A 225,331-nucleotide genomic window follows, 5' to 3' on the forward strand; every position below is an offset into this window, starting at 1 on the left:
CCGGAATATCTGTATGACGGCAAGCAGATCATCCGCGCCGGGCTGGAGGACCATTTCTGCGGCAAGCTGATGGGCGTGCCGCTCGGCTGCGACGTCTGCTACACCAACCATGCCGAGGCCGACCAGGACGACATGGATACGCTGATGACGCTGCTCGGCGCGGCGGGCGTGACCTACATCATGGGCATTCCCGGCTCGGACGACGTGATGCTGAACTACCAGTCCACCTCGTTCCACGACCAGCTTTACCTGCGCGAGGTGCTGGGGCTGAAGCGGGCGCCGGAATTCGAGGCGTGGCTGCAGCGCATGGGCATCACCGATGCCGGCGGGCGGTTGAAGACGCAGCGCGGCAGCCATCCGCTGCTCGCCGCCGCGCCGGAGTTGGCGGCATGAGCGAGGTGCGGGAAGACGCAGTCGCCGCCGAGCCCATCGACGCGGCGGTGATCGAGGACAGCTGGCGCCGGCTCGCCGGGATCACGCCGGCCCGCATCGCGCTTGGGCGCGCCGGCACCGGCCTGCCGACGCGCGAGGTGCTGCGCTTTGCGCTCGCCCATGCCCAGGCGCGCGATGCGGTGCATCTGCCCTTCGATTCCGCCCGCATGGCGAGCGAAGTCGCGGCGCTCGGATTCGAAACTTTGGAAGTGACCTCCGCCGCCCCGGCCCGCGACGCCTATCTGCGCCGCCCCGATCTGGGGCGCCGGCTCTCCGACGACAGCCGGGCGCTGCTGGAGGCGCGCGCGGGAGCGCCGGTCGATCTCGCGCTCGTGGTGGCGGACGGGCTCTCCTCCACCGCGATCCACGCGCAGGCGGTGCCGTTCCTTTCCGCCTTCAAGGCGCGGATCGCCGAGGCCGGCTGGAGCGTCGGGCCGGTCTGTGTCGCGTCGCAGGCGCGTGTGGCTCTGGGGGACGAGGTGGGGGAACGGCTGAACGCCAGCGCCTGCGTGGTGCTGATCGGCGAACGGCCGGGCCTGTCCTCGCCGGACAGTCTCGGGCTCTACCTCACCTTCGCCCCGCGCGCCGGCCGTTCCGATGCGGAGCGCAACTGCATTTCCAATGTGCGCGGCGAGGGGCTGTCGCATGAGCACGCCGCCTTCAAGCTCGCCTGGCTGCTGAAGGAGGCGCTGGCGCGCCGCATCACCGGGGTGACACTGAAGGACGAAAGCGACCTGCTGCTGGTCAGTGGCCGCCCGCCGCCGGTGCGGATCGGCTGAGCTGGCTGCTACTTCTTGCGCCCATATTCGCTGTCGAGCCAGCTATCGGCCGCCGCCATGCGTTGGAAGATGTAGGGCACCGCACGCAGGCGCTTTACCGTCGGGCCGATTTCCCATGTCTCGCCATGCTCGAACCCCATGAGGATGACGTAGCGCGGCAGGGTGATGAAGGGCAGGCGCAGCCGCACCTCTTTCACCACGACAAACTCCATATGGAGCGAGGGCGCGGCGAGGTAATAGAACCCCTCGGACGGCTCATATTTCGCCGACAGCTTCGGCGCCACCGCCGGTGTGCCGGAGCGGATCACGGCGAGATCGGCTTCCGTGAAGGGCAGGCGCTTGAGATGGCGGGCCGTGGCCAGCATCTCGCTCGGGGTCATTCGGGTGGCCATCTCGCCTCTTGCCTTAGCGTGAGGGGCCTATCTGCCGCAAAGCGCCGGCCGTGGGAAGACGGCAAGGCGCAGCTAATTGGCGCTGTCGCCTTCCTCATAGCTCTGCTCGGCGCCCTTATAGGGATCGGCGAGCGCGGCGGTCGGCTCGCTCACCGGGACTTTGCCGCCCGAGGTCATAGCCGCGAGCTTCTGCGGGCCGGAGCGGCGCAGAATGTCGCGGAAGCTCGGGTGCATGCCGCCATCTACATAGGAGGCATTGGCCGGCGGGCGGCTGGCGGCGAGGGCGGCGATGGTCTGCTCGTCCTGCGCCTGCTTGCTCGCCGCCGCCACGAGGGCGGCATCGGGTGCGATCGCTGGGCAGGGCGCAAGCGGATCGGTCAGGGCCGGCGCCGGCTGGGTGCCGGGCGTGAAGCGGTAGCGCCCGCCGCAGGCCGAGACATTGGGCGGCACGCGGGTGACTGCGAACAGGTCGGTGCCTTCCTTCAGGTTCCGCCAATAGGCCATGTTCGGGTTGGCGCGGTGCTCGGCCAGATTGGCGGGCGTCATGCGGAAGGGCAGGGACTGCACCTGGAAGCCCGGCTGGCCGGCGGCGAGCGCGTCGCGCGCCAGCGCATAGACCTCGCCGACGCCGTCATTGGTCATGGCGTAGCAGCCGGCGGAGGTGCAGGCGCCATGCACCATCAGCGCGCTGCCGCTGTAGCCGAGCGCCTGTTCCAGCGCGTTGGGATAGCCGAGATTGAAGGAGAGGTAATATTGCGAGCGCGGGTTCAGCTGGCCGCGCGTGACGGTGTAGAAGCCTTCCGGCGCCTGCCGGTCGCCTTCGCGGGTCTTCGGCCCGAGCTTGCCCGACCAGCGGCAGAGTGGATAGGTCTTGAGCAGGGCATAGCGGCCGGAACGGGTGCGCTTCCACACCTCCAGCTCGCTCTCCTGCTTGTAGATACGCACCATGATCGGGTCGTCGGGCGTCATGCCCTTGGCCGCCATTTCCTGCATCAGCTTCTGCGGAATGGGGATCGAGCCGCGATCGTCCCCGTCCATGCTCGCGCAGCCGGCGAGGAGCAGGGCGAAGCCGAGCAGGAAGAAGGTGCGCAACAGGTTCATGGCAGCTCGGCTAGCGTCGCATCAAGGCGGATCGACGGCAGGTGGGCGAAGAGAGTGCCCAAGCGTGCCGATCGTTTCCGATTAATGCCCGCATGGTTTCCAGAAGGTTAGCCCGGCCACCCTTCGCGAAGCTGTGACCGCCTCTCTCACGCCGCGTGCCGGCACTCGACCGTGACGTGTTTCAGTTCATGCACCGGCGCCAGCCGGGCGCGGATGGCGTCGCAGCTGACGCCCAGCGGCGCGACGACGCTGATGATAGCGGCATGCGCCTCCGGCCCGATGCGCCAGACATGCAGATCGGCAATGCGGACATCCCCGGGACCCTCGACGGCCTCCGTCACCTCGCCCGCCACCTCCGCATCGGTGGCGTCGAGCAGCACGGCGGCGGTGTCGCGCATCAGGCTCCACGCCCAGCGGGCGATGACGAGGCCGCCGATCACGCCCATAGCCGGGTCGAGCCACACCCAGCCGAGGCTGCCGCCGGCGATGAGCGCGAAAATGGCGAGCACCGAGGTCAGCGCGTCGGCCAGCACATGCAGATAGGCACCGCGCAGATTATTGTCGCCTCCGGCGACCGCGTGGTGGTGCGGGTGCTCGTGTCCATGATCGTGGCCATGAGAATAGGCATGGCCATGCGAATGACCGTGCGCGTGGCCGCCGCCGAGCAGGAAGGCGCTGACCAGATTGACGATCAGCCCCAGCACCGCCACCAGCGCGGCCTCGCCGAACGCCACCTCCACCGGCTGGTAAAGCCGGAGCAGCGATTCGAACGCCATGGCGGCGGCGACGATGGCGAGGATCGCCGCCGAGGCGAAGCCGGCGAGATCGCCGACCTTGCCAGTGCCGAAACTGTAGCGGGCATCCGCCGCATGCCGGCGGGCATAGGAATAGGCGAGGGCGGCGATGCCGAGGGCGCCGGCATGGGTTGCCATGTGGAACCCGTCGGCCAGCAGCGCCATGGAGCCGGTGGCGAAGCCGGCCGCGATCTCCCCGACCATCATCACCGCCGTCAGCAGCACGACGAGCCGCGTGCGCCGCGAACTGTCGTCATGGCGGGCGCTGAGAAATTCGTGCGGGTGGGCGAAGACCTGCGGATCCGGCAGCGGGGCCATGGCGGGACCTATTTGCTGTAGCGGCGTATGGCGTCCATCAGCTCGCGCGCGCCCTCGGCCCGGGCGGCGGGGGTGAGGTCGGGATCGGCGACATGGGCGTGGAGATGTTCCTCGACGATCTTCTCCATCAGGCCGCCGATGGCGCCACGCGTGGCGGCGACGAGGTGCAGGAGATCGGCGCAATCGGCGCCCCCGGCCAGGCTGCGCTCGATCGCCGCCACCTGCCCGGCGATACGCTGGACACGGGCGAGAAGAGCCGGATTGGGCGTCATGAGGTGCGGCATAGGATAGGGGGGTATCCTATCGGCTGCCGACGAGCAAGGGGAAACGTCTGGGCGTCGCGGAGCGATACGAACCGCCAACATCGCCTTCTGTCGCCTGTTCGGGCGAACGCGCAGCCAACTGCTGCGTGCCGACCGCCAGGCGGCGCTCGGCGAAATGGCGATGGCGCTCGCGCACGAGATCAACCAGCCGCTCGGGGCGATCGTCAATTTCGCCGGTGCCGCCCGTCGCTCGCTGACCGGTCGGGCGGTGCGGGCCGGGGAACTGGACGAGGTTCTGATCAATATAGGTTCAGAGGCGGCCCGCGCGGGCGACGTGGTCAAGAGCCTGCGCTCCTTTCTGAAGGGAGCGCCGCAGCCCTCCACCGATGCGTGCGTCAATGCGGCGGTGAAAGTGGTGCTGGGGTTTGCCGAGCCGGCAATGCGCGAGCAGTGCATCGACTTCCGGCTGAATCTGGCGCCGGACCTGCCGACCGTGCAGGGGGACCAGATCATTCTGCAGCAGATCATTCTCAACCTGGTGACAAACGCCATCCAGGCGATGGGCACCCAGCCTCTCGGCCATCGTCATCTCGACATCCGCACGACGCGGGAGGGAAGGTCGAAAGTCCGGGTTGATGTGCGCGACACCGGCATTGGCCTGCCGGCGGAGTTGGGCGAACGCATTTTCGAGCCCTTTATCACCACCAAGGTGAATGGTTCGGGGCTGGGGCTGTCCATCGCCCGCACCCTGGCCCAGCGGCTCGGCGGCAGCATCGAGGCTGCCGCGGAAGGCGCAGAGGGCAGCCGCTTCACCATCCGCCTGCCGTGCCGTGGCGGTGACGAGGTGGCCGATGCGTGAGCCGGCGGTCTACATCGTCGACGACGACCCCGGTCTCAACGCCTCACTCGCCGCTCTCTTCCGGTCGGTCGGCCTGCGGACCGAGATGTTCCAGCACCCGCAGCCCTTCCTCGAACTCGCCCATATCAGCCGTCCTTCCTGCCTGCTGCTGGATGTGCGGCTGCCCGGCATCAATGGGATCGATGTGCTCGAGCAGGTCGGACGGATCGGCTGGACTATGCCGGTGGTGATGATTAGCGGTCATGCCGATGTGGTGATGGCGGTGCGGGCGCTGCATGCGGGGGCACGCGACTTTCTGGAGAGGCCGGTCAACGACACTGTGCTGCTTCAGCTGGTGCAGCACTAGATCCGCTGGGATTCGCAGAACTATGCCTGCGAGGTCATCTGCGACAGCATCCGCGCCAAGCTCGCGACCCTGACCGAGCGCGAGCAATCGGTGCTGCAATGCATGCTGCGCGGCCAGCCTAACAAGGTGGCAGCGCACGCGCTCAATCTCAGCGTCAAGGCGGTCGAAGGCCATCGCATCAACCTTCTGCACAAGATGGGCGTGCAATCGCCGGTCGAACTGGTGCGCATGGTCAGTTCGTGTCCCAAGGCGACGCACAATCCGATGCGGTGTTCGCGCGAGCATGGAGGGCGCGGCGGGGCGGAATATGGCTGCCCGCTGGTGCGCAAACCGCGCTAGGCGCATCCTGCGACGAGGACCACGCCGCCCGTCTCGATTAGGCGGCGGCGTGGTCTTGCGCGTGACACGAAAGGGCGGGATAGCGTAGCCGCGCACCTCAGATCCGGGCCGTCGGCACCGGAGCCTTCAACCGGATGAACGCCATGTCACTGTCTCACCTGAAGGCCGTCGTTTTCGACTGGGCCGGTACCGTCGTGGATTTCGGCTCGCTGGCCCCGATGGGCGCGTTCGTCGACGCCTTCGCCGCCTTCAACGTCGCGATTAGCATCGACGAGGCGCGGGTGCCGATGGGCATGGCCAAGCGGCCGCATGTGGCGGCGCTGCTCGCCATGCCGCGCATCGCCGCCGAGTGGCAGCGCGTGCACGGCCACGCGCCGGGCGAGGCGGATATCGACGCGGTCTATGAGGTCTTCGTACCGAAGAACATCGCCGTCGCGGCCGATTATGCCGACCTGATCCCCGGCGCGGCGGACATGGCGGCGTTTGTGCGGGCGCAGGGGCTGAAGATCGGCAGCACCACCGGCTACACGCGCGAGACAATGGCGAAGATCACGCCGATTGCGGCCGCGCAGGGCTTCGTCGCCGACGCCATGGCCTGCACCGGCGACGTGCCCGACGGCCGCCCGACGCCCTTCCTGATGTGGAAGGTGCTTACCGACCTTCAGGTCTACCCGCCCTCCGCCGTGGTCAAGATCGACGACACTGAGGTCGGCATCGCCGAAGGTCTGAACGCGGGCGCCTGGACGGTGGGCGTCGCCGTCTCCGGCAATGTGTTCGGCCTCTCGCGCACCGATACCGAGGCGCTGCCGCCCGCCGCATTCGCCGCCCGCCGGGCGCTTGCCGTGGCCAAGCTCGCGGGGGCAGGGGCACATTATGTCATCGACAGCGTCGCCGACCTGCCGGCGGTGCTGGCCGTCCTCAATGGCCGTCTGGCGCGGGGCGAACGGCCCTGAGCGGGCCGGCGTGGCGGCGGGGCCTCAGCCCCGTGCGTCGTGCTCCTTGAGGAAGTCGGAGACGGTGGCGAGGCAGGCTTCCGTCTCCTCCACATGCGGCATGTGGCTGGAGTTGGCGAACAGCACCCAGCGAATGTCCGGCACCTTCTCGCGATAGGGGCTCACCACTTCCGGCGTCGCCTCGTCATGCGCGCCCGAGATCAGCAGTGTCGGCGCGGCGATCTGCGGCAGCCGGTCCTCGATGGTCCAGTCCTTCATCGTGCCGATGACGTGGAACTCGGTCGGCCCGTTCATGTGGCGATAGACCGTGTTGTCCGCGTCCATCGCCGCGAAGGTACGCGCGACCTCTGCCGGCCAGGGCGTCACGCGGCAGACATGGCGGTCATAGAAGGCCATCGAGGCCTTGATGTAATCGGGATGGGTGAGGGTGCCGGCCGCCTCGTGCGCGAGCAGAGTTGCCTGCACCTCTTCGGGCAGGTCGCGGCGCAGCCGGTTCGCCTCGGCGACCCAGGTGTGCATGTTGGCGGGGGAGTTGGCGATGATGAGCGCCTTCAGCCCTTCCGGCCGCCGCACCGCGTGCTCGGCGCCGAGCATGCCGCCCCAGGACTGGCCGAGAAAGGCATAGCGCCCGGCAATGCCGAGATGGGCGAGCAGGGCGTCGAGTTCCGCCAGGAACAGGTCGACGGTCCAGAACTCCGGGCCCTTCTGGGGCAGATGGGTCGATTTGCCATTGCCGAGCTGGTCGTAATGAATGACGGTCCGGCCATCGAGCGCGGCAATGCCCTTGAAGGCGTCGACATAATCATGGGTGCAGCCCGGCCCGCCATGCGCCACCACCAGCGGCAGGCGCGGCCCGGCGAGATCGCCGGTCACGCGGTACCAGGTCTCATAGCCCCGAAAGGGCATGAACCCTTCCACACTGGCGGCTGCGCTCATGCCGATTCTCCTGCGGCTGTCCTTCGATGGCCGAGGAAAATAGAAAGCGGCGTCCCGGCGCGGCAGCTATCAGAAGTGATAGGCGGAGGTCGTGCGTGCGGGCGCGCCTCAGTCGAGCAGTCGCAGCCGGGCCGCGCGCACCGCCGCCTGGGTGCGGTTCTTCGCCTCCAGCTTCCGCATGGCGGCGTTGAGATGCATCACCACGGTGGGCACCGAGCGGCCGAGCGTGCGAGAAATCTCTTTGGCCGAGAGGCCGTCGGCGGCGTGGCGCAGACATTCGCGCTCGCGGGCGGTGAGGCGCGGCAGGCCGTCGAGCCGGCGGTCGCCGCGCAGCCCGTCCGCCGCCGCGTGCTGGAACATATGCGCCAGCAGGCCGAAATCGCCGAGGCAGCCGGGCGCCTCGTGCTCGGCAAAACGATGGTCGCCGCAGCGTATGCCGGTGACGGTCGCGTAGTCCCCGCCGGGCAGATGCACCGGCACGGTGACGCCGGCACTCATGCCGCGCTCCGCGAGGAAGGTGGCCACGGGGGCGCTGTCCTCGTTCATGAAGGCGCGGATCACCGTTTCCGCGTGGGAATCGTAGTTCCACACGAACGGCCTTGTGGTGCCGAGCGCGACTTTCTGCACCGGATCGAGCCGGAAATAGCCGCGGCCGAACCAATAGTCGCGCATGGTCTCGTCGACATTGCGCAGTTCCAGCACGGAAGGAAGCATCTGCTCGCCGCGCAGATCGTAGCGCGCGGGGGTGTAGTCGTAGATCAGCGCGTCGAAGCCGAAGCCGGCCATCGCCTCGAACAGCAGGTCGATTTGTGCGCCGAGCGTCGCCGCCGCGCCGAAACGTTCCTCCATCGCCGCAATCTGGGCGCCCATGGCTGCGTCCTCTCCGCTTCGCACCAGGAACCCTATCACTTCTGATAGCTGGATTGGACTCCCGATTTCTCTAGGAATTGAGCATGCCTTAATGTTGAGCAGGGACGGCCGGGGCGATGTGGCGGGAAATCGAGCCGCAGGAGCGGCGGGAAGTGAGCATCGGCGAGCACCGCGTGGTCGCCTACAGCTTCGGCGCCGGTGAGGAAACGGTTCTGCTGCTGAATGGCGGGCCGGGCCTGCCCTGCGACTATCTGCGCGAGGCGCATTCCTGCCTAATCGACCAGGGCTACCGGGTCGTCGCCTTCGACCAGCTCGGTACCGGCGCCGCCGACCGTCCGACCGATCCGTCACTGTGGACGATCGAGCGCTATGTCGAGGAGACGGAGACGGTGCGCACCGCGCTGGGGCTCGGCAAGGTGCATCTCCTCGGGCATAGCTGGGGCGGCTGGCTCGCCATCGACTATGCCCTGACCTACCCGGAAGCGCTCAAGAGCCTGATCCTCGCCGACACGGTGGCGGACATGCCGCATCTGGTGAGCGAGCTGGAGAAGCTGCGTGCTGCGCTCGGTCCCGAGACGGTGGCGATGATGCAGAAGCATGAGGCCGCCGGCACGTTCGATCATCCCGAATATCAGGCGGCGATCACCATCCTGAACTACCGCCATGTCTGCCGCCTGCCGGAATGGCCGGCGCCGGTGCTGCGCTCGCTCTCCGATTGGAACATGGGTCCCTACATGACCATGCAGGGGCCGAACGAGTTCCTCTACATCGGCAATCTCAAGGACTGGAACCGCATTCCCGATCTGCCACGGATCACCGTGCCGACCTTCATTGTGGTGGGCGAGCGCGACGAGCTTACCCCGGCCTGCGCGATGAAGATGAAGCACGCTTTGCCGGATGTGCGGCTCAACGTCGTCGCCAATGCCAGCCACATGCCGTTCTATGAGAACCCGGCCGGCTATTACCCGCCGCTGCTCGATTTTCTCGCCAGCGTGTCGCGCTAGAGATGCGCCGCTACGCCTTCATCCTGACGCGCCCGCTGCAGTTCGTGCCTGTGGTGTTCGGCGTCAGCCTCGTCACCTTCGTGCTGGTGCGGATGATCCCGGGCGACCCGGCCCGGGTGCTGCTGGGCGCGCGCGCCACCCCTACGGCCATCGCCAATATCCGCGCGCAATACGGGCTCGATGAGCCTATCTGGCTGCAATATCTCTATTTCCTGCGCAATCTCGCCCATGGCGAGATGGGCATGTCGATCGTCTACAAAATCGACGTGCTTCGCCTCATCGGCACGCGCATCGAGCCGACCTTCGCGCTGGTGCTGTGCAGCGTGCTGCTTTCCATTCTCATCGCCGTGCCGCTCGCCGCGCTCGCCGCGCGCAACCAGGGGCGGCCGATCGACCATGCGATCCGCTTCGTCTCCACCTTCGGCATCGGCTTTCCCCCGTTCTGGCTGGGGCTGATGCTGATGATGCTGCTGGCGGTCAAATTGCCGCTGCTGCCGGTTTCCGGCTATGGCGACTCCCTGGGTGAGAAGCTCGCCCATCTCGCGCTGCCCTCGCTCACCATCGCGCTGTCGCTGTCCACCGTGCTGCTGCGCTCGCTGCGGGCGGCGATGGTGGACTGGCTGAAGTCCGATGTCGCCACCGCCGCCCGCGCGCGCGGCATGCCCGAATCCATCGTGTTCTGGCGCCATGTGCTGCCCAATTCCATCGTGCCGACCATCAATCTGCTGGCGGTGAACATCGGCTGGCTGATCGGCGGCACGGTGGTGATCGAGAGCATTTTCGCGCTGCCCGGCATGGGGCAATTGCTGGTGCGCGCCATTTTCTCGCGCGATTACATGGTGGTGCAGGGCGTCGCCATGGTGTTCGCCTGCGCCACGGTGCTGGTGAACTTCCTCGCCGACATCGCCACCGTCGCCGCCGACCCGAGGGTGAAGCTGTGAGCGCGGCGGTTTCCCGCAAGCGGATGAACCGCACGCTGGTCGCCGGCCTCGTGCTGCTCGGCGGCTTCGTGTTCGCCGCGCTCGCCGCGCCGGTGATCGCGCCCTATGATCCGATCTTCCAGGATGCGGCGGCGCGGCTGCAACCGCCCTCCTGGGCGCACCCGTTCGGCACCGACAATTTCGGCCGCGACATCCTCTCGCGCCTCATCTTCGGCGCCCGTGTCGACCTGCAAATGGCGCTGATCGGCGTGTTCTTCCCGCTCGTCATCGGCACGGTGATCGGCGCCATCGCCGGCTATCTCGGCGGGATCGTCGACGCGGTGCTGATGCGGCTGATCGACATCATCCTCGCCTTTCCCTTCCTCGTGCTGATGCTGTCCATCATCGCCATTCTCGGGCCGGGGCTTTCCAGTTTCTACATCGCCATGGCGCTGGTCGGCTGGGTGTCTTATGCGCGGCTGATCCGGGCGCAGATTCTCGTGCTGAAGAACGCCGATTACGCCGTGGCGGCGGTGAGCCTCGGCTTTTCGCGCACGCGGGTGCTGTTCCGCCATCTGCTGCCGAACTCGGTGGCGGGGTCGCTGGTGTTCTGCATGTCGGACGCGGTGCTGGTGCTGCTCTCCGGCGCTGCCATCTCCTATCTCGGGCTGGGCGTGCAGCCGCCCACCGCCGAGTGGGGCATCATGGTCGCGGAGGGGCAGGCGTTCCTGTCGCAGGCGTGGTGGATCACACTGTTCCCCGGCCTCGCCATCGTATTGCTGGCGTTCGGCTTTTCCATGATCGGCGACGCGCTGGGCGAAGCGATGGGAGTTCACGAATGAGCGCCCCGTTGCTCTCCGTTCGCGATCTCTCCGTCGCCGTGCACGGCGATGATGGCCAGCGCACCCTGCTCGACCATGTCTCGCTCGACTTGTCGCCCGGCGAAATTCTGGGGCTCGTCGGTGAAAGCGGCTCCGGCAAGAGCCTGCTCTGCCGCACGCTGCTGCAACTTCTGCCCTCACGCGCGCTTTCCGTCACCGGCGGGGCGGCGATGATGGGCGGGCGGGACCTGCTGGCGCTGAGTGAGCCGCAGATGCAGCAGGTGCGCGGCGCCGAAATAGGCATGATTTTTCAAAACCCTAGCAGCCATCTCGATCCTGTCATGCGGGTCGGCGACCAGATCGTGGAGGGGTTGCGTTTTCACCGGCGGCTGGACCGGGCGGCGGCGAAGGCGGAGGCGATTGCGCTGATGCGGCAGGTCGGCTTCACCGATCCGCCGCGCCAGTTCGGCGCCTATCCCCACGAATTCTCCGGCGGCATGCGCCAGCGCGCCATGATCGCCGTGGCGCTGGCCTGCGACCCGAAAGTCCTCATCGCCGACGAGCCGACCACCGCGCTCGACGTGACCATCCAGGCGCAAATCCTGCGTCTTCTCATGGAGTTGCGTGAGAAGCGCGGCCTGTCCATCATCCTCATCACCCACGATCTCGGTGTGGTCGCCCAGACCTGCGACCGGGTGGCTGTCATGCGGCAGGGGCAGGTGGTGGAGGTCGGCGAGAAGCGCGCCCTGCTGGCCCATCCCCAGCATCCCTATACCCGCGCGCTGATCGCCAGCCACCCCTCCATGCCGGTGGACGATGAGGCCGATGAGGTGGACGATGTGACCGATCCGGCCGCTCCGGCCAAGCCGGTGCGCGCGCTCGCGCCGCCGCCGCGCCCGCTGGTCGAGATCGACGATCTCGAGGTGCGGTTCCCCGTCGCCGGCGGGCTGTTCGGCCGGCGGCGCAGCTTCAGCGCGGTCGCCGGTGTGTCGCTACAGATTCGGCCCGGCGAGACGGTGGGCATTGTCGGCGAGAGCGGCTCGGGCAAGTCGACGCTGGCGCGCGCCATGCTCGGGCTGACGCCGATTTCCGACGGCCATGTCACCTTTGACGGCCTGAGCCTGCGCGGGCAGCCGGGGGTGGCGCTGGCGCGCATCCGCCAGCAGGCGGCGATGGTGTTTCAGGACCCGTTCAACTCGCTCAATCCGCGCCTCACCATCGGCGAGACGCTGGCGGAGGTGCTGCGCGTGCAGGGCAAGGTGGCGCCCGCCGCCATTCCCGCCCGCGTCGAGGAACTGCTGCGCCTCGTGGAACTCGATCCCGCCCTTGCCGGCCGCCGTCCGCGCCAGCTTTCCGGCGGCCAGTGCCAGCGGGCGGGCATCGCCCGGGCGCTGGCGGTCGATCCCCGGCTGATCGTCGCCGATGAATGCGTCGCCGCGCTCGATGTCACCATCCAGGCGCAGATCGTGGCGCTGTTCCAGCGGCTGGTGGCAACCATGGAGCTGACGCTGGTGTTCATCGCTCACGACCTCGCCATCGTGCGCCATCTCTGCACGCGGGTGGTGGTGATGCATCACGGGCGCATCGTGGAGGAGGGGCCGTGCGCCGAGGTCTTCGAGCGCCCGCGCGAGGCCTACACCGCCGCCCTGATCGCCGCCATTCCCGACATCGACCCTGACCGGCGCCTCATCGCGCCGCCGCCTTCCCTTGCCGTCTAACCACCAGAGGAAAAAACCGTGAAGACCGCACTCCGGACGTCCCGCCTCGCGGCTTTGGCCGCACTCCTCTCGCTTTCCACCAGCCTCGCCCATGCCGCCGGCGTGCTGACCATCGCCCGCAACGAGGATTCCACCACCTTCGACCCCATCAAGTCGGCGCAGAATGTCGATAACTGGGTGTTCTCCAACGTGTTCGACGTGCTGGTGCGCGTCGATGCCAGCGGCACCCAGCTGGTGCCCGGCCTTGCCGAGAGCTGGACCATCTCCGAGGACGGGCTCACCTACACCTTCAAGCTGCGCGAGGCGAAGTTCTCCGACGGCGCGCCCGTCACCGCCGAGGACGCCGCCTACTCGCTGACCCGTATCCGCGACGACAAGGGCTCGCTCTGGTCCGACAGCTTCAAGATCATCGACACCGCGACCGCCACCGACCCGAAGACGCTGGTGGTGAAGCTGAAGAGCAAGTCGGTGCCGTTCCTCTCCATGATGGCGCTGCCCAATGCCTCGGTGCTGCCGAAGAAGCTGGTGGAAGGCGCCGCCGCCGACACTTTCGCCGAGAAGCCGGTGGGCTCGGGTGCCTTCAGCGTGGTGGAGTGGCGCCGTGGCGACCGCATCATCCTGAAGAAGAACCCCAATTACTGGGACGCCGGCAAGGTGAGCCTCGACGGCGTGGAATGGCTGGTCATTCCCGACGACAACACCCGCATGCTGAAGATCCAGGCCGGCGAGGTGGATGCCGCGATCACCGTGCCGTTCTCGCGCGTCGCCGAGCTGAAGACCAATCCCGCGCTCAAGGTCATCAGCGATCCCTCCACCCGCGAGGACCACATGCTCATCAACCACGAGCATGGCGCGCTGGCGAAGAAGGAGGTGCGCGAGGCGCTGGACCTCGCCATCGACAAGAAGGCCATCGTCGAGGCGGCGACCTTCAATCTCGGCGAGGTCGCCTATTCCTATGTGCCCAAGGGCTCGCTCTACCACTATGCCGACAATCTCCAGCGCCCCTATGACCCGGAAAAGGCCAAGAAGCTGCTGGCCGATGCGGGCGCCTCGGGCCTGACGCTCAACTACATCGTCAATGCCGGCAAGGAGACGGACGAGCAGATCGCGGTTCTGGTGCAGCAGCAGCTGGCCAAGGCCGGCGTGAGCGTGAACCTGCAGAAGGTGGACCCCAGCCAGAGCTGGGACATGCTGGTGAGCGGGGATTACGACATCTCGGTCATGTACTGGACCAACGACATTCTCGACCCGGACCAGAAGACCACCTTCGTGCTCGGCCACGACACCAATCTGAACTACATGACCCGCTACAAGAACGATGAGGTGAAGGCGCTGGTGGAAGCCGCCCGGCTGGAGACCGACCCGGTCAAGCGCGAGGCGATGTATGTGACGCTGCAGAAGACCGCCAAGGGCGACGTCAACTGGATCGACCTCTATTACAGCCCCTATATCAACGTCACCCGCAGCAATATCGAGAAGTTCCACCAGAACCCTCTCGGCCGCTTCTTCCTGGAAGAGACGGTGAAGAACTGAGTCCCTGCGACAGAGGCGGCGGCGGTCTCCGCACCGCCGCTGAACATACCGGCCCCGGTGCGGCGGGCATAAAAAAGGGAGGGCCGGCGGCCCTCCCTCGGTCGTTGTCAGATGCTGCCGATCACTTGTTGATGTCGGTCCAGATGCGGGCATAGAGCTGGGAGACTTCCGGCGCGCAGGTCTCCAGGAACTCGCCGGCCTTCTCGAACTGCGGCGGCACGTTCAGCTCCGGCGCGCCCTTCATGTTGTCCGGGAAGAAGGCTTCCGAACCCTTGATGCCGTTGGAGTACTTGGCGAAGGTCGAGATCATCGCCGCGTTTTCCGGCTCCATGATGAAGTTCATGAAGGCCTTGGCGTTTTCCGGGTTCTTGGCATCCTTCAGCACGGCGACGCTGTCCATGAAGATCGGATAGCCTTCCTTGGGATAGCCGAAGGCGATGTCCGGGTTCTTCAGGCGCGAGCGCAGGATGGCGCCGTTCCAGTAATACACGCCGGCATAGTCGCCCGACGGCAGCTTCTCGGTGACGGAATAGTCCATGGCCAGCCATTTCGGCTTGGCTTCCAGCAGCTTGTCACGCACCTGCTTCAGCAGCGCCTTGTCGGTGGTGCACCAGTTGCCGCCGAGGTACTTGATCGTGGCGTAGAGCACGTCGTTCATTTCCGGCTCGACATTGATCTTGCCGATCAGCTCCTTCGGCGGATCGAGGAAGATCGCCGAGGTGTTGATGTCGCCGCCATAGACCTTCTTGTTCACGCCGATGCCGCTGACGCCCCACTGCCACGGCACGGAATAGTGCCGGCCGGGATCCCACGGCACGTTCACCCAGCGCGCGTCGACATTCTTGAAGTTCGGCATCTGGTCCGGGCGGGCCTCCAGCAGCAGGCCTTCCTTGATCCAGATCGGCATATAGTTGGCCGAGGGGACGACGATGTCGAAGCCATGGCCGCCGGCGCGGATCTTGGCCAGCGCGGTGTCGTTGGAATCGTAGTCGGTGACGGTCACCTTGACCTTGTGGGTCTCCTCGAACTTCTTGATCAGTTCGGGGCTGGTGTAGTCACCCCAGTTATAGATGTTCAGCTGCCCCTCGGCGCAGGCCGCGCCCGCGCTGACGAGCAGGGCGAGCGCCGCCACCATCGTCGATTTCAGTGTCATCGTTCCACTCCGTCCGGTCCGTTGTTTCTGGCGTGTCGGATTAGGTTTGTCGGTCAGGCTTTCTTGCGGTTGATGAAGAAGAACACCGTCACCAGCGCCACCGACAGCACCAGGAAGGCCGCCGCAATCGCATTGATCTCCGGCGTCACCGCCCGGCGCAACTGCCCCAGCATGTAGGTCGGCAGCGTGTCCTGCCCGCCCGATTTGACGAATTCGGAAATCACCACGTCGTCCAGCGAGATGACAAAGGCCAGCATGAAGCCGGCGATGATGCCGGGCCGCAGCAGCGGCAGCGTCACCCGCCGGAACACCTGCCAGGGCGGGGCGTATAGGTCCGCCGCCGCGCGTTCCAGCGACTGGTCCATACCCTCCAGCCGCGCCCGGATGGGCAGATAGGCGAAGGGGATGCAGAAGGCGGTGTGCGCCAGAATGAGGTAGCCGAGGCCGGAATAGCCGGTCCACACCTTCACCTTGGCGAAGACGATCAGCAGCGCCACGGCGGTGACGATTTCCGGCACCATCAGCGGCAGGTTGATGAAGGCGTATTTGAACGACAGCCCGCGATAGGGCCCGGTGCGGGTGGTGGCCAGCGCCGCCATGGTGGCGGCGATGGTCGCCATCGTCGCCGCGCTCACCGCGATGACCAGCGAGCGCCATGCCGCATCCTGCACCGACTGGTTTTCCGCCGCCTCATAGAACCAGTGCAGCGAGAAGCCGCCCCAGCTGGACAGCGAGTCGCTGGCGTTGAAGGCGTAGACCACCAGCGTCGCGATCGGCAAATAGAGCATCGCGAAGGTGAACAGCGCGACCGTGCCGAAGCCGGGCTGCGCGCGTATGTCGAAGCGCGGCTTAGCCATGCCCGCCTCCCGAGCGCGTGGCGTTGCGCACATAAACCAGCATGGCGACCATGACGAGAAGCATCAGCGAGATCGACAGCGCCGCGCCGAGCGGCCAGTTGCGGCCGGCGCCGAACTGCAGCTCGATGAGATTGGCGAGCATCAAATTCTTGCCGCCGCCGAGCACGCGCGGAATGACATAGGCGCCGAGCGAGGGGACGAAGACCAGGATGGAGCCGGCGACGATGCCGGGCTTCACCAGCGGCAGGATGATGCGCCGCAGCACGGCGAGCCGGCCTGCATAGAGATCGTACCCCGCCTCGACCAGGCGGAAATCCAGCTTCTCCATGCTGGCATAGAGCGGCAGCACCATCAGCGGCAGGTAGACATAGACCATGCCGAACAGGATCGCCCAGTCCGTGTACATGATCGGGATCGGCTCTTTGATCACGCCGAGCCACATGAGCAGCGTGTTCAGCACGCCCTCATTGCGGATCACCTGCTGCATGGCGAAGGTGCGGATGAGCAGATTGGTCCAGAACGGGATGGTGATGAGGAACACCCACACCTCGCGCGTGCTGCGCGGCCGCGTGGCGATGAAATAGGCCGTGGGGAAGCCCAGAGCCAGCGTCGCCAGCGTGGTGATGACCGACAGCCGCACCGAGCGCCAGAGGATCGACAGATGCGCGTCGGCCAGCGTCACCGTGTCGTCGAAGATGTCGCGCTGGAACAGCACGGAGAACCAGCCGTCGAGCGAGAACTCGCCGGGCTTCACGTCGCCATAATCGCCCTTGGCCATGAAGGAATAGGCCAGCATGACGAAGAGCGGGCCGATGGCGGCGATGAAGACGATGAAAAGCGCCGGCAGCGACAGCAGCCAGCGCGCGCGGGTTTTCGACTGTTCGTCGCGTCGGGCGATCTCGGCCGCGCTCGCCATCGTTCAGTCCCGCAGCACTTGCGCCGCATCGGACGCGATGTCGATGCCGACGCGATCGCCGACGCTGGCGCCGCAGGATTTGCTGCGCGAGTTCTGCTGCCGCACCATGAAGGTGGAACCCTGGTCCAGCTTCACATGGATATGGGTGTCGGTGCCGAAATAGACGATGTTCTCCACCACGCCGGACAGCTGCCCGCCGGTCGTGACCATGCGTGCATGTTCCGGCCGTACCACCACCGTGGCCTCGCCGGCCGGGCGGTAGCCTTCCGCCAGGCTGGCGGAGATTTCGATGCCGGAGGGCAGGCGCACCCGCGCCACACCGGCCTCGATGCCGACCATGGCGGCGGAAAGGAAATTGGTCTCGCCGATGAAGTCGGCGACGAAGCGCTCGGCCGGCTTGTCGTAAATGTCCCAGGGCGTGCCGACCTGCAGCACCCGGCCCTTGGACATGACCGCGATGCGGTCCGACATGGTGAGCGCTTCTTCCTGGTCATGGGTGACGAAGATGAAGGTGATGCCGGTCTCGCTCTGCATGCGCTTGAGCTCGATCTGCATCTCCTTGCGCAGCTTGTAGTCGAGCGCGGAGAGCGGCTCGTCGAGCAGCAGCACCTTCGGCGCCGGGGCCAGCGCCCGGGCGAGGGCGACGCGCTGGGCCTGGCCGCCGGAAATCTGGTCGGTGCGGCGCTGCGCCAGCTCCTCCATATGGACGAGCGTGAGCATCTCGGCCACGCGCGCCTCGATCTTGCCCTTGGCCCAGCCGAGCATCTGCAGGCCGAAGGCGACGTTTTCCCACACGGTCAGATGCGGGAAGAGGGCGTAGCTCTGGAAGGCCGTATTGATGGGCCGCTTGAACGGCGGCAGGCCGGCGATGTCCTCGCCATGCAGGCGGATCGTCCCTTCGGTGGGGTATTCAAACCCCGCGATCATGCGAAGCAACGTCGTCTTGCCGCAGCCGGACGGTCCTAGCAACGTGAAGAATTCATTCTCGCGAATGGCCACCGAGACATTGTCGAGCGCCCGAAGGGCGCGTGGGCCATCGCCGAATTGCTTGACGATGCCCTGGCAATCGACGGCGATGCGGGCGTCCGGTACAGGGGAAGGCTCCGGCATTATTCACCCGTTGCTAGAAAAGGGGCCCCGAAAGGGGTGTCGAACACACCGCAGGCGGTGCCATCGAACAGCAGCCTAAGTGAGCCCTCCTCATCCGGCAAGCGGCGAGGAGGGCAATGTGATCATATTTTTGGCCGGTCCTGTTTAAAGGCAATCGGCGGGCGGCGCGCGGCCCAGGGGGCGGCTTCCTCAATGCGCGCGCACAGGCCGAGCAGCGCTTCGTCATGGCCGAACGGCGCCGCGAGGTGGATGCCGACCGGCAGGCCTTCGGGCGTCCAGTGCAGCGGCAGCGAGGCGGCGGGCTGGCCGGAAGCATTGAAGGCGGCGGTGAACGGGGAATAAGCGAACACGCCGTCCGGCCCCATGCGGTAGGCAAGGTAGTCGCGGCCGACATGGTCGAATCGCCCGAGCTTGGCGGGAGGCTCGGCGAGGGTCGCGGTCAGCAGGAAATCGGCGTGCTGGAAGAAGCCGGCCATTTCGCGCCCATAGGCGTGCACTTTGTTGACGGCTTCGAGATAGTCGGCGCCGCTGATGCCGCGCGCGTATTCCACCGCCGAGCGGGCGACGCTCTCGATCTCGCCGTCCTCCAGCGGCCGGCCGCGCCGCCGCACCGCGCTTTCCACCGTGAGCGCGGTGCCGCAGCCGACGATCTTGGTCCAGGCCGCCATCATCCCGGCGGTGTCGGCCTGGGGGCGCGACTCGACCAGCCGATGGCCGAGGCTCTCCAGCAGCTTCGCGGCGGATTCCACCGCCGCCCGGCATTCCGGCGCGATGGGCTCGCCGGTCAGCGTCGTGGTGGTGAAGGCGATGGTGAACGGCCCGTCGCGCCGTGCCAGTGCGGCGGCGAAGGAGGCTTCCAGCGGCGGCGCGACGTAGGGGGCGCCGAGATCGGGACCCTGCGTCACATCAAGCAGCACCGCTGTGTCGCGCACGGAACGGGTGAGAAAGCCGTCAATGGCCATGCCGGCCCAGCCTTCGCCGACATAGGGGCCATCCGGCGTGCGGGCGCGGGTGGCCTTGAAGCCGAACAGGCCGCAGGAAGAGGCGGGAATGCGCACCGAGCCGCCGCCATCCGAGCCATGCGCCGCCGGCAGGATGCCGGCGGCCACCGCCGCCGCTGCGCCGCCGGAGGAGCCGCCGGGCGTGTGGTCGAGATTCCAGGGGTTGCGGGTCGGCCCGCCATAGACCGCCGCCTCGGTGGTGGGACCGACGCCGCCTTCCGGCGAGGTGGTGCGGCCGAAGGTGACGAGCCCGGCCGCCCGCAGCCGGGCATAGATGGCCGAATCCTGGCCGTAGCGGGTGTTGGCGAACAGGCGCGAGCCATTATTTGAGGGGAACTCCATCGCCTCGGCGCCGAGATCCTTGAGCAGGAACGGCACGCCCTTCAGCGGCCCTTCCGGCAGCCCTTCCTCGATCATCCGGCGCGCCACGTCCTCGCGCAGCAGCGTCACCGCGTTGAGCTGCGGGTTGAGCGCGGCAACGCGGGCGAGCGCCTCGTCGAGCAGTTCGCCGGGGGTCACATCGCCCTTGGCGACGTGGTCTGCGAGAGCGACGGCGTCGCTCGCGTCGTAAAGTTCGCTGATGTCCATGAGGCGGTGTCCGCTACCACAGGGGGGTGGAGATGTATCGCCCCCCGGCCAGCGGGCGCGCAAGAGCCGCCCGGTTGCGGAACGCCGGGCGAGAGCTGTTCCGGTGAATTCACCTTCACCGCAATCGCTCCACCCCTTTGGTTGGACGTAATTTGTCCCGCAAGGCAGCTCTGCACTCTTACGGGAATGGCTCTAGCGGCCCGGCGTCGGCGCCGCCCGTTCGCGCGCGACCGCGTGAGTTTCCGGCAGGGGCGGGGCTTGCTTCGCCAGCTTTTCGCGATAGGCCGGTACAACCTGAAGTGCGAAGGCGACGAGGCGCTCCTCATCCCGCTCGCCAAGGCTGATCGCCTCCATCAGCGCGGAGGCGAGGCGCACCCGCATGACCTCGTCGACGCCCTCGCGATGCAGCTGGGCGGCGGCGTGCTGGGCCTGGGCGATGCAGCTGTCGAGGAGGCGGACGGTTTCCGGATCAAGACGAAGGTAACGCGACGACATATTCATTCCCCATGCGACCATTCGCGGCCTGCGCGCCAGATGTAGGAGGCAGGGACTCGCCGGCAAGGGGAGGGCGGCGCATCTGTCGCGTGGTAGGCGAGGGCGGCCGGCGCAACAGTGTAGTAAGCCGGCTATATTATGATGGTTGCTGTACGTCGAGACTGACGAATCCCGCGCACGAGACAAGAGCACAGTCGGCTAATTATTGAGGCATGGCATGCCGTACCGATCGGTGCGCTTCACTCGGTCGGAGCGGCGGGAATGCGGCGGAGCACGTCGTCATAGGCGACGAGATCGAGGAAGGCGTTGACCTCGACCGCCTTGCCCTCTTGCATGCGCAGGATCCAGGCATAGCGATTGACGTAAGGCTGGCCATCCGCCGCCGTTGCCTCGCCCTGCCAGGCGACGATCACATGCTCGCCATCCGCCCACACCGTCTTCGCCACCGGGCGGATCGGGGTGGCGAGGCGGCTGGTCAACGGACGCACGCCGCGTGCGATCAGCGCGTCGCGGCCCTCGTGGCGGCCGGCGGTGGGGCCGGAGCCCTCGATGGTCCAGACGACATCCGGCGACAGGACCTCGCTGAAGAAGCCGGTGCCGCCGGCCTGCCAACGCTCGAACGCCTCGGTGACGATCTGCCGGTTGCGGGCTTCGGTGTCCGGGCCGGCGGTCGCGCTAGCGTCGGCCGGCAGGGAGACGGTTGCGGCGACGGCGAGCGCCAGCAGCGCGGCGGGGAGGGGGCGTGTGGGCATGGGGGTGCTCCTTGGTGGGGTGGAAGGTCTGGCGGCGGGCGGCATCGTGGGAGAGGAACGCAAGCCGGCTATGTAAAAAGCGCGGTCGGAGACGAGCTGACGTCCGGTTTGCCGCTGTTGCGCTCCGGACATGACGTTAGGGGAGGCTCGCCCTGCTCGCAATCCGGCCAATCGTGACCGGCGAGGTAAGTTCATCTAACCAATCGGCAGCGTGCTTTGCGGTGCGGATGTGCCGCGTCGCTGTCGCGGCCTAATGCGTGTGCCCCCGGGGTGCGCCGGACGGGCGCCAGCGTGCGGCGCGACCTGATCCGCCGCCGCTCTGCCCGCGTAATCCGGGCACTGCTGCGGAGGATTCGATGAAACGCCTGCTCCTTCTTGCCGGAATTTTCGCCTTTGCTGGCCTTGGCACGTCGGCCGTGCAGGCCAGGGATCTGGTGCTCGAACAGTATTTCGCCGGCCGCACCGTCGCGGAGGGCTCGTTCTCGGCCATTAACGGCGTGCGGCGCAGCTTCACGGTGGACCTCACCGGCCGCTGGAACGGCAACGTCCTCACGCTGGTGGAGGATTTCCACTTCGCGGACGGCGAGAAGGACCGCAAGACCTGGCGGTTCGAGAGGCTGGGGCCGGGGCGCTATCGCGGCACGCGCGAGGATGTGCGCGGCGCCACCGAGGTGACCGTGAAGGGCGATACCGCCACCTTCAGCTATCTCCTCGACCTCGATCCCGGTGCCGGGGAAAACCTCGTCCGCTTCCACGACAAGATGGTGCTGCGCGACGACGGCACGGTGCTGAACACCGCCTGGGTGACGAAATACGGGCTCCCGGTCGCGCTCACCCGCGTCACCTTCCGTCGCCCTTGAGGCGAGCCCGCGACCTTCTCTCCCGATGTCACAGGAGGATTCCATGCGCTCCCGCGAGAAGACACTCTGCTTCGCCCTGCTCCTGGCCGCCACCGCCGCACCGGCGCTGGCCGAGCCGCTGAGCGGCCCGGAGATCAAGGACAAGATCGGCGGCGAACTGGTGCGGCTGAGCACGCCCTATGGCATCACCCTGCCGCTGGTCTATCGCGACGACGGCGTGGTCGCCGGCGATATTTCCGGCTTCTCCATCGGCTCCATGCTGGCCCCGAGCGAGGAGGGGCGCTGGTGGGTGAAGGACGACCGGCTGTGCCAGAAATGGCCGACCTGGTATGAGGGCCGCACTTATTGCTTCACCATCACTTCGCTCGGCCCGAAGAAGATCGCCTGGACGCGCGACGACGGGCTTTCCGGTACCGCCACCATGGGCCGCTGAGATGGGCGAGGCGCCGGCGGGTCCGGCCGTCACCGGCCGGCGCCTCGCGCTCTATGCCCTGCCGGCCCTGCCGCTGGCGGCGCTGGCGCTGCCCTTCTATGTGATCGTGCCGAGCTTCTATGCCGAGGCGCTGGGGCTTTCGCTCACCGCCGTCGGCGCCGCTCTGCTGGCGATCCGTCTGATCGACGCCCTTGCCGACCCGCTGCTCGGCTGGGCGGCGGACCGGATCGCGCCCGGCTTCGGCCGGCGGCGGGCGCTGATGGCGCTGGCGGCGCCGGTCACCGCGCTCTGCGCCCTCATGGTGTTCTGGCCCGGCGCGGGAGCGGGCATCGCCCATCTCTTTCTCTGGGGTCTCGGCCTTTCGCTCGGCTATACCGCGCTGAGCCTCGCCTACACCGCCTGGGGCGCGGAGATCACCTCGGATTATCGCGGCCGCGCCCGGGTGGCGGCGGCGCGCGAGGGGGTGACGCTCGCCGGCACGCTGGTCGCCATCGCGCTGCCCTTCGCCATCGGGCTGGGCACGGACGCCACGGGCTTTCACGGCCTGGCGGCGATGGGTCTGTTCGTGCTCGTCACCCTGCCGCTGTTCAGCGGCGCCTGCGTTGTCGGCGTGCCGGAGCCGAAGAATCTCTCGCGGGAGAAACTGTCCCTCGCGGCGGGGCTGCGGCATTTGCGGGCCAACGGCCCATTCCTGCGGCTGATCGCGGCGTTTCTGCTCAACGGCATCGCCAACGCCATCCCGGCGACGCTGTTCCTGTATTTCGTCGCCGACCGTATCGGCGCGGCGCAGCTGCAGGGGCCGCTGCTGTTTCTCTATTTTCTCTGCGGTGTCGCCGGCCTGCCGCTGGCGCTGCGCTGCGCCAGCCGCTTCGGCAAGCACAAGGCGTGGTGCGGGGCGATGCTGGCGGCGTGCGTCGTCTTCGCCGGGGCCGGTTTTCTCGGTCCGGGCGATGTGGTGGCGTTCGGTGTGATCTGTGCCACGACGGGCGTGTTGCTGGCCTTCGACGTGGCGCTGCCGCCGGCTATCCAGGCGGATGTGATCGATATCGACACGGCGGCGTCGGGGGAACAGCGCTCGGGGCTGTATTTCGCGCTCTGGGCGCTCGCCACCAAGTTGGCGCTCGCGATCGCCGTCGGCGTCACGTTTCCACTGCTGGATTGGGCGGGTTACCGGCCCGGCACCGGGGCGCCGACCGAACAGGCGGGGCTTGCCCTCGCTTTGCTCTATGCCTGGCTGCCGATCCCGGCCAAGCTCGCCGCCATCGCGCTGATGTGGCGCTTTCCGCTCGATGAGGCGGCGCAGCGTCGGCTGCGGACGGTGATCGAGACCGCAGCGGCGCCGACGGCAGGAGCGCGCTGAGCGCTCCTGCGGGCTGGCGGTTCAGCCGATCTGTTCGATGATGATGGCGCGGATCTGCTCGCGCGTGAGACCGCAGGGCTCCGGCTTCCACTCCGGGCTGGAGCGGATGATGGCGGGCGTGGGCGGGGTGAGAGTGTAGTTGCGCATAAATCCTCTTGGCCGCTGCGGCCTGTGGCCGGCGGCTGACGCTGGTGCGTCCATGTCAGGTGAAAAAGCCCGGCATCGCGGTGATGGGGCTGGCCGCAGAGGCGGCACCTGATGACGTAACGTCCTATTGCGTCGCCAATAAGGCGGGGCGCCGCCGCCGTTGTCTCGTCGGCGGTGCGCAGATCGCCGGCCGCGCACCTTCCCAAACGGAAGTGTCGCGGCCGACGCAATGCTGAAACGACTAGAATGCCGTCATGATCGCCGCGCCCGCTGTCGCGACCGTTGCAGCAAGAAGACCCCACTTCAACGCCTGGCTTTCCATCTCGAACGTCCTCCGTTTTTGTTTCTGAGCCCATGAGCGGGCACACGGATATTAAGAGGAGGAAATGGCGCTTGGGTATTATGTATTAATAACACCTTCGTGAACGGCCTGCCGGTGGGCGTCTGGACCTGCGGCCGGGCCTTTCGCGATGTTCGTCGCCAGGTCCGGCCGCGTGTTTGGCGCGCGCGGGCCGCTATTCGGCGGCGGCGGGCAGCGGCGTGCGGGGGAAGGCGGCGTGCGGCGCGCGCAGGTCTTCCTCCTCCTCGTCCGTGGGAAGTTCCATCGGCCGCCCGGCCAGCGCGGCGTCGAGCCGTTCGCGGTCGAGCTCACCCTCCCAGCGCGCCACCACCACGGTGGCCGTGGCGTTGCCGATGAAATTGGTCAGCGCCCGGCATTCCGACATGAAGCGGTCGATGCCGAGGATCAGCGCCATGCCGGCGACGGGGACGGCGGGAACCACGGAGAGGGTCGCCGCCAGGGTGATGAAGCCGGCGCCGGTGATGCCCGCCGCGCCCTTGGAGGAGAGCATGGCCACCAGCAGCAGGACGATCTGGTCGGTGAGGCTCAGTTCGATGCCGGTGGCCTGGGCAATGAATAGCGCCGCCAGCGTCATATAGATGTTGGTGCCGTCGAGATTGAAGGAATAGCCGGTGGGAATGACGAGGCCGACCACCGATTTGCGGCAGCCCGCCTGTTCCATCTTCTCCATCAGGCTGGGCAGCGCCGCCTCCGAGGAGGAGGTGCCGAGCACCAGCAGCAGCTCTTCCTTGAGGTAGCGGATGAGCGCGAGGATGGAGAAGCCATTATAGCGCGCCACCGCGCCCAGCACGACGAACACGAACAGCAGGCTGGTGAGATAGAAGGTGCCGACCAGCATGGCGAGATGGGCGACCGAGCCGATGCCGTATTTGCCGATGGTGAACGCCATCGCGCCGAACGCCCCGATGGGCGCCGCTTTCATCAGGATTTCCACCAGTCGGAAGAAAATCTGCGAGGCCGAGTTCAGCACATGCATCAGCGGCTCGGCACGCGGGCCGACGCCGGCCATGGCGATGCCGAACAGCACGGCGAAGAACAGCACCTGCAGGATGTCGCCCGAGGCGAAGGCGTTCACCGGCGTGGTGGGGATGATGTTGCTGAGAAAGCCCACCAGAGTCTGCTCATGCGCCTTGGCGGCGTAATCGGCGACCGCCTTAGCATCCAGCGAGGCGGGGTCGATGTTCAGTCCGGCGCCGGGACGCACCACATTGGCGACGACGAGGCCGATGACGAGGGCGAGCGTGGAGAAGGTGAGGAAGTAGAGCATCGCCTTGCCGGCGACGCGACCGACCTTGCCGAGATCGCGCATATTGGCGATGCCGGTGGCGACAGTGAGGAAGATCACCGGGGCGATCACCATCTTCACCAGCTTGATGAAGGCATCGCCCAGCGGCTTCATATCGGCGCCGAGGCTTGGGTAGAAATGGCCGAGCGCGATGCCGGCGGCGATGGCGACCAGCACCTGGACATAAAGCTGGCGGTAGAAGGGACGCGGCGCGGCTTTCACCGAGGCCGGGGCGAGGGCGTGTTTCATGGCGCTTCCTGCGGTTGGCCCCTTCGACGCCTCGTAATGCGGGCGGCGTGTGAAGCCGGGGTTGGTTGGGACGCGGCAGACATGCCGCAGCCCCCATTCCGCAAGCGCCGTGCCAGCGGGCGCTCGTCCCCAACATGGCTGCTAAGTTATTGTAAAATAAAAGGTGGCGGGCGCTGGTTCGGCAGGCTCTCGACAGAATGTGCGAAATGTCGCACAGATTGGCGGGCGGTTCGTGCGGATTTCCACACAGGAGGCGCTGCGTGCGATCCATCCCCGGCCTGATCCGTCTCCGCCTCTGGCTCCGGCGCGGGGGACGCGCGCGCTATGTCGTGGCGCTGCTTACCGCGCTGCTCCTGCTGGCGGCGCTCGACCAGATGGCACGGCGCGGCGCCGAGGCCTGGGTGATGGCGCAGCTGGGCCGCGAGGCGGAGGCGGCCGCCGGGCTGCGGGCGGCGATGCTGCGCAGCGAGATCGAGAAGCAGCGCTCCCTGCCGGTGGTGCTGGCGCAGGATCCCGATGTGCGTACGGCGCTGACAAAGCGCGACCCGGCGGTGCTGCGCGGGCTCGACGCGAAGTTCGAGGCGCTCGCCGCCGGCACGCGCGCGAGCGTGATCTATCTGCTCGACCGGCAGGGCGTCGCGCTCGCCGCCAGCAATTACCGCGACCCGACCTCCTTCGTCGGCAATGACTATGCGTTCCGGCCCTATTTCCGCCAGGCGCTGGCGGAGGGAGCGGCCGAGCACTTCGCCTTCGGCACGGTGAGCCGGCAGCCGGGGCTTTATCTGGCGCGCCGCATCGACAGCCCGGCGGGGCTGATCGGCGTCATCGTGGTGAAGGCGGTGTTCGCCGAGGTGGAGGCGGAATGGCGGCGGCTCGACAGCCCGATCTTCGTCACCGACACGCGCCAGATCGTGCTGGTGACCAGCGTGCCCGGCTGGCAGTTTCGCGCCACCGCGCTGATCCCCGAGGCCGAGCGGGCGCGGATCCGCGCCAGCCTGCAATTCGGCGACGCCGCGCTCAGCCCTCTGCCGATCACCGCCGAGGGCGACGACCGCGTCCGGGTGAGGATGCCGGACGGCGGCGCGGCGCAGACCTTTGTCGAGGCGGCGGCACCCGTGCCCACCACCGGCTGGACGCTGCACGTGCTCAGCCCGATCACCGCCGCCGCTCAGGTCACCATCGCCGCGGCGCGGGTGCTCGCCGTGCTCGCCGGCGCGCTACTGATGAGCGGTCTGGCGCTCATCGGGTCGCGCCGCCGGCAGGCGCTGCGCAAGCGCCGGCGGGAGACGCGGGCGCGGCGGGAACTGGAGCGGCGGGTGGAGGCGCGCACGCTGGAACTGAGCGCGGCCAATGACCGGCTGCGCGAGGAAATGGACCAGCGCCAGCACGCGCAATCGGCGTTGCAGGGGCTACAGGACGAACTGGTGCAGGCCAGCAAGCTGGCGGTGCTCGGCCAGATCGCCGCCAGCGTCGCGCATGAGGTGAACCAGCCGGTGGCGGCAATCCGCACCTTCGCCGAAAGCGGGGCGATGCTGCTGGCGCGCGGCGACACGGGCAGCGCCTCGGGCAACCTCGCCACCATTGTCGGCCTCACCGAGCGCATCGGCGCCATTACCGGCGAACTCCGGGCCTTTGCCCGCAAGGCGCCGGGCCAACTCGGCCCGGTGTCGCTGCGCGCGGCGGTGGAGGGCGCGCTGCTGCTCGTCGGCTACCGGCTGAAGGAGCAGGAAGTGGCGCTGGAGCTCGACATGGGGCCGGAGGATTTCCTCGTCCGCGCCGAGCGGGTGCGGCTGGAACAGGTGCTGGTCAATCTGCTGCAGAACGCGCTGGAGGCGCTGGCCAACCGGCCCGGCGGGCGGGTGCGGCTCGCGGCGCGGGCGGAGGGCGAGCGGGTGCTGCTCACCCTTGCCGATAATGGCCCCGGCCTGCCTGCGGGGGTGCTGGACGCGCTGTTCATTCCCTTCACCACCACCAAGCCGGCGGGGCTCGGCCTTGGGCTGGTGATTTCGCACGACATCGTCGCCGAGTTCGGCGGCACGCTTGCCGCCGCCAATCAGGACGGGGCGGTGTTCACTCTCAGCCTGCCGCGGGTGGTGTGATGGATGTGGCCTTCATCGACGACGACGCGACGCTGCGCGCCGCCAATATGCAGGCGCTGATGCTCGCCGGCCATGAGGTCGTGGCCTATGCCTCCGCCGCCGCCGCGCTGGAAGGGCTCGACGCCTCCTTCACCGGCGTGGTGGTGAGCGATGTGCGCATGCCCGGCATGGACGGGCTCGAACTGTTCCGGCGGCTCAAGCGCATGGACCCGGACCTGCCGGTGATCCTCATTACCGGCCATGGCGACATCACCATGGCGGTCGAGGCGATGCGCGAGGGGGCGTATGATTTCATCGCCAAGCCCTATCCGCTGGACCGGCTGCTCGGCACGGTGCGCCATGCCCTGGAAAAGCGCCGTCTCGTGCTCGACAACCGCGCCTTGCGGCAGGCGGCGGAGGAGGCGAGCGCGGACATGCCGCTGCTCGGCACCACGCCCGCCATGGAAAAGCTGCGCCAGACGCTGCGCCAGCTCGCCGATGCCGATGTCGATGTGCTGGTGGAAGGCGAGACCGGCACCGGCAAGGAAGTGGTGGCGCAGGCGCTGCACCGCTGGAGCCGGCGCGCCGCCCGCCCGCTGGTGGCGGTCAATTGCGGCGCGGTGCCGGAAACGGTGATCGAGAGCGAATTGTTCGGCCACGAGCCCGGCTCCTTCACCGGCGCGGTGAAAAAGCGCATCGGGCGCATGGAGCATGCCCATGGCGGCACGCTGTTTCTCGACGAGATCGAGGCGATGTCGCCGGCGCTTCAGGTCAAGCTGCTGCGCGTGCTGGAAGCGCGCGAGATCGCCCCGCTCGGCACCAATGAGGTGCGCAAGGTCGATATCCGCGTGGTGGCGGCGTCGAAGATCGATCTGCTCGAACTGGTGCGGCGGGGAGGTTTCCGCGAGGACCTGTATTACCGCCTGCACGTCGCCACCGTGCGCATTCCCCCGCTGCGCGAGCGCCGGGCCGACATTGCGCTGCTGTTCGGGCATTTTCTCGCCCGCTCGGCCAAGCGCTTCCGCCGCCCGGTGCCGATGGTGACGCCGGCGATCCGCGCGCATCTCGCCACTCATGACTGGCCCGGCAATGTGCGCGAGCTGGTGCATTACGTCGAACGGGTGGCGCTCGGCCTGGTCGAGCCGGCGCCCGCGGCCGTGGTGGCGGACGAGGAGGCCGGCGCCAGCCTGCCCGAGCGGGTGGAGGCCTTTGAGGCGGCGCAGATCCGCGACGCCCTCGCCGCCACGCGCGGCGACATCCAGGCGACGCTGAAACGCCTCGGCATCCCGCGCAAGACGCTCTACGACAAGCTGCGCCGCCACGGCATCGACCAGTCCGCCTATCGGCAGGAGGCAGAGCCGGGCGCGGGGAGGGGATAGGCGAGGGGAGTGTCGGCCCGGCCTTCGACCGGTGCCCCCCTTCAGGGAGTTCTCGGGGCTGAACGTCACGAGCGCGTGGCAGCTCGGCGAACCTGCGGTTCAGCAACCCCACCCTGGTCCTCGCGGATGACAGGCCGAAGGTCATGCGGCGTTGATCGCGGCGTTATCGCAGGCCTAGCGCATGTCGCATGGCGAGGCGGTGACGTCCTCCGGCCGCTTATCTGGGAGAACACCTTGCCATGGTGACGATGTTCGGCGCCATGACTCGGGTGCGCCCAGACGGCCGAAGCTATCTGCACTCCGACAGAGGGCGACCAAGCGCAATGATGTCTTTGCCTCTGGCTAGGCAGCCATGACGCCAGTTTCCGACGAACCAACCGCTTTGAGCGTTGAAATACTTGCCATTGCCGTGCGGCAGATTATCCCGATATCCGCCCTCGTAACGGCCGCCATCGGCCCAGACAAACGTACCCTTGCCGTGGCGCTTGCCTTTTAGGAAGTCGCCCTCATAGCGGTTGCCATCGGCCCAAGCGTATACGCCGTGACCGGTACGCTCACCTTTGAGGAAGTCGCCTTCATAGCGATTGCCATTAGACCAAGTATAGATGCCGTAACCCGTCCGCTTGTCGTCCCGATACTCGCCTTCGTAGCGGTCACCGTCCGCCCAGACCATGACGCCACGCCCGTGCCTTTCGCCGTCCCAGAAGTCGCCATCATAGCGGTCGCCATTCGCCCAGATGAATGTGCCGCGTCCAGTTCGCTTGCCATGCTCGTATCTGCCGCCGTAAGTGTTTCCGTTTTTCCAGACGTAGAAGCCATATCCATGCCTGTCACCGTCTCGAAAATCTCCCTCGTATCGCTCTCCATCGGCCCAGATAAAGACGCCATATCCGGTGCGTTGCCCGTCTTCGAAGTTTCCCTCGTAACGATTTCCATTAGCCAAAAATAGTCTTCCGTAGCCATGGGGCTTGCCACTTCGATAGCCGCCTTCGTAGCGCTCGGATCTTATTTCTTCTTCTTTCTTATAGGTCCAAACGGCAATTCCCTCGCCATCGGCCCGGTCTTCTTTGCAGCCGCCACTCCAAGTGACGTGTTCATCCGCGTTAGGGAAAGGATTCCACACCCAGCAGCCGGACGGCTCGCTGACGCTCCAGCCCGGTTTGCCGAGAGAGGCCATTTGATCGGACGGGGGCGGCGGAGGGCGCGTGCCTTCGGCCTGTCCGGGCGTCGGTCTGACAGGCGAGAGGAGGTCTCCTTTGCCGGGATTGTCGGCTGCGCTCTGCCCCCATGCTAATGAACCGTGCCAGAACATTGCCGTCGCGATCAGAAGCCACCTGCTCACGTCACACATCCTTGCCCGACCTCTGGCGCAGCTGCGATATCGCGACAATCCCGTACCAGTCGTCATTCATGCCCCCGCGCTGTGTCGAAGCATCGCACGCAGAGGTAGCAAGAACACACCCGGAATATCTTGCCAAAAAGAAATCGGAGCGCCCATCTGAATTTGAGGCAGCGCGCGATGCCCCTCTCCCGAGGAGCCTCCACGTAAAGAACGCGCTTGGCCTCGGCGACAAACGGGTTGCCGTACCCGGCGAGCACGTCCGCCTTCGGCAGGCCGAACACACCGTTGCCCATCGCCACGTTGTGCGTTTGGCCATGACGAGCGCCGGGGCGAATCCCGTTGCAACGGGCTTATAAAACCGGATAGACTTTGAAAGTGGAATTTAGTTCCACAAAGAGTGATGGCGTGCCCGCGCGCGCCTGTCGGAGGGAGACGACCCCCAGAGATCGCAATCTTCTCGGTTTGCTCGGCAGCGCCTGAGAGCGGCGGGCGTCAAGCGCCGCATGCGCGGCCTCTGACGTTCCTCGCGTGCCGGGCCGGGTAGAGCGCCGCGGCCGCCTCCTGGGCGGGTCCGCAGCAAGCGAGCCAAGGCAAGTATCTCCATCAGCAGAGGAGTCATGGATGGCTGAGGCCTATATCTGCGATTACGTCCGAACCCCGATCGGCCGCTTCGGTGGTTCGCTGGCCTCGGTCCGGGCCGATGATCTTGGGGCGGTGCCGCTGCGGGCCCTGGTGGAGCGCAACCCGTCCATCGACTGGTCGGCGGTCGACGATGTGCTGTTCGGCTGTGCCAATCAGGCCGGGGAGGACAATCGCAATGTCGCCCGCATGTCGCTGCTTCTGGCCGGGCTGCCCGAAGGCACGCCGGGATCGACCATCAACCGACTCTGCGGTTCGGGCATGGACGCGTTGATGTCAGCCGCTCGCGCCATCAAGGCGGGCGAAGCCGAGCTGATGATCGCCGGCGGCGTCGAGAGCATGAGCCGTGCGCCCTTCGTCATGCCTAAGGCCGAAACGGCCTTTTCGCGCCATGCTGAAATCCATGACACCACCATCGGCTGGCGCTTCGTCAATCCGCTGATGAAACAGCAGTACGGCGTCGATTCGATGCCCGAAACCGGCGAGAACGTCGCCGAGGCGTTTTCGGTCTCGCGGGCCGATCAGGATGCCTTTGCCGTGCGTAGCCAGGACAAGGCCGTTGCCGCGCAAGCGAGCGGACGCCTGGCGAAGGAAATCGTGCCGGTAACGATCCCGCAGCGCCGGGGCGATGCCATCGTCGTGGCCAAGGACGAACATCCGCGCGCCGGCACCACCCTTGAGGCGCTGTCCAAACTGGCGACGCCGTTTCGTCAGGGTGGCACGGTCACCGCCGGCAATGCCTCCGGCGTCAATGATGGCGCGGCCGCCCTCATCGTCGCCTCCGAGGCGGCGGTGACGAAATATGGCCTGACGCCGATGGCGCGCGTGCTGGGCGGCGCCACGGCCGGTGTCGCCCCCCGCCTCATGGGCATCGGTCCGGCCCCGGCGACGCTGAAGCTGTGCGGCCGGCTGGCCATCACGCCGGCGGATTTCGACATCATCGAACTCAACGAAGCCTTTGCCTCCCAGGGCATCGCCGTGCTTCGCCAGCTCGGCATCGCCGAGGATGCGGCGCATGTGAACCCCAATGGCGGCGCCATTGCCCTGGGCCACCCGCTTGGCATGTCGGGTGCGCGCATCGCAGGTACCGCGGCTCTGGAACTCGCCCTGCGCGGTGGCAAGCTTGCGCTGGCCACCATGTGCATCGGCGTCGGCCAAGGGATCGCGATCGCTCTCGCGCGGGCGTGAGCGCGCTGATGTCTGGAGCACCTTCCGATCGGATCGGCTCGCAATCCGATCGCCAGCTCCCGACCACTGGCCGAGCCACGTCACACGCCGTCACATGTCCTGACAGGCGGCCACCTGACCGCCCTTGCCTGTCACGAAGGCGGCCGCCGGGAGAGGAACATCGGTCCGCCATGCTTGCGCGGGAAACCGTATCCATGGACTTCCACCAGATCGATATCGGCCGGCGAGCCCGCAATGCCCTCGTCCAGTATCGCTTGACCCTCCGCCGCCATGGCGTCGATGAGGCGTGAGACGATCGCGTCGGCGCCCAACTCACGCGGTGCGCCGACAAGAGGCGCGATCAGCCGGGCGGCCTCCGGCGAAGGAAGCGGCGTGCGGTTGCCGGGGGCGTAGTCATACCAGCCCGCCCCGCTCTTCTGCCCCTTTCGGCCTGCGCGCACCAGAAGGTCGCCGGGCGTCTCCGGTATCGCCTCGCCGCGGGCGCGGGCGGCCTCGCGATGCAGGAAGGAGATGTCGAGGCCGGCCATGTCCTGCATCTCGAACGGCCCCATCGCATAGCCGAAGCCGCGCATGGCGGCGTCGATGGCGGCAGGGGTGACGCCGTCGCGCAGCATGGCCTCCGCCTCCGCACGATAGCGGCGCAGGATGCGGTTGCCGATGAACCCGTCGCAGATGCCGGAGCGCACGGGCACCTTGCCCAGCCGGCGGGCGAGTTCGAAGCAGGTGGCGAGCACCTCGGGCCGGGTTTCGGGGATCGGCACGATTTCGAGAAGCCGCATCACCTGAGCTGGGCTGAAGAAATGCAGGCCGATGAAGCGGTCGGGATGAGGCAGGCCCTCGGCGATCTGCCTCGGGTCGATATAGGAGGTGTTGGTGGCCAGAACGGCCTCCGGCCGACACACGCGTCCGAGAGTGGCAAAGACCTCACGCTTGACGGCGAGGTCTTCGAACACGGCCTCGATGACCAGCTCGCAGCTGGCGAGAGCCTCGTAGCCGACCGCGCCGGTGACGCCTCGCATGCGAGCCTCGGCTTCCTCGTCGCTGAGGTTCGCTTTCTTTCGGGCGGCGTCGAAGATGGCCTTCAGCGCGGTCAGGCCGTGCTCCAGGCTTTGTTCGTCGCGCTCGACCAGCACGACCGGGATGCCGGCGTTGCGCAGCGCCGCCGCGATGCCGACGCCCATCGTGCCGCCACCGATGACGCCGGCGCTTGCCAGCGGCAGTGCGGGGATGCCGCGCAGGTCGTGCGGGCGCGGCGCGGCGCGCTCGGCGAAGAAGAGGTGGCGAAGCGCGGCCGCTTCCTCGCTGGCGCGCAATTCCAGGAAGATCGAGCGCTCCCGGGCCAATCCAGCATCAAAGCCGTTCTCGACGCCGAAACGCAGCGCGTCGAGCGCGCGGGGTGGGGCGGATGCGCCACGGGCGGCGCGGCGCACCCGCTGGGCGGCCTCTTCCCACAGCGCGGGCTCCGGAGCGGCAAGAGGGCGGCGCGACACGGGCGCCGGCAGCGGGCGGCCGAGGGCTTCCAGAGCGAACGCGACGGCGTTGTCGACGAGCGGCTCCGGCACGAGACGATCGACGAGGCCGAGGTCTGCGGCGCGTGCTCCATCGAGAGCCAGGTTTTCGGCGGCCACCCGGATCGCGGTTTCGACACCGATCAGCCGAGGCAGGCGCTGCGTGCCGCCGGATCCGGGGATGATGCCGAGATTGACCTCGGGGAGCGCGAAGGTGGCATCAGTCGTGGCCACCCGCAGGCGACAACCGAGCGCCACTTCGAGCCCGCCGCCCAGGGCGGCGCCGCGCACCGCCGCGATCCACGGCTTGGCGGCGTTCTCGATCCGCTCGATCACCGCGGGCAGGGCGGGCATCTCCACTGGGCGGCCGAACTCCGTGATGTCGGCCCCGCCGACGAAGAGCTTGCCAGCACCTGTGAGGACCACGGCCCGGACGTGATCATCGGCGTCCAGCTCGTCGACAAGGGCCAGCAGCCGCGTGCGCACGGCCATGTTGATGGCGTTGACCGGCGGATTATCGATGGTGACGACCGCTATCGCGCTGCGGCGTGTGACATGGACGCTCATACCGTTTCTCCGGCGGGTGCGAGCGGAGCAATGGACGCGGCGTTGCGGCAGCCAATGATGCCGGAGGCGGCAAGGCTGTCGATGCGGTGATCGTCGAGGCCGAGAACGTCACGCAGCACGAGGCGCGTATCCTCGCCGAGCAGCGGCGGCGCCTTGGGCGTGTGCGCACGCTGGGCCGCCATGCCGTGCGCGGCGCGGATCAGTGAAATCGGGCCGAGTTCGGCATGATCCAGCTGCTGGACCACGCCCCGTTCCACCACGCTCGGGCTCCTGAGGGCTTCGGCGACCGTCTTCACCTGTCCGGCCGGCACACTCGCCTTATGGCAGGTTTCGATCCAGTGATCGCAGGTGTTCCCGCGCAGGATCTCCGCCAGCATCGGCAGAAGCTCCTCCCGGTGCAGCGCCCGCTCGTGCGAGGAGACGAAGCGCGGATCGCGGGCAAGCTCCGGCCGGCCGATCACCTGCTCGCAGAAATCGACGAACATCCGGTCATTTCCCACGGCCAGCGCAAAGACGCCGTCGGCGGTTTCGAAGACCTGATAGGGCACGACGGTGGGATGGGCGTTGCCGTAGCGCTGCGGCTCGACGCCGGCGTTCAGATAGCCGGTGCCGACATTGATCAGCATGTTGAGGGTCGAATCGAGCAGGGCGACGTCGATATATTGCCCGAGCTCGGTCTCACGCCGCTGGTAGAGCGCGGCGAGCACCGATTGCGTGGCGATCATGCCGGCAACGATGTCGGTGAAGGCGACGCCCAGGCGGCTCGGTGGGCCATCCTCCTGGCCGGTGATCGACATCAGGCCGCTTTCCGCCTGCATGATGAAATCATAGCCGGGTCGCTCCCGCTCGGGCCCGGACTGCCCGTAGCCGGAAATGGAGCAATAGATGACGCGCGGGTTGAGCTTGCGGATGTCCTCGTAGCCGATGCCGAGCCGCTCCGCGGTGCCGGCGCGGAAGTTCTCGACGATCACATCCGCTTTCGACGCGAGGTCGAGCACGAGCTGGCGTCCTTCGGGCGCCTTCAGGTCGAGCGCGATGCTGTGCTTGCCGCGATTGGCGCACAGATAATAGGTGCTGACGCCCTTGTAGTTCGGCACCGACCAGGCGCGGGTGTCGTCGCCGCCCTTGATGTTCTCGATCTTCCACACCTCGGCGCCGAGATCGGCGAGGCTCATGGTGGCCCATGGCCCGGCCAGCACGCGGGTCAGGTCGAGCACGCGAATGCCCTTGAGCGGCAGTTCTTGTTCAGTCATGTCGTCCTCCCTGCTCCGCGTCAGGCGCGGGCCGACAAACCCGGATCGATCGCGGTTGGGAAATGGCAGGCGACCGAATGGCCGTCGCCAAGCTCCGCGAGCGGGGGCTCCTGTTGCGCGCAGACCGGCTGCGCGATCGGGCAACGGGTGCGAAAGCGGCATCCCGACGGCGGGTTGAGCGGGCTTGGCAGATCGCCCTTCAGCACGATGCGCGAACGCGACCTCTCCAGCTTCGGATTGGCGAGCGGAACGGCAGACATCAAAGCCTGCGTGTAGGGGTGCATGGGCGCGCCGTAGAGCCGCGACTTGGGGGCGATCTCGACGATCTTGCCGAGATACATCACCGCCACGCGGTGCGAGATGTGCTGCACGACGGACAGGTCATGGGCGATGAAGACGAAGGCGGTGCCCATGTCGCGCTGGATGTCCTTGAGCAGATTGAGCACGCCGGCCTGCACGGAGACATCGAGCGCGGACACCGGTTCATCGAGCACCAGCAGTTCCGGCTTGAGCGCCAGCGCACGGGCGATGACCACGCGCTGGCGCTGCCCCCCCGAGAGTTCGTGCGGGTAGCGCTGCCCATGCTCGGGATTCAGGCGGACGAGTTCCAGCATTTCCGCCACGCGATCCTTCCGCTGCGCGGCGTTCAGGTCGCTGATGCGCAGCGGCTCGGCGATGTTCTCGGACACCCGCATCCGGGGATGGAGCGATGCGTAGGGGTCCTGGAAGACGAGCTGGATCTGTCGCCGCAGTCGCCGCATTTCGGCCGGCGTGGCCAGGTTGATGTTCCGGCCGTGGAAGAGGGTCACACCGCTCGTGGGTTCGATCAGCCTCAGGATGCACCTGCCGAGCGTGGACTTGCCGCAGCCGGACTCGCCGACGAGACCGAGGGCCTCGCCGGCGTTGACGTCAAACGACACGCCGGCCACCGCATTGACGTGAGCGACCTCGCGCTCGATCAGCAGGCCGCCCTTGATCGGGAAGCGCTTCGTCAGGTCGCGGACAGAGAGAAGGACCTGCGGCATCAGGCTGCGCCCTTGGCTGGAACGCCGGCAAAGTGGCAGGCCGCACTATGGCCTTCGACCTTCCGCAGCACGGGTGCCGTCGTCCGGCAGATGGGCTGCACCTGCGGGCAGCGCGGATGGAAAGCGCAGCCGCCGGGAAGGCGGCCCAAAGGGGGCGGCGCCCCCTCAATCGAGAACAGCCGCTCCTTTTCCTCGGCCATGTCGGGGATGGAGGCGATGAGCCCGCGCGTATAGGGATGGCTCGGGCGCTCGAAGAGATCGTCGATGCCCGCCTGTTCCACCACTTCGCCGGAATAGACCACGGCGACCCGGTCCGCGTGGCCGGCGAGAACCCCGAGATCGTGGGTTATCAGGATCAGGCCGAGGTTCAGCCGCCTCTTGAGATCGTTCAGAACCTCCATGATCTGGGCCTGCACGGTCACGTCGAGCGCCGTGGTGGGCTCGTCGGCGATCAGCAGATCCGGGTCGTTCGCAACGGCCATGGCGATCATCACGCGCTGGCGCATGCCACCGGAAAACTCGTGGGGGAACTGGTGGATGCGCCGGTCAGGCTGCGAGATGGCGACAAGGGCCAGCAGCTCGACCGCGCGATCGAGCGCGGCCTTCTTCGATGCCGCCGGGTTGTGAAGGAGAATGGTCTCGGCAATCTGGGCGCCGACGGTCATCACCGGATTCAGCGACGAGAGAGGGTCCTGAAAAATCATGCCGATGCGCGAGCCGCGGAGCGTGCGCAATTCGCGCCGGGGCATGCCGACCAGCTCGCGCCCCTTGAACTTCGCCGACCCGCGAACTTGCGCCGTCTTTGCCTGCAGACCGAGCGCGGCCAGCATGCCGACCGACTTGCCCGAACCGGATTCGCCGACGATGCCCAGCACCTCGCCGTGATCGACGTGGAGGTTGATGCCGCGTACAGCCTCGAAATGGTGGCCGAGACGGCCGAAGGAGACACGCAGGTCTTGCACGGAGAACAGCGGTTCGTGCCGCATGTCGCGCCTCATCTGGACTTCGGATCGAAATAGTCGTGCAGGCCGTCGCCGACGAAATTGAAGCCGAGCACAATCGTGAGGATGGCGAGGCCCGGTCCCAAGGCGACCCACCACGAATAGAACTGGGACGCGCCGTCGGAGATCATGGATCCCCATTCCGGGGTTGGCGGCGCGGCGCCGAGACCGATGAAGCTCAGCGAGGCGGCGAGCAGGATCACCTGCCCGAGATCCATGGTGGCGCTGATGAGAACCGGGGTCCAGCAGAGCGGCAGAATGTGCTTCAGCAGCACGCGCGGCTTGCTCGCACCGGCGGCGATGGCCGCCTCCACATGCTCGCGCTCCCGGACCTCCAGCACCTGGGCGCGCATCAGGCGGGCATAGACCGGCCACCAGACGATCACCATGGCGATGGCCGCATTCTCAAGGCCTGGGCCGAGCGACGCGGCGACCGCCATGGCGAGCAGCATCGGGGGGAAGGAGAGGGTGACGTCCACCAGCCGCATGATGGCCGAGCCACCCAAGCCGCCGACGAAGCCGGAAACGGCGCCGAGAAGCGCACCGATGGCGACGGACAGCGCCACCACGATCACGGCGATGGGCAGCGAATGGCGTGCGCCATGCAGCGTGCGGCTCAGCACGTCACGCCCGAGCGCATCGGTTCCCAGCCAGTGGTCCCAGCTCGGCGCCTGCAGACGGCGTCCCACCATGTCGACCGGATCGTAAGACGACATGAAGGGCGCCAGAAACGTCACGGCCAGCCAGAACAGGACGATGGCCAGGCCGATGGCCAATGGCAGCGATATCCAGCCGACCCGTCTGAGCGAGGAAAAGGAGAGTGCGCTCATGGCCCTACCCGAGACGGACGCGGGGGTTGGCGATGACATAGGCGATGTCGGTGAGCAGATTGGTCACGAGGAAGACAATGCCGCCGACAATCGTCACGCCAATGATGGCCGGAAAATCGAGACCGCGGGCGGCATCCACCGCATAGGATCCCATGCCGGGCCAGGAGAAGATCGTTTCGGTGAGCACCGCGCCGGTCAGCAGATAGGCGAAGGAGTAGCCGATCACGGTCAGGGTCGGCACGAGCGTGTTGCGAAGCGCGTGACGGGTGACGACCCGGAATTCGCCCGCCCCCTTGGAACGGGCGGTGAGGATGAAGTCGCGGTCGAGGACTTCGAGCATGTTGGCCCGCACCAGGCGGGAGATCGTGCCGGCGACGGCCCAGCCCAGCACGAAGGCCGGCAGGATCAGGTGCCATACCGCGTCCGCGAAGAGCTTGAAATTTCCGGCCAGCAGCGTGTCGATGGTCATGAAGCCGGTAATGCGCGGCGGCAATGCCGCGCGCGGATCCAGCCGGCCGGGTCCGGGCAGGATGCCGAACTTGACCGAAAACACATAGAGCAGGGCCAGACCAAGCCAGAAGACCGGTACCGATGAGCCGATGAGGGCGAAGAAGCGCGCCAGATGATCGGTGGGTGTGTTGCGGAAATAGGCAGCCAGCACCCCGAGCGTGATGCCGATGGTGGACCCCACCAGCATGGCCGCCATCACCAGTTCCATCGTCGCGGGGAGACGAAAGAGAACATCCTGCGCCACTGGGCGGCGGGTGATGAAGGACGTTCCCATGTCGCCGCTCAGGAGATTGCGGACATAGATCACGTAGCGTTCGGGCAGGCTGCGATCGAGGCCCCAGCGTGCCTTCGCGGCCGCGACGGCCTCCGGGTCGTTCATCTGGCGGTCGGAAACGATCGAGGCCAGCGGGTCTCCCTTGGTCACCGTCGTCAGGAGAAAGGCGAGGGTGACGATGCCGAGCACCAGAAACGGCATCGCGATGAGGCGTCGCAGTATATAGCGTGTCAAGAAGACGTCCCCTCTGCCTGATGCCGGTTCTGCGGGCGCGGATATGCGGGCGGTCGCTGCAACGTCATTATTGACAACAGCCGCGGCGGCCGTCAACGTAAATGAAATTATATTCCATTTGTGCCGCAGCGGAGGGGCCGCTAGTGCTTTGACCGGTAGGATGGGACGGGGGAGACGGACAGATGCGCAAACGTACCAAGCCGGCCGAAGGGGGCGAGGCCGGGGAGGGCAGCAACCCAGCGGCCTCGTTGACGCGCGGCCTGGAAATTCTGCGCGCGTTCACGGCCGATGACGGCACGCTCGGCAACCAGGACCTGCTCGAACGCACCGGGCTGCCCAAGGCGACGGTGTCTCGCCTGACCGCCACGCTCGTCAATCTCGGCTATCTCACCTATGACGAGACGCTCGGCCGCTACAGCATCGGCCCGGCGACCGTGTCGCTGGGCTATTCGGCGCTGAGCTCCAATCCCGTGATCTATATGGCGCGGCCGCTGATGCAGGAGCTGGCCGACAAGACCGGCGCGGCGGTGGCTCTTGGCACACGTGACGGATTGGAGATGGTCTATCTCGCCAATTGCCGCTCGATGTCGCCCGTCACCCTCCGGCTGAACATCGGCTCCAAGGTGCCGATCTGCCGTACGGCGATGGGCCTCGCCTATCTCGCCGAGATGAAGCCGCCGATCCGTGCCTCGGTGCTGGAGCAGGTGTCCGCGGTCGAAAAGGACCGGGCCGCGCTGGCGGCGCTCGTCGACAAATCGGTCAGGGACTATGAGCGCGACGGCTTCGTCAGCGTCTTCGGCACGTGGCACAGCTACATAAATGCCGTCGGTGTCGCGTTTCGGCCGACGGATGGTTCGCCGCTCGTGGCGCTGACCTGCGGCGGCATCGTTGACCTTCTGCCGCAGGAACTGTGCCGTGACGTGGTCGGCCCCGAACTGGTGCGGCTGACGCAGCGCCTGCGCGCCCGTCTCGCCGGGGAGCCCGACACGGCGCCTCTCCCGCCCGCCACGTCCGACTGGACCACGTCCGCCGAATAGGCCTCGCTCCCCAAGGACCCGCCATGCCCGTCAATGTGATTTTCCCGAAAGTCAGCCTGGAAATGGCAAGCGGCAGCATCTCGCGCTGGCATGTCCGGGACGGCGACACGGTCGTCCAGGGGCAGGTGCTGTTCGAGATCGACAATGACAAGGCGGCCGTGGAAGTGGAATCGCCGGCCGCCGGCATCATTCGCGATCTGGTCGGCAGCGATGTCGAGGTCGATGTGGGTGCGGATGTCGCCCGGATCCTCGCCCCCGATGAGGTGGCTGCCGATGCGCCGCCGCCGGTGCAAATGGCGCCTGCGCAGGCCGCAGCGCTGCCTGTGGCCGAATTGAATGCGCGGGCGGCGGTCGCGACCTCGCGGCGGGACATTCCGAACCCGACTCCCCTCGCGCGGCGCCTCGCCCGTGAGCACGGGATTTCGATCGAGGGATGGCAGGGAACCGGCCCGCGCAATCGCGTGCAGAAGAAGGATGTTCTGGCCGGGCTCGCCCGGACGGCGGCGGCGGGCGCGCCGGACTCTCGGCTCGCCTACGACCCGGTCGCGCCGGCGGCGCCGTCGCTCGCGCCCGGCCAAGGGGGCAGCCAGCTGCTCAACGCGGCCTGGCTTCGCCGGGGGGAGGGCCTTCCCGTCGTCCTGCTGCATGGTTTCAGTGGCGACCTGAACAATTGGCGCGGCCTGTTTGCGGGCGGTCGCAGCGCATTTCCGGCGCTGGCGCTGGATCTTCCCGCGCACGGCCAGTCGCCGCGCGGGGTGCCCGGTGACCTCGACGAAATGGCCGAACTGGTCGAGGCGACGCTGGCCGCCGAGAAGATCGGGCCGATGATTCTTGCCGGCCATTCCTTCGGCGGCGCGCTGGCGGCGCGACTGGCACGGCGGGCGCAGGCGGATATTCGTGGCCTTTGCCTCTTCTCGCCGGCGGGGCTGGGGCCGCAGATCAACGCGCCGTTCACCGAAGGTATCTTGAGAGCCCGCAGCGCCGAGAGCCTGCGGCCTTGGCTGGAACTGCTGGTTCACGATCCGGCGACGATTTCCGACGCGTTCGTGCGGGCCGTTGTGCTCCAGCGCAAGGACGAGGATCTGACGAGGGCGATGGCAGCTTTCGCCAATCGCTTCTTTCCCGATGGCACGCAGAGCTTTTCGGTCGCCGCGGACATAGCGCGATTGCCGCAACTCGTGCGGGTCGTCTTCGGCCGGCAGGATCGGGTGCTGCCCTTCGGCTCCACGCGCGGTCTACCCGATAATGTGGCGCTGCATGCCTTCGACGCCTGCGGGCACATGCCTCATCTGGAGAAGCCGGAGCTGGCGCTGCGCATCCTCGGCGAGGTCTGGCGCAGTGCCTGAGGGCCTTGAGCCCACCTATTGCTGGCCGTAGCTGCTGTAGCGGCTGTGTACTTCTGCCAGCTCGTCCGGCGTCAGCAGGACCGGCTCGCCCCCCATGCGCGCCAGCAGATATTGGCGGGCGAGCATTTCGAGCTTCTCGGCGCGCATAAGGGCGGTGGCGAGGTCGGGGCCGATGGTGACGATGCCATGGTTCGACATGAGGCAGGCCGAATAGGTCGTGCCCATGGCCTCGATGACCGTCTCCGCGAGCGCCGGCGTGCCGAAGCAGGCATAAGGCGCGCAAGGAACGATATCGCCGCCGAAGCTGGCGATCATGTAGTGGAACGGCGGAAGGGGACGCCGGAGCGTGGCCAGAGCCACGCTGTGGTCGGGATGGGCATGAACGACAGCTCCAGCAGACGTCGTCTGGTAAAGACGCGCATGGATGGCCCATTCGGAGGATGGCTTCCAGCGGCCCTGCCAGTTGCCGCGAAGGTCCATCTCGACGATCTGCTCGGGCGCGAGTTCGTGCGGGGGAATGCCGGTCGGCGTGATCAGCATGCCTTCTCCATGCCGCAGGCTCAGATTGCCCGCCGTGCCGCTGTTCAGCTTCAGCGCGAGGGTCTTCAACGTGGCGTCCACCAGCGCGACGCGCGGGGCGGATGGGCTGGACATGGGCCGATCTCCTAGGTTGGCGCCTGCATGAGATCCAACGCGCGCAGAAGCACGTCATCGCCCCCGAGCTTGCCCGGCTTGAGATAGAGCGAGATGGGGCGCGGGCCTTCCGCGACGCAGAAGCCGGTGCCGAGCGGCCCTTCGGGAAAGGCCCGCACGGCGCCGATGCCTAGCGCCGAGACGACGGCGCCCGAGGTCTCGCCGCCGGCGACGACGAGGCGGTTGACGCCCCTTTCGTGCAGGCCCCTGGCGATGGAGCCCAGCAGATATTCGGCACGCCGCGCCGCACCGAGCGGGCCAAGCAGACGTTGCACGCGCTCCACGCCCTCGCCATCCGTCGCGGTGGAAATGGCAAAGGGCTGCGCACCGATGAAGGGGAGGGCCCATTCCAGCGCGGCCGCGATCGTCCCCGCGTCGCCACGTGGGTCGAGAAGATCCAGTGTGAGGACGGGATGGGCTTCGCCAAACACATCGAGCTGCCGGAGGATCACCGGGCCGACCGTGCCGGCAATAACCGCCGCCGGGCCTTCGGCGTGGCGCGGCGCGGGCTTCGGGTTTGCCGGTTCGGAGCGGGCTAGCCGGCAGGCATAGGCGATGATCAGAGGATCGCTCGCCACCACGACGCTGGGCTGCGAACAGGCGATCTCGGCGGCGATCTCGGTGTCGTTGTCGTCGCTCAGGTCGAGCAGGACATGGCCCGCCCCTTCCGCCGCCAGCGCCTCGACGGCCGCGCCGGCTGCGCCGGCCCCCTTCAGCAAGGTCGCGTGGTTGACCAGTGCGACGGGATGCGGCGTCTGCCGCGACAGGAAGCGCACGAGATCGGGGTCGGGCATCGGGGTCAACGGATCGAAGCGCTTGATCGAGTCGGAGACCAGCCGGCCGCGATAGAAGAGATAGCCCTGATGCACCGTCGTGCCATAGCGGGGAAAGCCGGCACACATCAGTACGGGTCGCAAGCCTTGCCGGTCCGCCAGGAAATCGGCCGCCGGCCCGATATTGCCTTCCGCGGTCGAATCGAACGAGGCGCAGGCCTTGTAGGCGAGCCGCGCATAGCCGGCCTGCACGAAGGCGTCCGTCATGCGGGCCAACTCGCCAAGCGCCTCCGAAACGGGAATGGTGCGGGTGCGGGTCCCCGCCACGACGACCGGCGCATCCGCCACGATGGCGGCCGCATCGAAAACAACCGGACAATAGATGCCGGCGGCCTCGATATAGCCGGCGACCATGAGCGCACCCGTGAAGTCGTCCGCTACGACACCGAGGAATCGGCCCATATTCGACCTCAGGCGTTCATCATTTCGCGCGCGATGATGATCTGCTGGAGCTGTGAGGTGCCTTCATAGAGCCTGAACAGGCGGACGTCGCGGTAGAAGTGCTCGACCGGATAGTCCTTCATGTAGCCGGCGCCGCCGTGGATCTGTACCGCACGGTCGGCGACACGCCCGACCATTTCCGAGCAGAAGAGCTTGGCGCTGGCGGACTGCTGCACGATGCGTTCCCCCGCATCGAAAAGGCGGGCGGCTTCCAGCACCATGGAGCGGCCGGCAAAGGTCTCGGTCGCGCTGTCGGCCAGCATCGCCTGGATGAGCTGATGCTCGGCGATCGGCTTGCCGAACTGGACGCGGGTTCGCGCATAGTTCACCGATTCCTCGCAAAGCCGCTGGGCGACGCCGACGCACACCGCCGAAATGTGCAGGCGCCCGCGATTGAGCACCTTCATCGCCGTCTTGAAGCCCCGGCCTTCGACGCCGCCGATGATCGCGTCGGCCGCCACGCGGCAATTCTCGAAGATCACGTCGCACGTATAGGTGCCCCTTTGGCCCATCTTCTTGTCGATGGCGCCAAAGCTGATGCCAGGTGACGCGCGTGGCACCAGGAAGGCGGTAACGCCCGCCGATCCCGGGCCGCCTGTGCGCGCCATGACGGTGAAGACATCGGCTACCGGTGCGTTGGTGATGTAGCGCTTGGTGCCGTTGAGAACATAATGGTCGCCCTCGCGGACGGCGCTGGTCTTGACCGAGCCGGCATCCGAACCGACGTCCGGCTCGGTCAAGGCGAAGGCGCCGATGACCTCCCCGGTCGCCATGCGCGGCAGCCAATACTCTTTCTGCGCAGCCGTGCCGTCCACGATGATGCCTTGGGAGCCGATGCCGTTATTGGTGCCGATGACCGACCGGAAGGCCGGCGAGGTGTAGCCGAGCTCGAAGGCCACGATCACCTCTTCTTCCATGGTCAGGCCGAGCCCGCCGAATTCCTCCGGGATGGACATGCCGAAGAGGCCGAGGTCGCGCATTTCATCGACAAGCTCCGGCGGGATCGCATTTTCCTCTTCGACCCGCGCCTCTGCCGGGACCAGCCGCTCGCGCACGAAACGCTGCACCGTCTGTGCCAGCGCTTCCAGCAGATGGGCGTCCCTGATCATGCCGGATAACCTTTCAAATGCTGTGAAAATTCCTGTTGCATCCGAAGGCTGGCACAGCTTAGTGTGCCGTTCAACAGAAAATCGGAATTTATTTCCATAAACAAGAAGAGCCGCTCGGCTGAGCGCTGACCGTCTCCGAGGGCTATCTCCGGGAGCAACCATGGTTCGTCAGGTACCGCTATCTCCTTCAGCCGCCTGGTTTCGCCTTGAGCTCGAAGAGTCTGACTGGCGTGAGGAAGCGGCCCAGGATCTGATCCACTGGTATGGCCAGATGCTGCTGATCCGACGTTTCGAGGAAAAGCTGCTCGATCTGGAGAAGGCGGGGCTCATCCACGGCCCCGCGCATGCCAGTATCGGCCAGGAGGCGGGCGCGGTCGGCGCCATGTCCGTGCTCGGCGCCGGCGACAAGATCAACGGCACACACCGCGCCCATCACCAGGTGCTGATGAAGCTCGTCAACACTGAGGTGCCGCACGATTTCGATATCCGCCGGGATGCGTTCACGCCGGGCATGGATGACGCCGTCTATCGCTTCATGGCCGAGATCATGGGCTTGGCGCCGGGGTACTGCGGCGGGCGCGGTGGCTCCATGCATATGCGCTTCGCGGATGCGGGCGTGGTCGGCACCTCGGCCATTGTGGGGGGCAACCCGCCCCATGCGGTCGGCTACGCGCTGGCCGACAAGATGCTGGAGCGCGACCAGATCTCCGTCGCCTTCTTCGGCGACGGCGCCACCCAGAATGGTGCCAGCTACGAGTCGATGAACATCGCGGCGGCCCAAAGCCTGCCGGTGATTTTCTTCATCGAGAACAATCTCTACGGTGTGGCCACCCGCATTTCCGATGTCACACGCGAAACCCGCCTTTCCTCGCGCGGCGCCATGCTTGGCATCACCTCGATCGAATGCGACGGCATGGATGTGGTGGCCGTCCACCGTGCCATGGCCGAGGCGCGCCGGCGCATCCGCGAGCAGGGCGGTCCCGTTGTGGTCGAGGCGCTCTGCTACCGCCACTTCCATCAATCGGGCAGCCGCAGCGGCAGCGATTTCGGCTATCGAACCCCGGAGGAAGAGGCCGAATGGCGTGCGCGCGATCCGGTGGCACTGGCCAGGGAGCGGCTGACGGCGCTCGGCCACCTGTCGGCCGAGGAGTTCGCGCGCATCGACCAGCTGGTAACCGAGCGCGTCGCGGCGGCGGCCGCGCGGTTGACCGAACCGGTGCCGGGGGGCAATGCGCTGCGCATTCCCGACGCTCTGTGGCCGGATGCTGGAAACCCGGACCGGGGCATTCTGGGGGATCTGTCCGAGCTGGCCGGCAGGCGGATGCTCGATCATGACCGGCTGAACGGCCTGCCGCTCGAAAAGGTGAAGTTCGTCACGGCGGCGTCGGAGACGATCGCGGCAGCGATGGATCGCGATCCGACCATCATCGTCATGGGCGAAGACGTCCACCAGATGCGCGGCGGCGTCAGCGGCTTCACCAAGGGCGCGCTGGAGCGCTGGCCCGGCCGGGTGCTGCCGATGCCCATCGCCGAAAACGGCTTTACCGGCGTGGCGCTCGGGGCGGCGCTCAACGGGCTTCGTCCCATTGTCGAGATCATGTTCGGCGATTTCTGCTTCACCGCCGCCGACCAGATCGCGCATGGGGTGGGCAAGGTCCGCCACATGTTCGGCGACGGGTTTCCGGTTCCGCTGGTCATGCGCGTGCGCGTCTCGCCGCACACGGGTTACGGCTCCCAGCACTCAAGCGATCCGTCCGCGCTCTTCGGCCTTTTCCCCGGCTGGCGCATCATCTCGCCGTCGACCGCCTTCGACTATATCGGGCTGATGAATGCGGCGCTCGCCTGCAACGATCCGGTCGTCGTCATCGAACATACCGAGCTTTACCAGCGCGAATTCGTGGTTCCACAGGGCGACCGCGACTACTGCATCCCCTTCGGTTCGGCCCGGATCGTCCGGCCGGGAACCGCCTGCACCGTGCTGGCGACCTCGGTCATGGTCCAGAATGCGGTCAAGGCGGCGCACGATGCCGGCGTCGATGCGGAGATCATCGACCTGCGCAATATCGACCATCACGGCCTGGACTGGGACCTGATCGGTGCGTCCATCGACAAGACCGGGCGCGTGGTGATCGCCGAACAGACAGCCCGCAGCCTTTCCATGGGCGCGACCTGGGCGGCCGAGATTCAGGACCGTTTCTTCGACAGTCTTGACCACGAGATCTTGCGCGTCGCCGGCGGCCTTGCTGCGCCGACGGTGTCGGCGGTTCTCAATCGTGCGGCGCTCGCGGGCGTCGGCGATGTGAAGAGCGCCCTGCTGAGAATTGCGGAAAACCAATGAAACACGAGCAGCCGCGGCTCAACCTTCAGAGAGGTGTAACCACGATGAAACGATCAGACCTGAAAAAGTCCACGATGGTTCTTCTGTCGATGGCGCTTGCCGCGACGGTATTCGCGGCGCCTGTCCGCGCGGAAGAGCGTGCGCTGGTGATCGCGCGCGACATGGACGTCAACTCGCTCGATCCGGCGCGCGCATGGTGCGACACCTGCCAGATCTACAACACCTCCGTCTACGAGCAGCTCGTCACGCTCGACAAGGACAACAAGGTGGTGCCTCTCCTGGCCAAGAGCTGGGAAGCGAACAAGGAGCAGACCCAGTTCACCTTCAAGCTCGATCCCGCCGCCAAATTCTCCGACGGCACGCCCGTCGAAGCGAAGGATGTGAAGTGGTCCTTCGAGCGGCTGAAGAACATCAAGGGCAATGGCTCGTTCCTGGCGGACCCGATCACATCGATCGACACGCCCGATGCCCAGACGGTCATCATCCACCTGTCCGCCCCCAATTCCGAATTCCTCAACCAGGTCGCGGCTGGCTTCCTTGCCGTCATCAACAGCGATGTCGCGTCAGCCGCCGGCGCGCTGTCGGACGAGACCGCGGCGAAGAAGGACACGTCGGAAAACTGGTTCCTGACCCATTCGGCGGGCAGCGGCCCGTTCGTGCTGGGCTCGTATGAGCCGAACGCCGAGCTCCGCCTCAAGCGCAACGAGAAGTACTGGCGCAAGGCGCCAGCCGTGCCCGAAGTCGTTTTCCGGCAGGTGAAGGACGCGGTGGCGCAGGCGCAGATGCTCCAGTCGGGCTCCGCCGACATCGCCATGCAGATCGACCCCGAGACCGCCAAGACGCTTGCCGGCTCGCAGATCGTCGTCGAGCAGGTGCCGTCCTACAACTTCGTCTATGTCGCCCTGTCGCCCGGCGCGAAGGCCAACACCTTCAAGCTGACGCCGGAGGTGCGTGAGGCCATTTCCCTCGCCATCGACCGCACCTCGCTGATCGACTTTACGCTGGCCGGCGCGGGCCGGCCGATGGCGACGCCGATCCCGCTCGGCTTCCCCGGTGGCGATGGCCACAAGATTCCGGCCTATGATCCCGCACGCGCGAAGGAACTTCTGGCCAAGGCCGGGGTAAAGAGCGGCGCCACCTTGAAGTCGATCTATCCCGACATGAACGTGTACGGCGTCGACCTGTCGCTGATGATGCAGAAGATCCAGCAGGATCTGTCGAAGGTCGGCCTCAAGGTCGAACTGTCGCCGATGCCGTTCGCCAACTGGCGTGAAGCCGCCAATGGCGACCACATTCCGCTGACCGCGGTGTTCTTCGCGCCCGACTTCTACGGCACCTCGCAATATGTCGACGTGTTCGGCCTGTCCGAAGGCTCGGTCTGGGCCAAGCGCGCCGGCGCCGCGACCGATCCGAGCATCATCAACAAGGAAAACAGCACGCTGATGAAGCAGGCCCTTGCCGCCCCGACCACGGCTGAGGCGGACAAGCTGTGGTTCGAAGCTGGCGAGCAGATGGCCAAGGATCGCATCATCATTCCAATGGTCAGCCCGAATCTGATCCTGGCGCACAGCCCGAATGTGAAGGGCATGCGCTACAGCGCCTGCTGCAACCTGCCGCTTGCGGAAATCTCGAACTGAGGGCTGCGGGAAGGGAGGCGCGCAGCCTCCCTTCTTGCCCATGGAGGACATCATGACACGCAGCCTGCCCAACAGCCGCGACGCCGAACTTCTCGCGCGTGCGCAGCGCGTGGTGCCGAACGGCATGTGGGGTCACATGGCGACCCGCGCCATCGGCCCGGGCTACCCCCAGTTCTTCGCCAAGTCCGAGGGATGCCGGGTGTGGGACGTCGATGGCAATGGCTATATCGACTTCATGTGCGCCTGGGGCCCCAACGTCCTCGGATACCACCATCCGGACGTGGACGCGGCCGCACTGGCACAAATGAAGAATGCCGACATCAGCAACGGGCCGACGGAGGCCATGGTCGCGCTCGCGGAGCTGGTGGTCGACACGCTCGACTACGCCGACTGGGCGATGTTCCAGAAGAACGGCACGGACGCCACGACCGCCTGCGTGACGATCGCGCGCGCGGCGACCGGCAAGCGAAAGATCCTGGTGGCGCGCGGCGCCTATCATGGCGCGGTGCCGTGGTGCTCGCCCTCGCTGGTGGGCGTGACCGCGGAAGACCGGGCGCACCTCATCACCTTCGACTTTAACGACACGGCGAGCCTCGACCAGGCCGTCGCCGCCGCGGGCGATGACCTTGCCGGCATCCTGCTGGCCGCCTTCCGTCACGATGTCGGCCGCGATCAGGAACTGCCCGACACGGCCTTCCTCCAGCATGCGCGCGCGGTCTGCGACCGGACCGGAGCGGCGCTGATCGTCGACGAGGTCCGCGCCGGGTTCCGTCTCGATGTGCGCGGCAGCTGGGCGAAATATGGGGTGAAGCCCGACCTCGGCGCCTACTCCAAGGCCATCGCCAATGGCTGGCCGCTCGCCGCCGTGGCGGGGAGCGAGCGCATGCGCGAGGGCGCCGGCAAGATCTTCGTGACGGGCTCGTTCTGGTATGGCGCGGCGGCCATGGCGGCCGGCCTGAAGACCATCGAGATTCTGCGCGACAGCGACGCGCTGGCCCACACCGAAGCGATGGGCCAGCGCTTCCGCAAGGGCCTCGACGCGGCCGCCGCACAACACGGCTTCCGCCTGCGCCAGACCGGGCCGGTCCAGATGCCGATGGTGCTGTTTGATGGCGACAAGGACCTCCAGATCGCGAATGCCTTCTGTTCGGCGGCCCTGCGCCAGGGGGTCTATATGCACCCCAAGCACAATCTGTTCCTCTGCGCGGCGCACCAACCGGAAGACATCGACCGTGCCATCGACGGCGTCGCGGCGGCGATGAAGGAGATCGCCACGCTCGGGCTTCAGCCCGGCTGACCGCATGCTCGCGCTCCTGACCGAGGATTCCGCATGTCCTACACCGACCACATCTTCACGGAGTATCGTAAGCGGGTGGAAGCGCTGGAAGCGAGCGGCAACCCGTTCGCCCAAGGCGTTGCCTATGTCGAGGGTGAGTACGTGCCGCTCGGGCAGGCGCGCATTCCGATCCTAGACCAAGGCTTCCTGCATTCGGACCTGACCTATGACGTGCCGGCCATCTGGGACGGCCGTTTCTTTCGTCTGGACGACCATCTGGACCGCTTCGAGCGCAGCTGCGAACGCTTGCGCCTGAAGAGCCCGCTGTCGCGCCAGGAGATCCGCGACCATCTGGTCGGGATGACCGCGAAAAGCGGCATCCGGGATGCCTTTGTCGTGATGATCGTGACGCGCGGTCTGCGCTTCATTCGCCAGTACGCGCCCGAGGAGTGCGAGAATGTCTGCTATCTCATGGTCATGCCCTATCTCTGGGTCATGAACGAGGAGACGCAGAAGACCGGCGGCAGCGCGGTGATCGCGCGTACCGTGCGCCGCGTGCCGCCCGGCGCCATTGATCCGACGGTGAAGAACCTGCAGTGGGGCGATTTCACGCGCGGTCTGCTGGAAGCGCGCGACCGCGGCTCCATGTATCCGATCCTGACCGATGGTGACGCCAATCTGACCGAAGGCTCGGGCTTCAACATCATCCTGATCAAGGACGGGAAGCTCTTTACGCCCAAGAAGGGCGTGCTCGAAGGCGTCACTCGCAAGACCGTGCTCGCGGCCGCCGAGAAGCTCGGCTACCCCTACACGATCGACGACGTGCCGGTGGAGCTTGCCTATCATTGCGACGAACTGCTCTTCGTGACGACGGCGGGCGGCGTCATGCCCATCACCACGCTCGACGGCAAGCCGGTCGGCAATGGCGAGGTGGGGCCGATCAGCAAGGCGTTGTGGAAGGCGTATTGGGACGCCCATTACGATCCCGAGATCAGCTTCGGGATCCCCTATCGCGACTGACGTAGGGGCGGGGCTGCGGCCCCGTCAGGCGCGCCATCCGTTCCTCACCGGCAAGGCCCTTGTGCCGCACGTGATCAGGAATGGCTGGGCGCGCGTCGATCTGGCGTGCGCGACGGTATTTTCTTATGAGCGAGCCGTGGACAAGCTCGGGCCGGCCGCAGAAACTCGGCGCCGGCTCATGGCCGTAACGCCCCGCTAGCGGGTGCTGCCATGACCGGCGTTCGGGAGCCTGCATGACGACCGCGACCAGCCAGCAACGATGGTGCGCCGTGTTTGCCGGCAGCGGCGCGCTGGGCATGATCATGATCGACGCGACCGGCACGGCGGTGGCGCTTCCCTCTATCCAGCGCGACCTGATGCTGAGCCACGGCGCCCAGCAATGGGTCATCACCGTCTACGCGCTGACCGTGGCGGCCGCGATCGCCACCGGGGGGCGGCTCGCGGATGTCTTCGGCGGCGAACGCGTCTTCCGCGCCGGCGTGGCGCTGTTCGCGACCGGCTCACTGCTGAGCGGCCTCTCGCTGAACCTGCCCATGCTGCTGACCGGCCGCGTTCTTGAGGGCCTGGGCAACATCCTCATGGCCCCCGCCGCCGCGCTGCTGGCCACCGAGGCGTTCGGCCCGGCGCAGCGCGGCCGGGCCATGGGCATCTATAGCGGGCTTGGCGGCCTTGCCCTGGTGTTCGGGCCCATCATCTGCGGCGCCCTGGTTCAGCTTGGGGGCTGGCGTTGGCCCTTCTTCGTCAACCTGCCGTTGGCCGCCGCCACGCTCCTGATGCTGCGCGCCGCAGGACCCGCCGCAACCAGCCCGCGCGACGGCACCTTCCGGCCGGCCCACAGCCTGCTGCTGGCGGCGGCGCTGGTGCCGATCGTCCTCGGCCTCCAGCAAAGCCATGTGTGGGGCTGGACATCGCCGCTGACGCTCACCCTCGTTGTTCTTGGCGGTGGTCTTCTGGCGCTTTTCATCCTCGGTCAGCGACGCGCCGTCGAACCGTTGGTCGATGTGCGTCTGTTTGCCGACCGGCAGTTCGCCGCTGACAGCATCGTCCTGTTCTGTGCCCAATGCGCGCTTGTGGGGCAGTCGGCCTTCGGGGCCATCTATCTCCAGCGGGTCCTGCACTTCACGCCGCTGCAAACCGGCCTCGCCATGCTGCTGTTCCTCGTGCCGCTGATGGTCTGCGCGCCCTTGGGCGGCCTGCTCTATGACCGCCATGGCGCGAAGCTGCCCGTGGTCGCCGGCATGACGCTGGGGACGCTGGGCCTGTTGTGGGAAACGCAGGCCCTGCCGCGCGCCGATTTTGTGTTGATGATGCCTGCCCTCGTCGCCACGGGCGCCGGCATGGGGCTCGCCTTGTCGCAAACCTATACGGACGGCTCCGCGCGCGCCGCCGAGGGGCAGCGCGGCCGTGCCTTCGGCGCTCTCGACACGGTGCGGCAGATGGGAGGGGCCATTGGCATGGCGGCGATCGGCACGGTGGTCGCCGGTATGGAGCGCGGCCGGTTCCTCGACATCGCGGCTGGCGCGACGCCGGAGGGCGAGGCGCGCCGGGCGCTCGAAGGCCTCATGGCGCAGGCCGTCTATGGTCGGCCGGAGGCTGTGGAGGCGCTGGTGGCGCAATGGCCGGCGGTCGCGTCTGCGCTGCGTCTCAGCGCCGCCCGAAGCATTGGCGACGGCTATTATGTCGGAACCGGCATGATGGCGCTGGGCCTGCTGGCCGCTGTGGTGCTGATGCGCCGCAAGCCCGCCGCGACGACCATTGTCGAGGGGGCGTCGTGATGCGGGTCGTCCTTGCCATGCTGGGATCGTTTGGCGATCTCTATCCCATGCTCGCCATCGGACAGGCGCTGCGTGCGCACGGCCATGACCCGATCATCGCGGCGCCGGCTGTCTATGGTTCTCGCGTGGCGGCGCTCGGCCTGCCCTTCCATCCCCTGCGGCCGAACTTTCCCCCTGACGTATTGATGGGGATCTTCGGCGACCCGGTGCATGGCGGGCGTCGCCTGCTGCTCGACCTGGTCTTTCCCCATGCTCGGGAGACCTATGCCGATCTCATGGACGCCACCCAGGGCGCGGATGCGCTGGTGGTGGGCGAACTCATCTATGTGGCCCGGCTCGTCGCCGCGCGGCGCGCCCTTCCATGGGCCAACACCATGCTGGCCCCCGCCACCATGATGTCGGCGCTCGATCCCAGCGTGCTGCCCTGGTTTCCCGCGGGCTACCACCTGCGCCATCTCGGGGCCTGGCCGCAGCGCGTGCTGTTCCGCCTCCTGCGTCGTCAGACGAACCGGTGGGCCGAGCCCCTGCTCGCCCTTCAGCGTGAGGTGGGCGTCGGCACCGGCGACATCATGTTCGCCGACAAGTTCTCGCCGGATCTCGTGCTGGCACTGTTCCCCCGCGCCTTCGGAACCCCCCAGAGCGACTGGCCGGCCGCTTCCGTGCAGACGGGCTTTCCCTTCTTCGCGCAGGAGGCAAGCCCGGGCACCGCCGCCCGTATCGACGCCTTTCTGGCGGCGGGAACACCGCCGGTGGTGTTCACCCTTGGGACCACCGTGGTCCATCTCGCCCATGATTTCTACCAGATCGCGGCGGATACCGCGCGCGCGCTCGGGCGCCGTGCCATCCTCCTGATGGGCAACAACCCGCCGCCGGACGCGCCCGCCGATGAGGTGCTGGCGCTCGATTACGCTCCGCATTCGCTCGTGTTTCCCCGTGCAGCCGCCATCGTTCAGCACGGCGGGGTGGGCGGCTGCGCCGAAGCCTTGCGGGCCGGCGTCCCGGTGCTGACCATCCCCTTCGCCTTCGACCAGCCCGACAATGCGATGCGGATGAGCCGCATGGGCGTGGGCGTGGTGCTTCCGCACAAGAAGGTCACGCGCGAGAGCCTCGCCCGATCCCTGCGCGCGGTGCTGGACGATACGGCGCTTGCCGCGCGCGCCAGGGCGATGGCCCGCGAGATCGATCCCGAACGGGACATGGCGGCAACCGTGGCGGCCATCGAGACGCTTCAGGTCAGCCCGGCGCAGTCTACGCGGCGCATGGTGCCGTCCTCCGACCGCTAATGCCGCCGGCCCAAGGAGGCCCCATGCCCGTCAATGAGACCGCTCCCGCGCTGAAGACCGTCGAGCTGAAGACGCCGAGCGGCCCGGTGCGTGCCGGCTGGTTTCCCGGCGCCGGTGCGGAAGCGGTGCGGGAGGCCGTCCGTAGCGCCGCCCGCCTGCCGGCCGGGGCCGCCTTCCATGTGGAGACGGCGGACGGGATCGTGGTCGCGCTGGATGACAGTGTTCCCGACGGCACGCAGCTCACGCTGGTGGTGGGCGACGCCGCAGGGGCGGGGAGGCACGAGGCCATCCCCGGCCCCAAGCCCTATCCCATCGTCGGGAACCTGCCTGAATTGCACCATGCGGATGGCCTTGTGGGCGCCATGGCCGATCTCCATGCCCGGTATGGCGACTTCTTCGCCTTCAAGGCCCCGGGCGGCCGGGCCTATTTCTGTGCCGATGCCGATATCGTCTCGGAGATGACCGCGGCGCCCGACATATTCGCCAAGGTGGTGGAGGGGCGTGGCGGCCTCGGCAATCTCGCGGCAAAGAGCGTGGGTAGCGCGCTGTTCACCGCCAGTGACGATGATCCGCTATGGCATCGCGCGCACCGCATTCTTGCCCCTGCCTTCGGCACCACGGCGCTGAAGAACTACTATGGCCGCATCGTCGAGGTGGCGGACGACCTGCTGGCCCATCTCGACCGGCTAGGGCCGGATGACAGCTTCCTCGTCACCGATCTGATGACGCGGATGACCTTCGAGGCCATCTCCTACGCCGCCTTCAACAAGCGCTACGGTGCCATCGACTCCCCGGCGCTGCCGCCGTTCGTTGAGGCAATGAATCTGGTGCTGGTGGATGCCATGCAGGAGCCCAAGCGCCTGCTGCCGGAAGTCTTGTACCACGAGGTTCGCCGCCAGCGCGCCGCTGCCGACAAGATCATGCTGGACGATGTGAACGCCATCATCCGCGAGCGGCGTGCCCTGATGGAAGCAGGTGCCGCCGTGCCGACGGACCTGCTGCAGGTGATGCTCACGACGCCGGACCGCGTGACGGGGATGAAGCTGCCCGACGACAATATTCGCGGGCAGTTGATCGTTCTGCTGATCGCGGGGCATGAAACCACCAGCGGCATGCTCTCCTACGCCCTCTATTATCTCTGGAAGAACCCGGAGGCGCTCGAAAAGCTGATCGCCGAGGTGGATCAGGTGCTTGGCCGGGACTTCTCCTATGTCCCGACCTATGAGGATTGCGGCCGGTTGGACTACACTCAGCGCGTGCTGAAAGAGGCCCTCCGGCTGTGCCCGCCGGTGCCCATGTTCCCCCGCTACGTGACGCGCGACACGACCGTCGGAAACGGGCGCTACGAGGTGAAGGCGGGTGAGCGCGTGTTCGTGTCGCTGACGACCTTGCACACCAATCCGCGCTTCTGGGGGGCGGATGCGCACTGCTTTCGGCCCGACCGTTTCCTGCCGGGCGAGGAGAGCACGCACCATCGCGATGCCTATCATCCCTTCGGCATGGGAATCCGCTCCTGCATCGGCTTCCAGTTCGCCTTCCTCGAAGCGCGCATGGTGCTCGCCCGTTTCGTTCAGCGCTACACGGCCCGGCCGCGTGACCCGCACTACGTGCTGCACCACAAGCAGGCGTTGACCGTGAAGCCGGACCATCTGGAAATGCTGCTGGAACGGCGGCCCGAGGTGAAAGGCCGGTTCCCGACGAGAGCGGACACGCCGAAGGATCAGCCGGTTCCTGCCGCGACAAGTGCGGCGGGCCGGCCCATGAGCGTGCTCTATGGCTCCAACATGGGCGGCTGCCGCGACATCGCCCTCGCGCTGGCGCGGGATGCCGCCAGCCGGGGCTTTGCCGCGCGCGTGGCGGAGCTGGACGCGCAGGCGGGGGAACCCTGGCTGACAGATGGGCCGGTGGTCGTCGTCACATCCACCTATAATGGCGCGCCGCCGGACAATGCCGCCCGCTTCGCCCGCTGGCTGGAAACGGCCCCGCCGGATGCCTGCGCGGCCGTGCGCTTTGCGGTGCTCGGCTGCGGCAACGCCCAGTGGCGGCAGACCTTCCAGAAATTTCCTCGCGCCATCGCCGACGGTCTCGCGGCGCGCGGCGGCACGCCGCTTCTGGAGCCCGGCGCGGCCGACGCTGACGGCGACTTCGAGGCGGCCGTGGAAAGCTGGACGGCGGGTCTGTGGCATGCGCTCGACGCCAGCTTCGCCGGATCTCCTGGGGAGGAGGAGCCGGCCGCAACGGCGGCGATCAAGGTGGAGGTGGTGAATTTCGCCGGCCCGGCGACGGGGGCCACGCCCCGCCGCCGCACACCCCTCGACCAGAACGCCGTGCCAGGCACGGTGCGCGTTAATCGGGAACTGCAGGCGCCCGGCGCCCGGGGCTCGACCCGCCATCTCGAATTGTCCCTGCCGGGCGGCACCACCTATGCCGCCGGCGATCACCTCGGCGTCTTCCCCTGTAATCCGCCGGCCCTCGTCGCCGCAGCCGTGGCGCGTTGCGGCCTCGCGGCGGAGACGACGGTGCTTCTCACCGCATTAACGCCGGAGGCGGAGCAGGAGAGCGGCTTGCCCTTCGGCGTGCCGATGCGGCTGGGCGAGTTGCTCGCGGACCACGTCGACCTCGCCGGGCCGGTGACGCGGCGCGACCTGCGCGCCTGGGCAAAAGCCGCCCGATGCCCGCCCGACCAGGCGCGGATCGCCCAGTGGCTGGACGATTTTCCCAACCTTGCCGCGCGCAAGCCATGCGTGATGGAACTCCTCGCGCAACTTCCCTCTGTCACGCTCGATCTTGCCACGCTGCTCAGTGTGCGGCCGGCGCTGAAACCCCGCTACTATTCCATCTCGTCCTCGCCCTTGCTGTCGCCGGACACCTGCACCCTCACCGTCGGCGGACACCATTTCGAGGGCGCGGACGGATCGGTGCATGACGGGTTATGCAGCGCCTATCTGGCAAACTGTGCCGAGGGCACGAAGCTGCGCGTGGTCGTGAAGGACATGGGCAGCGCCTTTCGCCTCCCACAGGATCCTTTGGTGCCGCTCGTTCTTGTGGGCCCCGGCACCGGCCTCGCCCCTCTGCGCGGCTTTATCCAGGAACGGCACGCGCTGAAGCAAAGCGGCGCTGAGGTGGGACCGGTCCTGCTGTTCTTCGGTTGCCGGAACGAAGATGACTACCTCTACCGCGAGGAACTGGAGGTGTACCGGGACGAAGGCACGCTGGACCTGCTCGCGGTCGCCTTCTCGCGGCGCGAGGGCGCACCCAAGACCTATGTGCAGGATCTGCTGCGGGCCCATTCCACCACGGTCAAGGAATTGGTCGCGCGCGGGGGCTCCATCCTGATCTGCGGCAATGCCCGCACCATGGCTCCCGCTGTCCGCGCAACCCTGACCGACATCCTCGGCGCCCCAGCCGTCTCCGAGCTGGAAGCCGCGCATCGCTACCTTCAGGACGTTTGGGCGGCGGACTGACGACGATCCCACCTGTCGGATGGGACGCCCGCTTAAGCAAGTGAAGTTAACGCCGCGCGCACTATCGCGAGGCGGGCTGCGTCATGCCGGCGGGAAACAGCGAAGGATCGACGATACTGGCGCGCCGACCAAGGTGAAACTGCGAACACTTATGTTATTGAGGTCGCGTGGGTTTAGGCCAAATCAAGAAAGCGCCCAGCAGAAGGCGATGAATAAATCGGACGTGAATCAAGCAGTAGCCCCCTCACGTTTTGTCCCACCTGCACATGCTGTTACGAAGAGTTACTCAGCCATTGGGGTGAAGCTGCGTGTGCGCAGAGTCACCGCTTCGTCGAGAACCCATGATCGGAAGATTTGTACCCGGCTATCCTCCATCCGAGATTCATGGATGAGCAGGTAATATTCTCCGGCGCTCGCAATCTCGCTGGAATAGGGAATGCAAAGGCCCCGCGCACCTTCCTCCTGCGCCAGGAGGATATCGGGCACCAAGGCGATGCCGCGGCCCTGCCGTGCCGCGTCGAGCGCCATGAAGAAATGCCCGAACTGCAGGTGCGGATCGCTCTCCGCCTCGTAGCGCACGCCATTGGCCCGCAACCAGTCGGGCCAGGCATAACGTCGCGTTGTGGTGTGGATCAGCGGATAGGCGAGGAGATCGGCAGCCTCGCCCACGTCGCCGGTCAACAGCGCCGGCGCGCAGACCGGTACGAGCCGATCCGGGAATAGTTCGTCCGCGTGCACGCCGTCCCAGCGCGTGACCATGGGCAGCTCGATGCGAGGCTGGTTGCGCTCATAGCGGCGGCCCGGCAAGCGACCGACCCGAATGGCGATGTCGGCATCGTGGGCGAGTAGGTCCGCCGCCTCGATCGAGGAAACGATACGCGCCTCGATCTCCGGATGGCGGGCGATCAGCAGGTGCAGCCGGGGCATCAGCCAGACCGTGGCGATGGTCGGCAGCGCGCTGATGGTGATGGCGGGATCGCTGCGCCGGCGCGTCAGGCGCAAGGCGGCGCGCTCCAACTCGTCGAACACCCCTTCGACGACGCGGTAGAACTGCTCGCCCTCAGCGGTGAGCTCGATGCGCCGCGTATGGCGCACGAACAGGTCCTGGCCGAGTTCGACCTCGAGTTCCTTCACCTGCCGGCTGACCGCGCCCTGGGTGAGATGAAGCTCGTCGCCCGCACGGGTGAAGGAGAGATGACGCGCGGCGGCCTCGAACCCCTTCAACGCATTCAAAGGCGGCAGTCGCCTCTTTCTCATCCAGCACCTCCGTCATGCATGAACGTAGATCATGCATGAGTGCCGAACAAATCGTTTGTGACAGCCCCACCCGCCCGGCATCGTAGCGGCATCCGATTTCCACCGGCCAGCCACCAGCGTCGCACGCACCCCGGACCCACGGCGTCCGGGCGAGGATTCCCATGCCCGCATCCGATGAAGTGCTCCTCGCCACCGGCATCGCCAAGACCTATGGCGCAACCTGCGCGTTGCGCGATGCGCGGCTTACCCTGCGGCGCGGGCGCGTGCATGCGCTGCTTGGCGAGAACGGCGCGGGAAAGTCCACACTGGTAAAGATGCTGGTCGGCGCGGTGACGCCTGATGCTGGCCGGCTAGATCTGGACGGCGCACCCGTCGCCTTCGGCTCCGTGACGCAGGCGATCCGCGCCGGCATCGTGCCGATCCACCAGCATCTGAGCCTGTTCCCGGAATTGAGCGTGCACGAGAATCTCTCGGCCTTCGCTCTTGCCGCGGACGGTGGCGGGCTGTGGGCGGGGCGTCGCCTCGTCGATCCTTCCCGCGCCCGCGGATGGCTTGCCGAGGTCGGGCTCGATGTCGATCTTGCCGCGCCGCTCGGCGCATTGTCGCTCGGTGAGCGACAATTGGTCGAAGTGGCCCGCGCGCTCAGCCTCGATTGCCGCGTGCTGGTGCTCGACGAGCCGACCGCCGCCCTCAATGCCGACGAGGCTGACCGGCTGTTCGCCGTGGTGCGCCGGCTTTGCGCCAGCGGCACAGCAGCCCTGTTCATCTCCCACCGCTTCGACGAGATCGAAGCGCTCGCCGACGATGTCACCGTACTACGCGACGGCCGGACTGTGATCGACGCGGCGCCCATCGGTTGCCACAGCCGCGAAGAATTGACCCATGCCATGCTTGGCGCCGGCGTAGAGCCCGGGCCGGAGCGCCATTGTGCCCGCGCCGAGCCGGTATTGGTCGGACGTGGCTTTGCCGGTCATCGCGAGGCACGCAGCGACACCGACGTCACCGTCCATGCCGGCGAGATTGTCGGGCTCGCCGGACTTATCGGCTCCGGCGCGCTCGCGCTGGCCGCGTGGCTGGCCGGCGCACGGGCCGGCGCGGGAGAGCTGTCGGTGGCGGGCCACGCCTTCACGCCCGGTGATCGCCGGAGTGCGGCGGCACTCGGCGTCGCCTATGTTCCCGCCGATCGCCATGTCGAGGGCCTTTTTGCCCCGCTTTCGGCCCGTCGCAACGTCTCGGTCTCGGTGATTCGCCGTCTGGCGCATCTAGGCTGGCTGCGCGGGTCCGACGAGATGGAGCGGATCGACCCGCTGCTGCGCCGGCTGAAGCTGCATCCCCCGTGCCCCGAGGCGGAAGCGGCCACCTTCAGCGGCGGCAACCAGCAGAAACTGCTCATCGCACGATGTCTTGCCCTTCCGGGGCTGAAGACGATGGTCTTGCTGGAGCCGACACGTGGTGTCGATGTCGCCGCGCGCGGCATCATCCATGATGCCATCCGCGAAGCCGCCGCCTCCGGCGTCGCGGTGTTGGTCGCCACCAGCGACCTCGACGAGCTCATGGTGCTCGCCCATCGCTATCTCGTGGTGCGCGACAACAGGCTTGCCGCCGAGTTGCCGCAGGGCGCCCCGCGTGCAGCGCTGCTGTCAGCGCTGTCGGGGAGCATCGCCGCATGATGACGAAGCGTCTATCCGGCTACCCCTCGTATCTGCGCCTGCCCCGCCCGCCAGCGGTGGCCTTGGTCTGCCTCGGCTTGTTCCTGCTGTGCTGCCTGTTCGTGCCGCGCTTCGCCAGCTTCGGCAATCTAGAGAACGTGCTGCGCATCGCCGCCATTCTCTGCATCGTCGCCTGTGGGCAGGCCATCGTCATCATTCTTGGCGGCATCGAGTTCTCGTTCGGTGCCTCGGTGGCACTGGCGAGCGTCGTGACCGTGATGGTGCTGCCCGCGGCAGGGCCGATCGCCGGCTTGGCGGCGGGAGGCACGGCCGTCATCGGCATCGGCGCGGTGAATGGGTGGCTGGTCGGGCGCATGGGGCTGCCGCCGGTCATCGTGACCCTCGGCACGCTGATGATGACTTCCGGCACGGCGGCCTGGCTGGTCGGCGGCCTGCCGCTGGATGCGCCGCCATCCGCCGTCTTCTCCTGGCCGGCGCGGGGACGCGTTTTCGGCATCCCCGTGCCGATCCTCGCCGCCATGCTCGCCTGCGCCGCGCTGCATGTGCTGCTGGCACATGGGCGGCTCGGCCGGCTCTGGTACCATGTCGGCGCCAACCCACTCGCCGCACGCCTCGCGGGGATCGATGTCGCCCGCGTCACGCTTCTCGGCTACGCGACCGCTGGCACCTTCTGTGCCGTCGGAGCGATCATCCTGACGAGCCGTGTCGCTTCGGGGCAACCTGCTCTCGCGCCGAACCTGGCCTTCGAGACCATCGCGGCCTGCGCCATCGGCGGCTTGCCGCTGTCCGGCGGGCGGGGGCATGTGCTGCAGGTCGTGTTCGGCGTGCTCACCGTCGCCATGCTCAACAACGCCGTGGTGCTGATCAACCTGCCGGTCGCCTGGCAGCTGGTGCTGCTCGGCCTCGCGGTGCTGGCGGCGGTCGGCCTGCAGAAGGACTGGGCCGCGCTGAAGCGCCTCGCCGGGAGGGCCGCCCGATGAGGCATTTCAGGGACGGTAGCGCCCGCTTCCTCGTCGCGCCGGCCTCCATCCTGGCGGCGATGGTGCTGTTCGGCCTCGCTACGCCGGGCTTCATGACGCTCGACAATGGGCTCAACATTGCCGGCCAGATCTGGATCCTCGCTTTGCTGGCGGTCGGGCAGATGTTCGCCATTGCCGTGCGCGGCTTCGACATCTCGGTTGGCGCGGTTGCAGCGCTGTCGGGGACGCTGGGAGCGATGGCGGCGAACGCCTTCGGGTTGCCGGCACTGCTTCTCGCCGTGCCGGTCGGCCTCGTTTGCGGAACCGTGAATGGCTGGCTGGTGGGCCGCGCCGGCTTCCAGCCGATTGTCGCCACGCTCGGTACGCTGCTAGCGGTGAAGGGGCTCGCGCTTCTCGTCACCGGTGACGGTCAGGCCGTGCCCCTCCAGGCGGGCGACACGGCCGGGCTGGCCTTCGATGCGGTGCTCGGCCTGCCGCCGCTCGGCTGGGCGGCGCTCGCCTGCATCGTCCTCGCGCATGTCATGCTGCGCCATCTCGTCATCGGCCGGCGTATCTTGATGCTCGGCTCGAACCCGGAAGCCGTGGCGCTGGTCGGCGGGTCGCCCTGGCGCATCGAGATGCGTGCCTACCAACTCTGCGGCGCCTTCGCCGGGCTCGCCGGCGCGCTGATGACGGCCCGCGCCGGCGCCGGTCTGCCGACCGAGGGCGCCGGCATGGAGCTGCAATCCATCGCCGCAGCTGTGATCGGCGGCACCGCGCTGGCCGGCGGCCGCGCCAATGTATGGGCGGTGCTCGCCGGCGCCTCCTTCGTTCAGGTGGTGCTTACCGGACTGAACCTCTCCGGTGTCTCGCCCTTCTTCGCCCAGATCGCCGTCGGCGCCGTGATCATCGCCTCCGGGCTGATGGATACGGGCCTGCGCTTGCTGCTTTCCCGCCTTTCCAGAGCCTTCCAACAAAAAGGGACATTCCAATGAAACTGTTCCGTGCCGCTTCTCTCGCCGCCCTGCTCCTGTCGACCGCCTTCGCGCCGGCCTTTGCCGCCGAACCCGTCATCGGGGTCTCAGTGCCGAATCTCGGCTCGTCCTTCTGGATTTCCGTGCTGTACGGCGTCGACAGCGCCGCCAAAGCCGACAAGGCGAAGCTCGTCACCCTCAGCGCCGGCGGCGACGCCAATTCCAGCCAGCAGATCTCGCAAATCCAGGACCTGATCCAGCGCAAGGTCGACGCCATCATCGTCGGCGCCACCAATGGCGACGCGGTGAAGGCGATCGTCGAGCGGGCGGTCGCCGCCGGCATTCCCGTGGTCGGCATTTCGTCTCCGCCGAACACCGACAAGCTGGCCGCCATGATTAGCGCCGACCATTACGACATGGGCAAGCTCCAGGCAGAGTGTCTGGCCAAGGCGATCGGCGGCAAGGGCGAGGTGGCGATGATGGCCGGCCCGAGCGGCCAAGCGTGGTCGGATCTGCGCGCGCAGGGCTTCAAGGACACCCTGGCCAAGGTGGCACCGAACGTGAAAATCGTCGCGGAATCGCGCCTCGCCGACAACCGCAACGCCGCGCTGACCACCGCCGACGACTGGATCCAGCGCTTCCCGGACCTCTCCGGCGTCTACAGCGCCACCGACGACATGGCAGCCGGCGTTGCCGCCGCGCTCAAGAGTGCCGGGAAGGGCTCGGTGAAGGTGTCGGCCTCCAACCTCTCGCCCACCGCCCAGCAGATGCTGAAGGACGGCGACCTCGCCTGCACCTCGATCCAGCAGATCGTTGCGCAGGGCAAGGCGGCGCTCGATCAGGCGGTCGCGGCCGCGACCAAGGGCAGGGTGGACGCGAAGGTGGTCACGCCCGCCGTGCTTGTCACGCCGGACAATGTCGGCAGCATCGACCTCAGCCTCGTCGTCGCCCCCGCCGACTATCGACCCTGATCGACTGGAGCCCTTTCATGCTGCCGTCCCATGACCGCTTCGCCTATTCGCCCATCACCGCCCGGCCGGACTTCTCCTGGCCGGACGGCAAGCGCCTCGCCGTCTATGTCGCGCTGTGCGTGGAGCACTTCTCCTATGGCTCCGGGCTCGGGCTCGCCTATTCGCCGGGGCTCAGCCATCCGAATTCCTACAATTGGGGCTGGCGCGAATATGGCAACCGCGTCGGCGGCTGGCGGCTGATTGAACTGTTCGAGGAGTATGGTCTTCCGCTGACCGTGCTGCTCAACAGCGCCTGCTACGACCATTGCCCGGAACTGGTCGCCGCCCATCGCCGGCGCGGCGACGAGATCGTCGCTCATGGCCGTACCAATTCCGAACACCAGAACGGCATGGACGAGGCGAGCGAGCGCGCGCTCATCGCCGAGGTCACGGCCCGCATCGGCAACGAGGAGGGCAGGCCTCCCGCCGGCTGGATGAGTCCCGGCGCGCATCCCAGCGCGCGCACCGAGGACCTCCTGGCGCAGGCCGGCTACGACTACACGCTGGACTGGCCGATCGACGACCAGCCGGTGTGGATGAAGACTGCTGGTGGCCCGCTGCTCGCCATGCCCTATCCGCACGAGGTCAACGACGTGCCCATGGTTGTGCTGCATGACGGCACCGCCAATGCCTTCGCCGACATGGCGATCGACAATCTCGAGGAGATGCTGGCGCAGTCCGAACGCCAGCCGCTCGTCTACGGCATCACCATTCACAGCTTCATCGTCGGCCAGCCCTTCCGCCTCCGGCAGTTCCGCCGAGTGATGGACGCGCTTGCCCGCCATCGCGACCGCATCTGGTTCACCACGGCCGGTGCCTGCGCACAGCATTACGCGACGCTGTTCCCCGCACCCGGCGATCTTTCCACGCAAGGCACGCAGTCATGAGTTCTCCCCGCACCGAGCCGGCATCCGCGCCGGTCACGCCCGATCACAGCAGAGGCGTGCTTCGCGTCGCCATAGCCGGCCTCGGCGCCGTCGGCCTGCGCGTGGCTCATGCACTCGACGAGGGCATGCCCGGCTGCGCGCTCGTCGCGGTCTCGGCGCATGACCGCGTCCGCGCCGCCGAGCGGCTAGCGCATCTGCGGCGCGCGGTGCCGGTAGTGCCGGTCGAGGAGTTGGAGGCCCTTGCCGACATCGTCGTCGAATGCGCACCAGCGGCACTGTTGCCCACCATCGCCGAACCCTTCCTCAGGGCGGGCAAGACGGTGATCGTGCTCTCCTCCGGGGCGATCCTGTCGCATCAGAACCTCGTCGAGCTGGCCCGCACCCACGGCGGCCAGATCGTGGTGCCGACTGGCGCCCTGCTGGGGCTGGATGCGGTGACGGCGGCGGCGGAGGGCGACATCCGTTCGGTGCGCATGATCACCCGCAAGCCGGTGAGGGGACTGGTCGGGGCGCCCTATCTGGTCGAGCACGACATCGCCATTGACGACATCACCGAGCCGCTTCGCATCTTCGACGGAACCCCGCGCGAGGCGGCGATCGGCTTTCCCGCCAATCTCAACGTCGCCGTGGCGCTGGCACTGGCCGGCATCGGGCCGGACCGGACCCGGCTGGAGATCTGGGCCGATCCCACGCTCACGCGCAACACCCATACGATCGAGGTCGATGCGGATTCGGCGAGCTTCACCATGTCGATCGCCAACATACCGACCGACAACCCCAAGACCGGGCGCATCACCGCGCTCTCGGTCATTTCCTACCTGCGCAAGCTAACCGCGCCGCTGCGGGTCGGATCGTAGAAAGTCATTCCCATGGATCTGGAACTGAACGGACGCACGGCGCTGGTTCTCGGTGCCGGGGGCGGGCTCGGCCGTGCCATCGCCCGGACACTGGCGGCGGAAGGGGCAAAGGTCGCCCTCGCCGACATCGACGCCGAGGCGCTGATGGCCACCCAGGCCGCCATCGAGGCGTCGGGCGGTGTCGCGCTGCCACTGATATGGAACCTCGCCGACATCGACTCCTGCAACGGCCATGTGGCCGCGATCGAGGCGGCGCTCGGCCCGGTGGACATCCTCGTCAACAACACCGGCGGGCCACCGCCGAGCCCCGCCCATGGTGTCGCGCCGCCAAGCTGGGAGACGCAATTCCGCGCCATGGTGCTTTCGGTGATCCATCTCACCGATCGCGTGCTGCCGAACATGCGGGTGCGCAAATGGGGCCGCATCATCACGTCAACCTCATCCGGCGTGGTGGCGCCCATTCCCAATCTCGGCGTCTCCAATTCGCTGCGCTCCGCCCTTGTCGGCTGGTCGAAGTCGCTGGCACGAGAAGTGGCGCCGGACGGCATCACCGCCAACGTCATTCTTCCCGGCCGCATCGCCACCGCCCGCATCAGGTTCCTGGACGAGCAGAAGGCCGAGCGCGAGGGGCGGACCGTCGAGGCCGTCATAGCCGAGAGCACGGGCTCCATCCCCGTGGGGCGCTACGGCACGCCGGAGGAATATGCCGACGCCGTCGCCTTTCTTGCCAGCGCTCGCGCCGCCTACATCACCGGCTCGGTGATCCGCGTCGACGGCGGCTATCTGCCGAACATCTGACCCAGGGAGACACCCCGATGACCGCCACGGACAACGCACCAACCCTCACCCCGGAACAGAAGGCCGATATCCGCCGGCGCTACCTCGCCGTCGACACCTCGAACGTCGCCGACGTGCTCGATACGCTCGGATTCATGGACCAGAGCCTTGCCGCCGACTTCGCGCCCTATCCCGCGCAGAACAACCGCATCGCCGGATGGGCCTACACGATCCGCGGGCAGAAGACGCCTTACCCGCTCGGCGGCGACGCTGAGAAGATGAAGGCCTGCCACGGCGTCGGCCCCGACGAGATCACCGTTTGGAGTGGCGACGGCGAGGGCGTGTGCTATTTCGGCGAACTGATCGCGCTGGGCATGAAGGAGCGCGGCAGCGTCGGCGCGGTGATCGACGGGGGTATCCGCGACATACGCTGGATCGGTGAGCACGGCTTTCCGGTCTTCGCGCGCTACCGAACGCCGACCCAGTCGATCGGCCGCTGGAAGGTCAATGCCTGGCAGGTGCCGGTGGTCATGCGCGGCGCCACCAGCCGCACCGTCGAAGTTTCGCCGGGCGACTTCTTGCTCGGCGACGAGGACGGGGTGATCGTCATCCCCGCCAGCATGGTCGAGACCGTGCTCGTCGAGGCCGAGCGCCTCACCCGCACCGAGGTCGCCATCCGTGCTGAACTGGCCAGCGGCCTGTCGCTTGCCGATGCGCTGGCGAAGTACGGCCACGTCTGACACACAGGAGACAGCTCCCGGCCGGGATCATCCCTTGCCGGCCGGGAGCTTCCCACGACGCCGGAGCCGAGCATGCCCGAGAGTCTCGACGATCTTGCCGCCGACCTCGCCACGGGTCGAACCGAGCCGGTCCAACTGGTCGAGCGCGCGCTGGAGCGGGCGCGGGCGTCCGACGCCGTGTTCATCACGCTGATAGAAGAAGCCGCGCTCGCGGAAGCCCATGCTGCCCGCCGGCGCTGGACGGAGGGGTCGCCACTCAGTCGCCATGACGGCGTCCCGATCGCGTGGAAGGACCTGTTCGATATCGTCGGCACGCGCACCAGCGCCGGTTCGCGCACCCGCGACGAGGCGCCGCTGGTGACGGTGGATGCGCCCGCGGTCGCGGCGACGCGGCGCCTCGGCTTCATCCCGATCGGCAAGACCAATCTCAGCGAGTTCGCCTTCTCCGGTCTCGGCGCCAACCCGCATTTCGGCACGCCGACGTCGGACCTGCCGGGGAGCGCGCGCATGCCGGGCGGCTCCTCCAGCGGCTCGGCGGTTGTCGTGCAGCGTGGGATCGTCCCGGCGGCAATCGGAACGGACACGGCCGGTTCGGTACGGGTGCCCGCCGCCTTCACCGGCTGCGTCGGCTACAAGGCCTCGCAGGCGCGCTACGACATGGCGGGCGTGTTTCCTCTCGCAAAGAGCCTCGACAGCCTCGGGCCGCTCGGCCGCAGTGTTGCCGATTGCGCCACGATGGATGCGGCGATGCGCGGCCTGGCGCCGCTGCCGCTGCCGGAGCCGGCACTTCATTTCGTGATCGACGATTCCATACTCGATGACCCGGCGGTTACAGCGCCTGTCCGGTTTCACTTCGAGGAGGTTCTGGCGCGACTCTCCCGTCACGCGACGGTGCGCCACCAGCGCGTCGAGGCCTGGCACCGTGCCCGAGAGGCCATTACGAGGCTCGGCTGGCTCGGCGCTTATGAAGCGCGCCAGTTGCACCTCGACACGCTGACCGGTCCGAAGCGCCCCCTTGTCGATGCCCGCGTGCTGAGCCGGCTCGACGGAGCCGCCTGCATCTCGGCCGAGGCGGCGGCGGAACTCGTCTCGATACGTCAAATAGAAATGCAGCGACTGCGCAGCGAGCTCGGTGGCGCGACGCTGATCCTGCCGACCGTCAAGCATATCCCGCCGCTGCTGGCACCGCTGGAGGCGGATCCCGCGCACTTCGCTGAGGTCAATGTCGCGACACTGGCGCTGACGATGATCGCCAGCTTTCTTGATATGCCGAGCGTGGCCTTGCCAACCGGATGGACAGCAGAGGGACTGCCGCTCTCGACCCAGCTTTGCGCGGTCTCGGGACGAGATGACCTGGTGCTGGCACAGGCGAACTGGCTGGAGCATCTTCTACGGGCCTAAAGGCACAGACCGCCTCGTCTCGCTCCACGGCGACAATACCAAGCTTTTATAAACCTGGATGCTGAAACGCATATTTCGGATAGGGACGGTTGTCTCGATCTTGCGCCAAGGCGCTCCATCGCCGCCGTAGGGCGAAGCAATAACCTCAGACTGAAGTTTCAGAATGAAGCCCTGGGGCCGAGCGATCTGCTGGCCAGTCAAGCGACGTATGTCTGTATTCGGCGGCAATATCGTGATGTAGCGGTATATCGACGGTATTTGGCGCGCCGACCAAGGTGAAACCTCGAACAGCTATGTGAAATTGCGTCGAGATAGAAGGCGCCACGGTGTCACTTAGGTTCTGCAGGGAGAGGGGGCACCGGACACTAGGTCGACAAGATAGCTCGCAGATCTCACGTCTTGATCCCTTCGCAGCCGCCACGCTCCGCCAAAGGGGTGCCCGTGAAAGCTCGTGATTTCGGAGCCTCATCGGTCAACAAAGCTGCGACTGCTGACGCCTCCATCCCCGATCTGCTGGATGACATCCGCGAGTTTCTCGGCGAACCGCAGGGTGAGGCCGGAAGGCTGGGCGCTGGTCCTGTGAACGATGACGAGCGTCTGCCAGCTGATCTCCTCGGAGATGATCGGAACGAACGTCAACGTTCCGCCGAGGCGTTCCAGTTCCACATCTGCACGGGTCAGCACGGTGGCGAGACCGCTCAGGCGAGCGAGGCGCTTGAGAAGGTCGATCGAGTTGCTCTCGACGATCGGCTCGATGGCGAGGCGCGAGCGCCGCGTGAGGCGGTCGAAGATGGTCCGCAAGGTGAGGCCCGGTGCCGGCAGGGCGAAGGGGTGGCCGGCGAGATCGCTGGCTCGCACGCTGCTGCGGCTGGCGAGCGGATGATCCGGGCCGACCACGAGGCCGACGCTGCAGCGGGTGGAACTGTAGACCTTGAGGTTCGGTTGCGGCGGCAGGTCGAAACCCAGGCCGAACTGCGCCTCGCCCCCACCCACCGCCAGCGCGATGCTGTCCGCCGGCATCGCCATCAGCGTGATGTGCGTCAGCGGATAGGCCATATGCCAGGCGCTGACGACGGGCGCCAGCACATCTGCGGTCAGCGCTTCCAGCGTCGCGACGTTGATCCGCGTGCGCCGCAGCGTCTTCAGGTCGCTGATGCGGCTGATCGTGCGCGAATGATCCTTCATCGTCGCCCGGATGTGCTCGACCAGCAACTCGCCGGCGGCGGTGAGGCGCACGCCGTTCGACAGGCGCTCGAACACGGCGACGCCGAGTTCCTGTTCGAAGGCAAGGATCTGCCGGTTGATCGCCGAGGAGGCGATGCCGAGCCGCTCGGCCGCCTGCCGCATCGAGCCGGCGCGAGCGACCTCGTCGATGTAGCGCATGAGACGGGAATGCAGCATGGGCGCCTCCGTTACCCGCTGCCAAAAAGGCAGCGCTTGCCTGAGTTAATGATGCTAGCGGGCGGACGCACGCACTCCTAGCCTGTTCGCACCTGCACAATGCACGACGGGCTCAAAGGAGACTGGGATGATCAAAAGGAGCTGCTGGCGGCTGGCCAGCGTCACCGCGCTTGCCCTGACCGCCCTGTGCGCGGGCTGGTCGGTGAAGGCGGATACGCTAGCGACCATTCTGGCGCAGAAGAAGGTGACCGTCGGCACCGAAGCCGCCTTTCCGCCCTTCGAATTCATCGAGGACGGCAAGATCGTCGGCTACGGCAAGGACATCCTCGATGTGGTGATCGCCGATCTCGGCGTCGAACTGATCCAACTCGACGTGCCTTTCCAGGGCATTCTGCCGGGCCTCGACGCCAAGAAGTTCGACTTCGTGGCGACCTCCGTCGGCATTACCCCGGAGCGCGCGGCCAAATACGCCTTCACCATGCCGATCGCGGTGAGCAGCGAAGTCATCCTCAAGCGGGCTGACAGCCCGATCTCAAGCGTCAAGGATCTTGAAGGCAAGGTGGTGGGCACCCAGCTCGGCACCACCACCGAGCAGGAGGCCCGCAAGGCCGATGCCGCGCTCAAGGCCGCGGGCGGCAAGGGCTTCAAGGAACTGAAGCTCTACCCCTCCTTCCCGGAAGTCTATGTCGCGCTCGCCAGCGGCGAACTGGACGCCGTGGTGCAGAGCGGGCCGAACGTCGCCACGCTCATCAAGGAAAAGCCGGGCGTCTTTGCCGTCGGCGAGACGATCAGCCAGACGCCGCGCTACATCGCCTGGGTCACGCGCCCGGCCGATCCAGACCTGCGGGCGCGGATTTCCGCTGTCATCAAGAAACTGCGCGACAGCGGCAAGCTGGCGGAACTCCAGAAGAAATGGTTCGGCTTCACAATGGAAATTCCCGATGCCGGCTACCTCCCGCCCGGCGCGCTGTGACCGCGCGGTAACGGCAAGGGCCGGGTAAGAGGGACGAGTGATGGCGTTTGACGGGTCCGCCTATGTCGACGCGCTGCCAAGGCTGCTCGCCGTCAGCTGGATCAGTCTCGCCATCGCCGGCGCCGCCATGGTGGCGGCACTCATTGGCGCGGTCGGGTTGCTACTGCTGCGCGTGCTGAAATGGCGCCCGCTCAGCCTGGTGCTGGCCGCGCTGCGCAGCATCGTCTTCGGCGTACCCGTGCTGGTGCTGATCCTTTTCGCCTATTACGTGCTTCCGGCGGCCGGGCTGAACCTGTCGCCGGCCGTTGCCGGGACGCTGGCTCTGGCGCTGTGCAGCGCCTTCTTCATGAACGAGATCTTCGCGGGCGCGCTGAGCGCCATTCCTCCCGGGCAGATCGAGGCGAGTGCCGCGCTTGGGCTGCGGCCGGTCTGCGTGTGGACGCGGGTGCTGCTGCCGCAAATCCTGCGGCTCAGTATCGGCCCCCTGGTGAACGAGTTCACCATCCTGCTGAAGGCGACGGCGCTGCTCTCGGTGATCACCGTTACCGATATGATGCGTACCGCCCAGCAGATCTATGCGGTGAACTATCACCCCTTCGAGACCCTGCTTGCCGCAGCCACCATCTATGTCGCCCTTAACATGCTGGCCAGTCGGATCGGCGGCGTGCTCCAGTCCCTGATGCGCGCGGGGAGTCGTTAAGACCATGGCCACGTTCGATCTCGCGCTCCGTTACTGGCCGATGCTGGCAGATGGCCTGCTGCTCACCGTGGGAGTGTCGCTCGCCGGCATCGCGCTCGCACTTGTAGCCGCGATTCCATTGGCGGCGTGCAAGCATTCCCGCCAGACGCTGCGGCGATTGCCCGCCTCTGGGCTTATCGAGGTGCTGCGCAACGCGCCCTTCATCATGGTGCTGTTTCTCGTCCATTTCGGGCTACCGAGGCTGGGTGTGCGCCCAACTGCGTGGGAAAGCGGCATCATTGCGCTCGCGCTTTACGGCTCGGCCTATTTCGCCGAAGTTCTGCTCGCCGCCTACCGCGCGGTGCCGATGGGGCAGACCGAAGCCGCCCGAAGCCTCGGACTATCGCGATGCGTCACTCTGCGCCGTGTCATCGCCCCGCAGATGGTCAGTGTGGGTCTCCCGCCCGCGCGGGTCATCGCGATCATGCTGCTCAAGGATTCCGCGATCCTGTCCGTCATCGCCGTCCCGGAGCTGACGCATGCGACCCTGCGGATCCAGGCTGAGACCTTCGATACGCTCGGCACCTTCATCATCACCGCGGCGCTGTACTGGCTGCTGGCGGCCGCGCTTGGCGGCCTGCTGGACCAATTCGACCGGGGCGCGAGCGAGCGCCGCCGGAACACGCTTCGCGGCAGCCCCGTGGCGCGCCGCTATCTGGCGCTCGATGGCTTTCGCCATTGAAGCCCGCAGGTCCGCCATCCAACAAGAAAGGAACAAACGCCATGGACCCGTCGCTCGATGCGCCCGGCCGTCTCTCGGAGCTAAGCGGCCTTCCCGGCGAACCGGGGGCGCGCCGTTGGGAGCGCGTTTTGGAGCCGAAGGGTCGGATCGCGTTCGAACTCGATCGGGGCGAGACGCTGCGCATCGTCGACCTCGATGGGCAGCAGGTGGCGGATTTCATCTGCTTCAACCGACACAACCTCGTCGAGAAGATCTCCCACAGCACCACCGTCATGGTGAAGGGTAATATTCATCTCACGACCGGCGACTACATCCGCTCCGTCGATGCCTATCCCATGCTGAAGATCACCCAGGACACGGTGGGGCGGCACGACATCCTCGCCGGCTCCTGTTGCCCCGGGCTCAACCGTTTGCGTTATGGTGACAAGGCGGCGCATCAGCCCAACTGTCGCGAGAACCTCGCCGCCGTCATGGAGCCCTATGGCGTTCGGCTGAGCGAAATTCCTTACACCTTCAACATCTTCATGAATGTCCCTGTAAGCCCCGCCGGCGACATCGAGGTGATCGCGCCGATCTCGAAACCCGGCGACTTCATCGATCTGCGGGCCGAGATGGATCTGGTCGTGGCGATCTCCAACTGCCCGCAGGAGCGCAATATCTGCAACGGGTTCAAGGCGACCCGGCTCGGTCTCGTCGTCTACGACACCGAGGCCGCGTGATGAGCAACCCGGTGCTGGACGATCTGTTTCGCGGCCTCGTCTTCTACGGAACCGGCGGCGGAGGGCGCGCCGAACCCGGCCTTGCGCTGCTGCGCGCCCATTTCGGCCCGGGCTGGACACCGCGCTTCACCGCGCCCACGGATCTACCGGCGGACGCCTATGCCTGCGCGACCATCGTGATCGGCGGACGCGACCCCGCCGATGACATGCCGCTCGCCCTGCGTGCCGCGCTGGGCGGGCCCGAAGCCGACCTGTCCATGCCGCTGCGTTTCGCCCGTGCCATTCAGGCGCTGGAACGGGCGACGGGCACGCAGATCGCGGCCCTCGCGGTCGTGGAACTGGGCAGCCTCGGCATGGCCGCGACCCTCGTCGCGGCGGATATTCTCGGCAAAGCGGTGCTCGAATGCGACGGAACCGGCCGCTCCATTCCCGAACTCGGTCTTGCCAAGCTCGATCTCTCCGGCCTCGCGCCGGCGCCGGCGGCACTGGTCGACCGCTTCGGCAACGAGACCGTGCTCTTGAAGACTCAGGGCGCGGCCATAACCGACCGGCTGGCCCGGCAGATCAATGCTGCCGTCTATGGCCGAGGCCTCGCCTGCGCTGCCTATCTCGCGCCCATCGGCTCATTCGCCGCCGGGCTCGTGCCAGGTAGCGTCGCCGTGGCGCAAGAGGTGGGGGCGATCCTCGGCGGCATCGATCCGGTCGATGAACGGCTCGCGGCGCTGTTCACGCGTACGGGCGGACGCCAGCTGTTCACCGGCCGCACCACGGAGGTGCGCTGGCGCAGCGCCGAGCCTTACCGCTTCCGCGATCTCGACTATTACTTTGCGGGCACGGAAACGCAGGCGGGCGAGACGTTCCGCATCTGGGTAAAGAACGAGCACCACCTAGTCTGGCAGGGCGACCGGATCATCGCCAACAGCCCCGACCCAATTGCCGTGCTGGATGCGCGCACTCTTGAACCGCTAACGACCCTGGGGGATGTCGAGCCGGGCCGGGAGGTGGTGGCTGTCGCTGTGCCTGCGCTTGATCCGATCTGGCGGACGCCGGCGGGCCTTGAACTGTTGGGCCCCGCCCGTCTCGGTTTCGACGCGGGTTAGCGCCGGATGCCTGCTGATTGAATTGGACGGCTGCACATCGCCGTCCGGCATGCTTCGCGCCATAGGGCCGCACGATGTCCGCTGTGAGTGGGACGCCGTGATGCTGCGGTGCTCTATGGAAAAATCGACTTACTAATCTTGGCGTGCACGCCCCAATTGCCATCGGCGACTTGCGTCACGCCGAAATCCACCGCCACCGACATCAGCGAGATCGCCTCGTCCTCGTCGAGCCCGTAGCGCTCCATCAGGAATTTTCGGGTGGCGCGGAAGGCGCTGCGCAGGGCGCGGCTGAGCGAAGAACGCTTGAACACCTCGGACTGCGCGTTGCGGCCAAGTTCGCGCAGGTAGTTCGTGTAGCTGAAGCCGTGCAGCAGCCAGGCATCGGGCGTCTCGATCAGCGGCGCACCGAGCCCGTTGAGGAAGGTCTTGTCGGTCTCCCCGCGCTTGTGCAGCACGAGGCGGATTTCGCCGGTGAGCGAACATTCCAGCGCCGTGCCGCTGATTTCGCCATCGCCCTGCGCCAGATGCGGGTCGCCGATGGAGAGCAGGGCGCCGGGCACGGCCACCGGCAGATAGACGGATGAACCCGTGCCGGCGCGCCAATTGTCGATATTGCCGCCGAAATAGCCGGGCGGCACCGAGTCGACCATGTCGCTCTCGCGCGGAGCTACCGCGATGAAGCCGAAATGCGGGCGGACGGGGATCCGCGCGCCCGTCAGCACCTTCTCGCGCTTCTCGATCCGGCGATGGTCGACGGGTACGCCGGGGTAGTCGATGGTTTCGTGCACCACGCCGAACGGGTCGGTTTGCGGTGCCCAGCGAAAGGAATAGACCGCTTCCGCGAACCCGCTCTCCCCGGCGGCGTCGGTGCGGTAGATGGTGATAACCTCGCGCTTGCGCGGCTCGTCCAGAACGTCGTCATGATGAAAGCCCCACGCTGCCGCCGCGTTGGAGCCGAAGGCGTAGCCGGCATGGGCCGGGTTAGCGCTCGGGCGCGGCTTCAGGTCAAGAATCTCGACTTCCAGCACATCGCCGGGCTCGGCGCCGTGGACGAAGATGGGGCCTGTGCAGATATGCACGCCAAAGCCCTCGCCGGCCCCACGCCCGAAGATGGATGCGTTGACCGGCCCTGCGCCGCGACGGTCGACGGCCTTGTAGTCGGCGGTCCAGCGAAAGACGCTCTCGGCGCCGGGATCGCCGGCGATCATCCGCTCATGATCGTCATAGGCATGCTGGGTCAGGGTCTCGATGGTTACGCGAGCGCCGGAGCGCACGCGCAGGGCAGGGGGAATGGTGCGAGAGAGGTAGCCCCAGTGTACCGTCTCGCGGGACACCGGCAGGTGATGATGGCCGGGTGCGACGACCTCGCGCGGGCGCACCGACGCCGGCACATCGGGGGCCCCTGTGGCGGGCGCGGCCGCCGGCGCCGGACGGGCGGGCCGGGCCCCCGAATGCATGGGGCGGCCTCGCGTCCACCGCGTCTCCACGGTCGCGCCGGAGGATTTGCGGTAGTCGCGCGGCGAGATGCCATAGGCGGCGCTGAACACCCGGCTGAAATGCGCCTGATCCGCAAAGCCCCAGCGAAAGCCGATCTCGGCGATCGAGCGGTCGGCGTGCTGCGGGTTGACCAGATCGAGCCGGCACTGTTCCAGCCGGCGATGGCGCACATAGTCGGAAAAGGAGCGGTCCTGCCCCTCGAACAGCCGCTGGATGTAGCGGGCCGACAGCCCCTCCGCGCCGGCGATGTCGTTCACCGAGAGATCGGGCTCGCGCAGGCGCGCTTCGATCTGGGCGCAGATGCGGGCGAAATGCGCCGCCTGCACCTGGGTCGCGTTATCCTCTTCCGGCCGGGCCTCGGCGAGCAGGGCGGAGAGCACGAGTTCCGTCACCGCCGGCTCGGCGGCCATCACGTCGCCATCCTCCATGACAGCGAAATGCGAGGCAAGCGCCCGCATCAGGGGGCGTGCCGCCGCCGCCGACACGGTTTCGCCGAGCACCAGCGTCGGCACGGTGGCGGCGCGGCTGAAGCGGCCGACAAGCCGCTCGCGCGGTAGGCACAGCAGCAGCAGCTCGAAATCCTTGCGGAACTGCACCGAGAAAGGGGTGGCGGGATCGCAGACCCAGAGGTCGCCATCGGCGAATTCGGCGGCGCGCCGGCCGGAATCGGTGAGATGCCCGCGCCCATAGGTGACGAAGCCGATGAGGATCGGCGGTTCGCTGCTCGTCGGCTCCCGGGTGTTCCGGGCGGCCTGATCCAAGGCGGTGAGCTTCTGCGCGGCCGAGCGCAACAGGGCGAAGGTCGCCCGGGTCGGCGAGCGCTTGATGGACACCTCGCCGAAATGGAAGGCGTCGGTGTCGGAGAGCTGCGCGGCAAGCCCGAGCGAGGCCAGCGTCTCCCGCCACGCCGTCTCCTGCTTGGAGGCGGGAAAGGCGTTGATCGAGATGGGAACGGCGCGGTTCATGGCAGCGGAACTCATGGGCCGAGGAATGGCGCAGGCGGCGCCGGATCGCCAGTGAAGCACTTTGACGAATGGCGCACAAAAACTTGTCGCGCTTCAACCTGGCCCCGCTGCGCAATTTTTCGTCAGAGTGTAATAACCTACGGAAATCACGCGGTTTTTACGCCTGACTTCTGAATCGCTAAACGCACTCAGTCACCCGTCTGCCTCTTTAGGGGCATTGCCGATACGGCATGACGGCGGCTTAGTGGCGCCCGATCACGGCGCCGCATGTGGCGCTATCCGGACAAAGGGGAACAACAATGGATCGTCGTGGATTCCTGGGCGCCGGTCTGGCGGGTACGGCCGCCGTCGCCACCATTGCCGCGCCGCATGTCGCGCGCGCCCAGCAGAGCTTCAGCTGGAAGATGACCAACGCCTATGGCCCGGGCGCGCCCTTCTATGTCGCCGGGCCCGGCAGCCCGACCTATTTCTGCGATCTCGTCGGCAAGATGTCGGGCGGCCGGCTGACCATCCAGCACTTCGCCGCCGGCGAGTTGATCCCGGCGCTGGAAGGCTTCGACGCGGTGTCCTCCGGTACCGTCGAGATGAACGCGGCGAATTCCTATTTCTGGGCGGGCAAGGTGCCGGCGGCGCAGTTCTTCACGTGCGTGCCCTTCGGGCTGAACTTCCAGGGCCAGAACGCCTGGATCTATCACGGTGGCGGGCTGAAGCTGTGGGAGGAGCTTTACGAGCCCTTCAACCTCGTGCCGATGCCGCTCGGCAATACCGGCGTGCAGATGTCCGGCTGGTTCCGCAAGCCGATCGAGAAGGTCGAGGACTTCAAGGGCCTGAAGATGCGCATTCCCGGCCTTGCCGGTAAGGTCTATGCGCAGCTTGGCGTCGACGTGAAGCTGCTGCCCGGTGGCGAGATTTTCCCGGCGCTGGAGCGCGGCGTGATCGACGCGGCCGAGTTCGTCGGGCCCTATCAGGACCGCCGTCTCGGCCTGCAGAAGGCGGCGAAGTACTATTACACCACCGGCTGGCACGAGCCGAACAACGTTACCGAGCTGGTCATCAACAAGGCCGCCTGGGAAAGCCTGCCGGACGACCTGAAGGAGATCGTCCGCGCTGCCGCCATGGCCTGCAACGTGCTGAGCCACACCTGGTGCGAAGCGACCAATGGCGAGGCGATGACCGACCTCGTGAAGAACCAGGGCGTGATCGCCGCGCCTTATCCCGCCGCGGTGGTCGACAAGCTGCGCGAGGTCACCACTACAACGCTGCAGCAGCTCGCGGATTCCGATCCGAAGATCAAGAAGGTCTACGATTCCTTCAGCAAGTTCGCGGCCGAGCACAGCCAGTGGGCTGGCCTCTCCGAGGCCGTGTACCAAACGCAGATCCGCCGGGGCTCATAAGTTCGGATCCATGACCTCAATGCTCGAAAAATTCGCCCGCGGCCTCGACGTGATCGTCGAGGCCTGTGGCTGGATAGCGGCGTGGACGGGCCTCGCGCTCGTCCTCGTCATGGCCGGTAATGTGCTGATGCGCTACGCGTTCAGCACTGGCTCCGTGGCGATGCAGGAACTCGAATGGCACCTGATGTCGCCACTCACCCTCCTTTGCATCGCCTACACCATCAAGCATGAAGGCCATGTGCGGGTGGACATTCTGTTCGCCCGGCTGCCGGTGCGTGTGCAGCAGGCGATCGACCTGTTCTCGGCCATCGCCGTGGTAACGCTCTCAGTGATTATTATCCTGCTCTCCTGGCGGTACATGATGCAGTCCTACCGCATGGGGGAGGGCTCTCCCGATCCCGGCGGCTTGCCCTATCGCTTCATCCTGAAGGCGATGATCCCGGCAGGCTTCGCGCTGCTGCTGCTGCAGAGCCTTTCGGCCACGGCACGCGCCCTCGCCGCCATTCTTTCCCCGGTCCGCGTTCCGCCCGTGCGGCAGCCGGAGCAGGTTTCCGCCAATGCCCTATAATGAAATTCTGGCGATCGCCTGCATCGCCTCCTTCTTCGTCATGCTGTTCGTCGGCGTGCCGGTTGCGCTGACGCTCGCGATCAGCGGCTTCTTTTTCGGCTGGCTCGGCTTCGGCACCACGCTGTTCAGCCTGCTGCCGGCGCGTATCTACGGCGTCACCGCCAACTACACGCTGATCGCCATCCCGCTCTTCGTGTTCATGGGCGTGATGCTGGAGAAATCGCGGCTTGCCGACGAGCTGATGGAAGTGATCGGCCATCTCTCCGGCAGCCTGCGCGGCGGCATGGGGCTGGGTATCGTCCTCGTCGGCATGATGATGGGCGCGACAACCGGCATCGTCGGGGCCACCATCGTCACGCTCGGCCTGCTCACGCTGCCGACCCTACTGCGGCGGGGCTACGATAAGAGCCTGTCCTGTGGGGCGATCTGCGCGTCGGGCACGCTCGGTCAGCTTATCCCGCCCTCGACCATCCTGATCCTGCTCGCCGACATTCTCGGCGAGTCGGTCGGCACGCTGTTCGCCGCCGCGCTTATGCCCGGGCTGCTGCTCACCGGCATCTTCTGCATCTACATGATCGTCGTCGGCATCGTCTGGCCGGAGAAGGTGCCGGCCATCCCGCTTGAGGAGCGGCGCGCCATGCCGCGCAAGGAGCTGTGGCTGAAGGCGCTCAAGGTCGGGCTGCCGCCGATCGGCCTGGTGTTGGCGGTGCTCGGCTCGATCATCGGCGGCATCGCCGCGCCGACGGAAGCCGCCAGCATGGGCGCCATCGGCTCCATACTCGTCGCGGCAGTCGCCGGCCGCTTCACGCTGAAGACGCTGGTGGACACGGTGCAATCCACCGCGCGCATCACCGCGATGATGTTCTTCGTGCTGATCTGCTCGCAGGTCTTTGCGCTGTCTTTCCGTGGCCTCGGCGGCGAGCGGCTGGTGCATGATGCCTTCGCGCTGGTGCCCGGTGGAACGGACGGCATCCTGATCTTCATGCTGCTCATCATCTTCGTGCTCGGCTTCTTCATCGAGTGGATCGAGATCAGCTACATCGTCGTGCCGATGTTCCTGCCGCTGATGCAGAATGCCGGGGTGGACCTCGTCTGGGCGGCGGCGCTGATCGCCACCGTGCTGCAGACCTCCTTCCTCACACCGCCCTTCGGCTGGGCGCTGTTCTACCTGCGCGGCGTCGCTCCGCCGGAGGTGCGCACGGCCGACATCTACCGCGGCGTCCTTCCCTTCATCGCCCTGCAGTTGATGGCGGTCGCCCTCGTCTTCACCTTCCCTGCGGTGGCCACCTGGCTGCCCAAGGCGATCGGCTGGTAGAGGACGCGTGACATGCTGAACACGGTGCGTGCCCGCCGGGGCATGGTGACCTCACCGCATCATCTGGCGAGCGAGGCGGGACTGCGCGTGCTGCGTGAAGGCGGCAATGCCGTCGAGGCCACGGTGGCGATGGCGGCCACGCTGGCGGTGGTCTACCCGCATATGACGGCCATCGGCGGCGATGGCTTCTGGCTCATCGGCGCACCGGGCGAAACCCCGGTCGGCATCGACGCCTGCAGCCGCGCCGCCGGTGCGGCGACGCCGGAGCTTTATGCGCAGGCAGGTCTGACGGCGATCCCGCAGCGTGGACCTCTGGCCGCCAACACGACGGCCGGGACCGTTGCGGGCTGGGGCGAGGCGCTGAGGTTGAGCACCGAACGCGGCGGACGCCTGCCGTTCGCCCGCCTTCTGGAAGACGCGGTCTGGCACGCCCGCAACGGCTTCGCCGTGACCGCCAGCCAGAGCGAGCTCACCGCCGCCAAGCTGCCGGAGCTCGCGGATGTCTCGGGCTTTGCCGACGTGTATCTGATGGATGGTGCCGCCCCGGCCACCGGCGCGACGATGACGCTGCCGGCCCTGGCACAGACGCTGGAGCGGCTCGGCCGCGAGGGCCCGGAGAGCTTCTATCGCGGCCCGCTCGCCCGCGACATCGCCGAGGATCTGGCCGAAGCGGGCGCGCCGGTGACGCTCGATGATCTCGCCGCGTGCCATGCCACGCGTGTCACCCCGCTGCAGGTCGATCTGCCGGGCGTCCGGCTGTTCAATTTCCCGCCGCCGACGCAGGGGCTGGCCTCGCTGATGATCCTCGGGATTTTCAGCCGGCTAGGCGTGCGGGAAGCGGAGGGCTTCGCCCATCTGCACGGGCTCATCGAGGCGACCAAGCAGGCTTTCCTGGTGCGCGACCGCGTGGTCGGCGACCCCGGTGCGATGAGAGAGGACCCGCGCGATTTCCTTGCCGACGGCGTGCTTGACCGCCTGGCGGGACGCATCGATCCCGCGCGGGCGCTGCCCTGGCCCGCGCCGCCTTCCGCCGGCGATACGGTGTGGCTCGGCGCCATCGACGGCAACGGCCTCGCCGCCAGCTTCATCCAAAGCATCTATTTCGAGTTCGGGTCCGGCGTCGTGCTGCCGCAGACCGGCATCGTTTGGCAGAATCGCGGCTCAAGCTTCGCCCTTACGGGCGACGGTCCGCGCGTGCTGGCGCCCGGCCGCAAGCCGTTCCACACGCTGAACCCGGCCATGGCCAGCTTCAAGGATGGCCGCCACATGGTCTATGGCACGATGGGCGGCGAGGGACAGCCGCAGACGCAAGGAGTGCTGTTCTCCCGCTACGGCCTGTTCGGCCAGGAACTTCAGGCGGCGATCACCGCTCCGCGCTGGCTGCTCGGCCGCACCTGGGGGGCGGAGACCGTGACGCTCAAGCTCGAGGATCGCTTCCCGCCCGACCTTATCGCGGCCCTCCGGGCTGCTGGGCACGATGTGGAGATGGTGCCCGCCTTCGACGCGATGATGGGCCATGCCGGTGCCATCGTCCGTCGCTCCGACGCCACGCTCGAAGGCGCAGGAGACCCACGCAGTGACGGAGCTGCGATGGGATTCTGACCTGTCCGAAGCTCATGACCGCGCCGTGTAGCAAGATGCCAACGAATTCTTGCAGTGGCACATCCGCGGTGATGACGAGGCGATGTCGCGGCTGCATTCGGCAGCTGGTTCGCACTAGGGAGTGCAATCGACGATGCTGGCGCGCCCTAGGGGAGTCGAACCCCTCTCTCCACCGTGAAAGGGTGGCGTCCTAACCGATAGACGAAGGGCGCGCAGGCGGGTGCCTTATAGGGTGACGCGCGGCGGCGCGCAAGATGGGGGCGGCGGCGTCATCCACAGGCCTGCGCGTCAAATCGCAAAACGCCTATGCCGCGCACGGGCTACCGGTGAGGGCGGGCATCCCCGGCGCCCACGCGCAGGCGCCGGGGTCGAACTGGGCCGCGGCCAACCGACCCTGCGCCGCTGTCAGCCGGGCAGGGCGGTGCCTGCCCGCCTGGCTCAGCATGCGGTCACCACTTGCCGGTGTTTGCCATCGAGGCCCACGGCTCCAGCGGCGGCAGCGCGTCGCCCTTCTGCAGCAATTCGATCGAGATATTGTCGGGCGAGCGGACAAAGGCCATGCGACCATCGCGCGGCGGGCGGTTGATGCTCACGCCACCGTCCTGCAGCTTCTGGCAGGCGGCGTAGATATCGTCGACCTCAAAGGCGAGATGGCCGAAATTGCGCCCTTCGCCATAGGTCTCCGGGTCCCAATTATAGGTCAGCTCGATTTCGGCGACGCCTTCCTGACCGGGCGCAGCGAGGAAGATGAGCGTGAAGCGCCCCTGCGGCGATTCCTTGCGCCGAACCTCGGTGAGCCCCAGCTTGTTGCAGTAGAAATCCAGCGAGGCGTCGATGTCGGTGACGCGCACCATGGTGTGAAGGTACTTCATGAATTCCTCTCGAGGGCTGAAGCCGCGATGTCCACGGATCGGGTGAAGGCAACATATGATGGCGGGCGATGACATCAAGGCGGCGGGTGAGGCGCTGCGTGCCGTGCTGGAGTCGATGCAGGCCGGCGTCGCCTTTACCGGCGCCGGAATTTCCACCGAATGCGGCATTCCCGATTTCCGCTCGCCCGGCGGGCTGTGGGCCCACAACCGGCCGATCGACTACCAGGATTTTCGCGCCAGCGCGGCGATGCGGGCCGAGGCCTGGCGGCGGCGATTCGCCATGGAGGTCGCCTTTGCCGGCGCCCGGCCGGGGCGCGGACACCGGGCGCTGGCGCACTGGCTCGCCGAGGGGCGGCTGAGCGGCATCATCACCCAGAACATCGACGGCCTGCACCAGGCGTCCGGCGTGCCGGAGACGCATCTGGTGGAACTGCACGGAAACAGCACCTATGCCACCTGCCTCGACTGCGGCGCGCGCTATGAGCTCGGCTGGGTGCGCGCGCGCTTCGAGGCGGAGCACGAGAGGGCGCCCGACTGCCCGGCCTGCGCCGGGCCGATCAAGAGCGCCACCATCTCCTTCGGCCAGCCCATGCCGGCGGAGGCCATGGCGCGGGCGAAGCGGCTGAGCGGGGCCTGCGACGTGTTCATCGTCCTCGGCTCCTCGCTGGTGGTGTGGCCCGCCGCGGGCTTTCCGGTACAGGCCAAGCGCGCCGGCGCCCGGCTGGTGATCATCAACCGCGAGCCGACCGACCTCGACGATCTTGCCGATCTGGTGATCCGCGCCGATATCGGCGCGGTGTGCGATGCCGCGTTGCATCGGTGAGACGGGAATCGCGCTGCGAATCGATTTCGGTGTTTTCGTGGCAGCGCCGGGTGCTATGCTTCGTCCTCGGAATCATGGGTTTCGCCGGATGGGGCGAGCGGGTTTTCCTGGAGGTTGGCAGCCGATGGTATCGGACGGGTCTCTGCCGCGCACGGGAACGGATTCGCGCGCCCAACCGGAGGAGAATTCCGGGGCGGGCGAGGGCCAGGAGAGCAAGGTCCTTCTCATCGCCGGTGCCATCAAATGGTTCGACCTGTCCAAGGGCTATGGCTTCGTCGTCCCGGACGATGGCAGCGGCGACGTGATGCTGCATGTCACCTGCCTGCGGCGCGGCGGTTTCAATACGGCGCAGGAAGGCGCGCGCGTGGTGTGCGAGGTCGTGGCGCGTGAACGCGGCTTCCAGGCGCTGCGCGTGCTTTCCATGGACGAGACCACCGCCGTGCATCACTCGCAGCTGCCGCAGGCGCGCACCCATGTGACGGTGCAGCCGGTCGGCGGCTTCGAGCGCGCTTGGGTGAAATGGTTCAACCGTCTGCGCGGCTTCGGCTTCCTGTCGCGCGGGGAGGGCACGGAGGACATTTTCGTGCATATGGAGACGCTGCGCCGCCACGGCCTCGCCGAGCTGCGGCCCGGGCAGATGGTGCTGGTGCGCTTCGGGCCGGGGCCGAAAGGCCTTATGGCCGCCGAAGTGCGGCCCGATGGTGCCGCCACCCCGTCGTCTCACTAGGGAAGGCGCCCCGGCGTCGTTTACGCATGACCATCGCCCGCATAAGCTACGCCTTTGCCCTCACGGGCCGGTCCTTCCGTGGGCTGGCACCGGTTCTCGCCCTCGCCGCCTTGCTTGTGGCGAACCTCCTGCCGGCCGGCGCGGCGGCGGAAAAGCTCAACATCCTCACAAAAGCCGGGCCGTTCGCGGTGAATATCGAACTGGCGGTGACGCCGGCCGAACGTTCCAAGGGGCTGATGTACCGGACCGAGCTGGCACCCGATGCGGGGATGCTGTTCGATTTCGGCGTCGAGCAGCCGATCTATATGTGGATGAAGAACACCTATATCCCGCTCGACATGCTGTTCATCCGCTCCGACGGGCGGATCGCGAGCATCGCCACCGACACGGTGCCGCTGTCCACCGAGACCATCTCGTCCGGCCCGCCGGTGCGGGCGGTGCTGGAACTGCCCGCCGGCACGGTGCGCGCCAAGGGGATCGCCGTCGGCGACCGCATCGAGTACCGGCTGTTCCGCGAGCGCTAACCGGGCGGCCGGCGACGCCTCGGAGTGCATTTTCGCGCCTATCCGAATACCATTCCGTCCTGACGCCTTATGTGGTAGCAACCTTTGCGGGTAGGGGTTGCAGAGAGGGGGGGCTGGCCAGAAACGTCCGAAGATACGTGCTGTCGCGGTTTCCCGGTGTTGCCCGGCTCCGTGGCACGGCGCGCCAATATCTCAGCGACCTGCGACTGCCCTCGCTCGCGGCCGACCGGCGCACCTTCGCGCGCGGCAGAATGAAAGTCTCGCCGCCCTCACCGTCGCGGGCCAAGCCTCGGCGCCGACCAATGAGGTGACGCGGCGGCAGGAGCTTCCGCCGCTCGCCTGGCTGTGCCCCCGCGAGGGTGGGCGTTTCGCCTTCAGCGTCGGGCAGGGGGTCGAAGTGTTCGATGGCGGCCTGTTCGAGGGCGTGTGGACAGGTGCGTTCGGCGATATCGGGGGGCTGGAGCAGGCCAGCCATTTCGGTTCCGGTGTCCTGTTCGGCGCCGTTCCGCTGTTCCTGCCGCCCAAGCAACTTCTGGAAGCGATCTATCTGCTGCGGGACAATCGCAGCGGGGTGGATCACATATCCAACTCGTTGTGCTTCTGCCTGACCGACGCCGGCATCGTGCCCGAACACCCCTTTTTCGCCGTCGTGGAAGCGGAGGCGGTCGCTAACACCCATGCGACCACCCGGCTGGGCGCGGCCTGGGGCAACCCGGTGATTGCCTCCAGCAGCGATTTCGTGCTGCTGCGATTGTGGCACAATAATTTCACCGTCTCGGCCGCCGGCCAGATCGTCATCACCCAGCGCTATACCGGGCAACGTTACCGCGACTTCGTTTCCTACCGCCGCATGCTCGGCGATGCCGTTGCCGCGCTGCGGGAGAACGCGGAATCGCCATTGCGACGCGGGCCGCTGGCGCCGGTCGTCACGGTTTCGTGCGGCTATGATTCGCCCACGGTGGCGGCGCTCGCAGCGGAGCGGGGCTGCCGGGAAGCGTTGACTATGCGGGTGGAGGTGGCCGGCGGCGACGATTGCGGCACCAACATCGCGCAGGCGCTGGGATGCATGTCCGGGAACTCGGCTACGCCGCCGGGAGCCATATCCCCAGATTGCGCTTCGCTTATGAGGGCGAACTGCGGGCGAAGGCGCGGGAGTTCGTCGCCACCGCCGGCCACGGCGACGATATCGCCTTCCTGAACTTCGAGCCGCACCTCGGAAATACCATGCCTTTCACCGGCGCGTGGGGGGACCGCATCTGGGAGAGGGAGTCGAATGTTCCCTCCGGCCTCCCGGTGCGGACGCTCTTCGGCAAAAGCATGGGTGAGTTCCGTCTGCGGGTCGGCTTCGCCCATGTTCCTCTGCCATGTATCGGAGCCTTCTACCCGCATTCGATCGCGCGGCTGTCGCGCAGCAGGGCCATGGCTCCCTATGCGACGGGTATGGAAGGCTATGACCGCCCGATCTGCCGCCGCATCGTGGAAGGTGCGGGCGTCGCGGCATCGGCTTTCGGCCAGAAGAAGGTCGCCACGGCGCCGAATCCGCTCAACCGTGCCGCGTTATGGGCGGAGGCAGTAGCGAGCGTGATGTCGCGCTATGGCGCGGCGGCCGAAAATGTCACGGGTGCAAACGGCGGCGAAGCGACCACTGGCGGGGGGGCGTCACCTCGCTGACAGGGTGGTCTGGTCGGGGCAGCAGGATTCGAACCTGCGACCTGAAGTACCCAAAACTTCCGCGCTACCGGGCTGCGCTATGCCCCGACAAGGTGTGTTCCCGCCGGACGGGACCCTTCTTTGCAGCCCGGAAGGCCGGGCCGCTGTCAGATGGCACAGAAGGGTCCCGTTCGGCAAGATGGCGCGGCGCGGTTAGCTGCCGGTCCCGCCTCAGCGCGCCGACGTTGCCTTGCGCTTGACGGGTGCCGGCTTCGCAGCGACGGCCGCGCGCTCGCTGGCTTCCTTCGCCAGACGCGCCGCCCGGAGTTGGGCCGTCTTGGCCTCACGCCGGGCGACTTCCTGCTGGATCGTTTCCATCGCCGCGCGCGAAATCGCCTCGGCCTTGCTTTCCATCCGGGTCATGGCCGGGCGGGCCACCGGCTCATCGGCGGCGGGGTGGGCGGAGGCGGGGAGCGGATGGCTCATGGTCGTTTCCTTTCAACGTCGAGAGGCGAAGGACGGCACGCGCCGCTAATCGGCAGCCGGCGCCGGGGCAGCGGGTGCGCGGGCGGGGGCCTGGCGGGTCGAGGGTTTCTTCTTCGGCGCGGCGATCAACCCCTCGCGCACGGCCTGCTTGCGCGCCACCTTGCGGGCCCGGCGAACGGCTTCGCCCGCCTCGCGGTTGCGGCGCTCGGAGGGCTTCTCATAAGCACGGCGTGCGCGCATCTCGCGGAAAATACCCTCGCGCTGCATCTTGCGCTTCAGAACCTTCAAAGCTTGGTCGACATTGTTATCGCGTACGAGAACCTGCAAATCCTGTCCAATCCTATGGTCTGGTCGAATGGTAAAAATCGCCGCCGCGAACGACGACGCTCCTCCTATATAGGACGACGGACAGCAAAAGTCAGGGCTGGTTACGTTTTTGACGCGAGGCAACGCCCGCGCAGCACGCCAGCGGAGGGCGTGGGCACAAGGTGGAATGCTGTACCGACGATCCCGATGTGCTGTCCGCGCGCTGGCGAATGCTATGCGATGGCGAGGTACCACCATCCTGCCGGATGCTTGACCTCCGCGTGCCAGACCCGAAGGTCGCCCGCGGATGGGGGAAGCCCGCGGGCGGCCATTGCCAGAACGTTTGGAGCGCCTTAATCAGGGCGAGCAAGGCGCGGGCCCGCCACGAGCCGGAACGGCGGAGCGGCGGTCGCGGCAAGGGAGCGAGGGAAATGGTCGCACGCATCTACAAGCCGACCCGGACCGCCATGCAGTCCGGCAACGCCCGGACCAAGCTCTGGGTGCTCGATTATGAGCCGGAACAGCCCCGTCTGGTGGAGCCGCTGATGGGCTATACCAGCTCCGGCGACATGAAGAGTCAGGTGCGCCTGCGTTTCGACACCAAGGAAGAGGCAGTCGCCTATGCCGAGCGCCACGGCATTGCCTACCAGCTGCAGGAGCCGCAGGAGCCGGCCCGCCGCCGTATGGCCTATTCCGACAATTTCAGCTTCCGCCGCGTCGGCCAGTGGACCCACTGACCACGAGCCCGGCGGGAGCGAGTGGGCCGCGTAGCTCAGCTGGATAGAGCAGCCGCCTTCTAAGCGGCAGGTCGCTGGTTCGAGCCCAGCCGCGGTCGCCATCCTCGCAGCGCGCGCTGTCCCCGCGGCGCGCCTCTCCCGAGTTTCCCATGCCCCGGCTTCTTCGTCTTTATCTCGCCGGACCGGACGTGTTCCGTGCGGATGCCGCCGAACAAGGGGAGCGGCTTCTGGCGCTTTGCGCCGCGGCGGGTGCCGAAGGGCTTTTTCCGCTGCACGCCGACGGCGTCGACATTCGCCGCGCCTGCCTGGAGATGCTCGACGCGGCGGATGCCGTGATCGCCGACATTACCCCGTTTCGCGGCACGCATATGGACCCGGGCACGGCGTTCGAGATCGGCTATGCCGAGGCGCGCGGCACGCCGGTGTTCCTCTGGTCCGCCGATCCCCGTCCGCTAAGGGAACGCCACCCGCCCGGTGCCGATGGGCGGGACGGGGAGGGGTTTCTGGTCGAGGACTGGGGCAAGACTGAAAATCTGATGATCGTGCCCGATGGCCGCGCCGTCGGTTCCAGCGCCGAAGATGCGATCGCCGAAGCCGTCGCGGCGCTTGGCTTCACCGTGCGCAATCGCGATCTGCAGCGGCGCACGCGCCGCGCCGTCGCGGTCGCCCTCGCCGTCAGCCTGGCCGCCGCCCTGCTCGCCGGCACCGTCGCCAACCGTTTGATCGGGTGGTAGCACGGGGCGGGCGGCATGCATTCGCCCTCTGTTGTCTTGGGCGTTTGCCTGCGCGCAAAGTCGTGAACGGAACCTTTTTCGCTGCGTCGCCGTTGTCAGCCCGAACGGATCGGAATTCACGTTCCGGTCTAGAAGCAAAAGCCTGCAGACGACGGAGATAACATCATGCGCAAGCTGCTTCTTGCCTCTGCTACTCTGGGCATTCTCGCCGCCGGCGCGGCCGGCACCGCCTTCGCCGACCCGAATTATCGCGGCCAGGTCTATGAAGGGCGCAACGCCTATGTGGGCGAGCGCTATTATGGCGAGCCCGTCTACAACGCGCCGGTGCGCGCGCCGCTTGGCCCGTCCTATGGCTACGAGCCCTCTTATGCCGATCCGTGGTACATGCGCGGCGATCAGGCCATCATCAATCAGGAGCGGGTGAACGATCGCAGCGAGCGCTGATCCCCCTGCAAATAGTCACGGAACGGGCGAGCCATGGGCTCGCCCGCTTTCGTTTGTAAGCCGATGCGGCTTGACGGGCGGTGTCGCGGCTTTCTTCAATGGCGCCGGGCCACCCGCGCCTTTCGGAGACCAGCATGACCAAACACGCCGCCACCCCAACGGAACTCCTCTCGCATGAGGAACGGCTCGATCGGCTGGGCGCCGTCGCCGTCCATGTCGGGCTTGGCCTGCAGCCCGGGCAGGAACTGGTGATGACAGCCTCGCTCGACGCGCTGCCGCTGGTCCGCCGAATCACCGAGCACGCCTACAAGGCCGGGGCCAGCCTCGTCACCACGCTGTTCAGCGACGAGGAGGCGACGCTGATGCGCTTCCGCAACGCGCCCGACGACAGTTTCGACGCTGCCTCGGCCTGGCTCTATGAGGGCATGGCGAAGGCCTTCGGCGCCGGCGCGGCGCGGCTCGCCATTTCCGGCGAGAATCCCTCGCTGCTGGCCAATGAAGACCCGGACAAGGTGTCGCGCGCCAACCGCGCGCGGTCGAAGGCTTATATGCCGGCCCTCTCCCATATCGCCAATTTCGACATCAACTGGACCATCGTCTCCTATGCCTCGCCGGCCTGGGCCAAGGCGATGTTCCCCGACGACCCTGAGGACATCGCGGTGGCGAAGCTCTGGCACGCCATTTTCGCCGCCTCGCGCGTCGACGCGCCCGATCCGGTGGCGGCGTGGACGGCACACAACGCGGAACTGCAGGCGCGCACCGCGCGGCTCAACGGCCAGCGCTACGCCGCCCTGCGCTTCCGGGGGCCCGGCACGGACCTCACCGTCGGCTTGGCCGATGAACATGAATGGGCGGGCGGCGCCTCGCAGGCGAAGAACGGCATCGTCTGCAACGCCAACATCCCGACCGAGGAAGTCTTCACCACGCCGCACAAGGGCCGGGTGGACGGCTATGTCGCCAGCACCAAGCCGCTGTCCTACCAGGGCACGCTAATCCAGGACATTGCCGTGCGCTTTGAGGGCGGGCGGATCGTCGAGGCCCGCGCCCGCACCGGCGCCGACGTGCTGAACAAGGTGCTCGACACCGACGAGGGGGCCCGCCGGCTGGGCGAGGTGGCGCTGGTGCCGCATTCCTCGCCGATCTCCAAGAGCGGGCTGCTGTTCTATAACACGCTCTATGACGAGAACGCCGCCAGCCACATCGCGCTTGGCCAGTCCTATTCCAAGTGCTTCATCAACGGCGCCAATCTGACGCCCGACGAGCTGGCGGCGCGCGGCGCCAATGCGAGCCTCATCCATATCGACTGGATGATCGGTTCCGGCGAGGTCGATGTCGACGGCATCACCGCCTCCGGCGCCGCCGAGCCGGTGATGCGCGCGGGCGAGTGGGTGTAACAAGACGCCGGCAGGAGGGGGCCGCTTCCTGATGTCGTGGAACTATGGTCAAGTCCCCCGGCCTGGTGGCCGGCCGATTCCGGTTGCCGGACGGGGGAGACTATGATGTGTCGTTGGCGCGCCTGGTGGAAAGGGCTTCCCGCCCTTGCCGTGCTGGTGGCGCTCGCCGTTACGTTCGCGCGGGCGCCGGTGGAGGAGGACCTGACGGAGCGGGCGGAGACGCTGCTGTCGGTCATCGGCGAATCCTGGGCTCATGCGCGGTTCGAGGGCCGCAACGCGCTGCTCGAAGGTGAGGCGCTCTCCGAGGAAGCACGGATCAAGGTCCGCTATGAGCTTGCCCGCCTCTCGGGCGTGCGCGTGGTGGAGGATCGCACGACGCTGCTGCCGGAGCGCCGTCCCTTCACCTTCAGTGCCATACGCGACGGCAGCAAGCTGCATCTCGAAGGCTATGTGCCCTCCTCCTACGCCCGCCGGCGCATTGCCGAGGCCGCCGCTGCCATGGCGCCGGGCGTGGTGGTGACGGGCGAGAAGGAACTGGTGCGGGCGCGCGGCGTGCCGGCCGGCGACTTTATTGGCGTCGTGGCCTTCGGCATCGAGCAGCTCGCCAAGATGCCGGCGGGCCGCATCACCCTTTCCGACAATGCCTTTTCCATTGAGGGGCGGGCACCGGACTTCGCCAGCTATGACGCGCTGGAAGTCACCGTGCGCAGCGAGCTGCCGAAGGATTTCGAGCTGGCGCGCTTCGCCGTGCTGCCGCCCATCGTCTCGCCCTTCATCTGGTCGGCGGCGCGCGAGCGCGACGGTGACGTGACCCTCTCCGGTTACATTCCGCTCGGCGATGCACGGCGCGCATTGCTCGATCTCGTGCGCGGGGCCATGCCGGGTGCGGCGATTTCCGACCGGCTGCGCCTTGCCGACGGCGCACCGCCGACCGAAGGCTGGCTCAAGGCCGCCGCCTTCGCCCTCGCTCAGCTGGGGCGCCTGCCCAACGGCACGGTGACGCTCTCGGGCACCACCATCGCCATCGAGGGCACCGCGCCGGACTTCGCCGCCTATGACGCCATGTCGGCAGCGCGGCGCAACCTCCCCGAGGGCTATACGCTCACCCGTTTCGCGGTTGAGCCGCCGCGCGTCGATCCCTTCGTGTGGGGCGTGCAGCGCACGGCGAACGGCCTGCGACTGACCGGCTTCGCGCCGTCCGAGGAAGCCAAGCGGCTGGTGTTCGACGCGGTGCGCGGCGATTTCCCCGGCGTGCCCGTCAGCGACGAGATGCGCATCGCCATGGGCGGTCCGCCCGGCGAGGCCTGGGTGGCGGCGACCAGCTTCGGCATCGACCAGCTGTCGCGGCTGCGGCAGGGCTCAGTGCGCGGCCATGGCACGACGCTCGCCATTTCCGGCGAGGCGCTCGACGCGGCGGCGTTCCTCACGGTGCGGGCGGCGCTGGAACAGTCGCCGCCAAAGGGCTTCACCCTGCGCAGCGATGTGCGGCCGCCGGTCGTCTCGCCCTATGTATTCAGCCTGCGCAAGGACGCGGACGGGCTTACCCTGTCGGGTTTCTTCCCGTCACCCAGCGAGCATGAGCGCCTGGTGGAAGCGGCCAAGATCCAGTTCCTCGGCGACCGGCTGAACGACGTGTCGGCAATCGCCCAAGGCGCGCCGCAGGGCTTCACGGCGGCGGTGATGACGGCAATGCGCCAGCTCTCGCGGCTCGACAGCGGCGAGGTGCGCTTTGACGACGCCCAGTTGAAGGTGACGGGCACGGTGCTCTACCCCGAGGCGGTCGCCTCGGTCCGCGCCAATCTGGCGGCGGGGCTGCCCTCCGGCTTCACGCTGGATGTCGTGCTCAGTGTCGCGCCGCCGGCGCCGCCGCTGGATGCGGCAGCGTGCCAAAGCCTGATCAGCCATCTCATGGATAAGGGCAGCATCTCCTTTTCCGCGAGCGATGCCGCCATCGAGCCTGCGAGCTTCGGCCTGCTCGACCGGGTCGCTGCGGCGGCGGCGCGCTGCCCGGAGGCGCTGATAGAGATTTCCATCCGCCAGCCGGACACGGATGCGGCGACGGCGACCGCGCGGGCGCAGTCGCTGGTGCAGTATCTTGCCGCCGCCGGCATCGCCCCGGACCGGCTGACCACCGGCGAGCGGCCCTCGCTCGCCGCGCAGAGCCCGGACGCGGCGGTCCCGCCCGTTGCGGCCGGTGTGCAGCTGATCGTGAGGTGAGCCATGCTGTTTCTGGCGTTTGAACTCTGGCCCTATCTGGCTGCGTCCCTCGCCCTTGGCCTTGTCACCGGCTGGTGGAGCGGCTGCAGCCCCGCGCGCCGGCGCGCGGACGCGGCCAACGCCGGAAAGGACGCGGCATGACGCCCTTCGCCATCGACGTGACGATACTGATGGTCACGACCTATCTGGGCGGCTGTGTCGGCGGCTGCTGGCTGCGCCGCCTGCTGCGCGGGCGCGGGCCAGCCTGAAGCCGGCGCCGCCTCTCGATCAGAGCCGCGAGCCGCGCAGATCCGCCTCGATCTGCAGCGGGGCGCGCGAGCCGAAGCGCGACTTGTAGACCTGCGCATTCTCCATCACCCGCTGCACATAATTGCGAGTCTCGGAGAAGGGGATGCGCTCCACCCAGTCGATCGGGTCGACCGAGGGGTCGCGCGGGTCGCCATAGGCGGCGATCCACTTCGCCACATTGCCGCGCCCGGCATTATAGGCGGCGAAGGTCAGCACATAGTTGTTCTGGTAATTGTCGAGCAGGCTGCGCAGCTCGGCTGCGCCGAACTGCACGTTCACCGCCGGCACGGCGAGCCGCTTGGGGTCGAGCGTGGTGCCGGTGCGCCGGGCGATGGTAGCGCCGGTGGCCGGCATGACCTGCATCAGGCCCGTGGCCCCGGCGCTCGACCGGGCGGAGGGGTTGAACATGCTCTCCTGCCGGGCGATGGCGTAGACCAGCGAGCGGTCGACATCCTCGGTGATCGGCCGGTACTCGGGAATGCCGAAAGTGGGATAGGCTTCCGCCTCCAGCGGAATGCCGCGATTGAGCGCCACCTTGCCGATCATCGTCACGGCGCGAGCGTCGCCCTGCTGCTTGGCAAGTTCCGCCAGCAGGCCGAGCTGCGCCGCATCCGGCAGGCGTTCGGCGAGGTCATAGCCGAGGGCGATGGAGAGGTTCGACTTGTCGAGCTTCTCCAGCAGGCGGAAGATCATCACGCCTTCGTCGCGGTTGAAGGCGTTGCGCTGGGCGGCATTGGCGGCGGGCGCCGATTCTACCTTTACCTTGCTGTTGCCGAGACGTGATGCCGCCAGCTGTCCGTAATAGGCGGTGCCGTATTGCGCGGCCGTGGCGTATTGCGAGCGGGCATTGGCGGTGGAGCCCAGCGCCTCATAGGCGCGGCCCTGCCAGTAATAGCCGCGCGACACCGTCGCCGGGTGGGTCTGGTTCTCCGGCACCTTGGAAAAATGCGCCAGCGCGGCCTTGGGATCATTGAGGTAGCGCAGCGCCAGCCAGCCGGCGGTGAAATGCGCGTCGGCCCGCATATGCTCGTCTTCGGGCACGGCAGCCTCGCGCGCCACCTTATAAGCGGTGCGGGCATCGCCCTTGTCGAGCAGGCCCCGCGCCACCAGCCGGCGCTCCACCCACCACTCGTCGGGATCGACCAATAGGCCGGGGTCCTTCGGCGCGCTGGAAAGGGTGCGGGCGGCGGCGGCATGGTCGCCATTGCGCCGCTGCATCTTGGCGAGGGTGTAGAGATAGGCCGGGTCGGAGCGCAGCGAGGCCGGCACGGCGGCGAGCAGCTTCGCCACGTCGCCCTTGCCGGTAGAGAGCGCGATGCGCGCCCGCGCCAGCGCCGTCACATCGTCGCCTGCCCGCTGGGCGGCGCGCAGGCCGCGCTCGGCATCCTCGTTATAGAGCAGCTTGTCGGCGCGGTATTTGTGGTCAGTGCGGGTCAGCAGGCCGCCGAACTCCACCATGACCGTCGATTCGGTGTCGGAGGCGAGCGGGTCTTCCTGCCAGGCGTTGCGTAGCCAGGCCGCGCCGGCCTTCTGGTCGCCGGCGGCGAACAGAGCGCGGGCGAGCGCGACCTTGCCTTCGCCGGAATAGGGCGCCTGCTCGGCGAAGAAATTGAGAATCGTCTGCGGGTCCTTGTTCTCGACATAGAGCAGATATTCGAGCCGGCGGCGCAGCACGATCGGTGTCGGCAAGGTGGGATGGGCGCGCAGGATGGCGACGGCGCGGTCATAGCCGACATCGCGCGCGGTGACGCGCAGCGCCAGCCAGCGCACTAGCGCCTGCGCGCCGGGGTCGCGCATCTGGTCGGCAATGGCGAGCGCCTGCGCGCTCTGGCCCTTGTCGATGAGATCGGTCGCGGTCTTGATGTCGCCGGTGACACCGGCAAGGGACGAACTCGCCGCCCCCGCCGCCATCGCCATGCCGCCGGCAGCGGAGGCGGTCGTGACCTTCGGAGAGACGTTGATCTTCGGCTTGGCGGCCGGCGTCGGCGCGGGCTTCTTCGCCGCCGTCTTCTGGTCCTTGGCGCTGGCGGGCTTCGGCGCCGGGGTCGGCGTCGTCGCCTCGGCGACTGACGGCAGGAAGGCGGCCGAGCCGAGCAGCAGCGCGGTGGCAAGAGTCAGGGCGCCGCGCGGCCGGCGGCGCGTCCCGTTCGCGGAACGCGGCGAAAGCGGATGATCATTCGCGCACTCGTTCATGACGGCGGACTCTCCTGACAGACGGAACAGACCCCGCGCGGGCCGTTTCCGGTCGGCTGGGCAGCTTCAGTTGTCGCGCGATCTTATTGACGAAACGCTAACCACAACCGGCGCGTCATGTCGCCCGCTCCGCAGCCCAAGCGGCAATCTAGCCGCGCAACCCGGCAAAACGGGGGCAGGGCGCCCGCGCCCGGCGGGGTTTGCCGGGCTTTGCCACGCGAAGTGCCAACAATGCCCTTCCTTCGGCCGCGTCGACGCGATATCTGATGCCCCCTCGCCGCATTGTGCCAAGGGCATGCTGCGCGACAAGAAAGATCGAGCTTCAGGAGCGCTCCATGTCCCACCCGCTGCCCTTCCGTGGATCCTTTACGGCGCTTGTGACGCCGTTCCGCGACGGCGCCGTGGACGAGAAAGCGTTCCGCGACCTCGTCGACTGGCAGATCGAGGAAGGCATCCACGGCCTCGTGCCGGTCGGCACGACCGGCGAGAGCCCGACCGTCTCCCACGACGAACACAAGTCCGTGGTCGAATGGACCGTCGCCCAGGCGGCGGGCCGGGTGCCGGTGATTGCCGGCGCCGGCTCCAACAACACCATCGAGGCGATCGACCTCGCGCGCCACGCCGAGAAGGCCGGGGCGGACGCGGTGCTGGTGGTGACGCCCTATTACAACAAGCCCGGCCAGGAAGGCCTGTATCAGCACTACAAGGCCATCAACGACGCCATCGGCCTGCCGATCTACATCTACAACATTCCCGGCCGGTCGGTGGTCGACATGTCGGTGGAGACGATGGCGCGGCTGGCCGAGCTGAAGAACATTGTCGGCGTGAAGGACGCGACGGCCAATCTCGCCCGCGTCAGCCAGCAGCGCCAGGCGATCGGCCCCGGCTTCAACCAGCTGTCGGGCGAAGACGCCACGGCGCTTGCCTTCATGGCGCATGGCGGCGATGGCTGCATCTCGGTGGCGTCCAACGTCGCTCCCAAGCTCTGCGCCCAGCTGATCGAGGCCTGCATCGCCGGCGACTACACCAAGGCGCTGGAGTTGCAGGACCGGCTGTTCCCGCTGTTCCAGGCGCTGTTCGTTGAAACCAACCCGAGCCCCACCAAATATGCGTTGAGCGTTCTCGGCAAGATCGTCGATGAGGCGCGCCTTCCCATGGTGCCGGTCACCGAGAAGACCAAGGAAACCGTGCTCGCGGCGATGCGCCACGCCGGAATCCTCAACTGACGTCAGATCGGGGCGCGCGCTCCGGTTCGGAGCAAAGCGATGGCTGAGAAAAAGACAGAACAACGCAAGGTCGTCGCCGACAACCGGCGAGCGCGTTTCGACTATGAGATCGGCGAGGTGTTCGAGGCGGGCATTGCGCTGTCGGGCACCGAGGTGAAGAGCCTGCGCGGCGGCCGCGCCACGGTGGCGGAGAGCTATGTCTCCGCCAAGACCGGCGAGGCGATCATCTACAACACCTTCATCCCGGAATATCTGCAGGCGAACCGCTTCAACCACGAGCCGCGCCGGCCGCGCAAATTGCTGCTGCACAAGCGCCAAATCGCCAAGATCTGGCAGGCGGTGGAGCGCGAGGGCATGACCGTGGTGCCGCTGCGCATCTATTTCAACGAGCAGGGCCGGGCCAAGGTGGAGATCGCCATCGCCCGCGGCCGCAAGGCGCACGACAAGCGCGAGGCACTGAAGGCGAAGGACTGGGCCCGCGACAAGCAGCGCCTTCTGCGCGACCGGGGCTGACACCCGCTCCCGCTCATAAACAAAAGAAAAGCCCGGCGCTTGGCCGGGCTTTTTGATTCGCTCTGTCGGGCCGCTCAGTCCTTGGCGCGCTCGACATAGGAGCCGTCGGCGGTCATGACGACAATGCGGGTGCCGACCGCGATGTGCGGAGGCACGGCCGAGCGCACGCCGTTGGAAAGAATGGCGGGCTTGTAGGAGGAGGACGCCGTCTGGCCCTTCATCGCCGGCTCGGTTTCCACGACTTCGAGCACCATGCGCTGGGGCAGTTCGATGGCGATGGCAACGCCCTCATGCACCGAGAGATGCACCTGCATGCCGTCGCTCAGATAGGCGGCCTGCTCGCCGATCACATCCGGCGACACCGCGATCTGGTCGTAGTTCTCCGGGTTCATGAAGTGGAAGCCTTCACCGTCCGAATAGAGGAAGGTGTAGGGCCGGTCCTCGACGAGCGCACGCTCCACCTGCTCGGTGGTGCGATAGCGCTCGGAGACTTTGGTGCCGTCGGAGATGCGGCGCATGTCGAGCTGGGTCACCGGGGTGCCCTTGCCGGGGTGGATGTTGTCGGCGGTGAGCACGACATAGAGCTTGCCGTCGATGTCGACCACGTTGCCCTTGCGCAGCGTGCTGGCGATGACCTTGACCATTGCGGTCCTCTGGCTGTTGGGTGCGCCGCCTCGCGCGGGGCACCGCTGGGATTCCGTTGGGGCCTCCTATACAAGCGCGCCCGTCTTCCGCCAACCCCGCCGCAGGCGCATCCGCGCGCCGGAGAGCCGTCATGTCCGTTGCCGCTTCCCCCTGGTGGTATCCCGCGCGCCATGCCGACCGGCGCCCCTTCCTCATCGCCCGCCAGCGGCTTCAGGCGGCGCTGCGCGACTTTTTCGCGGCGCGGGACTTCATCGAGGTGGAGACGCCGATCCTGCAGGTGTCGCCCGGAAACGAGACGCATCTCAAGGCCTTCGCCACCGAGCTGGAGCGCCCGGATGGGGAGCGCACGCCGCGCTATCTCCACACCTCACCCGAATTTACCGCCAAGAAGCTGCTGGCGGCGGGCGAGGCGCGGCTGTTCACCTTCGCCCGCGTTTTCCGCAATGGCGAGCGCACAGCGCTGCACCATCCCGAGTTCACGATGCTGGAATGGTACCGCGCCCGGGAGACCTATGAGGCGCTTATGGCCGATTGCGCCGCGCTGCTAGCACTGGCGGCGGAGACCGCCGGGGCCGACGCTTTCCATTACGGCGGCAAAGCCTGCGACGTTACCCACGAGCCGGAACGGCTAACCGTTGCGGAGGCGTTCGACCGGTTCGCCGGCATCGACCTCATGGCGACGGTGGGGGTGGATGCGAATGACCGCGACGCTCTCTGGCATGCGGTGCGGGAGTCGGGCATCCGCGTCGCGGCGGACGACACATGGGCGGATGTCTTCACCCGCGTCATGGTCGAGAAGATCGAGCCGCATCTCGGCGTCGGCCGGCCGACCATCCTCTGCGAGTACCCGATTTCGGAAGCCGCGCTGGCGCGGCCGAAGCCGGCCGACCCGCGCGTCGCGGAGCGCTTCGAGCTTTATGTCTCTGCGGTCGAACTCGCCAACGCCTTCGGCGAACTCACCGATGCCGCCGAACAGCGGCGCCGCTTCGTCCAGTGGATGGATGAGAAGGAACGACTTTACGGCGAGCGCTATCCGATCGACGAGGATTTCCTCGCCGCTCTCGCGCAGATGCCGGAAGCCTCGGGCATCGCGCTCGGCTTCGACCGGCTGGCGATGCTGGCCTCCGGCGCGCGGCGGGTCGAGGACGTGCTGTGGGCGCCAGTCGCGCCCTGACCGCTCAGCCCAGCGTGTCGATATGCGCCCGCACCTTGGCGAAGACGGCGTGGAACATCTCCGTCGTCAGCACGCCAGTGTTCGTATTGTAGCGGGAGCAGTGATAGCTGTCGAAGAGCACGAGATCGCCCAGCCGGTGCACGGCGCCATGGGCGAATTTGTGGTGCGACAAGCGCTCGCCATGCGCCGCCAGCACCTGGTCATGGGCGATCTTGCCCAGAGCGACGATGGCACTGAGGCTCGGCAGCAGCCCGATGGTGGCAGAGAAGAAGGGGCGGCAGGTGCGGATCTCGTCCGTGGTCGGCTTGTTCTCCGGCGGCACGCAACGCACGGCATTGGTGAGCCGCGCATCCACCAATCTCAGCGAATCGTCCGGCCGGGCCTCGAACCTGCCGGTGGCGAAGCCGAACTTGATCAGCGTCGAGTAGAGCAACTCGCCGGCATAATCGCCGGTGAACGGGCGGCCCGTACGGTTGGCCCCACGCAGCCCCGGCGCCAGGCCGACAATGAGCAGGCGCCCATCCTCCGGCCCGAAGGAGGGCACCGGAGCGTTGTGCCAGCCGGGCTCCTGCGCGCGCCAATGGTCGCGAAAGGCGACGAGGCGCGGGCAGAGCGGGCAGTCGCGCGGCGGCTCCGGCGCCGCCACTACCGGTGAAGCGTCGAGAACGGCGCCCATAGGCGTCAGGAGTCCGCTGCGTCGTCATCCGGGGCGGGCGCGGGCGCGCGGCGTTCCAGAAAGCGCGGCGTCTCCTGCATGCGGCCGGAACGGTCCGCCGGGTCGCGGCCAACCTTGGCCTGCAGGTCCACGAGATCGAGGAACACGTCGGCCTGACGGCGCAACTCGTCGGCGATCATCGGCGGCTGGGTATGGATGCTGGACACCACCGTCACCCGCACGCCCTTGCGCTGAACCGCCTCCACCAGCGAGCGGAAATCGCCATCGCCGGAGAACAGGACGATATGGTCGACATGGTCGGCGAGCTCCATGGCGGCGACCGCCAGCTCGATATCCATATTGCCGCGCACCCGGCGCCGACCCTGGCTGTCGGTGAATTCCCGCGCCGGCTTGGTGACGACCGAGTAGCCATTATAGTCGAGCCAGTCGAGCAGCGGACGGATCGAGGAATATTCCGTGTCTTCGACGAGCGTGGTGTAATAGAAGGCGCGCAGAACATAGCCGCGCCCCTGAAACTCCTTCAAAAGCCGCTTGTAGTCGATATCGAAACCGAGAGACTTGGTGGCGGAGTACAGATTTGCCCCGTCAATGAAGAGGGCGATCTTTTCCATGCCGTTGACCATAATGAGAAAATACCCGGACTGATAAATGTGCGATGACCCCCGCCGGCAAGCGCCGATGCCGGGAACCGTCCACTCCATAGACATAACCGATTTATGGCGGCGGCGAGACGACGGTGGCGCTTGTCCGCCAATTTTGATCGAGGGAAGGTGAGGGCAGGGCGGCGCATGCGGGCCGGGAGCGCTTGCCCCTTCGGCCGGATTGGTTTAAGGACCCGGCTTCCTTTTCCCGTCAGGAGTGCCGAAGCATGGCTCGCGTCACCGTCGAGGACTGCATCGACAAGGTCGACAATCGCTTCGAGCTGGTCCTTCTTGCCGGCCATCGGGCGCGCGCCATCGCGTCCGGCGCGCCGATCACGGTTGACCGTGACAATGACAAGAACCCGGTCGTCGCCCTGCGCGAGATCGCCGACGAGACCGTCTCGCCGGAGGATCTGCGCGAGGAACTGATCCACTCGCTCCAGAAGTTCACCGAGGTGGACGAGCCGGAGCCCGAGACCGTTCCGATGATCGCCTCCCAGTCGTCGAGCGGCGACGATTCCGATGTCATGCTCGACCGCATGACCGAGGAAGAGCTGCTCGCCGGCCTGCAGGGGCTGGTGCCGCCTGAGCCGAGCGACGACGACGAAGGCTGATACGGCGTTCGGGCGATCGCCCTTATCCCACCGTCACGGCCCGGCCCTGCGCCGGGCCGTTTCCGTTTTGCCTGCCATTTCCGCGACATGCGGCTTGCGCTGGCCGGCCTTGCGGATGATATCTAGCTCAGCGGCCACCCCGGCCGATCCTTCTCGCGAGTCCCTGTCATGATGCGGCAGTACGAGCTCGTCGAGCGCGTGCGCCGGTACAATCCCAATACCGACGAAGCGCTGCTTGACCGCGCTTACGTCTATGCGATGCGCGCCCACGGCACGCAGAAGCGCGCCTCCGGCGATCCCTATTTTTCGCACCCGCTCGAAGTCGCCGCCATCCTGACCGACCTCAAGCTCGACGACGCCACCATCGTAGCGGCGCTGCTGCACGACACGATCGAGGATACCGACGCCACCCGCGACGAGATCGACAAGATCTTCGGCCACCAGATCGGCGCCTTGGTCGAGGGCCTGACCAAGATCAAGAAGCTCGACCTCGTCTCCAAGCAGGCGAAGCAGGCGGAGAACCTGCGCAAGCTGCTGCTCGCCATCGCCGACGATGTGCGGGTGCTGCTGGTCAAGCTCGCCGACCGCCTGCACAATATGCGCACGCTCAAATGGGTGCCGGAGGAGAAACGCTCCCGCGTCGCGCAGGAGACGCTGGACATCTATGCGCCGCTCGCAGGGCGGATGGGCATGCACGACATGCGCGAGGAGCTGGAGGATCTCTCCTTCCGCCAGCTTTCGCCCGAGGCCTATGATTCGATCCTCGGTCGGCTGCAGGCGCTGAAGGAAAGCAATGGCGAGCTCGTCGCGGCGATTGAGCGAGAACTCTCCGACGCCATCGCCCAGAAGGGCATCGGCGCCCTCGTCACCGGCCGGCAGAAGCGCCCGCACTCCATCTGGCGGAAGATGGAGCGCAAGTCGGTCGCCTTCGAGCAGCTGTCCGACATTTACGGCTTCCGCATCATCGTCGAGACGGTGGAGGAGTGCTACGCCGCGCTCGGCGTCGTTCACACGAAGTGGCCGCTGGTGCCGGGGCGGTTCAAGGACTATGTGTCGACGCCGAAGCAGAACGATTACCGCTCCATTCACACCACCGTCGTCGGGCCCGGCCGCCAGCGCGTCGAGCTGCAGATCCGCACCCGGCAGATGCACGAGATCGCCGAATACGGCATCGCCGCGCACGCGCTCTACAAGGATACAGGCGGGTCGGACCCGCTGACGCGCGAATCCAGCGCCTATGCTTGGCTGCGCCGCACCATCGAGTTGCTGGCGGAGGGTTCAAGCCCGGAAGAGTTCCTGGAGCACACCAAGCTCGAACTGTTCCATGACCAGGTGTTCTGCTTCACCCCCAAGGGGCGGCTGATCACCCTGCCGCGACGGGCCACCCCGATCGACTTCGCCTACGCCGTGCATACCGGCGTCGGCGACCGGGCGGTGGGCGCGAAGATCAATGGCAAGATTTCGCCGCTGGTTTCCGAACTGCAGAATGGCGACGAGGTGGAGATCATCACCGCCGCCGGGCAGACGCCGCCGGCGGCGTGGGAATCCATCGTCGTCACCGGCAAGGCGCGCGCCGCGATCCGCCGCGCCACCCGCGCCGCCGTGCGGGCGCAATATGCCGGGCTCGGCAAGAAGATCGTCGAGCGCGCCATTGTGCGGGCCGGCAAGGTGTTTTCCGAGGAAAAGCTCGCCGCCTCGGTCGGCCGTCTCGCCCGCGCCTCGCTGGAGGATGTCTATGCTGCGGTCGGGCGAGGGGAGATGCGCTCCGACGATGTGGTCAAGGCGGTTCACCCGGAATGGACCGGCCCGCGTCCCGAGGAGCGCGCGGCGTTGAAGGGCGAGGGCTGGTTCGAGCTGGAGAAGGGGCAGAGCCTCAAATTCAAGATCCCCGGCATCGAGAGCGATCCCGATCCGCAGACCGCCATTCCCATTCGCGGCATCAACCGCGAACTGCCGGTGCGTTTCGCGCCCAATGGTGGCGCCGTGCCGGGTGACCGCATCGTCGGCATCCTCTCGCCGGGCGAGGGGATCACCATCTACCCCATCCAGTCGCCCGCGCTGCAGGATTTCGAGGAGGAGCCGGAGCGCTGGCTCGATGTGCGCTGGGATGTGGAGGAAGACGACCCGCAGCGCTTCCCGGTGCAGATTGTCGTCGTCGCCACCAATGAGCCGGGATCGCTGGCGCAGATCGCCCAGGTGATCGGCGAACGCGACGGCAATATCGAGAATCTGCGCATGTCCTCGCGCTCGGCCGATTTCACCCGGATGGTGATCGACATCGGCGTCTACGACCTGCGTCATCTCAACGGCATTCTCAGCGATCTGCGCGCCCGCCCTGTCGTGTCGAGTGTCGAACGCGTGAACGGCTGATAAAGGAACTGTTAACCCTGATCGGCGTTTCCTCGGCAGTCCCATGACGCCATTGCAGGAGACACCGATGACCGAACAGATTCAGGCCAATGTCCGTATCGTGTCGGGTGCCGCCAAGGCGTTCTGGGGGCGGCTTGCCGGCGATGCGCACCGCGTCGCCAGCGCCCGTGTCGAGCAACTCGCGGGCGAAGCCGCGCTTGCCTGTGCCAAAGCCCGCAGCCGCGCGGGACGCGAGGGTGCGGTCGCCCGCGCCTGAGCGTGACGGACGGGTGACGTGACGAGCCTTATGGGCTATCACGCCACCCATTCCGTAACCTGCTCCGGGCTTTCGCGATGACACAAGACGAGGTGGTGGCCGAGTTCCGTGCGGCGGGTGCGCTGCTGGAAGGGCATTTCATTCTCTCCTCCGGCCTGCGCAGCCCGGTCTTTTTGCAAAAGATGTTCATCTTCCAGGACCCGGTGCGGACCGCGCGCCTGTGCAAGGCGCTGGCGGACAAGGCCGAAGCCGCGTTTGGCAAGATCGATTATGTGGTCTCGCCCGCTGTCGGCGGCATCGTGCCCGGCTATGAGACGGCGCGGCAGCTTGGCGCCATGGCGGTGTTTGTGGAGCGCGAAGGCGGCACCTTCCAACTGCGCCGCGGTTTCACCATTCCGCCCGAGGCGAAGGTGCTGATGGTCGAAGACATTATCACCACCGGCCTGTCGTCGCGCGAATGTCTCGCGGCCATTGCCGAGCACACCTCCAATGTCGTCGGCGCCGCCTGCCTGATCGACCGTTCCAACGGTAAGGCCGACCTTGGCGTCCCGCTGGTGGCGCTGGCGAAGCTCGATATTCCCGCCTATCCCGCCGATGCGCTGCCGCCTGAACTGGCGGCGCTGCCGGCGGTGAAGCCGGGTTCGCGCGGCATTCAGGGGGTGAAGGCGTGATCCCCCTCGTTCCCCCCATCCGCCTCGGCGTGAATGTCGACCACGTCGCCACCATCCGCAATGCGCGGGGCGGCGACCTGCCTGACCCCGTGCGCGCCGCTCAGCTGGCCTGCGCTGCCGGGGCCGACGGCATCACCGCGCATCTGCGCGAGGACCGTCGCCATATTCGCGACAGCGACATGCGTCGCCTGCGCGAGCAGCTGACGGTGCCGCTGAATTTCGAGATGGCGGCGACCGACGAGATGGTCGCGATCGCGCTGGAACAGCGCCCGCATGCCGCCTGCCTGGTCCCGGAGCGGCGCGAGGAGCGCACCACCGAAGGCGGCCTCGACGTCATCGGCGGCGGCATCGATCTCGCCCACAAGGTGGAAAAGCTCGGCGCGGCCGGCATTCGCGTCTCGCTGTTCGTGGCCCCGGATGCCGAGCAGATCGCCCGCGCCGCCGATATCGGCGCGGCGGTGATCGAGCTTCACACCGGGGCGTGGTGCGAATTCCTTGCCGCCGGTGCGGCCGACAAAGCAGAGGCCGAACTGGCGCGGCTGATCGCGGCCGCGGGGCAGGGCAGCGCGCTGGGGCTGGAAATCCATGCCGGGCACGGGCTCGACTTCGCCACGGCGGAAGTGATGGCGGCCATCGAGCCGATCCGCGAACTCAATATCGGTCATTTCCTCATCGGCGAATCCATCTTCATCGGGTTGGAAGGCGCGGTGCGCCAGATGCGCACGGCGATGGCGCGCGGGCGGGCCCGTATCGGGGCGCCGCAAGCGGCGTGAGGGAGAGCAGGGCGTGATCCTCGGCATTGGCTCGGATATCACCGACGTGCGGCGCGTGGCCGAAGTGCTGGAGCGGCACGGCGAGCGCTTCCTTGACCGGGTGTTCACCCCGGTGGAACGCGCCAAGTCGGATCGCCGGGCCCGCCGGGCCGAGAGCTATGCCAAGCGCTTCGCCGCCAAGGAGGCCTGCGCCAAGGCGCTCGGCACCGGGCTGGCGCAGGGCGTGTTCTGGCGCGACATGGGTGTCGTCAACCTGCCCTCCGGCCGGCCGACCATGAATCTCACCGGCGGCGCCAAGGCACGCCTCGACGCGATGACGCCCGCCGGCCATGAGGCGCGCATCGACCTGACCATCACCGATGACGGCCCGCTGGCGCAGGCCTTCGTCATCATCAGCGCGGTGCCGATCTCCAGCGGCGGATAAGCCGCCCTGCCGGCGCGTCACCTCGTGCGATCGTGAGCGGGGCGCGTTGCCGCCGCTGGTTTGAGCGGCTATAGGAGCCGCACGGCCGCCTCGCGCGGCGCATGCCGTGCCGCTGAGCGCACCGGAAGGCAACATGACGTCCACCACCGAACCGAAGAAGCAGGAAGGCGGCCTCGGCGAAACCGTGAAGGTCATCCTTCAGGCGTTTCTGATCGCCCTGCTGATCCGCACCTTTCTGTTTCAGCCCTTCAACATCCCCTCCGGGTCGATGAAGGAGACGCTGCTGGTCGGCGATTATCTCTTCGTCTCCAAATACAGCTATGGCTACAGCCGCTTCTCCCTGCCGCTGTCGCCGCCGCTGTTCGACGGCCGCATTCTCGGTTCCACGCCCAATCGCGGCGATGTGGTGGTGTTCAAGCTGCCGCGCGACGAGAGCACGGATTACATCAAGCGGGTGATCGGCCTGCCCGGCGACGAGATCCAGATGATCGGCGGGCTGCTGCACATCAATGGCGTGCCGGTGAAGCGCGAGGATGCCGGCTACTGGATGGACGACGAGGGCAATGGCCGGGTGGAGCGCGTGAAGCGCTGGACCGAGACGCTGCCCAATGGGGTGAGCTACTACACGCTCGATCTCGTCGAGAACGGCTTCTACGACAATACCGATGTCTACAAAGTGCCGCCCGGCCACTATTTCATGATGGGCGACAACCGCGACAATTCCACCGACAGCCGCGTGCTGAGCCAGGTCGGCTATGTCCCCTATGAAAACCTGATCGGCCGCGCGCAGATCATCTTCTTCTCGGTGAAGGAAGGCGACGCGGCCTGGCAGTTCTGGAAATGGCCGTGGACGGTGCGCTGGGACCGTCTGTTCTCCTTCGTGCGATGACGCGCGGCAAGAACCGCGTCACCGACGACGCCGGCCTGGAGACGCTGGAAGCGGCTCTTGGCCATGTCTTCGCCGACCGCGCGCATCTGCGGCTCGCGCTGACGCACATCTCCTCGGTGACGGGCGTGCAGGGCTCGAAGGCGCGGGTGCGCTCCTATCAGCGGCTCGAATTCCTCGGCGACCATGTGCTGGGGCTGATCGTCTCCGACATGCTCTACCGCGCTTTTCCGCAGGCGGAAGAGGGCGAGCTGTCGCGGCGCCTCGCCGATCTTGTCTGCGAGGAAGCCTGCGCCGAGGTGGCGCTCGCCATGGGGCTCGGCCCGCATCTACGGCTCGGCGCTGGCGAGGACCGCTCCGGCGGGCGCGAGCGCCCCGCCATCCTCGCCGATGTGGTGGAGGCGGTGCTGGCGGCGGTCTATCTCGACGCCGGCTTCGCCGCGGCGGAAGCGATGGTGGAGCGCTTCTGGCGCGCCCGCCTCTCCACCCCCGGAAGCTCCGCCCGCGACCCCAAGACCGCCTTGCAGGAATGGGCGCAGGGGCGGGGCCTGCCACCGCCGCATTATCGGCTGGTCGAGCGTTCCGGGCCCGACCATAATCCCGAATTCCGTATTGCCGTCGACGTGCCGGGCTTCGAGCCGGTCGAGGCGACCGGCTCCTCCAAGCAGAACGCTCAGAAGACCGCCGCTGCGGCGTTTCTCCAACGGGTCACAGCATGAACGACACCATCGAAGAAACACCCGAAGCAACGGCCGAGACCACACGCTGCGGCTTTGTCGCGCTTATCGGCACGCCCAACGCCGGCAAGTCGACGCTGACCAACGCGCTGGTGGGCACCAAGGTCTCCATCGTCTCGCACAAGGTGCAGACCACCCGCGCGCTGGTGCGCGGCATCGCGATCGAAGGCGCGACGCAGATCGTGCTGGTGGACACGCCCGGCATCTTCGCGCCGAAGCGCCGGCTGGAAAAGGCGATGGTGCGCTCCGCCTGGAGCGGGGCGGGCGACGCCGACGCCGTGGTGCTGCTGATCGACGCCCGCGCCGGCCTGACCGAGGACGTGCAGGCCATCATTCGCGGGCTGGCGGATGTGAAGCGACCGCGCGCGATCCTGCTCAACAAGATCGACCTGGTGAAGCGTGAGAGCCTGCTGGAACTCGCCGCCAAGGTCGCCGAACTCATCAGCTTCGACCGGCTGTTCATGGTCTCGGCGCTGGCCGGTGATGGGCTGAAGGAACTGCGCCAATGGCTGGCGCAGCTGCTGCCGCTCGGCCCCTGGCTCTACCCGGAAGACCAGATTTCCGACGCGCCGATGCGCTCCCTCGCGGCCGAGATCACCCGCGAGAAGCTGTTCCACCGGCTGCATGAGGAGCTGCCTTACCGCTCCACTGTCGAGACGGACTCCTGGCAGGAGCGCAAGGACGGCTCGGTACGCATCGAGCAGACCATTTTCGTCGAGCGCGAAAGCCAGCGGAAGATCGTGCTCGGAAAGTTGGGCGAGACCATCAAGGCCATCTCCATGGCGGCGCGCAAGGAACTGACCGAGATCGTCGAGGCGCCGGTGCACCTGTTCCTGTTCGTCAAGGTGCGCGAGAACTGGGCGGACGATCCCGCCCGCTACCGCGAGATGGGGCTGGAATTCCCGCAGGAGTGAGGCCGCCCGATGGAGTGGTCCGACGAGGGCATCATTCTCGGCGTGCGGCGGCACGGCGAGGCCAATGCCATCGTCGAACTGATGACCGCCGCACATGGCCGGCATCTGGGCCTGGTGCGCGGCGGCGGGTCGCGCCGTCAGGCGGCGGCGCTGCAGCCAGGCAATGAGGTGCGGGCGAACTGGCACGCCCGACTGGACGAGCATCTCGGCACCTTCGCGCTGGAAGTGACTGCCGCCCATGCCGGCCGGCTCATGGCCAGCGCCCATTCCGCCTTCGCGCTCAGCCACATCGGCAGTCTTGTTCGCCTGCTGCCCGAGCGCGATCCGCACCCGGCGCTGCACGCCATGCTCGCCACCATGATCGCCCATCTCGACCATGAACGGCTCACCGGCATGATGATCGCCCGCTTCGAGCTGACCATGCTGGCCGAACTCGGCTTCGGCCTCGATCTGGAGCGCTGTGCCGCCACGGGCGGGCGCAACGACCTGCTCTATGTCTCGCCGAAATCCGGCCGGGCGGTGAGCCGGGACGCCGGCGCGCCCTGGCAGGCGCAGCTGTTCACCTTGCCCTATTTCCTCATCGCCGAGGTCGCCGAGCCGCCGCTGCCGGAGGACGTGGAGGCGGCCTTCGCGCTGACCGGCCATTTCCTCGCCCGCCGTGTGTTCGATCCGCGCGGCCTGCCACTGCCCGATGCCCGCGCCTCGCTGCTCGCGGCGCTGAAACGGCCCGGTGGATAGCTTTGAGGCCGCGCGTTCGCGTCTTGTTCCCGCCTGCGCTTCGCGGTAGCAAGGGGCATGGGTGAGCCACCGATTCCGACCGATGATGGCACGATCGAGCCGATCGGGCTGAAGGCGGCGCTTGAAGAGCGCTACCTCGCCTATGCGCTGTCGACCATCATGCACCGCGCCCTGCCGGATGCGCGCGACGGGCTGAAGCCCGTGCACCGCCGCATTCTCTACGGCATGCGCCTGTTGCGGCTCGACCCCGGCGGCGGCTTCCGCAAGAGCGCGAAGATCGTCGGCGACGTGATGGGCTCGTTCCACCCGCACGGCAACGCGGCGATCTATGACGCCATGGTGCGTCTCGCCCAGGATTTCTCCCAGCGCTACCCGCTGGTCGACGGCCAGGGCAATTTTGGCAATATCGATGGCGATAACGCCGCCGCTGAACGCTACACCGAAGCGCGCCTCACCGAAGTGGCGCGGCTGATCCTCGATGGGATCGACGAGGACGCGGTCGATTTCCGCCCGAACTATGACGGCACGACGGAAGAGCCCGTGGTCATGCCGGGCGCCTTCCCCAATCTGCTCGCCAACGGCTCCACCGGCATCGCGGTGGGCATGGCGACCTCGATCCCGCCGCACAACGCGGCCGAGCTGATCGACGCCAGCCTGCACCTGATCGAGAACCCGAACGCCACCACCGATGACCTGCTGAAATTCGTCCAGGGTCCGGATTTTCCCACCGGTGGCGTCATTATCGAATCGCCGTCCTCCATGGCCGACGCCTACGCCACTGGGCGCGGCGGCTTCCGGCTGCGGGCGCGCTGGGAGAAGGAAGAGACCGGGCGCGGCACCTATGTCGTCGTCGTCACCGAGATTCCCTATGGCGTGCCGAAATCGCGCCTCGTGGAGAAGATCGCCGACCTGCTGAACGAGAAGAAGCTGCCGCTTCTCGCCGATGTGCGGGACGAGAGCGCAGAGGATGTGCGCCTCGTGCTCGAACCGCGCGCGCGACATGTCGACGCCGAACTGCTGATGGAAAGCCTGTTCCGCGTCACCGAGTTGGAGACGCGTTTCCCGCTCAACATGAACGTGCTGGTCGGCGGGCAGGTGCCGAAGGTGGTGAGCCTCGTCGAGGCGCTGCGCGAATGGGTCGACCATCGCCGCGAGGTGCTGCTGCGCCGCTCCCGCCACCGCCTCGCGGAGATCGAGCACCGGCTTGAAGTGCTGGGCGGCTACCTCATCGCCTATCTCAATCTCGATGAGGTGATCCGCATCATCCGCGAGGAGGACGAGCCGAAGCCCGCGCTGATGGCCCGGTTCGCGCTGACCGATGTGCAGGCCGAGGCCATCCTCAACATGCGCCTGCGCAGCCTGCGCAAGCTCGAGGAATTCGAGATCCGCAAGGAGCATGACGCCCTGTCCAAGGAGAAGGACGGGCTGGAGAAGCTGCTCGGCTCGGAAGCGCGCCAGTGGAAGGCGGTTGCCGGCCAGCTGGCGGAGACGCGCAAGCGCTTCGCGCCCGACACGCCGCTCGGCCGCCGCCGCACCACCTTCGGTGAGGCGTCCGCCCACAAGGCAGACGCGGTGATCGAGGCGCTGGTCGAGCGCGAGCCGATCACCGTCGTGGTATCGGAAAAGGGCTGGATACGGGCGCTGAAGGGCCATGTGGCCGATCTTTCCGCGCTTGTCTTCAAGGGCGATGACCGGCTGAAGATCAGCTTCTTCACCGAGACGACGGCCAAGCTGCTGGTGTTCGCCACCAACGGCCGCTTCTACACGCTTGACGCTTCGAAACTGCCGGGCGGGCGCGGCCATGGCGAGCCGCTGCGGCTGTCCATCGAGCTGGAGCAGGAGGCGGACATCCTCCACGTGCTGCCCTATGTCGGTGGCCGGCGCCTGCTGGTGGCGGCGAAGGAGGGGCGGGGCTTCCTCGTGTCCGAGGATGACTGCCTCGCCAATACCCGCAAGGGCAAGCAGGTGCTGGGCGTCGACGCGCAGGAGGCGGCCAAGGTCGTGGTGGCGACGGGCGATAGCGTCGCGGTGATCGGCGAGAACCGCAAGCTGCTGGTGTTCCCGCTGACCCAGATCCCGGAAATGACACGTGGACGCGGCGTGCGGCTGCAGCGCTACAAGGACGGCGCGATGAGCGACGTGAAGGTGTTCGCCGCCGCCGAAGGCCTCACCTGGACCGACACGTCCGGCCGCACCTGGACCGTGACCGATCTCACGGAATGGCGCGGCGAGCGCGCCGGCGCCGGCCGCCTGCCGCCCAAGGGCTTTCCGCGCAACAACAGGTTCGGCTGAGGCGGCGCGGACGCGGCACCCGTCGTCAAACCGGAAGAACGACTTACGGGAAACGCCCTCTCCTCGTCGGGAGAGGGCTTCCGTCCAGCGGTAGGGCTCGGTTCACGAGCCGATGACGCCGCCATCCTTCTTGGTGATCACCATGACGGCCGGTCGCACCGGCATGTCCTCCTTGAAGTCCGGCCAGCGGGTAGAGAGGTCCTCGTAATAGGACGGCCGGCCGAACGGCGCCCAGTCGGTGCCGCCATCGCCGGGGTGCTGCACGGCGACGAAGGCGGTGCGGTCATCCGGGGTGAACAGCGGGCCGCACAGCTCGGCGCCCACCGGCACGCGGAAGAACAGCTTGGAGGTCGCGCGCGCGCCACCTTCCGTGTCTACCGCCCACAGACCATCCGTGCGGCCGGTGTCCTTCGGGCTGTTGCCATCGGTCGACACCCAGAGCCGGCCGGCGGAATCGACCGCGCAATTATCCGGCATGCCGAACCAGCCATTGCGGGTGGTGTCGGTGGAGAAGGACGCGCCGACGGAGGCGACCGAGGGGTCGCCGCATTTCAGCAGCACTTCCCATTTGCCCTTGGTGGCGGCGAAATCGCCGTCCGCCTCGGCGATCTCGATGATATGGCCGAAGGCGTTCTTGGCGCGGGGATTGGCGGCGTCGACCTGCTCGTCCTTGCGACGGGTATTGTTGGTCAGCATCACATAGACCTTGCCGTTGACGCCGTTCGGCTGAACGTCTTCGGGGCGGTCCATCTTGGTGGCGCCGAGCAGATCGGCGGCGCGGCGGGTCTCGATCAGCACGTCGGCCTGGCTGGCGAAGCCATTGGCGGCGGTCAGCGGGCCTTGGCCGAACACCAGCGGCATCCATTCCAAAGCGCCGTCGGCGTCGAACCTGGCGACATAGAGGGTGCCGGAATCCAGCAGGTCCATGTTGGCGGCGCGGTCATTCGGGTTGAACGTGCTCGAAGTGACGAATTTGTAGACATAGTCGAAGCGCTCATCGTCGCCGAGATAGAACACGACGCTGCCATCCCGAGCAACGATCGACTCGGCGCCCTCATGCTTGAAGCGGCCGAGCGCGGTGCGCTTCTTCGGCACCGAATTGGGGTCGTTCACATCGACTTCGACAATCCAGCCGAAGCGGTTCGGCTCGTTCGGTTCCTTGGCGAGGTCGAAGCGGGGGTAAATTTTGCCCCACTCATAGGCGCCCTCCGGCACGCCATAGCGCTTGTAATTGGCGGCCTCCTTGTGGCCCTCGGGCAGCTTGCCGAGGAAGTAGCCGTGGAAATTCTCCTCGGCCATCACATAGGTGCCCCAGGGCGTGACGCCGCCGGCGCAATTGTTGAGTGTGCCGAGAACCTTGGTGCCGGTCGGGTCTTCCGTCGTCATCAGCCGTTCGCTGCCGGCAGCCGGGCCGGTGACCTGCATCGGCGTGGTGGCGGTGATGCGGCGGTTGAGCGCGCCGTCGCGCACCACCTGCCATTTGCCGTCGACCTGACGGATTTCGACGACGGTCCCGCCATGCGCGGCCATTTCGATGTCGACGCGCGCCTTGTCCGCCGGCGCCGCCTTCAGCTTGCCATCCGTGACGCTGACGATGCCCGGGAACATGAGGTGCTCATTGGTGTATTCATGATTCACCACCAGCAGGCCATGCGCGGACGAGCCGCCGAGCGGGATGAAGCCGACATAGTCGTTGTTGTAGCCGAACTGCCGGCGCTGGGCCTCGGCGCTCTGGTTCTTCGGGTCGAAGGCGGGGGAGTCCGGGAAAAGCGGGTCGCCCCAGCGCAGCAGGACCTCGGCGTCATAGCCTTCGGCCACATGATGGGTTTCATCGACGCCGGCCTCAACCTCGACGAAGCGGAAGGCCGAACCATTGGCCGCAGCGCCATCCATGGCTGCCTGCGCCTTCTCGGCGGTCAGCAGCGCCGCCGGGCCGACAGTGGCAGCGATGGCGGAAACGGCGAGCGAACCCTTCAACAGCCCGCGACGGGAGAAGCGGAGCGAGATCAGCTCGCCCATGGTCGGGTTCAGCGTCGGGTTGCTGCCCGCGCCGTCGGCCTCTTCGAGCAGGCTGGTGCGGAAGGGCGATTCGTGTACGGGGGCGAGGGAGTTGTCGGTCATGGGGGGCTCCGGCAATCTGTCACGCTCCGGGTTGGAAGCGTTCCAGACAGCTAGTTCCGCAACGTCACATACCGATGACGCCGGCGCCGCACGAGCATCAGTCTGTCATAGGATAGCCCGGTGACCTACTCTTCTACCCGCAGCCAGCCCGACGGGGCGAGGCGTTCTTGCGGCAGGAAGCGCCGCTTGTAGCTCATCTTGTCCGACCCCTCGACCCAATAGCCGAGATAGACGAAAGGTAGCCCCATCGCCTTCGCCTTGGCTATGTGATCGAGGATCATATAGGTGCCGAGCGAGCGGCTGATTTCTTCGGGATCGTAGAAGGAATAGACCATGGACAGGCCGTCCGCGAGCACGTCGGTCAGCGCCACCCCGTAGAGCGCGCCCTGGCCGCGCCCGCTGACCGCCGTGCCCGCCCCGTGGCGGCGATATTCGATCAGCCGGGTGCGAACATGGCTGTCCTCCACCATCATGGCGTAGTCCAGCACGGTCATATCCGCCATGCCACCATCGGAGTGGCGGCTGTCGAGATAGCCGCGGAACAGCGAATACTGCTCGGCGGTGGGGATGGCGGCGCGGATGTCACCGATGAGATCGGCATTGGCCTGGCGCACGCGGCGGAAGCTGCGCGTCTCGCGGAAATCATCGACGCAGACGCGCACCGAGACGCAGGCGCGGCACTGCTCGCAGGCAGGACGATAGGCAATGGACTGGCTGCGCCGGAAGCCGCCATGGGTCAGCACGTCATTGAGCTGCGTGGCGCGCTCACCGACCAGATGCGTAAAGACCTTCCGCTCCAGCCGGCCCGGCAGATAGGGGCAGGGCGAGGGAGCGGTCAGGTAGAACTGCGGTGTGTCGCGCGAATGTTCGGTCACGGCGGGTTCACATTGCGAAGGCGGCAAGGATCGCGCGACGCGGGCGCGACGTCAAAGCCTGGCTGCGCCCTTCAACGCGAATGTCAGCGATAGCCGCGCAATTCGCCGGCCCGTTCGTCATTATTGGTGACGACGGTGCCGATGATGAAGTCGTGCGCCAGCCGCTTGCGGCGGTTGAGCAGACCAATGACGGTGACGAAGGGCGTGAACACGCTCACCGACACCCAGAACAGCACCAGGCTGACCACCGCGAGCATCGGGGTCATCGGCGCGCCGTGCCACAGCCGCATCTCAAGGCCCATGGCCCGCATGCCGATGGTGGCGGAGCGCGGCCCGCCGAGCGTGATCCCGACATAGACGAGCGCCCAGACCACATAGCCGGGGCCCAGCAGGCTGAACAGGAACCAGCCAAGGCCAAACGTGAGGAAGCCAAAGACGAAGATGAGCAGCGCCGCCATGCCGACCGGCACGCAGATCAGCACCGTGTCGATGATGAAGGCAATGAAGCGCCGGAACAGCACGCCGCGAAAATATTCCGGCTCGACGAGCGGATCGAAGGCATAGGGCCGCACCGCCCCGTCATCGCTGGTGTCGAACATGCCGGTTTCCTCCCGGAGCGTCAGGTGGGGGCCGTTTGCGGTGCCGACAAGGTCACCGCGCCGCTCGCGGTCAGCTGGCGGACTGCCAGTCCACCCGCACCACATCCATGCCGTTCTCGATCAGCGCGCGGTACACCTCGTCGGCATGGGCGCGGTCGCGCGTTTCCACGGTCACGTCGAGCCGGGCGCCCTTGGCGTGCACGTCGAGGAAATGGCGCTTGTGCTCCACTTCGAGAATGTTCGCCCCGAGGCCACCGAGCAGGCTGGCGATGATGCCGAGTTCGCCGGGCCGATCGAGCATGGAGAAGCGGAAAGAGACGATGCGCTCCTCACGCTCCAGTTCGCGCATCATGATGGACGCGACAATGCGCGGGTCGATATTGCCACCTGAAACAACCAGCCCGACCTTGCGGCCGCGATAGCGGTCGGGATCGGCGAGCAGAGCGGCGAGGCCTGCCGCGCCAGCGCCCTCGGCCAGCGTCTTCTGCTGGGTCAGGAACAGATTCACCGCCCGCTCGATGGTCGGCTCGCCCACCAGCACCACGTCCGACACCAGAGCCGAGACAAGCTCGCGCGTCAGCGTGCCCGCCTGCTTCACCGCGATGCCTTCCGCCAGTGTCGCGCCCTCACAGGGCAGCGACTGCTGGTGCAGCGCGTTCCACATGGAGGGGTAGAGCCGGGTCTCGACGCCGACGATCTCGATGTCCGGCCGCATGTCGCGGGCGGCGACCGCCATGCCGGAAATCATGCCGCCGCCACCGACGGGCACCAGAAGCGCGTCCAGATCGGGCGCATCCTCCAGCATCTCGGCGGCGATCGAGCCCTGACCAGCGATCACATGTCGGTCATCATAGGGGTGGACCCAGACCAGATGTTCGGACTGGGCGATGCGGTCGGCTTCTTCCGAGGCGTCGCCGACGGATTCGCCGTGCAGCACCACGCGCGCGCCATGCGCTTCGGTGGCGGCCACTTTCACGATTGGCGTGTGTTTGGGCATCACGATGGTGGCGCGGATGCCGAGCCGGGCCGCGTGATAGGCCACCGCCTGCGCATGGTTGCCGGCCGACATGGCGACGACGCCGGCGGCGCGCTCCTGCGGCGAGAGGCTGGAGAGCTTGGTGAGCGCGCCGCGCTCCTTGAAGCTCGCCGTGACCTGCAGGTTCTCGTACTTCACATAGACATGCGCGCCCGTAATCGCCGAAAGGCGCGGCGCCGGCAGGGTAGGCGTGCGCAGCACCGCGCCATCCAGCAACTTGCGTGCGGCGGCGACATCGGCGGGGGTTACGGGCAAAGTCATCGAACCACTCAGAATTCTCGCGGCGAAGGTGCCGCACGCTGGAGAAGGCCTCCCGGCCGCAGAATGAGAACGGCCACCAGAAGGGAATAGATCACCACATCGCGATACGCGATATCGAAGGCGGACGACCACACGATTTCGACGCCGGCGACGAGAACGGCGCCCAGCAGCGCGCCCGGCACGGAGCCAATGCCGCCAATAATTGCCGAAATCAAGGCTTTGAGCGTCATTGACAGCCCGTCGCCGGGTGTAATCGTTCCATAGGCCACGACCATGGCCACTCCCGCAAGCCCGGCGCAGCCTCCCGCCAGGGCAAAAGTCGCCGCCACGAGACGAGGAACGTGCACGCCGACCATCGCCGCCATTAGCGGATCGTCGGCATGGGCGCGCCAGGCACGTCCATAGCCGGTGAAGCGGATGAGGCCGAGCAGCAGCGAAATGCCGCTGAGCGTCAGCCCGGCGGCGAGCAGCTGCGCCGGCGTCACGGTGGCGATGAAGCCGGCTTCGCCCGCCAGATAGATCGGCCGGTTGAACAGGGCCGGCAGCCAGTTCTCGCGCCCGGTGGAGGTGAGGCGGAACAGCTCGGTTAGCACGATGGCCACGGCCAGCGTCGCGATCAGCACCGGCTGCGGCGACCGGGCGCGGGCGATGATCGGCACGATCACGATGCGTCCGATCACCCAGCTCAGCAGCGCCGCCCCGGCGACACCGGCGAGCAGCGCCGCCGTCAGGCCTGCCGGATCGATCCGACCAAGGGCGCCCGCAAGGCTGAACGCCACCAGCATATAGACCCCGCCGGCCACGGCGATCTCGCCAAAGGCCAGGTTGATCCGGCCGAACAGCCCATGCACCAGCGCGAAGCCAGACGCGATGAGCCCATAGACGCCCATCATCACGATACCGCCCAGCGCCTGCTGCAGCCAGTACGCCCCCTGCGGGCCGACGCGGAGAAGCGGGCGTCCACCGACCTCGCTCCGATTATCCTCCAGCCACCAGCGCTTGAGGATGTAGAGCTTCACCTCACCCAGCGGCCGGCCATCGGCAACGAGCGCGACGAGATCGAAGCGGCCGGCGCCGGTTTGCGCGGCGAAGTGGCAGAGGAGTTCATGCGGGGCGCTGCCGAGGGCGGAGCGGGTACGGTAGCTGTAGCGCAGCGCCGCCGGATCGCTGCGCAGCGGCGCCAGCTGCGTCTCGGTGATCTCGGTGTCGTCGTCATGCAGCGCGACCGCCGCCGCCCGGCAGAGCCGGGCCTGATCCGCGTCGATCACGGAGCCGCAGCCCGCGAGCAGCAGGGCGAGGCCGAACATCATCAGTGACAGCCGCAAGCAACCCTGCGGGTGGCCGACCATGGCGGCGGCGCCCGCCGCCGTCAGGCTTCGCGGGCGAGCTTTTCCGCCACGCGCGGGGCAAAATAGGTGAGGATGCCGTCGGCGCCGGCGCGCTTGAACGCCATCAGGCTTTCCATCATTGCCTTCTCGCCGTCAAGCCAGCCATTGCGGGCGGCGGCCTCGATCATCGCGTACTCGCCCGACACCTGATAGGCGAAGGTCGGCAGGCCGAAGGTCTCCTTCAGCCGGTAGACGATGTCGAGATAGGGCAGTCCGGGCTTGACCATCAGCATGTCCGCGCCCTCCTCGATGTCGAGCGCCGCCTCGCGCAGCGCCTCCATGCCGTTGGCGGGGTCCATCTGATAGGTGCGCTTGTCGCCCTTGAGGCAGCCGGTGGAACCGACCGCGTCGCGGAACGGGCCGTAGAAGGCGGAGGCGTATTTGGCGCTGTAGGCGAGGATCTGCGCGTCGTGGTGGCCTTCGCCGTCGAGCGCCCGGCGAATGGCGCCGACGCGCCCGTCCATCATGTCCGAGGGGGCGATGACATCGGCGCCGGCTTCCGCCTGCACCAGGGCCTGCTCCACCAGCACGGCCACCGTCTCGTCGTTGAGGATGCGGCCCTGCGTGTCGAGCAGGCCGTCATGACCATGGCTCGTGTAGGGGTCCAGCGCGACATCGGTGATGAGGCCGATCTCCGGCACGGCGTCCTTGATTGCCCGCAGGGTGCGGCAGACGAGATTGCCGGAGTTGAGCGCCTCGCGCCCGTCGGCCGTGCGCAGCACCGGGTCGGTATAGGGAAAGAGCGCCAGCGCCGGAATGCCGAGCCGCGCCGCCCGCTCCGCCTCGCGCACCGCTTCATCGACGCTGAGTCGTTCGACGCCCGGCATGGAGCCGATGGCGGTGCGCTCGCCATGCCCGTCCTTGACGAAGATCGGCCAGATAAGGTCCGCGACGGTGAGCGTGTTTTCACGCAGCAGCTGGCGCGCCCATTCAGATTTGCGGTTGCGCCGGGGGCGCTGCAGCAGATCGAGCTTCGACGAGGAATCCGGCCGGCCGGAGGGCTCGGGATGGACGGGGCGCGGACGGGCGAAGGGAATGGTCATGGACATGCTCGCGAAGACGCTCGGCGGTGAACCGGATCCCGCCGCGTCGCCTCCGGCGCGGCACTTTCGAATGGTTATAGCTCCATACGACGCCGCGCGCGACCTCTTCACCCGTGTGATTGCGTATAAGCCGGCTTTCAAATCGCGGGGCATGTTGACGCGGCGGGGGCGCCAGGGGACGTGCGGCTTTGCGGACGGCGCGGAAAAGCCTAAGTGGCAGGGCACGGAAAGCGGCGAGGCAGGATCGACGTGACAACGGATATCGGCATCAGCTTCGAGCAGCGCGGCGCCCTCGGCCTCGTGACGCTCGACCGTCCCCGGGCGCTGAACGCGCTCGACCATCCGATGGTGCGCGCCATGGACGCGACGCTGCGCGCTGGATCGATGATCCCACGATCGCCCATGTGGTGCTGCGCTCGGCGCATGAGCGGGCGTTCTGCGTCGGCGGCGATGTGCGCGCCATGGCCAAGCTCGGCCGTACCGGCCGCAAGGAAGAGGCGCGGCAGTACTGGCGCGACGAATATGCGCTCGACTATCTCATCGCGCGCTATCCCAAACCCTTCGCCTCCCTGGTGGATGGGCTGTGCTTCGGCGGCGGATTCGGACTTTCCGGCCATGGGCGCTACCGCGTGGCCGGCGAGCGTCTCGGCTTCGCCATGCCGGAGGTCGCTATCGGCCTGTTCCCCGATGTCGGCGGCACCTTCGTGCTGCCGCGCCTGCCGGGCTGGAGCGGCACCTGGCTCGCCATGACCGGCGCGCGCATCGGCATGGCCGATGCGGTGGCACTGGGTCTCTACACCCATCACATTCCCGTGGCGCGCTGGCCCGGGCTTATCGATGCGCTGGTGGCCGGAGACGTGATGGAGGCGGTCCTCGCCCGCGAGGTGGTACGCCCGCCGGCGCCGGACCTCGCCAGCCTCTACCCGCATATCGACCGCATCTTCGCCGGCGGCTCCGTGGCGGCGATCGTCGTTGCCCTGGAGAAGGTAGGGGAAGGCGAGGGCGAGGTGGCAGACTTCGCCCGGCTGCAACTCGAAACCATCCGCCGCGCCTCGCCGACCAGCGTGCACATCGCCTTCCAGCAGATGCAGCGCGGGCTCGGTTGCGATCTCGCCGGCTGCCTCGGCCTCGAATTTCGGCTGGTGACGCGGCTGCTTGACCGGCCGGACTTCTTCGAGGGGGTGCGTGCGCTGCTGGTGGACAAGGACCAGAAGCCGCTCTGGCAGCCGTCCCGGCTGGAGGAGGTCGACTCGTCCGCCATCGCCGCGCTGTTCGATACGCCGCTCGACGACGAATTGCTGCTTGCCTGAGCGCGATTTGGAGTATGCAAGCGGAATGAGTTCACCCTACGACCCCATCGACGCCACGCTCGGCCCTGCCGGCGCCCGCATGCCGCTGTGGCAATCGCGTGTGATCCTCTATCTGCGCTGCCTCGCCGGCTTCCTCATGGTGAAGACCGTTTACAGCTGGACGCTGATCTGCGGCGTCTGGGACGGCGACATGAGCCGGTTCGAGATGATCTCCCTGGCCGCCAAGTCAGCGGTGATCTGGGCGGCGATCATGAACCCGGTGGCCGCCGTCGGCCTCTGGCTCGGCGCCTCCTGGGGGGTGGTGCTCTGGCTGGTGACGGCGATGGTGCAGATTCTCATCAACGCCTCCGCACCCGAAGGCGTCGGCCGGTTGATGATCGTGGCCGCGCTGGAGACCATCCTCGTCGCCGGCTACGCCTTCCTCACCTACAAGGCCGCGCGCGAGAGCGAGCGCTGACGCCCGCTCTTCATCTTTCGTTAACCCGTTGCGGTGACGAAGGATTCAGCCTGTCGCTTAAACCGATCTTAGCTCCGCCGCCGCGAGACTTGCCGCCTCACGAGAGGGAACCAATCCCCACATCTGAGACCGGGGTACGAGCCATGCGCGCAGGTCAGGCGGCCAATGTCGTCAGCATCAACGAGGCCGGGGAGGAGCGTCGGGAATCGATCCGTCCGCTCTACCGGGAAGCCGTCACGCTGGTGGAACGCCTCCACCGCCGGCTGCTGGATGTCGTGAAGGACGAACTTGACCGGCGCGGCCGCGAGGACATCAACGCCGTGCAGGCGCTGCTCCTGTTCAACATCGGCGATTCCGAGCTGACCGCAGCCGAGCTGCGCACCCGTGGCTATTATCTCGGCGCCAATGTCTCCTACAATCTGAAGAAGCTGGTCGAGACCGGCTTCCTCGACCACCGCCGCTCGCGGGTCGACCGGCGCGCGGTGCGCATTCGCCTCACCGAGAAGGGCGTGGAGGTCCGCGACATCGTCGAAGGTCTCCACGCCAAGCATCTCGTCACCATCGAACAGATCGGCGGCATCGGCCCGCAGGAGTTCCAGCAGCTGAACAAGGCGCTGAACCGGCTGGAGAGGTTCTGGACCGACCAGATCCTCTATCGGCTCTGATCGGCCCTTCACCGGCTAGCGCTGAAGGAAGCCTTCCAGCGTGTTGGCGACATTGACGCCGATCGCCTCGACCGCATAGCCGCCCTCCATCACGAACAGGGTCGGCCGGCCAAGGGCGGCGATGCGGGCACCAATCTTCAGGTAATCCGGGCTGTCGAGCAGGAACTGCGAGATCGGGTCTTCCTTATAGGTGTCGACGCCCAGCGAGACGATCACCACATCCGCGCCGAAGGCCTCGATCCGCGCGCAGGCCGCGTCCAGCGCCGCGCTCCAGCCGATATAGTCCGTGCCCCAGGGCAGCGGGAAGTTGGCGTTGAAGCCCTCGCCCGCGCCGGCGCCGGTCTCGTCGGCAAAGCCGAGGAAATAGGGGAATTCCTGCAGCGGATCGGCGTGGATGTTGCACACCAGCACATCCGGGCGATCATAGAAGATCGCCTGCGTGCCGTTGCCGTGATGGTAGTCGACATCGAGGATGGCGACCCGCGCCGCGCCACGGTCACGGAAGCTCTCCGCCGCGACGGCGGCATTGTTGATGAAGCAATAGCCTCCCATCGTGCCGGCATGGGCGTGGTGGCCCGGCGGGCGGCACAGGGAGAAGGCGGACTTCTCGCCGCCGGCGACGAGATCGACGCCGGTCAGGGCGATATCAGCCGCAGCCTGCACCGCGTCCCAGGTTCCTGCGACGATGCAGCAGCCGGCATCGAAGGAATAATGGCCGAGCTTGCCGTCAATGGTCTTCGGCACGATGTCCGTGCGCATGCCGGGCGCGCGCCAGAAGCTCGGCAGGGCCGGAAAGTCGCGCCCGTCTGCCGTCCACAGCTTCCAGGCCTCACCGAGGAAGCGCACATAGTCCTCGTCATGCACCTTCATCAGCGGGTCGAGACCGTGCGCCGCCGGCTCGATCAGCGTTCCGAAGGGCCGCTCGCCGATGGCGTTGAGAATCATCGCCACCCGCTCGGGCTTCTCGAACGCCGGCACCACCCGGCCGTTCATCAGTTCGACATGGCCGGAATGGCCGAGATGGCGCGGCGAGTGAATGATCTTCATGGCAGGATCCGGATTCGCGGAAAGATGAGGGCGCGACGATACGCGCCGGTCCCGCGCGCTGTCATCACCTCAGGACGCCGGTGTCGCGCCCTTCCGCTGCGGCTGCCGCCTCAGTGCAAGGCACCCTTGCGGCCGCGTGCTTTGAAAGACGGGGGTGCTGTGCTAAGCGACCCGCCTCGATTTCGCGGTCGGCACGCCGCCGGCCGGGAGGCATCGCCACCGCCCAGGGAGGCCGGTCTATGTCGTCCGAAGCTCACGCTTCTTCCGCTGAATTCACCAACCGTTTCTTCTCGGCGCCGCTCTCCGAGACCGATCCGGAGCTCGCCGGCGCCATCACCGCCGAGCTCGGTCGCCAGCGCGACGAGATCGAGCTCATCGCGTCCGAGAACATCGTCTCGCGCGCCGTGCTCGAAGCGCAGGGCTCGGTGCTCACCAACAAATATGCCGAGGGCTATCCCGGGCGCCGCTACTATGGCGGCTGCCAGTATGTCGACGTGGCCGAGCAGCTCGCCATCGACCGCGCCAAGAAGCTGTTCGGCGCCGGTTTCGCCAATGTGCAGCCGCATTCCGGCGCGCAGGCCAACACGGCGGTGTTCTTCGCCCTGATGCAGCCGGGCGATGCCTTCCTCGGCCTCAACCTCGCCGCCGGCGGTCACCTGACCCATGGCGCGCCGGTCAGCCTGTCGGGCAAGTGGTTCAAGCCCATCCCCTACAATGTGCGCCGCGACGACCAGCGCATCGACTATGAAGAGGTCGCCAAGCTCGCCGACGAGCACAAGCCGAAGGTGCTGATCGCCGGCGGCTCGGCCTATCCGCGCCATATCGACTTCGCGAAAATGCGCGAGATCGCCGATTCGGTCGGCGCCTATCTCATGGTCGACATGGCGCATTTCGCCGGTCTGGTGGCGGGCGGCGTGCATCCGAACCCGGTGCCGCACGCCCATGTGGTGACCACCACCACCCACAAGACCCTGCGCGGCCCGCGCGGCGGCATGATCCTGACCAATGACGAGGACCTGGCGAAGAAGTTCAACTCCGCCATCTTCCCCGGCATCCAGGGCGGCCCGCTGATGCACGTGATCGCGGCGAAGGCGGTCGCCTTCGGCGAGGCGCTGCAGCCGGAGTTCAAGGTCTACGCGAAGAACGTGGTCGAGAACGCGAAGGCGCTGGCGGAAAACCTCAAGGGCCACGGCTTCGAGATTGTCTCCGGCGGCACCGACACCCACCTCATGCTGGTGGACCTTCGCCCGAAGAAGCTGACCGGCAAGGTGTCGGAAATCGCGCTCGGCCGCGCGCACATCACCACCAACAAGAACGGCATCCCGTTCGATCCCGAGAAGCCGTTCGTCACCTCGGGCATCCGTCTCGGCACGCCGGCGGGCACGACGCGCGGCTTCGGTGTGGCCGAGTTCCAGCAGGTCGGCGACATGATCGCCGAAGTGCTCGACGTGCTCTCGCAGAAGGGCGTCGACGAGGATAGCCTCGTGGAGGCGGCGGTGCGCGGCAAGGTGGCCGATCTGCTCGCCCGCTATCCGCTCTACAGCTGAGGCCCAACGATGCGCTGTCCTTACTGCGGAAGCCTCGACACCCAGGTCAAGGATTCCCGTCCCACCGAGGACAGCGCCGCCATCAGGCGCCGCCGCATCTGCCCGGATTGCGGCGGCCGCTTCACCACTTTCGAGCGCGTGCAGCTGCGGGAACTCACCGTCCTGAAGCGCTCCGGCCGCCGCGTGCCGTTCGACCGCGACAAGCTCGCCCGTTCCATCGAGGTGGCGCTGAGGAAGCGCCCGGTCGAGCCGGAGCGGGTGGAGCGCCTGGTCTCCGGGCTGGTGCGCCGGCTGGAAAGCATGGGTGAGAGCGAGATCACCTCCGAAATGATCGGCGAACGGGTGATGGAGAGCCTGAAGCAGCTCGACGATGTCGCCTATGTCCGCTTCGCGTCGGTCTACCGCAATTTCCGCGAGGCCAAGGATTTCGAGACCCTGCTGGGCGAGCTGGAGCCGCGTCTCGTGGAAGGCGGGGCGAGCGACGATGTGGCCGCCCGCCGCCCCCGCGACCCCGGGCTCGACGACTGATGCCCGATCTTCGAGTCCGCTGCGCCGCGCCATGACCGCATCCGCCACCGACGACTCTCTGATGGCGGCCGCGCTCAGCATCGGCCGGCGCGAGCGGGGGCACACCTGGCCCAATCCCGCCGTCGGGGCGCTCGTCGTGCGCGAGGGTCCGCGCGCCCCGCTGGTGCTGGGCCGGGGCTGGACCTCGCTCGGCGGACGCCCCCATGCCGAGCCGCAGGCGCTCGCACAGGCTGGGGAGGGCGCGCGCGGCGCCACGCTCTATGTCACGCTGGAGCCCTGCTCGCATCATGGCGGCACGCCGCCCTGCGTCGATGCGGTGCGCGCGGCGGGAATCGCCCGCGTGGTCGCGGCGGTGCAGGACCCCGATTTCCGCGTCGCCGGCCGGGGCTTCTCCATCCTGCGCGAGGCGGGAATCACGGTCGATGTCGGCACTGGCGCGGCGCAGGCGCTGATCGACCATGCCGGCCATATCCGCCGCGTTACCGAAGGGCGCCCGCACATCATGCTGAAGATGGCAGTGTCCGCCGATGGCAAGGTGGGGCTCGCCGGGCGTCGGCCGGTCGCGATCACCGGCCCGCTTGTGCGTGACCGCGTCCACATGCTGCGCGCCACCCATGACGCGGTGCTCACCGGTATCGGCACGGTGCTGGCGGACGATCCGCAACTCACCTGTCGCCTGCCGGGCATGGCGCACCGGTCGCCACTGCGCATCGTGCTCGACGCCGACCTGCGGCTCTCCCCGACCAGCGCGCTCGCCCGCAGCCTCGCCGTCGCGCCACTGTGGATCGTCGCCGCCGAGGACGCTCCGGCGGCACCCGAGGCGATGCTGGGCGGAATGGGCATCGAGGTGATGCGGGTGCGGCGCCGACCCGAGGGCGGATTGGCGCTCGACGAGGTTGTGAAGCTGCTGGCTCTGCGCGGCCTCACCCGGATCATGATCGAGGCAGGCCCACGTATTGCCGCCTCCTTCCTTGCCGCCGGGTTGGTCGACGAGGTGAACCTGTTCGAGGCGCCGACGCTTCTGGGGTCGGACGCGCTGGACGCGCTGGAGGGACTGCCGCTTTCCGCGCTCGATGACTATCTCTGCACGGTGGATGAGGAACAGCAGGGCGGTGACCGCCTGCGCATCATGAGGCGTCGCTAGAATGTTCACCGGCATCGTCACCGACATCGGAACCCTGCGGGCGGTCGAGCCGCGTAACGACGTGCGGCGACTGACCATCGCCACGCGCTACGATACCGCCAGTATCGACCTCGGCGCCTCCATCGCCTGTTCCGGCGTCTGCCTCACGGTCGTGGCCCTGCAGCCGGACGCTTTCGAGGTCGAGGCGGCGCCGGAGACGCTCGCGGTCACCACGGCAAGCGGCTGGAGCGTCGGCGGGCGTCTCAATCTCGAACGCGCGCTCAAGATCGGCGACGAGTTGGGCGGCCATATCGTGCAGGGTCATGTCGACGGGGTGGCCGATGTGGTGGCGCGCGAGGACCTCGGGGAGACCACGCGCTTCACCTTCGAGGCGCCGGAGACGCTGGCGCCCTACATCGCCATCAAGGGCTCGGTGACGCTCGACGGCACCTCGCTGACCGTGAATGAGGTGGATGGCACCCGCTTCTCGTGCCTGCTCATCCCGCACACGCTGGCGCACACTACCTGGGATGCGGTGCAGGCGGGAAGCCGTGTCAATATCGAAGTCGACATGATGGCCCGTTACGCCGCGCGGCTTGCGGAGTTCCGTTGACGCCTGTACGTCGTCGGCTCTGTCAGTTCATGAGGTAACACCATGGCGAGCCCCCGCCCGCCGCGCGCATCCGATGCCGCCGAAACCGTTCCGCTGTTCGGTGAACGCATTCTCATCGTCGAAGCGCGCTTCTATGACGATATCGCCGACGAGCTTCTCGCCGGCGCGCAGGCCGCCATCAAGGCCGCCGGCGCCCATGCCGATGTGATCTCCATGCCCGGCGCGCTGGAAATTCCGGTCGCGGCGGCTATCGCGCTTGATGCGGCCGCCGCCTCCGGCAAGCCCTATGATGCCGTCGTGGCCCTCGGCTGCGTGGTGCGTGGAGAGACCTACCATTTCGAAATCGTCGCCGGCGAGTCGTCGCGCGCGCTGATGGACCTCGCCGTTGCCCGCAAGGTGCCACTCGGCAATGGTATTCTCACCGTCGAGAATGACGAGCAGGCCTGGGTTCGGGCCCGGGTTTCCGAGGGCAACAAGGGTGGCGGTGCGGCCGAGGCAGCGCTGGCGCTGCTCCGACTCAAACGCCGGGTCGGGTGAGCCGCATGACCACCGACGACAAGCCGAGCACCAAGGCCGCCGGGCACAAGCCGGTGCGCAAAAGCGCCGCCCGCCTCAACGCCGTGCAGGCGCTTTACCAGATGGACCTGGCGGCGACGCCGCTGTCGGAAATCCTCGCTCAGTTCGAAAGCCACTGGATCGGGCAGGAGATCGAGGGCGACGAAATTGCCAGCGCCGATCTCAACCTGTTCCGCGACATCGTCAGCGGCGTCGTGCGCGAGCAGAGGAGTGTCGACACGCTGCTCGACGCCGCGCTGGTGCATGGCTGGCCGCTCAAGCGCATCGAGGCGGTGCTACGCGCCACGCTGCGGGCCGGGACCTATGAACTTTCCGAGCGGCCGGACGTTCCTGCCCGTGTAGTCATCGCCGAATATGTGAATGTCGCCGGCGCCTTCCTCGACCGCGAGGAGACCGGCATGGTGAACGCGGTGCTCGATGGCATCGCGCGGGAGAAGCGGCCGGCCGATTTCACCGGCTAGAGGGGTGAGGCGATGGGCGATGGTTCAGGCGCGGCGAATCCGTCCGGCGAAGAGGCGCTGATCGCCCGGCTGTTCACCCCCATCGCCACCCATCCCGGCGCGCTGGGGCTCAAGGACGACGCCGCCCTCCTCGCGGTGCCGCCCGGCCATGAACTGGTGCTGACCAAGGACGCGCTGGTCGCCGGCATCCACTTCTTTGCCGATGATCCGCCGGAAGCCATTGCCCGCAAGGCGATGCGGGTGAACCTCTCCGACCTTGCCTCCAAGGGCGCCCGCCCGCTGGGCGTGATGCTGGCTTTCGCCATCCCGCCCGATATGGATGCCGCCGCGCTCGACGCCTTCGCCGCCGGCATCGGCGCCGATGCCGCGCATTACGAGGCGCCGCTGCTCGGCGGTGACACGGTGCGCACGCCGGGTCCGTTCACTGTGTCGATCACCGCCATCGGCGCGGTGCCGAGCGGCACGATGGTGCGCCGCACCGGCGCCCGGCCAGGGCAGGCGATCGTGGTCAGCGGCACCGTCGGTGACGCCGCGCTCGGGCTCGCCCTGCGGCTTGCACCTGACAGGCCGGGATTTGCGGCACTGACCGATGAAGAGGCGGACTTCCTGCGGGAGCGCTATCTGCTGCCGCGTCCGCGCCTGTCGCTCAGCCGCGCGCTGCGCGAACATGCCAGCGCCGCCATGGATATCTCCGACGGGCTGGTCGGGGACCTCGCCAAGATGCTGGAGGCCTCCGGCGTGGGGGGCGAGATCGAGACGGCGCGCGTGCCACTCAGCCCCGCCGCGCGGCACGCGGTGGAGGCGGAGCCGGCGCTGCTGGAGATCGCACTGACGGGGGGGGACGATTACGAAGTCCTCGCCGTCGTGCCGCATGAGGCGCTGAGCCGGTTCCAGACGGTCGCCACCACGGCGGGAATCGGCGTCGCGGTGATCGGGCAGACGCGGGAAGGGCAGGGCCTCACCGTCCGCGATGGGGAAGGCCAGCCAGTCTCCTTCGCCCAAGGCAGCTTCAGCCATTTCTGACAAGCCCTGCCAAAGAGTGGGGATTTCTCCGATTGCCTGCGACCCGGCATCGACCTAGCCTCGCAGCCAGACGCCGGAATACCCGGCGCTGGTTACGGGAACAGCCACATGAAAATCGCCAGGATTCTGCTCGCGGCCGCCGCTCTTGCCATTGGCGCCGGCGCCGCGCAGGCCGAAATAAAGAAGGTGCGCATCGGCACGGAGGGCGCCTACCCGCCCTTCAACTCCGTGGATACGGCCGGCAAGCTCGTCGGCTTCGACATTGAGATCGGCGAGGCGCTGTGCGCCAAGATGAAGGTCGAGTGCACCTTCGTGGCGCAGGATTGGGACGGCATCATCCCAGCGCTTCTCGCCAAGAAATACGACGTCATCCTCGCCTCCATGTCGATCACCGACGAGCGCAAGGAGAAGGTTGCGTTCACCATTCCCTACTATCTGACCCCCGGCAACTTCATCGCCCCGAAGGACACCAAGATCACCGAGATCACCCCGGCGGCGCTCAAGGGCAAGACCATCGGCGCGCAGTCCTCGACCACGGGCGCCACCTATCTCGAAGACAAGTACAAGGATTCCGAGATCAAGCTCTACCCGACCCAGGACGAGGCCAATGCCGATCTCGCCGCCGGACGCCTCGACGCGGTGCTGGCCGACAAGTTCGTGCTCTACGAATGGCTGGAGAAGTCCACCGACGGCAAGTGCTGCAAGTTCGTCGGCCCCGACCTGAAGGACGTGAATCCGCAAGGCACCGGCATTGCCGTCCGCAAAGAAGACAACGAGCTGCGCGAGGCGCTGAACAAGGCGATCCAGGAGATCAACGCCGACGGCACCTTCGCTAAGATCAACGCCAAGTACTTCCCGTTCCCGATCAACTGACCGACGCTCGGGCGGCGTTCCGCGCCGCCCGAGCCCCCTGATCGACGCCCCCCATCCTCCCGCAGGTTCACCATGAAGACCGACACCATCGTGCTCGGCGCCGGCATCGTCGGCACCAGCGTCGCTCATCACCTGGCGCAGCGGGGACGCTCCGTCGTGCTGGTCGACCGACGCGGCCCTGGCGAGGAGACGTCCTATGGCAATGCCGGGCTCGTGGAGCGGGCGTCGATCTATCCCGTCGCCTTTCCGCGCAAGATCTCGGCGCTTCTCGATGTCGTGCTGGGGCGCAATCCTGCGGCGAACTACCATTGGGACGCCCTGGCGCGCCTCGCGCCGTGGATGTTCGCCTATTGGCGCGCCTCTTCGCCCGCGCGGCTGCTCGACTATGCCCGCCACATGGAGACGCTGCTTGCCTTCACGGTGGACGAACATGACCGCCTGGCGCGTGCCGCCGGCGCGACCCATTTCTTCCGCGACGGCGGCTGGCTGAAGCTCTACCGCACCGCGGCGGGCCTCGATGTGGAACGCAGCGAGTTTCCGCTCGCCCGCTCCTATGGCTTGAGCGCCCGCGAGGTCAGCGTCGACGACGCACTCAAGATGGAACCCTCGCTGCGACCGGTGTTCACCGGCGCGGTCATCTGGTCGGACCCGCACTCGGTGTCGAGCCCCGGCGGGGTCACCCAGGCCTATGCCGCGCACTTCGCCGAATTGGGCGGCGAGGTGCGCCGGGGCGATGCGCGCACACTGGCGCGACTCGGCTCGGGCTGGATGGTGACCACGGAGGAGGGACCGGTCGAGGCGCCGGAAGTGGTGGTGGCGCTCGGCCCCTGGGCCATGGACCTGTTGCGCCCCTTCGGTCTGCGCCTGCCGCTGGAGGTCAAGCGCGGCTACCACATGCACTACCACGCCGAGGGCAATGCGGCGCTGTCGCGGCCCGTATTGGACGAAGAGGGAGGCTATGTCATCACGCCGATGGTTGGCGGCATCCGCCTGACCACGGGCGTGGAGTTCGCCCGCCGCGACGCGCCGAAGAGCCCGGTGCAGCTGGCTAAGACCGAGGCGCTGGCGCGCGACCTGTTTCCGCTCGGCGCGCGGGCCGAGCCTGAGCCGTGGATGGGGAGCCGCCCGGCCTTCCCGGACATGCTGCCCGTCATCGGGCCGGCGCCGGGGCAGAACGGGATGTGGCTCGCCATCGGCCACCAGCATCTCGGCTTCACGCTGGGGCCTATCACCGGCCGCCTGCTCGCGGAAATGATGAGCGGGGACGTGCCGTGCACCGACCCCGCGCCGTTTTCCGCCGAACGCTTCCGCTGATCCGGAGCCGCGCCCGGATCAGATGCCCGGGCGGAAGTTCGTGGCGTTGAAGATCTGGCCGACCAGCGAGACTTCCGACCCGCCCGTCGGCGTGGTGCGGCTGATGAAGTCGAACACCTTGCCGTCCTTTAGGCCATAATCGGCGATCCGGGTGACGCGCTTGTCCTTCGGATCGAAATAGACCGCGATGACCCGCTGGTCGACGATCTCGGGCCGAAGGAACATGACCTTCTTGGCCTTTTGCGAGATGTAATAGAACACCTCGCCGTCGACCGTGGCGATGGTGGAGGGGGTGCCGAGCACCAGCAGCACCTGCTCCTGGCTGGAGCCGATCGGCACCTGCTGCAATGCCTCCGGGGCGATGACGTAACCGCGCTGCCGTTCCTGCACGAAGCTGGTGGGCGTGCGCGGCAGGCCCATATTGGCGGTCGCCATGGGCATGTCGCCGGAACAGCCGGTGAGCCCGACCACTCCCACGCCGGCCATCGCTATCGACGCCCAGGTCGCCATCCGGGTGCCGGGAGCCTTGTTCCGCGTCGTGTGCGTCGATGCCATCCACTCAACTCCGAAGCTCGTGCCGCCCTCGCCGGAAAGCGTTGCGGCAGGGGCAGAAAGCACAGGGCGGGTCCCTGATGCAACCATCGAGGCCGCCGCCGGTCATGGCGCCGTCGCAACCGGCCGCCGGGGTTGCCAGCGCCGGCCGCCCGCGCTACCTCGCCAGCCGGGCCATGCCGGCCATGGCAATGAGGCAGGAGCCGTCGATGATTCTGCGTTTCTTCCGCCGGAATGACGGAAGCGAGACCATTCAGCGGCTCTATGGCGCGATCGTGGCGCATTCGCGCCAGCCCGTATTTTACACCGATTACGCCGTTCCCGACACCATTGAAGGCCGGTTCGAGATGATCCTCGTCCATGCCTTCCTGCTGTTCCATCGTCTCAAGAGCGAGGATGAGGAACGCCGCGGCCTGGGACAGGGCGTGTTCGACGCCTTCTGCACCGACATGGACGCCAATCTCCGGGAGATGGGGGTAGGCGACCTCACCGTGCCGAAGAAGATGAAAAAGGTGGCCGAGGCGTTCTATGGCCGCATCGCCGCCTACGAGCCGCCTGTCGAGGCGGGCGACGTCGGCGCGCTCGCCGAGGCGGTGCTGCGCAATGTCCATGGCTCCCGCACGGCGGATGCACAGGAGGCGCGCACCTTCGCGCAGTATATGATAGGGGCGGCGGCCGCATTGCGAGCGGTCCCTTTCGCCCGCTTCGCCGCTGGTGATTTCCCGCTGGCCCCGCCGGCCGCTCTCGGCTCCACGGAGACAGACCCGTCATGACCGACGCTTCACCACTTTCCAAACCGGTCCTCGTCGCCAGCCTGCCCGAAGACGGGCTGACCCTGAAACTCACCCCGGACGCCGCGACGCGCGCGGCGCTGGCCAAGGATTTCGGCATCCCCGGCATTCCCGCGCTGACGGCCGACGTGACGCTGACCCCCGGCCGGGGCGGTACGGTTCATGTCACCGGCCGCGTGGATGCGGTCGTCACTCAGACCTGCGTGGTGACGCTGGAGGATTTCGACAGCAAGGTGTCGGAGCCGATCGACCTGCGTTTCGCCCCGCCGGAGAAGCTGCCGGAAATTCGACCCGGTGCCGAGATTGATGTGTCGGAGCTCGACCTGCCCGACCCGCTGGTCGATGGCACTATCGACGCCGGCGCAGTCGCGGCGGAGTTTCTCGCCCTCGGGCTCGATCCCTATCCGCGCAAGCCGGATGCGGAGTTTCAAGGCCCGGCCGAGCCCGGACCGGCGGAGGCGTCTCCCTTCGCGGCGCTGGCCAAGTTGCGCGGGGACGGTGGAGGCGATGCCGATTAAGCCGGTGCAGGGCGGGGAAATGCAACGTCGCTATTGTCAGGACGGCTCAACTCGGGCATGCCGTCAGCGCGGCGCTGGCGTCGCTCCGCCGTCCACCCGACCAATGAGACCCCGCCACTAGATGTCTTCGCCCGTTCGAATAGCGCTCGACGTCATGGGCGGCGACCATGGACCGGAAGTGGTCCTCCCCGGCGCCGAGATTGCGCTTACCCGCCATCCCGACATCGCCTTCCTGCTCTATGGCGACGCCCCCCGCATCAACGAGTTGCTCAGGACGCGCCCGAAGCTGGCGGCGGCCAGCACGGTGGTGCACACCGATGTTGTCGTGCGGATGGACGACAAGCCGAGCCAGGCGCTACGCCAGGGCCGGCGGGTCTCGTCCATGTGGCGCGCCATTGATGCGGTGCGGGTGAAGGAAGCCGATTGCGCCGTCTCTGCCGGCAATACCGGCGCGCTGATGGCGATGGCCAAGGTCAACCTCAAGATGATGGCCGGCATCAGCCGCCCGGCCATTGCCTGCCTGTGGCCGACCATGCGCGGGGAGAGCGTGGTGCTGGATGTCGGCGCTTCCATCGGAGCGACGGCGCAGCACCTCGTCGACATGGCCGTCATGGGCGCGGCCATGGCCCGAATCGTCTTCGACATCGAGCGCCCGACCGTCGGCCTGCTCAATGTCGGCGTCGAGGAGATCAAGGGCGTCGAAGAGGTCAAGGACGCGGCCGGCGCGCTGCGCGCGGCCAACCATCCGGGCGTCGCCTATCATGGCTTCATCGAGGGCGACGACATCGGTCGCGGCAGTGTCGACGTGGTCGTCACCGAGGGCTTCTCCGGCAATATCGCGCTCAAGACCGCCGAGGGCACCGCCAAGCAGGTGTCGGAGTTCCTGCGCGGCGCGATCAGCCGCAGCTTCATGGCCAAGATCGGTTATCTGCTGGCGCGCGGGGCCTTCCAGGCGCTCCGCGAAAAGCTCGATCCGCGCAAGTCGAATGGCGGCGTGTTCCTCGGCCTCAACGGCGTCGTGATCAAGAGCCATGGTGGCACCGATGCCGAAGGCTTCGCCTCGGCCGTCGATATCGGCTACGACATGGTCCGCTACCAGCTTCTCTCCCGTATTGAAGCGGGAATGAATGATCGTCCGCAGGTCAGCCATGTCGGCGCTGCGGATGCCTCCGTCTCTGACGAGCTACAGGTTCCATCGTGAGTGCAATCCGTTCCGTCGTGCGTGGTGTCGGCTCCTATCTGCCGGCCCGCTGTCTGACCAATGCCGACCTCGCGCAGATGGTCGACACATCCGATGAATGGATCGTCCAGCGCACGGGCATCCGCACGCGGCATATCGCGGCGGAAGGCGAGGTGACCTCCGATCTCGCCATCCACGCCGCGCGCGCCGCGCTGGCCGATGCCGGGCTGACGCCGGACGACATCGACCTCATCGTCCTCGCCACGTCGACACCCGACAACACCTTCCCGGCCACCGCGGTCAGCGTGCAGGCGGGTCTCGGCATCACCCATGGCGCAGCCTTCGATCTCCAGGCCGTGTGCTCGGGCTTCGTCTTCGCGCTGGCGACGGCCGACAACTTCTTGAAATCCGGCGCCTATCGCCGCTGCCTGGTCATCGGCGCGGAGACCTTCTCGCGCATCCTCGATTGGTCAGACCGCACCACCTGTGTGCTGTTCGGCGACGGCGCCGGCGCACTGGTGCTCGAGGCGGTGCCGGACGAGGAGGAGGGCCGTGGCGTCCTGACCTCACATCTGCGCTCGGACGGCCGTCACAAGAACAAGCTCTATGTCGATGGCGGCGTGTCCTCCACCCGGAGCGTCGGCTTCCTGCGCATGGAAGGCCGCGAAGTGTTCCGCCACGCGGTCGGCATGATCACCGACGTGATCGTCGATGCCTTCGAGGCGACGGGTGAATCGGCCGACACGATCGACTGGTTCGTTCCGCATCAGGCGAACCGCCGCATCATCGACGCCAGCGCCGTCAAGCTCGGTATCGCACCGGAAAAGGTGGTGATCACGGTCGACCAGCATGGCAACACCTCGGCCGCGTCGATCCCGCTGGCGCTGGCCGCCGCACACGCCGATGGGCGCATCAAGCGCGGTGATCTGGTGCTGCTGGAGGCCATGGGCGGCGGCTTCACCTGGGCGTCGGCGCTCGTGCGCTGGTAATCCGCGCCACAGGCGCGAAGCGCCGTTGACCGGCACGGGCGACGGCGCCTAGTTTGGCGTTTAGTAACATCGGCATCGACGGGACAGGGAATACGGCAATGGCAGGTCGCACCATCACGCGCGCCGATCTGTGCGAGGCGGTTTATCAGCGGGTCGGGCTTTCGCGCACGGAGTCGGCGGCGCTCGTCGAAACCGTGCTGTCCGAAATCGCTGATTGCGTGGCGCGCGGCGAGACGGTGAAACTCTCTTCCTTCGGCTCCTTCGTGGTCCGCCAGAAGGGCGAGCGCATCGGCCGCAACCCCAAGACCGGCGAGGAAGTGCCGATCGCCCCGCGCCGCGTCATGGTGTTCAAGCCCTCCAACATCCTCAAGCAGCAGATCAATCGGGCCTCGCCGGAGTCGTGAGCGCGCGACAGGACCAGCCGGGGGCGGAAAAGGGGCCTGACGCCTTCCGCACGATCAGCGAGGTCGCCGAAGACCTCGATCTCCCCCAGCATGTCCTGCGTTTCTGGGAAACCCGCTTCCCGCAAATCCGCCCGCTCAAGCGTGGCGGTGGTCGGCGCTATTACCGGCCGGACGATGTGGAACTCCTGCGCGGCATCCGCCACCTTCTCTACGGGGAAGGCTACACGATCCGTGGTGTCCAGCGCATCCTGAAGGAAGAGGGCCCGCGCTACGTGCAGGCTCTCGCGCGTGAGGTCGACGGAGAGGAACGGGCGCCCCCCGAGCCGGAACGGCGCGAAGAGCAGGAGGTACCACCGGCGGCGGACGCGTTATTCGGCCGTGACGAGCCGTCGACGTACCCGGCGCCTCCCGGCGCCGAGGCGGGCGCCGACAAGGATGGTGGCTTGCTCGATCTTCTGCCCGGGCGCTCCTACGGGCCCGCCGAGGATGCCTCGTCGCGCCGCACGCGGCGTCGGCCGGACAGCGAGCCCACCCCGTTCGACTTGCCGCTGCTAGCTGATCTCGAACCGCCACCGCGTACCGTGCGGACGGATCCGTTCTTGAACGGGGATCCCTCGCTCTTCAGCCCCCGTCGGGGCAACCGGACGGACGACACGCCTGCCCCTGAGCCGCACCTGCCGCAGGAACGTGCAGCCCGAGAGCCGATGCCGGACGAGGCGCGGCCGGCTTTTCCATTCCGCCGCATGGAAGCCGGTCCGGCGACGCTGGCGGAGGACGAGGTGAGTTTTGGGCCGGAGCGGGTGCGTCCTGATCCGCCCCGTGCCGAGAACGAACTGTCAGGCAGCGTCCATATGGGGGCGGTAGCCTCGACGCCCCTACGTGGCGATGACCTGAAGCGGCTCGAAGCGGTGCTGCATGAATTGCAGGATTGTCAGCGGCTGCTGGACGCCGCGCGGGACCGGGACAACTGAACGCACGTCCCGGTCCGCGATCGGCCTCTCTTTTCAGTCAACCACGGCGATATCGACCTTGGCCACGCCACGGCTGCGGAAGCCGAGCTGATCGGCGACGGCGGTCGACACGTCGATAATGCGCCCCCTCACGAAGGGGCCGCGGTCGTTGATCCGCACCACGACCGAGCGGCCATTGGCCTTGTTGGTGACGCGAACCCGGGTGTTGAAGGGCAAGCTGCGATGCGCCGCCGTCATGGCCTTGGCGCTGTGCCGCTCCCCATTGGCGGTGCGGCCGCCATAGCCGTAATAGGACGCCATGCCGGACGTCGCGGTGATGTTCGTCTTCTTTGAACTTGCAAGGGCAGCATTGCCGCCGGCGAGAAAGATGATCCCCGTCGCGAACGCCGCGCCGGCGACCCGTCCCATTCCCCAAGCCGTCAATACCTTCGTCCTTCTCCTGTTAGCGAGGAGGCGATGCATGAAAAGGAATTGTGGCGGGGGCATCACGACAATGTGGCTATAACGCGCAGCGGCGAAGCATGTCGTTGTTTGCATCATAATAAAGCGTACCAGAAGAGCAACGCTCCATTTGCGCTTATCCCAGATTAGATGCTGGCCCGGACGGGCGGCCAGGCGCTCTGTAGCCTGTTCGCCAACATGTTGAATTCAGGTGGCAATCGCTATTTGTGAGACGGCGTCGGGCTCATCTGAGGCTGGCGTCAGACAGCGCCGTCATCCGAAAGCCATGATGGATTTCGGAGGCTACGCGGTGCTATTGAGCGGACGGGCTGCGGCCATTTGTCGAGGAGCGTGAGAATGGCGACGAACGAAACTGGCGCGATGAAGCCGGTCGCGGAAGAGGTGGTCGGTCTTCTGCAGGGTCTGGGCGTTCCTGAAGCGCATTGGCGCGGCGGCACGCGGGCCGTCCACTCGCCGATAACGGGCGAGACCGTCGCTCACGTCGCCGAAGCGAGCCCTGCCGAGGCGGGGGCGGCGGTGGAGCGTTCGGTCGCCGCGTTCGAAGCGTGGCGCACTGTACCGGCGCCGCGACGGGGCGAGCTCGTGCGTCTGCTCGGCGAGGAACTGCGCGCCCACAAGACCGACCTCGGCCGCCTCGTGACACTGGAAGCCGGCAAGATCCTCTCCGAAGGCCTCGGCGAGGTGCAGGAGATGATCGACATCTGCGACTTCGCTGTCGGCCTGTCGCGCCAGCTCTACGGCCTCACCATCGCCTCCGAGCGCCCCGGCCATCGCATGATGGAAACCTGGCACCCGGTAGGACCCGTGGCCATCATCACCGCCTTCAATTTCCCGGTCGCTGTCTGGTCGTGGAACGCTGCCCTGGCGCTGGTCTGCGGCAACAGCGTGCTGTGGAAGCCGTCGGAAAAGACCCCGCTCACCGCGCTCGCCGTGCAGGCGCTGTTCGAGCGGGCCGTGCGCGCCTTCGGCGCGGCGCCGGAAGGCCTTTCGCAGCTGCTGATCGGCGGCGCCGAGATCGGTGCGGCACTGACCGACGACGCCCGCATTCCCGTCGTCTCTGCCACCGGCTCGACCCGTATGGGGCGCATCGTCGGCGAGCGGGTCGCACGGCGCTTCGGGCGCTCCATCCTGGAACTCGGCGGCAACAATGCCGCCATCGTCTGTCCCTCGGCGGATCTCGACCTCGCTCTGCGTGGCATTGCCTTCGCCGCCATGGGTACCGCGGGCCAGCGCTGCACCACGCTGCGCCGTCTCATCGTGCATGAGAGCGTGTACGACACACTGGTGCCGCGCCTCGCCAAGGCCTATGGCTCGGTCGGCATCGGCGACCCGCGCGAGGCCGGCACGCTGATCGGCCCGCTGATCGACAAGGCGGCCTTCGAGGCGATGCAGGCCGCCCTCGACGCCGCCCGTGCGGCCGGCGGGAGCGTGCATGGCGGTGAGCGCGTGCAGGTCGGCGGCCATGCGGACGCCTATTATGTCCGCCCGGCGCTGGTGGAGCTCGACGAACAGATCGACATCGTCAAGCACGAGACCTTCGCGCCGATCCTGTATGTGCTGCGCTGCACCGGCCTGCCGGAAGCGATCAAGCTGCACAATGGCGTGCCGCAGGGCCTGTCTTCATCGATCTTCACCAATGACCTGCGCGAGGCCGAGACCTTCCTGTCGGCGGAAGGTTCGGATTGCGGCATCGCCAACGTCAATATCGGTCCTTCGGGCGCGGAAATCGGCGGCGCCTTCGGCGGCGAAAAGGAAACCGGCGGCGGCCGTGAATCCGGTTCCGACGCCTGGAAGGCCTATATGCGGCGTGCGACCAACACCATCAACTACTCGCGCGCCCTGCCGCTGGCTCAGGGCGTGTCGTTCGACATCGACTGATCCGGCGTCCAAAAGGACACCACGTCGTCGAGGGCCGGCCTTGGCCGGTCCTCGGTGATGCGCGTTGGCCGGCCGATATGGATGAAGCCGGCGATCCGTTCGCCCGCCCCCACGCCGAGCAGAGCGGCGGCTTCCGGGTCGCGCCCGGGCCATTTCAAGAGCCACTGGGTGGCAAAGCCCATTGCTGCCGCTCCCACGGTGAGCGCCATGCCCGCCGCACCGGCCGAGAGCACCTGATTCCACTCCGGCACCTTGGCGGTCAGATCGGGTCGGCTGACCAGCACCACCGTCACCGGCGCACGCAGCAGATATTGCGTCCACATACCGCCCTTGGCCGGCGGCACTTGCGGATTCTGCCGCGCATAAAGCGCATCGAGCCGCTCACCAAGGGATTGGCGTGCCACGCCGGCCACCACCACGAACCGCCAGGGGCAAAGCCGTCCATGGTCCGGAACGCGGCTGGCGAGGGCGAGCAGGCGCCGCAGCTCGTCCTCCGTCGGCCCCGGCTCCACCAGCCCGCGCAGCGGCGGCGAGCGCCGCCTCTCCAAACGCTCCAGCATCTCCGCGCTGGCGGGCACGTCCAGCGGCGCGGTGGGTGCCGCGTCGGCGGCAAGAGCGTGCGCATGGGAAGGGTGATTCATCCGTCCGCATCCTTGAGAAGGGGCGGCCATCCTAGCGCGCGCCCGGCCCGGCGTCGTCTCTGTCGTCCACAGGGCACGGCCCGGCTTGCATAAGGGCCGGCAAATGGCTAGACAGACGGCGCCTCACGGCGTCGGAGCGTAGCGCAGCCTGGTTAGCGCACTAGTCTGGGGGACTAGGGGTCGGAGGTTCAAATCCTCTCGCTCCGACCATTTTCACCGGCACCCCCAATAGCCGGTGACACTTCCCGATACGTCGAGACGCTTTAACACGGTGGAAACCATGGCGGTGCCTAATAGGCCCCATGATCGACCCCCGCGAAAGCACTCCGCCGATGGCTGCCGGCACCGTCTCCGAGGCGGACGTCGCGGATTCCGGGAATCGGTACGTGCCGGCGCGCCGCTTGCTGCGAGGACTGATCCTGCCGACGCTTGCCGCTCTCGTCATGGCCGGTATCGCCGGCGAGGTCACCGCTCCCCGCTACGAATCCCGTGCGCGGCTGTGGATCGACGGGCGCGACGCGGCGGCGGGACGGGACAGCCTGAAGGTTCTCACCTCGCGGGACTTTGCCCGTCAGGCCATTGAAACGCATCGCCTGACGGCGCGCCTCGCCGCTCCCACCGCCAGCGGCGCCGGCGTGCTGTCCGGCACCGCCCTGCAACTGGCCGGTTTCGCGATGCCTGCCGACGCGGCGCCGCTCTCGCGCGAGACCCTGGCCTTGCGCAGTCTGGAGCGCGGGCTGGACGTGCGGCAGATCGGTGGAGGGCAGGTGGCGATCGATGTCGTCTCGCCCGACCCGCGGCTCTCTGCCGATGTGGCCAATGCCCTTGCTGCAACCTATGTCGAACTGCGCCAGTCACGCGGCGTCCACCCGGCGGAGCCGGAGGGCCCCGCGCCCGCGCCCGCCCGAATCATCGCCAATGCCGCACCGGCCACGGTTGCGCGCTGGCCGACACCGCTCCTCTCCAGCCTTCTCGCCGGTATCGGCACTTTCGCGCTGGTGTTTGGCCTGCAGAGCTGGCTGCGCCGGCGCCAGGGCGCCCCGGGCCACGAATATGGTGCCGTGCCGCTGCCGGAAACGACGCCGCGCCCGCGCCAGCACCTTCCCTGGATCGGCGCGCACTCCAGCGAATCCCCGAGTTCCGCCGAACTGACCAGCCCGCTGCGTCTGCTGTCGCGCGAACGCGAGCAGGCCGACCTCGCCCGGCTGATCGAACTGCGCGGAACGGCGGCGCGGCTCGTCACCGTCACCGGCGGCCGAGCGCACGAATCCATCGCCCGCTGCGCGCTTGCCCTCGGCCGTTCGCTGGCCGGGACGGAGCAGCGCGTGGTGGTGGTCTGCCTCGACGTCGCCTCGCCGACCCTCGACGGCCTGACCGCCGATCCTCGCGCACCGGGGTTGACCGACCTTCTGTCGGGTGTCTGCGGTTTCTCGGACGCCATTCACCGCGAAAGCGCGTCGCGCTGCCACGTCATCCCGCCGGGACGCGGGGCGCGCGAGGCGGACGGCTTGGTCACCGCCGACCGGCTGCCGCTGATCCTGACCGCGTTGAAGCAGACCTATGATCACGTGATCGTGGCCGCGCCGCCTCTGGGCGGCATGGCGGGCGCGGAGCGTCTCGCCTCTCTGAGCCCGACCACCATTCTCGTCACCCAGCCGGGCGGGATGGCGACCGACGCGGTGCAGGCCTTCGATGCGCTCGCGTCTCTCGGCTTCGGCGAGATTGCGATGGTGACCTTTACGCCGGAAGCAGAGCCCCGCGCCTTGTCACGCGCCGCCTGACGCAACGGTTCAAAGCGTTTCTGACCGGCGGTCGTGCCGCTGCATCCAGCGGATCAGCAGGCCCGCGGGAACGATCCAGCCAACACCCAGCACCACATAGGCGACGAATTGCCCGAGGGCCGGCAGGGTGGTGACGCGCCCCTGCGCCAGCGCCATCGCCGCCAGCGCCCAGCCGAGCACCAGAAACACCAGCAGCACGGTGCCGACGAATTTGCGCGAGCGAGCGGAAAGGCCGGGACGAGGGGCGGACATGGGCGGCTCCGGTCTGGACGGTCGGGCGCGAGACAATGAGTCCCGTTGCGCGCGGGCAGCGGCCTCTATATCGCTCGCGACGCCCGGGCGGAAGCGGCCCGGCGCGGGGTGGCCGATGGGGCAGGCGGCCGCCAATGCAGGGAGCGCCCGCTTATGGTTCAGGATCACGTCGCCACCGACGTCCCCCGTCACCTCGCCGTGCCACGCGCCGGCGAACCTTCCGCCGGCGACCGTCTGCGGCCGGTGCGGCTCTGGCTCTATTTCGTGGCGGCGCTGGTGGTGCTGATGGTCGTGGTCGGCGGCGCCACGCGGCTGACTGAGTCGGGCCTTTCCATCACCGAATGGAAGCCGGTGACCGGCACGCTGCCGCCGCTGAGTGACGCGGCGTGGCAGGCGGAGTTCGACAAGTACCGGCAGATTCCGCAGTACCAGCAGATCAACCGGGGCATGAGCCTCGCCGAGTTCAAGTACATTTTCTGGTGGGAGTGGGGTCATCGGCTGCTCGGCCGCGTCATCGGCTTCGCCTTCCTGCTGCCCTTCCTGTTCTTCCTCTGGCGCGGCATCCTCGACCGGCCGCTGCGCTGGAAGCTCGCCGGCCTATTCGTGCTGGGCGGCCTTCAGGGGGCGGTCGGCTGGTGGATGGTCGCGTCCGGGCTGGTCAACCGCGTCGATGTCAGCCAGTACCGGCTGGCGACCCATCTCACCCTCGCCTGCGTCATTCTCGCCGCTATCGTCGCGGTAGCGACCCAGCTCAAGCCGCCCCAGGAGCGGCGCGCGTCGCCGGACTGGTTGCGGGGCTATGCGCGGATACTGTTCGCGGTGGTGCTGCTGCAGATATTCCTTGGCGGCCTCGTCGCCGGCCTCGACGCCGGGCTGACCTACACCACCTGGCCGCTGATGGACGGGCATCTCGTGCCGCCGCTCGACAATCTGTTCGTGCAACAGCCGGCCTGGCGGAACCTGTTCGAGAATGTTCTCACTGTGCAGTTCAACCACCGCCTCGTCGCCTATGTGCTGCTGGCGCTGGCGCTCGGCCACTGGCTGAGCGCGCGGCGGATCGGCGGCGCGGTGCGCCAGCGGGCGACACTGATCCTGCTGCTGGTCTGCGCCCAGGCCGCGCTCGGCATCCTGACCCTGATTCACCAGGTGCCGATCGACATCGCGCTGACGCACCAGTTCGGCGCTACGCTGGTGCTGATCGCGGTGACAGTGAATCTGGTGCGTCTGCGGGAAGGCGCCTGAGGCGCCAGCGGCGCGACCCGAAAGGGCCGCGCCCCTATTCCGCCGCGCTGCGCGGCTTCAGCGGTCGGCGGGCCAGCACCTCGGCGAGAAACCGGCCGGTATGGCTCCGGTCAGTCTTGGCAATCACTTCCGGCGGCCCGGCCGCAACGATCTCGCCGCCGCCATCGCCACCTTCCGGGCCGAGGTCGATCACCCAGTCAGCGGTCTTGATGACTTCGAGATTGTGCTCGATCACGACGACCGTGTTGCCCTGCTCGACCAGCTCGTGCAGCACTTCCAGCAGCTTCGCCACATCATGGAAATGCAGGCCGGTAGTCGGCTCGTCGAGGATGTAGAGCGTGCGCCCGGTGGCGCGCTTGGACAGCTCCTTGGAGAGCTTCACCCTCTGCGCCTCACCGCCGGACAGGGTATTGGCCTGCTGGCCGACATGGATATAGCCGAGGCCGACGCGGGCGAGCGTTTCCAGCTTGTCGCGCACCGCCGGCACCGCCTTGAAGAACTCCGCCCCCTCGTCGACGGTCATGTCGAGCACGTCGGCGATGGATTTGTTCTTGAAGGTAACTTCCAGCGTCTCGCGGTTGTAGCGCTTGCCTTTGCAGACATCGCAGGTGACGTAGACATCGGGCAGAAAGTGCATCTCGATCTTGATGACACCGTCGCCCTGGCACGCCTCGCAGCGGCCGCCCTTGACGTTGAACGAGAAGCGCCCCGGCCCATAGCCGCGCGCTTTCGCTTCCGGCAGGCCGGAGAACCATTCCCGAATCGGAGTGAAGGCGCCGGTATAGGTTGCGGGGTTCGAGCGCGGGGTGCGGCCGATCGGCGACTGGTCGATGTCGATGACCTTGTCGAGGTGCTCCAGCCCTTCCAGCCCATCATGTGGGGCCGGCGGCTCGGAGGCGCCGTTCAGCCGCCGCGCCACCGCCTTGTAGAGCGTGTCGATCAGCAGGGTTGATTTGCCGCCGCCTGACACGCCGGTAACCGCCGTGAACAGCCCCAGCGGGATCGAGGCGGTGACGTTCTTCAGATTGTTGCCGCGCGCGTTCACCACCCGCAGCATGCGCTTGGGGTTCGGCTTGCGGCGCTTGGGCACCGGCACTGCCAACTCGCCGGTCAGGTACTTGCCGGTGAGCGAGTTCGGGTTGGCGAGGAGTTCCTTCGGCGTCCCTTGCGCCACGATGCGCCCACCATGCACGCCTGCGCCGGGGCCGACATCGACCACATAATCGGCGGCGAGGATGGCGTCCTCGTCATGCTCGACCACGATCACCGTGTTGCCGAGATCGCGCAGCCGCCGCAGCGTGCCGAGCAGGCGCTCATTGTCGCGCTGGTGCAGGCCGATCGACGGCTCGTCCAGCACATAGAGCACGCCGGTGAGGCCCGAGCCGATCTGCGAGGCGAGACGGATGCGCTGGCTCTCGCCGCCGGACAACGTGCCGGAGGCGCGGGCGAGGGTGAGATAATCCAGCCCGACATCCAGCAGGAAGGCGAGGCGCTCGCGAATCTCCTTGAGAATACGCGCGGCGATCTCGTTCTGCTTGTCGGTGAGCTGGCCGGGGAGGGTGGCGAACCATTCCAGCGCGTGGCGCACGGAAAGCTCCGCCGCCGCGCCGATATGCCGGCCGGCGATCTTCACCGCCAACGCCTCGGGCTTCAGCCGGTAGCCATGGCAGGAGGCGCAGGGCACGGCGGAGAAATACTTCCCGATCTCCTCGCGCGCCCAGTCGCTTTCCGTCTCCCGCCAGCGCCGTTCCAGATTGGTGACGATGCCCTCGAAGGTCTTCACCGTCTCATAGGCGCGCATGCCGTCATTATAGACGAAGCGGATGGTCTCGGCCTTCGAGCCGTGCAGAATCACCGCGCGCACATTCTCCGGCAGCTCCGCCCAGGGGGTGGTGAGCTTGACGCCGTAATGGCGGGCGATCGCTTCCAGCGTCTGGCCGTAATAGGGCGAGGTCGATTTCGCCCAAGGCGCGATGGCGCCCTGCTTGAGCGAGCGGGCCGCGTCCGGGACGATGAGGTTCGGGTCGATCTTGCTTTCATGGCCCAGCCCGTCGCAGGTGGGGCAGGCGCCGAACGGATTGTTGAAGGAGAACAGGCGCGGTTCGATTTCGGCAATGGTGAAGCCGGAAACCGGGCAGGCGAATTTTTCCGAGAACACAATGCGGCGGGCGTCGCCGCTCTCTTCCTTCTCGTCGGCGAACTCGATCACCGCGATGCCGTCAGCCAGACCCAGCGCGGTCTCGAACGAATCCGCCAGCCGGCTGGCGATGTCCGGCCGCACGACGAGGCGATCCACCACCACGTCGATATCGTGCTTGAACTTCTTGTCGAGCGACGGCGCGTCGGCGATCTCATGGAATTCGCCGTCGATCTTGACCCGCTGGAACCCCTTTTTCTGGAATTCGGCCAGCTCCTTGCGGTACTCGCCCTTGCGACCCCGGACCACGGGCGCGAGCAGGTAAAGGCGGGTTTTCTCCGGCAGGGCGAGCACCCGGTCGACCATCTGACTGACGGTCTGGCTTTCGATCGGCAATCCGGTGGCCGGCGAATAGGGCACGCCCACGCGCGCCCAGAGCAGGCGCATATAGTCATAAATCTCGGTGACGGTGCCGACCGTCGAGCGCGGATTCTTCGAGGTCGTCTTCTGCTCGATGGAAATGGCTGGCGAGAGGCCGTCGATCTGGTCGACATCCGGCTTCTGCATCATCTCCAGAAACTGGCGCGCATAGGCCGAGAGGCTCTCGACATAGCGGCGCTGACCCTCGGCATAGATGGTGTCGAAGGCTAGAGACGACTTGCCCGATCCGGACAGGCCGGTGAACACCACCAGGCTGTCGCGCGGGATTTCGAGATCGACATTCTTGAGGTTGTGCTCGCGCGCGCCCCGGATCGCAATCGTGCGGGCATCGCGGCGCGGGAGATCCACGCGGTCCTTCATTCCGAACTCTTCTCGCCGGTTTCTACGGGCAGCTACGCCGAACAACAGATTTTGCAGGGCGGCACATTACGGCGACGAGGCCCGCCCGGCGAAGGGATCAGCCCCCGACGCCGTGCAGCGCTGCCAGACCCGCCGCGACAGCAAGTGCGCCGGCTACGGCCAAAAAGGCCCGGCGGATCAACGCCTGCCGCGCCTCTTCAGCACGGATGGCGATGGCACGGGCGCGCGGGGGGCGGCGCATCTGGGTCATGATGGGGACAGGCTCCCTTTTAGAACACAGGGTAAACATAGTCCGGCGCGCGCGCTTCGCAATGTCGACTCAGCACTCTTGCAGCAGCTTAGACACAATGCTAGGAACAGAACAAGAACAATGTTCCTGATCGATGCTTCACTGCGCCGCGTGACCGCAAAGCAGTGGACAATCACAGGCCCCAGGCGCGCGGCCGGGCGCGGGCTGGTCTACTATGCGTTCCCTTTCACGAGCGCGCGCCAGAGCGGGCGTCCGGCAGTTTCGGAGGACAAGATGGCGGGCAGCGTCAACAAGGTGATCCTGATCGGCAATCTCGGCCGCGACCCCGAAGTGCGGACGTTCCAGAATGGCGGACGCGTGTGCAATCTGCGCATCGCGACCTCGGAAACGTGGCGCGACAAGGCCTCGGGCGAGCGTAAGGAGCGCACCGAGTGGCACAGCGTGGTGATTTTCAATGAGAACCTGCTGCGGGTCGCGGAGCAGTATCTGCGCAAGGGTTCCAAGGTCTATATTGAAGGCCAGATCGAGACCCGCAAGGCCACCGACCAGAATGGCGGCGAGCGCTATTTCACCGAAATCGTGCTGAGGCCCTTCCGTGGTGAGCTCACCATTCTCGACAGCCGCGGCAGCGGCGCGGAAGGCGCCAGCGGCGACGACTACAGCGCCGGGAGCAGCGATTTCGGCTCCGGCGGTGGCTATGGCGGCGGTTCGGGCGGCGGACGCTCCTTCGGTGGCGAGCGGCGTCCGGCGCCGGCGAGCGGCGCGGGCGGCGGCAAGTTCGGCGGAGGTTCGGCCGGCGGCTCCGGCGGTGACCTCGACGACGAAATCCCCTTCTAAGTCAGGGCTGCCGCGCTGACGCTGGGCAAAACGCCCACCCGTCAGCGCTTACGTCTATTGGCGCGAGCCGCCTTGCTGTCGCGCGGCTTGCGGAAACCGGCGGGGGTCGACGCTATGGTATGATGCGACACCCGAGGCCCGCGCGCTTCAGGTGAGGAACGACGCCCGAATCCCGTCGATCACGAACTGCACCGCTAGCGCGGTCAGCACCACACCCAGTAGGCGCGAGAGGATGGCGTTGCCGGTGACACCGAGCAGCCTGTCCATCCGACGGGCTGCGAGGAAGACGGCGAGGCAGCTCGCGATCACCAGCGCGGTGATGGTAAACAGCGCCGCGAGCCGTGCCGGGTCGCCATGCGCCTCGCCCGCCAGCAGCAGCATGGCCGTGATGGCGCCGGGGCCTGCCATTAACGGGATGGCGAGAGGAAACACGGCCAGGGTGCGCAGCAGCTTTTCGCGCTGCGCCACTTCCGAGGCATCGAATTTGCGCTCGGTCCGTCGCCCGAACACCATCTCGAAAGAGATCGCGAACAGCAACAGCCCGCCGGCGATGCGGAAGGCGGGCAGGGTGATGCCCAGCGCGGCCAGAAGCGGCGCGCCGACAAGGCCGAACGTGACCAATATCGCCAGCGCAATGGCGGCCGAACGGAGCGCCACCAACCGACGTTCCGTCGCCGTCAGGTCTGATGTCACCGCCAGGAACAGAGGCGCGAGGCCGATCGGGTCGATCACAACCGCCATGGTCACGATTGCCGAGAACATATAGTCGAGCACGTCGCCACCTTCCGCCTTCCGTCATGGCGCCCCGCCGACGGTAGCATCCTATAAGATCGCCCCCGCGCGGGCCTGCCAAGGCCCCTCAAACGACACGGCTTGGCCAGACGCGGCGCCACGCTTTCGCCACCTTCCCGCGGGGTTGTGGAATTGAGCCTGTAAGGCATTGGCAGATAAAGTGTTTTGGCGTCGTCGAAAACGCCACCGTGCTGGCCTTTCCGGGCGGAATCGTCTAAACAGACACACACGTTCCGCAACCACGGAAAGACGATTCCTTGTCCGATTCCGACACGTTCAACCCGGAGGGCGGCGGCCCTTCGGATATCCGGCCCGTCTCGATCACCGAGGAGCTGTCCCGCAGCTATCTCGACTATGCGATGAGCGTCATCGTCTCCCGCGCGCTCCCCGACGTGCGCGACGGTCTGAAGCCGGTGCATCGCCGCATCCTGTTCTCCATGCGCGAGAACAACTACACGCCCGAGCGTCCCTACAATAAATCGGCGCGTGTGACCGGCGATACGATGGGCAAGTACCATCCGCACGGCAACCAGGCGATCTATGACGCGCTGGTGCGCCTGGCGCAGGACTTCTCGATGCGCCTGCCGCTGATCGACGGCCAGGGCAATTTCGGTTCCGTCGATGGCGACCCGCCGGCGGCCGAGCGCTACACCGAGGTCCGGCTCGCTAAGCCGGCAATGAACCTGCTGGACGATCTCGACAAGGACACGGTCGATTTCCAGGACAATTACGACGGCCGCGAGCAGGAGCCGACGGTCCTGCCGGCCCGCTTCCCCAATCTTCTGGTCAACGGTGCCGGCGGCATCGCGGTTGGCATGGCGACCAATATTCCCCCGCACAATCTTGGTGAGGTGGTGGATGCGTGCGTTGCGCTGATCGACGATCCCTCGCTCGATGTGGAGCGGCTGCTCGACTATATTCAGGGGCCGGACTTCCCCACTGGCGCGCTCATTCTTGGACGCAGCGGCATACGCCAGGCCTATCTCACCGGCCGTGGCTCCATCGTCATGCGTTCGCGCGCGACGATCGAGGAAATCCGCAAGGACCGCGACGCCATCATCGTCACCGAAATTCCCTATCAGGTGAACAAGGCGACGATGATCGAGCGCATCGCCGAGCTGGTGCGCGAGAAGCGGCTGGAGGGCATCGCCGAGATTCGCGACGAATCCTCCCGCGAAGGCATGCGGGTGGTGTTCGAGATCAAGCGCGACGCCCAGGCGGATGTCGTGCTCAATAATCTCTACCGCATGACCGCGCTGCAGACGTCCTTCGGCGCCAATATGGTGGCGCTGAACGGCGGCAAGCCGGCGTTGATGAACCTGCTGGACCTGCTGACCGCCTTCGTCGCCTTCCGCGAGGACGTGGTCAGCCGGCGGACCAAGTTCCTGCTGCGCAAGGCCCGCGACCGTGCGCATGTGCTGGTCGGCCTCGCCATTGCCGTCGCCAATATTGACGAGATCATCCACACCATCCGCACCTCGCCCGATCCCGCTTCGGCGCGCGAAGCGCTGATGACACGGCATTGGCCGGCGATGGATGTTGCCCCGCTGATCGCGCTGATCGACGATCCCCGTCACCGTCTCGCCGAGGACGGCACCTATCGCCTCTCCGCCGAGCAGGCGCGCGCGATCCTCGATCTGCGCCTGCAGCGCCTCACCGCGCTGGGACGCGACGAGGTGGCGGACGAGCTCGACAAGATCGCGGTGGAGATTCGGGAATATCTCGACATTCTCGCCAGCCGCGAGCGCATCCGCGGCATCGTCAAGGATGAATTGCTGGCGGTGAAGGCGGAATTCGGCACACCGCGCAAGACCGAGATCACCGAAGCCGAGGGCGATTTCGAGGACGAGGATCTGATCGCCCGCGAAGACATGGTCGTCACGGTTTCCCATGCCGGCTATGTGAAGCGTGTGCCGCTGTCGACCTATCGCGCGCAGCGGCGCGGCGGCAAGGGCCGCTCGGCGATGCAGACCAAGGACGAAGATTTCGTCACCCGTCTCTTTGTTGCCTCGACCCATGCGCCGGTGCTGTTCTTCTCGTCCAAGGGGCAGGTCTACAAGCTGAAGGTCTGGCGCCTGCCCATGTCGGCGCCGCAGTCGCGCGGCAAGGCTCTGGTGAACATTCTGCCGCTCACTGAGGGCGAGCGCATCACCTCGATCATGGCGCTGCCGGACGAGGAGGCGTGGAGCCGGCTTCAGATCATGTTCGCCACCAATTCCGGCACGGTGCGGCGGAACGAGCTGTCCGATTTCACCAATGTGAACCGCAACGGCAAGATCGCGATGAAGCTGGAAGTCGGCGAGTCCATCGCCGGCGTGCAGCTCTGCACCGAGGCCGATGACGTGCTGCTGACTAGCGCCAATGGCCAGTGCATCCGCTTCCCCGTCACCGAGGTTCGCGTCTTCAAGGGGCGCGATTCCATGGGCGTGCGCGGTATCCAGCTGGAAGAAGGCGATCGGCTCATTTCCATGGCCATTATTCGCCATGTCGAGGCGACGGCGGAAGAGCGCGCCGCCTATATCAAGCTCGCCAACGCCATCCGCCGCAGCCAGAACGGCGTGGAGGCGAATGGCGAGGAGGGCGAGATCGTTGAGGCCGAGATCGTCGAGCCGGACGCGGAAGAGGCCGTTTCCGGGCCGGCGGATATCGACCAAGCGCGCTATGTCGCCATGGGCGCGGCTGAGCAGTTCATTCTGACGCTCTCGGAGAATGGCTACGGCAAGCGCACCTCGTCCTACGAGTACCGGACCACGCGGCGCGGCGGTAAGGGCATTGTCGCCATGGCGGTCAATGACCGCAACGGCCCATTGGTCGCCTCCTTCCCCGTGGAGGACGCCGATCAGATCATGCTCGTCACCGACGGTGGCCAGCTCATCCGCTGCCCCGTCAACGGCATCCGCACCGTGGGGCGTGGCAGCCAAGGCGTGATCGTGTTCGACACGGCGGAGGACGAGAAGGTCGTTTCCGTCGAGCGCGTCACGGAGGAAGAAGGCGACGAGGCGCTGGGCGGCGAGGCGGCGGGCGAAGACGCAGCGAGCTGAGCCAAGGCCATGATGAGAACACGGAACGGCGCCAGAAGGCGCCGTTCTTGTTTCCACGCCTCATATCGTGACCCATCCGAGTGTCATCGCCCATGCGCCCCCTTATCCTCCTTGTCGCGCTTGCCTTCATGGTGATCAGCGCTGGAGTCGCGCGCGCCGACAGTGTCGGCTTTCGCCGACTGAGCCTCGTTGAGATGCCGGAGCGCCCGCTGGAAGCGGCGGTCTGGTATCCGACATCGGCGTCGGGCCCTGAGACATTGATCGGCGACAACGCGGCATTGGTGGGCGAATCCGTCATCGTCGACGCCGCCCCGGCCGCTGGCCGCCACCGTCTCGTGGTGCTCTCGCATGGCTTTGGCGGTAATCTCGGTAACCAAGCCTGGCTGGCGGTCACGCTTGCGCGGCATGGCTATGTCGTCGCGGCGGTGAATCATCCCGGCACCACCAGCCGCAACCTCAGGCCCGATACTGGCGCACGACTATGGGAACGGCCGCGCGATCTGTCCCGGCTGATCGACCGGATCACCCGCGACCCCGCCTTCGGTGCGGATGCCGACAAGGTCGGCGTCATCGGCCATTCTCTCGGCGGCTGGACGGCAATGGCTCTCGCTGGCGCGCATTTCGATCCGGTCCGTTTCGCGGCGGACTGCGAGGTTCATGCCCAGCTCGCGGCCTGCGAGATATTTGGTCGGCTTGACGCGGGAAGCACGGCCGAGGCGCGCGCGCTGCTGGCCGGTGATCTCGCCGACCGGCGCGTCGGTGCGGCGGTAGCGCTCGATCTCGGGCTGGCGCGCGGCTTCACGCCGGAGAGCCTTGCCGCCTTGAAGGTGCCCGTGCTGGTGATGTCGGCGGGCGAGGGCGACGCGCAGGTGCCCGCCGCCCTGGAGTCGCGTTATCTCGCCGCTCATCTCCCTTTCGGCCTGGGACGCTATATCGCCTTGGAGGGCGCGACGCATTTCACCTTCCTGCCCCTCTGCAAGCCGGGGGCGGTCGCTTTGCTGGAGGCGGAGAAGCAGGGCGATGGTCCGGTCTGCCAAAACGGCACCGCCGCGGAGGGGCGCGCTGCCCTCCACGCGCAGGTGGCCGACGCCGTACTGCATTTTCTCGATACCGAGCTCGTCGCCCCCTGAGCGGAGGCGACACAGTCACCGGTGGCGAGGTGGAAACCACCGCGGCTTGCGTCCGGGCCGCGAGACCGCTAACCCTTGCCGCGCACCGAGAGGCCCGAGATGAGCGCCATGCGCACCGCCTTCTACCCCGGCTCCTTCGACCCGCCGACCAACGGCCATGTCGAGGTCGCGCGTGCCGCCGCGCGGCTGGTGGACCGGCTGGTGGTGGGCGTCGGCATCCATCCCGGCAAGGCGCCGCTCTTCGCGCCGGCCGAGAGGCTGGAGATGTTGAGCGAGGTGTTTGCGCCCATCGCCCGCGAGGAGGGCGCCCGGCTCGACTGCGTCACCTTCGATACGCTCGTCGTCGATGCCGCCGAGGCCCATGGCGCCAGCCTCCTCATCCGCGGCCTGCGCGACGGCACCGATCTCGACTATGAAATGCAGATGGCCGGAATGAACGCGACGCTGAAACCCGGCGTGCAGACCGTTTTCCTGCCGGCCTCTCCCATTGCCCGCCCCATCACCGCCACGCTGGTGCGGCAGATCGCAGCCATGGGTGGGGATGTTTCCGCCTTCGTGCCCGGTCCCGTTCTCGTCCGCCTGCGCGGTCGGTTCGGGCGCGGGGCCTAGCGGCGGGCGGTCCCCGCCATCGCTCAACGGAGTTCATGCCCATGATCCGACGCCTTCTCGCTGCCTTCTCCGTCGCCTGCGCGCTGGCCATGGTCGCCGCCGCTCCGGCCTCGGCGCAGGCGCCCAAGCTGCCGCCGAATGTCGACCCGCAGAACGCCATCATCATGCAGACCACCAAGGGCCCTGTGGTGTTCGTGCTGCGCCCGGATATCGCCCCCCAGCACGCCGAGCGCATCAAAACGCTGGCGCGCGAAGGCTACTATGACAACGTGCCGTTCCATCGCGTCATCGAAGGCTTCATGGCGCAGACGGGCGATGGCCAATATGGCAACGGCACCGGCGGCTCGCGCTATCCGAACCTTCCGGCCGAGTTCTCCAACGTGCCGTTCAAGCGCGGCACCGTCGGCATGGCACGCGCCTCCAGCCCGAACAGCGCCAACTCGCAGTTCTTCATCACCTTCGGCGATGCGCCCTTCCTCAACGGCCAGTACACCGTGATCGGCCAGGTCGTGTCCGGCATGGAGAACGTCGACAAGCTCAAGCGCGGCGAGCCGGTGCAGAACCCCGACAAGATCATCTCGATGAAGGTGGCTGCGGACGTCAAGTGACGCCGTCAACCTTCCAATAAAGGAGAGACACATGACCGACACCGCTGAAACCACGCTGCTGCTCGAAACGACGCAGGGGCCGGTCAAGATCCGCTTCCGCCCGGACCTCGCGCCCGGCCATGTCGCGCGCATCAGCGAACTCGCCAAGCAGGGCTTCTACGACGGCGTGGTCTTCCACCGCGTCATCGACGGCTTCATGGCCCAGACCGGCGATCCCACCGGCACCGGCCGCGGCGGCTCGGGCAAGAATCTGAAGGCTGAATTCAACAAGGGACGCCATGTGCGCGGCACCGCCTCCATGGCCCGCGCCCAGCACCCGGATTCCGCCGACAGCCAGTTCTTCATCTGCTTCGCCGATGCCGGCTTCCTCGATGGGCAGTACACCGTGTGGGGTGAGGTGATCGAAGGCATGGAGAATGTCGACAAGATCAAGCGCGGCGAGCCGGTGCAGAACCCGGACAAGATCGTCAAGGCGACCCTTTCCGCCTGATCACCGCGACGTTGAGGCATAACGCTGTCCCGGATGCGCGTGAGCGCGTCCGGGATCGCCTTTTGTAAGAGCCGGGCCTTCCATGCGTGTCGACCTGTTCGATTTCGATCTGCCGCCCGAGAGCATAGCGCTGCGGCCCGTCTCGCCGCGCGATGCGGCGCGGCTGCTCGTTGTGCGCGCCGGCGCGGACCCGGAACTGACCGACGCGCAGGTGCGCGATCTGCCGGAACTGCTGGCACCCGGCGACGCACTCGTCGTCAACGACACCCGCGTGCTGCCGGCACGTCTCGACGGCATCCGCCGCCGTGCCACCTCACAGGGCGAAGGGGTGCAGGTCGAAGCCATGCTGCATAAGCGCCTCGGCCCGGACAGGTGGCTGGCGCTCGCGCGTCCCGGCAAGCGGCTGGCGCCCGGCGACACCATAGAGTTCACCGCCGCTGACGGTAACACCACTCTCGCCGCCCGCATTGAGGCGAAAGGCGAGGGGGGCGAGGTCACCGTTCGCTTCGCGGCCGCCGGTCCGGCGCTCGATGCCGCTATCGCCGCCATCGGACATATCCCGCTGCCGCCCTACATCGCCGCGAAACGCGCCGACGACGCGCAGGACCGGGCCGACTACCAGACCATGTTCGCCGCCCATGAGGGTTCGGTCGCCGCGCCGACAGCGGGGCTGCACTTCACCCCCGAGTTGATCGAGCGGTTGGCCTCGCGCGGCGTCGAGACCCATCGCGTCACCCTTCATGTCGGCGCTGGGACCTTTCTTCCTGTCAAAGCCGACGACACGGCCGACCATCGGATGCATGCCGAATGGGGCGAGGTTTCTCCCACAACTGCGGCCGCGCTGAACGCGGTGCGGGCGCGGGGCGGCAAGGTCGTCACCGTCGGCACCACGGCCACCCGCCTGATCGAGAGTGCCGCCTCGCAAGAGGGAGTTCTCAGCGCCTGGCGCGGTGAAACGGATATCTTCATCACCCCCGGCACACGCTTCCGCTTCATCGACGGGATGCTGACCAATTTTCACCTGCCGCGTTCGACGCTGGTGATGCTGGTCGCGGCGTTCATTGGTCATGAGACGCAGAAACGCGCCTATGCCCACGCCATCGCCAGCGGCTACCGCTTCTATTCCTATGGCGATGCCTGCCTTTTGCTGCCACAAGCCCGGCCATGACCCATCTCGACACGTCTGATCCGACCGATTTCCACTATCGCCTGCACGCCACCGACGGTGCCGCCCGGCTCGGCGAGGTGGTGACGCCGCGCGGTGTGGTGCGCACGCCCGCCTTCATGCCAGTGGGAACCGCCGGTACTGTGAAAGGTATGTATCCCGAGCAGGTGCGCGAGCTCGGTGCCGACATCCTGCTCGGCAACACCTATCACCTGATGCTGCGCCCCGGCGCCGAGCGCGTCGCCCGGCTCGGCGGGCTGCATGAGATGATGCGCTGGCCGCATCCCATCCTCACCGATTCCGGTGGCTTCCAGGTCATGTCGCTGGCAGGGCTGCGGAAGATGAGCGAGAAGGGCGTCACCTTCCGCTCGCATATCGACGGCGCCTATCACGAGCTGACGCCTGAGCGTTCGATCGAAATTCAGGGGCTGCTGGGTGCGGATATCCAGATGCAACTGGATGAATGCGTCCGGCTCCCGGCCTCGAAGGACGAGATTGCCCGCGCCCTGCGCCTGTCGCTGCGCTGGGCGGAGCGCTCGAAGAAGGCTTTCGAGGCACAGCCGAAGGGCCGGGCGCTGTTTGGCATCGTGCAGGGCGGCGACGACACGGAGTTGCGGATCGAATCGGCGCGGGGCCTGATCGACATTGACTTCCCCGGCTATTCCATCGGCGGCCTCGCGGTCGGCGAACCGCAGGATGTGATGCTGGCGATGCTGGAGGTGGTGACGCCCATACTGCCAGCGGAAAAGCCGCGTTATCTCATGGGCGTCGGCACGCCGGACGACATCATCGAAAGCGTGGCGCGCGGCGTCGACATGTTCGACTGTGTGATGCCAACCCGCGCCGGGCGGCATGCGCAGGCCTTCACCCGCTTCGGCAAGATCAACCTGAAGAATGCCCGCCACGCCGAGGACCCTCGCCCGTTGGACGAAGAGAGTGACTGCCCGGCGGCGCGGGACTATTCGCGCGCCTATCTGCATCACCTCGTGCGCTGCGACGAGATGCTGGGCTCCATGCTGCTCACCTGGGTGAACCTCGCCTATTACCAGAGCCTGATGGCCGGCATCCGCGCCGCCATCGCCGAAGGCCGGTTCGAGGCGTTCAAGGCCGAGGTGAAAGAGGGGTGGGCGCGCGGGGATATTCCGGCGCGCTGACGGCACTCAGCGATCAGCACATGCCACCGGGACGTGCTCAGGCAACACGCGTGAGCCCCAAGGGGATTTCGAAAGTCATCCCGGTACGAAGTCTCACTTCGGCCGGGATGACCACTCTATACGTGCTCAGAACACGTGTGATCAGGCCAACTTGGCCGCAATGGTGGCGACGTGCTTGCCTTGGAAGCGGGCACCGGCCAGCTCGACCTCGGAAGGCTGACGCGAACCGTCGCCATTGGCGATCGTCGACGCGCCATAGGGCGAGCCGCCCTTGATCTCATCAACACCCATCTGGCCCTGGAAGGCGTAGGGCAGGCCAACCACCACCATGCCATGGTGCAGCAGGGTGGGCACGAATCCGAGAATGGTGGATTCCTGTCCGCCGTGCTGGGTGGCGGAGGAGGTGAACACCGAACCGACCTTGCCCACCAGCGCGCCGGTGAACCACAGTCCGCCGGTCTGGTCGATAAAGCTGCGCATCTGCGAGGCGACCGTGCCGAAGCGGGTCGGGGCGCCGAAAATGATGGCATCGTAGTCTTTGAGTTCGTCCACCGTGGCGACCGGCGCCTTCTGGTCGAGCTTGAAGTGGTTCTGCCGGGCGATCTCCTCCGGCACCGTCTCCGGCACCCGCTTCACCACCGCCTCGGCGCCCGCCTCACGAACGCCTTCGGCAACGGCTTCCGCCATCGTCTCGATGTGACCGTAGGTCGAATAATACAGCACCAGAACTTTGGCCATGTGTCGTCTCCTTGCCCCAGGGAGGGCCGGCGGCCCTCCCGAATGTCATGGCTGCACGCTAATCGTGCCAAAGCCGCACCGGAAGCGGCATGATCGACGTGTCGCTCTTGCATGCGTGCAATATGAAACATTTGGCGCGGTCATCAGGCTCTTGATAGGTGCCGCCGCGACGCGCCGTCCGCTTGCCATCGCGGTGCGAAACCCTTAAGTCCGCTTTTCGTGGGGGCCCGTAGCTCAGCTGGTTAGAGCGCGTGACTTTTAATCATGAGGTCCTGGGTTCGAGTCCCAGCGGGCTCACCACGCGCAAAGGCATATTCTGGAAGCCGTTTCCGTAGCAGGAGTTGAGATGTCCTACGCACCGTTTCTCCCGGCCTCGGTTTTCGCTCTTGCCCTGGGGGCGGCGCAGCCGGCTCTCGCGGCCGGCGCTTTCGAGTGCCCGAAGAGCACGCTCGAAGCCGCGCAGGCGGCGACGATCAAGTCCGTGCTGCCCACGGGCGATGGGCTCGACAAGCCGGAGGCGCTGGATGCGGCGGTGGATGGTCTGCGCGCCGCCGGCTTTTCCTCCGGCCTGATCATCGACGGCGTCATTACGGCCTACTGCCCTACAGTTGCTGCGAAATCCGGCCTCTCCGACGCGCAGAAGACCCAGGCTGTGACGAGCTTCGCCTCGCGTGTCGTGCGCACCGTCTATTCGCTCGACAGCGCCGACGCGGTGATTCTCGACGTTCCCTTCCCGCCGGAAATCCTCAACGCCATCAACACCAAGGCGGCGGCGGCGAAGATTTCGCCGGAAGCCTTCGTGCGCCAGGCGGTCGACGCCGCGCTCAAGTAAGTCCTTGCGCCGGCTCTCTTTTCGGGAGCCGGCGGTCTAGTTTCCGGTGAGGCTTTCCAGCCGCGCGATGACGGTCTGGTGGAACTGGGTCCATCGAGTCGATGCTCGTATGGTCGATGCCCGGCTGGCCGGAAAGATCAATGTTTTCAAGGTCGCCGGTGTAGCCGGGCGACGCCTCGACCGGCTCGCCGAAGCCGTCGGCGGCCCAGAAATTGATCAGAATCGCGACATTCTCCGGCACCGGAGCGGGGTCGGTGGCGTCGAACGTCACCGCGAGATCGACCGCAATCCCCTGATTCTGCAACGTGTTAGCGACATTTATCACCGCGTTTGCGCCGAGCGAGTGGCCGATGAGAATCGTCGGTCCCTCATGGCCTTCGACCTCCCGCCGCTCGATCAGCGTAATCACCTGCTGCGCCTCGTCCCAGCCATAGAGCTCGGCATGGCAGCCCTGCGCCACCAATTCCTGCGCCAGCGCGTCAAGTCCTTGCGAGAACACGCCAAATAGCCCGCGCAGCAGATAGACATGGGTGTCGGCGCGCGACGGCAGCGGCGCAGCGGCGGTCTGGCCATGATGCGGCGCGTGCGCCGAAGTGGCGTGACCAGTGAGTGCGGTGAGGTGGACAGTGAGGCCGACGAGGCCGGTGAGAGTGAACAGACGGCGCGTCAGCTTCATTGGCAAACCCCGGGGCGGAACCAGCGCCGCTAGATAGCCGTGCCTCCGGCGGAATGACCATCCCCCTCGCGCGCCGCTGGCGCTTCCCGCTTGCGAATTTGAAAGCTCAGCATCGCGCCCTGCCGCTCCTGCGCCACCAACTCATGGCCGTCCTGGCGCACGAGATGGGGTATGTCGATGGCGGCCATCGGGTCGGTACACTCGACGACGATCACGGCCCCCACTTGCGCGCGGGCCAGCGCCCGGCGCGTGTGCAGCGCCGGCAGCGGGCATTTCAACCCTTTGAGGTCGAGAAGCAGCGGGGTCTCGTCGGCAATGGGCGCAACCATGGCGCGCGGGTTACGCCGGGACGGCACGGGAGGCAAGCGCTTCCGCCCCGAACCGGCGCAAGCGTGATCGCCGCACCCGCCGGGACGACTTGACGCCGGGGCCGCGAGGGCCGAAGTGCTGGGAAAAGGCGCGGGGAGGCGAGCATGCGGCTGATCGGATTCGCGGGGTGGAGCGGCGCGGGCAAGACGACGCTGCTGGCGCGGCTTATCCCCGTTCTGGTCGGACGCGGGCACCGCGTCTCCACAGTGAAGCACGCGCACCATAATTTCGATGTCGACAAGCCGGGCAAGGATTCCCACACCCACCGCAGCGTGGGCGCGAGCGAGGTGCTGATTTCCTCCGCCAATCGCTGGGCGCTGATGCATGAGCTGCGCGGCGCGCCCGAGCCCGACCTGCCGGAACTCGTCGCGCGCCTGTCGCCGGTCGATCTCGTGCTGGTGGAAGGCTTCAAGCAGGACCACCATCCCAAGATCGAGGTGCATCGCGCGGAACTCGGCAAGCCGTTGCTCTATCCCGATGACCCGTTCATCCTCGGCCTCGCCTCCGACCGGACGGTGCCGGGCTGCCCGCGCCCGGTGATCGACCTCGACGATATCGAGGCCATCGCCGATTTCGCCGATCAGCACGCCGCGCCGGTCGATTCCATCGCCTGGCGCCCGGCGGCTCACAGTGCGGGATAGGCCGTGAGCAAGCGCTCGGCGACCAGGAGGTCGTCGGGCGTGTTGAGGTTGAGGAACGGGTCGAGCGGCGCCGCCGGCCATTCCACCGGCACGGCGCCGACGTCACGCACCCAGCGCATCATCCGCCGCTCGTCCTCCTCCACCAGCAGGCGGCGCAGCGCCGCGCGGGCCGCCACCGGCCACAGCCCGACCACGGGATGCGCGCGCCCGCCGGAGGTCGCGTAGGCCGCTCCCGCTTCCCCGGCGGCGGCGGCCAGACGGGCGGCGAGATCGCGCGGCAGGAACGGGCAGTCGCTCGGCACGGTGAGCAGGTGGCGCGCGCCCGGCACCGCGCCTGCGGCATGGTCAAGCCCGGCGAGCAGGCCGGCCAGCGGACCGGGATGGCCGGGCAGGGTGTCCGCCACCACAGGCAGGTCGAGCCCGAAGCGCGCCGCCGGGCCATTGGCATTGAGCAGCAGCGGGGAGACCTGCGGCGCCAGCCGGGCGGCGATGCGCGCCAGCACCGTCTCGCCGCCGAGCCGCTTCAGCCCCTTGTCGCCACCGCCCATGCGGCGCGACAGGCCGCCGGCGAGGATCAGCCCGGCGGGTCGGGCCGCCTCGCTCATGCGGTGGGCCGGGTGAGCAGATAGGCGCAGCAGGCGACGAAGATGGCGCCGATGATCGCCAGCACCGGCACGGAAAGGCCGATGACGACCAGCAGCACGAAGCTGCCGGCCATGCTGGCGGTGGCGGTCAGCTGCGCCCAGCGCGGCACCACGCCATTCGCGCGCCACGCCACGACGGAGGGGCCGAGGCGAGGATGGGTGAGCAGCCAGCGCTCGAAACGCGGGGAGGAACGGGTGAACAGCCAGGCGGCGAGAATGAGGAACACCGTGCCGGGCATGACGGGCGTGACGAGCCCGATGATCCCCAGCCCGACGCAGACCCAGGCCAGGGCAAACATTGCCCAGCGCACAGGTGCCGCAAGGGAAGAGGTTTTCCGCTCAGGCTCCGTCATGCAGGGGTGCATCATCGCATCGCCAAGTCGTTGGAGCCTCATCCCCTAGTCATTACCCCGCGCTCAGCAGCTTCACCGCCACGTCGCGCTCAAACACATGTAGCAACAGCCGCAGGGCCGCGCCACGTGGGCCCCGAAGATCAGAATCGTTCTTGACGATCTCCAGCGCCTCGGCCCGCGCCGCGACGAGAAGATCGCCATGCACCTCAAGCCGCGCCAGCTTGAAGCCGGGAAAGCCGCTCTGCCGCGTGCCGAGCACGTCGCCCTCGCCGCGCAGCTTCAGATCCTGCTCGGCGAGGAAGAACCCGTCCTCGGAAGAGCGCAGCGCCTCCAGCCGCTGGCGGGCGATCTCCCCCAGCGGGCGGCGGTAGAGCAGCACGCAGGTGGAGGCCTCCGAACCGCGTCCGACGCGGCCACGCAGCTGATGAAGCTGCGCGAGGCCGAAACGTTCCGCATGTTCGATCACGATGATGCTGGCCTCGGGCACATCGACGCCCACCTCGACCACGGTGGTGGCGACGAGAAGCTGCGTTTCCCCAGCGGCGAAGGCGGCCATGGCGGCGTCTTTCTCCGCCCCCTTCATCTTGCCGTGGACGAGGCCGACACGGGCGCCGAAATGCGCCGCGAGATCGGCAAAGCGCGCCTCGGCGGCGGCGAGGTCGGAGGTTTCCGACTCTTCCACCAGCGGGCAGATCCAGTAGGCGCGCCGTCCTTCCGCCAGCGCGCGGCCGAGCCGGGCGACGATCTCGTCGATGCGGTCGGAGGGAATGGCGCGGGTGTCGATGGGCTGGCGGCCGGCAGGCTTCTCGCGCAATTCGCTGGAATCCATGTCGCCGAAATAGGTCAGCACCAGCGTGCGCGGGATCGGCGTCGCGGTCATAACAAGCACATCCACCGCCTCGCCCTTGGCGGCGAGGGCGAGGCGCTGATGCACGCCGAAGCGGTGCTGCTCATCGACGATGGCGAGCGCGAGGTCGTGGAAATCCACCCCCTCCTGAAACAGCGCATGGGTGCCGATGACGAGGTCGATCTCGCCGGCCGCGAGCCGGGCCAGCAGCTCCGCCCGCCCGCGCCCTTTCTCCCGCCCGGTGAGCAGGGCAACGCGAAGCCCCGCCGCTTCCGCCAGCGGGGCGATGGTCTTCATGTGCTGGCGGGCGAGGATTTCCGTCGGCGCCATCAATGCCGCCTGCCGGCCGGCCTCGATGACGGTCGCCGCCGCGAGCAGCGCCACCACGGTTTTCCCTGAGCCGACATCGCCCTGCAGCAGGCGCAGCATGCGGTCCCGCGAGCCGAGATCGGCGCGGATGGCTTTGAGCGCCTCGGTCTGCGACCCCGTGAGCGAGAAGGGCAGGGCCCTGAGAATGCGCGCCGAAAACCGTCCATCGCCAACGCTCGGCCGCCCGGCCTGCTTCACCGTGCTCGCCCGCAGCAGAGCGAGGGCGAGCTGGCCGGCGAGCAGTTCGTCATAGGCAAGGCGCTGCCAGGCGGGACCTTGCGGGCTCGCATCCAGCGTCTCGCGCGGCTGGTGCACTTTGCGCAGCGCATCGAGAAAGCCGATGCCGGGCGGGTCGGCGCGCCATTCCGGCAGCTCCGACACCTGGGTGAACGCGGCTTCGATGGCGCGGCGCAGATGGCCCTGGCCCAGCCCCTCGACGAGGGGATAGAGCGGCTCGATCGGCGGCAGCTTGGCGAGGCCGGCGGCGTCGACCACCCGGTCGGGGTGAACCATCTGCGCCATGCCGTCGTAGAGCGTGACGGTGCCCGAGACCCAGCGCGTCTCGCCGACGGGCAGCAGCCGCTCCATCCAGCTGCGCTCGGCCTTGAAGAAGGCCAGCGTCAGGTCGCCGGTGGCGTCGTGGCCATAGACACGGTAGGGGGCGCGCGAGCCGCGCGGGGTGGGGACATGGCGGTCGACATGGATTTCCACCGTCACCACCGTGTCGGGCACGATTTCCGCCAGTGTCGGGCGGGCGCGGCGGTCGATGGTGGAGGCGGGCAGGTGCAGCAGGAGATCGAGCACGCGCGCGCCCTCCTCCCGCCCCAGCAAGCGGTTGAAGGGCCGGGCCAGCTTCGGGCCGATGCCGGGAAGGCCGGTGATTTCGGCGAAATAGGGATTGAGAAGGTCGGGCCGCATGATGCCGGGAAGGTGGACGATAGGCGCGCGGCGCGCAATCGCTTCCCGGGCGTTCTATCAGCCATGCCGACAAGCCACCTGACAGCGGGCGCCACCCGCGCTAGAACCGGCGCCTCTTGCGCGGCCGCGCTGGCGTCACCGCGAAACCGAGACCTGGACATGACCGGAACCACGCGCTCCAGCGCGGGCCTCGATGCCCGCCGCCGCCGCATCCTCTACCGCTCCTGGCATCGCGGCACCCGCGAGATGGACCTGCTGATGGGCCGCTTCGCCGATGCCTGCATCGGCGAATTGAGCGAGGACGAAGTGGCCGATTTCGAGAAGCTGATCGAGGTCGAGGACCCCGACCTGTTCGGCTGGCTCGGCAGCGGCGTGCCGTCGCCGGATTTCGACACCCCCGTCTTTCACCGCTTCCGCCAGTTCCATCTGTCGGGCGAGGGCCTGCCGCCGATATGAAGACCGCGTTCGCCACCCTGACCTCGAAGCTCGCGCCCGGCCGCACGGTCACGCTCGCCAATGTGCCGGGCGGGATGGAGGGCCTCGTCGTCGCCGATCTCGCCCGCGCGCTGGCGGCGCAGGACAAAGCGCCCTGGCCGACGCTGATGGTGATCTGCCGCGACAGCGAGCGCATGGCGGAGCTGGAGCGGGCGCTCGGCTTCTTCGCGCCGGGCGTGGAGGTGCTGCCCTTCCCGGCCTGGGACTGCCTGCCCTATGACCGCGCCTCCCCCAACAGCGCCATCATCGCCCGCCGCATGACCACGCTGGCGCGGCTCGCCCGGGTGAAGGGGCGCGAGGCCGGCACCATCCTGCTCACCACGGTAAATGCCGCGCTGCAGCGCGTGCCGAGCCGTGCGCTGATCGCCACCCAGTCCTTCTCCGCCGCGCCGGGCAACGCGCTCTCGCTCGACGAGGTGGTGGGCTGGGCGGAGATCAACGGCTTCCAGCGCACCTCCACCGTGCGCGACACCGGCGAATATGCGGTGCGCGGCGGCATTGTCGATCTGTTCCCGCCCGGGCTTCCGGCGCCGGTGCGGCTGGATTTCTTCGGCGACACGCTGGAATCGATCCGCTCCTTCGACCCCGAGACCCAGCGCACTGCCATGCAGATGCGCGCGCTCGATCTGGTGCCGATGAGCGAGGTGCAGCTCACCAGCGAGACGATGAAGCGCTTCCGCATGGCCTATGTCGCCGCCTTCGGCGCGGCGCAGCGCGGCGACATGCTCTATGAGGCGGTGAGCGAGGGCCGGCGCTATCCCGGCATGGAGCACTGGCTGCCGCTGTTCCATGAGGGGCTGGACACGCTGTTCGACTACGCCCCCGACGCGCCCATCGTCATGGAAGCGCAGGACGACGAGGCCGCCGCCTCCCGCCTCGACCAGATCGCCGATTATTACGACGCCCGCCGCCACGGCATGGAGCATGGCGGCGGCACGCCCTACAAGCCGCTGCCGCCGGAGGCGCTCTATCTGACCGCCGAGGAATGGAAGGCCCGGCGCGAGGCGGCGAAGAACGTCGCGCTCTCCGCCTACGCGCTCCCCGAATCGAAGGACGTGATTGACCTCGACGGCCGCCCGGCCCGCTCCTTCGCGCCCGAGCGCGCCGACCCCGAAGCCTCGCTGTTCGAGGTGGCGGCCGCCTATCTGCGCGACCTCGCCAAGAAAAAGCGCACCATCCTCGCCGCCTGGTCGGACGGCTCGCGCGACCGGCTGTCCACCGTGCTCGCCGATCACGGCCTCAAGGGCACGCAGACGGTGGGCTCGCGCGACGCGGCGGAGGCGCTGCCCAAGGGCACCATCGCGCTGGCCGTGCTCGGCATCGAAAGTGGCTTCGAGACCGACAGCCTCGCCATCATCGGCGAGCAGGACATTCTCGGCGACCGGCTGGTGCGCCCGAAGCGCAAGGCGCGCCGGCCGCAGGACGTGATTGCGGAACTCGGCGCGCTCACCGCCGGCGATCTCGTCGTGCATGTCGACCACGGCATCGGCCGCTTCATCGGGCTGAAGACCATCGAGGCGATGGGCGCGCCGCACGACTGCCTCGAAATCCACTATGCGGAAGGCTCCAAGCTGTTCCTGCCGGTGGAGAACCTCGAACTCCTGTCGCGCTACGGCTCGGAGGACACCGAGGCGCAGCTCGACCGGCTGGGCGGTGGCGGCTGGCAGGCGCGCAAGGCGCGGATGAAGAGCCGCATCCGCGAGATGGCGGCCGAGCTGATCAAGGTGGCGGCGCAGCGCCAGACGCAGGAGGCGCCGCGCCTCGTGCCGGCGGCGGGCCTCTATGACGAATTCCGCGCTCGCTTCCCCTATGAGGAGACCGAGGACCAGGAAGCCGCCATCGAGGCGGTGTTCGACGATCTCGGCTCCGGCCACCCGATGGACCGGCTGGTGTGCGGCGATGTCGGCTTCGGCAAGACCGAGGTGGCGCTGCGCGCCGCCTTCGCCGTGGCACTGAACGGCAAGCAGGTGGCGGTGGTGGTGCCGACCACGCTGCTCGCCCGTCAGCATTTCAAGACCTTCTCCGAGCGCTTCAAGGGGCTGCCCGTCGTGGTGCGGCAAGCCTCGCGGCTGGTGACGGGCAAGGAGCTTTCCGACACCAAGAAGGGGCTGGCCGACGGCACGGTGGACATCGTGGTCGGCACCCATGCGTTGCTGGGCAAGACGATTTCGTTCCGCGATCTCGGCCTCGTCATCGTCGACGAGGAGCAGCATTTCGGCGTCGGCCACAAGGAGCGGCTGAAGCAGATGCGCGCCGAGGTGCATGTGCTGACCCTCACCGCGACGCCCATCCCGCGCACGCTGCAGCTGGCCATGACCGGGGTGCGCGAACTCTCCATCATCGCCTCGCCGCCGGTGGACCGGCTGGCGGTGCGCAGCTTCGTCACCCCGTTCGATCCCTTGATCGTGCGCGAGGCGCTGCTGCGCGAGCGCTACCGCGGCGGGCAGAGCTTCTATGTCTGCCCGCGCATCGAGGACCTCGCCGAGGTGAAGGACTTCCTCGACAAGAGCGTGCCGGAGGTGAAGGTCGCGGTGGCGCATGGCCAGATGGCGGCGACGCAGCTCGAAGAGATCATGTCCGCCTTCTATGACGGGCAGTTCGACGTGCTGCTCTCCACCACCATCGTCGAATCCGGCCTCGATATTCCCACCGCCAACACGCTGATCATACACCGCGCCGACATGTTCGGCCTCGCCCAGCTCTACCAGCTGCGCGGGCGCGTCGGCCGCTCCAAGACGCGCGCCTATGCCATCTTCACCCTGCCGGCGGAAAAGCAGGTGACGGCGCAGGCGGACCGGCGGCTCAAGGTTCTGCAATCGCTCGACACGCTGGGGGCGGGCTTCCAGCTCGCCAGCCACGACCTCGACATTCGCGGCGCCGGCAATCTGCTCGGCGACGAGCAGTCCGGCCATATCAAGGAAGTGGGCTACGAGCTGTATCAGGAGATGCTGGAGGAGGCGATCGCCAACCTCAAGGCCGGCATCACCGCGCCGGCGGCGGACAAGTGGTCGCCCACCATCTCCATCGGCACGCCGGTGCTGATCCCCGAGGACTATGTGACCGACCTGCATGTCCGCCTCAGCCTCTATCGCCGGCTCGCCGACATGGAGACCGACGCCGAGATCGAATCCATGGGCGCGGAAATGGTCGACCGCTTCGGCACGCTGCCGGAAGAGGTGGAGCAGTTGCTCAAGCTGGTGGCGATCAAGGCGCTGTGCCGCCGCGCCAATGTGGAAAAGGTGGATGCCGGCCCGCGCGGCATGGTGCTGACCTTCCGCGACGGGCGCTTCCCCAACCCGGCCGGTTTCATCACCTATGTCGGCAAGCCGCATGTGGTGGCGAAGATGCGCCCGGACGGCAAGGTGGTGTTCTCGGAGGACTGGCCGAGCGCCAATGCGCGGCTGAAGGGCAGCGCCGGTATTCTGAAAGAGCTGGCGAAGATTGCGGAGCAGGGGGCGAAGGCCGCCTGAGAGCGGCCTCGCGGCGAAGGCGGCGTGACGGCCGCCTCGCGCTCACGCCGCGCGCGTCATCCCGGAAGGACCGCGGGTCCTATCCGGGATCGTGGCGGCATTCCGGACGACGATCCCGGCTCTCCGCCTGCGGCTGCGGCCGGGATGACGGTGTTACCCGGCGCGCGGCTTATTCCAGCGGGCTTTCATAGGCGCCGTCGGTGTCGGGCATCACATCGGCATCGACATCCGAGCCCGGGCCGCTGAGGTTTTCATAATTGCCGCCGGCCTGGTCCATATAGTCCTGGCTCTTGTCGGAGCCCGGCTTGTCCGGCAGCGGGCCGTAATCGAGATAATTCGGGTCGTTGATCGGCGGAATGGTGATCTCCAGCCCGCCCTGCGCCGGCTGGTTCGGGTGCACCTCGATCGGCTGCTGCGCCCCGGCGGACAGGGTGCCCGCCACGAGCAGGGCGGCGGAGAGGACGGCGTAACGCATGGACATGGCTCCAGCACTTCATTCCTTCGCGGGTCAACCGGTTCAAGCCGGCCCGCCGCGCGCATTCCGCCCCTAAGGAACAGGTGACGGCCCGGCTGTCCAGCGGTTCATGCGCCGGGCGACGCGGAATTGACCATGCGACAGCGGGCGTCTGGCCGGTTTTCGCTGCCCGGTTCCGCTAGCCCTTGGCCTGCCACCAGCTTTCGGCCAGCGTGCCCTGCAGGGCCAGCGTCTGCGGCCGTTCCACCTTGCGCCAGCGCGCCACCCATTGCCCCGGCGTGTAGAACAGCGGCACGGAGAACTGCGCGGAAATCAGCACCCGGTCGAGCGCGCGCACGGCAGAGACGAAATCCTCCTTGCCCTGGGCCGCCAGCAGCGCCTCGATCATCGCGTCCGCCGCCGGGCTCTTCAGCCCCATGAAGTTGCGCGTGCCGGGCGTGTCGGCGGCGGCGGAGCCGAAATAGAACGCCTGCTCATTGCCGGGGGAGAGCGACTGGTCCCAGATATAGGGCACCATGTCGTAGTCGTAAGTCTGCTTGCGCGCCTCGAACTGCACATTGTCGACGAGGCGGATGTCGAGCCGGACCCCGGCGCGGCGCAGCATGTTCTGATAGGCAAGCGCCAGCCGTTCCTGGTCCTTGGAGCCGACGAGCAGCTCCGGCGCGAAGGGCTGGCCGGTGCTGCGGTTGCTGAGCGTGCCGGCCTTCAAATCCCAGCCCGCGGCGGCGAACAGGTCCAGCGCCTCGCGCAGCCTTGTGCGGTCGCGGCCCGTGCCGTCGGAACGCGGCGCCTGCCAGGTGCCGTCCATGACCGCCGGGAGCACCGCGTCGCCATAGGGGGCGAGCAGCGCCCGCTCGCGCGCATCGGCGGGGCGGCCGAGCGAGGACAGTTCGGAATCGTCGTAGAAGCTGCCATTGCGGCGATAGAGGCCGAAATAGAGGTTCTGATTCGCCCATTCGAAATCGAACAGCGCCACCATCGCCTGCCGCACCCGCAAGTCGGAGAACAGCGGGCGGCGCATGTTGAAGATCAGCGCCGAATAGGGCTTGGGCGTGCCGGTGGCGATCTCTTCGGTAACGATGCGGCCGTCGCGCACGGCGGGAAAATCATAGCCGGTCTTCCAGCGGCCGGGATCGGTTTCGAAGCGTATGTCGTAGAGGCCGCGCTTGAAGGCTTCAAACTGCGCATTCACATCGCGGTAGAAGTCGTAGCGCAGGCTGTCGAAATTGAAATTGCCGCGATTGACCGGCAGCTCCGCGCCCCAATAGGCGGGCGCGCGGGTGAGCAGCACGCTCTCGCCCGGCTTCACCTCGCTGGCGATGTAGGGCCCGCTGCCGAGCGGGGCCTTGAAGCTGGTCTGTTCGAAGGTCGCGGGATCGGTGGCGTGGCGGGCGAGCACCGGCATCAGCGCGAGGATGAGCGGCAATTCGCGGTCGACCACAGCGAAGGTGAAGCGGATGGCGAGCGGGCCGGTGACCTCGGCCTTCGCCACCTTGCCGTAATAGGTGCGGTGGTTCGGCCGCCCCTTCGCGCGCAGCAATTCGTAGGAGAACAGCACGTCGTCGGCCGTCACCGGCGTGCCGTCGGAAAAGCGGGCGCGCGGGTCGATCTCGAAGGCAACATAGGAGCGGGCGGCGTCGGTTTCCACGCTGCGGGCGAGCAGGGCGTAGCAGGTGAACGCCTCGTCCGGGCTGCGCGCCATCAGGCTTTCGACGATATTCCAGCGCACGAAGGGCGGCGCCGTGCCGCGCACAATGAACGGGTTCAGGCTGTCGAAGGCGCCGACCGCGCCCTGCACCAGCCGCCCGCCCTTGGGGGCGTCGGGATTGACGCAGCGGTAATGGGCGAAGCCGGGCGGATAGAGCGGGTCGCCATGCATGGCGAGTCCGTGCCGGGGGCCGGGCGGCGGGGCGCTCTCCTGCGCGCGGGCCGGTACCGCATAGGGGTAGCCCAAGGCCGCGCCGCCGGCGATTAAGACGTTGCGCGCAAAGGCCCGCCGGGTGATACCGCTCACGCATCGGCTCCTGTTCGAGATTCGGGGCGTAGTCGCCCCCCACATCTAGCATGAACCGGACACCGATATGTCCCGGGGTCACTCTGTCGCCTCAATTGCGCTTGAGACAGCCCCACGATCGCGTTATGGCGGCGAGGCGTCCGCTGTTGTCTCTACCCGGTTCGCTCGACAGGAACTCGACATGATCCACCGCTCCACTCTCGCGCGCAGCCTGGTTGGCGCCGCCCTGGCGCTGGCCTTCGCCAGCGGCGCCGCGCTCGCCCAGACGGCGCCGGCCAAGCCGGCTGCCAAGCAGCCGGCCGCTCCCGCCGCCCAGCCCGCCGCGCCGGCCAATGGCCAGCAGGCCGCTGGCGCGCAGCAGATCCCGGCGATTCCGATTCCGTGGATGAAGCGCTGCCGGCAGGAGCCGTCGATCAACAAGGAGGTCTGCGAAATGGAGCAGACCATCATCACCGACACCGGGCAGTTCCTCGTCCGCTTCGGCGTGTTCGAGGTGCAGGACGACCCGAAGAAGGCGTTCACCGTCGCCTTCCCGACCGGCCTGCTGCTGCGCAATGGCTTCCGCGTCGCCCTCGCCAACGAGCAGCCGATCCTCGGCACCTTCGTGATGTGCGACGAGCGCTTCTGCCGCGGCGACATCCAGGTCGACCAGGGCTTCATCGACCGCATGAAGAAGGCCCCGGGCCTGACGCTGCAGGTCGCCAATGCGGTCGGCCGGCTGATTTCCTACCCGATCGGGCTCGGCGATTTCGCCAAGGTCTATGACGGCCCGCAGACCGACCCGAAGGTGTTCGAGGCGCAGATCAACAAGATCCAGGAGCAGGTGAAGGCCCGCCAGGATCAGCTGAAGGCCGAGGCCGACCAGCGCGAGCAGCAGACCAAGGCCGGTCTCGAAAAGCTCGGCGCCGAAAAGCTGAAGACCGCGCCGGCCCAGTAAGGCCCGCATTCCTCCCGATACAGAAACGCCCGGCGATGAGCCGGGCGTTTTCGTTTGGGGCAGGTGGGCAACAGCCGCGAGCTATTGCAGCCTCTCGCTGCGCACGCGCCAGCCGCCGTCACCATCGGCCGCCAGCATTTCCGGCAGCTGCGGGTGGCGCAGCGGTTCGCCCGTGGTGTCGAGTTCCAGATTCTGCTCCGAGACATAGGCGACGTATTCCGTCTCCGCGTTCTCGGCCAGCAGATGATAGAAGGGCTGGTCCTTGGTCGGGCGGATATGTTCGGGGATCGATTCCCACCACTCATCGGTGTTGGAGAATTCCGGGTCCACGTCGAACACAACGCCCCGGAACGGGTAGTGCCTGTGCCGCACGACCTCGCCGATCCGGTATTTGGCGTTGCGCTCTTTCATCCTGGACCCGTCCGCCATACTGAAATGTCCGCCATAGGAGTGGCGCCCCCGTAGCGGGCGAGGCCGGCGCCTGTCAACGCCGCTCATGCAACCCGTATGCCTGACCGCGCCCGGCGCGGGCACGCCACGTCGCCATTGACCGGGGCGCGGCGAGCCGGTAGCGAGCGCTTATGGACGAGGTCCTCGCGCTCGCGCTTCCCTTCTTCGGCGTCATTTTCCTGGGGCTGGGATGCGGCCGGCTGGCGCGCATCCCGGAAAGCGGCCTCGCCTGGCTGAGCTTCTTCATCATCTATGTCGCCCTGCCGGCTTTGTTCTATTCGCTGGTGGCGCGCACGCCGTTCCACGAACTGACCAATGGCCGATTCATCCTCGCCACCACGGCGACGACGGCGGTGTGCTTCACCCTGTCGCTGCTGGTCGGGCTGTGGCTGCGGCGCGGCAATTTGCCGGAAGCCTCCATCGCCGCCATTGTCGGCTCCTATTCCAATGTCGGCTATATGGGGCCGGGGCTGACGCTGGGCGCGCTCGGCGCGGCCGCCTCGGTGCCGACGGCGCTGATCTTCGTCTTCGACAGCCTGTTCTTCTTCACCATCGTGCCGGTGCTGATGGCGATCGGCGGGCGCGACCGGCGCGGGCTCGGCCACACGCTGCTGCTCGTGGTGCGCCGCGTGGTCACGCACCCCTTCAATGTCGCGACCTTCCTCGGCGTGCTCTCGGCCTATGCCGAATTCCATCCGCCCGCCGCGATGGAAAAGACCATGGAGTTCCTGCGCAACGCCGCCGCGCCCTGCGCGCTGTTCACGCTCGGCGTCTCGGTGGCGCTGCGGCCCATGGGCAAGATGCAGAGCGAGGTGCCGTGGCTGCTGGCAATCAAGCTCGTCATCCACCCGGCGCTGGTGTGGCTGGTGCTGAGCCTCGTCGGCGGGTTCGATCCGGTGTGGATCGCCACCGCCGTGCTGATGGCGAGCCTGCCGCCGGCGCTGAACGCCTTCATCATGGCCAAGCAGTACGACACCTATGTCGCCGGCGCGTCCGGTGGCGTGCTGGTCGGCACGGTGGTCTCGGTGGCGACCGTCACCGCCATGCTCTATGCCCTGCAGCACGACATGCTACCGCACGGGCTGCTGCAATAGCCGAGAGGGCGACTGACCGATCTGCGCGGCTTTAAAGCGGCGCCCCGGCCAGCAGGCGCGGCACGTCGCTGGTCGGCCCCACCCCCTCGCGCATCACCAGCCGCCGCAGGCCCGGCGAGCGGCCGAGCATATAGAGGCCGAGCCCGCGCAGGCCGGCGACGGGGAGAAGATCGGTGAGCAGCGAGCGGTTGAACAGATCGATGGCAAAGCCGCGCGCGGCGACATCGCGGCGGCGGCGGCGCTCATAGGCCTCCGTCACTTCGGCGCCGCCAATGTCGCGCCCGGCGCGCACCGCGTCGCTGGCGATCTCGGCGAGGGTGGCGGCGTCGCGGACGCCGAGATTGAGCCCCTGCGCGCCGATGGGAGGAATGATGTGGGCGGCTTCGCCAATCAGCGCGATGCGGCCACGGGCGAAATGCGTCGCGGTGCGCTGGCTGAGCGGGAAACTGCCGCGGGGCGAATCGAGCCGCATCGTCCCGAGCAGCGAATGCGCCTTGCGCTCCATCTCACGCGCGAAGGCGGCCTCATCGAGCGCCGCCAGCGCTTCCGCCTCCGCCGCCGAAACGACGCAGACGACGCTGGAGCGATTCCCGGGCAGGGGCACGAGGGTGAACGGGCCGGTGCGGGTGTGGAATTCGGTGGAAATGTCGCAATGCGGGCGGCTATGGGCGAGGGTGGCGGTGACGGCGACCTGGGGATAGGCGCGCGTGGTCACCTCGATGCCGGCGGCCTGCCGGCAGGGGGAATTGCGCCCATCCGCCGCCGCCACCAGCGCGGCGTCGACCGGTTCGCCGCTGTCCAGTTCCAGCGTCGCATGGGTGGGGGTCTCGGTGACGGCGGAGACGGCGGCCTCACGCCGTGTGATGCCGGGCGTCGCCGCGACGGCGGCGTCGAGCGCGGCGAGCAGCGCCTCGTTCTCGACATTCCAGGCGAAGCCGTCGAGCCCCAGCTCGCCGGCGCGGAATTCGACCTCGGGGGCGCGGATCAGCCGGCCGGTATCGTCCACCAGCCGCATGACCCGCAGCGGCGAGGCGCTCGGGCGCAGGCGCGGCCACACGCCGAGCGCTTCCAGCGCCTTTACCGAGCCGTCCATCAGCGCCGTGGCGCGCGGATCGACCGCGCGGGGCGGGGCGATGAGGGTGACAGGGATGCCGCCCGCCGCCAGCGCCAGCGCGGCGATAAGGCCGCTGGCACCGCCGCCGACCACCGCCGCCCGCTGTCCTGTGTGCAGTTCGGATGACATGTGAACCTCCATGTGCATCACCGGGACTATAAGCCGGACCTGGAGTGTGGGATAAGCAGCCCGGCGTGGTCTGGCAATGCGGATCGCGGCGGGCGCATGTTATATGTCAGATGTTGAAGAGGCAGGCGGCGATCCCACGGGTCGCACGGTCGGGGGAGGAGAGCCGGTGGCGATGACAACCAAGTCGCTCAGTGCGGGGCCGGCCGGACGACGCACGCTTGCCTTCGCCGTCCACATCTTCACCGCCTCCGGGGCGGTGTGCGGCCTTATGGCGCTGATGGCGGCGGTGGAAGGCCATTGGGCGATCATGTTCGCCTGGCTCGGCATCGCGCTGTTCGTCGACGGCATTGACGGCACCATGGCCCGGCGGGCGAAGGTGGGCGAGGTGCTGCCGCGCTGGTCGGGCGACACGCTGGACCTCGTGGTCGACTACCTCACCTATTGCCTTGTGCCGGCCTTCGCGGTGGCGAGCGGCGGGCTGATGCCGTTCTGGCTGGCGGTGGCGGCGAGCGCCACCATCCTGCTCACCAGCGCGCTCTATTTCGCCGACACCTCGATGAAGACCGACGACCTGTATTTCCAGGGCTTTCCGGCGGTGTGGAACGTGGTGGTGTTCTATTTCTTCCTGGTGCCGCTGAACCCGTTCGTGATCGCCGGCATCATCGCGCTGCTCGCCGTGCTGACCTTCCTGCCGATCAAGTTCGTGCATCCTTTCCGCGTCGTGCGGCTGCGGCTCGTCACCCTCGCGCTGCTGGCGCTGTGGGCGGTGCTAGCGGTGATCGCGGTGCTTGAGGACATGCGGCCGGATGTGTGGGTGACGGTGGGGCTGTGCGCCTGCGCGGTCTATTTCGCGCTGTTCGGGGTGATTCCGGTGCGCAAGCGCGCGGCCGGCCCGCAGAGCTGAGCCCCGGCGGCCTTCCCCTTTCCCTTCTCGTCAGGAGAGCACGATGGTCGTGGCGATTCGCATCCATGAAACCGGTGGACCCGAGGTCCTCCGGCTGGAAGAGGTGACGCTCGGCATGCCCGACCCGGGCGAGGTGCGCCTGCGCCACACCGCCATCGGGCTCAATTTCATCGACACCTATTTCCGCAGCGGCCTCTACCCGGCGCCGGGCGGGCTGCCCTTCACCCCCGGCAATGAGGCGGCCGGCATCGTGCTGCAGGTCGGCGAGGGGGTGAGCGGGTTCAAGCCGGGCGACCGCGTCGCCTATGGCTCCTCGCTCGGCGCCTATTGCAGCGAGCGCATCATCTCCGCCGCGCCGCTGGTGAAGCTGCCCGATTCCATCGCCGACGAGACCGCCGCCGCGATGATGCTGAAGGGCATGACGGCGCGCTATCTGCTGCGGCAGACGCACAAGGTGAAGGCGGGCGACACGCTGCTCGTGCATGCGGCCGCGGGCGGCGTGGGGCAGATCCTGTGCCAGTGGGCGACGCATCTCGGCGCCACCGTCATCGCCACGGTGGGCTCGGCGGCGAAGGCGGAGATCGCCAAGGAATGCGGCGCCGCCTATGTCATCAACTATTCCGAAGAGGATTTCGTCGCGCGGGTGAAGGACATCACCGAAGGCGCGCTGTGCGATGTCGTCTATGACGGGGTGGGGCAGGCGACCTACCCGGCCTCGCTCGACTGCATCAAGCCGCGCGGCCTGTTCGCCAGCTTCGGCAATGCCTCCGGTGCGATCACCAATTTCAGCCTGCTGGCGCTGTCGCAGAAGGGCTCGCTCTACGCGACGCGGCCGACCCTCGCCACCCATGTCGCCACGCGCGAAGACCTGCTCGCCAATGTCGCCGACCTGTTCGAGGTCGTGTCGTCCGGCGTGGTGAAGATCCCGGTCAATCAGCGCTACCCGCTCGCCGATGCCGCCGATGCGCATCGGGACCTGGAGGCGCGGCGCACCACCGGATCGACCGTGCTGCTGCCGTGACGGTATCTCGATCCGGCAGACTGACGCAAAACGCGCCAGTTTTCGAAATTTTCGGACCAGACTTTAGGCTTGCCCCGCGTGCCCGCCATGCCATGCTGCCGGCTCGTAACCCCTACAGCGTGCTGCGCATGACACTTTCACGCCGCCTCGTTTCCCCGACGTCATGCCCGCGCGGTGCCCGGCACCGCGGCTGCGGCCGCTAGAACGGGGCGCGGGGATGGGGGAGGCGCCGCACCAGCCGGAATCGCTTCTTGAAGCGGTGGAACTCACCAAGCGCTTCGGCGCGCTGGTGGCCAATGATCATGTGAGCCTCGCCATCCGCGCCGGCGAGACGCATGCGCTGCTCGGCGAAAACGGCGCCGGCAAGTCCACACTGGTGAAGATGATGTGCGGCCTGCTGCAGGCCGATTCGGGCGAGCTGCTCTATGAGGGCACGCCGATCGTCTTCCCCGACCCGGCGAGTTCCCGCGCCAAGGGCGTCGGCGTCGTGTTCCAGCATTTCGCGCTGTTCGACGCGATGACCGTGGTGGAGAACGTCGCGCTGGGGCTGCCCGGCCACCAGCCGCTTTCCGTGCTCGCGGCCCGCATCGACGATTGCGTGCGCCGCTATGGCCTTGCCGTCGAGCCCTATCGCCGCGTCGGCGAACTCTCCGTCGGCGAGCGCCAGCGGGTGGAAATCGTCCGCTGCCTGCTCGGCGACCCGCGTGTGCTGATCCTCGACGAACCGACCTCGGTGCTCACCCCGGACGAATCGGAAAATTTGTTCCGCACCGTCGATGTGCTCACCGGCGAGGGACGGGCGGTGCTGTTCATCAGCCACAAGCTGGACGAGGTGCGCCGGCTCTGCCACCGCGCCACCGTGCTGCGGGGCGGCAAGTTCATCGCCGAGGTCGATCCCAAGCGCGAATCCTCCGCCAGTCTCGCCCGGCTGATGGTGGGGGCGGAAGTGCCGCGCACGCCGCGCGTGACGACCCACGCGCTGGGCGAGCCGCGCCTCTTGGTGCGCCACCTCAACCTTCCCGGCGACGGGTCGCGCGGTTCGGCCCTGCACGACATCAATATCGAGGTGCGTGCGGGCGAGATCGTCGGCATCGCCGGCGTGGCGGGCAATGGCCAGACGGCGCTGTTCAACGTGCTCTCGGGCGAAACCCTGGTCGAGGACCAGGAGAGCATCGTCATCGACAAGGTGGCTGCCGGCGGGCTCGGCCCCACCGAGCGCCGGGCGCTCGGCGCCGGCTTCGTGCCGGAGGAGCGACTGGGCCATGCCGCCGCTCCCGATATGCGCCTGTCCGACAATGTGCTGCTGACCACCCATGGCGACGGCGAGATCGTCACGGCGGATGTCATTCGCCGCACCACCCTGTTCGGCCGCTTCCAGAAGATCGTGAAGGGCTTCGACGTGCGCTTCGGCGGCAAGGACCCGAAGGCGCGGCGGCTGTCCGGCGGCAATCTGCAGAAATTCGTCATCGGGCGCGAAGTGCTGCGCAACCCGGTCCTCATCGTCGTCGACCAGCCGACCTGGGGTGTGGATGCCGCGGCCGCCGGCTTCATCCGCACCACGCTGCGCGAGCGCGCGGCGCAGGGCTGCGCCGTGCTGGTGGTGAGCCAGGATCTCGACGAGCTGCTGGAATTCACCGACCGCATCGCCGTGATGAGCGAGGGGCGTCTCACCGCCCCGGTGCCGGTGGAAGAAACCTCGCGCGAGGCGATCGGCCTCGCCATGGGCGGCGCTCATGGCGCGCATGATGCCGACGCGGAGGGGGAGGGCCACCATGCCGCTTAGGCTTGAACGGCAGGAGAACATCTCTCCCCTGCGCCACGCGCTGGCGCCGCTGGTGGCGCTCCTCGTCACGCTGGTGGTCGGGGCCTTCATGTTCGTCGTGCTCGGCCACGATCCGGTACGCGCCTTCGCCATCTATTTCATCGAGCCGCTGGGCGACCCCTACACGCTGCAGGAGCTGGTGGTGAAGGCGGCGCCGCTGCTGCTGATCGGCGTCGGCCTCGCCTTCTGCTACCGCGCCAATCGCTGGAACATCGGCGCCGAGGGCCAGTATGTCGCCGGCGCCGTGCTCGGCTCCTGGCTGGCGCTGGCGACCAATGGCACTGAGGCCGGGCCGTGGGTGCTGCCGGCCATGCTGGTGCTGGGCGCCATTGGCGGGGCGCTGTGGGGGCTGATCCCCGCCTTTCTGCGGGTGCGCTTCGGCTCCAGCGAAATCCTCACCAGCCTGATGCTGGTCTATGTGGCGCAGCTCGGGCTGGATTATCTCGTGCGCGGCCCCTGGCGCGACCCGCAGGGCTTCAACTTCCCGCAAAGCGTCACCTTCGACGATGTGGCGCTGATGCCGCTGCTGATAGGCGAGGGGCGGCTGCATGCCGGCATCGTCATCGCGCTGCTGGCGGTGATCGCCGCCACCTTCGTGCTCGGGCGCACGCTGGTGGGCTTTTCCATCGAACTGGCCGGCTCGGCGCCGCGCGCCGCCGCCTTCGCCGGTTTCGACGAGAAGCGTGTGACCTATGGCGTGTTCGCGGTGTCCGGCGCGCTGGCGGGGCTGGCCGGCATCATCGAGGTGGCCGGGCCCATCGGCCAGCTGCAACCGACGATCTCGCCCGGCTATGGCTTCACCGCCATCATCGCCGCCATGCTCGGCCGGCTGCACCCGGTGGGCATCCTCATCGCCAGCCTCGTGCTCGCCCTGACCTATATTGGCGGCGAGGCGGCGCAGATCAGCATGCGCCTGCCCTTCGACGTGACCCGGGTGTTTCAGGGCACGCTGCTGATCGCCATTCTCGCGGCCGATGTGCTGGTGCGCTACCGCATCCGCCGGGTGGAGGGAGCGACCCATGCTTGACGTGGCCATCCTCGGCGCGGTGCTCGCCAGCATCGTGGCGGCGGCGACGACGCTGCTCATCGCCTCGCTCGGCGAACTGGTGGCGGAACGCGCCGGCACGCTCAATCTCGGCGTCGAGGGCATGATGATCGTCGGTGCCGCCGTCGGCTATGCCACCGCCTATGGATCGGGCAGCCTGCTGCTCGGCACGCTGGCGGCGGTGCTGGCCGGGGTGCTGCTTTCCCTCGTCTTTGCCGGCCTTGCCATCTGGCTGGCGACCAACCAGGTCGCCTCCGGTCTCGCCACCACCATTCTCGGCCTCGGCGTCGCCGGGCTGATCGGCTCCAATTTCGTCGGCACACGGCTCGACGGCGCGCCGGAACTGGTGATCCCCGGTCTGACCGACCTGCCGATCATCGGCGAGGCGGTGTTCGGGCAGAATGCCTATGTCTACGCCTCGCTGGTGCTGCTCGCGGCGGTGACCTACACGCTGGCGCGCACCCGCATCGGCCTCGTGCTGCGGGCGGTGGGCGAGAACCACGCGGCGGCGCATGCGCTCGGCCACCCCGTGCGCGGCATCCGCACGCTGGCGGTGATGTTCGGCGGCGCCTGCGCCGGGCTCGCCGGGGCGCATCTCTCCCTCGCCTATACGCCGTTCTGGGCCAGCGACATGACCGCCGGGCGCGGCTGGATCGCGCTAGCGCTGGTGGTATTCTCCGCCTGGCGGCCGCTCTGGCTGCTGGGCGGCGCCTATCTGTTCGGCGCGGTCTCGATCTTGCAGCTGCATGCGCAGGGGTTCGGGCTGGGCATTCCCTCGCAGCTCTTGTCGTCGCTGCCTTATCTCGCGACGATCGCGGCGCTGGTGGTGATCTCGGCGCTGAAGCACGGGCAGGGGGCGCCGGCCTCGCTGGGCGTGCCCTTCGTGCCGGACCGCTGACGACGACAGACCCGGCCGCGCCACGCGGCCTCCCGGCGCGCGAAGCGGTCGCGCGTGCCGGTGATCCCTCCGGCCGCGACTGACGGAGCGGAGACGTTCATGCGCAAGATTCTCTCCATGGCGGTGGCCATCGCCTCGGGCCTCGCCCTCGCCGGGGCGGCGGCGCCGGCCAAGGCGGCGGAGAAACTGAAGGCGGCCTGGGTCTATGTCGGACCGGTCGGCGATTTCGGCTGGTCCTACCAGCACGACCAGGGCCGGCTCGCGGTCGAGAAGAAGTTCGGCGACAAGGTGGAGACCACCTTTGTCGAGAACGTCTCCGAGGGGCCGGACGCCGAGCGCGTGATCGAGCAGCTGGCGCGCGCCGGCAACAAGATCATCTTTACCACCTCCTTCGGCTTCATGGAGCCGACGCTGAAGGTGGCCAAGCGCCACCCCAACGTCTATTTCGAGCACGCCACCGGCTTCAAGCGGGCCAAGAACGTCTCGACCTATGCCGCCAAGTTCCATGAGGGCCGCTATGTCCTCGGCCAGATCGCGGCCAAGATGTCGAAGACCGGCACGGTGGGCTACATCGCCTCCTTCCCGATCCCGGAAGTGATCTCCGGTATCAATTCGCTGATGCTGGGCGCGCAGTCGGTCAATCCCGACATGAAGATCAAGATCGTCTGGGTGAATTCCTGGTTCGACCCGGCCAAGGAAGCCGACGCCGCCAAGGCACTGATCGACCAGGGCGCGGACATCATTTCCCAGCACACCGACAGCCCGGCCGCCATGCAGGCCGCCGAGTCGCGCGGCGCCAAGGCGTTCGGCCAGGCCTCGGACATGATCAAGTTCGGCCCGAACGCGCAGCTCACCGCCATCGTCGACGACTGGGCGCCCTATTACATCGAGCGCGTGCAGGCCGCCCTCGACGGCACCTGGACCTCCACCGACACCTGGGGCGGCATGAAGGATGGCGAGGTGGTGATGGCCCCCTACACCAACATGCCCGACGACGTGAAGAAGATGGCCGAGGCCACCCAGGCCGCCATCACCTCCGGCGCGCTGCACCCCTTCAAGGGCCCGATCCTCAACCAGAAGGGCGAGGTCGTGGTGAAGGAGGGCGAGGTTCTCGCCGACAAGGACATCCTGTCGATGAACTGGTACGTGAAGGGCATCGACGACACCGTGCCGGGCAAGTAGCCCCGCGCCGCCCATTGTGCGGAGCCTTTGGCGGCGCGGCTCCGGCCGTGCCGCCGCAAGGACCGAACCCGGCGGCACCGGCGATGGCGTTTCCCGTGGACAGCGCCGACGCCGGCGCCTTCCCTTTTCCCCCGCTTTTTCCCGATCTTCGCGCCGCCGCGCCCGGACGCTATGCTGTGGCACCGGCGCTCTCTCGGCGCGCGGTTTCAAAGGCCTCCGACAGTGGCGGCCCAGACGGAGCGGTGAGGTGAGCATGTCCGGCGACGATGACGGGCTGGCGCGCGAGGTCGAATTCCTCAAGGCGCTGGTGCGGGTTCCCAGCGACAACCCGCCGGGCGACTGCGCCCCGCATGCGGAAGTGGCGGCGCGGCTGCTGGAAGAACTCGGCTTCACCGTCGAGCGCCACGCGGTGCCGGAGCCTTTTGTGCGCGCGCACGGCATGAAATCCGTGGTCAACCTCATCGTCCGCGAGCGTTTCGGCAGCGGCGGCGGCCCGGTGATCGCCCTCAACGCCCATGGCGACGTGGTGCCTCCCGGCGAGGGCTGGACCTATGACCCCTATGGCGCCGTCGAAAAGGGCGAGGCGATCTATGGGCGCGGGGCGGCGGTGTCGAAATCCGATTTCGCCACCTATGCCTTCGCGCTGCTGGCACTGAAGCAGCGGCCGGAAGGGCTCGACGGCACGGTCGAACTGCATTTCACCTATGATGAGGAGGCCGGCGGCTTTGTCGGGCCGCAATGGCTGCTGGGGCAGGGGATCAGCGCGCCCGACCTCGCCATCTCCGCCGGCTTCTCCTATGCCGTTGTCGTGGCGCATAATGGCTGCCTGCACATGGAAATCGTGGTGCGCGGCCGGCAGGCGCATGCGGCGATGCCGGAAACCGGCGCCGACGCGCTGGAAGCCGCCACCGCCATCCTCAGCGCGATCTATGCCGAGCGCCGGCGGCTCAGCAGCCGCATCAGCGCCACGCCGGGCATCGGCTCGCCGAAGATCACCGTCGGCCTCATCTCCGGCGGCATCAATACCAATGTGGTGCCCGACCGCATCGTGCTGCGGGTCGACCGGCGGCTGACGCCGGAAGAGCATGGCGAGAGCGTCGAGGCGGAACTGCATGCGCTGGTGGAGGGCGCCGTAGCGGGGCAGGCGGGCATCGAGATCGAATGCCGCCGCCTCATCCTCGCCGAGCCGCTGCGCACCTTGCCGGGCACGGAGCGGCTGGTGGAGACGATCCAGCGCCACGCGACCGAAGTGCTGGGCGAAACCCCGCCCGCCACCGCCGTGCCGCTCTACACCGATGCCCGCCACTACACGGCGGCGGGCGTGCCCACCGTGCTCTACGGCGCCGGGCCGCGCTCCATTCTGGAAGCCAACGCCCATGCCGCCGACGAGCATGTGCGCATCCGCGACCTCAAGGCGGCGACGCAGGTGATCGAAGCCGCGCTACGCGACCTCTTGAAACCCCAAGCCGGAGCCGCCGCGTGACGTGGACCCGCCTCTTCGTCAGCGACTATTTCCCGCTGTTCGTGGCCTTCGTCGCCATCGTGCCGCTGCTGGCGGGATGGGCCTGCTACCGCGTCGCGATGCACCCGCGTCTCGTCGCGGTGTTCGTGCCGCGCGACCTGCAGACCTCCTATCTCGGCGCGCTCACCCTGCCTTTCGCGCTGTTCCTCGCCTTCATGGTCAGCGATATCTGGAACCGCGAAACGCTCTACGCCAAGACCGTGCTGCAGGAAGTGCAGAAGCTCGACGCCATGCTCGACGTCGCGCGCGTGTGCGGTCCGGTCTGCGCACCGATCGACGACGCGGTCGGCGTCTATGCCCGCGCGCTCGCGCGCTATGAATGGGACGAGGGGTGGGTGCGCCCGCAGGCGGAGGTGTCAGCCACCTTCGAGGCGCTGGTCGATGCCATCGGCCGGGCCGAGGCGGATTCCGCCATTCCAACCTATATCCGCTCGGTGCTGCTGGCCGGCCAGATCGAGCTGCGCCGGCTGCGCACGGATCGCTACTTCATTCTGCATGCGGATCTGGCGCCGCATCGCTGGATCGTGGTGATGGTGCTGGGCCTGCTGTCGCTGGTCGGGCTGGCGGCGCTGCATGTGGGCAAGCCCTACCAGCTCATCCTCGGCCTCTCGACCTTCGCCATCGCCTTCTCGATGACGCTCGCCTACACGGTGGTGCTGGCCTGGCCGACGGTGGACGAGAGCATCATTCCTTCCGAACAGCTGCGCCGGGTGCTGGAATAGCGCCGCCCGGCGCCACGCGGGCGGGTCTCAGTACCCGACCGCCGTGCCGTGCAGGTCATAGGCGTCGGCGCGCTCGATCTTGACGGTGACGATCTCGCCGACGCGCAGCGGACGGCGGGCGGCGACATGCACCACGCCGTCGATTTCCGGCGCGTCCGCCTTGGAGCGGCCGATGGCGACGGTGGGGCCGACGCTGTCGATGATCACCTGCTGGCGGGTGCCGACCTTGCGCTTGAGGCGGCGGGCGCTGACGCGCTGCTGCACCTCCATGAAACGCTTCCAGCGCTCCTCCTTCACCTCGTCCGGCACCATCTCGGCGCCGAGCGCATTGGCCGGGGCGCCGTCCACCGGCTCATATTTGAAGCAGCCGACACGGTCGAGTTCCGCCTCTTCGAGGAAGGCGATGAGTTCCTCGAACTCCGCCTCGGTCTCGCCGGGGAAGCCGACGATGAAGGTGGAACGCAAAGTGAGGTCCGGGCAGGCGGCGCGCCAGGCCTGCACGCGGGCGAGCGTCTTCTCATTGGAGGCCGGGCGCTTCATACGCTTGAGCACGGTGGGGGAGGCGTGCTGGAACGGGATGTCGAGATAGGGAAGGATCACGCCATCCGCCATCAGGCCGATCACCTCGTCGACATGGGGGTAGGGGTAGACATAGTGCATGCGCACCCAGGCGCCGAGGCCGCCAAGTTCGCGTGCGAGATCGAAGAAGCGGGCGCGCACCTCGCGGTCCTTCCACTGGCTCGGCGCGTAGCGCAGATCGATGCCGTAAGCGGAGGTGTCCTGCGAGATGACGAGAAGTTCCTTCACCCCGGCATTCACCAGCCGTTCCGCCTCGCGCAGCACATCCGCCGCCGGCCGGCTGACGAGATCGCCGCGCAGCTTGGGGATGATGCAGAAGGTGCAGCGGTTGCTGCAGCCCTCGGAAATCTTGAGATAGGCGTAATGGCGCGGGGTGAGCTTGATGCCCTGCGGCGGCACCAGATCGACGAAGGGATCGTGCTGCGGCGGAACCGCCTGATGCACGGCGGCCAGCACGCTTTCATATTGCTGCGGGCCGGTGACGGCGAGCACGCCGGGATGCACGTCGCGAATCTGCTCGGGCTCGGCGCCCATGCAGCCGGTGACGATGACCTTGCCGTTCTCCTTCAGCGCGTCGCCGATGGCGGCGAGGCTTTCGGCCTTGGCGCTGTCGAGAAAGCCGCAGGTGTTGACGATGACGAGATCGGCGCCCTCGTGATGGCGCGACAGCTCATAGCCTTCCGAGCGCAGGCTGGTGATGATCCGTTCGCTGTCGACCAGCGCCTTCGGGCAGCCGAGCGAAACGAAGGAGATGCGCGGCGCCTCACCGCGCGCGGGGGAGAAGGCGTCGGAGGACGCGATGTCGGCCATGATCGTGGGGGTACCCGGCATTTCAGGATCGCGAGGCGTTACGGCACGCCGCCCGATCCGTCAACTGCGCTGGGCGCGGCCCCGCCATGCCGAGCTCCCTCTCATCGGCGTCCCCGACGCGGCTCTCAGGCCGCCTGGTCTTCCACCGACTGGGCGAGCACGCTCTCAAACAGCTCGACCTCGGGATGGCCGAGATAAAGCGGCTTGTTGGCGCCGGCGCTGCCATGCGCCTTGCGGAAGGCTTCCGAGCGCGTCCACGCCTCGAAATCCGCCCGCGACGCCCATTCCGAATGGGAGGCGTAGAGGGTGTGGTCGTCCTTGGTGGGGCCGCGCAGCAGATGGAACGACTTGAAGCCCGGGACGGTGCGCAGATGGCTGTCGCGCTCGCGCCAGACTGTCTCGAAATCGGCTTCCGAGCCGAGCTTTACCTTGAATCGGTTCATTGCGAGGAACATGGCGCTCTCCTGTGTTTGACCCGGCAGGGCACACTTAACCCAAGGTCGCGCCTAGGTCGATGCGGCGCGCGGCCCCGGAGACCGCGCAAAAAGAAGGGCGGCTCGCGCCGCCCGCCAATATCCGGGAGAGACACATCCGGAACTGGGCTTACTTCAGCTTGTCGACATCGATGCCGAAGGTGACGGCGCCGATGGCCACGTCCTTGTCGGAAATGGTGACGCTGACCTGGGCGATCTTCTTGCCGTCCTCTTCCTCGACCTTGTCGACGAAGATGGTGCCGGGCCCGACCGCATAGGTCTTCTGCCACTTCGCCTCATCGGCCTGCCAGAGGTCCGAGGTGCCGTCGGTCTGGCCCACATTCAGACCGCGATTATCCATGACGAAGGCCTCGGTGATCACGCCACCGGAGGCATCCTTCTTCTGGATCAGGAATTCGGACAGCTTGTTCTTGCGAACCGGATCGACCACCGCCGGGTCCTTGGCGACCCACGCCTTGTCGAGGGCGATGATGTCTTCCTGCATGAGGCGCTTATGCGCCTTGTTCGACTCGATGATGGCGGTGATGACCACCGGATCGTTGAGCCACGGGGTGATCTTCTCCTGCACATAGGCCGTCGCCGGCTTCACATGCGCCGCCTGTTCCTGCGCGAAGGCGGGGGCGACGGCGAAAAGGCTCGTCGCCGCGGCGAGGGCGGCGAAGGTGCTGCGGATCTTCATTGGCGTTTCCTCCTCAGGACGGTCTTCTGCCGTCCATCCGCAGCGTAGCATGATGTATCGGCGGGCATGCAAGAGGTATTCGACGCTGCATGGCAGCATGAATAATGCCGTATATTCGCATAAGCGAAATATTTCAGGCACGAATAGTATAATTTTTACTTATCCGGCCACAATGGCAACAGTTCGACCCCGCACGGCGCTGGAAAAACGCCGCGCAGCCTCGACAGAAGGTCGCGACAGCTGACCAAGGGGAACAAGCACGCTCGCGACGCTTTTCTATTGGCTCGCGCACCGCCGGTGCCCACGCACTAACCATGAGCCATCGTCTGGAATGCCGCATTACATGTACGATGTTCGGTATTCTTCATGGGGGACATCACCATTTCACGCAAAAGTGTGAACGCCCTCGCGCCCTAATTCGCGCGATCCGCCATGGTCGTGCCCCGATACTTCTTGACTGCGTCATTTGGGTGCCAAGATCGTAAGCCTAGGATGTGCCTGCCCGTCGAGGGTCACGGCCCCACCTCCGACGGGTTTCACAAAAGGCCGAAAACGGGAGGTTCACATGACCAACATTGTTGAAGGCCCCGCCTTTCGCCCCGACCCGCTGCACCTGCTCATCGGGCAGGAGGACCTGACCGTCGCCTCGCTGGACGAGGCCATCGGATTCATCCGTTCGCTGCGTCACGACCGGCTCGGCCGTTTCGCGGAAATGCTGCTCACCCAGCTGGAATCGGCCCGCCTGCCGCAGCAGAAGAGCGACGCCTGGGTCGCCTTCGCCACTTGGACGCAGGCCTGCCAGCTGCGCAACGACGCGCACCACTGGAGCCGCGCCGCCTAGGCGGCGGTATCCCGTTGGCGCGCGGAAAGACATATGCACTTCCCGCGCGCGAGCATCCCGGCAAAGCGATGGCGGCGACCGCGCGCTTGGGGTAACGGTGGCGATGGGGGAAGAGCGATCCGTTAGTCGAGCAACCGATTTGAAGCCTGTCACTGCCACCGTCGCCGCGCTCGCCGTCGGCGCTGCCCTCATCGCCCCACCGGCCGCGCTGGCCCAAACCAGCCGGCGGACCCAGGAACCGGAACCGGCCTCGCCTGCGGCGGCCTCTCCGCCTGTCGTCCTGCTTCTGGACGGTCTCGGGGTCTATGTCGAAAACGACTATATCGGCGTCTCCGCTCTGACCCGGCCGCTGGCCCGGCAGGGCTTCCAGACCCGCACCGATTCGCATCTGATGATGAAGTCCAAGGGCATGGTGCCCGATGTCATCATCGGCCATTCCATGGGCGGGGAGAGCGCCCTGCGCTACGCCAGCGAACTGGCGCGCGCCGGCTACAAGCCGCCTCTGGTCATCACCATCGACGCCGCGCCGGCCCCGCCGGCCTGCACCGTGCCGCGCTGCATCAACATTGCCGGCCCCGGCTTCGCCGATGTGCGCGGCGCCCGCAACATCAGCGCCTGGGACGCCGGTGCGCGCTTCGTCAACCACGCCCAGCTGCCGACCCACGCCGCCGTGCAGGAGCTGATCCTGCGGGAGACCGGCGCCTTCATGGCCGCGTGGAAGGCCGGCCAGCCCAAGGTCGCGCGCAGCGCCAAGCCGGCCGCGCGGCCGAGCGGGGCGGAAGCCGCCGCGTCGGCCGAGCCGGTTCCGCCGCCGGCCGCGCCGAAAATGTGGACCATGCCGGGATGGACCGTGCCCGATTGGGCGACGCCGAGCGGAACCGGCACCCGCCAAGGCGGCTGAACGGCGCCAGGGGCCGGGCAGGGCGCGCGTCAGCCCTTGCCGTAGCGCAGATGGTCGATCAGCGCCCGCAGCTTGGGCGCGAGATTGCGCCGGCTCGGATAGTAGAGATAGAACCCCGCAAAGGGCGGGCAATACGCCTCCAGCAACGGCACCAGCTCGCCGCCGGCGATGTACGGCCGGAAGGTCTCCTCCATACCGAAGGTGAGACCGCCCCCGGCCAAGGCGAGCTTGATCATCAGCGCCATGTCATTGGTGGTGATCTCCGGCGCCACCGCGACGGTGAAATCCCGGCCGTCTTCCGTGAACTCCCAGCGATAGGGCGCCCTCTGCGGCGCCGCCCGCCAGCCGATGCAGCGAAATCCGGCCAGCTCGCGCGGATGCGACGGCGCACCGGCGCGCGCGAGATAGGCCGGTGCGGCAACCACGATCTGCCGCTGTTCGGCGGAGACCGGCACGGCGATCATGTCCTGCTCGATCACCTCGCCGAGCCGCACGCCAGCGTCGAAGCCTTCGGCAACGATGTCGAACTCCTCATCCGTCACCGTCACATCGAGCTGCACCGCGGGATGGGCATCGGCGAAACCCGCCAGCAGCGGGCCGGCGAGAAAGCGCTCGGCGATGGAGGAGACGGCAAGGCGGAGCTGGCCGCGCGGCCCGGCCGCGTGATCGCCCGTGCTCTCGACCGCCGCCTCGATCTCCGCCAGCGCCGGGGCCAGCGCGGCATGCAGCCGCTCGCCGGCCTCGGTGAGGCTGACGCTGCGCGTGGTGCGGCGCACCAGAGCGAGCCCCATCGCCGCCTCCAGCCGGCTGATGGTCTGGCTCACCGCCGAGCGGGTGACGCCGAGACAGTCGGCGGCGGCACGGAAGCTGCGCTGCTGCGCCACCAGCGTGAACACGGCGAGGGCGTTGAGATCGGTCGGCATTGGTAAGCTGCGCTTTCCTCTGTGTCGCCCGATGGGCGGCTACTGGCGACAATGCCTTCTCGCTACCTTCCTGCCAACGCCAAACGCACGGAAGGAACAGCAACATGGCTTTGGAAAAAACGACTTTCGACAAGGTGGTCCTGATCACCGGCGCCTCCAGCGGCATCGGTGCCGGCATCGCCCGCGAGCTCGGCCGCGCCGGCGCCCACCTCGCGCTGGGCGCGCGCCGCACCGATCGCCTCGACGCGCTGGCGGAAGAGATCGCCGCGGCGACCGGCACTGAGGTGATGACCCGCCGGCTCGACGTGACCGACCGCGCCGATGTCGCCGCCTTCGCCGAGGCCGCGCGGGCGCGCTTCGGCAAGATCGATGTGCTGATCAACAATGCCGGCATCATGCCGCTCTCGCTCATGGCCTCGCTGAAGGTGGAGGAGTGGGACCGCATGATCGACGTCAACATCAAGGGCGTGCTCAACGGTATCGCTGCCGTGCTGCCGGAGATGACGGCGCGCGGCGCCGGCCACATCGTCAACATCGCCTCCATCGGCGCGCTGTCGGTGGTGCCGACGGCGGCGGTCTATTGCGCCACCAAATTCGCCGTCCGCGCGATTTCGGAGGGGCTGCGGCAGGAGAACCGCCAGTTGCGCGTCACCTGCATCCATCCCGGCGTGGTGGAGAGCGAACTCGCCGACACCATCACCGACCCGGTCGCCGCCGAGGCGATGAAGAGCTATCGCGCCATCGCCCTGACGCCCGACGCCATCGGCCGCGCGGTGCGCTTCGCCCTCGAACAGCCCGCCGATGTCGATGTGAGCGAGATCGTCATCCGCCCCACCGCCAGCACGTGAGGGGCGGGCATGTCCGACACCGTTCGTTTCCTGACACGCCGCGCCGCCGTGAGTGCGGCGCTCCTCCTCACCCTCGCCGGAGCCTTTCCTGCCATGACCCAACCCGCGCCCACACCGCCCACCGTCCGCCACACCGCACCCGACCGAGATCACCCCTATGTCGGGCTGTGGGTCACCGCCGATCGCTATGTCAGGCACGAATTGCTGCCCAATGGCCGCTATGACGAAGCGCGGGGTCAGCGCGAGAGCGCCTATCGCGGCCGCTACGAGGTGCGGGGGACGCAGATCGATTATTGGGACGACACCGGCTTCACCGCCGACGGCGTCTTCGTCGATGAGAACACGCTGCACCATGGCGGCATGGTGTTCCGCCGGGTGAGGTGAACCCCGCGGACCTTGCCGCAACTTCTATCCGACGGTGAGTTCGTTGGGGCGGATGGATGTGCCCTTCGGACGAGCGAAGCGGCGGGGGCAGGCGCGGCGGCGCGCCCGCCACACCGCCCGCCATGCCGATCTGCCGGGGGAACAGCTTGACGAGCAGGCACCGGCTGGGGCATGGCTCGCCGGCGATCACGACCGGCATGCCGGGCACCCGATCCCGACGCCTGACGGGCGGCGTGCCTGGCGGGGTGTCTACTGGCGTGTCTGTCTCTGGCGAAGCTGCGTCATCGGGACGGACGGAGCGCGGTGCCGATCCGGCGCCAGGTTCGGAACGGATCGCCGATGATGTCTGCCGCAACGGCCGATGTCGTCACGGGGAAGGGTGGCCGAGTGGTTTAAGGCAGCGGTCTTGAAAACCGCCGTGGGTGCAAGCCCACCGTGGGTTCGAATCCCACCCCTTCCGCCATTTCAGTCCCAAACTGGGCACGCCAAGCGTAGCCGATTTCCCTCCTGAGACGGCAGCCAGCGTTCGGAGCAGGTCTCCCTTTGATCCGATGATGCGGACTTCCTTGGCTCCGACTTCCACGCGCTGAGCCAAGGCGCGCAAATGGTCGCGCCGGTAGCCGCCGCCTTCGATGCGCATGCGCTTGCGAGCGATGTCGGCGAAACGCGCCACCATGGCCGGCGTGACGGCATCTTCGCCTGAGGTGGCAAGCGAGGTCTGCGCTCGGGCAGCATCGGCCTGTGCGTGATCGCGGATCGCCTTGAGCCCGTCGATCCGCTCTTTCAGCGCCGGATCGGTGATGTCTGCCACGCCTGATTCGATGGCGTCATACAGCCGGCGCAGCCGCTGATCGGCTTCGCTAGCGCGCTTGGTGAGTTCAGCAATGTGCTCGCGGCGGCGCTCAAGACGCTCCTGACGGTGGTCGAGCATGGAAGCGAGGATCTCCTGCAGCCGCTCGGGCTGAAGAAGCCGCTGCTCGATGTGGCTCGCCACCAGCGTGTCGAGCGTCTCCATCGGTATGGCGCGGCCGGCACAGCCGGTCTCGCCCTGCCGCGCCTTAATCGAGCAGGCATAGTAGCGGTAGCGCCCGCTCTTACCGGTGCGGATGGTCATGGCCCCGCCGCACTGCGCGCAATAGCAGATGCCGGTGAGCAGCGTCGGGCCACTCACCACCCGCGGCGGGACGATTTTGGGGTTGCGCGCCTGAAGCTGCTCCTGCACGGCGTCGAAGACCTTGGTGTCGATGAGCGGCGGCACGGCGACCACCACCACCTCGCTCTCGGGCTTCTTCTGCTTGGTTTTGGAGCGGCTGTTGAACTGATGCTCGCCCATATAGGTGCGGCGGGTCAGCACCCGGTGAAGCTGCCCGATACCCCAACGCCCGCCCTCGCGGGTGTAGATCCGGTTGCGGTTGAGATGACTGACGATGGCCTTCACGCCCATCGGACCGGAGCGGCCATCGCCATTGAGGGCGAGATCGAAGATGAGCCGCACCGTGTCGGCGTGAAGCGGATCGATCTCCAGCTTCTTCTTCACCTTGGCACCGCGTTGCTCGGCTTCAACGACGCGATAGCCGATCGGCGGACGGGCGCCATTCCAGAAGCCTTGCCTGGCATTCTCTTTCTGCGCCCGCAGGACGTGCTTGGCGTTCTCCTTCGACTGGTACTCGTCGAACAGCGCCATGATCTGACGCATCATGACGTGCATCGGGTCGTCGCCCATCTCCTGGGTGATCGACACCAGCCGCACGCCATTGCGGGCGAGCTTCCTGACATAGAACTCAAGCTCAAAGTGATCGCGGAAGAAGCGCGAGAAGCTGTGCACCACCACGACATCGAAGGGCGCCGGCTTCAGCGTGCCAGCTTCGATCATCCGCTGGAATTCGGGCCGACGATCATTGGTCGCCGAGGCGCCCGGTTCGACATAAGTTTCGACCAGTTGATAGCCGCGAGCTTGGCAGTACGCCTCGCCCTGCCGGCGCTGATCGGGAATTGAGACATCGTGCTCGGCTTGCCGGGCTGTGGAGACGCGCAGATACAAAGCGGCACGCAGCGGAGCGGTCATGGCGAAGCCTTTCGTGTCAGGCGGTCATTCCCCTTGGATCAACTCCTCCAGAATATCCCCGAACCACGCCTCGAAGACAGCAATCTCCGCCTCTGTCACCGGAATGTATTCCGGCCAGTCGTCGGTGATGGTCAGGGGGGCGGAGGCTGGGGGCGACCGTGTCCGGCGGCGGGGCGGCGGCGTCTCCGCGTAGGTGTAGAGATTGTCGGGCAAGCGGCCGGTCGGGAGGCGGCGCGTGGAGTCGAAAGTGGGTGGACGCTCGTATCTGGTCATCCCATAGATTGCGATGACAAGGGGCAAGGCCACATAACCGCTCTGTATCCGGCGATACGCAGCGCTTCTAAGGCCTCTATGGAAGGCCCGAGATATTGCCCTTACACTGCGAGGTTAAGAGTCTTGGGAGCCCTGATGGCACTTGAGGAGGCAGGACGTAGGGACTTTCGCTAACGGTCCGAGACCGATCGAACGGTGGTAATGCTGCCTTAGACAGTCTCTGAAGGGCTGCGTGATTAAGACTTCCGCTCCCCCCGTCATTTCGCCGCACTCGCCGGTGCGGTACCAAAATAGCGCGGCCCTAGCGGCGCATTGAAACACCTAAGTGCAATAGCTAAATCACTATCGTACCCAATCTTTTCCATCCTGGGTACGATTGACATTGCACCCCAATGGCCAGCATTTTTGCCCTACGTTTGTTTGGGGGTGATATCTGGAATGGCCCATGGCGATGACGTTCTGGTGCGGCTGCGCGAAATAATCGATGACGTCAAAGACCGCTCTCTTAACGAAGCTGATACCCGGCACCGGGTAATCGACTTCGTTTTGCATGACGTTCTCGCGTGGCCGCGCAATCGAACGGCTGTGGAGGAGTATGTCGCCCCGGGTTATGCCGATTTCGTATTGAAGCGCGCAGATGGGGACCCACTGATTCTCGTAGAGGCCAAACGGGATGGCTCGTATTTCAATCTTCCAAATCCCGTGAACCAATCCGAAACGTCCGGATATATTTCTATAAAAAAGTTACTAACAGATAACAATATCAAATCTGCGATGCAGCAAGTTCGATTTTACTGTCAAGATCTTGGCTGCGAATTCGCGGCCATAACCAATGGGCACGAATGGATATTTTTTAAAACGTTCGAGCGTGGAAAAAAATGGGAAACGTTGCAAGCTTTTGTAGCGCGAAGCGTGTCTTTCTTTGATATTGAATATACGCGCGCCTATAATTCATTTTCATATACAGCTATTTCAGAAAGCTTTTCACTTCAAACCGTCCTAAATAGCTCTCCCCCGCGAGATAGGACAATCTACTACGCGAAAGATCGTATTCCCTCATATTCGCATCCAATTACGGCGAACAAATTAGCTTCTGCTCTACGACCTATTGTTAATCATTATTTTGGTGTTATTGAGGATAGCGATACGGAATTTATGGATCGCTGCTATGTATCTCATAGAGACTATCATCATACATTTGATGGGATGAGGACTTTAATTGAAGACTCCCTTTCACCTTACTTGAAATCGTATGGTGTCCGGCCCTTAGACGAAACCGGAAAGGGCGGGCAACTTGGAGGGCGTCTGACTAAAAACATCAAACGAGGACGCAAGGGAGAGGTTCTCGTCCTGTTTGGTGGCAAGGGGGCCGGAAAGTCGACATTTATCAAGCGCCTCCTGCACCACACGCCTCCGCGCTGGTTGCGCGACCACTCGGTGATTGCGATCGTCGACCTTCTTAAGGTGCCAGAAGAGCCCGAAGTAATTCGTCGAGCGATCTGGGACGGGCTCGTCGCCGGCCTTGACACAGAAGGGCTCTTGGCCGCCGACCGAAGCGCTTTGCTGGACAAGCTTTTTACAGATCGCTTCGAGATTGCGTCGCGCCAGGAACTGTCAGGGCTTTCAAGGGCATCGGACGCGTACAATGCACGCCTTAATGAACTTGTTTCAGGCTGGAAAGCTGATAAAAAATATTGCGCCAAACGTCTAATGAATTATTGGAAATGTCAAGACGTTGGACTTATAGTTGTAATCGATAATACTGATCAATATTCTGGCCCAAATCAGGATTTTTGTTTTACTTCGGCTCAAGAGATTGCTGACGAACTTGAATGCGTCACCTTAATCTCAATGAGAGAAGAGCGGTTTCATAATTCGAAAATCCATGGCCTGCTGGACGCGTTCCAGAACGCGGGCTTCCACATAAGCTCCCCGAAGCCCGCAGAGGTATTCCGAAAGCGACTGGAGTACGTTGTGTCACTCCTATCGAATTCATCGAGGAACGAGGATCTGACAAATGGAGCTCCTGAGGAACTCGTCAATGACTGCATAAAATATCTGAGCATCATTAATCGGGATTTTCATAACGAAAAATCACCTTTGAATAATTTTCTTACAGCGTGCGCTCACGGAGATATAAGACTATCTCTTGATCTTTTCAGAGCATTCCTTCTATCAGGGTACACCAATGTCGAAGAAATGCTCGCCGCTGGAAAATGGAACTTCCTGATACATCAGGTCATAAAACCTGTAATGATACCTACTAGGTATTATTATGACGAAATGTTAAGCGACATACCAAATATATATCAACTACGAGATAACCGCAGAAGTTCACATTTTACCTCAATGCGCATTCTTAGAAAACTCGCGCACAATGTGGAAAGCGGCGTGGCGACGTACCTATCAATGGCTGAACTGAAGTCGTACTTCTCAGAAACGTTCGCCATGATAGATGACTTCACAAAGAACGTTGATGTTTTGCTGAAACACGGATTCGTAGAGGCCGACAATCGGCTCGATGTATATTCGACAGATGTCGACCGCATAAAAATAACGGGATACGGCCTGTATATGATAAGTGAACTGGCTTACTCGTTCACGTATCTTGATCTTATCTGTACGGATTGCGGCGTCTATGACGAGCCTGTCAGTAATTATCTGGTTGAGGCTGCGAAATCTGAGTATGGACTATTTAATCAGAATGAGAGATTTGAGCGTGTTAAGTTGCGCCTTGAGAGAGTTGATAGATTCCTGCAGTATCTTGAGAAGGAGGAACGCGAGGAGCGCACCTTTTTTGGATTGCGCTTTCCGGACGAAGAGCTTTTTACGTTCAAATGTCGTGAGGCATTTAAAGTTGAAAGTGCGCGTGTCGTTGCTAGCGCTACCAAAAATCGCGCAGTCAATCGACCGCGTAGTCGTCGCGCTCCTGGCCGCTGATTGTCGAAGCAGTTGCGCCAAAGTATGCTTAAGACTATGATGGCAAGAGCGTTGAGCGGAGCAGCCGTATTAGATATGGCGCCGGCGGTCCGACTTTTTGCAACGGCTGATTTTGATTATAACCCCAGCCCTCGCGATCTTCCGAGATCCCACTCGATACCGCCATCTCCACGCATGACACCGGAAAGGTGGCGGCCGATCTGCTTGTCGAGCACAGGCTGCCAGGGCACCAGCTGGAAGCCGAGCCCGTCTTCCAGCATGGCGAAGCGACCGGAGACGAGTTGTAGCTGGCGGGTGACAGTGCCGGAGACATATTCGCCGCGACCGGACGGCCGGTAAGTCAAGCCTGTGGACCTGGCGAGGTCGGCGGCGACGCGCTCCACCTCGCGGCGCTGAAGCCGGTTGAGGAGGTCGGGCGCCTCGATGCCACCGCCCGGCTGCCGCGTGGCGAGTCCCATGTCGACGAGTGTGTTACGGCGCTGGTCGACGGCAAGGCTGACATCCAGGCCAAAGCCGTCGGTAGAGCGGGGCGTGGGTGAGATGATCTCCTGATCGAGCCAGGTGGCGCCCTCGACACCAATCTGCCGGTCGAGCGAGAGCTGCGAGGCGATCCGAATGTTGGGGCCTTCGCCCGCCAGCGCGCGGTCATAGGCGAGGCCGCGCTCGGGGAGGTTCTTCGGGATGGTCCAGTGCTCCGCATGAACCCGCTCGACATGACCGGCGCGCCGCAGTGCTTCCAGTCGCCGGACATGCGAGCGGATATAGGCCTCAGCGTCCTTGCCCTGTTCTGTGAAGCGGTCGCGGATGTGGGCGAGGTGCGTGCTCGGGCTATAAATGCCATCCGCGTCCGCGTTTTGTTGGATGTTCAGATCGACCGCGCGGGGCTGAGTGATCGGCGGCGTCACCTCGACGATCATGCCGCGCTGGAGACCTTCGAGCCTGGCGGCGTCCGGGAACTCGACATGGTGGACGCGAGCGTCGATGCCATCGACCACGAGATAGGTAGTCTCGTTCAGGCCGTCTCCGGCCAGTCCCTTGCCCAGCACCCGGCCGGTGAGTGTCTGCTCCGGCGCGTGCCCATGGCGGACAAATTGGCTGGTGCCGCGCTCGTCGCCGAGGCCATTGTCTTCGATGGCCTGGTGCATGGAGCGGATGACGTCGTTGCGGGCTTCGATCTCGTTGAGAATCGCTTCCGTGCGTGGCGCGAGGATCCACTCGCCGGGGAGGTCCTCGGTGGCGAGGCCATAACCCTCCAGCTTGCGAAGCCGGCCGATGAGGAGGTTCTGGTTCTCCCGGATCAGCCGGTTGCCGCTGGTGAAGAGGTCGACGACGCCCTCGCGCTCCTGTTCCTGGATCAAGATACGATCCAGCCGGGTAAGGCGCTCTGCCTCGACCTCGGAGGCGAGCTTCTGCTGCAGCTCCACCTCGCTCTGCGGGCCGAGTTCACGGGTGATGATGTCGCTGGCGCGGTGGCGTATCCCATGGGCGATGTAGTCGCCCGCTATGGTGAGGGTACGTCCCTCATCGGTGACGCCGCGCACCAGCACATGGGTGTGGGGATGGCCAGTGTTGTGATGATCGACCGCGATCCAGTCGAGCTTGGTACCGAGATCATTCTCCATCTGCCCCATGAGCTCACGCGTGAAGCCTCTGAGGTCGCCGAGCTCCAGCCCATCTTCCGGCGCGACGATGAAGCGGAACTGGTGGCGGTCCTCGCGTCCGCGCTCCAGGAAAGCTTTGCCATCGGCCACATCCTCGAACGCCGAATAGCAGCGACCCTTCTGCCGGTCGGGCGTCACACCGTCGCGCTGGAGATAGCGCAGATGGGCGTCGACCGCCTTGGCGGAAGTGCCGACCGTCTTGCGACCGCCGCGCCCCCGCACGACGCCGAGTTTCACCACCCGCGCCTTAACCACCACGCGGCGAGAGCGGTGTCGTCCACCGGCATCGACCTTCCAGCCGCGGTCAACACCGGAAAGCGCGCCCGCTGCCCGGACGCCGCGACCGCGGGCGTTGTAACGCCCGCTTCCTTTCCGGCCTGACCAGCCGCCGGCCTCGCGCGCGGCAATCTCGACCTGGCGCCGGAACGGTAGCGTCGCAAGGCTGCTCTGTCGCATGCCGCGCTGACGAATCCGGCCGGGGCGGACCCTGAACCTGTCGCTGTTGTCCTGTGCCATGCCGGCACGATGAGGGGCATCACCTTAGAGTATCAAGCGTAGAAAAGGCGAGTTCGCAAAGCAGCGTGAAAAGACCTGCCATGGCGGGCTAAGGGCGGAGCGCACATTGCGGTTTAGGTCAATCAACCCCAGTCCGATCAGAGCCTTAGATCAACCGACCGGCTTGCCAGCACCCTGCGATTCACGCTGGGCACCGTACCTCAACCTGCTGAAACCAATGTGCAGACAAACATATAATGTCGCCAGACATTGCGATCGGCAGATCGCTTTATCTTGCCCTCAATTTCCTAAGCCTCACTGTCAATAATCTAATTCCGACAATACCCGCCGAATATACTAATAGGTAATGACCGAGAAGACCACGTTCTGGCCAGCGGGAGCCGCTGATACGCTGCCGGCACCGAGGCTACCACGACCGCCGTCGGATGCGAGATCAGCGATGCAGTGGATTGACGGTCAAACGCCATTCAAGCGGCAGCCCAACCCGCGCCGAGGTCTGCACTGGTGATGCCAATGGATGTCCATCGCCGTGCAGAAACCTTGCAGAGAAACCGTCGTCGAACTGCACAGAGGTAGCGGCCTTTTGTGCACGCGAGCAGCAATGCTGGGAAGCATGAGGTGCTGGCGGTTGATCGTAGAAGTTCGCCGATCTCGGTATCATTTGCCGCGCTTAGGCTCGGTAACCTCTTGCGATTTTTCGGCGACGGAGATGCCGCGACGCTCGGCATATTCGAGCAACGCAACTTCAATCAAAGCCGTAATGGATCGCCGCTCCGCGTCAGCAAGCTGGCGCGCCAGCGCGAGTACGTCAGCATCAATGCGGGTAGTGAAGGGCTGTTTCGTCATCGGCCTTATTGCTTGCGATCCGGCATAGTTCGAGGCAGAGTCATGCACGTGCAGTGCACGTACAACGGCCGGGGTGAGTGCGCGAACACCCAACCCGGCCTGACCACAACCAAGCTGATTGGAGCTCGGATCATGGCTGATTCTGAGATTAGCACGAGTCTGTCCCGGCCATCCCGGAGGGGCGTTCTCTATGCCGTCCTGCTGACGATCGGCGGCACGTCATTCAACAGTTCGTCTGCGGCGACGCCGCAAGATGACAGCGCAACGGATGCCGCCGTCCTCGCGTGGAAAGGGTGGCGCGCCGCGCATAGGCGCACGCTTGCCCTGTGTCGGAAACAGCAACGTCTGGAGTCCGAACTCGTGCGGAAGATCGGCTTTCCACAGGCGGTTCTGGCTGCAGCCGAACTACCGTCACCGGTGCGGATCGCCTCCTTGCGCCAGTTCGATGAGCTTGCGGGCAATGTTCCGTCGCTTTGCGCGCGGCGCGCCGAAGTCGCGGAGGCGCTGCGCGCACATCAGCAGCGCTGGGACGACGCAGATCGTGCCATCGGCTACTCCGTCACCCGGCAGGAAGAGGCGGCGGCATCCGCCGATGAAGAGCGCCTGATCGCGGGGCTTTTTGCGGCAAACGCGACGTCTCTGCGCGGCCTCTCCGCAAAGCTCGACGTGCTGATCGCCGTCGGCGCGGATGGCGCCGAGGGGCGGCATTTCCCGTGGCCCGAACTACGGCGCATCCGCCGGGATGTTACGCGCTTGATGCAGCTGCAGCGTCACGATGCAGTCGGCTTCACTGCTTGAAGCAGTGCTCGCGATGCCAGCGCAGGAAGTGGGGATGCGGACGCTCGAACGCCCGTTGCGGGGCAATTGCGCGCCCGCTCCGATTGATGAAGGCGCGCACGCCGTCGGGATCGTTGGCGTGCCGGGAGATCAGCACGTCGAGATCGTCCGTCAGACTGATCAGCCCCCGGTCAAACATCCAGTGTGCCGTACCTGACAAAGCCAATCCATTGCTGACGATATCCGGACCGTTCGCCTGAACCGGCTGAATATGCGCCGCCGCGACCTCGGCCCGCCCGCCGCCATTGATGAGTTTCAAGCCACTGATGGCGCACCGCTCATCATAGGCGCGCAGCACGATGCGGCGGAAGACACGATCCCGCACCATCCGCGACGAAAGATAGCTGACGCGCTCCCTGCTCTCCTCGTACGCGAACGGAGCCTGTTCTTCGCTGAATCCGTTCGGACGCACATCGGTATCCGTGCGCGGAAGCAGCGGCTCGCGGTCATCGAGGCCTCGCGCGACGATGCGGTCGAAATCACCCGCGGAGAGCGGTCGAACCGCAGCCTGGGCACGGCCGGAAATCCGCCCATCTTCGTTCAGAACGCCACGCTCAATGACGCCACCATCACCGCCAAAGGGCACCGGGCTGACGAAGTCGAGATAACTACCCGGCTCGATCAGCGCGAGAAACATGCCCGGCGCCGTCGGATCGGGAACAACGCGCTCCACCTTCGCGATGGCGAAGTAACCCCGCGTGTCCGCCACCTTCCGCGGCTCGTAATAGACGATCCAATCGCCAACGCAGGCCTCGACGCGGCCGAGATACTGCCGAGGGAACTGGTACCGCTCAGCCGGGCTATCGTCATAGATCGAGTCTGTACGATGGATGAAAACGCCGAATCCCATGACACGATCTTACCGCGCTATCCCGCGCTGGCGAGCGCGTAAGGAGCCGTTCGCTCCAGGAGACAGTACGCTGTGGCGAGGACGAATGCCCGGTTTGGGGCCGGTAGCCGACTGTCCGCTATTGGGGATCTCAAACGAGAAGCGGACATATCGCCAAATAATACCCGAGGCCGGAGCTGACCCTTTGCTGACATTGGGAGAGTCCGCTCTGCGTACATAAGCCTATCCTCAAGTGTAGTTTCAAGTTGTGGCTCCACCCCTCAAAACCCGCCTGCAGTCTTGAAAGTAACCTTAGTCTGGCTATCTCTGCTTCCACCTCAGTCCTGGCCGTTCGTAGTTCGGACAAGCGAGTTTGCAACAGCCTGAGCTGATCCGGCCACTTCTTGGTTTCGAAGGGAGTGTGGCGGCGACTGAAGTTGGATGGGCGTCGCGTGACGCTATCGGTTCCAATCGACGGCGTTTAGCTGCCGGTACAGGGTTGCCCCGTAGTCCTTGTCTACCTGATGGGCGAAAGCGATTAGCCCCTCGATATGGCGCCGCATGCCAATGGTCGAGGCGAACCCCCGCTTCGCTCTGTGGGCGGCGGCGCCGACCTTCGGGTTCGCGAGCGCGAAAAGATGAGTTTCGACGTTGTTGCGGAACTCGCGCGTCAGCCTCGGCTGCTCCCGGTCGACCAGCACGCCGAGCAGAACCTTTCGGGCACCCGGCGGGACGATCGTCGTCTTTTCGCGATTGTTGATCAGCCCGAACTTCACCAGCTCATGCTCCACCGCCTTCGCCAGATGCATTGCCTCTCCCCTGGCCGAGGCGTTGCGGCGGGAAAAGGCGAGATCGTCTGCGTACCGCGTGTAGGTCCAACCGCCCCGCGCTGCCAAGGCTTCGATGCGGCGATCCAGCGGCCACATAACGAGGTTCGCGAGCATTGGGCTCGTCGGAGCGCCCTGCGGCAGATGCCCTTGCCGATGTCGCCGGTATGGGAGACCCGTGTCCCCGCGCCCTTCCTGCAGCCTGACGTCACTGGTCTGATGTTGCGCCAGGCGCGTGCAGACACGCGCCATCTGGAATGAAAGCAACGCCCCGTAACCGAGCGACCGGAACACCCGATAAACCCGACGCTCGGGGATGGACTCGAAAAAGTGGCGGACATCCATCTTCACCAACCACTTCGCTTCGACATGCCGCTTCGCTGCACCGACCAAGTCGCGACCAGGCGCGAACGCGTAGCTTGCGGGGTGCGGCGGGACGGCGTTCAGGATGTTCTGTGCGATCCAGCGCTGCGCCCGCATGAGGTCCTGGTGGGGCACGCATATCGTCCGGTAGCGCCGTGGTGGCGCCGCCACGCCGTTGGGCGTACCGCGCTTCTTCACCCGGAACACGCGGTATGAGTCCTCCTTGCGGAAGGCGACGGCCTGCAAGGCCTCGATCGGTACTCCGGCCAAATGTGCGAGGTGTCCTAGGGTCAGGATAACTGGAAGGTCGGGATTGGTCCGCTTGATCGCGTCTGCAGCGGCTTCGGCGGCGGCGATCAGACCCTCGCTTCGCCCTTCAGCGCGCGCCCCCTCGCGGAACCGTTGAGAACTCCACGGGTGCTTCATCTACTTGAGTCCAGCCCTGGTGGGCGTCGCTTCCACCATCGAACCGAGCCCCCGAGGAGGTTCCCGATAGGGAACGATGGCGGAAGCGACGTGGACCTGCGATCAGCAGCTCTAACAGTGGCGACCGGAAGCCCGGTCCCCCTCGACAATGAGTTCGTACCCATCATCACGGCCGCCCAAAAGGACGGCGGGTGCTAGACGAAGCCCGCGGAGTTCTCAGTTCGGACGGATAATATGGAACGGTAGAGGTTGCAATACTCGGCCGTTTTCGCTCAAGCCGCCGCGCAGCTTCCAGCATTTGATGCCCGGCGTCTGTGAGGCGCCCTTGTTTGGTGATCAACTTTGCGCGCAGCGCTCTCAGCACGATCTCCATCACGTCCGGCGTGGTCATTCCGGTCCGCTCAGAGAGCGCGATTTCCTTTCCGCGCCACCAGCGTCCACGCATGGCGGACAAGACGAGAACCGTCGCAGCATCCGCCTCAGCCAACCCCGGCGTGATCCGAATGCCCATGCTGGCCGCCGCGGAGGTGATGACGTCGCTCATCCGACGGAGGCCGAATGCCGGGCGCAGGTCGTCGGGCGCCGGCCCGTCGTAGAGCGCGCGCCAGGTGCTAGTCGACTTATGGAGCAGCGCCGGCGTGTTATTGGGGAGGCGGTAGTTGAATGCCGCCAGGGCGGAGGTGTTTCCGAAGCCCCACCGGCTCGCACCGCGTCCCGTATCCGGGCCGTAGCGGTTAATCAGTGAAAACCAGCGGTCCGCTTGGCGCCAGTCGCCTGCCTTTACGATGGTCGGTGCGACGTGCTCGACACGCACATCCGGCCGCAGGCGGTGGCGCCGAACGCTCGTGATGCCGGCGTCTGTCCCTGCCGCGGCCACAACGCAAAAATCAATCCATCCTCGGGAGCGCCACGCACGGATGGTGGGGACCGCCCACAAGGCGTCGAGCATCGACCTCACCCGGCTGCCGGATCCGATGAAGTCCGTGACCAGCGCTATAGTCCCTGCGGGCGCGGTCTTGCCGCGCAGCAGGTTGGGCCCTGGGTGGTTCATAAAGATGGCCGGCCGCGCCTCCTTAGCCTGAGAGATGACAAAGCCGACGAGGCCCTCGCTGCCGACCCGCGTCCCGCCACGAAGGGGTTTGACTGCCGGAGGTCCAGCCCGACCAACGGCGCGGTAATGGCGTCGGCCCTTCGCATCTAAAGTTACGGTGCTCTGGAAGAAGGCTGCTTGCCCCATCTCGCGCTCGGCGTAGAGCGCGACCCGACGTCGGAAACCGGAGCGACCGTCCGCCAGCGCGTAGAGTTGAGAGCGGATCGCTGCGCTGACCTGCTCTTCGTTTAGCAAGAGCATGGCGTCCAGCAACGCCGCAGCGTCGACCGCGTCGGCCGCCAGGAACTGCCGTAGCCATTGCTGCGACGTCTCGTAAGACGACAGCGGCGCTCGCGAGCTCAAATGGCAATCCCTTCTACGATAGCTTCGCCGAACCACGCCTGGACCTTGCCCATCGCCACGGGCGAAAGCTGCTGGGTGAACAGCAGCGCCAACCGCTTCTTCGGCCTGGAGCACGCCACGTAGAAGAGATTGCGGTTGCGCTCGAACATCTCTGCGCGGGCCGCCGGCACGCCATTGACCGCCAGCTCCAGCATCTCCCCAAAATTGTACTGGTTCCACCCGCGTCCGATCACGACGAGCACATTCTCAAATTCCTGTCCCTTGACCCCGTGCTTCGTCTCGAACGGCGAGTGTCCGCAGAGATAGGCGCGAAGGGCTTTGATCTCGGCATACTGCACGCCATGCAGGGCCTCTGTCTCCGTTAGGTAGCGCGGCATGGGTTCGCCAGCGTCCGGATCAAAGGCGCGCAGGTCGCGCTCACGGTCTGCGACGGCATCGGGGGGCCGCGGGCGCCGGGTCTGCATCAGGTGACCGATAACCTCCCCGACGGTCCCGTTGGCCCTCAGCTGATCCAGCGCCTGAAAGGACGCCCCCCACGCCGCCTTGTCCGCCGTTCGACGCAGGTGCGGGGCGGTGCCCAGGACATCGAACATCTCGCCAAACCGCCGGGCCGCAAATGCATCGCAAGCGGGCTCCAGCACATCGACCAGGTAGGCGATGTGTGGATTCTCCTTCTTGGTGAAGGCGTCATTGAACTGGAAGACGCCTGGGAGGCTGGCGTAGCCCTGCTCAGCCGCCAACACCCGGTGGGTCAGCATCAGGACCTTGGTCCGGCTGGCGTCGAAGTCCCAACCATCCGCGACCAGCCGGGTTTTGACCCGGTCCAACGCCTGGTGAGCCACGGGCCCAGGCAGATCGCCACCCCAGTGGGCGCCGCCCTGTCGCTGTCCCACCCAACCGTTGGAATGGAACACCCTGACCGAACCAGCCACAGTCGGATCGTCCACGAACTGCGGCAGCTCGGGTCGCATCCGGTTCAAGCAATCCACTACGACCTGCACAGACCGGAAATTGGCCTCCTTGCCGATCTCCTTGACCGCGGGATGTTCAAGCTTCCCGCATCCACCGTAGATTTTCTGCCAGTGGTCGCCGAAGAAGCCAAACTGCGGCGCGCCCGCCACGCCGAGGAAGTGGGCCTTGATCGCCTCCACCCAATCGGCGTCAGTATCCTGATACTCGTCGACCAGAATGACCGGATAGAGTTCCGACATCCGCTTCCGGAACTTGGCGTTCTCCATGAAGCGGATGGTCAGTGGCAGGATGTCGTCGTGGTGCAGGGACAGAACCCCGTCCCTGATGGACCGATGGCCAAGGGTATACTCCACCGTGCGACCACCGATGCCGCCGACTTCGGCCAGACGGTCCTGCCATGTCGGGAGTTCGCTGACATAGGTGCGCAGATGCGCCTGCAGACCGTTGATTAGCGACCAACAGAACGCGTGATTGGTCTCGCAAAACACCGCCGGGTGGCGGTCGGTTCGCGCCTCGATCTCATCCTTGGCCACGTTGGTGAAGGTGATGCAGGCAACCTTCTGACTGCGGCGAACGAAAACCCGGCTCCGCTTCTCGATCAGCCAACCCAGCGCTTTCACGAGCGTGTAGGTCTTACCGGCGCCGGCGCCGGCTTCCAGTCTGAAGCTCTCGCCGTTTTCCAAACAGCCATAGACGGCTTCAAGGGCGACGCGGCTTGCCCTCTGTGCAGGAGTCTCGCCATCAGGCACCGGTCTGCTCCTCAGCCGTTGCCTCATCGACCGCCGCCATTACGACGGCCAATGCCTGGTCTGGCACAATGGCGTCGCTCGCCGCCAACCATCGAATGCCCTCCACGAGGTATCGAGGTGCCGTCCAGTTCGTGTCGGCGATCGAGAATTCGATGGCAAAGTCGGACTTCTTATAGCCGCCAGCCAGCGTCCTGGCTTCGAGTTCGCGGGCCGGGGCGTCGGCGCCCACCAAGCCGAACTTTTCGCCGTTGGCCAAGATAAACGCATCTTCAAGTGTGCGTCCACAGGGGCCGTTGGCGGCCTCGGGACATTGGTAAGCCAGACGTTTCAGGCCTTTAATCTTGTCGACGTCGGTCTTACCGGCGAAGCCGGCCAGGGGATAAGGCGCGTCGCCAGCGAACCAGGATTTCAAGCACACATTGCTGGTGGTCACGCCCTGGTGCACCGCGCAGGCGGTGCCGCCTGCCGCGACCACGGCGTCGAGGTCGGTGACGATCAAGGTCCGCAATTCTAGGAAGTCCAGGAGATCCACGAAGATGTGGGCGTAGGCGCCGCCGACCTCCAGAGTGGTGATGAACTGGCTCGACAGTTTCGGCGCCTCCGGCTCCATAGCCTCCAGCTTGCTGACCACCACTGGTAGGATCATCCGTTCGCCGAGACCTTCGACCAGTATCGCCTTGTCCGCGAAGAATAGGTCGCAACGGGTCAGCGTCAGATATTTGTGTAGGAATTGGCGGTCGGGCGCGGGCTTGTCGGCCATGCCCTTGCTTAGGTCCTTGACGCGGGTCATCCGGACGCCCGGAGCCGCACCTGGCGTGTCGACCGACAGGAAGTACCTGATGGCCTCGAACCCTGCCTCGTTCGCGACATGCGACGAGTGGGTGGAGACCACGAATTGCACTGGCCACGGGATGCCGTCCTCGGCGCCCTGGACCAACTGCTGGGCGATCTTCGCAAGCTGACGAATGAAGACCTCCTGCATCTGGGGATGCAAGTGGGCCTCCGGCTCCTCTATGAAGATCAGGTGTACTCCAGCCGCGGTCGAGTCCGCCCGGAAGGATTTGTAGAAACCGACCAGTTGCAGGAGGATGAAGATCAGGTTCCTGATCCCCAGCCCGTTGTAGGACTCGGGAAGGGAAACTCCGCTGTTGCCAGCGTAGCGAACGCGCGTGAAGTTGGACAGCAGGCGCCGGACGTCCAGCGTCGTTTCCGTGTGCAGTTCCTGTCCGCCAAGACCGGGGTATCCGAAGCTCTGCAAGGTCGGCATCAGCTTCTTCAGTTCGGAGCCGACGTTGGCGTCGATCTGCTGCTGAATGTCCTGTACCGCGGCTCCCAGGGCATCGGCCACAAGCTTGTCGCCGTGGTCAGCCTGATCCGAACTCGCGGTGGAGAACAGGTTCTCCAGAACCTTAGCCAGCACGTCGGACTCGCGAGACGTCACGTCGTCGAGGCCGCGTTGGGCGTTGATGAAGCCCGGTTTCACGAGATGGCGCAGCGCGGCGTTCGTCAGCTCGCGACGGTTAGCCGGGTCGGTGGGGTCTTGCGCCCAGATCTTCGCTGTGAACATCTTCGGCACGCGTTCGCGCAAAACCTTGAAGACCGCTATGCGGGCTGCGTCGTCCAACTCTCCGGCGGGCTGATCAGCGAAGAAGGCGGCGACGGCGCCATCCTTCAACTCGTAGCGAATGGCTGCTATCGCAGTGGTGCACGCTGGGTCGAGGTCGATGACGAATGGGCTGAGCGGCCCCAGCTCCGGGTCGGCCGCGTCGTATTCAAAATGGACATCTAGTTCGATCGACGGAAGCAATGCGCGAACGGCTTGGTCTCCAGCCCCGTCACCATGCGCTCTCAGGGACGCGCAAAACCCATCGTAGCTCGCGCTCGAGAAGTCCTCGATCTGGAAGATGGGCGTACCCTCGCCGAGCAAGCGCCGCATGATTTCCGACAGAGAGGTCTTGCCGCTGTTGTTGCGTCCCACGATCAGGGTGGTTTTGGGATCGAGCGCAAGGGTGACGTCAGCAAGCAGCCGGAAGTTTTTGATCCTGACCTGGCTAATGTGCACGGCGTCCCCTCTAAGCAGCGGACGTCTCTGCGTCCTATTAGTGTGCCGACACTACCTGAAAGAGTGCTGTGGTGCAGCTTGCGTCTCGGGGGAAATTCAACGATCACGTTCCGGCCACAGCACGACCTTCGCCGATACCGGCATCGGGCCGCTGCAGCGTGGCGTTAGCAGCCTGTAGTTCTCGCGCGAGTGCCACCGGCTGTTCGGCTGCGGCATCCCATTCACGAGCCCCTCTTGGCCTGGTCGGCCGGGTCAGACGGCCGCTGTAGAGTTACGGATGGTCGGCGTCGATGTGTGTCGCGAAGACGTGATCAAACCGGTCGGCGAAAATCTCTTGGACGACGCGTCGCGCGGGACGGCGCGAATAACGATTTTTTGCAGGTCACGACGGGCGGCGCAGGGATTGGCTCAACGTCCGCATTCTGCCCCTAAGCCAATGTCTTTTCATGGCGCAACCATGACCTCCAAGGCGGAAAGAACCCACGTCTGCTCTCAGGAATCTGCAAATCCGATTTCTACGGCCGAGATGGCGGCGCAAAGCGGATATCCCTGAAAGGCGGCGAGGGACAGGGACGGGCCAATGCGCGTCATAGGGTTATAGCGAACACATAGTTCTCTTCTTGGTCGCTCGCGGCCCGCCACTTTCACCCCGCCCGCCTTCAACCCTGGCACAATGCTGCGCCTCGTCGGACGGGCCGGTCCTGCCATTCTCGCAAACAGAAAGCCCGGAACCGTCTCCGGTACCGGGCTTTGATTTTCTCGGTGACAGGATTGGTCGCTGACGGGCGCTGCCGTCCCTGCCGCGTCAGGCGGCGCGGCTGATCGCGAGATTGAGCTCGCCGCGCACCTCGACCTCGATTTCGAGGATCGACATCGGCGTCCCGCGCTCGAGGCGGACCTTCACATTGTCCTGCTCGCAGGGCACATGCCGGGCCACGACGGCGAGGATATCCTCGCGCAGACGCGACAGCAGGTCGTCCCCGCCCACCACCTGGCGCTCATGGGACAGCAGAATCTGCAGCCGTTCCCGCGCCTGCGGGGCGGTACCCTGCGAGAAAAGGCGCTTCCACAAGGTCATGCCGCCCTCCGCAGGAGCTTGCTGAACAGGCCGCCACGCGCACGCGGCGTTTCCATGGCGATGTTCTCGCCCTTCAGACGCAGCGCCGCGTCGTGATAGGCGCGGGCCGGGGCGCTGTTGGGGTCGTGGATCGAGACCGGAACGCCCATATTCGACGCCTTCAGCACGTCCGGGCTCTCCGGCACGATGCCGAGCAGCGGCAGCGACAGGATTTCCAGCACGTCCTCGGTCTTCAGCATGTCGCCACGCGCCGCGCGGACGGGATCGTAGCGGGTGAGCAGAAGGCGCTTGTCCACCGTCTCGCCGCGCTCGGCCCGCAGCGTCTTGGCGTCGAGAATGCCGACGATGCGGTCGCTGTCGCGCACCGAGGAGACTTCCGGGTTGGTGACGACGATGGCGATCTCGGCGTGACGCATGGCCAGCGTCGCGCCGCGCTCGATACCGGCGGGACTGTCGCAGATCACCCAGTCGAAATGCTGCGACAGCATGCCGATGACGCGGTCGACGCCTTCCTCGGTCAGGGCGTCCTTGTCGCGGGTCTGCGAGGCCGGCAGCAGGAACAGCGATTCCAGCCGCTTGTCCTTGATCAGCGCCTGCGGCAGGCGGGCATCGCCCTGGATGACGTTGACGAAATCGTACACGACCCGCCGCTCCGCCCCCATGATGAGGTCGAGATTGCGCAGCCCCACGTCGAAATCGACGACGACGACCTTATCGCCGGTGCGGGCCAGGGCCGCGCCGATGGCGGCGGTCGTCGTCGTCTTGCCGACCCCGCCCTTTCCCGACGTGACGGTGATGATCTTGGCCATGACTTGCTTCGCTCCTAAAGCGCGGTAATTCGCAGGGTCTCGTCTTCGGTCGACACGCGCACCGCCGTGCCGCGAAAGGCGTCGTCAATGTCCTCGGCCGTGCGGTAGATGCCGTCCACGGCGAGCAGTTCGGCTTCCAGCTTGCTGCAGAAGATCTGCGCCGAAGCGCCGAAGGTCGCGCCGGCAATCGCCCGGCCGGCCAGCGTGCCATAGACATGGATCGAGCCGCCGGCGATGATCTCCGCCCCGGCACCGACCGAGCCGATGATCGTCACGTCGCCTTCCAGGCAGACGATGGACTGGCCGGAGCGCACGCGCCGCTCGACGATCAGGTTCACCGGCTCGACCGGCTTGCGCGGCTCGGGCGCCGGCTCCGGCGCGGCCACGTCGTTGATGGCGAGCGTGGCGTCGCGCCCGCCGCGCAGGATGGGCGGCATGGCGGCGTCGACGAGGCTGGGGCGCACGCCCTCCAGCCCGACCAGCCGGACGCCGCGTGTGGCGAGTTCGCTGATCCAGCCTTCGACCTCGGCCTTGCTCTGCGCCGTGCCGGCGAGATCGAGCACGACGGTGCGGCCGGTGAAGAAGCCGGGGGAACGCTGCAGCCAGACATCGAAATCGGCCAGCCAGGCCGACAGCGGCACGTCGGCCACCAGCGTCATCGCCATGAACGAGCGTCCACGGAAACGGATGGAGGGGCCGGTCTGACTGACTGCGTTCACGGGTCGAATCTCCCTAAGTGATGGATAGATTCAGTTAATTTTGGTTAACGAGTGGTTAATTCCGGGACGTTTGGCGCCGCCCGCGGGCGCCTTGTCCCCGGCGATGCCCGCGCACCGGCGACGCGCGCCGAAGGGGCGCGCCGGTGTCGCTTGGGGCTTCGCGCCGTTGCGGTATCAGAGACTGGTGAGGAAGGCCGGCAGCAGCTCGCGCTCGCTGGTGATGTCCAGCTTGTCGTAGATGCGCAGCTTGTGATTCTTCACCCCGCCGACGGTGATATCGAGCTGGCGGGCGATGGAGGCGTTGTGGTGTCCATCGAGGGACAGCCGCACGATCTGCTTCTGACGCTCGGTCAGCCCGTAGAGCCGGGCCAGCCGGTCGAGGCGGCTGGCGAAGTCCTGTGCCTCTTTTCGCAGCACGAACACCTGTGCGTCGCGCAGAAGCGGGTCCGTGCCCTCGCTTGCCGGCCGCAGCAGGCACCAGCCGCCATTGCCGAGAATGACCCGGCGGTCGCCCCGCAGCACATGGTCGGGCACGCCCGGCCGGTCGAAGGCCTGACGCGCCGCCTCTCCCCAACCTTCGGACTGGAACAGGCGAGCGCCATCGGCGCTGAGGATCAGGATTTCCGCCGGCGCGTCACCCGCCAGGCTCGACGTGCGCGTGACCTGCCGCTCCACCGTGAGGGTCACGTGCTGGCGGTGCATTTCCAAGAGGATGTCGAGCATTTCCGAGGCGAGGCGCAGTTCCCCGTCGTCGAACGCCTCCCGGTGCCGGTCGAGGCATAGGGCGAGGAAGCTGCGCTCGTTCAGCGGCAGGAGCAGCGCCAGTTCGTCGGCGATGCCGAGATCGACATCGAGATAGCGGGCATAGCTGCGGTCGAGCGGGCCATGGGCGCACAGGTTGCGCAGGCTGACGGCGCGATGACCGTCAGCGGCGAGCGGGGCGGAGGCCAGCGGATCGAACCGCCACAGCCGGTCCGCATAAGCGGATTTGGCGCGCGCGGCCATGCCGGAGTCGGAGATGATGCAGGGCTTCGCCGCCTCCTCATAGCGGGCCATGATCCAGAAATCGCACGGGATCAGCGGGGCGATAGCGTCGATGACGGTCTCATAGAAATCGTCGCGCCCCATGCGCGACAGCACGCGCGCCATGGTCTTGCCGAAGCCGGCCGGCAGATCGTGAACCCGTTCGTGGCGACCCATGCCGGCCGTGCTTTCCTGCTGTTCAAGACGCGGTTACAGGCAAGATTCATGCCCTGCGCGCCCCACGCAGCGGCGGAGCGGTGACTGCAGTCACTATCGGAGGACCGTCCCGCGCGGGGATATACATTCTGGCATAAACAGCGGTGGTCGTCCTCCGCGCCAAGAGGGAATGGTCGCATGTCCGGATCGCGTTTTCTTACCCCGCCCCACCCCAGCCGCCGCGACGTGCTGCGCTTCGGCGCGCAGGCGGCGATGTTCGCGACCATTGCCAGCCAGGTCGATTTCACGCGGCCCGCCTATGCGGGCGAGGCCAAGCTCACCGGGCCGCTCAATGTGCTGGCCTGGGCCGGCTATAACGACCCGGAGCTGATGCGCGGCTTCACCGAGCTCACCGGCGTCGAGCTCAACATCAAGGAAGCCGAGAGCAACGGCGCGCAGCTGAGCCTCGTCCAGGCCGGCACCACCAAGTTCGACGTGATCAACCCCGACGCGGTGTGGACCTCGAAATTCGCCGCCGCCGGCCTCACCTTGCCAATCGACACCGCCAAGCTGCCCTCGCTCGAGGACACGCTGCCGGCGTTCCGCAACCGGCCGGAGACGATGTTCGACGGCAAGGTCTACGCCATCCCGACCCGCTTCGGTGTCAACGGCTTCGTCTACTGGCCGGACAAGATTTCCGCCGAAGCCGCTTCCAATGCCGAACTCGCCTGGGACCCGGCGCTGAAGAACCGGGTCGAGATCATCGACTGGCCGGAGCTCTACCTCTGGATGACCGGCAAGTGGATCGGCCAAGCAAAGCCGGAGGAAGCGACCGGCGAGGCGCTGCAGAAGATCCTCGACAAGATGATGGCCTTCCGTCCCAACATGCGGGCGCTGCAGGCCGATATGGGCACGGTGAAATCCGACCTCACCAACCGCGAGGCGTGGATGGTGTGGGGCTCGTCCAGCGACAATGTCCGCACCACGGCCCGTCTCGCCGGCGCCGATGTCGAATTGTCCATTCCCAAGCAGGGCGGCGCCATGTGGATGGAGACGCTGCAGATCGTGCGCGGCACCGAGCATCTCGCCTCCGCCATGGCCTATATCGACTACATGACCAGCGCCAAGGCGATGAAGCAGATGGCCTGGGGCGCGGACAAGTTCGCCGTCACCAATGCCAAGGTGAAGGACCTCCTCACGCCTGAACAGGTCAAGGCGCTCGGCCTCGACAAGATGGAAGAATGGGTCGCCAACTGCCAGATGAGCCTGGCGCCGTTCGATGAGAACGCCTGGGCCGACGCCTGGCAAACCTTCAAGATGGGCTGAGGCGCGGGTCGATGCATATACGCGTGATCGTGCCGGTGCTGGATTCCAAGGAGCTGGTGGGCAAGGCCGAGGCCGAGTACCGCTCCTTCGCCGGCGAAGGCGTCGAAATTTCCGCCGTGCCGCTGGGGCGCGGCACCAACTCCATCGAGGCGGAATTCGACTCCGCACTCGCCGCGCCCGAAGTGATGCGCCTCGCCCGCGAGGCCGAGGCGGATGGGGTGGATGCCTGCACCATCGCCTGTTTCACCGATCCGGGGCTGGCGGGCGCGCGCGAGCTGGTCTCCATCCCCATCGTCGGGGAAGGCGAGGCGGCGCTGCACATGGCAGCGATGCTGTCGAACCGCTTCACCGTGTTCATCACCGAGAAGCCGCTGTTCCCGCTCATCCGCCGGGTGGTCGGGCGCTACGGGCTGGAGCGCCATCTCGCCTCGGTGCGGGCGGCGGGCGCCAGCGTGCTGGCACTGGACGAGACGTGCCTCGCCCACATCATCGCCGAGAGCATCGACGCGGTGGAGCGCGACGGGGCGGAAGCCTTCGTGATGGGCTGCACCGGCACCGGCTTCGACATGGCGCAGGCGGTGGAAGAAGCGCTGCACCGGCATTTCGGCGTCTCCATTCCGGTGATCGACCCCGGCAAGGTGGCGCTGCACTTTGCCCGCGCCATGGTGGCGACGGGGCTGCGGCCGTCGAAGCTCGCCTATCCCACGCCGGCCTTCGCCCGCGACGAATACGCCTTCGCTTCATGAGCGCGGCGCGTGACATCCCGCGGCGCCGGTCGCTTCTGAGGGCGGCGCTGCCGGCGGCCGGGCTGCTGCCGCTGGTGCTGTGGCAGATCGTGTTCTTCGTCGTGCCGGTGGCGCTGATCCTGGGGCTCAGTGTCTGGCGGACCCAGAGCTACCGCCTGATCCCCGCCTTCACCTTCGACAACTACATCGCCATCTTCGCCCGCCCGGCGATCTGGCGCGCGCTGCTGCTGTCGGTGGAGACGGCGGCCTTCGTCACGGTGGCCTGCGCGGTGCTCGCCTTTCCCGTCGCCTATTTCATCGCCAAGAAGGCGGGTCGCTGGCGCGGGCTGCTGCTGGTGGCGGTGATCGCGCCGTTCTGGATCAGCATCGTCATGCGGGTGGCCGCGTGGCGGCTGCTGCTGGGCGAACGCGGTGTCATCAACCAGCTGGCGATGACGCTCGGCCTGACCGACGCGCCGATGAGCTTCCTGCTCTATTCGCCGGTCTCGACCGCCATCGGGCTGATCTACGCCTATCTGCCGCTCTATGTCCTGCCGCTCTACGCCGCCATCAGCAACATCCACGACAACTGGATCGAGGCGGCAATGGACCTCAACGCCAGCCCCACGCGCACCTTCTTCGAGGTGATCCTGCCGTTGTCGGCGCCCGGGCTGGTGGTAGGGGCGGTGTTCTGCTTCGTGTTCGGGCTCGGCGAATTCGTCACGCCGGCGCTGCTCGGCGGCGGCAAGCAGCTGATGTTCTCGCAGGTGATCCAGGACGAGTTCCAGCGCCGGCTGGACTGGCCGAGCGGGGCGGCGATGGCCGTGGTGCTGCTGGCCCTCGTCTTCGCCGCGCTGGCGCTGTCGATGAAATGGATCCGCCGCGCCAGCGGGGAGACGGGCCTATGAACCGCCTCTCCTTCGGCTGGACGCTGCCGGCCTATTCGGTGCTGCTCTACGCCTTCCTCTACCTGCCCATCGTGGTGATCGTGCTGTTCGCCTTCGACGCCAAGGCGATTCCGGGCCTGCCGATCGACGCCTTCACCACCGACTGGTTTGGCGCCAGCCTCGGCGATACGCGCCTCGTCGGTTCGCTTTTCACCAGCATCCGCCTCGCCTTGATGGCGGCGGTGCTCTCCACGGCGCTCGCCATGCCGGCGGCGATGGTGCTGGCATGGCGGCCGGTGCGGATGAAATCGCTGCTGCTCTGCCTGGTGCTCGGCCCCGTCGTGCTGCCGCAGCTTGTGCTGGGGCTGGGGCTCATCGTGCTGTTCCGCGCCGCGCCGGATCTGATCGGACCACCCGCCATCGTGCTGGCGCACACGACGATGACGTCGAGCTACGCGACGCTGATGCTCTATTCGCGCTTTCTCGGTTTCCGGCGCAGCTATATCGAAGCGGCGATGAATCTCGGGGCGGACGAGTTCACCACTTTCCGCGAGGTGGTGCTGCCGCTGGTCGCGCCGTCGCTGATCGCGGTGCTGCTGCTGGCCTTCACCGATGCGTTCGGCGAGTTCGTCGTGGCGTGGTTCCTCGCCGGCTTCACCGAGACCCTGCCCATCGCCATCTGGACCTCGCTGCGGCAGGTCATCTCGCCCAAAATCTACGCGCTCTCCGCCCTGGTGATCCTGGTCACGCTGTTCGTCAGCGTTTCGGCGCAGGTCTGGATCCTCGGCCAGAGCCGCCTCGAACGTGAGTGCTGAGTGATGACCGAGCTTTCCCCCAATGCCGTCGAACTGCGGGCCGTCAGCAAGGTCTATGGCGCGTCGGCGGCCGTGCGCGACGTGTCGATGGACATTCCGCGCGGAGCCTTCGTTACCATTCTCGGGCCGTCCGGCTGCGGCAAGTCCACCCTACTGCGGATGATCTCGGGCTTCGTCACGCCCTCCTCGGGCGATGTGCGCATCGACGGCGTCTCGGTCCTCGGCGCCGCGCCCTATGAACGCGACACCGCCATGGTGTTCCAGGACTACGCGCTGTTCCCCCACCGCACCGTGGCGCAGAACCTCGCCTTCGGACTGCGCATGCGCAGGATAGCGAAGGACGAAATCGCCCGGCGGGTCGAGGCGATGCTGGAGCTGGTGAACCTCAAGGGCTTCGGCGACCGCCGGGTGAGCCAGATGTCGGGCGGGCAGGCGCAGCGTGTGGCGCTCGGCCGGGCGCTGATCGTGCGGCCGGCGGTGCTGCTGCTGGACGAACCGTTGGGCGCCCTCGACCTCAAGCTGCGCAAGCAGATGCAGGCGGAGCTGAAGACCCTGCACCGCGACCTCGGCCTGACCTTCGTGGCGGTGACGCATGATCAGGAAGAGGCGCTGACGCTCTCCGACCGGATCGCCGTGATGAATGGCGGGGCGCTGGAGCAGTTCGACACACCGGAAAACCTCTACCGTCGGCCGGCGACGCGCTTCGTCGCGGATTTCGTCGGCAACGCCAATCTGTTCGACGGGCGCCTCAGTGCCGGGGGAAGCGTAGTGGCAACTTCGCTGCCGCTCACGCTGGACCTCAGCGCCGCGCAGCGCGGCGGGCGGGGCGAGGGGGCGCGGGTGGCGCTGGTTGTTCGCCCGGAAACCATCGCCGTGGGCGCGGTCGCGCCCGCGCACCATGACTGCCGCGTCGAGGCGCGGGTGGATGAAATCATGTTCTCCGGCGCGGTGCAGCAGATCACCGGCCACCTGCCGGACGGCACGCGCCTCACCGCGCATCAGAGCGCGGCGCTGCCGGCGCCGGAGCGCGGCGCCACCGCCATTTTCTCCTGGCCGGGCCAGTCGGTCTGGCTGGTCGACGGCTGAGGCCGTTCAAGGGCATTTCCATGCGTGAACTCGACTATGACGAACTGGAGGCGCTCGCCATCGGCGCGGGCGTGCTCGGCACGGGCGGGGGCAACCATCCCCATCTCGAACTCATGTGCGCGCAGGCGGAGTACCGGCGCGGCCGGCGCATTCGCCTGATCGACCCGGACGAACTCGCGGACGATGCCCGCGTCGCCGTGGTGTGCATCATGGGCGCGCCGCTGGTGACCAAGGAGCGGCTGCCGGAGCCGCAATCCATCTGCCGCGCCGTGCGCCGCATGGAGGCGCATACCGGCCAGCGTTTCGACGCCATCATGTCGATCGAGATCGGCGGGGAGAACGCCTTCTTCGCCATGCTGGTGGGCATGGAACTCGGCCTGCCGGTGGTGGATGCCGACACGATGGGCCGCGCCTTCCCGGAAGCGCAGATGGCGAGCTTCGCCATTCGCGGGCTGGAGGTCGCCCCCTTCGCCATCGCCGACATACGCGACAATGAAATTCTCATCGCTCGCGCCGAGAGCCCGACACGGGTGGAGCGGATCGGCCGCCGCATCGTGGTCGAGCTTGGTTCCATCGCCGGCACTTGCACCGCCCCGCGCTCGGGCGCGGAGGTGAAGGCGCACGCGATCCTGCGCTCGGTCTCGCGCGCCATCGCCATCGGACGCTCGATCCAGGCCGCCAAGGCCGCCGGCCGCGATCCCGTCGCCGCCGTGGTCGAGGGCGCGCTGGCGCGGCTGGTGTTCACCGGCAAGGTGGACGACGTGTCGCGCCGCACCGAAGGCGGCTTCGTGCGCGGCACCGTCCGTCTCACCGGCACGGGCGCCTGGCAGGGGCGGGAACTTTCCATCGCGTTTCAGAACGAGTTCGCGGTCGCCCACCGGGACGGGGCCCTCGTCGCCAGCGTGCCGGACCTTATCACCGTGCTCGACGAGGAAAGCGCCGAGGCCATCGGCGCCGAGGTCATCCGCTACGGCCAGCGCGTGGCGGTGATCGTGCTCGGCGCCGACCCGATCATGCGCAGCACTGAGGGGCTCGCCGTCGTGGGGCCGCGCGCCTTCGGCTACGATTTCGACTACCGCCCCTTCGAGGAGCTGACCCCATGAAGCGCATCGGCATCGATGTCGGCGGCACCAATACGGACGCGGTTCTGCTCGACGGCAGCCGCATCCTGCGCGCGATCAAGAGCCCGACCACGGCGGATGTGACCAGCGGGGTGCGGGCCGCGCTCGCCCATGTGCTGGCCGACACCGACGGCACGACGCCCGATGTGCGCGCGGTGATGATCGGCACGACCCATTTCACCAATGCGGTGATCGAACGGCGCGGGCTGTCCAAGGTCGCCGTCATCCGCATCGGCCTTCCCGCCGCATCCTCCATCGAACCCATGGCCGACTGGCCACAGGACCTGCACCGCGCAGTGGCCGGCCCCGTTTTCCTGCTGCAGGGCGGGCATGAATTCGACGGAAGGCCCATCGTCGCCTTCGACCGCGACGGCATGCGCCGGGCGGCAGAGGTGATCCGCGACAGCGGCATCGCGGCGGCCGCCATCACCGCCGTGTTCTCCCCGCTCATCGCCGATTGTGAGCGGGAAGCCGCCGCCATCCTCGCCGAGGTGGCGCCGGACGTGTCGATCACCCTCTCCAGCGATCTCGGCCGCATCGGGCTGATCGAGCGCGAGAACGCGACGATCCTCAACAGCGCCCTGCACGGGCTGGCGCGGCGCACGGTCGCCGCCTTCCGCCAGGCGATCACGGAGACGGGCCTCACCGGCCCGCTCTACCTCACCCAGAATGACGGCACGGTGATGCGGGCCGAGGAGGCCGAGCGCTTCCCGGTGCTGTGCTTCGCCTCCGGCCCGACCAACAGCATGCGCGGGGCGCATCTTCTGTCCGGTCTCAGCGACGCCGTCGTGCTCGATGTCGGCGGCACCACGACCGATGCCGGCATGCTGCAGGCCGGCTTCCCCCGGCAAGCCAACACGCAGGTGGATATTGGCGGGGTGCGCACCTTCTTCCGCATGCCGGACGTCGTGGCCATCGCGCTCGGCGGCGGCACCGTGGTGCGGGAGGCGCCGTTCACCGTCGGGCCGGACAGCGTCGGCTTCCGGCTGCTGGAGAAGGCGCGCATCGCCGGTGGCGACACGCTGACCCTCACCGATGTCGGCGTGCGGCTGGGCCTGCTGGAACTGGGAGACGCGGAGCGGCGGAGCGACATCCCGCTCGACCTCTCCGAGGCGGCGCAGATCTGGATCGGGCGCCGGCTCGCCGATCTCGTCGACCGGATGAAGACCAGCGGCGCCGATCTGCCCGTCATCGCCGTCGGCGGCGGGGCGTTTCTCGTGCCGGATCATTTGCCCGGCGTCTCGCAGGTCATCAAGGTGGAGAATGCCGGCGTCGCCAATGCGGTGGGCGCTGCCATGTCGCAGGTCAGCGGCGAGAGCGACCGTATCTTCTATGGCGTCCCCCGCGACGAGGCGATCGCCGAGACGCTGCGCGCGGCGCGCGAGCAGGCGGTTGCCGCCGGCGCGGCACCGGATACGCTCGCCGTGCTGGATGTCGACGACACGCCCATGTCCTACATTCCCGGCGATCCGCTGCGGGTGAGGGTGCGGGTGATCGGCGATCTCGCGGGCTAGCTACGGCCGCAGCACTCCACAGACCTATCGGGGGAAGGCGCATGGCCATCTCGGCGCAGCAATTCGCGAGCGACAATTATGCCGGCATCTGCCCGGAAGCCTGGGCGGCGATGGCGCGCGCCAATGACGGCTCCTGCGTCGCCTATGGCGACGACGAATGGACCGCCCGCGCCGCCAACGCGTTTCGCGACCTGTTCGAGACCGATTGCGAGGTGTTCTTCGTCTTCAACGGCACGGCGGCGAACTCGCTGGCGCTGGCCTCGCTCTGCCAGTCCTATCACAGCGTGATCTGCGCGGCCTCCGCCCATGTCGAGACGGATGAATGCGGGGCGCCGGAATTCTTCTCCAACGGCTCGAAGCTGCTGGTGGCCCCGTCGAGTTCGACCAAGCTGACGCCGCAGACCATCCGCGCGCTGGCGACCAGCCGCTCCGACATCCACTTTCCCAAGGCGCGGGTGGTCACGCTCACCCAGCCGACCGAGACCGGGCTCGTCTATAGCCTGGACGAGATCACCGCGATCTCGGCGCTGTGCCGCGAACTCGGGCTCAAGCTGCACATGGACGGCGCCCGCTTCGCTCATGCCTGCGCCAGCCTGGGCTGCACACCGGCGGAAATGACATGGAAAAGCGGCGTGGACGTTCTGTGCTTCGGCGGCACCAAGAACGGCATGGCGGTGGGGGAGGCGGTGATCTTCTTCGACCACGCGCTGGCGGCGGATTTCGACTATCGCTGCAAGCAGGCGGGCCAGCTCGCCTCCAAGATGCGCTTTCTCTCCGCCCCCTGGGTGGGGCTGCTGGAAAGCGGCGCCTGGCTCGCCAATGCCCGCCATGGCAATGGCTGCGCGGCGCGGCTCGCCAATGCCCTCAGCGGCTGCCCGGGCGTGGAGCTGCTGTTCCCGGTCGAGGCCAATTCCGTGTTTCTGAAGGCGCCAGAGCCGGTGCTGGAGGCGTTGCGGCAGCGCGGCTGGCGCTTCTACACCTTCATCGGCGGCGGTGCCCGGTTCATGTTCGCCTGGGACGCGCGGCTCGACCGGGTGGATGAACTCGCCGCCGACATCCGCGCGGCGGCGGCGCGTCACGTCGGGGCGAACGAGGCCCGCTAAAGCAGCGGCTCTAGCCGGCGGGCGAGCGCGAGGAGTGCCGCGTCCGCGCCGGGCTTGCCCGTGAGCTGAAGCCCGACGGGCAGCCCGCTCTCGCGGCCGCAGGGCAAAGAGAGGCTGGGCGCGCCGGTGAGATTGGCATGGGTGAGGGTGAGGATTTCATCGTCGCCCTCGGCGCTGAGGGCGGGATCGGTGTCCGGCGCGACGAAGGGCACGGTCGGGCTGATGATGGCGTCGACCGCGTCGAACAGCGTCCCCAGCTCGGCAGTCCACTGCTCTTGCTGCCGCTTCGCATCGAGATAGCGCACGGCCGGCAGGACAAGCCCTGCCTCGATCTGCGCGGCGGTTCCCGGCGCATAGCCGGAGGCGGCGTCCCGGTAGGTCTGCGCATGCACCAGCGCCGCCTCGGGCAGCAGAATATCGAGCAGGGCGGCTGCCATTCGCTCCGGCGAGGGCAGGGCGATATCCACCATCGCCACGCCGGCACTTTTGAGCCGACCAAGGGCGGCATTGCCGGCCAGCCGCACCTGCGGACGCAGCGCCGGCGAATCCCATTGGCTGCGGCAGACGCCGAGACGAACCGGCGTCACCTCGCCGACGACGGCGGCTGGCGCGGGCGCCAGCGCGGCAAGGCCGAGCGCCACATCGGCGACGCTGCGGCCGAGCAGTCCGAGATGATCGAGGCTCGGCGACAGCGGATAGACGCCCTCCAGCGACAGCAGGCCGAAGCTCGGCTTCAACCCCACGATGCCGCAATAGGCCGCCGGCGCGCGCACCGAACCGCCCGTATCGGTTCCCAGCGCCAGAGGCACGATGCCGGCCGCGACCGCCGCCGCCGAGCCGCCGCTGGAGCCACCGGCGGTGCGGGAGGGATCGCACGGATTGTTGGTCTGGCCGAATGCCGGATGGGCGATGCCATAGGCGAATTCCAGGAGATTGGTCTTGCCGAAGAGGATCGCCCCCGCCTCCCGCAGGCGCCGCACGCAGTCCGCATCCCGGGCGGCGCGGCGCGGGGGCAGCGCCCGTGTGGCACAGCTCGTCTCCACCCCGGCCACGTCGATGATGTCCTTGATGGCGACGGGAATGCCGTGAAGCGGGCCCTTGTCCTCACCCCGCGCCAGCGCGCGGCTGGCCTCGTCGGCCTGCCGCATCACCTCGTCGGTCATCGGGTCGATGAAGGCGTTCAGCTTCGGCTCCCACTCGCTCAGCCGCGCCAATGCCTGCGCGCAGATATCGCGGGGGGTGAAGCGGCCGGCACGGTAGCCATCCGCCAGAGCGGTGACAGACAGGAGGGATAAGGGGTCGGCCATGTCGGGCACTCCGGCTGAATGCCGCCACAGCTAGGACCGTCCCTACAGGCGCGCAATGAGGACCGCAGTCACCAGGGACCGGCCCGGGTCCGGGGCAGCGGGGCGCCCGGTCACGGACGGACGGCGTCGCGCCGACATTGCTTAATGTCGCTAGGTCCATCAGCATCGACACATGGATCAACATGAGGCCCCGCAGGCTTCGCCGCCATGGATGTCATCGTTTATCACAACCCGGAATGCGACACGTCGCGCAACACGCTGGCGCTGATCCGCCATGCCGGCATCGAGCCGCATGTGATCGAGTACCTGAAATCGCCGCCGGCCTCCGCCCTGCTGGCGCAGCTGGCGGAGCGCATGGGCTGGACGCTGCAGGCGCTGCTCCGCGAGCGGGGGACGCCCTTCCGGGACCTCGGGCTGGACGCGCCTGACGTAGACGACGCCGGGCGGCTCGCGGCCATCGCCGCCCATCCGATCCTGCTCAACCGGCCGATCGTGGTGACGCCGCTCGGCGTGAAGCTGTGCCGCCCGTCCGAGACGGTGCTGGACCTGCTGCCCATCGTCCCGCGCGCCGACCTCGACAAGGAGGATGGCAGCCCCTTCCTGCGCGACGAGCAGGTCGCTGCCGCAGAGCCGCGCCTTGCCAAGGCGCTGCGCCAAGCCGGCCTGCCGACCCAAGACCTGAGAGGCTCCCCCGGCCGCTTCTTCAGCTACCGGACCCTCGGCGGCTCGCTGGTGGGCTATGGCGGCTTCGAATTGTATGGGGACGACGTGCTGCTGCGCTCGCTGCTGGTCACACCTGCCGCGCGCGGCAGGGGTGTGGGGCGCAGCATCGCCCTGCTGCTGATGAGCCGGGCCTTCGACATGGGCGCACGGCAGGCGTGGCTGCTGACCGACGGCGCCTCCGCCTTTTTCGAGCGCATCGGCTTCGCCGCCACGCCGCGCGCGCAGGCGCCAGAGGCCATCCGTCAGTCGCCGCAGGCGACGGCGCTTTGCCCCGCCTCAGCGCCGCTTCTCACCCGGCGAATCCAGCTCTGAGGCACCCGTTCGAACGGGACGGGCGGCGCCTTAGGCCTTGCGCGGAAAGCGCGTGCGGAAATCGGCGGCGGTGGCGTAGGAGCGCTGCGTGCCGCGCCGCGTGATCGAATCCGCCGCATAGGTCGCCGCCTCGCCCAGCGCCTCGAACACCGGCAGGCCCTGGGTGTGGAAATGGGCGAAGGCGCCGATGAAGGCGTCGCCAGCGCCGGTCGTGTCGACCGGCTCCACCTTGACCGGGGCGACGCGGCGCACCTCGTCGCCCGACACCAGCAGCGCGCCGCGCCCGCCCATGGTCACCACCACCGTGCCGATGCCGCGCGCGGTGAGGGACTTCGCCGCCGCCTCCACCTGCGCCTCGGTCTCGACCGGCAGGCCGGTGAGAGTGGCGAGTTCGGTCTCATTCGGGGTGAGGAAGGCGAGGTCCGCCAGCCGCGTGACATCGAGATCCGGCAGGGCCGGCGCCGGGACCAGCAGGGTCGGCACGCCCCATTCCTTCGCCCGCCTCACCGTGTGGTAGACGGTCTCGACCGGGATTTCGAGCTGCATCAGGATCAGCGCGCAGCCCGTGAGCAGATCGGCGGCGGCGTCAACATCGGCAGGCGCGAGGTGCGCATTGGCGCCCTTGACGATGAGGATCGAGTTCTCGCCCGAGGGCTCGACGAAGATCGGCGCCACGCCCGAGGGCGCGCCCGGCGTGCGCAGCACATGGGTGGTGTCGATGCCGTTGCGGGTGAAATTGGCGAGGGTGGCGTCGGCGAAGGCGTCCTCGCCCACCCGCGTGACCATGACGACGGGGGAGCCCAGCCGCGCGGCGGCAATGGCCTGGTTGGCCCCCTTGCCGCCATGGCCCATCTCGAAGCTCGGCGCCTCGACCGTCTCGCCGCGCAGCGGCATGTGGTCGACATAGGTGACGAGGTCCATCATGTTGGACCCGACGACGGCGATCTTCGACATCTCAACCTCTCCCGCCGTCCCCTGCCGGGACGGTCATTTCCGTTTCAACCGCCGAGCCCCGGCGCGAGCGCGGCGCATTCGGCCGCGTCGAGATGGCCAAGCTCGACGCTGTAGCGCGCCGTGGCACCGGCCTTCAGGCGGATGACATTGCCCTTGGCGGCCTCCGCCGCGTAGCCCTCGGGCTCGCAGGTGGCGGGGAGGGCGAACGCGCAGACCGACTGGTCGTGCCCGGCCAGAATCCAGCGCACGGTCTTGGGGAAGTCCGCCGCCCGGTAGCGGGCGAGGAAGGCGTCACCCTCCGGGCGGCGCAGCAGCATCGTCGTCGCGCCCTGCGCATCGGTGGCGAGACCGTTGAGATAGAACACCTGCTCCGGGTCGAAGCCGTCCGCCTGGCGGATCACGCGGCTGCCGGAGGGGGCCGCCGCCAGCGCCTCGATGCGGGCGAGATAGGCCGGGTTCGGCGTGACATGGGCCGGAACCGCCCGCCGGACGACGGTGTGCGCGGCGTCGAAGGGCGCCTGCTGCAGGATTTCGCCGCCCTCGACGAAGGCGTAGTTCACATGCGCCATATACATGAGGTCCATCGCGTCGCCGGCGGAGAGGTTGGTCACCTCCATCGCCATGTCGAAGCGGGCGTCAGCGGCGTGCAGCGTCACGCTCGGCCGGGCCATGTAATGGGCGCCGAAGCCCATCGCGTATTCATAGGCGCCGAACAGCCGCATCCACGGCCCGCGCGCGCCCGTGCCCACCTCGATGCCGGCACGGTCCATCGGCGCGCACGGCATCTCGCCATGGGCGGGATGGGTGTCGGTCGGGCCGGGCACGCCGTTGCGCAGCAGGCCGGAATGGAAGGCGAAGCAGCCATAGGTTTCGGCGATGGTGCGCGCCGGGCGCGGCGCCCTGAACATGCTGCGCATGGTCAGGTCGACGCCGTCGAAAGCGGCGGACCAGATCATCTGCCCGAGATAGGGCAGCACCACCAGCGCGCCACGTGCATTGGCGAGCCGGACCGCCTCCACCCCGGTTGGGTAGCGGAACAGGCTGGCGGTCAGGCCCTCATGCTCGACAGCGAGCCGTTCCGTGTCGCCGAAGCTGCGGCGGTCGAGATGGATGCGGGTCATGCGCGGTTCCTGAAAGCGTTCAGCACCATGACGAGCAGCAGGAAGCCGCCCCAGATGAAGTCGATCAGATGGTTGGAGAAGCGCATCATCTGGAAGCCGGAGGCCAGCAGCATCAGCGCGATGACCGCGATGGAAATGCCGAGCACCGTGCCCTTGCCGCCGGCGGGATTGGTGCCGCCGAGCACGCAGATGAGCACCGCCTGCAGCAGATACGACGTGCCGTAATCCGACTTCGCCGCATTGGTGCGGCCCGAGAGCATGATGCCCGCCAGCGCCGCCAGCGTGCCGCTCAGCATGTAGGAGGCCAGCACCATGCGGTCGCTCTTCAGCCCTGCGAACACCGCCGCGCGCGGGTTCGTGCCGATGAGAAACAGGTTGAGGCCGAAGGAGGTGCGCGTCAGCATCACCGCGATCACCATGGCGACGGCGACGAAGATCAGCAGCGGCACCGCGACGCCGAACAGCTTGCCATTGCCGATCAGCCCCCAATAGGCGGGGAAGCCGACAATGGCCGGCCCGCCGGTCAGCACCATGCACAGGCCGGTGAACACCTGGCCGGTGCCCAGCGTGGCGAGGATGGGGGTGATCTTTGCCCGCGTGATCAGCAACCCGTTCAGCGCGCCGGCGATCAGCCCGACGCCGAGCGCCAGCATCACCCCGGCGGCGACACGGGCGATCTCGCCCGCCGCGCCGGCCGTGGGATCTCCAGGGAACAGCTTGGTGAAGAACACCCCGGCGAGGATGCCGGCGAGATTGGCGATGCCGATCACCGACAGGTCGATGCCCCCGGTGAGCATGGCCAGCATCATGGCGATGGCGACGATGCCGAGCTCGGGGAAGATGAAGCTGATCGACTCGAAATTGTAGTAGCGCAGGAACTTTGTGGGTTCGAGCCAGCTCATCACCGCGAAGATGACGACCGTGATCAGAACCAGTTGTAGGATGTTGTTGTCGCGGTTGATGAAGCGCGAAAGGTCGAGACGCTTTTCCATGGTGCCCATTCCCCTCACGCCAGCGTCTTGCGGTCGCGCCAGGCGGTGAGCGCGGTGGCGACGACGATGACGCCGCCGACGACCACGCCCTGCCAGGTATTGTCCACGCGCATGATGATGAGGCTGTTCTTGATCAGGACCAGCAGAAACACGCCGAGCAGCGTGCCGAGCACCGAGCCGCGCCCGCCGAAGATCGACGCCCCGCCCAGCACGACGGCGGCGATCACGTCGAGCTCATAGCCGACGAAGTCGCGCGGATTGGCCAGCCAGATCATCGAGGCGTGCAGCAGGCCGGCGAAACCCGCCAGCGCGCCGGCGAGGCCATAGGCGACATAGACCGTGCGCCGGGTGTTGAAGCCGACGCGCTTGGCCGATTCCGCATCGTCGCCATAGGCGAAGATCGAGCGGCCGGTCATGGTGCGGCTGAGGAACCACCAGACCGCGCCGGCGATGGCGAGATAGACGAACACCATCACCGAGAGCTTGGCGCCGCCAATCTCAACGCTGGACCGGCCGAAGGCGATCAGCGCCGGCGGCATGCGGTCGATATTGACGATCGACGTGCCGACCAGCCCCAGCAGCAGGCCGCGAACCACCGAGGCGGAACCGAGCGTCACGATCAGCGGGATCATGCGGAAGGTGTGAATGAAGAAGGCGTTGGCGAGGCCGCAGATGAGCCCGATCAGCGTCGCACCGATGAAGGGCAGCAGCACACCCTCATGGCCATAGGCGTTCATCGCCAGCACGGTGAGATACATGGCGGCGGCGGCGAAGGCCGGGAACGACACGTCGATGCCTCCGGAGATCATCACCACCAGCACGCTGAGCGCCATGATGCCGATGATGACATTGGCGCGCAGCAGGTTGAACAGATTGTCCGCCTGCCAGAAGGCGGGATTGATCAGCCCGATCACCACCATGATCGCGGCGACGATGAGGAAAACCGCCGTCTCGGAGCGGCGCATCAGCTTGGCGAGGGTCATCATCAGCGCAGCGTCTTCAAGCGGGAATGGATGTCGTCCTCCTCAAGGCCGCGCGGGTCGAGATCGTCGAGGATCGCGCCGCGGTGCATGAGGAGGATGCGGTTGCAATTGTGCAGAAGCTCCGGCACGTCGTCCGAGATCATCAGCACCGCCAGCCCGTCCTTGACCGCGAGTTCGCGGATGCGCCGGTGGATTTCGGCCTTGGAGCCGACATCGACGCCGACGGTGGGGCCGTTCAGGATCAGCACGCGCGGCCCGGTGAGCAGCCAGCGCCCGATGATGACGCGCTGCTGGTTGCCGCCGGAGAGCTTGCCGACCTCCTTCTCCACATCGGTGGTGGCGATCTTCATGTCGGCGACGGTGCGCTCGGCCAGCGCGGTCATGGCGTCGTCGGAGAGGAACGGCCCGCGCGTCGCCCGCTCGATGGCGCTCGCCACCACATTGCGGGCGATGGACTGACTCATGAACAGGCCTTCGGACAGCCGGTCCTCCGGCACATAGGCGATGCCGGCCTCCACCGCTTCCGGCACGCTGGCGAGGCGGAGCGGCCTGCCGTCGAGCAGCACCGTGCCGCGATGCTCCGGCTCCATGCCGAACAAAGCGAGGGCGAGTTCGGTGCGGCCGGAGCCAAGCAGGCCGGAAAGGCTGACAATCTCGCCGGCGCGCAGATCGAACGACACCTCGCGCACCGCCTCGCCGACGCTGAGGTCGCGCACCCGCAGGCGCGGCTCGGCCGCCGCATCGCCCGTCCAGCCATAGCGCTCATGGCCGAGATCCTGCCCGGTCATGGCGCGGGTGATGCGGGCCTCGGTAAAATCGGTCGTCGGGCCTTCCTCGACCTTGCGGCCGTTGCGGAACACGCAGATGCGGTCGGAAATCTCCAGCATCTCCCGCATCTTGTGGCTGACGAACAGCACGGCGATGCCTTTGGCGCGGATTTCACGCACCAGGGTGAAGAGCCGTTCCACCTCGCGCCCGGTGAGCGCCGTGGTCGGCTCGTCCATGATCAGCAGGCGCGTCTCGCTCATCAGCGCCCGGGCGATGGCGACGATCTGCCGGTCGGCGGTGGAGAGATCGCCCACCCGCGCGTCGAGGGCGATGGCGACATCGAGCCGGGCAAGCGCCTGCGCGCCGAGGCGGCGACACTCGGCGGGGCTGACGAGCCGGCGCCCTTCGCTGAGCAGCCGGCCCATGGCAAGGTTCTCCGCCACGGTCAGGCTCGGGAACAGCGAGAAGTCCTGATAGATGACCTGGACACCGGCCGCGATGGCGGCGCGCGGTGAGAAGCCGGACACCGGCGCGCCGTCGATCAGCAGCGCGCCTTCGTCAAAGTCATAGACGCCCGAAACGATCTTGATCAGCGTCGACTTGCCCGAACCGTTCTCGCCGGCAAGGCAGAGGATTTCGGCCGGGGCGATGGCGAAATCGACGCCGTCCAGCGCCTTCATGCCGGGAAAGCGCTTGGTGACGCCGCGCAGTTCGATCAGGGGTACGGCCATGGGATGCGCCCGTCGGGGAGGGAAAGCCGGCACAAAGTGCCGCCCGCCCACGCCTTTGTCAGCGAAATTTGGGGGACCTTCGCAAGCCGGGGAGGGGCGTCCGCGCCCCGCCGCCGCTCGCCCTGCGGGAGCGGCGCGGGACCTCTAGGACCCCGCGCCGCCCGCCGTCAGAACTTGTACTGGTCCATGTTTTCCTTGGTCACGCCGACCCAGCCTTGCCCATAGAGCAGGTTCGGCGCGGCGCCGGCCGGGGTGGTGAGGTTCTCGTAGCCCTTGAGGCCGAGATTGAGGCCAGCCTTGATCTGGTCCTTCTTGCCCGAGAGCGCCATCACGGCGAGCTCGTTCATGGCATAGCCGGCGACCGCCGGGTCCCAGAACTGGATGTACTGAATGTCGCCGTCGGCGAGGTACTTGCCGGCGACGGAAGGCAGGCCGGTGCCGGAGAAGAACACCTTGCCCTTCAGCCCGCGCTCGGCGATCAGACGGCCGGCGCCGGCCGAGGTCGGCATCGGGCCGCCAATGATGCCGTTCACGTCGGGATAGGTGGTGAGGGCTTCCGACAGCCGGTTATAATCGGTGTTGGCGTCGTCATAGGTCTCAAGGCGCTGGGTGGCGAGCGCCATGTCCGGGAAGTGCTTCTTCTGGTACTCGATCGCGCCGTCGATCCACTCATTCTGCGACTGCGAGGTGAGGCTGCCCACGGTGGCGAGGTACTTGCCCTTGCCGCCCGTGTACTTGCCGAGCACCTCCATCAGCTGCGCGCCATAGGCCTTGTTGTCGAAGGCTTCGAGAATGTAGTCGGCGTTCTTGAGGTTCGAGGCCTCATGGGCGATGACCACGATGCCGCGGTCGCGCGCCTTCTTCAGCACCGGCTCGACCGCCTCGACCGAGAAGGGCACGATGCAGATCGCATCGACGCCCTGGGCGATCAGGTTCTCGATGAGCTGCACCTGGGCGGCGGCGTCCGCTTGGCTCGGGCCGACCTGCCACACATCCATGCCGGTGTCGGCGCCGAACTGCTTGACCCCGTCGCGCATGCGATCGAACCAGGCGATGCCGTCGACCTTCACCACGGTGGCGATGGAGAACTTCTTGCCGGTGGCGGCGGCGGTGATGTCCTTCGGCACCTGGCTGGTGTCGACCACGCCATCGGCGAAGGCCGGGGCGGCCAGCAGCGACAGGCTCGCCGCGAGGGTGATCAGGGTCTTTCTCATGGATGTCCTCCCAGACATTCGTTGATTTTAATGGCGTTGGCGAAGGTCCGAGGGGCGCGCCCCCGGTGGCACATTGGCCGGAAGGCTTAGTAGCCGGCGTTCGCGACAGGCGCGGCGCCCGCGACAATGGCGATGCTGGCGCTGGCGCCGATGCGGGTGGCGCCGGCGTCGACCATCGCCCAAGCGGTGGCGGCGTCCCGCACCCCGCCCGAGGCCTTCACGCCCATCTCCGGCCCGACGACCCGGCGCATCAGCGCGATGTCGGGCACGGTGGCGCCGCCGGTCGAAAAGCCGGTCGAGGTCTTGACGAAATCGGCGCCGACCTCCTGCGCGAGGCGGCAGGCGACTTCCTTCTGGGCGTCGGTGAGCAGGCAAGTTTCCAGGATCACCTTGAGCACCGCGCCGCGCGTGGCGTCGCGCACGGCTGCGAGATCGGCCCGGCAGCGCGCGAGATCGCCTTCCACCAGCGCACCGATGTCGATCACCATGTCGATCTCCTGCGCCCCGGCGGCGATGGCGAGACGCGCTTCGGCCGCCTTGGCCTCGGCCCCGCCGGCGCCGAGCGGGAAGCCGATGACGACGCAGGTCTTCACCGGCGTGCCGGCGAGTTCATCGGCGACGAAGCCGGCATGCACCGCGTTCACGCACACCGAGGCGAAGCCATGGTCGCGCGCTTCCGCGCAATAGCGCGCCACTTCGGCGCGCGAGGCTTCCGCCTTGAGAAGGGTGTGGTCGATGATCCCGGCCAGGGCGCGGGAATCGCGCAGGGCTGGTGCGTTTGCTGCCATGTGACGTCTTCACCCAATCAATTTTGTTATGATTATCACAAGATTTGTTGCGAACATTTCACGGCACTCTTGACGAGTCAAGGCGGACCGCCAATGAAGGTGGGGGATGGGGAGCGACGTGAAGA

At 67.0% G+C, this 225,331-nt stretch carries 211 protein-coding genes, 6 tRNA genes and 2 pseudogenes (2 of these 219 cut by a window edge); 133 read left to right on the top strand and 86 right to left on the bottom strand.

Translation table 11 applies throughout. The features are described from left to right. On the top strand, positions 1-393 hold the 3' end of the coding sequence (locus ACO07Z_RS04705; protein WP_421697611.1) for an ethanolamine ammonia-lyase subunit EutB. 996 nt of this gene lie to the left of the window's left edge; the window shows 393 of its 1,389 coding nt (coding positions 997-1,389); its start codon lies off the left edge, out of view; the stop codon is at positions 391-393. Further along, positions 390-1,211 (top strand): ethanolamine ammonia-lyase subunit EutC, encoded by an 822-nt coding sequence (gene eutC, locus ACO07Z_RS04710; protein ID WP_421697612.1) that lies wholly within the window; start codon positions 390-392, stop codon positions 1,209-1,211. The genes ACO07Z_RS04705 and eutC overlap by 4 nt, the downstream gene beginning before the upstream one ends. Before the next feature lie 8 nt (positions 1,212-1,219). On the opposite strand, the gene ACO07Z_RS04715 is transcribed toward eutC, so the two are convergent. The 4 genes from ACO07Z_RS04715 to ACO07Z_RS04730 form a co-directional block, all read right to left on the bottom strand. Continuing rightward, on the bottom strand, positions 1,220-1,603 hold the full coding sequence (locus ACO07Z_RS04715; protein ID WP_421697613.1) for a hypothetical protein: 384 nt from the start codon (positions 1,601-1,603) through the stop codon (positions 1,220-1,222). A gap of 72 nt (positions 1,604-1,675) precedes the next feature. Beyond that, on the bottom strand, positions 1,676-2,704 hold the full coding sequence (locus ACO07Z_RS04720) for a L,D-transpeptidase family protein (RefSeq protein WP_421697614.1): 1,029 nt from the start codon (positions 2,702-2,704) through the stop codon (positions 1,676-1,678). 146 nt (positions 2,705-2,850) lie between these two features. Further along, complete coding sequence (dmeF, locus tag ACO07Z_RS04725; protein WP_421697615.1) at positions 2,851-3,816, bottom strand: CDF family Co(II)/Ni(II) efflux transporter DmeF; 966 nt, start codon at positions 3,814-3,816, stop codon at positions 2,851-2,853. A gap of 8 nt (positions 3,817-3,824) precedes the next feature. Further along, the gene (locus tag ACO07Z_RS04730) at positions 3,825-4,100 is read right to left on the bottom strand and encodes a metal/formaldehyde-sensitive transcriptional repressor (protein WP_421697616.1); all 276 of its coding nucleotides are present in this window, start codon (positions 4,098-4,100) and stop codon (positions 3,825-3,827) included. Between the two features lie 154 nt (positions 4,101-4,254). Between ACO07Z_RS04730 and ACO07Z_RS04735 the strand changes: the two genes are divergently transcribed. The 4 genes from ACO07Z_RS04735 to phnX all read left to right on the top strand — a co-directional run bounded on the left by ACO07Z_RS04735 (position 4,255) and on the right by phnX (position 6,576). Continuing rightward, positions 4,255-4,938, top strand: coding sequence for a sensor histidine kinase (locus tag ACO07Z_RS04735; RefSeq protein WP_421697617.1), 684 nt, complete (start codon positions 4,255-4,257; stop codon positions 4,936-4,938). After that, a complete protein-coding gene (locus ACO07Z_RS04740) occupies positions 4,931-5,284 on the top strand; it encodes a response regulator transcription factor (RefSeq protein ID WP_421697618.1) in 354 nt (117 codons plus the stop codon). The genes ACO07Z_RS04735 and ACO07Z_RS04740 overlap by 8 nt, the downstream gene beginning before the upstream one ends. A gap of 69 nt (positions 5,285-5,353) precedes the next feature. After that, complete coding sequence (locus ACO07Z_RS04745) at positions 5,354-5,623, top strand: LuxR C-terminal-related transcriptional regulator (RefSeq protein ID WP_421697883.1); 270 nt, start codon at positions 5,354-5,356, stop codon at positions 5,621-5,623. A gap of 134 nt (positions 5,624-5,757) precedes the next feature. Next, positions 5,758-6,576 (top strand): phosphonoacetaldehyde hydrolase, encoded by an 819-nt coding sequence (gene phnX, locus ACO07Z_RS04750; protein WP_421697619.1) that lies wholly within the window; start codon positions 5,758-5,760, stop codon positions 6,574-6,576. Between the two features lie 24 nt (positions 6,577-6,600). Here phnX and ACO07Z_RS04755 read toward each other — a convergent pair whose 3' ends face one another. Next, entirely contained in the window at positions 6,601-7,512 is a 912-nt protein-coding gene (locus ACO07Z_RS04755) for a proline iminopeptidase-family hydrolase (RefSeq protein WP_421697620.1), read from the bottom strand. Positions 7,513-7,620: 108 nt separating this feature from the next. Continuing rightward, the gene (locus tag ACO07Z_RS04760) at positions 7,621-8,382 is read right to left on the bottom strand and encodes a helix-turn-helix transcriptional regulator (protein ID WP_421697621.1); all 762 of its coding nucleotides are present in this window, start codon (positions 8,380-8,382) and stop codon (positions 7,621-7,623) included. Positions 8,383-8,498: 116 nt separating this feature from the next. Here ACO07Z_RS04760 and ACO07Z_RS04765 point away from each other — a divergent pair, with 116 nt between their 5' ends. From ACO07Z_RS04765 to ACO07Z_RS04785, 5 genes are read left to right on the top strand one after another with little or no spacing between them, the layout of a single operon-like run. Next, positions 8,499-9,386 carry a proline iminopeptidase-family hydrolase gene (locus ACO07Z_RS04765; RefSeq protein WP_421697622.1) on the top strand — a complete coding sequence of 296 codons (888 nt, stop codon included), beginning with the start codon at positions 8,499-8,501 and terminating at the stop codon, positions 9,384-9,386. 2 nt (positions 9,387-9,388) lie between these two features. After that, entirely contained in the window at positions 9,389-10,327 is a 939-nt protein-coding gene (locus tag ACO07Z_RS04770; protein ID WP_421697623.1) for an ABC transporter permease, read from the top strand. Positions 10,328-10,350: 23 nt separating this feature from the next. Then, complete coding sequence (locus tag ACO07Z_RS04775; protein WP_421697884.1) at positions 10,351-11,148, top strand: ABC transporter permease; 798 nt, start codon at positions 10,351-10,353, stop codon at positions 11,146-11,148. Continuing rightward, entirely contained in the window at positions 11,145-12,845 is a 1,701-nt protein-coding gene (locus ACO07Z_RS04780) for a dipeptide ABC transporter ATP-binding protein (protein WP_421697624.1), read from the top strand. Before ACO07Z_RS04775 ends, ACO07Z_RS04780 begins: the two co-directional genes overlap by 4 nt. A gap of 18 nt (positions 12,846-12,863) precedes the next feature. Further along, on the top strand, positions 12,864-14,378 hold the full coding sequence (locus ACO07Z_RS04785) for an ABC transporter substrate-binding protein (protein WP_421697625.1): 1,515 nt from the start codon (positions 12,864-12,866) through the stop codon (positions 14,376-14,378). Positions 14,379-14,499: 121 nt separating this feature from the next. Here the strand turns inward: ACO07Z_RS04785 and ACO07Z_RS04790 are convergent, their stop codons facing one another. The 7 genes from ACO07Z_RS04790 to ACO07Z_RS04820 all read right to left on the bottom strand — a co-directional run bounded on the left by ACO07Z_RS04790 (position 14,500) and on the right by ACO07Z_RS04820 (position 21,250). After that, on the bottom strand, positions 14,500-15,531 hold the full coding sequence (locus ACO07Z_RS04790) for an extracellular solute-binding protein (protein WP_421697626.1): 1,032 nt from the start codon (positions 15,529-15,531) through the stop codon (positions 14,500-14,502). Between the two features lie 53 nt (positions 15,532-15,584). Further along, on the bottom strand, positions 15,585-16,388 hold the full coding sequence (locus ACO07Z_RS04795) for an ABC transporter permease (RefSeq protein ID WP_421697627.1): 804 nt from the start codon (positions 16,386-16,388) through the stop codon (positions 15,585-15,587). Next, entirely contained in the window at positions 16,381-17,304 is a 924-nt protein-coding gene (locus ACO07Z_RS04800; protein ID WP_421697628.1) for an ABC transporter permease, read from the bottom strand. Before ACO07Z_RS04800 ends, ACO07Z_RS04795 begins: the two co-directional genes overlap by 8 nt. Positions 17,305-17,307: 3 nt before the next feature. Further along, complete coding sequence (locus ACO07Z_RS04805) at positions 17,308-18,414, bottom strand: ABC transporter ATP-binding protein (RefSeq protein ID WP_421697629.1); 1,107 nt, start codon at positions 18,412-18,414, stop codon at positions 17,308-17,310. Between the two features lie 122 nt (positions 18,415-18,536). Then, positions 18,537-20,003, bottom strand: coding sequence for an amidase (locus ACO07Z_RS04810; RefSeq protein ID WP_421697630.1), 1,467 nt, complete (start codon positions 20,001-20,003; stop codon positions 18,537-18,539). Between the two features lie 192 nt (positions 20,004-20,195). Continuing rightward, the gene (locus ACO07Z_RS04815) at positions 20,196-20,498 is read right to left on the bottom strand and encodes a hypothetical protein (RefSeq protein ID WP_421697631.1); all 303 of its coding nucleotides are present in this window, start codon (positions 20,496-20,498) and stop codon (positions 20,196-20,198) included. A gap of 239 nt (positions 20,499-20,737) precedes the next feature. Then, a complete protein-coding gene (locus ACO07Z_RS04820) occupies positions 20,738-21,250 on the bottom strand; it encodes a nuclear transport factor 2 family protein (RefSeq protein ID WP_421697632.1) in 513 nt (170 codons plus the stop codon). A 356-nt stretch (positions 21,251-21,606) separates the two neighbouring features. On the opposite strand from ACO07Z_RS04820, the gene ACO07Z_RS04825 reads away from it, so the two are divergent. The 3 genes from ACO07Z_RS04825 to ACO07Z_RS04835 are packed head-to-tail and all read left to right on the top strand — an operon-like array spanning position 21,607 to position 23,903. Continuing rightward, positions 21,607-22,110 carry a DUF3833 family protein gene (locus ACO07Z_RS04825; RefSeq protein WP_421697633.1) on the top strand — a complete coding sequence of 168 codons (504 nt, stop codon included), beginning with the start codon at positions 21,607-21,609 and terminating at the stop codon, positions 22,108-22,110. A gap of 43 nt (positions 22,111-22,153) precedes the next feature. Next, positions 22,154-22,543, top strand: coding sequence for a hypothetical protein (locus tag ACO07Z_RS04830; protein WP_421697634.1), 390 nt, complete (start codon positions 22,154-22,156; stop codon positions 22,541-22,543). 1 nt (position 22,544) lies between these two features. Further along, a complete protein-coding gene (locus ACO07Z_RS04835; RefSeq protein ID WP_421697635.1) occupies positions 22,545-23,903 on the top strand; it encodes an MFS transporter in 1,359 nt (452 codons plus the stop codon). A 21-nt stretch (positions 23,904-23,924) separates the two neighbouring features. On the opposite strand, the gene ACO07Z_RS04840 is transcribed toward ACO07Z_RS04835, so the two are convergent. Both ACO07Z_RS04840 and ACO07Z_RS04845 read right to left on the bottom strand, forming a co-directional pair. Then, positions 23,925-24,050, bottom strand: coding sequence for a hypothetical protein (locus ACO07Z_RS04840; RefSeq protein ID WP_421697636.1), 126 nt, complete (start codon positions 24,048-24,050; stop codon positions 23,925-23,927). A gap of 515 nt (positions 24,051-24,565) precedes the next feature. Next, positions 24,566-25,945 (bottom strand): dicarboxylate/amino acid:cation symporter, encoded by a 1,380-nt coding sequence (locus ACO07Z_RS04845; RefSeq protein ID WP_421697637.1) that lies wholly within the window; start codon positions 25,943-25,945, stop codon positions 24,566-24,568. Between the two features lie 260 nt (positions 25,946-26,205). On the opposite strand from ACO07Z_RS04845, the gene ACO07Z_RS04850 reads away from it, so the two are divergent. Both ACO07Z_RS04850 and ACO07Z_RS04855 read left to right on the top strand, forming a co-directional pair. Then, complete coding sequence (locus ACO07Z_RS04850; protein ID WP_421697638.1) at positions 26,206-28,044, top strand: sensor histidine kinase; 1,839 nt, start codon at positions 26,206-26,208, stop codon at positions 28,042-28,044. Continuing rightward, positions 28,044-29,402 (top strand): sigma-54-dependent transcriptional regulator, encoded by a 1,359-nt coding sequence (locus ACO07Z_RS04855; protein WP_421697639.1) that lies wholly within the window; start codon positions 28,044-28,046, stop codon positions 29,400-29,402. The genes ACO07Z_RS04850 and ACO07Z_RS04855 overlap by 1 nt, the downstream gene beginning before the upstream one ends. 289 nt (positions 29,403-29,691) lie before the next feature. Here ACO07Z_RS04855 and ACO07Z_RS04860 read toward each other — a convergent pair whose 3' ends face one another. Beyond that, positions 29,692-30,744 carry an MORN repeat-containing protein gene (locus ACO07Z_RS04860; protein ID WP_421697640.1) on the bottom strand — a complete coding sequence of 351 codons (1,053 nt, stop codon included), beginning with the start codon at positions 30,742-30,744 and terminating at the stop codon, positions 29,692-29,694. 621 nt (positions 30,745-31,365) lie between these two features. Between ACO07Z_RS04860 and pcaF the strand changes: the two genes are divergently transcribed. After that, positions 31,366-32,571 (top strand): 3-oxoadipyl-CoA thiolase, encoded by a 1,206-nt coding sequence (gene pcaF / locus ACO07Z_RS04865; RefSeq protein ID WP_421697885.1) that lies wholly within the window; start codon positions 31,366-31,368, stop codon positions 32,569-32,571. Positions 32,572-32,702: 131 nt separating this feature from the next. Here pcaF and ACO07Z_RS04870 read toward each other — a convergent pair whose 3' ends face one another. The 6 genes from ACO07Z_RS04870 to ACO07Z_RS04895 are packed head-to-tail and all read right to left on the bottom strand — an operon-like array spanning position 32,703 to position 39,773. Further along, positions 32,703-34,646, bottom strand: a complete 1,944-nt coding sequence (locus ACO07Z_RS04870; protein WP_421697641.1) for a 3-hydroxyacyl-CoA dehydrogenase NAD-binding domain-containing protein — start codon at positions 34,644-34,646, stop codon at positions 32,703-32,705. Then, positions 34,643-35,899 carry a CaiB/BaiF CoA transferase family protein gene (locus tag ACO07Z_RS04875; protein ID WP_421697642.1) on the bottom strand — a complete coding sequence of 419 codons (1,257 nt, stop codon included), beginning with the start codon at positions 35,897-35,899 and terminating at the stop codon, positions 34,643-34,645. The genes ACO07Z_RS04870 and ACO07Z_RS04875 overlap by 4 nt, the downstream gene beginning before the upstream one ends. A 20-nt stretch (positions 35,900-35,919) precedes the next feature. Continuing rightward, entirely contained in the window at positions 35,920-36,924 is a 1,005-nt protein-coding gene (locus ACO07Z_RS04880; RefSeq protein WP_421697643.1) for an ABC transporter ATP-binding protein, read from the bottom strand. Continuing rightward, entirely contained in the window at positions 36,924-37,922 is a 999-nt protein-coding gene (locus ACO07Z_RS04885; protein WP_421697644.1) for an ABC transporter ATP-binding protein, read from the bottom strand. Before ACO07Z_RS04885 ends, ACO07Z_RS04880 begins: the two co-directional genes overlap by 1 nt. Further along, positions 37,919-38,755: an ABC transporter permease gene (locus tag ACO07Z_RS04890; protein WP_421697645.1), complete on the bottom strand. Its 837-nt coding sequence runs from the start codon at positions 38,753-38,755 to the stop codon at positions 37,919-37,921. The genes ACO07Z_RS04885 and ACO07Z_RS04890 overlap by 4 nt, the downstream gene beginning before the upstream one ends. Before the next feature lie 4 nt (positions 38,756-38,759). Continuing rightward, complete coding sequence (locus ACO07Z_RS04895) at positions 38,760-39,773, bottom strand: ABC transporter permease (protein WP_421697646.1); 1,014 nt, start codon at positions 39,771-39,773, stop codon at positions 38,760-38,762. 182 nt (positions 39,774-39,955) lie between these two features. On the opposite strand from ACO07Z_RS04895, the gene ACO07Z_RS04900 reads away from it, so the two are divergent. Continuing rightward, positions 39,956-40,810: an IclR family transcriptional regulator gene (locus ACO07Z_RS04900; protein WP_421697647.1), complete on the top strand. Its 855-nt coding sequence runs from the start codon at positions 39,956-39,958 to the stop codon at positions 40,808-40,810. A gap of 23 nt (positions 40,811-40,833) precedes the next feature. Beyond that, positions 40,834-42,156: an acetoin dehydrogenase dihydrolipoyllysine-residue acetyltransferase subunit gene (locus ACO07Z_RS04905; protein ID WP_421697648.1), complete on the top strand. Its 1,323-nt coding sequence runs from the start codon at positions 40,834-40,836 to the stop codon at positions 42,154-42,156. 15 nt (positions 42,157-42,171) lie between these two features. Here ACO07Z_RS04905 and ACO07Z_RS04910 read toward each other — a convergent pair whose 3' ends face one another. From ACO07Z_RS04910 to ACO07Z_RS04920, 3 genes are read right to left on the bottom strand one after another with little or no spacing between them, the layout of a single operon-like run. Beyond that, on the bottom strand, positions 42,172-42,810 hold the full coding sequence (locus ACO07Z_RS04910; RefSeq protein WP_421697649.1) for a class II aldolase/adducin family protein: 639 nt from the start codon (positions 42,808-42,810) through the stop codon (positions 42,172-42,174). Positions 42,811-42,821: 11 nt separating this feature from the next. Continuing rightward, positions 42,822-44,084, bottom strand: coding sequence for a four-carbon acid sugar kinase family protein (locus ACO07Z_RS04915; RefSeq protein WP_421697650.1), 1,263 nt, complete (start codon positions 44,082-44,084; stop codon positions 42,822-42,824). An 8-nt stretch (positions 44,085-44,092) separates the two neighbouring features. Further along, positions 44,093-45,232: an acyl-CoA dehydrogenase family protein gene (locus tag ACO07Z_RS04920; RefSeq protein WP_421697651.1), complete on the bottom strand. Its 1,140-nt coding sequence runs from the start codon at positions 45,230-45,232 to the stop codon at positions 44,093-44,095. Between the two features lie 160 nt (positions 45,233-45,392). Here ACO07Z_RS04920 and ACO07Z_RS04925 point away from each other — a divergent pair, with 160 nt between their 5' ends. From ACO07Z_RS04925 to ACO07Z_RS04955, 7 genes are all read left to right on the top strand, one after another. Next, a complete protein-coding gene (locus ACO07Z_RS04925; RefSeq protein ID WP_421697652.1) occupies positions 45,393-47,570 on the top strand; it encodes an alpha-ketoacid dehydrogenase subunit alpha/beta in 2,178 nt (725 codons plus the stop codon). Positions 47,571-47,644: 74 nt separating this feature from the next. Continuing rightward, on the top strand, positions 47,645-49,207 hold the full coding sequence (locus ACO07Z_RS04930; RefSeq protein ID WP_421697653.1) for an ABC transporter substrate-binding protein: 1,563 nt from the start codon (positions 47,645-47,647) through the stop codon (positions 49,205-49,207). Between the two features lie 49 nt (positions 49,208-49,256). After that, positions 49,257-50,504 (top strand): aminotransferase class III-fold pyridoxal phosphate-dependent enzyme, encoded by a 1,248-nt coding sequence (locus ACO07Z_RS04935; RefSeq protein ID WP_421697886.1) that lies wholly within the window; start codon positions 49,257-49,259, stop codon positions 50,502-50,504. A 33-nt stretch (positions 50,505-50,537) separates the two neighbouring features. Then, positions 50,538-51,503 (top strand): aminotransferase class IV, encoded by a 966-nt coding sequence (locus tag ACO07Z_RS04940; protein WP_421697654.1) that lies wholly within the window; start codon positions 50,538-50,540, stop codon positions 51,501-51,503. A 233-nt stretch (positions 51,504-51,736) separates the two neighbouring features. Continuing rightward, entirely contained in the window at positions 51,737-53,278 is a 1,542-nt protein-coding gene (locus tag ACO07Z_RS04945; RefSeq protein ID WP_421697655.1) for an MFS transporter, read from the top strand. Beyond that, positions 53,278-54,561 (top strand): glycosyltransferase, encoded by a 1,284-nt coding sequence (locus tag ACO07Z_RS04950; protein ID WP_421697656.1) that lies wholly within the window; start codon positions 53,278-53,280, stop codon positions 54,559-54,561. The genes ACO07Z_RS04945 and ACO07Z_RS04950 overlap by 1 nt, the downstream gene beginning before the upstream one ends. A 23-nt stretch (positions 54,562-54,584) precedes the next feature. Then, positions 54,585-58,025: a cytochrome P450 gene (locus ACO07Z_RS04955; RefSeq protein ID WP_421697657.1), complete on the top strand. Its 3,441-nt coding sequence runs from the start codon at positions 54,585-54,587 to the stop codon at positions 58,023-58,025. 282 nt (positions 58,026-58,307) lie between these two features. Here ACO07Z_RS04955 and ACO07Z_RS04960 read toward each other — a convergent pair whose 3' ends face one another. Further along, positions 58,308-59,282 carry a LysR substrate-binding domain-containing protein gene (locus ACO07Z_RS04960; RefSeq protein WP_421697658.1) on the bottom strand — a complete coding sequence of 325 codons (975 nt, stop codon included), beginning with the start codon at positions 59,280-59,282 and terminating at the stop codon, positions 58,308-58,310. 161 nt (positions 59,283-59,443) lie between these two features. Between ACO07Z_RS04960 and ACO07Z_RS04965 the strand changes: the two genes are divergently transcribed. From ACO07Z_RS04965 to ACO07Z_RS05005, 9 genes are all read left to right on the top strand, one after another. Continuing rightward, positions 59,444-60,952, top strand: coding sequence for a sugar ABC transporter ATP-binding protein (locus ACO07Z_RS04965; RefSeq protein WP_421697659.1), 1,509 nt, complete (start codon positions 59,444-59,446; stop codon positions 60,950-60,952). After that, positions 60,949-61,932, top strand: coding sequence for an ABC transporter permease (locus ACO07Z_RS04970; RefSeq protein WP_421697660.1), 984 nt, complete (start codon positions 60,949-60,951; stop codon positions 61,930-61,932). Before ACO07Z_RS04965 ends, ACO07Z_RS04970 begins: the two co-directional genes overlap by 4 nt. Further along, positions 61,929-62,906 (top strand): ABC transporter permease, encoded by a 978-nt coding sequence (locus ACO07Z_RS04975; RefSeq protein ID WP_421697661.1) that lies wholly within the window; start codon positions 61,929-61,931, stop codon positions 62,904-62,906. The genes ACO07Z_RS04970 and ACO07Z_RS04975 overlap by 4 nt, the downstream gene beginning before the upstream one ends. Then, the gene (locus ACO07Z_RS04980) at positions 62,903-63,856 is read left to right on the top strand and encodes a substrate-binding domain-containing protein (RefSeq protein WP_421697662.1); all 954 of its coding nucleotides are present in this window, start codon (positions 62,903-62,905) and stop codon (positions 63,854-63,856) included. Before ACO07Z_RS04975 ends, ACO07Z_RS04980 begins: the two co-directional genes overlap by 4 nt. Positions 63,857-63,873: 17 nt before the next feature. Then, complete coding sequence (locus ACO07Z_RS04985) at positions 63,874-64,782, top strand: polysaccharide deacetylase family protein (RefSeq protein WP_421697663.1); 909 nt, start codon at positions 63,874-63,876, stop codon at positions 64,780-64,782. Then, a complete protein-coding gene (locus tag ACO07Z_RS04990; RefSeq protein WP_421697664.1) occupies positions 64,779-65,639 on the top strand; it encodes an aspartate dehydrogenase in 861 nt (286 codons plus the stop codon). Before ACO07Z_RS04985 ends, ACO07Z_RS04990 begins: the two co-directional genes overlap by 4 nt. A gap of 12 nt (positions 65,640-65,651) precedes the next feature. Then, positions 65,652-66,437, top strand: coding sequence for an SDR family oxidoreductase (locus tag ACO07Z_RS04995; protein WP_421697665.1), 786 nt, complete (start codon positions 65,652-65,654; stop codon positions 66,435-66,437). A 17-nt stretch (positions 66,438-66,454) separates the two neighbouring features. Beyond that, positions 66,455-67,156, top strand: a complete 702-nt coding sequence (locus ACO07Z_RS05000; RefSeq protein WP_421697666.1) for an RraA family protein — start codon at positions 66,455-66,457, stop codon at positions 67,154-67,156. A gap of 72 nt (positions 67,157-67,228) precedes the next feature. Then, the gene (locus ACO07Z_RS05005; RefSeq protein WP_421697667.1) at positions 67,229-68,557 is read left to right on the top strand and encodes an amidase family protein; all 1,329 of its coding nucleotides are present in this window, start codon (positions 67,229-67,231) and stop codon (positions 68,555-68,557) included. A gap of 465 nt (positions 68,558-69,022) precedes the next feature. Here the strand turns inward: ACO07Z_RS05005 and ACO07Z_RS05010 are convergent, their stop codons facing one another. Further along, positions 69,023-69,958 (bottom strand): LysR family transcriptional regulator, encoded by a 936-nt coding sequence (locus ACO07Z_RS05010; RefSeq protein ID WP_421697668.1) that lies wholly within the window; start codon positions 69,956-69,958, stop codon positions 69,023-69,025. Positions 69,959-70,085: 127 nt separating this feature from the next. Here ACO07Z_RS05010 and ACO07Z_RS05015 point away from each other — a divergent pair, with 127 nt between their 5' ends. The 5 genes from ACO07Z_RS05015 to ACO07Z_RS05035 are packed head-to-tail and all read left to right on the top strand — an operon-like array spanning position 70,086 to position 74,171. Beyond that, the gene (locus ACO07Z_RS05015; protein WP_421697669.1) at positions 70,086-70,931 is read left to right on the top strand and encodes a transporter substrate-binding domain-containing protein; all 846 of its coding nucleotides are present in this window, start codon (positions 70,086-70,088) and stop codon (positions 70,929-70,931) included. A gap of 40 nt (positions 70,932-70,971) precedes the next feature. Continuing rightward, positions 70,972-71,631, top strand: coding sequence for an amino acid ABC transporter permease (locus ACO07Z_RS05020; RefSeq protein WP_421697670.1), 660 nt, complete (start codon positions 70,972-70,974; stop codon positions 71,629-71,631). A gap of 4 nt (positions 71,632-71,635) precedes the next feature. Further along, positions 71,636-72,352 carry an amino acid ABC transporter permease gene (locus tag ACO07Z_RS05025; protein ID WP_421697671.1) on the top strand — a complete coding sequence of 239 codons (717 nt, stop codon included), beginning with the start codon at positions 71,636-71,638 and terminating at the stop codon, positions 72,350-72,352. A gap of 41 nt (positions 72,353-72,393) precedes the next feature. Beyond that, positions 72,394-73,071 carry a DUF1989 domain-containing protein gene (locus tag ACO07Z_RS05030; protein ID WP_421697672.1) on the top strand — a complete coding sequence of 226 codons (678 nt, stop codon included), beginning with the start codon at positions 72,394-72,396 and terminating at the stop codon, positions 73,069-73,071. Further along, entirely contained in the window at positions 73,071-74,171 is a 1,101-nt protein-coding gene (locus tag ACO07Z_RS05035) for a DUF917 domain-containing protein (protein WP_421697673.1), read from the top strand. Before ACO07Z_RS05030 ends, ACO07Z_RS05035 begins: the two co-directional genes overlap by 1 nt. Positions 74,172-74,284: 113 nt before the next feature. On the opposite strand, the gene ACO07Z_RS05040 is transcribed toward ACO07Z_RS05035, so the two are convergent. Then, a complete protein-coding gene (locus ACO07Z_RS05040) occupies positions 74,285-76,633 on the bottom strand; it encodes an acetamidase/formamidase family protein (RefSeq protein ID WP_421697674.1) in 2,349 nt (782 codons plus the stop codon). Positions 76,634-76,932: 299 nt separating this feature from the next. On the opposite strand from ACO07Z_RS05040, the gene ACO07Z_RS05045 reads away from it, so the two are divergent. From ACO07Z_RS05045 to ACO07Z_RS05060, 4 genes are read left to right on the top strand one after another with little or no spacing between them, the layout of a single operon-like run. After that, positions 76,933-78,027, top strand: coding sequence for a TRAP transporter substrate-binding protein (locus ACO07Z_RS05045; RefSeq protein WP_421697675.1), 1,095 nt, complete (start codon positions 76,933-76,935; stop codon positions 78,025-78,027). A gap of 10 nt (positions 78,028-78,037) precedes the next feature. Beyond that, complete coding sequence (locus ACO07Z_RS05050; RefSeq protein WP_421697676.1) at positions 78,038-78,595, top strand: TRAP transporter small permease subunit; 558 nt, start codon at positions 78,038-78,040, stop codon at positions 78,593-78,595. Beyond that, positions 78,585-79,910, top strand: coding sequence for a TRAP transporter large permease (locus ACO07Z_RS05055; RefSeq protein WP_421697677.1), 1,326 nt, complete (start codon positions 78,585-78,587; stop codon positions 79,908-79,910). Before ACO07Z_RS05050 ends, ACO07Z_RS05055 begins: the two co-directional genes overlap by 11 nt. Positions 79,911-79,922: 12 nt before the next feature. Further along, entirely contained in the window at positions 79,923-81,512 is a 1,590-nt protein-coding gene (locus ACO07Z_RS05060; protein WP_421697678.1) for a gamma-glutamyltransferase family protein, read from the top strand. Positions 81,513-81,649: 137 nt separating this feature from the next. Here the strand turns inward: ACO07Z_RS05060 and ACO07Z_RS05065 are convergent. Together ACO07Z_RS05065 and ACO07Z_RS05070 are read right to left on the bottom strand one after the other, a co-directional pair. Continuing rightward, a tRNA-Glu gene (locus tag ACO07Z_RS05065) sits at positions 81,650-81,724 on the bottom strand. Positions 81,725-81,961: 237 nt separating this feature from the next. Continuing rightward, positions 81,962-82,384: a VOC family protein gene (locus ACO07Z_RS05070; RefSeq protein ID WP_421697679.1), complete on the bottom strand. Its 423-nt coding sequence runs from the start codon at positions 82,382-82,384 to the stop codon at positions 81,962-81,964. A gap of 55 nt (positions 82,385-82,439) precedes the next feature. On the opposite strand from ACO07Z_RS05070, the gene ACO07Z_RS05075 reads away from it, so the two are divergent. From ACO07Z_RS05075 to ACO07Z_RS05095, 5 genes are all read left to right on the top strand, one after another. Next, a complete protein-coding gene (locus ACO07Z_RS05075) occupies positions 82,440-83,207 on the top strand; it encodes an SIR2 family NAD-dependent protein deacylase (protein WP_421697680.1) in 768 nt (255 codons plus the stop codon). A gap of 124 nt (positions 83,208-83,331) precedes the next feature. After that, positions 83,332-83,934, top strand: a complete 603-nt coding sequence (locus ACO07Z_RS05080) for a cold-shock protein (protein ID WP_421697681.1) — start codon at positions 83,332-83,334, stop codon at positions 83,932-83,934. A 26-nt stretch (positions 83,935-83,960) separates the two neighbouring features. Then, on the top strand, positions 83,961-84,458 hold the full coding sequence (locus ACO07Z_RS05085; protein WP_421697682.1) for a DUF192 domain-containing protein: 498 nt from the start codon (positions 83,961-83,963) through the stop codon (positions 84,456-84,458). 397 nt (positions 84,459-84,855) lie between these two features. After that, entirely contained in the window at positions 84,856-85,656 is an 801-nt protein-coding gene (locus tag ACO07Z_RS05090) for a hypothetical protein (RefSeq protein ID WP_421697683.1), read from the top strand. After that, the gene (locus tag ACO07Z_RS05095) at positions 85,569-86,129 is read left to right on the top strand and encodes a hypothetical protein (protein ID WP_421697684.1); all 561 of its coding nucleotides are present in this window, start codon (positions 85,569-85,571) and stop codon (positions 86,127-86,129) included. Before ACO07Z_RS05090 ends, ACO07Z_RS05095 begins: the two co-directional genes overlap by 88 nt. A 10-nt stretch (positions 86,130-86,139) precedes the next feature. Here the strand turns inward: ACO07Z_RS05095 and ACO07Z_RS05100 are convergent. From ACO07Z_RS05100 to rpsU, 3 genes are all read right to left on the bottom strand, one after another. Beyond that, positions 86,140-86,216, bottom strand: a tRNA-Pro gene (locus tag ACO07Z_RS05100). 123 nt (positions 86,217-86,339) lie between these two features. Beyond that, the gene (locus ACO07Z_RS05105) at positions 86,340-86,594 is read right to left on the bottom strand and encodes a hypothetical protein (RefSeq protein WP_421697685.1); all 255 of its coding nucleotides are present in this window, start codon (positions 86,592-86,594) and stop codon (positions 86,340-86,342) included. Between the two features lie 45 nt (positions 86,595-86,639). After that, positions 86,640-86,921, bottom strand: a complete 282-nt coding sequence (gene rpsU, locus ACO07Z_RS05110; RefSeq protein WP_421697686.1) for a 30S ribosomal protein S21 — start codon at positions 86,919-86,921, stop codon at positions 86,640-86,642. 410 nt (positions 86,922-87,331) lie between these two features. Here rpsU and ACO07Z_RS05115 point away from each other — a divergent pair, with 410 nt between their 5' ends. The 7 genes from ACO07Z_RS05115 (at position 87,332) to ACO07Z_RS05145 (ending at position 92,567) form a co-directional block, all read left to right on the top strand. Next, on the top strand, positions 87,332-87,637 hold the full coding sequence (locus ACO07Z_RS05115) for an ETC complex I subunit (protein ID WP_421697687.1): 306 nt from the start codon (positions 87,332-87,334) through the stop codon (positions 87,635-87,637). Between the two features lie 24 nt (positions 87,638-87,661). After that, positions 87,662-87,738 (top strand) — tRNA-Arg (locus ACO07Z_RS05120). A gap of 48 nt (positions 87,739-87,786) precedes the next feature. Next, positions 87,787-88,371 carry a nucleoside 2-deoxyribosyltransferase gene (locus ACO07Z_RS05125; protein WP_421697688.1) on the top strand — a complete coding sequence of 195 codons (585 nt, stop codon included), beginning with the start codon at positions 87,787-87,789 and terminating at the stop codon, positions 88,369-88,371. Positions 88,372-88,536: 165 nt separating this feature from the next. Further along, a complete protein-coding gene (locus tag ACO07Z_RS05130; protein WP_421697689.1) occupies positions 88,537-88,815 on the top strand; it encodes a hypothetical protein in 279 nt (92 codons plus the stop codon). Between the two features lie 134 nt (positions 88,816-88,949). After that, positions 88,950-90,209 carry an aminopeptidase gene (locus tag ACO07Z_RS05135; RefSeq protein WP_421697690.1) on the top strand — a complete coding sequence of 420 codons (1,260 nt, stop codon included), beginning with the start codon at positions 88,950-88,952 and terminating at the stop codon, positions 90,207-90,209. A gap of 102 nt (positions 90,210-90,311) precedes the next feature. Then, positions 90,312-92,426: a flagellar motor protein MotB gene (locus ACO07Z_RS05140; RefSeq protein WP_421697691.1), complete on the top strand. Its 2,115-nt coding sequence runs from the start codon at positions 90,312-90,314 to the stop codon at positions 92,424-92,426. Between the two features lie 3 nt (positions 92,427-92,429). Continuing rightward, positions 92,430-92,567, top strand: a complete 138-nt coding sequence (locus tag ACO07Z_RS05145; RefSeq protein ID WP_421697692.1) for a hypothetical protein — start codon at positions 92,430-92,432, stop codon at positions 92,565-92,567. Between the two features lie 126 nt (positions 92,568-92,693). Here ACO07Z_RS05145 and ACO07Z_RS05150 read toward each other — a convergent pair whose 3' ends face one another. Then, positions 92,694-94,907 (bottom strand): transglycosylase SLT domain-containing protein, encoded by a 2,214-nt coding sequence (locus ACO07Z_RS05150; protein WP_421697693.1) that lies wholly within the window; start codon positions 94,905-94,907, stop codon positions 92,694-92,696. A 335-nt stretch (positions 94,908-95,242) separates the two neighbouring features. Between ACO07Z_RS05150 and dapA the strand changes: the two genes are divergently transcribed. Continuing rightward, positions 95,243-96,133: a 4-hydroxy-tetrahydrodipicolinate synthase gene (dapA, locus tag ACO07Z_RS05155; protein ID WP_421697694.1), complete on the top strand. Its 891-nt coding sequence runs from the start codon at positions 95,243-95,245 to the stop codon at positions 96,131-96,133. 39 nt (positions 96,134-96,172) lie between these two features. Next, a complete protein-coding gene (gene smpB / locus ACO07Z_RS05160) occupies positions 96,173-96,646 on the top strand; it encodes an SsrA-binding protein SmpB (protein WP_244376725.1) in 474 nt (157 codons plus the stop codon). Between the two features lie 74 nt (positions 96,647-96,720). Here the strand turns inward: smpB and efp are convergent, their stop codons facing one another. Then, positions 96,721-97,290, bottom strand: coding sequence for an elongation factor P (efp, locus tag ACO07Z_RS05165; protein WP_421697695.1), 570 nt, complete (start codon positions 97,288-97,290; stop codon positions 96,721-96,723). Positions 97,291-97,421: 131 nt separating this feature from the next. Here efp and epmA point away from each other — a divergent pair, with 131 nt between their 5' ends. Further along, positions 97,422-98,465 (top strand): EF-P lysine aminoacylase EpmA, encoded by a 1,044-nt coding sequence (gene epmA, locus ACO07Z_RS05170; protein WP_421697696.1) that lies wholly within the window; start codon positions 97,422-97,424, stop codon positions 98,463-98,465. Positions 98,466-98,469: 4 nt separating this feature from the next. Here the strand turns inward: epmA and ACO07Z_RS05175 are convergent, their stop codons facing one another. Together ACO07Z_RS05175 and ACO07Z_RS05180 are read right to left on the bottom strand one after the other, a co-directional pair. Further along, on the bottom strand, positions 98,470-99,141 hold the full coding sequence (locus tag ACO07Z_RS05175; RefSeq protein WP_421697697.1) for a uracil-DNA glycosylase: 672 nt from the start codon (positions 99,139-99,141) through the stop codon (positions 98,470-98,472). A 5-nt stretch (positions 99,142-99,146) separates the two neighbouring features. After that, positions 99,147-99,764, bottom strand: a complete 618-nt coding sequence (locus ACO07Z_RS05180; protein ID WP_421697698.1) for an NYN domain-containing protein — start codon at positions 99,762-99,764, stop codon at positions 99,147-99,149. A 245-nt stretch (positions 99,765-100,009) separates the two neighbouring features. Here ACO07Z_RS05180 and rpoZ point away from each other — a divergent pair, with 245 nt between their 5' ends. From rpoZ to parC, 11 genes are all read left to right on the top strand, one after another. Next, entirely contained in the window at positions 100,010-100,396 is a 387-nt protein-coding gene (gene rpoZ / locus ACO07Z_RS05185; RefSeq protein ID WP_244376720.1) for a DNA-directed RNA polymerase subunit omega, read from the top strand. Between the two features lie 168 nt (positions 100,397-100,564). Further along, the gene (locus tag ACO07Z_RS05190; protein ID WP_421697699.1) at positions 100,565-102,766 is read left to right on the top strand and encodes a RelA/SpoT family protein; all 2,202 of its coding nucleotides are present in this window, start codon (positions 100,565-100,567) and stop codon (positions 102,764-102,766) included. Positions 102,767-102,833: 67 nt separating this feature from the next. Further along, complete coding sequence (locus ACO07Z_RS05195; RefSeq protein WP_244376718.1) at positions 102,834-103,022, top strand: CsbD family protein; 189 nt, start codon at positions 102,834-102,836, stop codon at positions 103,020-103,022. A gap of 77 nt (positions 103,023-103,099) precedes the next feature. After that, entirely contained in the window at positions 103,100-103,693 is a 594-nt protein-coding gene (pyrE, locus tag ACO07Z_RS05200; protein WP_421697700.1) for an orotate phosphoribosyltransferase, read from the top strand. After that, the gene (locus ACO07Z_RS05205; RefSeq protein WP_421697701.1) at positions 103,690-104,466 is read left to right on the top strand and encodes a pyridoxine 5'-phosphate synthase; all 777 of its coding nucleotides are present in this window, start codon (positions 103,690-103,692) and stop codon (positions 104,464-104,466) included. Before pyrE ends, ACO07Z_RS05205 begins: the two co-directional genes overlap by 4 nt. Before the next feature lie 13 nt (positions 104,467-104,479). After that, positions 104,480-104,890: a holo-ACP synthase gene (acpS, locus tag ACO07Z_RS05210; protein ID WP_244376715.1), complete on the top strand. Its 411-nt coding sequence runs from the start codon at positions 104,480-104,482 to the stop codon at positions 104,888-104,890. A 133-nt stretch (positions 104,891-105,023) separates the two neighbouring features. Continuing rightward, positions 105,024-105,779, top strand: coding sequence for a signal peptidase I (gene lepB / locus ACO07Z_RS05215; protein WP_421697702.1), 756 nt, complete (start codon positions 105,024-105,026; stop codon positions 105,777-105,779). Next, a complete protein-coding gene (gene rnc / locus ACO07Z_RS05220; RefSeq protein ID WP_421697887.1) occupies positions 105,776-106,495 on the top strand; it encodes a ribonuclease III in 720 nt (239 codons plus the stop codon). The genes lepB and rnc overlap by 4 nt, the downstream gene beginning before the upstream one ends. After that, positions 106,492-107,427, top strand: a complete 936-nt coding sequence (era, locus tag ACO07Z_RS05225) for a GTPase Era (protein WP_421697703.1) — start codon at positions 106,492-106,494, stop codon at positions 107,425-107,427. Before rnc ends, era begins: the two co-directional genes overlap by 4 nt. 9 nt (positions 107,428-107,436) lie before the next feature. Beyond that, positions 107,437-108,165, top strand: coding sequence for a DNA repair protein RecO (gene recO, locus ACO07Z_RS05230; protein WP_421697704.1), 729 nt, complete (start codon positions 107,437-107,439; stop codon positions 108,163-108,165). Positions 108,166-108,222: 57 nt separating this feature from the next. Next, a complete protein-coding gene (parC, locus tag ACO07Z_RS05235) occupies positions 108,223-110,457 on the top strand; it encodes a DNA topoisomerase IV subunit A (protein ID WP_421697705.1) in 2,235 nt (744 codons plus the stop codon). 102 nt (positions 110,458-110,559) lie between these two features. Here the strand turns inward: parC and ACO07Z_RS05240 are convergent, their stop codons facing one another. The 6 genes from ACO07Z_RS05240 to hemB form a co-directional block, all read right to left on the bottom strand. After that, positions 110,560-112,578: a PhoX family protein gene (locus ACO07Z_RS05240; RefSeq protein WP_421697706.1), complete on the bottom strand. Its 2,019-nt coding sequence runs from the start codon at positions 112,576-112,578 to the stop codon at positions 110,560-110,562. Between the two features lie 125 nt (positions 112,579-112,703). Beyond that, complete coding sequence (locus tag ACO07Z_RS05245) at positions 112,704-113,453, bottom strand: arginyltransferase (RefSeq protein ID WP_421697707.1); 750 nt, start codon at positions 113,451-113,453, stop codon at positions 112,704-112,706. A gap of 83 nt (positions 113,454-113,536) precedes the next feature. Beyond that, positions 113,537-114,052 carry an RDD family protein gene (locus ACO07Z_RS05250; RefSeq protein ID WP_421697708.1) on the bottom strand — a complete coding sequence of 172 codons (516 nt, stop codon included), beginning with the start codon at positions 114,050-114,052 and terminating at the stop codon, positions 113,537-113,539. A gap of 70 nt (positions 114,053-114,122) precedes the next feature. Continuing rightward, the gene (locus tag ACO07Z_RS05255; RefSeq protein WP_421697709.1) at positions 114,123-115,349 is read right to left on the bottom strand and encodes a threonine ammonia-lyase; all 1,227 of its coding nucleotides are present in this window, start codon (positions 115,347-115,349) and stop codon (positions 114,123-114,125) included. 8 nt (positions 115,350-115,357) lie between these two features. Continuing rightward, positions 115,358-116,674 carry a branched-chain amino acid ABC transporter permease gene (locus ACO07Z_RS05260; RefSeq protein WP_421697710.1) on the bottom strand — a complete coding sequence of 439 codons (1,317 nt, stop codon included), beginning with the start codon at positions 116,672-116,674 and terminating at the stop codon, positions 115,358-115,360. 44 nt (positions 116,675-116,718) lie between these two features. Continuing rightward, positions 116,719-117,780: a porphobilinogen synthase gene (gene hemB / locus ACO07Z_RS05265; protein WP_421697711.1), complete on the bottom strand. Its 1,062-nt coding sequence runs from the start codon at positions 117,778-117,780 to the stop codon at positions 116,719-116,721. Here hemB and ACO07Z_RS05270 point away from each other — a divergent pair. The 4 genes from ACO07Z_RS05270 (at position 117,779) to ldtR (ending at position 120,212) form a co-directional block, all read left to right on the top strand. Continuing rightward, positions 117,779-118,033: a hypothetical protein gene (locus ACO07Z_RS05270; protein WP_421697712.1), complete on the top strand. Its 255-nt coding sequence runs from the start codon at positions 117,779-117,781 to the stop codon at positions 118,031-118,033. The two genes, hemB and ACO07Z_RS05270, sit on opposite strands and share 2 nt — an antisense overlap. A gap of 151 nt (positions 118,034-118,184) precedes the next feature. Beyond that, positions 118,185-119,090, top strand: coding sequence for an enoyl-CoA hydratase/isomerase family protein (locus ACO07Z_RS05275; protein ID WP_421697713.1), 906 nt, complete (start codon positions 118,185-118,187; stop codon positions 119,088-119,090). Between the two features lie 25 nt (positions 119,091-119,115). Next, complete coding sequence (locus tag ACO07Z_RS05280) at positions 119,116-119,547, top strand: DUF6163 family protein (RefSeq protein WP_244376701.1); 432 nt, start codon at positions 119,116-119,118, stop codon at positions 119,545-119,547. 143 nt (positions 119,548-119,690) lie between these two features. Then, the gene (gene ldtR, locus ACO07Z_RS05285) at positions 119,691-120,212 is read left to right on the top strand and encodes a transcriptional regulator LdtR (protein WP_244376700.1); all 522 of its coding nucleotides are present in this window, start codon (positions 119,691-119,693) and stop codon (positions 120,210-120,212) included. 15 nt (positions 120,213-120,227) lie between these two features. Here ldtR and ACO07Z_RS05290 read toward each other — a convergent pair whose 3' ends face one another. Next, positions 120,228-121,259, bottom strand: coding sequence for a histone deacetylase family protein (locus ACO07Z_RS05290; protein ID WP_421697714.1), 1,032 nt, complete (start codon positions 121,257-121,259; stop codon positions 120,228-120,230). Positions 121,260-121,498: 239 nt separating this feature from the next. On the opposite strand from ACO07Z_RS05290, the gene glyA reads away from it, so the two are divergent. The 9 genes from glyA (at position 121,499) to ACO07Z_RS05335 (ending at position 129,317) form a co-directional block, all read left to right on the top strand. Then, positions 121,499-122,806 carry a serine hydroxymethyltransferase gene (glyA, locus tag ACO07Z_RS05295; protein ID WP_244376698.1) on the top strand — a complete coding sequence of 436 codons (1,308 nt, stop codon included), beginning with the start codon at positions 121,499-121,501 and terminating at the stop codon, positions 122,804-122,806. A gap of 9 nt (positions 122,807-122,815) precedes the next feature. Beyond that, on the top strand, positions 122,816-123,334 hold the full coding sequence (gene nrdR, locus ACO07Z_RS05300) for a transcriptional regulator NrdR (protein WP_421697715.1): 519 nt from the start codon (positions 122,816-122,818) through the stop codon (positions 123,332-123,334). 31 nt (positions 123,335-123,365) lie between these two features. After that, a complete protein-coding gene (ribD, locus tag ACO07Z_RS05305) occupies positions 123,366-124,478 on the top strand; it encodes a bifunctional diaminohydroxyphosphoribosylaminopyrimidine deaminase/5-amino-6-(5-phosphoribosylamino)uracil reductase RibD (protein WP_421697716.1) in 1,113 nt (370 codons plus the stop codon). A 1-nt stretch (position 124,479) separates the two neighbouring features. Then, entirely contained in the window at positions 124,480-125,070 is a 591-nt protein-coding gene (locus tag ACO07Z_RS05310) for a riboflavin synthase (RefSeq protein WP_421697717.1), read from the top strand. 42 nt (positions 125,071-125,112) lie between these two features. Continuing rightward, complete coding sequence (gene ribH, locus ACO07Z_RS05315) at positions 125,113-125,607, top strand: 6,7-dimethyl-8-ribityllumazine synthase (protein ID WP_421697718.1); 495 nt, start codon at positions 125,113-125,115, stop codon at positions 125,605-125,607. 5 nt (positions 125,608-125,612) lie between these two features. After that, the gene (nusB, locus tag ACO07Z_RS05320) at positions 125,613-126,107 is read left to right on the top strand and encodes a transcription antitermination factor NusB (RefSeq protein WP_421697719.1); all 495 of its coding nucleotides are present in this window, start codon (positions 125,613-125,615) and stop codon (positions 126,105-126,107) included. A 12-nt stretch (positions 126,108-126,119) separates the two neighbouring features. Then, positions 126,120-127,130 carry a thiamine-phosphate kinase gene (thiL, locus tag ACO07Z_RS05325; RefSeq protein ID WP_421697720.1) on the top strand — a complete coding sequence of 337 codons (1,011 nt, stop codon included), beginning with the start codon at positions 126,120-126,122 and terminating at the stop codon, positions 127,128-127,130. Between the two features lie 108 nt (positions 127,131-127,238). Beyond that, a complete protein-coding gene (locus ACO07Z_RS05330) occupies positions 127,239-128,003 on the top strand; it encodes an ABC transporter substrate-binding protein (RefSeq protein ID WP_421697721.1) in 765 nt (254 codons plus the stop codon). Positions 128,004-128,075: 72 nt separating this feature from the next. Further along, complete coding sequence (locus ACO07Z_RS05335) at positions 128,076-129,317, top strand: NAD(P)/FAD-dependent oxidoreductase (RefSeq protein WP_421697722.1); 1,242 nt, start codon at positions 128,076-128,078, stop codon at positions 129,315-129,317. Between the two features lie 18 nt (positions 129,318-129,335). On the opposite strand, the gene ACO07Z_RS05340 is transcribed toward ACO07Z_RS05335, so the two are convergent. After that, positions 129,336-129,872, bottom strand: coding sequence for an outer membrane protein assembly factor BamE (locus tag ACO07Z_RS05340; protein WP_421697723.1), 537 nt, complete (start codon positions 129,870-129,872; stop codon positions 129,336-129,338). Positions 129,873-130,078: 206 nt separating this feature from the next. Here ACO07Z_RS05340 and ACO07Z_RS05345 point away from each other — a divergent pair, with 206 nt between their 5' ends. The 6 genes and pseudogenes from ACO07Z_RS05345 to ACO07Z_RS05370 all read left to right on the top strand — a co-directional run. After that, positions 130,079-130,642, top strand: coding sequence for a ubiquinol-cytochrome C chaperone family protein (locus ACO07Z_RS05345; RefSeq protein ID WP_421697724.1), 564 nt, complete (start codon positions 130,079-130,081; stop codon positions 130,640-130,642). Beyond that, complete coding sequence (locus ACO07Z_RS05350; RefSeq protein ID WP_421697725.1) at positions 130,639-131,178, top strand: YceD family protein; 540 nt, start codon at positions 130,639-130,641, stop codon at positions 131,176-131,178. The genes ACO07Z_RS05345 and ACO07Z_RS05350 overlap by 4 nt, the downstream gene beginning before the upstream one ends. A gap of 121 nt (positions 131,179-131,299) precedes the next feature. Next, positions 131,300-132,379, top strand: coding sequence for a phosphate acyltransferase PlsX (plsX, locus tag ACO07Z_RS05355; protein ID WP_421697726.1), 1,080 nt, complete (start codon positions 131,300-131,302; stop codon positions 132,377-132,379). Then, on the top strand, positions 132,376-133,347 hold the full coding sequence (locus ACO07Z_RS05360) for a beta-ketoacyl-ACP synthase III (protein ID WP_421697727.1): 972 nt from the start codon (positions 132,376-132,378) through the stop codon (positions 133,345-133,347). Before plsX ends, ACO07Z_RS05360 begins: the two co-directional genes overlap by 4 nt. 98 nt (positions 133,348-133,445) lie before the next feature. Next, positions 133,446-133,751 carry an integration host factor subunit alpha gene (locus ACO07Z_RS05365; RefSeq protein WP_244376685.1) on the top strand — a complete coding sequence of 102 codons (306 nt, stop codon included), beginning with the start codon at positions 133,446-133,448 and terminating at the stop codon, positions 133,749-133,751. Further along, positions 133,748-134,038, top strand: a pseudogene (locus ACO07Z_RS05370) (MerR family transcriptional regulator); the annotation flags it as partial. The gene ACO07Z_RS05365 and the pseudogene ACO07Z_RS05370, both read left to right, overlap by 4 nt. A 717-nt stretch (positions 134,039-134,755) precedes the next feature. Here ACO07Z_RS05370 and ACO07Z_RS05375 read toward each other — a convergent pair. After that, entirely contained in the window at positions 134,756-135,130 is a 375-nt protein-coding gene (locus ACO07Z_RS05375) for a septal ring lytic transglycosylase RlpA family protein (RefSeq protein WP_244450897.1), read from the bottom strand. 390 nt (positions 135,131-135,520) lie between these two features. On the opposite strand from ACO07Z_RS05375, the gene ACO07Z_RS05380 reads away from it, so the two are divergent. Then, positions 135,521-137,062, top strand: a complete 1,542-nt coding sequence (locus ACO07Z_RS05380; protein ID WP_421697728.1) for an aldehyde dehydrogenase family protein — start codon at positions 135,521-135,523, stop codon at positions 137,060-137,062. Here ACO07Z_RS05380 and ACO07Z_RS05385 read toward each other — a convergent pair. Continuing rightward, a complete protein-coding gene (locus ACO07Z_RS05385) occupies positions 137,035-137,703 on the bottom strand; it encodes a nitroreductase family protein (RefSeq protein ID WP_421697729.1) in 669 nt (222 codons plus the stop codon). The two genes, ACO07Z_RS05380 and ACO07Z_RS05385, sit on opposite strands and share 28 nt — an antisense overlap. Before the next feature lie 132 nt (positions 137,704-137,835). Between ACO07Z_RS05385 and ACO07Z_RS05390 the strand changes: the two genes are divergently transcribed. Both ACO07Z_RS05390 and ACO07Z_RS05395 read left to right on the top strand, forming a co-directional pair. Beyond that, positions 137,836-137,913: transfer RNA gene (locus tag ACO07Z_RS05390), tRNA-Pro, on the top strand. Between the two features lie 92 nt (positions 137,914-138,005). Beyond that, positions 138,006-139,484, top strand: coding sequence for a lipopolysaccharide biosynthesis protein (locus ACO07Z_RS05395; protein WP_421697730.1), 1,479 nt, complete (start codon positions 138,006-138,008; stop codon positions 139,482-139,484). Positions 139,485-139,493: 9 nt separating this feature from the next. On the opposite strand, the gene ACO07Z_RS05400 is transcribed toward ACO07Z_RS05395, so the two are convergent. Beyond that, entirely contained in the window at positions 139,494-139,736 is a 243-nt protein-coding gene (locus ACO07Z_RS05400; RefSeq protein WP_421697731.1) for a DUF2842 domain-containing protein, read from the bottom strand. Between the two features lie 153 nt (positions 139,737-139,889). On the opposite strand from ACO07Z_RS05400, the gene ACO07Z_RS05405 reads away from it, so the two are divergent. Then, a complete protein-coding gene (locus ACO07Z_RS05405) occupies positions 139,890-140,978 on the top strand; it encodes a COX15/CtaA family protein (RefSeq protein WP_421697732.1) in 1,089 nt (362 codons plus the stop codon). Between the two features lie 34 nt (positions 140,979-141,012). On the opposite strand, the gene uvrA is transcribed toward ACO07Z_RS05405, so the two are convergent. Then, positions 141,013-143,916 (bottom strand): excinuclease ABC subunit UvrA, encoded by a 2,904-nt coding sequence (gene uvrA, locus ACO07Z_RS05410; RefSeq protein WP_421697733.1) that lies wholly within the window; start codon positions 143,914-143,916, stop codon positions 141,013-141,015. A gap of 97 nt (positions 143,917-144,013) precedes the next feature. After that, positions 144,014-144,166 (bottom strand): hypothetical protein, encoded by a 153-nt coding sequence (locus ACO07Z_RS05415; RefSeq protein ID WP_421697734.1) that lies wholly within the window; start codon positions 144,164-144,166, stop codon positions 144,014-144,016. Positions 144,167-144,439: 273 nt separating this feature from the next. Between ACO07Z_RS05415 and ssb the strand changes: the two genes are divergently transcribed. Continuing rightward, positions 144,440-145,003, top strand: coding sequence for a single-stranded DNA-binding protein (gene ssb, locus ACO07Z_RS05420; RefSeq protein ID WP_421697888.1), 564 nt, complete (start codon positions 144,440-144,442; stop codon positions 145,001-145,003). 147 nt (positions 145,004-145,150) lie between these two features. On the opposite strand, the gene ACO07Z_RS05425 is transcribed toward ssb, so the two are convergent. Further along, on the bottom strand, positions 145,151-145,777 hold the full coding sequence (locus ACO07Z_RS05425; protein ID WP_421697735.1) for a MarC family protein: 627 nt from the start codon (positions 145,775-145,777) through the stop codon (positions 145,151-145,153). 275 nt (positions 145,778-146,052) lie between these two features. Here ACO07Z_RS05425 and gyrA point away from each other — a divergent pair, with 275 nt between their 5' ends. The 7 genes from gyrA to tgt all read left to right on the top strand — a co-directional run bounded on the left by gyrA (position 146,053) and on the right by tgt (position 153,992). Continuing rightward, positions 146,053-148,836: a DNA gyrase subunit A gene (gene gyrA / locus ACO07Z_RS05430; protein ID WP_421697736.1), complete on the top strand. Its 2,784-nt coding sequence runs from the start codon at positions 146,053-146,055 to the stop codon at positions 148,834-148,836. 92 nt (positions 148,837-148,928) lie between these two features. Next, a complete protein-coding gene (locus ACO07Z_RS05435; protein ID WP_421697737.1) occupies positions 148,929-149,966 on the top strand; it encodes an alpha/beta hydrolase family protein in 1,038 nt (345 codons plus the stop codon). 99 nt (positions 149,967-150,065) lie between these two features. Beyond that, a complete protein-coding gene (gene coaD / locus ACO07Z_RS05440; RefSeq protein WP_421697738.1) occupies positions 150,066-150,575 on the top strand; it encodes a pantetheine-phosphate adenylyltransferase in 510 nt (169 codons plus the stop codon). A 41-nt stretch (positions 150,576-150,616) separates the two neighbouring features. After that, complete coding sequence (locus ACO07Z_RS05445) at positions 150,617-151,183, top strand: peptidylprolyl isomerase (RefSeq protein ID WP_421697739.1); 567 nt, start codon at positions 150,617-150,619, stop codon at positions 151,181-151,183. A 31-nt stretch (positions 151,184-151,214) separates the two neighbouring features. Further along, positions 151,215-151,673, top strand: a complete 459-nt coding sequence (locus ACO07Z_RS05450; protein WP_421697740.1) for a peptidylprolyl isomerase — start codon at positions 151,215-151,217, stop codon at positions 151,671-151,673. A gap of 82 nt (positions 151,674-151,755) precedes the next feature. Further along, entirely contained in the window at positions 151,756-152,841 is a 1,086-nt protein-coding gene (gene queA, locus ACO07Z_RS05455; RefSeq protein ID WP_421697741.1) for a tRNA preQ1(34) S-adenosylmethionine ribosyltransferase-isomerase QueA, read from the top strand. Continuing rightward, positions 152,838-153,992: a tRNA guanosine(34) transglycosylase Tgt gene (gene tgt / locus ACO07Z_RS05460; RefSeq protein WP_421697742.1), complete on the top strand. Its 1,155-nt coding sequence runs from the start codon at positions 152,838-152,840 to the stop codon at positions 153,990-153,992. The genes queA and tgt overlap by 4 nt, the downstream gene beginning before the upstream one ends. A 141-nt stretch (positions 153,993-154,133) precedes the next feature. Here the strand turns inward: tgt and wrbA are convergent, their stop codons facing one another. Then, entirely contained in the window at positions 154,134-154,730 is a 597-nt protein-coding gene (wrbA, locus tag ACO07Z_RS05465) for an NAD(P)H:quinone oxidoreductase type IV (protein ID WP_307017549.1), read from the bottom strand. Positions 154,731-154,953: 223 nt separating this feature from the next. Here wrbA and ACO07Z_RS05470 point away from each other — a divergent pair. Together ACO07Z_RS05470 and ACO07Z_RS05475 are read left to right on the top strand one after the other, a co-directional pair. After that, a tRNA-Lys gene (locus ACO07Z_RS05470) sits at positions 154,954-155,030 on the top strand. A gap of 46 nt (positions 155,031-155,076) precedes the next feature. Further along, positions 155,077-155,562: a hypothetical protein gene (locus ACO07Z_RS05475; protein WP_421697743.1), complete on the top strand. Its 486-nt coding sequence runs from the start codon at positions 155,077-155,079 to the stop codon at positions 155,560-155,562. Here the strand turns inward: ACO07Z_RS05475 and ACO07Z_RS05480 are convergent. Together ACO07Z_RS05480 and ACO07Z_RS05485 are read right to left on the bottom strand one after the other, a co-directional pair. After that, complete coding sequence (locus ACO07Z_RS05480) at positions 155,555-156,238, bottom strand: alpha/beta hydrolase (RefSeq protein WP_421697744.1); 684 nt, start codon at positions 156,236-156,238, stop codon at positions 155,555-155,557. The genes ACO07Z_RS05475 and ACO07Z_RS05480 overlap by 8 nt on opposite strands. A 29-nt stretch (positions 156,239-156,267) precedes the next feature. Further along, a complete protein-coding gene (locus ACO07Z_RS05485; RefSeq protein ID WP_421697745.1) occupies positions 156,268-156,567 on the bottom strand; it encodes a sulfurtransferase TusA family protein in 300 nt (99 codons plus the stop codon). 144 nt (positions 156,568-156,711) lie between these two features. On the opposite strand from ACO07Z_RS05485, the gene mobB reads away from it, so the two are divergent. Beyond that, entirely contained in the window at positions 156,712-157,248 is a 537-nt protein-coding gene (mobB, locus tag ACO07Z_RS05490) for a molybdopterin-guanine dinucleotide biosynthesis protein B (protein ID WP_421697746.1), read from the top strand. Here mobB and mobA read toward each other — a convergent pair. The 3 genes from mobA to recG form a co-directional block, all read right to left on the bottom strand. Further along, entirely contained in the window at positions 157,233-157,853 is a 621-nt protein-coding gene (gene mobA, locus ACO07Z_RS05495; protein ID WP_421697747.1) for a molybdenum cofactor guanylyltransferase MobA, read from the bottom strand. The two genes, mobB and mobA, sit on opposite strands and share 16 nt — an antisense overlap. Continuing rightward, complete coding sequence (locus tag ACO07Z_RS05500) at positions 157,850-158,191, bottom strand: YbaN family protein (protein WP_421697748.1); 342 nt, start codon at positions 158,189-158,191, stop codon at positions 157,850-157,852. The genes mobA and ACO07Z_RS05500 overlap by 4 nt, the downstream gene beginning before the upstream one ends. Before the next feature lie 106 nt (positions 158,192-158,297). Next, the gene (recG, locus tag ACO07Z_RS05505; protein ID WP_421697749.1) at positions 158,298-160,379 is read right to left on the bottom strand and encodes an ATP-dependent DNA helicase RecG; all 2,082 of its coding nucleotides are present in this window, start codon (positions 160,377-160,379) and stop codon (positions 158,298-158,300) included. A 159-nt stretch (positions 160,380-160,538) separates the two neighbouring features. Here recG and ACO07Z_RS05510 point away from each other — a divergent pair, with 159 nt between their 5' ends. Continuing rightward, positions 160,539-160,835 (top strand): succinate dehydrogenase assembly factor 2, encoded by a 297-nt coding sequence (locus tag ACO07Z_RS05510; protein ID WP_421697750.1) that lies wholly within the window; start codon positions 160,539-160,541, stop codon positions 160,833-160,835. Next, a complete protein-coding gene (mfd, locus tag ACO07Z_RS05515) occupies positions 160,832-164,344 on the top strand; it encodes a transcription-repair coupling factor (protein WP_421697751.1) in 3,513 nt (1,170 codons plus the stop codon). The genes ACO07Z_RS05510 and mfd overlap by 4 nt, the downstream gene beginning before the upstream one ends. Positions 164,345-164,513: 169 nt before the next feature. On the opposite strand, the gene ACO07Z_RS05520 is transcribed toward mfd, so the two are convergent. After that, positions 164,514-164,819: a hypothetical protein gene (locus ACO07Z_RS05520; RefSeq protein WP_421697752.1), complete on the bottom strand. Its 306-nt coding sequence runs from the start codon at positions 164,817-164,819 to the stop codon at positions 164,514-164,516. A 178-nt stretch (positions 164,820-164,997) separates the two neighbouring features. Then, complete coding sequence (locus ACO07Z_RS05525) at positions 164,998-166,698, bottom strand: extracellular solute-binding protein (RefSeq protein ID WP_421697889.1); 1,701 nt, start codon at positions 166,696-166,698, stop codon at positions 164,998-165,000. Positions 166,699-167,014: 316 nt separating this feature from the next. Between ACO07Z_RS05525 and ACO07Z_RS05530 the strand changes: the two genes are divergently transcribed. Beyond that, a complete protein-coding gene (locus tag ACO07Z_RS05530; protein WP_421697753.1) occupies positions 167,015-167,770 on the top strand; it encodes an invasion associated locus B family protein in 756 nt (251 codons plus the stop codon). 81 nt (positions 167,771-167,851) lie between these two features. On the opposite strand, the gene hspQ is transcribed toward ACO07Z_RS05530, so the two are convergent. Beyond that, positions 167,852-168,181 (bottom strand): heat shock protein HspQ, encoded by a 330-nt coding sequence (gene hspQ, locus ACO07Z_RS05535; protein ID WP_244376633.1) that lies wholly within the window; start codon positions 168,179-168,181, stop codon positions 167,852-167,854. A gap of 170 nt (positions 168,182-168,351) precedes the next feature. On the opposite strand from hspQ, the gene ACO07Z_RS05540 reads away from it, so the two are divergent. Continuing rightward, positions 168,352-169,314: an AEC family transporter gene (locus ACO07Z_RS05540; protein WP_421697754.1), complete on the top strand. Its 963-nt coding sequence runs from the start codon at positions 168,352-168,354 to the stop codon at positions 169,312-169,314. A 31-nt stretch (positions 169,315-169,345) separates the two neighbouring features. Here the strand turns inward: ACO07Z_RS05540 and ACO07Z_RS05545 are convergent, their stop codons facing one another. Further along, positions 169,346-170,557: a UbiH/UbiF family hydroxylase gene (locus tag ACO07Z_RS05545; protein ID WP_421697755.1), complete on the bottom strand. Its 1,212-nt coding sequence runs from the start codon at positions 170,555-170,557 to the stop codon at positions 169,346-169,348. A 172-nt stretch (positions 170,558-170,729) separates the two neighbouring features. Here ACO07Z_RS05545 and ACO07Z_RS05550 point away from each other — a divergent pair, with 172 nt between their 5' ends. The 8 genes from ACO07Z_RS05550 (at position 170,730) to ACO07Z_RS05585 (ending at position 179,673) form a co-directional block, all read left to right on the top strand. After that, positions 170,730-171,461, top strand: coding sequence for a CDP-alcohol phosphatidyltransferase family protein (locus ACO07Z_RS05550; RefSeq protein ID WP_421697756.1), 732 nt, complete (start codon positions 170,730-170,732; stop codon positions 171,459-171,461). 43 nt (positions 171,462-171,504) lie between these two features. Beyond that, positions 171,505-172,482: a quinone oxidoreductase family protein gene (locus ACO07Z_RS05555; RefSeq protein WP_421697757.1), complete on the top strand. Its 978-nt coding sequence runs from the start codon at positions 171,505-171,507 to the stop codon at positions 172,480-172,482. A gap of 217 nt (positions 172,483-172,699) precedes the next feature. Beyond that, positions 172,700-174,265, top strand: a complete 1,566-nt coding sequence (locus ACO07Z_RS05560; RefSeq protein WP_421697758.1) for an ABC transporter ATP-binding protein — start codon at positions 172,700-172,702, stop codon at positions 174,263-174,265. After that, on the top strand, positions 174,255-175,331 hold the full coding sequence (locus ACO07Z_RS05565; protein ID WP_421697759.1) for an ABC transporter permease: 1,077 nt from the start codon (positions 174,255-174,257) through the stop codon (positions 175,329-175,331). Before ACO07Z_RS05560 ends, ACO07Z_RS05565 begins: the two co-directional genes overlap by 11 nt. Beyond that, positions 175,324-176,247, top strand: coding sequence for an ABC transporter permease (locus tag ACO07Z_RS05570; protein WP_421697760.1), 924 nt, complete (start codon positions 175,324-175,326; stop codon positions 176,245-176,247). Before ACO07Z_RS05565 ends, ACO07Z_RS05570 begins: the two co-directional genes overlap by 8 nt. A gap of 99 nt (positions 176,248-176,346) precedes the next feature. Beyond that, positions 176,347-177,429 carry a BMP family ABC transporter substrate-binding protein gene (locus ACO07Z_RS05575; protein WP_421697761.1) on the top strand — a complete coding sequence of 361 codons (1,083 nt, stop codon included), beginning with the start codon at positions 176,347-176,349 and terminating at the stop codon, positions 177,427-177,429. Positions 177,430-177,682: 253 nt separating this feature from the next. Further along, entirely contained in the window at positions 177,683-178,912 is a 1,230-nt protein-coding gene (locus tag ACO07Z_RS05580; RefSeq protein WP_421697762.1) for an ArgE/DapE family deacylase, read from the top strand. After that, positions 178,909-179,673, top strand: coding sequence for a hypothetical protein (locus ACO07Z_RS05585; protein ID WP_421697763.1), 765 nt, complete (start codon positions 178,909-178,911; stop codon positions 179,671-179,673). Before ACO07Z_RS05580 ends, ACO07Z_RS05585 begins: the two co-directional genes overlap by 4 nt. Positions 179,674-179,700: 27 nt before the next feature. On the opposite strand, the gene rimO is transcribed toward ACO07Z_RS05585, so the two are convergent. The 3 genes from rimO to ACO07Z_RS05600 form a co-directional block, all read right to left on the bottom strand. After that, positions 179,701-181,062 (bottom strand): 30S ribosomal protein S12 methylthiotransferase RimO, encoded by a 1,362-nt coding sequence (gene rimO, locus ACO07Z_RS05590; protein ID WP_421697890.1) that lies wholly within the window; start codon positions 181,060-181,062, stop codon positions 179,701-179,703. A gap of 125 nt (positions 181,063-181,187) precedes the next feature. Continuing rightward, a complete protein-coding gene (locus tag ACO07Z_RS05595; protein WP_307017589.1) occupies positions 181,188-181,517 on the bottom strand; it encodes an antibiotic biosynthesis monooxygenase family protein in 330 nt (109 codons plus the stop codon). A 148-nt stretch (positions 181,518-181,665) separates the two neighbouring features. Next, positions 181,666-182,235 carry a hypothetical protein gene (locus tag ACO07Z_RS05600; RefSeq protein WP_421697764.1) on the bottom strand — a complete coding sequence of 190 codons (570 nt, stop codon included), beginning with the start codon at positions 182,233-182,235 and terminating at the stop codon, positions 181,666-181,668. A 565-nt stretch (positions 182,236-182,800) separates the two neighbouring features. Between ACO07Z_RS05600 and ACO07Z_RS05605 the strand changes: the two genes are divergently transcribed. Then, positions 182,801-183,076, top strand: a complete 276-nt coding sequence (locus ACO07Z_RS05605; protein ID WP_421697765.1) for a hypothetical protein — start codon at positions 182,801-182,803, stop codon at positions 183,074-183,076. Between the two features lie 139 nt (positions 183,077-183,215). Beyond that, positions 183,216-183,977 (top strand): hypothetical protein, encoded by a 762-nt coding sequence (locus ACO07Z_RS05610; protein WP_421697766.1) that lies wholly within the window; start codon positions 183,216-183,218, stop codon positions 183,975-183,977. A 29-nt stretch (positions 183,978-184,006) separates the two neighbouring features. Here ACO07Z_RS05610 and ACO07Z_RS05615 read toward each other — a convergent pair whose 3' ends face one another. Further along, positions 184,007-184,900 (bottom strand): LysR family transcriptional regulator, encoded by an 894-nt coding sequence (locus ACO07Z_RS05615; protein WP_421697767.1) that lies wholly within the window; start codon positions 184,898-184,900, stop codon positions 184,007-184,009. A 104-nt stretch (positions 184,901-185,004) separates the two neighbouring features. On the opposite strand from ACO07Z_RS05615, the gene ACO07Z_RS05620 reads away from it, so the two are divergent. From ACO07Z_RS05620 to ACO07Z_RS05630, 3 genes are all read left to right on the top strand, one after another. Then, a complete protein-coding gene (locus tag ACO07Z_RS05620; RefSeq protein ID WP_421697768.1) occupies positions 185,005-185,748 on the top strand; it encodes an SDR family oxidoreductase in 744 nt (247 codons plus the stop codon). Positions 185,749-185,757: 9 nt separating this feature from the next. Next, positions 185,758-186,132, top strand: a complete 375-nt coding sequence (locus ACO07Z_RS05625; protein ID WP_421697769.1) for an Atu4866 domain-containing protein — start codon at positions 185,758-185,760, stop codon at positions 186,130-186,132. 373 nt (positions 186,133-186,505) lie between these two features. Beyond that, positions 186,506-186,595: transfer RNA gene (locus tag ACO07Z_RS05630), tRNA-Ser, on the top strand. Here ACO07Z_RS05630 and ACO07Z_RS05635 read toward each other — a convergent pair. Both ACO07Z_RS05635 and ACO07Z_RS05640 read right to left on the bottom strand, forming a co-directional pair. Further along, positions 186,566-188,197, bottom strand: a pseudogene (locus ACO07Z_RS05635) (recombinase family protein); the annotation flags it as partial. The gene ACO07Z_RS05630 and the pseudogene ACO07Z_RS05635 sit on opposite strands and share 30 nt — an antisense overlap. 24 nt (positions 188,198-188,221) lie before the next feature. Next, the gene (locus ACO07Z_RS05640) at positions 188,222-188,410 is read right to left on the bottom strand and encodes a hypothetical protein (RefSeq protein ID WP_310207422.1); all 189 of its coding nucleotides are present in this window, start codon (positions 188,408-188,410) and stop codon (positions 188,222-188,224) included. Positions 188,411-188,908: 498 nt separating this feature from the next. Here ACO07Z_RS05640 and ACO07Z_RS05645 point away from each other — a divergent pair, with 498 nt between their 5' ends. Beyond that, positions 188,909-191,410: a hypothetical protein gene (locus ACO07Z_RS05645; RefSeq protein WP_421697770.1), complete on the top strand. Its 2,502-nt coding sequence runs from the start codon at positions 188,909-188,911 to the stop codon at positions 191,408-191,410. Between the two features lie 116 nt (positions 191,411-191,526). On the opposite strand, the gene ACO07Z_RS05650 is transcribed toward ACO07Z_RS05645, so the two are convergent. Next, positions 191,527-193,308: a DUF3363 domain-containing protein gene (locus tag ACO07Z_RS05650; protein WP_421697771.1), complete on the bottom strand. Its 1,782-nt coding sequence runs from the start codon at positions 193,306-193,308 to the stop codon at positions 191,527-191,529. Positions 193,309-194,244: 936 nt separating this feature from the next. Next, a complete protein-coding gene (locus ACO07Z_RS05655; RefSeq protein WP_421697772.1) occupies positions 194,245-194,433 on the bottom strand; it encodes a ribbon-helix-helix protein, CopG family in 189 nt (62 codons plus the stop codon). Between the two features lie 132 nt (positions 194,434-194,565). Here ACO07Z_RS05655 and ACO07Z_RS05660 point away from each other — a divergent pair, with 132 nt between their 5' ends. Next, complete coding sequence (locus ACO07Z_RS05660; protein WP_421697773.1) at positions 194,566-195,231, top strand: hypothetical protein; 666 nt, start codon at positions 194,566-194,568, stop codon at positions 195,229-195,231. Here the strand turns inward: ACO07Z_RS05660 and ACO07Z_RS05665 are convergent. The 9 genes from ACO07Z_RS05665 to ACO07Z_RS05705 form a co-directional block, all read right to left on the bottom strand. Further along, complete coding sequence (locus tag ACO07Z_RS05665; protein ID WP_421697774.1) at positions 195,221-196,120, bottom strand: HNH endonuclease; 900 nt, start codon at positions 196,118-196,120, stop codon at positions 195,221-195,223. The two genes, ACO07Z_RS05660 and ACO07Z_RS05665, sit on opposite strands and share 11 nt — an antisense overlap. A 437-nt stretch (positions 196,121-196,557) precedes the next feature. After that, positions 196,558-197,715, bottom strand: coding sequence for a reverse transcriptase family protein (locus ACO07Z_RS05670; RefSeq protein WP_421697775.1), 1,158 nt, complete (start codon positions 197,713-197,715; stop codon positions 196,558-196,560). Between the two features lie 166 nt (positions 197,716-197,881). After that, positions 197,882-199,168 carry a phosphoribosyltransferase-like protein gene (locus ACO07Z_RS05675; protein WP_421697776.1) on the bottom strand — a complete coding sequence of 429 codons (1,287 nt, stop codon included), beginning with the start codon at positions 199,166-199,168 and terminating at the stop codon, positions 197,882-197,884. After that, positions 199,165-200,889, bottom strand: a complete 1,725-nt coding sequence (locus tag ACO07Z_RS05680) for a UvrD-helicase domain-containing protein (protein WP_421697777.1) — start codon at positions 200,887-200,889, stop codon at positions 199,165-199,167. The genes ACO07Z_RS05675 and ACO07Z_RS05680 overlap by 4 nt, the downstream gene beginning before the upstream one ends. Continuing rightward, entirely contained in the window at positions 200,882-202,951 is a 2,070-nt protein-coding gene (locus ACO07Z_RS05685; protein ID WP_421697778.1) for an ATP-dependent nuclease, read from the bottom strand. The genes ACO07Z_RS05680 and ACO07Z_RS05685 overlap by 8 nt, the downstream gene beginning before the upstream one ends. A gap of 805 nt (positions 202,952-203,756) precedes the next feature. Beyond that, complete coding sequence (minE, locus tag ACO07Z_RS05690) at positions 203,757-204,029, bottom strand: cell division topological specificity factor MinE (protein ID WP_244376554.1); 273 nt, start codon at positions 204,027-204,029, stop codon at positions 203,757-203,759. Further along, positions 204,026-204,838: a septum site-determining protein MinD gene (gene minD, locus ACO07Z_RS05695; protein ID WP_244376553.1), complete on the bottom strand. Its 813-nt coding sequence runs from the start codon at positions 204,836-204,838 to the stop codon at positions 204,026-204,028. The genes minE and minD overlap by 4 nt, the downstream gene beginning before the upstream one ends. Before the next feature lie 14 nt (positions 204,839-204,852). Then, entirely contained in the window at positions 204,853-205,557 is a 705-nt protein-coding gene (gene minC, locus ACO07Z_RS05700) for a septum site-determining protein MinC (protein ID WP_421697779.1), read from the bottom strand. Between the two features lie 174 nt (positions 205,558-205,731). Further along, the gene (locus ACO07Z_RS05705; protein ID WP_421697780.1) at positions 205,732-206,757 is read right to left on the bottom strand and encodes a helix-turn-helix transcriptional regulator; all 1,026 of its coding nucleotides are present in this window, start codon (positions 206,755-206,757) and stop codon (positions 205,732-205,734) included. Positions 206,758-206,934: 177 nt separating this feature from the next. On the opposite strand from ACO07Z_RS05705, the gene ACO07Z_RS05710 reads away from it, so the two are divergent. From ACO07Z_RS05710 to ACO07Z_RS05745, 8 genes are read left to right on the top strand one after another with little or no spacing between them, the layout of a single operon-like run. Beyond that, positions 206,935-208,062 (top strand): ABC transporter substrate-binding protein, encoded by a 1,128-nt coding sequence (locus ACO07Z_RS05710; RefSeq protein WP_421697781.1) that lies wholly within the window; start codon positions 206,935-206,937, stop codon positions 208,060-208,062. Positions 208,063-208,073: 11 nt separating this feature from the next. Beyond that, positions 208,074-208,808 carry an aspartate/glutamate racemase family protein gene (locus ACO07Z_RS05715; RefSeq protein ID WP_421697782.1) on the top strand — a complete coding sequence of 245 codons (735 nt, stop codon included), beginning with the start codon at positions 208,074-208,076 and terminating at the stop codon, positions 208,806-208,808. Then, positions 208,805-209,695 (top strand): ABC transporter permease, encoded by an 891-nt coding sequence (locus ACO07Z_RS05720; RefSeq protein ID WP_421697783.1) that lies wholly within the window; start codon positions 208,805-208,807, stop codon positions 209,693-209,695. Before ACO07Z_RS05715 ends, ACO07Z_RS05720 begins: the two co-directional genes overlap by 4 nt. After that, positions 209,692-210,489: an ABC transporter permease gene (locus tag ACO07Z_RS05725; protein ID WP_421697784.1), complete on the top strand. Its 798-nt coding sequence runs from the start codon at positions 209,692-209,694 to the stop codon at positions 210,487-210,489. The genes ACO07Z_RS05720 and ACO07Z_RS05725 overlap by 4 nt, the downstream gene beginning before the upstream one ends. A gap of 3 nt (positions 210,490-210,492) precedes the next feature. Next, positions 210,493-211,575, top strand: coding sequence for an ABC transporter ATP-binding protein (locus ACO07Z_RS05730; RefSeq protein ID WP_421697785.1), 1,083 nt, complete (start codon positions 210,493-210,495; stop codon positions 211,573-211,575). 20 nt (positions 211,576-211,595) lie between these two features. Continuing rightward, positions 211,596-212,678 (top strand): DUF917 domain-containing protein, encoded by a 1,083-nt coding sequence (locus ACO07Z_RS05735; RefSeq protein WP_421697786.1) that lies wholly within the window; start codon positions 211,596-211,598, stop codon positions 212,676-212,678. Further along, positions 212,675-214,210 carry a hydantoinase/oxoprolinase N-terminal domain-containing protein gene (locus ACO07Z_RS05740; protein WP_421697787.1) on the top strand — a complete coding sequence of 512 codons (1,536 nt, stop codon included), beginning with the start codon at positions 212,675-212,677 and terminating at the stop codon, positions 214,208-214,210. Before ACO07Z_RS05735 ends, ACO07Z_RS05740 begins: the two co-directional genes overlap by 4 nt. Positions 214,211-214,257: 47 nt before the next feature. Then, complete coding sequence (locus ACO07Z_RS05745) at positions 214,258-215,313, top strand: threonine aldolase family protein (protein WP_421697891.1); 1,056 nt, start codon at positions 214,258-214,260, stop codon at positions 215,311-215,313. Here the strand turns inward: ACO07Z_RS05745 and ACO07Z_RS05750 are convergent. Continuing rightward, positions 215,310-216,620, bottom strand: coding sequence for an amidase (locus ACO07Z_RS05750; RefSeq protein WP_421697788.1), 1,311 nt, complete (start codon positions 216,618-216,620; stop codon positions 215,310-215,312). The two genes, ACO07Z_RS05745 and ACO07Z_RS05750, sit on opposite strands and share 4 nt — an antisense overlap. Positions 216,621-216,827: 207 nt before the next feature. Here ACO07Z_RS05750 and arsN2 point away from each other — a divergent pair, with 207 nt between their 5' ends. After that, positions 216,828-217,655, top strand: a complete 828-nt coding sequence (gene arsN2 / locus ACO07Z_RS05755; protein WP_421697789.1) for an arsenic resistance N-acetyltransferase ArsN2 — start codon at positions 216,828-216,830, stop codon at positions 217,653-217,655. A gap of 30 nt (positions 217,656-217,685) precedes the next feature. Here arsN2 and rbsK read toward each other — a convergent pair whose 3' ends face one another. From rbsK to deoC, 7 genes are all read right to left on the bottom strand, one after another. Further along, entirely contained in the window at positions 217,686-218,609 is a 924-nt protein-coding gene (gene rbsK, locus ACO07Z_RS05760) for a ribokinase (protein WP_421697790.1), read from the bottom strand. Positions 218,610-218,653: 44 nt separating this feature from the next. Further along, positions 218,654-219,730, bottom strand: a complete 1,077-nt coding sequence (locus tag ACO07Z_RS05765) for an aldose 1-epimerase family protein (RefSeq protein ID WP_421697791.1) — start codon at positions 219,728-219,730, stop codon at positions 218,654-218,656. After that, positions 219,727-220,722, bottom strand: a complete 996-nt coding sequence (locus ACO07Z_RS05770) for an ABC transporter permease (protein WP_244376546.1) — start codon at positions 220,720-220,722, stop codon at positions 219,727-219,729. The genes ACO07Z_RS05765 and ACO07Z_RS05770 overlap by 4 nt, the downstream gene beginning before the upstream one ends. 14 nt (positions 220,723-220,736) lie before the next feature. Next, a complete protein-coding gene (locus ACO07Z_RS05775; RefSeq protein WP_421697792.1) occupies positions 220,737-221,708 on the bottom strand; it encodes an ABC transporter permease in 972 nt (323 codons plus the stop codon). Then, on the bottom strand, positions 221,708-223,204 hold the full coding sequence (locus ACO07Z_RS05780) for a sugar ABC transporter ATP-binding protein (protein WP_421697793.1): 1,497 nt from the start codon (positions 223,202-223,204) through the stop codon (positions 221,708-221,710). The genes ACO07Z_RS05775 and ACO07Z_RS05780 overlap by 1 nt, the downstream gene beginning before the upstream one ends. 167 nt (positions 223,205-223,371) lie before the next feature. Next, a complete protein-coding gene (locus tag ACO07Z_RS05785; protein WP_421697794.1) occupies positions 223,372-224,418 on the bottom strand; it encodes an autoinducer 2 ABC transporter substrate-binding protein in 1,047 nt (348 codons plus the stop codon). Positions 224,419-224,504: 86 nt separating this feature from the next. Continuing rightward, positions 224,505-225,206 (bottom strand): deoxyribose-phosphate aldolase, encoded by a 702-nt coding sequence (gene deoC, locus ACO07Z_RS05790; RefSeq protein ID WP_421697795.1) that lies wholly within the window; start codon positions 225,204-225,206, stop codon positions 224,505-224,507. A gap of 118 nt (positions 225,207-225,324) precedes the next feature. On the opposite strand from deoC, the gene ACO07Z_RS05795 reads away from it, so the two are divergent. Further along, positions 225,325-225,331, top strand: partial view of a DeoR/GlpR family DNA-binding transcription regulator gene (locus ACO07Z_RS05795; RefSeq protein ID WP_421697796.1) — the beginning only. Its footprint extends 704 nt past the window's final position; the window shows 7 of its 711 coding nt (coding positions 1-7); the start codon lies at positions 225,325-225,327; its stop codon lies off the right edge, out of view.

The sequence above is a fragment of the Ancylobacter sp. genome (assembly GCF_965229075.1).
Classification (GTDB): Bacteria; Pseudomonadota; Alphaproteobacteria; order Rhizobiales; family Xanthobacteraceae; genus Ancylobacter.

Coding starts and splice junctions, on each gene's coding strand:
- ACO07Z_RS05720 (WP_421697783.1), top strand. CDS start 208,805: ATGAGCGCGGCGCGTGACATCCCGCGGCGCCGGTCGCTTCTGAGGGCG.
- ACO07Z_RS04885 (WP_421697644.1), bottom strand. CDS start 37,922: ATGAGGCGCGACATGCGGCACGAACCGCTGTTCTCCGTGCAAGACCTG.
- mfd (WP_421697751.1), top strand. CDS start 160,832: ATGAAGACCGCGTTCGCCACCCTGACCTCGAAGCTCGCGCCCGGCCGC.
- ACO07Z_RS04900 (WP_421697647.1), top strand. CDS start 39,956: ATGCGCAAACGTACCAAGCCGGCCGAAGGGGGCGAGGCCGGGGAGGGC.
- ACO07Z_RS04970 (WP_421697660.1), top strand. CDS start 60,949: ATGATGACGAAGCGTCTATCCGGCTACCCCTCGTATCTGCGCCTGCCC.
- ACO07Z_RS05345 (WP_421697724.1), top strand. CDS start 130,079: ATGATTCTGCGTTTCTTCCGCCGGAATGACGGAAGCGAGACCATTCAG.
- ACO07Z_RS05005 (WP_421697667.1), top strand. CDS start 67,229: ATGCCCGAGAGTCTCGACGATCTTGCCGCCGACCTCGCCACGGGTCGA.
- ribH (WP_421697718.1), top strand. CDS start 125,113: ATGGCGAGCCCCCGCCCGCCGCGCGCATCCGATGCCGCCGAAACCGTT.
- ACO07Z_RS05550 (WP_421697756.1), top strand. CDS start 170,730: ATGACAACCAAGTCGCTCAGTGCGGGGCCGGCCGGACGACGCACGCTT.
- ACO07Z_RS04975 (WP_421697661.1), top strand. CDS start 61,929: ATGAGGCATTTCAGGGACGGTAGCGCCCGCTTCCTCGTCGCGCCGGCC.
- ACO07Z_RS05525 (WP_421697889.1), bottom strand. CDS start 166,698: ATGCATGGCGACCCGCTCTATCCGCCCGGCTTCGCCCATTACCGCTGC.
- coaD (WP_421697738.1), top strand. CDS start 150,066: ATGAGCGCCATGCGCACCGCCTTCTACCCCGGCTCCTTCGACCCGCCG.
- hemB (WP_421697711.1), bottom strand. CDS start 117,780: ATGACCATTCCCTTCGCCCGTCCGCGCCCCGTCCATCCCGAGCCCTCC.
- ACO07Z_RS05135 (WP_421697690.1), top strand. CDS start 88,950: ATGACCAAACACGCCGCCACCCCAACGGAACTCCTCTCGCATGAGGAA.
- ACO07Z_RS05780 (WP_421697793.1), bottom strand. CDS start 223,204: ATGGCCGTACCCCTGATCGAACTGCGCGGCGTCACCAAGCGCTTTCCC.
- rbsK (WP_421697790.1), bottom strand. CDS start 218,609: ATGTCGAAGATCGCCGTCGTCGGGTCCAACATGATGGACCTCGTCACC.
- ACO07Z_RS05025 (WP_421697671.1), top strand. CDS start 71,636: ATGGCCACGTTCGATCTCGCGCTCCGTTACTGGCCGATGCTGGCAGAT.
- ACO07Z_RS05500 (WP_421697748.1), bottom strand. CDS start 158,191: ATGTTTGCCCTGGCCTGGGTCTGCGTCGGGCTGGGGATCATCGGGCTC.
- ACO07Z_RS05145 (WP_421697692.1), top strand. CDS start 92,430: ATGCTGTTTCTGGCGTTTGAACTCTGGCCCTATCTGGCTGCGTCCCTC.
- ACO07Z_RS05445 (WP_421697739.1), top strand. CDS start 150,617: ATGATCCGACGCCTTCTCGCTGCCTTCTCCGTCGCCTGCGCGCTGGCC.
- ACO07Z_RS05060 (WP_421697678.1), top strand. CDS start 79,923: ATGCTGAACACGGTGCGTGCCCGCCGGGGCATGGTGACCTCACCGCAT.
- ACO07Z_RS04825 (WP_421697633.1), top strand. CDS start 21,607: ATGAAACGCCTGCTCCTTCTTGCCGGAATTTTCGCCTTTGCTGGCCTT.
- ACO07Z_RS05775 (WP_421697792.1), bottom strand. CDS start 221,708: ATGATGACCCTCGCCAAGCTGATGCGCCGCTCCGAGACGGCGGTTTTC.
- ACO07Z_RS04720 (WP_421697614.1), bottom strand. CDS start 2,704: ATGAACCTGTTGCGCACCTTCTTCCTGCTCGGCTTCGCCCTGCTCCTC.
- ACO07Z_RS05130 (WP_421697689.1), top strand. CDS start 88,537: ATGCGCAAGCTGCTTCTTGCCTCTGCTACTCTGGGCATTCTCGCCGCC.
- parC (WP_421697705.1), top strand. CDS start 108,223: ATGGGTGAGCCACCGATTCCGACCGATGATGGCACGATCGAGCCGATC.
- pyrE (WP_421697700.1), top strand. CDS start 103,100: ATGACACAAGACGAGGTGGTGGCCGAGTTCCGTGCGGCGGGTGCGCTG.
- ACO07Z_RS05150 (WP_421697693.1), bottom strand. CDS start 94,907: ATGAACGAGTGCGCGAATGATCATCCGCTTTCGCCGCGTTCCGCGAAC.
- ACO07Z_RS05340 (WP_421697723.1), bottom strand. CDS start 129,872: ATGGCATCGACGCACACGACGCGGAACAAGGCTCCCGGCACCCGGATG.
- ACO07Z_RS04815 (WP_421697631.1), bottom strand. CDS start 20,498: ATGTCGTCGCGTTACCTTCGTCTTGATCCGGAAACCGTCCGCCTCCTC.
- phnX (WP_421697619.1), top strand. CDS start 5,758: ATGAACGCCATGTCACTGTCTCACCTGAAGGCCGTCGTTTTCGACTGG.
- ACO07Z_RS05665 (WP_421697774.1), bottom strand. CDS start 196,120: ATGGGATTCGGCGTTTTCATCCATCGTACAGACTCGATCTATGACGAT.
- ACO07Z_RS05615 (WP_421697767.1), bottom strand. CDS start 184,900: ATGCCGACCGATCTCAACGCCCTCGCCGTGTTCACGCTGGTGGCGCAG.
- ACO07Z_RS05330 (WP_421697721.1), top strand. CDS start 127,239: ATGAAAATCGCCAGGATTCTGCTCGCGGCCGCCGCTCTTGCCATTGGC.
- nusB (WP_421697719.1), top strand. CDS start 125,613: ATGACCACCGACGACAAGCCGAGCACCAAGGCCGCCGGGCACAAGCCG.
- glyA (WP_244376698.1), top strand. CDS start 121,499: ATGTCGTCCGAAGCTCACGCTTCTTCCGCTGAATTCACCAACCGTTTC.
- ACO07Z_RS05140 (WP_421697691.1), top strand. CDS start 90,312: ATGATGTGTCGTTGGCGCGCCTGGTGGAAAGGGCTTCCCGCCCTTGCC.
- ACO07Z_RS05180 (WP_421697698.1), bottom strand. CDS start 99,764: ATGGTCAACGGCATGGAAAAGATCGCCCTCTTCATTGACGGGGCAAAT.
- ACO07Z_RS04855 (WP_421697639.1), top strand. CDS start 28,044: ATGGATGTGGCCTTCATCGACGACGACGCGACGCTGCGCGCCGCCAAT.
- ACO07Z_RS05255 (WP_421697709.1), bottom strand. CDS start 115,349: ATGACTTTGCCCGTAACCCCCGCCGATGTCGCCGCCGCACGCAAGTTG.
- queA (WP_421697741.1), top strand. CDS start 151,756: ATGCGTGTCGACCTGTTCGATTTCGATCTGCCGCCCGAGAGCATAGCG.
- ACO07Z_RS05450 (WP_421697740.1), top strand. CDS start 151,215: ATGACCGACACCGCTGAAACCACGCTGCTGCTCGAAACGACGCAGGGG.
- ACO07Z_RS04835 (WP_421697635.1), top strand. CDS start 22,545: ATGGGCGAGGCGCCGGCGGGTCCGGCCGTCACCGGCCGGCGCCTCGCG.
- epmA (WP_421697696.1), top strand. CDS start 97,422: ATGTCCGTTGCCGCTTCCCCCTGGTGGTATCCCGCGCGCCATGCCGAC.
- lepB (WP_421697702.1), top strand. CDS start 105,024: ATGACGTCCACCACCGAACCGAAGAAGCAGGAAGGCGGCCTCGGCGAA.
- ACO07Z_RS04880 (WP_421697643.1), bottom strand. CDS start 36,924: ATGCCGCAGGTCCTTCTCTCTGTCCGCGACCTGACGAAGCGCTTCCCG.
- ssb (WP_421697888.1), top strand. CDS start 144,440: ATGGCGGGCAGCGTCAACAAGGTGATCCTGATCGGCAATCTCGGCCGC.
- ACO07Z_RS04905 (WP_421697648.1), top strand. CDS start 40,834: ATGCCCGTCAATGTGATTTTCCCGAAAGTCAGCCTGGAAATGGCAAGC.
- arsN2 (WP_421697789.1), top strand. CDS start 216,828: ATGGATGTCATCGTTTATCACAACCCGGAATGCGACACGTCGCGCAAC.
- ACO07Z_RS04790 (WP_421697626.1), bottom strand. CDS start 15,531: ATGACACTGAAATCGACGATGGTGGCGGCGCTCGCCCTGCTCGTCAGC.
- ACO07Z_RS04735 (WP_421697617.1), top strand. CDS start 4,255: ATGGCGATGGCGCTCGCGCACGAGATCAACCAGCCGCTCGGGGCGATC.
- ACO07Z_RS04985 (WP_421697663.1), top strand. CDS start 63,874: ATGCTGCCGTCCCATGACCGCTTCGCCTATTCGCCCATCACCGCCCGG.
- ACO07Z_RS05785 (WP_421697794.1), bottom strand. CDS start 224,418: ATGAGAAAGACCCTGATCACCCTCGCGGCGAGCCTGTCGCTGCTGGCC.
- ACO07Z_RS04740 (WP_421697618.1), top strand. CDS start 4,931: ATGCGTGAGCCGGCGGTCTACATCGTCGACGACGACCCCGGTCTCAAC.
- ACO07Z_RS05385 (WP_421697729.1), bottom strand. CDS start 137,703: ATGAATCACCCTTCCCATGCGCACGCTCTTGCCGCCGACGCGGCACCC.
- ACO07Z_RS04945 (WP_421697655.1), top strand. CDS start 51,737: ATGACGACCGCGACCAGCCAGCAACGATGGTGCGCCGTGTTTGCCGGC.
- ACO07Z_RS05730 (WP_421697785.1), top strand. CDS start 210,493: ATGACCGAGCTTTCCCCCAATGCCGTCGAACTGCGGGCCGTCAGCAAG.
- ACO07Z_RS05115 (WP_421697687.1), top strand. CDS start 87,332: ATGGTCGCACGCATCTACAAGCCGACCCGGACCGCCATGCAGTCCGGC.
- ACO07Z_RS05670 (WP_421697775.1), bottom strand. CDS start 197,715: ATGAAGCACCCGTGGAGTTCTCAACGGTTCCGCGAGGGGGCGCGCGCT.
- ACO07Z_RS05105 (WP_421697685.1), bottom strand. CDS start 86,594: ATGAGCCATCCGCTCCCCGCCTCCGCCCACCCCGCCGCCGATGAGCCG.
- ACO07Z_RS05015 (WP_421697669.1), top strand. CDS start 70,086: ATGATCAAAAGGAGCTGCTGGCGGCTGGCCAGCGTCACCGCGCTTGCC.
- ACO07Z_RS04910 (WP_421697649.1), bottom strand. CDS start 42,810: ATGTCCAGCCCATCCGCCCCGCGCGTCGCGCTGGTGGACGCCACGTTG.
- ACO07Z_RS05020 (WP_421697670.1), top strand. CDS start 70,972: ATGGCGTTTGACGGGTCCGCCTATGTCGACGCGCTGCCAAGGCTGCTC.
- ACO07Z_RS05405 (WP_421697732.1), top strand. CDS start 139,890: ATGGTTCAGGATCACGTCGCCACCGACGTCCCCCGTCACCTCGCCGTG.
- ACO07Z_RS04795 (WP_421697627.1), bottom strand. CDS start 16,388: ATGGCTAAGCCGCGCTTCGACATACGCGCGCAGCCCGGCTTCGGCACG.
- ACO07Z_RS04940 (WP_421697654.1), top strand. CDS start 50,538: ATGTCCTACACCGACCACATCTTCACGGAGTATCGTAAGCGGGTGGAA.
- ACO07Z_RS05030 (WP_421697672.1), top strand. CDS start 72,394: ATGGACCCGTCGCTCGATGCGCCCGGCCGTCTCTCGGAGCTAAGCGGC.
- ACO07Z_RS05070 (WP_421697679.1), bottom strand. CDS start 82,384: ATGAAGTACCTTCACACCATGGTGCGCGTCACCGACATCGACGCCTCG.
- ACO07Z_RS05570 (WP_421697760.1), top strand. CDS start 175,324: ATGCTTGACGTGGCCATCCTCGGCGCGGTGCTCGCCAGCATCGTGGCG.
- ACO07Z_RS04870 (WP_421697641.1), bottom strand. CDS start 34,646: ATGAGCGTCCATGTCACACGCCGCAGCGCGATAGCGGTCGTCACCATC.
- ACO07Z_RS05040 (WP_421697674.1), bottom strand. CDS start 76,633: ATGAACCGCGCCGTTCCCATCTCGATCAACGCCTTTCCCGCCTCCAAG.
- ACO07Z_RS05510 (WP_421697750.1), top strand. CDS start 160,539: ATGACCGGAACCACGCGCTCCAGCGCGGGCCTCGATGCCCGCCGCCGC.
- smpB (WP_244376725.1), top strand. CDS start 96,173: ATGGCTGAGAAAAAGACAGAACAACGCAAGGTCGTCGCCGACAACCGG.
- recG (WP_421697749.1), bottom strand. CDS start 160,379: ATGCGGCCCGACCTTCTCAATCCCTATTTCGCCGAAATCACCGGCCTT.
- ACO07Z_RS05595 (WP_307017589.1), bottom strand. CDS start 181,517: ATGTTCCTCGCAATGAACCGATTCAAGGTAAAGCTCGGCTCGGAAGCC.
- ACO07Z_RS05240 (WP_421697706.1), bottom strand. CDS start 112,578: ATGACCGACAACTCCCTCGCCCCCGTACACGAATCGCCCTTCCGCACC.
- ACO07Z_RS05645 (WP_421697770.1), top strand. CDS start 188,909: ATGGCCCATGGCGATGACGTTCTGGTGCGGCTGCGCGAAATAATCGAT.
- ACO07Z_RS04890 (WP_421697645.1), bottom strand. CDS start 38,755: ATGAGCGCACTCTCCTTTTCCTCGCTCAGACGGGTCGGCTGGATATCG.
- ACO07Z_RS05350 (WP_421697725.1), top strand. CDS start 130,639: ATGACCGACGCTTCACCACTTTCCAAACCGGTCCTCGTCGCCAGCCTG.
- ACO07Z_RS05310 (WP_421697717.1), top strand. CDS start 124,480: ATGTTCACCGGCATCGTCACCGACATCGGAACCCTGCGGGCGGTCGAG.
- ACO07Z_RS05710 (WP_421697781.1), top strand. CDS start 206,935: ATGTCCGGATCGCGTTTTCTTACCCCGCCCCACCCCAGCCGCCGCGAC.
- dapA (WP_421697694.1), top strand. CDS start 95,243: ATGTCCCACCCGCTGCCCTTCCGTGGATCCTTTACGGCGCTTGTGACG.
- ACO07Z_RS04915 (WP_421697650.1), bottom strand. CDS start 44,084: ATGGGCCGATTCCTCGGTGTCGTAGCGGACGACTTCACGGGTGCGCTC.
- ACO07Z_RS05620 (WP_421697768.1), top strand. CDS start 185,005: ATGGCTTTGGAAAAAACGACTTTCGACAAGGTGGTCCTGATCACCGGC.
- rimO (WP_421697890.1), bottom strand. CDS start 181,062: ATGGCCGACATCGCGTCCTCCGACGCCTTCTCCCCCGCGCGCGGTGAG.
- ACO07Z_RS05485 (WP_421697745.1), bottom strand. CDS start 156,567: ATGGTTGCGCCCATTGCCGACGAGACCCCGCTGCTTCTCGACCTCAAA.
- ACO07Z_RS05555 (WP_421697757.1), top strand. CDS start 171,505: ATGGTCGTGGCGATTCGCATCCATGAAACCGGTGGACCCGAGGTCCTC.
- ACO07Z_RS05195 (WP_244376718.1), top strand. CDS start 102,834: ATGACCGAACAGATTCAGGCCAATGTCCGTATCGTGTCGGGTGCCGCC.
- ACO07Z_RS05480 (WP_421697744.1), bottom strand. CDS start 156,238: ATGAAGCTGACGCGCCGTCTGTTCACTCTCACCGGCCTCGTCGGCCTC.
- wrbA (WP_307017549.1), bottom strand. CDS start 154,730: ATGGCCAAAGTTCTGGTGCTGTATTATTCGACCTACGGTCACATCGAG.
- ACO07Z_RS04960 (WP_421697658.1), bottom strand. CDS start 59,282: ATGAGAAAGAGGCGACTGCCGCCTTTGAATGCGTTGAAGGGGTTCGAG.
- ACO07Z_RS05580 (WP_421697762.1), top strand. CDS start 177,683: ATGTCCGGCGACGATGACGGGCTGGCGCGCGAGGTCGAATTCCTCAAG.
- ACO07Z_RS04810 (WP_421697630.1), bottom strand. CDS start 20,003: ATGGACATCAGCGAACTTTACGACGCGAGCGACGCCGTCGCTCTCGCA.
- ACO07Z_RS05750 (WP_421697788.1), bottom strand. CDS start 216,620: ATGGCCGACCCCTTATCCCTCCTGTCTGTCACCGCTCTGGCGGATGGC.
- ACO07Z_RS04820 (WP_421697632.1), bottom strand. CDS start 21,250: ATGCCCACACGCCCCCTCCCCGCCGCGCTGCTGGCGCTCGCCGTCGCC.
- ACO07Z_RS04780 (WP_421697624.1), top strand. CDS start 11,145: ATGAGCGCCCCGTTGCTCTCCGTTCGCGATCTCTCCGTCGCCGTGCAC.
- ACO07Z_RS05660 (WP_421697773.1), top strand. CDS start 194,566: ATGGCTGATTCTGAGATTAGCACGAGTCTGTCCCGGCCATCCCGGAGG.
- ACO07Z_RS04995 (WP_421697665.1), top strand. CDS start 65,652: ATGGATCTGGAACTGAACGGACGCACGGCGCTGGTTCTCGGTGCCGGG.
- ACO07Z_RS05375 (WP_244450897.1), bottom strand. CDS start 135,130: ATGGGACGGGTCGCCGGCGCGGCGTTCGCGACGGGGATCATCTTTCTC.
- ACO07Z_RS05655 (WP_421697772.1), bottom strand. CDS start 194,433: ATGACGAAACAGCCCTTCACTACCCGCATTGATGCTGACGTACTCGCG.
- ribD (WP_421697716.1), top strand. CDS start 123,366: ATGACCGCATCCGCCACCGACGACTCTCTGATGGCGGCCGCGCTCAGC.
- ACO07Z_RS04715 (WP_421697613.1), bottom strand. CDS start 1,603: ATGGCCACCCGAATGACCCCGAGCGAGATGCTGGCCACGGCCCGCCAT.
- ACO07Z_RS04845 (WP_421697637.1), bottom strand. CDS start 25,945: ATGAAACACGCCCTCGCCCCGGCCTCGGTGAAAGCCGCGCCGCGTCCC.
- ACO07Z_RS04840 (WP_421697636.1), bottom strand. CDS start 24,050: ATGCGCAACTACACTCTCACCCCGCCCACGCCCGCCATCATCCGCTCC.
- ACO07Z_RS05010 (WP_421697668.1), bottom strand. CDS start 69,958: ATGCTGCATTCCCGTCTCATGCGCTACATCGACGAGGTCGCTCGCGCC.
- ACO07Z_RS04950 (WP_421697656.1), top strand. CDS start 53,278: ATGCGGGTCGTCCTTGCCATGCTGGGATCGTTTGGCGATCTCTATCCC.
- efp (WP_421697695.1), bottom strand. CDS start 97,290: ATGGTCAAGGTCATCGCCAGCACGCTGCGCAAGGGCAACGTGGTCGAC.
- ACO07Z_RS05705 (WP_421697780.1), bottom strand. CDS start 206,757: ATGGGTCGCCACGAACGGGTTCACGATCTGCCGGCCGGCTTCGGCAAG.
- ACO07Z_RS04955 (WP_421697657.1), top strand. CDS start 54,585: ATGCCCGTCAATGAGACCGCTCCCGCGCTGAAGACCGTCGAGCTGAAG.
- ACO07Z_RS04730 (WP_421697616.1), bottom strand. CDS start 4,100: ATGCCGCACCTCATGACGCCCAATCCGGCTCTTCTCGCCCGTGTCCAG.
- ACO07Z_RS04830 (WP_421697634.1), top strand. CDS start 22,154: ATGCGCTCCCGCGAGAAGACACTCTGCTTCGCCCTGCTCCTGGCCGCC.
- ACO07Z_RS04805 (WP_421697629.1), bottom strand. CDS start 18,414: ATGCCGGAGCCTTCCCCTGTACCGGACGCCCGCATCGCCGTCGATTGC.
- ACO07Z_RS04755 (WP_421697620.1), bottom strand. CDS start 7,512: ATGAGCGCAGCCGCCAGTGTGGAAGGGTTCATGCCCTTTCGGGGCTAT.
- ACO07Z_RS04990 (WP_421697664.1), top strand. CDS start 64,779: ATGAGTTCTCCCCGCACCGAGCCGGCATCCGCGCCGGTCACGCCCGAT.
- ACO07Z_RS05560 (WP_421697758.1), top strand. CDS start 172,700: ATGGGGGAGGCGCCGCACCAGCCGGAATCGCTTCTTGAAGCGGTGGAA.
- ACO07Z_RS04775 (WP_421697884.1), top strand. CDS start 10,351: ATGAACCGCACGCTGGTCGCCGGCCTCGTGCTGCTCGGCGGCTTCGTG.
- ACO07Z_RS05380 (WP_421697728.1), top strand. CDS start 135,521: ATGGCGACGAACGAAACTGGCGCGATGAAGCCGGTCGCGGAAGAGGTG.
- mobB (WP_421697746.1), top strand. CDS start 156,712: ATGCGGCTGATCGGATTCGCGGGGTGGAGCGGCGCGGGCAAGACGACG.
- ACO07Z_RS05545 (WP_421697755.1), bottom strand. CDS start 170,557: ATGTCATCCGAACTGCACACAGGACAGCGGGCGGCGGTGGTCGGCGGC.
- eutC (WP_421697612.1), top strand. CDS start 390: ATGAGCGAGGTGCGGGAAGACGCAGTCGCCGCCGAGCCCATCGACGCG.
- ACO07Z_RS04800 (WP_421697628.1), bottom strand. CDS start 17,304: ATGGCGAGCGCGGCCGAGATCGCCCGACGCGACGAACAGTCGAAAACC.
- ACO07Z_RS05335 (WP_421697722.1), top strand. CDS start 128,076: ATGAAGACCGACACCATCGTGCTCGGCGCCGGCATCGTCGGCACCAGC.
- ACO07Z_RS05605 (WP_421697765.1), top strand. CDS start 182,801: ATGACCAACATTGTTGAAGGCCCCGCCTTTCGCCCCGACCCGCTGCAC.
- ACO07Z_RS04920 (WP_421697651.1), bottom strand. CDS start 45,232: ATGATCAGGGACGCCCATCTGCTGGAAGCGCTGGCACAGACGGTGCAG.
- dmeF (WP_421697615.1), bottom strand. CDS start 3,816: ATGGCCCCGCTGCCGGATCCGCAGGTCTTCGCCCACCCGCACGAATTT.
- minE (WP_244376554.1), bottom strand. CDS start 204,029: ATGACCTTGTGGAAGCGCCTTTTCTCGCAGGGTACCGCCCCGCAGGCG.
- rnc (WP_421697887.1), top strand. CDS start 105,776: ATGACGCGCGGCAAGAACCGCGTCACCGACGACGCCGGCCTGGAGACG.
- ACO07Z_RS05575 (WP_421697761.1), top strand. CDS start 176,347: ATGCGCAAGATTCTCTCCATGGCGGTGGCCATCGCCTCGGGCCTCGCC.
- deoC (WP_421697795.1), bottom strand. CDS start 225,206: ATGGCAGCAAACGCACCAGCCCTGCGCGATTCCCGCGCCCTGGCCGGG.
- ACO07Z_RS05000 (WP_421697666.1), top strand. CDS start 66,455: ATGACCGCCACGGACAACGCACCAACCCTCACCCCGGAACAGAAGGCC.
- hspQ (WP_244376633.1), bottom strand. CDS start 168,181: ATGAAAGAGCGCAACGCCAAATACCGGATCGGCGAGGTCGTGCGGCAC.
- ACO07Z_RS05740 (WP_421697787.1), top strand. CDS start 212,675: ATGAAGCGCATCGGCATCGATGTCGGCGGCACCAATACGGACGCGGTT.
- ldtR (WP_244376700.1), top strand. CDS start 119,691: ATGCGCGCAGGTCAGGCGGCCAATGTCGTCAGCATCAACGAGGCCGGG.
- ACO07Z_RS04965 (WP_421697659.1), top strand. CDS start 59,444: ATGCCCGCATCCGATGAAGTGCTCCTCGCCACCGGCATCGCCAAGACC.
- ACO07Z_RS05035 (WP_421697673.1), top strand. CDS start 73,071: ATGAGCAACCCGGTGCTGGACGATCTGTTTCGCGGCCTCGTCTTCTAC.
- ACO07Z_RS05415 (WP_421697734.1), bottom strand. CDS start 144,166: ATGACCCAGATGCGCCGCCCCCCGCGCGCCCGTGCCATCGCCATCCGT.
- ACO07Z_RS05085 (WP_421697682.1), top strand. CDS start 83,961: ATGACCATCGCCCGCATAAGCTACGCCTTTGCCCTCACGGGCCGGTCC.
- ACO07Z_RS04980 (WP_421697662.1), top strand. CDS start 62,903: ATGAAACTGTTCCGTGCCGCTTCTCTCGCCGCCCTGCTCCTGTCGACC.
- ACO07Z_RS04765 (WP_421697622.1), top strand. CDS start 8,499: ATGTGGCGGGAAATCGAGCCGCAGGAGCGGCGGGAAGTGAGCATCGGC.
- ACO07Z_RS05770 (WP_244376546.1), bottom strand. CDS start 220,722: ATGGAAAAGCGTCTCGACCTTTCGCGCTTCATCAACCGCGACAACAAC.
- ACO07Z_RS05540 (WP_421697754.1), top strand. CDS start 168,352: ATGGACGAGGTCCTCGCGCTCGCGCTTCCCTTCTTCGGCGTCATTTTC.
- ACO07Z_RS05725 (WP_421697784.1), top strand. CDS start 209,692: ATGAACCGCCTCTCCTTCGGCTGGACGCTGCCGGCCTATTCGGTGCTG.
- ACO07Z_RS04875 (WP_421697642.1), bottom strand. CDS start 35,899: ATGACTGAACAAGAACTGCCGCTCAAGGGCATTCGCGTGCTCGACCTG.
- ACO07Z_RS05735 (WP_421697786.1), top strand. CDS start 211,596: ATGCGTGAACTCGACTATGACGAACTGGAGGCGCTCGCCATCGGCGCG.
- ACO07Z_RS05765 (WP_421697791.1), bottom strand. CDS start 219,730: ATGACCCGCATCCATCTCGACCGCCGCAGCTTCGGCGACACGGAACGG.
- recO (WP_421697704.1), top strand. CDS start 107,437: ATGGAGTGGTCCGACGAGGGCATCATTCTCGGCGTGCGGCGGCACGGC.
- ACO07Z_RS05625 (WP_421697769.1), top strand. CDS start 185,758: ATGTCCGACACCGTTCGTTTCCTGACACGCCGCGCCGCCGTGAGTGCG.
- ACO07Z_RS05290 (WP_421697714.1), bottom strand. CDS start 121,259: ATGAAGATCATTCACTCGCCGCGCCATCTCGGCCATTCCGGCCATGTC.
- ACO07Z_RS05365 (WP_244376685.1), top strand. CDS start 133,446: ATGGCAGGTCGCACCATCACGCGCGCCGATCTGTGCGAGGCGGTTTAT.
- ACO07Z_RS04770 (WP_421697623.1), top strand. CDS start 9,389: ATGCGCCGCTACGCCTTCATCCTGACGCGCCCGCTGCAGTTCGTGCCT.
- ACO07Z_RS05055 (WP_421697677.1), top strand. CDS start 78,585: ATGCCCTATAATGAAATTCTGGCGATCGCCTGCATCGCCTCCTTCTTC.
- nrdR (WP_421697715.1), top strand. CDS start 122,816: ATGCGCTGTCCTTACTGCGGAAGCCTCGACACCCAGGTCAAGGATTCC.
- ACO07Z_RS05250 (WP_421697708.1), bottom strand. CDS start 114,052: ATGTTCGACACCAGCGATGACGGGGCGGTGCGGCCCTATGCCTTCGAT.
- ACO07Z_RS05125 (WP_421697688.1), top strand. CDS start 87,787: ATGCCCCGGCTTCTTCGTCTTTATCTCGCCGGACCGGACGTGTTCCGT.
- ACO07Z_RS04760 (WP_421697621.1), bottom strand. CDS start 8,382: ATGGGCGCCCAGATTGCGGCGATGGAGGAACGTTTCGGCGCGGCGGCG.
- ACO07Z_RS05075 (WP_421697680.1), top strand. CDS start 82,440: ATGATGGCGGGCGATGACATCAAGGCGGCGGGTGAGGCGCTGCGTGCC.
- ACO07Z_RS05435 (WP_421697737.1), top strand. CDS start 148,929: ATGCGCCCCCTTATCCTCCTTGTCGCGCTTGCCTTCATGGTGATCAGC.
- mobA (WP_421697747.1), bottom strand. CDS start 157,853: ATGAGCGAGGCGGCCCGACCCGCCGGGCTGATCCTCGCCGGCGGCCTG.
- ACO07Z_RS05050 (WP_421697676.1), top strand. CDS start 78,038: ATGACCTCAATGCTCGAAAAATTCGCCCGCGGCCTCGACGTGATCGTC.
- ACO07Z_RS05045 (WP_421697675.1), top strand. CDS start 76,933: ATGGATCGTCGTGGATTCCTGGGCGCCGGTCTGGCGGGTACGGCCGCC.
- tgt (WP_421697742.1), top strand. CDS start 152,838: ATGACCCATCTCGACACGTCTGATCCGACCGATTTCCACTATCGCCTG.
- ACO07Z_RS05080 (WP_421697681.1), top strand. CDS start 83,332: ATGGTATCGGACGGGTCTCTGCCGCGCACGGGAACGGATTCGCGCGCC.
- minD (WP_244376553.1), bottom strand. CDS start 204,838: ATGGCCAAGATCATCACCGTCACGTCGGGAAAGGGCGGGGTCGGCAAG.
- ACO07Z_RS04930 (WP_421697653.1), top strand. CDS start 47,645: ATGGTTCTTCTGTCGATGGCGCTTGCCGCGACGGTATTCGCGGCGCCT.
- ACO07Z_RS05280 (WP_244376701.1), top strand. CDS start 119,116: ATGAGTTCACCCTACGACCCCATCGACGCCACGCTCGGCCCTGCCGGC.
- ACO07Z_RS05530 (WP_421697753.1), top strand. CDS start 167,015: ATGATCCACCGCTCCACTCTCGCGCGCAGCCTGGTTGGCGCCGCCCTG.
- plsX (WP_421697726.1), top strand. CDS start 131,300: ATGTCTTCGCCCGTTCGAATAGCGCTCGACGTCATGGGCGGCGACCAT.
- ACO07Z_RS05395 (WP_421697730.1), top strand. CDS start 138,006: ATGATCGACCCCCGCGAAAGCACTCCGCCGATGGCTGCCGGCACCGTC.
- ACO07Z_RS04925 (WP_421697652.1), top strand. CDS start 45,393: ATGGTTCGTCAGGTACCGCTATCTCCTTCAGCCGCCTGGTTTCGCCTT.
- ACO07Z_RS05520 (WP_421697752.1), bottom strand. CDS start 164,819: ATGCGTTACGCCGTCCTCTCCGCCGCCCTGCTCGTGGCGGGCACCCTG.
- ACO07Z_RS05475 (WP_421697743.1), top strand. CDS start 155,077: ATGTCCTACGCACCGTTTCTCCCGGCCTCGGTTTTCGCTCTTGCCCTG.
- ACO07Z_RS05190 (WP_421697699.1), top strand. CDS start 100,565: ATGATGCGGCAGTACGAGCTCGTCGAGCGCGTGCGCCGGTACAATCCC.
- ACO07Z_RS05600 (WP_421697764.1), bottom strand. CDS start 182,235: ATGAAGATCCGCAGCACCTTCGCCGCCCTCGCCGCGGCGACGAGCCTT.
- ACO07Z_RS05270 (WP_421697712.1), top strand. CDS start 117,779: ATGGACATGCTCGCGAAGACGCTCGGCGGTGAACCGGATCCCGCCGCG.
- ACO07Z_RS05175 (WP_421697697.1), bottom strand. CDS start 99,141: ATGGGCGCCGTTCTCGACGCTTCACCGGTAGTGGCGGCGCCGGAGCCG.
- era (WP_421697703.1), top strand. CDS start 106,492: ATGAACGACACCATCGAAGAAACACCCGAAGCAACGGCCGAGACCACA.
- ACO07Z_RS05400 (WP_421697731.1), bottom strand. CDS start 139,736: ATGTCCGCCCCTCGTCCCGGCCTTTCCGCTCGCTCGCGCAAATTCGTC.
- rpoZ (WP_244376720.1), top strand. CDS start 100,010: ATGGCTCGCGTCACCGTCGAGGACTGCATCGACAAGGTCGACAATCGC.
- thiL (WP_421697720.1), top strand. CDS start 126,120: ATGGGCGATGGTTCAGGCGCGGCGAATCCGTCCGGCGAAGAGGCGCTG.
- pcaF (WP_421697885.1), top strand. CDS start 31,366: ATGGCTGAGGCCTATATCTGCGATTACGTCCGAACCCCGATCGGCCGC.
- uvrA (WP_421697733.1), bottom strand. CDS start 143,916: ATGAAGGACCGCGTGGATCTCCCGCGCCGCGATGCCCGCACGATTGCG.
- ACO07Z_RS05715 (WP_421697782.1), top strand. CDS start 208,074: ATGCATATACGCGTGATCGTGCCGGTGCTGGATTCCAAGGAGCTGGTG.
- ACO07Z_RS05565 (WP_421697759.1), top strand. CDS start 174,255: ATGCCGCTTAGGCTTGAACGGCAGGAGAACATCTCTCCCCTGCGCCAC.